Annotated in this window: 197 protein-coding genes and 5 pseudogenes (2 of these 202 cut by a window edge); 95 read left to right on the top strand and 107 right to left on the bottom strand. The window is 70.4% G+C overall.

The genetic code is table 11. The annotated features are described in order from the left end of the window. From NW895_RS28410 to NW895_RS28370, 9 genes are all read right to left on the bottom strand, one after another. Positions 1-942, bottom strand: partial view of an RICIN domain-containing protein gene (locus NW895_RS28410; RefSeq protein WP_289939069.1) — the 5' portion only. The gene continues 654 nt to the left of window position 1, outside the view; the window shows 942 of its 1,596 coding nt (coding positions 1-942); it begins with the start codon at positions 940-942; the stop codon falls past the left edge of the window. A gap of 313 nt (positions 943-1,255) precedes the next feature. Next, a complete protein-coding gene (locus NW895_RS28405) occupies positions 1,256-3,589 on the bottom strand; it encodes a ricin-type beta-trefoil lectin domain protein (RefSeq protein ID WP_289939146.1) in 2,334 nt (777 codons plus the stop codon). Positions 3,590-4,503: 914 nt separating this feature from the next. Beyond that, on the bottom strand, positions 4,504-5,271 hold the full coding sequence (locus NW895_RS28400; protein WP_289939068.1) for an SDR family oxidoreductase: 768 nt from the start codon (positions 5,269-5,271) through the stop codon (positions 4,504-4,506). Further along, positions 5,268-6,239: a fumarylacetoacetate hydrolase family protein gene (locus tag NW895_RS28395; protein ID WP_289939067.1), complete on the bottom strand. Its 972-nt coding sequence runs from the start codon at positions 6,237-6,239 to the stop codon at positions 5,268-5,270. The genes NW895_RS28400 and NW895_RS28395 overlap by 4 nt, the downstream gene beginning before the upstream one ends. A 107-nt stretch (positions 6,240-6,346) precedes the next feature. Next, positions 6,347-7,285: a VOC family protein gene (locus NW895_RS28390; RefSeq protein WP_289939066.1), complete on the bottom strand. Its 939-nt coding sequence runs from the start codon at positions 7,283-7,285 to the stop codon at positions 6,347-6,349. A 26-nt stretch (positions 7,286-7,311) separates the two neighbouring features. Beyond that, positions 7,312-8,358 carry an amidohydrolase family protein gene (locus tag NW895_RS28385; protein ID WP_289939065.1) on the bottom strand — a complete coding sequence of 349 codons (1,047 nt, stop codon included), beginning with the start codon at positions 8,356-8,358 and terminating at the stop codon, positions 7,312-7,314. A 26-nt stretch (positions 8,359-8,384) separates the two neighbouring features. Then, the gene (locus NW895_RS28380; protein ID WP_289939063.1) at positions 8,385-9,506 is read right to left on the bottom strand and encodes an FAD-dependent oxidoreductase; all 1,122 of its coding nucleotides are present in this window, start codon (positions 9,504-9,506) and stop codon (positions 8,385-8,387) included. A 23-nt stretch (positions 9,507-9,529) separates the two neighbouring features. Next, positions 9,530-10,495, bottom strand: a complete 966-nt coding sequence (locus NW895_RS28375; RefSeq protein WP_289939061.1) for a cyclase family protein — start codon at positions 10,493-10,495, stop codon at positions 9,530-9,532. Further along, positions 10,492-11,487 carry a fumarylacetoacetate hydrolase family protein gene (locus NW895_RS28370; protein ID WP_289939059.1) on the bottom strand — a complete coding sequence of 332 codons (996 nt, stop codon included), beginning with the start codon at positions 11,485-11,487 and terminating at the stop codon, positions 10,492-10,494. The genes NW895_RS28375 and NW895_RS28370 overlap by 4 nt, the downstream gene beginning before the upstream one ends. A 130-nt stretch (positions 11,488-11,617) precedes the next feature. On the opposite strand from NW895_RS28370, the gene NW895_RS28365 reads away from it, so the two are divergent. The 3 genes from NW895_RS28365 to NW895_RS28355 all read left to right on the top strand — a co-directional run bounded on the left by NW895_RS28365 (position 11,618) and on the right by NW895_RS28355 (position 15,016). Further along, positions 11,618-12,559 carry a LysR family transcriptional regulator gene (locus NW895_RS28365; RefSeq protein WP_289939058.1) on the top strand — a complete coding sequence of 314 codons (942 nt, stop codon included), beginning with the start codon at positions 11,618-11,620 and terminating at the stop codon, positions 12,557-12,559. A 309-nt stretch (positions 12,560-12,868) separates the two neighbouring features. Further along, positions 12,869-14,155: an MFS transporter gene (locus tag NW895_RS28360; protein WP_289939057.1), complete on the top strand. Its 1,287-nt coding sequence runs from the start codon at positions 12,869-12,871 to the stop codon at positions 14,153-14,155. 120 nt (positions 14,156-14,275) lie between these two features. Further along, positions 14,276-15,016 (top strand): EthD domain-containing protein, encoded by a 741-nt coding sequence (locus NW895_RS28355; protein ID WP_289939056.1) that lies wholly within the window; start codon positions 14,276-14,278, stop codon positions 15,014-15,016. Positions 15,017-15,032: 16 nt separating this feature from the next. Here the strand turns inward: NW895_RS28355 and NW895_RS28350 are convergent, their stop codons facing one another. Together NW895_RS28350 and NW895_RS28345 are read right to left on the bottom strand one after the other, a co-directional pair. Then, positions 15,033-15,371: a hypothetical protein gene (locus NW895_RS28350; protein WP_289939055.1), complete on the bottom strand. Its 339-nt coding sequence runs from the start codon at positions 15,369-15,371 to the stop codon at positions 15,033-15,035. Next, the gene (locus NW895_RS28345; protein WP_289939053.1) at positions 15,368-16,183 is read right to left on the bottom strand and encodes a phytanoyl-CoA dioxygenase family protein; all 816 of its coding nucleotides are present in this window, start codon (positions 16,181-16,183) and stop codon (positions 15,368-15,370) included. The genes NW895_RS28350 and NW895_RS28345 overlap by 4 nt, the downstream gene beginning before the upstream one ends. 104 nt (positions 16,184-16,287) lie before the next feature. On the opposite strand from NW895_RS28345, the gene NW895_RS28340 reads away from it, so the two are divergent. After that, entirely contained in the window at positions 16,288-17,142 is an 855-nt protein-coding gene (locus tag NW895_RS28340) for an AraC family transcriptional regulator (RefSeq protein ID WP_289939145.1), read from the top strand. A 42-nt stretch (positions 17,143-17,184) separates the two neighbouring features. Here the strand turns inward: NW895_RS28340 and NW895_RS28335 are convergent, their stop codons facing one another. The 4 genes from NW895_RS28335 to NW895_RS28320 form a co-directional block, all read right to left on the bottom strand. Continuing rightward, on the bottom strand, positions 17,185-18,234 hold the full coding sequence (locus tag NW895_RS28335; RefSeq protein WP_289939051.1) for a LacI family DNA-binding transcriptional regulator: 1,050 nt from the start codon (positions 18,232-18,234) through the stop codon (positions 17,185-17,187). A 73-nt stretch (positions 18,235-18,307) separates the two neighbouring features. Continuing rightward, the gene (locus tag NW895_RS28330; RefSeq protein WP_289939048.1) at positions 18,308-19,273 is read right to left on the bottom strand and encodes a carbohydrate ABC transporter permease; all 966 of its coding nucleotides are present in this window, start codon (positions 19,271-19,273) and stop codon (positions 18,308-18,310) included. Beyond that, positions 19,270-20,295: an ABC transporter permease subunit gene (locus NW895_RS28325; RefSeq protein WP_354670112.1), complete on the bottom strand. Its 1,026-nt coding sequence runs from the start codon at positions 20,293-20,295 to the stop codon at positions 19,270-19,272. Before NW895_RS28325 ends, NW895_RS28330 begins: the two co-directional genes overlap by 4 nt. Positions 20,296-20,356: 61 nt before the next feature. Beyond that, positions 20,357-22,036 (bottom strand): extracellular solute-binding protein, encoded by a 1,680-nt coding sequence (locus NW895_RS28320; protein ID WP_289939047.1) that lies wholly within the window; start codon positions 22,034-22,036, stop codon positions 20,357-20,359. A gap of 287 nt (positions 22,037-22,323) precedes the next feature. On the opposite strand from NW895_RS28320, the gene NW895_RS28315 reads away from it, so the two are divergent. From NW895_RS28315 to NW895_RS28295, 5 genes are all read left to right on the top strand, one after another. Further along, positions 22,324-22,470: a hypothetical protein gene (locus NW895_RS28315; RefSeq protein WP_289939044.1), complete on the top strand. Its 147-nt coding sequence runs from the start codon at positions 22,324-22,326 to the stop codon at positions 22,468-22,470. A gap of 232 nt (positions 22,471-22,702) precedes the next feature. Further along, positions 22,703-24,214 carry a glycoside hydrolase family 43 protein gene (locus NW895_RS28310; RefSeq protein WP_289939043.1) on the top strand — a complete coding sequence of 504 codons (1,512 nt, stop codon included), beginning with the start codon at positions 22,703-22,705 and terminating at the stop codon, positions 24,212-24,214. A 173-nt stretch (positions 24,215-24,387) separates the two neighbouring features. Then, positions 24,388-26,145 carry a cellulase family glycosylhydrolase gene (locus NW895_RS28305; RefSeq protein WP_289939042.1) on the top strand — a complete coding sequence of 586 codons (1,758 nt, stop codon included), beginning with the start codon at positions 24,388-24,390 and terminating at the stop codon, positions 26,143-26,145. Between the two features lie 136 nt (positions 26,146-26,281). Continuing rightward, positions 26,282-27,967 carry a cellulase family glycosylhydrolase gene (locus NW895_RS28300; RefSeq protein WP_289939142.1) on the top strand — a complete coding sequence of 562 codons (1,686 nt, stop codon included), beginning with the start codon at positions 26,282-26,284 and terminating at the stop codon, positions 27,965-27,967. 190 nt (positions 27,968-28,157) lie between these two features. Beyond that, positions 28,158-28,808 (top strand): TetR/AcrR family transcriptional regulator, encoded by a 651-nt coding sequence (locus NW895_RS28295; protein WP_289939041.1) that lies wholly within the window; start codon positions 28,158-28,160, stop codon positions 28,806-28,808. Between the two features lie 272 nt (positions 28,809-29,080). On the opposite strand, the pseudogene NW895_RS41275 reads toward NW895_RS28295, so the two are convergent. Then, positions 29,081-29,191: pseudogene (locus NW895_RS41275) on the bottom strand (IS5/IS1182 family transposase); the annotation flags it as partial. A gap of 352 nt (positions 29,192-29,543) precedes the next feature. Here NW895_RS41275 and NW895_RS28290 point away from each other — a divergent pair. The 8 genes and pseudogenes from NW895_RS28290 to NW895_RS28255 all read left to right on the top strand — a co-directional run. Beyond that, positions 29,544-30,593: a LacI family DNA-binding transcriptional regulator gene (locus tag NW895_RS28290; RefSeq protein WP_289939039.1), complete on the top strand. Its 1,050-nt coding sequence runs from the start codon at positions 29,544-29,546 to the stop codon at positions 30,591-30,593. Between the two features lie 238 nt (positions 30,594-30,831). Beyond that, complete coding sequence (locus NW895_RS28285; RefSeq protein WP_289939038.1) at positions 30,832-32,076, top strand: extracellular solute-binding protein; 1,245 nt, start codon at positions 30,832-30,834, stop codon at positions 32,074-32,076. A gap of 34 nt (positions 32,077-32,110) precedes the next feature. Then, positions 32,111-33,106 (top strand): sugar ABC transporter permease, encoded by a 996-nt coding sequence (locus NW895_RS28280; RefSeq protein WP_289939037.1) that lies wholly within the window; start codon positions 32,111-32,113, stop codon positions 33,104-33,106. Next, the gene (locus NW895_RS28275; protein ID WP_289939035.1) at positions 33,103-33,927 is read left to right on the top strand and encodes a carbohydrate ABC transporter permease; all 825 of its coding nucleotides are present in this window, start codon (positions 33,103-33,105) and stop codon (positions 33,925-33,927) included. The genes NW895_RS28280 and NW895_RS28275 overlap by 4 nt, the downstream gene beginning before the upstream one ends. A 52-nt stretch (positions 33,928-33,979) precedes the next feature. Beyond that, a complete protein-coding gene (locus tag NW895_RS28270) occupies positions 33,980-35,716 on the top strand; it encodes a trehalase family glycosidase (protein ID WP_289939034.1) in 1,737 nt (578 codons plus the stop codon). Between the two features lie 75 nt (positions 35,717-35,791). Next, positions 35,792-37,648, top strand: coding sequence for an RICIN domain-containing protein (locus NW895_RS28265; protein WP_289939033.1), 1,857 nt, complete (start codon positions 35,792-35,794; stop codon positions 37,646-37,648). Between the two features lie 173 nt (positions 37,649-37,821). Continuing rightward, positions 37,822-41,016: an RICIN domain-containing protein gene (locus NW895_RS28260; RefSeq protein WP_289939032.1), complete on the top strand. Its 3,195-nt coding sequence runs from the start codon at positions 37,822-37,824 to the stop codon at positions 41,014-41,016. A 302-nt stretch (positions 41,017-41,318) separates the two neighbouring features. Beyond that, a pseudogene (locus NW895_RS28255) lies at positions 41,319-41,458 on the top strand (IS5/IS1182 family transposase); the annotation flags it as partial. Positions 41,459-41,602: 144 nt separating this feature from the next. On the opposite strand, the gene NW895_RS28250 reads toward NW895_RS28255, so the two are convergent. Next, on the bottom strand, positions 41,603-43,333 hold the full coding sequence (locus tag NW895_RS28250; RefSeq protein WP_289939031.1) for a glycoside hydrolase family 6 protein: 1,731 nt from the start codon (positions 43,331-43,333) through the stop codon (positions 41,603-41,605). Positions 43,334-44,556: 1,223 nt separating this feature from the next. Between NW895_RS28250 and NW895_RS28245 the strand changes: the two genes are divergently transcribed. Continuing rightward, positions 44,557-47,472, top strand: a complete 2,916-nt coding sequence (locus NW895_RS28245; protein WP_289939030.1) for a glycoside hydrolase family 48 protein — start codon at positions 44,557-44,559, stop codon at positions 47,470-47,472. Between the two features lie 305 nt (positions 47,473-47,777). Then, the gene (locus NW895_RS28240) at positions 47,778-48,914 is read left to right on the top strand and encodes a cellulose binding domain-containing protein (RefSeq protein WP_289939029.1); all 1,137 of its coding nucleotides are present in this window, start codon (positions 47,778-47,780) and stop codon (positions 48,912-48,914) included. A gap of 136 nt (positions 48,915-49,050) precedes the next feature. On the opposite strand, the gene NW895_RS28235 is transcribed toward NW895_RS28240, so the two are convergent. Further along, a complete protein-coding gene (locus NW895_RS28235; protein WP_289939028.1) occupies positions 49,051-49,968 on the bottom strand; it encodes a hypothetical protein in 918 nt (305 codons plus the stop codon). Positions 49,969-50,087: 119 nt separating this feature from the next. On the opposite strand from NW895_RS28235, the gene NW895_RS28230 reads away from it, so the two are divergent. Continuing rightward, a complete protein-coding gene (locus tag NW895_RS28230; RefSeq protein ID WP_289939026.1) occupies positions 50,088-51,110 on the top strand; it encodes a LacI family DNA-binding transcriptional regulator in 1,023 nt (340 codons plus the stop codon). A gap of 142 nt (positions 51,111-51,252) precedes the next feature. Here the strand turns inward: NW895_RS28230 and NW895_RS28225 are convergent, their stop codons facing one another. From NW895_RS28225 to NW895_RS28190, 8 genes are read right to left on the bottom strand one after another with little or no spacing between them, the layout of a single operon-like run. Beyond that, positions 51,253-51,888, bottom strand: coding sequence for an LUD domain-containing protein (locus tag NW895_RS28225; RefSeq protein WP_289939024.1), 636 nt, complete (start codon positions 51,886-51,888; stop codon positions 51,253-51,255). Further along, entirely contained in the window at positions 51,885-53,384 is a 1,500-nt protein-coding gene (locus NW895_RS28220) for a LutB/LldF family L-lactate oxidation iron-sulfur protein (protein WP_289939023.1), read from the bottom strand. Before NW895_RS28220 ends, NW895_RS28225 begins: the two co-directional genes overlap by 4 nt. After that, positions 53,381-54,121: a (Fe-S)-binding protein gene (locus NW895_RS28215; protein WP_289939022.1), complete on the bottom strand. Its 741-nt coding sequence runs from the start codon at positions 54,119-54,121 to the stop codon at positions 53,381-53,383. Before NW895_RS28215 ends, NW895_RS28220 begins: the two co-directional genes overlap by 4 nt. A 13-nt stretch (positions 54,122-54,134) precedes the next feature. After that, a complete protein-coding gene (locus NW895_RS28210; protein WP_289939021.1) occupies positions 54,135-54,446 on the bottom strand; it encodes an L-rhamnose mutarotase in 312 nt (103 codons plus the stop codon). Then, positions 54,443-55,453: an aldo/keto reductase gene (locus NW895_RS28205; protein ID WP_289939020.1), complete on the bottom strand. Its 1,011-nt coding sequence runs from the start codon at positions 55,451-55,453 to the stop codon at positions 54,443-54,445. The genes NW895_RS28210 and NW895_RS28205 overlap by 4 nt, the downstream gene beginning before the upstream one ends. After that, a complete protein-coding gene (locus tag NW895_RS28200; protein WP_289939019.1) occupies positions 55,450-56,223 on the bottom strand; it encodes an SDR family oxidoreductase in 774 nt (257 codons plus the stop codon). The genes NW895_RS28205 and NW895_RS28200 overlap by 4 nt, the downstream gene beginning before the upstream one ends. After that, positions 56,220-57,557, bottom strand: coding sequence for an L-fuconate dehydratase (locus NW895_RS28195; RefSeq protein WP_289939018.1), 1,338 nt, complete (start codon positions 57,555-57,557; stop codon positions 56,220-56,222). Before NW895_RS28195 ends, NW895_RS28200 begins: the two co-directional genes overlap by 4 nt. Before the next feature lie 11 nt (positions 57,558-57,568). Continuing rightward, positions 57,569-58,420: a fumarylacetoacetate hydrolase family protein gene (locus tag NW895_RS28190; protein ID WP_289939017.1), complete on the bottom strand. Its 852-nt coding sequence runs from the start codon at positions 58,418-58,420 to the stop codon at positions 57,569-57,571. 866 nt (positions 58,421-59,286) lie between these two features. Between NW895_RS28190 and NW895_RS28185 the strand changes: the two genes are divergently transcribed. From NW895_RS28185 to NW895_RS28170, 4 genes are all read left to right on the top strand, one after another. Beyond that, positions 59,287-60,336 carry a sugar ABC transporter substrate-binding protein gene (locus NW895_RS28185; RefSeq protein WP_289939014.1) on the top strand — a complete coding sequence of 350 codons (1,050 nt, stop codon included), beginning with the start codon at positions 59,287-59,289 and terminating at the stop codon, positions 60,334-60,336. Between the two features lie 142 nt (positions 60,337-60,478). Next, entirely contained in the window at positions 60,479-62,074 is a 1,596-nt protein-coding gene (locus NW895_RS28180; protein ID WP_289939013.1) for a sugar ABC transporter ATP-binding protein, read from the top strand. 2 nt (positions 62,075-62,076) lie between these two features. Continuing rightward, the gene (locus tag NW895_RS28175) at positions 62,077-63,120 is read left to right on the top strand and encodes an ABC transporter permease (RefSeq protein WP_289939012.1); all 1,044 of its coding nucleotides are present in this window, start codon (positions 62,077-62,079) and stop codon (positions 63,118-63,120) included. Positions 63,121-63,198: 78 nt separating this feature from the next. Further along, positions 63,199-63,900, top strand: a complete 702-nt coding sequence (locus NW895_RS28170; RefSeq protein ID WP_289939011.1) for a FadR/GntR family transcriptional regulator — start codon at positions 63,199-63,201, stop codon at positions 63,898-63,900. Positions 63,901-64,088: 188 nt separating this feature from the next. Here the strand turns inward: NW895_RS28170 and NW895_RS28165 are convergent, their stop codons facing one another. Together NW895_RS28165 and NW895_RS28160 are read right to left on the bottom strand one after the other, a co-directional pair. Next, positions 64,089-66,035, bottom strand: a complete 1,947-nt coding sequence (locus tag NW895_RS28165) for an RICIN domain-containing protein (protein WP_289939009.1) — start codon at positions 66,033-66,035, stop codon at positions 64,089-64,091. A gap of 237 nt (positions 66,036-66,272) precedes the next feature. Beyond that, positions 66,273-68,039 carry an alpha-L-fucosidase gene (locus NW895_RS28160; RefSeq protein ID WP_289939007.1) on the bottom strand — a complete coding sequence of 589 codons (1,767 nt, stop codon included), beginning with the start codon at positions 68,037-68,039 and terminating at the stop codon, positions 66,273-66,275. 630 nt (positions 68,040-68,669) lie between these two features. On the opposite strand from NW895_RS28160, the gene NW895_RS28155 reads away from it, so the two are divergent. Beyond that, positions 68,670-69,611 carry an expansin EXLX1 family cellulose-binding protein gene (locus NW895_RS28155; protein WP_289939006.1) on the top strand — a complete coding sequence of 314 codons (942 nt, stop codon included), beginning with the start codon at positions 68,670-68,672 and terminating at the stop codon, positions 69,609-69,611. Between the two features lie 180 nt (positions 69,612-69,791). Here NW895_RS28155 and NW895_RS28150 read toward each other — a convergent pair whose 3' ends face one another. Next, on the bottom strand, positions 69,792-72,017 hold the full coding sequence (locus NW895_RS28150) for an MMPL family transporter (protein WP_289939005.1): 2,226 nt from the start codon (positions 72,015-72,017) through the stop codon (positions 69,792-69,794). A gap of 238 nt (positions 72,018-72,255) precedes the next feature. Between NW895_RS28150 and NW895_RS28145 the strand changes: the two genes are divergently transcribed. After that, positions 72,256-72,624 carry an NAD(P)-binding protein gene (locus NW895_RS28145; protein WP_289939004.1) on the top strand — a complete coding sequence of 123 codons (369 nt, stop codon included), beginning with the start codon at positions 72,256-72,258 and terminating at the stop codon, positions 72,622-72,624. 88 nt (positions 72,625-72,712) lie between these two features. On the opposite strand, the gene larE is transcribed toward NW895_RS28145, so the two are convergent. The 13 genes from larE to NW895_RS28080 all read right to left on the bottom strand — a co-directional run bounded on the left by larE (position 72,713) and on the right by NW895_RS28080 (position 85,193). Continuing rightward, the gene (gene larE, locus NW895_RS28140) at positions 72,713-73,555 is read right to left on the bottom strand and encodes an ATP-dependent sacrificial sulfur transferase LarE (protein WP_289939003.1); all 843 of its coding nucleotides are present in this window, start codon (positions 73,553-73,555) and stop codon (positions 72,713-72,715) included. Continuing rightward, a complete protein-coding gene (gene larC / locus NW895_RS28135) occupies positions 73,545-74,744 on the bottom strand; it encodes a nickel pincer cofactor biosynthesis protein LarC (protein WP_289939001.1) in 1,200 nt (399 codons plus the stop codon). The genes larE and larC overlap by 11 nt, the downstream gene beginning before the upstream one ends. Beyond that, a complete protein-coding gene (gene larB, locus NW895_RS28130; RefSeq protein ID WP_289939000.1) occupies positions 74,741-75,442 on the bottom strand; it encodes a nickel pincer cofactor biosynthesis protein LarB in 702 nt (233 codons plus the stop codon). Before larB ends, larC begins: the two co-directional genes overlap by 4 nt. Then, positions 75,439-76,719, bottom strand: coding sequence for a nickel-dependent lactate racemase (gene larA, locus NW895_RS28125; RefSeq protein ID WP_289938999.1), 1,281 nt, complete (start codon positions 76,717-76,719; stop codon positions 75,439-75,441). The genes larB and larA overlap by 4 nt, the downstream gene beginning before the upstream one ends. Next, positions 76,716-77,609 (bottom strand): amidohydrolase family protein, encoded by an 894-nt coding sequence (locus tag NW895_RS28120; protein ID WP_289938998.1) that lies wholly within the window; start codon positions 77,607-77,609, stop codon positions 76,716-76,718. The genes larA and NW895_RS28120 overlap by 4 nt, the downstream gene beginning before the upstream one ends. Positions 77,610-77,861: 252 nt before the next feature. Continuing rightward, a complete protein-coding gene (locus NW895_RS28115; protein ID WP_289938996.1) occupies positions 77,862-78,584 on the bottom strand; it encodes a FadR/GntR family transcriptional regulator in 723 nt (240 codons plus the stop codon). Beyond that, a complete protein-coding gene (locus NW895_RS28110) occupies positions 78,547-79,587 on the bottom strand; it encodes an aldo/keto reductase (protein WP_289938995.1) in 1,041 nt (346 codons plus the stop codon). The genes NW895_RS28115 and NW895_RS28110 overlap by 38 nt, the downstream gene beginning before the upstream one ends. 33 nt (positions 79,588-79,620) lie before the next feature. Beyond that, positions 79,621-80,664: a sugar kinase gene (locus NW895_RS28105; RefSeq protein ID WP_289938993.1), complete on the bottom strand. Its 1,044-nt coding sequence runs from the start codon at positions 80,662-80,664 to the stop codon at positions 79,621-79,623. Continuing rightward, positions 80,661-81,293, bottom strand: a complete 633-nt coding sequence (gene eda, locus NW895_RS28100; RefSeq protein WP_289938992.1) for a bifunctional 4-hydroxy-2-oxoglutarate aldolase/2-dehydro-3-deoxy-phosphogluconate aldolase — start codon at positions 81,291-81,293, stop codon at positions 80,661-80,663. The genes NW895_RS28105 and eda overlap by 4 nt, the downstream gene beginning before the upstream one ends. Next, positions 81,290-82,051: an SDR family NAD(P)-dependent oxidoreductase gene (locus NW895_RS28095; protein ID WP_289938991.1), complete on the bottom strand. Its 762-nt coding sequence runs from the start codon at positions 82,049-82,051 to the stop codon at positions 81,290-81,292. The genes eda and NW895_RS28095 overlap by 4 nt, the downstream gene beginning before the upstream one ends. Further along, positions 82,048-83,091 (bottom strand): alcohol dehydrogenase catalytic domain-containing protein, encoded by a 1,044-nt coding sequence (locus tag NW895_RS28090; protein ID WP_289938990.1) that lies wholly within the window; start codon positions 83,089-83,091, stop codon positions 82,048-82,050. The genes NW895_RS28095 and NW895_RS28090 overlap by 4 nt, the downstream gene beginning before the upstream one ends. Beyond that, on the bottom strand, positions 83,088-83,525 hold the full coding sequence (locus NW895_RS28085) for an RbsD/FucU domain-containing protein (RefSeq protein ID WP_289938989.1): 438 nt from the start codon (positions 83,523-83,525) through the stop codon (positions 83,088-83,090). The genes NW895_RS28090 and NW895_RS28085 overlap by 4 nt, the downstream gene beginning before the upstream one ends. Positions 83,526-83,849: 324 nt before the next feature. Then, positions 83,850-85,193 (bottom strand): L-fuconate dehydratase, encoded by a 1,344-nt coding sequence (locus tag NW895_RS28080; RefSeq protein WP_289938988.1) that lies wholly within the window; start codon positions 85,191-85,193, stop codon positions 83,850-83,852. A 501-nt stretch (positions 85,194-85,694) separates the two neighbouring features. Here NW895_RS28080 and NW895_RS28075 point away from each other — a divergent pair. Then, positions 85,695-87,929, top strand: coding sequence for an alpha-L-fucosidase (locus NW895_RS28075; protein WP_289938986.1), 2,235 nt, complete (start codon positions 85,695-85,697; stop codon positions 87,927-87,929). 278 nt (positions 87,930-88,207) lie between these two features. Then, positions 88,208-90,193: a beta-galactosidase gene (locus NW895_RS28070; protein ID WP_289938985.1), complete on the top strand. Its 1,986-nt coding sequence runs from the start codon at positions 88,208-88,210 to the stop codon at positions 90,191-90,193. Between the two features lie 123 nt (positions 90,194-90,316). Here the strand turns inward: NW895_RS28070 and NW895_RS28065 are convergent, their stop codons facing one another. Beyond that, positions 90,317-91,297 (bottom strand): LacI family DNA-binding transcriptional regulator, encoded by a 981-nt coding sequence (locus tag NW895_RS28065; RefSeq protein WP_289938984.1) that lies wholly within the window; start codon positions 91,295-91,297, stop codon positions 90,317-90,319. Positions 91,298-91,840: 543 nt separating this feature from the next. Here NW895_RS28065 and NW895_RS28060 point away from each other — a divergent pair. From NW895_RS28060 to NW895_RS28040, 5 genes are all read left to right on the top strand, one after another. Next, positions 91,841-92,674, top strand: a complete 834-nt coding sequence (locus NW895_RS28060; protein WP_289938983.1) for an alpha/beta hydrolase — start codon at positions 91,841-91,843, stop codon at positions 92,672-92,674. Between the two features lie 19 nt (positions 92,675-92,693). Continuing rightward, on the top strand, positions 92,694-93,599 hold the full coding sequence (locus NW895_RS28055; protein WP_289938982.1) for an alpha/beta fold hydrolase: 906 nt from the start codon (positions 92,694-92,696) through the stop codon (positions 93,597-93,599). Continuing rightward, positions 93,596-95,188, top strand: a complete 1,593-nt coding sequence (locus NW895_RS28050; protein WP_289938981.1) for an FAD-dependent oxidoreductase — start codon at positions 93,596-93,598, stop codon at positions 95,186-95,188. The genes NW895_RS28055 and NW895_RS28050 overlap by 4 nt, the downstream gene beginning before the upstream one ends. Next, positions 95,185-96,513 (top strand): amidohydrolase family protein, encoded by a 1,329-nt coding sequence (locus NW895_RS28045; RefSeq protein ID WP_289938980.1) that lies wholly within the window; start codon positions 95,185-95,187, stop codon positions 96,511-96,513. Before NW895_RS28050 ends, NW895_RS28045 begins: the two co-directional genes overlap by 4 nt. Before the next feature lie 139 nt (positions 96,514-96,652). Then, a complete protein-coding gene (locus tag NW895_RS28040) occupies positions 96,653-97,270 on the top strand; it encodes a TetR/AcrR family transcriptional regulator C-terminal domain-containing protein (protein ID WP_289938978.1) in 618 nt (205 codons plus the stop codon). A 33-nt stretch (positions 97,271-97,303) separates the two neighbouring features. On the opposite strand, the gene NW895_RS28035 is transcribed toward NW895_RS28040, so the two are convergent. Together NW895_RS28035 and NW895_RS28030 are read right to left on the bottom strand one after the other, a co-directional pair. Then, a complete protein-coding gene (locus tag NW895_RS28035; RefSeq protein ID WP_289938977.1) occupies positions 97,304-98,482 on the bottom strand; it encodes a DUF3500 domain-containing protein in 1,179 nt (392 codons plus the stop codon). Then, on the bottom strand, positions 98,472-99,575 hold the full coding sequence (locus NW895_RS28030; RefSeq protein WP_289938976.1) for a zinc-binding dehydrogenase: 1,104 nt from the start codon (positions 99,573-99,575) through the stop codon (positions 98,472-98,474). The genes NW895_RS28035 and NW895_RS28030 overlap by 11 nt, the downstream gene beginning before the upstream one ends. Before the next feature lie 248 nt (positions 99,576-99,823). On the opposite strand from NW895_RS28030, the gene NW895_RS28025 reads away from it, so the two are divergent. The 3 genes from NW895_RS28025 to NW895_RS28015 all read left to right on the top strand — a co-directional run bounded on the left by NW895_RS28025 (position 99,824) and on the right by NW895_RS28015 (position 102,589). Next, positions 99,824-100,609: an SDR family oxidoreductase gene (locus NW895_RS28025; protein WP_289938975.1), complete on the top strand. Its 786-nt coding sequence runs from the start codon at positions 99,824-99,826 to the stop codon at positions 100,607-100,609. A gap of 31 nt (positions 100,610-100,640) precedes the next feature. Next, positions 100,641-101,576, top strand: a complete 936-nt coding sequence (locus NW895_RS28020) for a dihydrodipicolinate synthase family protein (RefSeq protein WP_289938974.1) — start codon at positions 100,641-100,643, stop codon at positions 101,574-101,576. A 92-nt stretch (positions 101,577-101,668) separates the two neighbouring features. Then, positions 101,669-102,589: a LysR family transcriptional regulator gene (locus tag NW895_RS28015; RefSeq protein WP_289938973.1), complete on the top strand. Its 921-nt coding sequence runs from the start codon at positions 101,669-101,671 to the stop codon at positions 102,587-102,589. A gap of 13 nt (positions 102,590-102,602) precedes the next feature. On the opposite strand, the gene NW895_RS28010 is transcribed toward NW895_RS28015, so the two are convergent. From NW895_RS28010 to NW895_RS27980, 7 genes and pseudogenes are all read right to left on the bottom strand, one after another. Continuing rightward, on the bottom strand, positions 102,603-103,229 hold the full coding sequence (locus tag NW895_RS28010) for a TetR/AcrR family transcriptional regulator (protein WP_289938971.1): 627 nt from the start codon (positions 103,227-103,229) through the stop codon (positions 102,603-102,605). 142 nt (positions 103,230-103,371) lie between these two features. Then, entirely contained in the window at positions 103,372-104,715 is a 1,344-nt protein-coding gene (locus tag NW895_RS28005; protein WP_289939141.1) for a D-arabinono-1,4-lactone oxidase, read from the bottom strand. A 216-nt stretch (positions 104,716-104,931) separates the two neighbouring features. After that, a pseudogene (locus NW895_RS28000) lies at positions 104,932-105,768 on the bottom strand (MFS transporter); the annotation flags it as partial. Positions 105,769-105,904: 136 nt separating this feature from the next. Further along, the gene (locus tag NW895_RS27995) at positions 105,905-107,083 is read right to left on the bottom strand and encodes an amino acid deaminase/aldolase (protein WP_289938969.1); all 1,179 of its coding nucleotides are present in this window, start codon (positions 107,081-107,083) and stop codon (positions 105,905-105,907) included. Between the two features lie 71 nt (positions 107,084-107,154). Beyond that, positions 107,155-107,301 (bottom strand): hypothetical protein, encoded by a 147-nt coding sequence (locus NW895_RS27990; protein ID WP_289938968.1) that lies wholly within the window; start codon positions 107,299-107,301, stop codon positions 107,155-107,157. Next, complete coding sequence (locus NW895_RS27985; protein WP_289938967.1) at positions 107,298-108,128, bottom strand: SDR family NAD(P)-dependent oxidoreductase; 831 nt, start codon at positions 108,126-108,128, stop codon at positions 107,298-107,300. The genes NW895_RS27990 and NW895_RS27985 overlap by 4 nt, the downstream gene beginning before the upstream one ends. Positions 108,129-108,206: 78 nt before the next feature. Beyond that, complete coding sequence (locus tag NW895_RS27980; RefSeq protein WP_289938966.1) at positions 108,207-109,178, bottom strand: SMP-30/gluconolactonase/LRE family protein; 972 nt, start codon at positions 109,176-109,178, stop codon at positions 108,207-108,209. 141 nt (positions 109,179-109,319) lie between these two features. Here NW895_RS27980 and NW895_RS27975 point away from each other — a divergent pair, with 141 nt between their 5' ends. After that, positions 109,320-110,861, top strand: coding sequence for a succinic semialdehyde dehydrogenase (locus NW895_RS27975; protein ID WP_289938964.1), 1,542 nt, complete (start codon positions 109,320-109,322; stop codon positions 110,859-110,861). 88 nt (positions 110,862-110,949) lie between these two features. Here NW895_RS27975 and NW895_RS27970 read toward each other — a convergent pair whose 3' ends face one another. The 5 genes from NW895_RS27970 to NW895_RS27950 all read right to left on the bottom strand — a co-directional run bounded on the left by NW895_RS27970 (position 110,950) and on the right by NW895_RS27950 (position 116,226). Further along, the gene (locus NW895_RS27970; protein ID WP_289938963.1) at positions 110,950-111,540 is read right to left on the bottom strand and encodes a TetR family transcriptional regulator; all 591 of its coding nucleotides are present in this window, start codon (positions 111,538-111,540) and stop codon (positions 110,950-110,952) included. A gap of 295 nt (positions 111,541-111,835) precedes the next feature. After that, positions 111,836-112,792: a helix-turn-helix domain-containing protein gene (locus tag NW895_RS27965; RefSeq protein WP_289938962.1), complete on the bottom strand. Its 957-nt coding sequence runs from the start codon at positions 112,790-112,792 to the stop codon at positions 111,836-111,838. 359 nt (positions 112,793-113,151) lie between these two features. Next, positions 113,152-114,294 (bottom strand): 2,3-butanediol dehydrogenase, encoded by a 1,143-nt coding sequence (locus tag NW895_RS27960; RefSeq protein WP_289938959.1) that lies wholly within the window; start codon positions 114,292-114,294, stop codon positions 113,152-113,154. Between the two features lie 17 nt (positions 114,295-114,311). Continuing rightward, positions 114,312-115,661 carry an MFS transporter gene (locus NW895_RS27955; RefSeq protein ID WP_289938958.1) on the bottom strand — a complete coding sequence of 450 codons (1,350 nt, stop codon included), beginning with the start codon at positions 115,659-115,661 and terminating at the stop codon, positions 114,312-114,314. 31 nt (positions 115,662-115,692) lie between these two features. Further along, on the bottom strand, positions 115,693-116,226 hold the full coding sequence (locus tag NW895_RS27950; RefSeq protein ID WP_289938957.1) for a 2,4'-dihydroxyacetophenone dioxygenase family protein: 534 nt from the start codon (positions 116,224-116,226) through the stop codon (positions 115,693-115,695). Between the two features lie 328 nt (positions 116,227-116,554). Here NW895_RS27950 and NW895_RS27945 point away from each other — a divergent pair, with 328 nt between their 5' ends. From NW895_RS27945 to NW895_RS27930, 4 genes are read left to right on the top strand one after another with little or no spacing between them, the layout of a single operon-like run. Continuing rightward, positions 116,555-117,484 carry an ATP-binding cassette domain-containing protein gene (locus NW895_RS27945; RefSeq protein ID WP_289938956.1) on the top strand — a complete coding sequence of 310 codons (930 nt, stop codon included), beginning with the start codon at positions 116,555-116,557 and terminating at the stop codon, positions 117,482-117,484. Continuing rightward, positions 117,484-118,317 (top strand): ABC transporter permease, encoded by an 834-nt coding sequence (locus NW895_RS27940; protein ID WP_289938955.1) that lies wholly within the window; start codon positions 117,484-117,486, stop codon positions 118,315-118,317. The genes NW895_RS27945 and NW895_RS27940 overlap by 1 nt, the downstream gene beginning before the upstream one ends. Before the next feature lie 24 nt (positions 118,318-118,341). Then, the gene (locus tag NW895_RS27935; protein WP_289938954.1) at positions 118,342-119,661 is read left to right on the top strand and encodes a histidine kinase; all 1,320 of its coding nucleotides are present in this window, start codon (positions 118,342-118,344) and stop codon (positions 119,659-119,661) included. Next, positions 119,658-120,326: a response regulator transcription factor gene (locus NW895_RS27930; protein WP_289938953.1), complete on the top strand. Its 669-nt coding sequence runs from the start codon at positions 119,658-119,660 to the stop codon at positions 120,324-120,326. The genes NW895_RS27935 and NW895_RS27930 overlap by 4 nt, the downstream gene beginning before the upstream one ends. Before the next feature lie 294 nt (positions 120,327-120,620). Here the strand turns inward: NW895_RS27930 and NW895_RS27925 are convergent, their stop codons facing one another. Further along, positions 120,621-121,286 (bottom strand): TetR/AcrR family transcriptional regulator, encoded by a 666-nt coding sequence (locus NW895_RS27925; RefSeq protein WP_289938952.1) that lies wholly within the window; start codon positions 121,284-121,286, stop codon positions 120,621-120,623. Positions 121,287-121,576: 290 nt separating this feature from the next. Here NW895_RS27925 and NW895_RS27920 point away from each other — a divergent pair, with 290 nt between their 5' ends. Together NW895_RS27920 and NW895_RS27915 are read left to right on the top strand one after the other, a co-directional pair. Continuing rightward, positions 121,577-122,794, top strand: coding sequence for an oxygenase MpaB family protein (locus NW895_RS27920; RefSeq protein WP_289938951.1), 1,218 nt, complete (start codon positions 121,577-121,579; stop codon positions 122,792-122,794). A 108-nt stretch (positions 122,795-122,902) separates the two neighbouring features. Next, positions 122,903-124,411, top strand: coding sequence for an MFS transporter (locus tag NW895_RS27915; protein ID WP_289938950.1), 1,509 nt, complete (start codon positions 122,903-122,905; stop codon positions 124,409-124,411). Positions 124,412-125,168: 757 nt separating this feature from the next. On the opposite strand, the gene NW895_RS27910 is transcribed toward NW895_RS27915, so the two are convergent. The 3 genes and pseudogenes from NW895_RS27910 to NW895_RS27900 all read right to left on the bottom strand — a co-directional run bounded on the left by NW895_RS27910 (position 125,169) and on the right by NW895_RS27900 (position 128,528). Continuing rightward, entirely contained in the window at positions 125,169-127,046 is a 1,878-nt protein-coding gene (locus tag NW895_RS27910) for an RICIN domain-containing protein (RefSeq protein WP_289938948.1), read from the bottom strand. A gap of 84 nt (positions 127,047-127,130) precedes the next feature. Further along, positions 127,131-127,379 (bottom strand): annotated as a pseudogene (locus NW895_RS27905) (sugar ABC transporter substrate-binding protein); the annotation flags it as partial. Between the two features lie 102 nt (positions 127,380-127,481). Further along, positions 127,482-128,528 carry a LacI family DNA-binding transcriptional regulator gene (locus NW895_RS27900; RefSeq protein WP_289938947.1) on the bottom strand — a complete coding sequence of 349 codons (1,047 nt, stop codon included), beginning with the start codon at positions 128,526-128,528 and terminating at the stop codon, positions 127,482-127,484. 630 nt (positions 128,529-129,158) lie between these two features. Here NW895_RS27900 and NW895_RS27895 point away from each other — a divergent pair. Next, positions 129,159-129,344 (top strand): hypothetical protein, encoded by a 186-nt coding sequence (locus tag NW895_RS27895; RefSeq protein ID WP_289939150.1) that lies wholly within the window; start codon positions 129,159-129,161, stop codon positions 129,342-129,344. Beyond that, entirely contained in the window at positions 129,341-129,472 is a 132-nt protein-coding gene (locus NW895_RS27890; protein ID WP_289938946.1) for a hypothetical protein, read from the top strand. Before NW895_RS27895 ends, NW895_RS27890 begins: the two co-directional genes overlap by 4 nt. Positions 129,473-129,643: 171 nt before the next feature. Here the strand turns inward: NW895_RS27890 and NW895_RS27885 are convergent, their stop codons facing one another. Further along, positions 129,644-131,077, bottom strand: coding sequence for a glycoside hydrolase family 43 protein (locus tag NW895_RS27885; RefSeq protein ID WP_289938945.1), 1,434 nt, complete (start codon positions 131,075-131,077; stop codon positions 129,644-129,646). A gap of 229 nt (positions 131,078-131,306) precedes the next feature. Further along, entirely contained in the window at positions 131,307-131,486 is a 180-nt protein-coding gene (locus tag NW895_RS27880; RefSeq protein WP_289938944.1) for a hypothetical protein, read from the bottom strand. Between the two features lie 386 nt (positions 131,487-131,872). On the opposite strand from NW895_RS27880, the gene NW895_RS27875 reads away from it, so the two are divergent. The 3 genes and pseudogenes from NW895_RS27875 to NW895_RS27865 all read left to right on the top strand — a co-directional run bounded on the left by NW895_RS27875 (position 131,873) and on the right by NW895_RS27865 (position 134,178). Further along, entirely contained in the window at positions 131,873-133,480 is a 1,608-nt protein-coding gene (locus tag NW895_RS27875; protein ID WP_354670116.1) for an alpha-L-fucosidase, read from the top strand. Next, positions 133,450-133,653: pseudogene (locus NW895_RS27870) on the top strand (discoidin domain-containing protein); the annotation flags it as partial. The gene NW895_RS27875 and the pseudogene NW895_RS27870, both read left to right, overlap by 31 nt. 144 nt (positions 133,654-133,797) lie before the next feature. Further along, on the top strand, positions 133,798-134,178 hold the full coding sequence (locus NW895_RS27865) for an RICIN domain-containing protein (protein WP_289939137.1): 381 nt from the start codon (positions 133,798-133,800) through the stop codon (positions 134,176-134,178). Positions 134,179-134,384: 206 nt separating this feature from the next. Here NW895_RS27865 and NW895_RS27860 read toward each other — a convergent pair whose 3' ends face one another. The 3 genes from NW895_RS27860 to NW895_RS27850 form a co-directional block, all read right to left on the bottom strand. After that, the gene (locus tag NW895_RS27860; protein ID WP_289938943.1) at positions 134,385-135,161 is read right to left on the bottom strand and encodes an LAETG motif-containing sortase-dependent surface protein; all 777 of its coding nucleotides are present in this window, start codon (positions 135,159-135,161) and stop codon (positions 134,385-134,387) included. Between the two features lie 360 nt (positions 135,162-135,521). Next, positions 135,522-138,224, bottom strand: coding sequence for an RICIN domain-containing protein (locus NW895_RS27855; RefSeq protein ID WP_289938942.1), 2,703 nt, complete (start codon positions 138,222-138,224; stop codon positions 135,522-135,524). 280 nt (positions 138,225-138,504) lie between these two features. Continuing rightward, on the bottom strand, positions 138,505-140,844 hold the full coding sequence (locus NW895_RS27850) for an alpha-L-fucosidase (RefSeq protein WP_289938940.1): 2,340 nt from the start codon (positions 140,842-140,844) through the stop codon (positions 138,505-138,507). Between the two features lie 442 nt (positions 140,845-141,286). Between NW895_RS27850 and NW895_RS27845 the strand changes: the two genes are divergently transcribed. From NW895_RS27845 to NW895_RS27835, 3 genes are all read left to right on the top strand, one after another. Continuing rightward, complete coding sequence (locus NW895_RS27845) at positions 141,287-142,723, top strand: RICIN domain-containing protein (RefSeq protein ID WP_289938938.1); 1,437 nt, start codon at positions 141,287-141,289, stop codon at positions 142,721-142,723. Between the two features lie 624 nt (positions 142,724-143,347). Beyond that, a complete protein-coding gene (locus tag NW895_RS27840; RefSeq protein ID WP_289938937.1) occupies positions 143,348-143,581 on the top strand; it encodes a hypothetical protein in 234 nt (77 codons plus the stop codon). Positions 143,582-143,615: 34 nt separating this feature from the next. After that, a complete protein-coding gene (locus NW895_RS27835; protein ID WP_289938935.1) occupies positions 143,616-146,765 on the top strand; it encodes a discoidin domain-containing protein in 3,150 nt (1,049 codons plus the stop codon). A gap of 1,096 nt (positions 146,766-147,861) precedes the next feature. On the opposite strand, the gene NW895_RS27830 is transcribed toward NW895_RS27835, so the two are convergent. Beyond that, positions 147,862-148,827 carry a pirin family protein gene (locus NW895_RS27830; protein ID WP_289938933.1) on the bottom strand — a complete coding sequence of 322 codons (966 nt, stop codon included), beginning with the start codon at positions 148,825-148,827 and terminating at the stop codon, positions 147,862-147,864. Between the two features lie 163 nt (positions 148,828-148,990). On the opposite strand from NW895_RS27830, the gene NW895_RS27825 reads away from it, so the two are divergent. Continuing rightward, a complete protein-coding gene (locus tag NW895_RS27825; protein WP_289938932.1) occupies positions 148,991-149,338 on the top strand; it encodes a tetratricopeptide repeat protein in 348 nt (115 codons plus the stop codon). Positions 149,339-149,404: 66 nt separating this feature from the next. Here the strand turns inward: NW895_RS27825 and NW895_RS27820 are convergent, their stop codons facing one another. After that, positions 149,405-150,823 (bottom strand): PepSY-associated TM helix domain-containing protein, encoded by a 1,419-nt coding sequence (locus NW895_RS27820; protein WP_289938930.1) that lies wholly within the window; start codon positions 150,821-150,823, stop codon positions 149,405-149,407. Positions 150,824-150,958: 135 nt separating this feature from the next. On the opposite strand from NW895_RS27820, the gene NW895_RS27815 reads away from it, so the two are divergent. Next, entirely contained in the window at positions 150,959-151,603 is a 645-nt protein-coding gene (locus NW895_RS27815) for a peptide deformylase (RefSeq protein WP_289938928.1), read from the top strand. Between the two features lie 129 nt (positions 151,604-151,732). After that, a complete protein-coding gene (locus NW895_RS27810; protein WP_289938926.1) occupies positions 151,733-153,319 on the top strand; it encodes an ABC-F family ATP-binding cassette domain-containing protein in 1,587 nt (528 codons plus the stop codon). A 9-nt stretch (positions 153,320-153,328) separates the two neighbouring features. Here NW895_RS27810 and NW895_RS27805 read toward each other — a convergent pair whose 3' ends face one another. Beyond that, a complete protein-coding gene (locus NW895_RS27805; RefSeq protein ID WP_289938925.1) occupies positions 153,329-154,759 on the bottom strand; it encodes an NAD(P)/FAD-dependent oxidoreductase in 1,431 nt (476 codons plus the stop codon). Positions 154,760-154,877: 118 nt separating this feature from the next. Between NW895_RS27805 and trxA the strand changes: the two genes are divergently transcribed. Continuing rightward, positions 154,878-155,264: a thioredoxin gene (gene trxA, locus NW895_RS27800; RefSeq protein WP_289938923.1), complete on the top strand. Its 387-nt coding sequence runs from the start codon at positions 154,878-154,880 to the stop codon at positions 155,262-155,264. A gap of 18 nt (positions 155,265-155,282) precedes the next feature. On the opposite strand, the gene NW895_RS27795 is transcribed toward trxA, so the two are convergent. The 3 genes from NW895_RS27795 to NW895_RS27785 form a co-directional block, all read right to left on the bottom strand. After that, complete coding sequence (locus NW895_RS27795; RefSeq protein WP_289939135.1) at positions 155,283-156,719, bottom strand: benzaldehyde dehydrogenase; 1,437 nt, start codon at positions 156,717-156,719, stop codon at positions 155,283-155,285. 130 nt (positions 156,720-156,849) lie between these two features. Continuing rightward, positions 156,850-157,884: a LacI family DNA-binding transcriptional regulator gene (locus tag NW895_RS27790; RefSeq protein WP_289938920.1), complete on the bottom strand. Its 1,035-nt coding sequence runs from the start codon at positions 157,882-157,884 to the stop codon at positions 156,850-156,852. A gap of 114 nt (positions 157,885-157,998) precedes the next feature. After that, complete coding sequence (locus tag NW895_RS27785; protein ID WP_289938919.1) at positions 157,999-158,667, bottom strand: TetR/AcrR family transcriptional regulator; 669 nt, start codon at positions 158,665-158,667, stop codon at positions 157,999-158,001. A 129-nt stretch (positions 158,668-158,796) separates the two neighbouring features. Here NW895_RS27785 and NW895_RS27780 point away from each other — a divergent pair, with 129 nt between their 5' ends. Continuing rightward, entirely contained in the window at positions 158,797-159,360 is a 564-nt protein-coding gene (locus NW895_RS27780) for an NAD(P)H-dependent oxidoreductase (protein ID WP_289938917.1), read from the top strand. Positions 159,361-159,419: 59 nt separating this feature from the next. Here the strand turns inward: NW895_RS27780 and NW895_RS27775 are convergent, their stop codons facing one another. Next, positions 159,420-160,325 (bottom strand): LysR family transcriptional regulator, encoded by a 906-nt coding sequence (locus NW895_RS27775; protein ID WP_289938916.1) that lies wholly within the window; start codon positions 160,323-160,325, stop codon positions 159,420-159,422. A gap of 117 nt (positions 160,326-160,442) precedes the next feature. Here NW895_RS27775 and NW895_RS27770 point away from each other — a divergent pair, with 117 nt between their 5' ends. Next, positions 160,443-160,664, top strand: a complete 222-nt coding sequence (locus NW895_RS27770; protein ID WP_289938914.1) for a hypothetical protein — start codon at positions 160,443-160,445, stop codon at positions 160,662-160,664. Between the two features lie 120 nt (positions 160,665-160,784). On the opposite strand, the gene NW895_RS27765 is transcribed toward NW895_RS27770, so the two are convergent. Together NW895_RS27765 and NW895_RS27760 are read right to left on the bottom strand one after the other, a co-directional pair. Next, complete coding sequence (locus tag NW895_RS27765) at positions 160,785-161,666, bottom strand: LLM class F420-dependent oxidoreductase (protein ID WP_289938913.1); 882 nt, start codon at positions 161,664-161,666, stop codon at positions 160,785-160,787. 66 nt (positions 161,667-161,732) lie between these two features. Further along, the gene (locus NW895_RS27760; protein ID WP_289938912.1) at positions 161,733-162,719 is read right to left on the bottom strand and encodes a MarR family transcriptional regulator; all 987 of its coding nucleotides are present in this window, start codon (positions 162,717-162,719) and stop codon (positions 161,733-161,735) included. A 56-nt stretch (positions 162,720-162,775) separates the two neighbouring features. Here NW895_RS27760 and NW895_RS27755 point away from each other — a divergent pair, with 56 nt between their 5' ends. The 4 genes from NW895_RS27755 to NW895_RS27740 all read left to right on the top strand — a co-directional run bounded on the left by NW895_RS27755 (position 162,776) and on the right by NW895_RS27740 (position 167,556). Beyond that, positions 162,776-164,023: an MFS transporter gene (locus NW895_RS27755; protein ID WP_289938911.1), complete on the top strand. Its 1,248-nt coding sequence runs from the start codon at positions 162,776-162,778 to the stop codon at positions 164,021-164,023. Positions 164,024-164,039: 16 nt separating this feature from the next. Next, entirely contained in the window at positions 164,040-165,014 is a 975-nt protein-coding gene (locus tag NW895_RS27750; RefSeq protein WP_289938909.1) for an alpha/beta hydrolase, read from the top strand. Between the two features lie 276 nt (positions 165,015-165,290). Further along, the gene (locus NW895_RS27745; protein WP_289938908.1) at positions 165,291-166,280 is read left to right on the top strand and encodes a helix-turn-helix domain-containing protein; all 990 of its coding nucleotides are present in this window, start codon (positions 165,291-165,293) and stop codon (positions 166,278-166,280) included. An 88-nt stretch (positions 166,281-166,368) separates the two neighbouring features. Further along, positions 166,369-167,556: a CaiB/BaiF CoA-transferase family protein gene (locus tag NW895_RS27740; RefSeq protein WP_289938907.1), complete on the top strand. Its 1,188-nt coding sequence runs from the start codon at positions 166,369-166,371 to the stop codon at positions 167,554-167,556. A gap of 3 nt (positions 167,557-167,559) precedes the next feature. On the opposite strand, the gene NW895_RS27735 is transcribed toward NW895_RS27740, so the two are convergent. Together NW895_RS27735 and NW895_RS27730 are read right to left on the bottom strand one after the other, a co-directional pair. Continuing rightward, positions 167,560-168,525, bottom strand: a complete 966-nt coding sequence (locus NW895_RS27735) for a TerC family protein (protein WP_289938905.1) — start codon at positions 168,523-168,525, stop codon at positions 167,560-167,562. A 117-nt stretch (positions 168,526-168,642) separates the two neighbouring features. Next, on the bottom strand, positions 168,643-169,299 hold the full coding sequence (locus tag NW895_RS27730; RefSeq protein ID WP_289938904.1) for a phosphoribosyltransferase: 657 nt from the start codon (positions 169,297-169,299) through the stop codon (positions 168,643-168,645). Positions 169,300-169,603: 304 nt separating this feature from the next. Between NW895_RS27730 and NW895_RS27725 the strand changes: the two genes are divergently transcribed. Together NW895_RS27725 and NW895_RS27720 are read left to right on the top strand one after the other, a co-directional pair. Continuing rightward, positions 169,604-170,821 carry a polysaccharide pyruvyl transferase family protein gene (locus NW895_RS27725; RefSeq protein ID WP_289938903.1) on the top strand — a complete coding sequence of 406 codons (1,218 nt, stop codon included), beginning with the start codon at positions 169,604-169,606 and terminating at the stop codon, positions 170,819-170,821. 42 nt (positions 170,822-170,863) lie between these two features. After that, positions 170,864-172,303, top strand: coding sequence for an FAD-dependent oxidoreductase (locus NW895_RS27720; protein ID WP_289938901.1), 1,440 nt, complete (start codon positions 170,864-170,866; stop codon positions 172,301-172,303). Between the two features lie 11 nt (positions 172,304-172,314). Here NW895_RS27720 and NW895_RS27715 read toward each other — a convergent pair whose 3' ends face one another. Together NW895_RS27715 and thiI are read right to left on the bottom strand one after the other, a co-directional pair. Then, positions 172,315-172,971 (bottom strand): dienelactone hydrolase family protein, encoded by a 657-nt coding sequence (locus NW895_RS27715; protein WP_289938900.1) that lies wholly within the window; start codon positions 172,969-172,971, stop codon positions 172,315-172,317. 74 nt (positions 172,972-173,045) lie between these two features. Then, positions 173,046-174,266, bottom strand: a complete 1,221-nt coding sequence (gene thiI / locus NW895_RS27710) for a tRNA uracil 4-sulfurtransferase ThiI (protein ID WP_289938898.1) — start codon at positions 174,264-174,266, stop codon at positions 173,046-173,048. Between the two features lie 147 nt (positions 174,267-174,413). On the opposite strand from thiI, the gene NW895_RS27705 reads away from it, so the two are divergent. Next, positions 174,414-174,869, top strand: coding sequence for an archease (locus NW895_RS27705; RefSeq protein WP_289939134.1), 456 nt, complete (start codon positions 174,414-174,416; stop codon positions 174,867-174,869). An 18-nt stretch (positions 174,870-174,887) separates the two neighbouring features. Here NW895_RS27705 and NW895_RS27700 read toward each other — a convergent pair whose 3' ends face one another. Continuing rightward, positions 174,888-176,312, bottom strand: coding sequence for an RtcB family protein (locus NW895_RS27700; RefSeq protein WP_289938897.1), 1,425 nt, complete (start codon positions 176,310-176,312; stop codon positions 174,888-174,890). 74 nt (positions 176,313-176,386) lie between these two features. On the opposite strand from NW895_RS27700, the gene NW895_RS27695 reads away from it, so the two are divergent. Both NW895_RS27695 and NW895_RS27690 read left to right on the top strand, forming a co-directional pair. Next, positions 176,387-177,496 (top strand): CapA family protein, encoded by a 1,110-nt coding sequence (locus NW895_RS27695; protein WP_289938895.1) that lies wholly within the window; start codon positions 176,387-176,389, stop codon positions 177,494-177,496. After that, positions 177,493-178,206 (top strand): MBL fold metallo-hydrolase, encoded by a 714-nt coding sequence (locus NW895_RS27690; protein WP_289938894.1) that lies wholly within the window; start codon positions 177,493-177,495, stop codon positions 178,204-178,206. Before NW895_RS27695 ends, NW895_RS27690 begins: the two co-directional genes overlap by 4 nt. On the opposite strand, the gene NW895_RS27685 is transcribed toward NW895_RS27690, so the two are convergent. After that, the gene (locus NW895_RS27685; protein ID WP_289938893.1) at positions 178,112-179,131 is read right to left on the bottom strand and encodes a sigma-70 family RNA polymerase sigma factor; all 1,020 of its coding nucleotides are present in this window, start codon (positions 179,129-179,131) and stop codon (positions 178,112-178,114) included. The two genes, NW895_RS27690 and NW895_RS27685, sit on opposite strands and share 95 nt — an antisense overlap. A 129-nt stretch (positions 179,132-179,260) precedes the next feature. Between NW895_RS27685 and NW895_RS27680 the strand changes: the two genes are divergently transcribed. Beyond that, positions 179,261-179,713, top strand: a complete 453-nt coding sequence (locus tag NW895_RS27680; protein ID WP_289938891.1) for a YbhB/YbcL family Raf kinase inhibitor-like protein — start codon at positions 179,261-179,263, stop codon at positions 179,711-179,713. Between the two features lie 27 nt (positions 179,714-179,740). Here the strand turns inward: NW895_RS27680 and NW895_RS27675 are convergent, their stop codons facing one another. Together NW895_RS27675 and NW895_RS27670 are read right to left on the bottom strand one after the other, a co-directional pair. Beyond that, on the bottom strand, positions 179,741-180,166 hold the full coding sequence (locus tag NW895_RS27675) for a CBS domain-containing protein (protein ID WP_289938889.1): 426 nt from the start codon (positions 180,164-180,166) through the stop codon (positions 179,741-179,743). Positions 180,167-180,263: 97 nt separating this feature from the next. Beyond that, entirely contained in the window at positions 180,264-180,698 is a 435-nt protein-coding gene (locus NW895_RS27670; protein ID WP_289938887.1) for a PPC domain-containing DNA-binding protein, read from the bottom strand. A gap of 73 nt (positions 180,699-180,771) precedes the next feature. Between NW895_RS27670 and NW895_RS27665 the strand changes: the two genes are divergently transcribed. Next, entirely contained in the window at positions 180,772-181,134 is a 363-nt protein-coding gene (locus tag NW895_RS27665) for a DUF952 domain-containing protein (RefSeq protein ID WP_289938886.1), read from the top strand. A gap of 9 nt (positions 181,135-181,143) precedes the next feature. Here the strand turns inward: NW895_RS27665 and NW895_RS27660 are convergent, their stop codons facing one another. Both NW895_RS27660 and NW895_RS27655 read right to left on the bottom strand, forming a co-directional pair. Beyond that, positions 181,144-181,641 carry a potassium channel family protein gene (locus NW895_RS27660; RefSeq protein WP_289939133.1) on the bottom strand — a complete coding sequence of 166 codons (498 nt, stop codon included), beginning with the start codon at positions 181,639-181,641 and terminating at the stop codon, positions 181,144-181,146. 146 nt (positions 181,642-181,787) lie between these two features. Further along, a complete protein-coding gene (locus NW895_RS27655; protein WP_289938885.1) occupies positions 181,788-182,366 on the bottom strand; it encodes a TetR family transcriptional regulator C-terminal domain-containing protein in 579 nt (192 codons plus the stop codon). A 98-nt stretch (positions 182,367-182,464) separates the two neighbouring features. Between NW895_RS27655 and NW895_RS27650 the strand changes: the two genes are divergently transcribed. Beyond that, a complete protein-coding gene (locus tag NW895_RS27650) occupies positions 182,465-183,622 on the top strand; it encodes an FAD-dependent monooxygenase (RefSeq protein ID WP_289938883.1) in 1,158 nt (385 codons plus the stop codon). A 72-nt stretch (positions 183,623-183,694) separates the two neighbouring features. Here the strand turns inward: NW895_RS27650 and NW895_RS27645 are convergent, their stop codons facing one another. Further along, entirely contained in the window at positions 183,695-184,540 is an 846-nt protein-coding gene (locus tag NW895_RS27645; protein WP_289938882.1) for an LLM class flavin-dependent oxidoreductase, read from the bottom strand. 323 nt (positions 184,541-184,863) lie between these two features. Here NW895_RS27645 and NW895_RS27640 point away from each other — a divergent pair, with 323 nt between their 5' ends. After that, positions 184,864-185,637: a PRC and DUF2382 domain-containing protein gene (locus NW895_RS27640; RefSeq protein ID WP_289938880.1), complete on the top strand. Its 774-nt coding sequence runs from the start codon at positions 184,864-184,866 to the stop codon at positions 185,635-185,637. Between the two features lie 86 nt (positions 185,638-185,723). After that, positions 185,724-185,996 (top strand): hypothetical protein, encoded by a 273-nt coding sequence (locus tag NW895_RS27635; protein WP_289938878.1) that lies wholly within the window; start codon positions 185,724-185,726, stop codon positions 185,994-185,996. Between the two features lie 54 nt (positions 185,997-186,050). Here NW895_RS27635 and NW895_RS27630 read toward each other — a convergent pair whose 3' ends face one another. From NW895_RS27630 to NW895_RS27615, 4 genes are all read right to left on the bottom strand, one after another. After that, a complete protein-coding gene (locus NW895_RS27630; protein ID WP_289938876.1) occupies positions 186,051-186,479 on the bottom strand; it encodes a VOC family protein in 429 nt (142 codons plus the stop codon). Between the two features lie 175 nt (positions 186,480-186,654). Next, a complete protein-coding gene (locus NW895_RS27625) occupies positions 186,655-187,365 on the bottom strand; it encodes a nucleotidyltransferase domain-containing protein (RefSeq protein WP_289938875.1) in 711 nt (236 codons plus the stop codon). A gap of 175 nt (positions 187,366-187,540) precedes the next feature. Beyond that, positions 187,541-188,446: a class I SAM-dependent methyltransferase gene (locus tag NW895_RS27620; protein ID WP_289938874.1), complete on the bottom strand. Its 906-nt coding sequence runs from the start codon at positions 188,444-188,446 to the stop codon at positions 187,541-187,543. A gap of 176 nt (positions 188,447-188,622) precedes the next feature. Beyond that, complete coding sequence (locus tag NW895_RS27615; protein WP_289938873.1) at positions 188,623-188,955, bottom strand: hypothetical protein; 333 nt, start codon at positions 188,953-188,955, stop codon at positions 188,623-188,625. A gap of 139 nt (positions 188,956-189,094) precedes the next feature. Here NW895_RS27615 and NW895_RS27610 point away from each other — a divergent pair, with 139 nt between their 5' ends. Then, a complete protein-coding gene (locus NW895_RS27610; protein WP_289938872.1) occupies positions 189,095-189,313 on the top strand; it encodes a hypothetical protein in 219 nt (72 codons plus the stop codon). Between the two features lie 51 nt (positions 189,314-189,364). Here NW895_RS27610 and sigJ read toward each other — a convergent pair whose 3' ends face one another. Beyond that, positions 189,365-190,300 carry an RNA polymerase sigma factor SigJ gene (gene sigJ, locus NW895_RS27605; protein ID WP_289938870.1) on the bottom strand — a complete coding sequence of 312 codons (936 nt, stop codon included), beginning with the start codon at positions 190,298-190,300 and terminating at the stop codon, positions 189,365-189,367. A 194-nt stretch (positions 190,301-190,494) separates the two neighbouring features. Between sigJ and NW895_RS27600 the strand changes: the two genes are divergently transcribed. Continuing rightward, positions 190,495-191,034 carry a YceI family protein gene (locus tag NW895_RS27600; RefSeq protein ID WP_289938867.1) on the top strand — a complete coding sequence of 180 codons (540 nt, stop codon included), beginning with the start codon at positions 190,495-190,497 and terminating at the stop codon, positions 191,032-191,034. Between the two features lie 149 nt (positions 191,035-191,183). Next, positions 191,184-192,569 (top strand): Tat pathway signal sequence domain protein, encoded by a 1,386-nt coding sequence (locus NW895_RS27595; protein WP_289938864.1) that lies wholly within the window; start codon positions 191,184-191,186, stop codon positions 192,567-192,569. Between the two features lie 211 nt (positions 192,570-192,780). On the opposite strand, the gene NW895_RS27590 is transcribed toward NW895_RS27595, so the two are convergent. Then, positions 192,781-193,455: an expansin EXLX1 family cellulose-binding protein gene (locus NW895_RS27590; protein WP_289938863.1), complete on the bottom strand. Its 675-nt coding sequence runs from the start codon at positions 193,453-193,455 to the stop codon at positions 192,781-192,783. A gap of 228 nt (positions 193,456-193,683) precedes the next feature. On the opposite strand from NW895_RS27590, the gene NW895_RS27585 reads away from it, so the two are divergent. Beyond that, entirely contained in the window at positions 193,684-194,799 is a 1,116-nt protein-coding gene (locus NW895_RS27585; protein WP_289938862.1) for an SGNH/GDSL hydrolase family protein, read from the top strand. Between the two features lie 15 nt (positions 194,800-194,814). Here the strand turns inward: NW895_RS27585 and NW895_RS27580 are convergent, their stop codons facing one another. Next, on the bottom strand, positions 194,815-195,606 hold the full coding sequence (locus tag NW895_RS27580) for a DJ-1/PfpI family protein (RefSeq protein ID WP_289939132.1): 792 nt from the start codon (positions 195,604-195,606) through the stop codon (positions 194,815-194,817). Positions 195,607-195,804: 198 nt separating this feature from the next. Here NW895_RS27580 and NW895_RS27575 point away from each other — a divergent pair, with 198 nt between their 5' ends. Both NW895_RS27575 and NW895_RS27570 read left to right on the top strand, forming a co-directional pair. Beyond that, positions 195,805-196,725 (top strand): SDR family oxidoreductase, encoded by a 921-nt coding sequence (locus tag NW895_RS27575; RefSeq protein ID WP_289938860.1) that lies wholly within the window; start codon positions 195,805-195,807, stop codon positions 196,723-196,725. A gap of 138 nt (positions 196,726-196,863) precedes the next feature. Continuing rightward, positions 196,864-198,864 carry a GDSL-type esterase/lipase family protein gene (locus tag NW895_RS27570; RefSeq protein WP_289938859.1) on the top strand — a complete coding sequence of 667 codons (2,001 nt, stop codon included), beginning with the start codon at positions 196,864-196,866 and terminating at the stop codon, positions 198,862-198,864. Positions 198,865-198,912: 48 nt separating this feature from the next. Here the strand turns inward: NW895_RS27570 and NW895_RS27565 are convergent, their stop codons facing one another. After that, a complete protein-coding gene (locus tag NW895_RS27565; protein ID WP_289938857.1) occupies positions 198,913-199,221 on the bottom strand; it encodes a hypothetical protein in 309 nt (102 codons plus the stop codon). A 181-nt stretch (positions 199,222-199,402) separates the two neighbouring features. On the opposite strand from NW895_RS27565, the gene NW895_RS27560 reads away from it, so the two are divergent. After that, the gene (locus tag NW895_RS27560; protein ID WP_289938855.1) at positions 199,403-200,458 is read left to right on the top strand and encodes a glycoside hydrolase family 43 protein; all 1,056 of its coding nucleotides are present in this window, start codon (positions 199,403-199,405) and stop codon (positions 200,456-200,458) included. Between the two features lie 26 nt (positions 200,459-200,484). Here NW895_RS27560 and NW895_RS27555 read toward each other — a convergent pair whose 3' ends face one another. Beyond that, positions 200,485-201,873: a glycoside hydrolase family 43 protein gene (locus NW895_RS27555; RefSeq protein ID WP_289938854.1), complete on the bottom strand. Its 1,389-nt coding sequence runs from the start codon at positions 201,871-201,873 to the stop codon at positions 200,485-200,487. Positions 201,874-202,088: 215 nt separating this feature from the next. Between NW895_RS27555 and NW895_RS27550 the strand changes: the two genes are divergently transcribed. The 4 genes from NW895_RS27550 to NW895_RS27535 all read left to right on the top strand — a co-directional run bounded on the left by NW895_RS27550 (position 202,089) and on the right by NW895_RS27535 (position 205,925). After that, on the top strand, positions 202,089-203,516 hold the full coding sequence (locus NW895_RS27550; protein ID WP_289938853.1) for an amidase: 1,428 nt from the start codon (positions 202,089-202,091) through the stop codon (positions 203,514-203,516). Between the two features lie 90 nt (positions 203,517-203,606). Continuing rightward, entirely contained in the window at positions 203,607-203,825 is a 219-nt protein-coding gene (locus NW895_RS27545) for a hypothetical protein (protein WP_289938851.1), read from the top strand. A gap of 133 nt (positions 203,826-203,958) precedes the next feature. Beyond that, the gene (locus NW895_RS27540; protein WP_289938849.1) at positions 203,959-205,440 is read left to right on the top strand and encodes a flotillin family protein; all 1,482 of its coding nucleotides are present in this window, start codon (positions 203,959-203,961) and stop codon (positions 205,438-205,440) included. A gap of 38 nt (positions 205,441-205,478) precedes the next feature. Then, on the top strand, positions 205,479-205,925 hold the full coding sequence (locus tag NW895_RS27535) for a type II toxin-antitoxin system PemK/MazF family toxin (RefSeq protein WP_289938847.1): 447 nt from the start codon (positions 205,479-205,481) through the stop codon (positions 205,923-205,925). On the opposite strand, the gene NW895_RS27530 is transcribed toward NW895_RS27535, so the two are convergent. After that, on the bottom strand, positions 205,910-206,725 hold the full coding sequence (locus NW895_RS27530; RefSeq protein WP_289938846.1) for a TIGR02452 family protein: 816 nt from the start codon (positions 206,723-206,725) through the stop codon (positions 205,910-205,912). The genes NW895_RS27535 and NW895_RS27530 overlap by 16 nt on opposite strands. A 290-nt stretch (positions 206,726-207,015) precedes the next feature. Here NW895_RS27530 and egtA point away from each other — a divergent pair, with 290 nt between their 5' ends. Genes egtA through egtD form a run of 4 tightly spaced genes read left to right on the top strand, consistent with a single transcriptional unit; the run spans position 207,016 to position 211,512 of the window. Beyond that, positions 207,016-208,329, top strand: a complete 1,314-nt coding sequence (egtA, locus tag NW895_RS27525) for an ergothioneine biosynthesis glutamate--cysteine ligase EgtA (protein WP_289938845.1) — start codon at positions 207,016-207,018, stop codon at positions 208,327-208,329. Then, positions 208,326-209,642 carry an ergothioneine biosynthesis protein EgtB gene (gene egtB, locus NW895_RS27520; protein WP_289938844.1) on the top strand — a complete coding sequence of 439 codons (1,317 nt, stop codon included), beginning with the start codon at positions 208,326-208,328 and terminating at the stop codon, positions 209,640-209,642. Before egtA ends, egtB begins: the two co-directional genes overlap by 4 nt. After that, the gene (gene egtC / locus NW895_RS27515) at positions 209,642-210,553 is read left to right on the top strand and encodes an ergothioneine biosynthesis protein EgtC (RefSeq protein WP_289938843.1); all 912 of its coding nucleotides are present in this window, start codon (positions 209,642-209,644) and stop codon (positions 210,551-210,553) included. Before egtB ends, egtC begins: the two co-directional genes overlap by 1 nt. Next, complete coding sequence (egtD, locus tag NW895_RS27510; RefSeq protein WP_289938841.1) at positions 210,550-211,512, top strand: L-histidine N(alpha)-methyltransferase; 963 nt, start codon at positions 210,550-210,552, stop codon at positions 211,510-211,512. The genes egtC and egtD overlap by 4 nt, the downstream gene beginning before the upstream one ends. Positions 211,513-211,517: 5 nt before the next feature. On the opposite strand, the gene NW895_RS27505 is transcribed toward egtD, so the two are convergent. Continuing rightward, positions 211,518-212,780 carry an extracellular solute-binding protein gene (locus NW895_RS27505; protein ID WP_289938839.1) on the bottom strand — a complete coding sequence of 421 codons (1,263 nt, stop codon included), beginning with the start codon at positions 212,778-212,780 and terminating at the stop codon, positions 211,518-211,520. 234 nt (positions 212,781-213,014) lie between these two features. Between NW895_RS27505 and NW895_RS27500 the strand changes: the two genes are divergently transcribed. Then, positions 213,015-213,230, top strand: coding sequence for a dodecin (locus tag NW895_RS27500; RefSeq protein WP_289938838.1), 216 nt, complete (start codon positions 213,015-213,017; stop codon positions 213,228-213,230). Positions 213,231-213,248: 18 nt separating this feature from the next. Here the strand turns inward: NW895_RS27500 and NW895_RS27495 are convergent, their stop codons facing one another. After that, positions 213,249-213,740: a hypothetical protein gene (locus tag NW895_RS27495; protein WP_289938837.1), complete on the bottom strand. Its 492-nt coding sequence runs from the start codon at positions 213,738-213,740 to the stop codon at positions 213,249-213,251. Between the two features lie 221 nt (positions 213,741-213,961). On the opposite strand from NW895_RS27495, the gene NW895_RS27490 reads away from it, so the two are divergent. From NW895_RS27490 to NW895_RS27455, 8 genes are all read left to right on the top strand, one after another. Then, positions 213,962-215,113 (top strand): right-handed parallel beta-helix repeat-containing protein, encoded by a 1,152-nt coding sequence (locus NW895_RS27490; RefSeq protein WP_354670111.1) that lies wholly within the window; start codon positions 213,962-213,964, stop codon positions 215,111-215,113. 315 nt (positions 215,114-215,428) lie between these two features. Further along, positions 215,429-215,857, top strand: coding sequence for a DUF485 domain-containing protein (locus NW895_RS27485; RefSeq protein ID WP_289938835.1), 429 nt, complete (start codon positions 215,429-215,431; stop codon positions 215,855-215,857). Continuing rightward, entirely contained in the window at positions 215,851-217,479 is a 1,629-nt protein-coding gene (locus NW895_RS27480) for a cation acetate symporter (protein ID WP_289938834.1), read from the top strand. Before NW895_RS27485 ends, NW895_RS27480 begins: the two co-directional genes overlap by 7 nt. Positions 217,480-217,559: 80 nt before the next feature. Next, positions 217,560-217,730 carry a 50S ribosomal protein L32 gene (rpmF, locus tag NW895_RS27475; RefSeq protein ID WP_289938832.1) on the top strand — a complete coding sequence of 57 codons (171 nt, stop codon included), beginning with the start codon at positions 217,560-217,562 and terminating at the stop codon, positions 217,728-217,730. A 4-nt stretch (positions 217,731-217,734) separates the two neighbouring features. Next, complete coding sequence (locus tag NW895_RS27470; protein WP_289938830.1) at positions 217,735-218,913, top strand: GTP-binding protein; 1,179 nt, start codon at positions 217,735-217,737, stop codon at positions 218,911-218,913. A gap of 84 nt (positions 218,914-218,997) precedes the next feature. Next, the gene (locus tag NW895_RS27465) at positions 218,998-220,668 is read left to right on the top strand and encodes a helix-turn-helix transcriptional regulator (RefSeq protein ID WP_289938829.1); all 1,671 of its coding nucleotides are present in this window, start codon (positions 218,998-219,000) and stop codon (positions 220,666-220,668) included. 169 nt (positions 220,669-220,837) lie between these two features. Next, on the top strand, positions 220,838-222,223 hold the full coding sequence (locus NW895_RS27460) for an FAD-binding oxidoreductase (protein WP_289938827.1): 1,386 nt from the start codon (positions 220,838-220,840) through the stop codon (positions 222,221-222,223). Between the two features lie 34 nt (positions 222,224-222,257). After that, positions 222,258-223,322: an LLM class flavin-dependent oxidoreductase gene (locus tag NW895_RS27455; protein WP_289938825.1), complete on the top strand. Its 1,065-nt coding sequence runs from the start codon at positions 222,258-222,260 to the stop codon at positions 223,320-223,322. On the opposite strand, the gene NW895_RS27450 is transcribed toward NW895_RS27455, so the two are convergent. The 9 genes from NW895_RS27450 to NW895_RS27410 all read right to left on the bottom strand — a co-directional run. Beyond that, positions 223,223-224,188: a hypothetical protein gene (locus tag NW895_RS27450; protein ID WP_289938824.1), complete on the bottom strand. Its 966-nt coding sequence runs from the start codon at positions 224,186-224,188 to the stop codon at positions 223,223-223,225. The genes NW895_RS27455 and NW895_RS27450 overlap by 100 nt on opposite strands. Then, positions 224,164-224,898 (bottom strand): hypothetical protein, encoded by a 735-nt coding sequence (locus NW895_RS27445; RefSeq protein WP_289938823.1) that lies wholly within the window; start codon positions 224,896-224,898, stop codon positions 224,164-224,166. The genes NW895_RS27450 and NW895_RS27445 overlap by 25 nt, the downstream gene beginning before the upstream one ends. 83 nt (positions 224,899-224,981) lie before the next feature. Continuing rightward, positions 224,982-225,122 carry a hypothetical protein gene (locus tag NW895_RS27440; RefSeq protein WP_289938820.1) on the bottom strand — a complete coding sequence of 47 codons (141 nt, stop codon included), beginning with the start codon at positions 225,120-225,122 and terminating at the stop codon, positions 224,982-224,984. A gap of 4 nt (positions 225,123-225,126) precedes the next feature. Continuing rightward, entirely contained in the window at positions 225,127-225,432 is a 306-nt protein-coding gene (locus NW895_RS27435) for a hypothetical protein (RefSeq protein WP_289938819.1), read from the bottom strand. 309 nt (positions 225,433-225,741) lie between these two features. Beyond that, positions 225,742-226,713 (bottom strand): lysophospholipid acyltransferase family protein, encoded by a 972-nt coding sequence (locus NW895_RS27430; protein WP_289938818.1) that lies wholly within the window; start codon positions 226,711-226,713, stop codon positions 225,742-225,744. Further along, on the bottom strand, positions 226,713-227,489 hold the full coding sequence (locus NW895_RS27425; RefSeq protein WP_289938817.1) for a GNAT family N-acyltransferase: 777 nt from the start codon (positions 227,487-227,489) through the stop codon (positions 226,713-226,715). Before NW895_RS27425 ends, NW895_RS27430 begins: the two co-directional genes overlap by 1 nt. Before the next feature lie 162 nt (positions 227,490-227,651). Beyond that, on the bottom strand, positions 227,652-228,677 hold the full coding sequence (locus NW895_RS27420) for a hypothetical protein (RefSeq protein WP_289938816.1): 1,026 nt from the start codon (positions 228,675-228,677) through the stop codon (positions 227,652-227,654). A gap of 125 nt (positions 228,678-228,802) precedes the next feature. Next, a complete protein-coding gene (locus NW895_RS27415) occupies positions 228,803-229,552 on the bottom strand; it encodes a succinate dehydrogenase/fumarate reductase iron-sulfur subunit (RefSeq protein ID WP_289938815.1) in 750 nt (249 codons plus the stop codon). Continuing rightward, positions 229,549-230,686 carry the 3' portion of a fumarate reductase/succinate dehydrogenase flavoprotein subunit gene (locus NW895_RS27410; protein ID WP_289938814.1) on the bottom strand. Its footprint extends 821 nt past the window's final position, so 1,138 of the gene's 1,959 nt are visible here — the last part of the coding sequence; its start codon lies beyond the right edge, outside the window; it ends in the stop codon at positions 229,549-229,551. The genes NW895_RS27415 and NW895_RS27410 overlap by 4 nt, the downstream gene beginning before the upstream one ends.

Below are 230,686 nucleotides of genomic sequence, written 5' to 3'. Positions count from 1 at the left end.
CCAGCTCCACATGGTGGTGGTGAAGTTGGTGGCGGCGTCCTCACCGGCATGGTCGCCGGAGCCGGCCGCGGACCGGTAGGAGGTCTGGTAGGCGTCACGGTGGAAGGTGGAGGCGCCGGTGTTGCCCCGAAGGTACACGCTCACCAGGAGGTCCTGCCCCGCGGTGACCGTCATCGGGATGACGTCGCTGGTGAGTTCCGCCCCGGCGGGGATGGTCGGGTTGCCGGATCTGCCGAAGGTCACGGTGCGGTGGGTGCCGGGTACCGCTGCGGCGCCGCCGGAGCGCACGGCCACGTCGACGGCGCCGACGGACAGCGGCGTGGTGCTGCGCAGGTTGGACAGCCGGATCCGCACCCCGGAACCGGCGACGCTGGTGTGGACGACCATCCGCAGGGTCTGCTCGGAGAAGGTTTCACCGCCGGCGGTCATGCTGGGGCCGAAGGCCACGACCCGAGGACGTTCGGTGAGGCTCCACTGCTGGTTGGGGTTGCCTGTGCACGGCCACTGGATGAGCGCCGTGGCGTCGGCCGTGGAGTTGCCGGGGACGTCGAGGCACATTCCGCTGTTGACGGAGACGATCGCGGAGCCGCTGAACCTCCAGCGCTGATTGGCGTTGCCGGTACACGGCCACTGAATGACCGGTGCTTCCGCCGCGGTGGACGCACCGTTCACGTCCATGCACTTGCCGCTGTTGATGTTCACCAGCGAGAACGAACCGTCTCCGCCTGCGACGGCCTGCCACAGCTGGCTCGGGCCGCCGGAGGGAGTGTTCTGCACCACCTTCGCCGCGTCGGCCGGCGAAGCCGACTGGACCTGTGCGTTCTTGCCGCTGTGCGCCGCGGTCAGCGCGTACACATGGCCGTCCTGCGGTCCGGTGGCGGCGGTGGCCGCGTCGGCCGGGACGAGCGAGAGCCCCAGGACGGCGAGAGCCGCGGCTCCCATGGCAGCCGTCCTGTTCCGAGACCTTCTCATCAGCCCTGCTTGCATAGCGTGCTTCTCCTCATCGGTCACGCGGGTGACGGTGAAGCCGACGCCCCCGTCCGGAGCCGTTCGGCTCCGCGTCGCCGGAGGAGTCGGCACGCCGGGGGAACCGCCCGAGCCGCCGGAAGGGCCGGCTCGGGCGGAACCTCGGTACTGCCAGATGTGGTACTGCCGCGTCACCGGGGTGGGCTTCGGGCCTCGGGGCCGGCCGAAGGCGGCCTGCCCGCAAGGCGCCTGCGCCGCGGTCACGGCAGCAGCCGGTGCGTGGCTCGGATCAGCTCCGCGTCCACCGCTGGTTGGTATCGCCGTGGCACGACCAGAGTTGGATCCCGGTGCCGTTCGCGGTGCGCCCCTCGACGGCATCGAGACAGAGCCCGGACTCGACGCCCACCACGGTGCCGTTCGCGTTGACGGTCCACTGCTGGTTGCCGCCGCCGTTGCAGGACCAGATCTCCACGGGTGTGCCGTTGTAGGTGCCGTGGTCCTTCGCGTCCAGGCACTTGTCGCCGAAGATCCGCAGCTCCTTGGCCGAGGTCAAGGTCCACTGCTGGTTGTCACCGGCGTGGCAGTCCCACAGCTGCATCAGGGTGCCGTTGGTCTCGTTGTAGCCCGGCACATCCATGCAGCGGCCGGACCCGACGCCGACGACCTTCGTGGTCGACCCGATCGACAGGTTGTCGAACTGGCCCGTCTGTCCCTGGCTGTTGCCGTAGCCGGCCTGCCCCTCGGTGTAGGTGTTGTCGTTGACCGCCCCGACCTTCACGCCGTCGATCCAGGCGGTGATCCTGTTGCCGTAGAAGCCCAGCCTCAGGTTGTGCCAGGAGTTGGTGCCCAGCGCGGCGACCGTACCGCCGGCCAGCGTCACGAAGTTGTTGTCGGTGTCGTTGCGCAGGATGGACCAGGCACCGGTGTTGCTGACCCTCAGGTAGTAGCCGTTCAGGCCCTCCGGACCGAAGGAGTGCTGCCAGGTGGCGCGGCCGATCAGCTCGGTGAAGCCCGCGCTCTCCAGCAGCACGTCGCTGGAGACCTGGTAGTCCTTCCAGCCCAGGTCACCGAAGAGTGCGTAAGGGTGTGACAGGGGCGCCCAGGTGATCGGCGCCTGGGCCGACATCTGGCGGACGCACTTTCCGGAGCGTCCGCCCCCGCAGCCGACGACCTCGTAGGCGCCCTGCTGGTCCTGGACGTACTTCGCCTGGGTGCCGGTCGGGTAGCTGTCGTAGGAGTCGGCGTACGGCAGTGCCAGGGAGCCCTTCGCCGGGCTGGCGGCGGTGCCCTTGCCCTGTCCTGTCGTGGTGGTGATGGTGTAGACGTACCCCGGCTGGACGGTGAGCGAGTAGGCGCCCCCGGAGGGGGTGATGTCGCTGCGGCGCACCATGGCGGTCGAGGAGTCGGTGGAGTTGACGTTGGTCGACCAGACGTGGACGGTCCCGGTGGACAGGCCGCCGGTCACCGTGAAGTCGAGCGTCTGCGCCGCGGAGGCCTGGGTGGTCTCGATGATGGTGCTGTAGTCGCGGTTGTTGGTGGACTTGAGGGTCACGTAGCTGCCGTTGGAGGCGCTGCCGCCGATGTAGCCGGTGGAGCTGTCGAGGTACTTCCAGCCCGGCGAGGTGAACTGGGTGGTCTGAGCGGTGACCCACAGGCTCTGGCCCGTGGAGTACCAGCCGGACCAGGGCTGGTTGGCGACCATCAGGCCCGTCGTCGCGTAGGGCAGGTTGGGCGTCATGGCGCCGATGAGCGGCCAGTTGATGGTCGCGGTCATCCTGCCGTCGATGTAGTCCCGGTTGTTCGCGCGGGCCATGGGTGCGGCGCCGCTGTTGTAGTCGTGCGAGCCGTTCTCACTGGCCCACAGCTGCTTGCCGGTTGCCTTGGCGTTTGCGGAGCTCGGGCAGGAGGTCTGGGCGGTGAGCCAGCCGCACGGGTAGTGGGCGCCGATGATGTCCACGGCGGAGGCGAACGTGGGGTCCGCGAGTACGTCGTTGGCGATGTCCCAGCTGTGGTCGTCCGAGCCCACGATCTTGACCGAGGAGTAGCCGTTCGAGTTGAGGGCCGAGCGCAGGTTCTTGTACCAGCCGATGTTGTAGCCGCGCTCGTTCCAGCCGCCCAGGTAGCTGATGTTCAGGCCGTGCGACTTGGCGCAGCCCAGCCAGGAGATCAGGTAGTCGATCATGTCGGCGGTCCAGAAGTTGCCGCCGCCGATCCAGCCCGGCGCACCCCAGGCGAGGCCGGCCAGCTTGATGTCGGGGTTGCGGGCGACCGCCTGCTCCATCAGCCAGAACTCATACCCGGCATTGCAGTTGATCGTGCCCCTGGTGTGCTCGATGCTCGGCTCGGCGCCGCTGGTCGAGTTGGTGTCGCCGCCGATCTCCGTCTTGAGGATCTGCAGATTGGCGCCGTAGTTCGGCTTGAAGAGGTAGTCCAGGATCTGGCTGCGCTGCGGCTCCGGGTAGTCGATCAGCAGTCTGCTGTTTCCCCCGCCACCGCTGATGGCGCCGATGCCGTCGAAGGTACGTCCGCCCGAGGTGCCGTCGAGGGTGATCGCCGTCGCGGCCTGGGCCGGGGCGGCGGTGAGCATGGATCCGATCATTGCGATGACGAGCGCGCACACCATGGCGAGCGTCCGCGGCAGGCGGCGGCGTAGGTCGCGCCCGGTGGGCGGGTGTCCGTGGATCAGCATCCGTTCTCCTGGGGTTGTTTGGTCATGACCGATTTCGTTGAAGAGAGAAGGTCAGTGGATGAGCGATGAGCTTCGGCGCAACCGACCATCTGAACTGTGAGAACCGCGGGTTCGACGCGGATGGCTCGTCCGGCCTCCAGACAACGTCAGAGCTCGGGCGCCGAAGGTATGGGCGATTCTGTTCGGCGTCAACGCTTCTGACAGAGCAGGTGGAGGCCGAGCCGCTCCGTGTGGCCGCCCACGCGAGACCGCCGGACAGAAGCCCTCCTCCCACTCCATGAACCGAACAAGACATCCGATCTATCATGAGCACGGATGAGAGCCCCGATCGGTTCACAATCCGAGGGAGGGAGTCAGGGGACGCAGCATCGAGGCCGTGTCGGTCCCCGCGCGGGACCTGGAGGAGGGCGGCCGGTGTGAAGGAGCCGTGCTCCCGGACATGCGATCGGCCCAGGAATTCGCGGGTTTCGCCGGGCGCGGAGGCCACGGCGACCGAACCGTCGCGGTGCGCCTCCACGCGAGAACACCGTCGGGTGCCTGGGGAGTGCACCTGAAAGCTCGGGGAAGTGCGGTCCCCGGGCGGTGAGCGAACCGGTCAGGAAGGCTGTGGGCCTCACGGGCATGTTGCGCCGCGACCGCACACCGTGTGCGGCCCGGCGACGTGGGTCGCCGGGCACTCGCCGGCGCAGGGAATCCATGGGCCGCCGCAAACGTCGCAGGCGCCTGCTCGTATCGCAGGTCGCCGTCGACTGCGGTCATACCCGCGGCCGCGAAGCGCAGCGCCTCCGCGCGTTCTGACCGCAATTCGTGCCGGCGCCAGGACCGACCGCTTTGCCCACCAGCCTTCTTCAGTTCGCCGCCGGGCCCACAGCAGTCGAACTCAGAGCGTCCGAAATGGACTTGACGCCTCCGTGCGCGGTGAGTCCGCCGTCGACCGGGATCTCGGCGCCGGTGATGAAGGAGGACTCGTCGGACAGGAGGAAGACCACGAGCGGGGTGATCTCGTCCACCGTGCCGGTGCGGCCGAGCGGGGTCTCGCGGATGTTCGCCTCGCGGAAGGCGGGGGCGGCGGAGGCGGTCATCTCGGTCTCGATGAAACCGGGGTGGATGGTGTTGACGCGGATGCCGCGCGGGCCGAGCTCCGTGGCGGCGGTCTTCGACAGGCCGCGCAGCGCCCATTTGCTGGTCGTGTAGGCGACCGGGTAGTGGCCGCTGAGCGCGGCGGTGGAGCCGACGTTGACGATGGACGAACCGGGCGGCATCAGCGGCGTCAGGTGCTGGATGCCCAGCAGCGGGCCGGTGACGTTGACGGCGTGGACGCGGGCGAAGTCGTCGGGGCTGACTTCGCCGAGGCGGGCACGCCAGGTGATGCCCGCGTTGTTGACGAGGCCGTGCACCTGGCCGTACGACTCCCTCACTTCGGCGGCCAGCTCCGCCCAGTGCTCCTCGTCGGTGACGTCGAGGCGGCGGCAGCCGGGGGCCTCGGTCACGTCGGTGGCGATGACGCGGGCGCCTTCGCGGGTCAGGGCCTCGGCCTCGGCGGCGCCCTGGCCGCGCGCGGCGCCGGTGACGACGACGACCTTGCCGAGGAGCCTCTTGGGGTGCGGATCGTTCACGGCCGCTCCCGGCTGCGGCGGCGGGCGGTCGGCAGCGGGTCCGGGTTCCTGCCTGGGACCACGGTGTTGGAGACGGTGCCGATGCCCTCCACGGTGAGGGTGACGGTGTCACCCGGCTTCAGTGGCGGCGGGGACTGCTCGCCCCGGACGCCCCACAGCTCGGCGAGGCAGCCGCCGTTGCCGCAGGTGCCGGAGCCGAGCAGGTCGCCGGGGCGGACGACGGTGCCGCGGGAGGCGTAGGCGACCATCTCCTCGAAGGTCCAGCTCATGTTGGACAGCAGGTCCGTGCCGACGACCTCGCCGTTGACCTCGGCGGTCAGGGCGAGGCGCAGGAAGCCGTCGCTGTCGCGGTACGGCTCCAGCTCGTCGGCGGTGACCAGGTACGGGCCGAGGGTAGTGGCCGTGTCCTTGCCCTTGCAGGGGCCGAGGCGGACCTGCATCTCGCGGGACTGGAGGTCGCGGGCCGACCAGTCGTTGAAGACCGTGTAGCCGATGATGTGGTCCCGTGCCTGTTCTGGCGTGAGGTCCCGCCCCTCCCGGCCGATGACGGCGGCGACCTCCAGCTCGAAGTCGAGGACGTCGCTGCCCGGCGGCACCGGGACGTCGTCGTGGGCGCCGATGACGGCGTACGGGTTGGTGAAGTAGAACGTCGGGGCGTCGTACCAGGCTTCGGGCACCCCGCCGACGCCGTCCACGGACCGCCGTACGCCTTCGACGTGTTCCTCGAAGGTGACGAAGTCCCGCACGGTGGGCGGCTGAAGCGGTGGCAGCAGCCGCACCTCGGACACGTGAGGGCCCGGCGGGACGTCGAGCGCGGCGGCGCCGGCGCGCAGGAGCGCGTCGAGTCCGTCGCCGCAGCGGATCAGCTCCGTGAGCGAGCGCGTGCCGAGAACAGGGTGGAGGGTGCCGTCCTCCTCCACGACGGCGACCCGGCGCTGGTGTCGGTGTTCATAGGTGGCGAAACGCATGCACGGCTCCCGGCTCCGGCGATCTTGGACAGCGGTCGAGGCCGGGGACGCGGCAAGGGGCGTCAGGGCGGTGACAGGGCCACCGCGTCCCCGGGGTTCGAGGGGGGTCAGACCGGCGGGGCGACGAAGCAGCCGCGGTCGACGTCGTTGAAGGACTCCTTGGCGACCAGCTCGTTCATCGGGTTCGCGGTGCCCCACTGGTCGGTGACCTCGGGCTGGGAGAAGTCGTAGACGTGGGGGTGCCAGGTGTCCTCGTCCAGCAGCTCCAGTTCCGTCGTGTACTCGACGGTGTTGCCGTGCGGGTCCAGGAAGTACGTGAAGGTGTTGTCGCCCGCCATGTGCCGTCCCGGGCCCCAGACCTTCTTGAACCCGGCCCGCATCACCCGCCCCGAGCCGCGCATGTACTCGTCCAGGCCGCGCATCTCGAAGGAGACGTGGTGCAGGGAGGTGTGCGGGCCCTTGGCGATGGCCATGGAGTGATGCTGGTTGCTGATGCGCATGAAGTGCATGACGTCACCGACGTACGGCGAGCTGAGCGTGTCGGAGTGGCGGAAGCCGAGGTGGGTCTCGTACCACGCGCGGGTCCTGTCGAGGTCCGGTGAGTTCAGCACGACGTGCGACAGCTTGACCGGGATGGCCTCCTTCTCCTCGATCTTGCGGTGCTGCCGTACGTCCACGTCGGCGGAGACTTCGACGGTGCGGCCGTCGACGTCGAAGAAGCGGAAGCCGTAGCCGCCACCGGGTGTGTCGATCTTGCCCGGCTGGGAGATCAACTGCACACCTCCCGCGAGGAGTTGTTCGGCGAGGGTGTCCACGTCCGCCGCGCTCGCTGCGCCGTACGAGACAAGATCGAGGCGCTTCTCGTCGGCCTTGCGCAGCCGTACGACGTACTGCTCGGGGCTGCCCTCGGCGGCGAGGAAGGAGATGCCGGAGTCCTCGGCGACCTTGGTCAGGCCCCAGACGCCGGCGTAGAAGTCGAGCTGCTTGTCGTAGTCGGGCACGGCGAGGTCGACGTGTCGCAGATGGGTGAGCAAGCGTGCGCTCATGGTGCGGATTTCCTCCTGTGTGGGGGTCAGTTCAGGCGCAGCAGCGTGGTCGCGTTGCCACCGCGCACGGCATGGAAGTCGTCGTCGGGCAGGCGTGCGGCGCGTAGTGCGCCGACGGGGTCCTCGGTGCCCATGTCGAAGGGAAAATCGGAGCCGAGCAGCACACGGTCCGGGCCGACCGCGCCGACCAACGCCCGCAGTACCTGCGGGTCGTGGACCAGCGAGTCGAAGTACAAGCGTTTGAGGTAGCTGCTGGGCGGGTGGGCGCAGCCGGCGCCCGCGTCGGAGCGGGTCGACCAGGCGTGGTCGGAGCGGCCGATGTGCGTGGGCAGATAGCCGCCGCCGTGCGCGGCGATCACCTTCAGCTCCGGGTGCCGGTCCAGCACCCCGGAGAAGATCAGGTGCGAGAGCGCGACGGCGTTCTCGGTGGGCTGGCCGACGGTGTTGGACAGGTACCACTGGTCGAGGCGCTCGTCGAGCGTGCAGCCGAAGGGGTGCAGGAAGAGGATCGCGCCCGTCTCCTCGGCCCGGGTCCAGAAGGGTTCGTACGCCGGATCCGACAGCTCCCGGCCCGGCGCGTGCGAGGAGATTTCGACACCCAACAGGCCCAGATCCACGGCGAATTCGAGCGCGCGCACCGCCGATTCCGGGTGCTGCAGGGGGACGAGGCCCAGACCGTGCAGCCGGCCGGGCGCCTGGGCGCAGTGGGCGGCCGTCGCCTCGCTCGCGAGCCGGTACACCTTCTCCGCGGTCTCCTCGTCCGCCCAGTAGTGGTAGTGCGAGGGGGACGGGCTGACCAGCTGGACGTCCACGCCCTGCGCGTCCATCGCGGCCAGTCGTACGGCGACGTCCGTCAGCCTCGGGATGCGCTCGGCGACCATGGGGCCGCTGACGGCCAGGGCCGCGGGCCCGTTGCGGCGGGCGTCGAGGGCTTTGGCCTTCGCCAGGCCCGGCAGGCCGGCCACCAGGGCCTCGACCTCCGGGATCAGGACGTGCGCGTGTACGTCGACAGTCGGCGAAGTGCGCACGTCACCGCTCGGCGAGGGGCGGTGGTCGGGCTGGGGGCGGCTCACAGCGGTAGCCGGGGGCGGGTGGGCCGTCACGGCAGCTCCCTGAGCACCGGCAGGGTGGCGTCCAGCAGCCCGGGCACGTCACCGGGCACGCCGTCGAGCTGCCACTGCCCGATCTGCACGGACGCTTCGACGACCATCCGGACCCGGTCGATCCGCCGCTCGTAGTAGTGCGTGAGCAGTTCCTCGTCCCACGCGGATCCGCTGGTCAGCAGCTGGGACAGCACCCATGCGTCCTCCATGGCCATCGCCGCGCCCTGGGCCATCGTAGGCGGGCAGCAGTGCGCGGCGTCGCCGACGAGGACGACCCGGCCCCGGTGCCAGGACCCCTCGACCAGCATGCGGTCGAACCAGGTGTAGTTCACCTGCGCCGGGTCGGTGATCGAGTCGCGGATCTCGTCCCAGGCACCGCCGTAGCCCTCGGCGAGGCGGCGCATCTCCTGCGCGTAGGAGTCGGGCGGGATCGTGGCGCGGTCGCGGCCGGCCTCCACCAGGTAGGCGTAGATCGTGTCCTCGCTGGTGGGCGTGTAGCCGGCGATGTAGCAGGGTCCTCCGTGGGAGAGGACGCTGCACTCCACTCCGGCCGGGCGGGGCGCCGGGACACGCCAGATGGCCATGCCGGTCGGCTCGGGTTTGACGTCAATGCCTATGGCGGCGCGGGTCGCGGAGTGCAGGCCGTCGGCGGCCACGACGAGGTCGTAGCGGCCCTCGGTGCCGTCACTGAACCGGACGGTCGCCGACGTGTCGTCCTCGGTGAGGATCTCGGCGGTGGTGCCGAGCCGGACGTTCGCGCCGGATGCCCGGACGGCGTCGACGAGGATGCGCTGGAGCACCGGGCGCTGCATGCCCAGGGTGGCGGGGAGGTCGTCTCCGCCGGTGCGCAGGACGTCGCCGACGTGCAGCACGGTCCCGTCGGGCGTCGTCAGCCCCAGGGCGTCGAAGCCGAAGCCGTGCTCGCGGACCTCGTCCCAGACGCCGATCTCGCGCAGCACCCGCAGGGCGTTGCCCTGAAGGGTGATGCCGGAGCCGCGTACGTTCCAGTCCTCCTTGACCTCGACGAGGTCGACGTCGATGCCGGCCCGCCGCAGCAGCACGGTCATGACGTTGCCGGAGGTACCTCCTCCGATGACCAGGACTCCCTTTCCTTCCATGGCCAACTCCTTTGTTGGGCAGGTCACTTGACGGCGACGGGGTTGACGGGGGAGCCGACGGCTCCGGTGATGGGCAGGGGGGCGGCGGTGAGCCAGAACTCGTACACGCCGTCGCGGGCGCAGTCGTCCGCGAGAGCGTCGGGGTCCCACATCTCGCCGATCAGCAGGCCCATGTGGGGGATGACGACCTGGTGCAGCGGCTGGAAGGCGCCGTCGAACTCGTTCGGCCGGACCTCGAAGCCCCAGGTGTCGGTGGCGATCGCGGCGATTTCGGTGCGGTGCAGCCAGCCGGCGGTGGTGAAGGACAGGCCGGGAGAGTCTCCGCCCGCGTAGTCGCCCCAGCTCTCGCGGCGGGCGCGCGTCAGCCGCCCGGTCCGGACGACGACGATGTCCCCGCGGCCTACGGCCACGCCGTGCGCCTCGGCCGTCGCGGTCAGGTGTTCCTCGGTGATCGCGAAACCGTCCGGCAGTTCTCCTCGTTCGTCGCCGATCATCCGGCCGACGTCGAGGAGGACTCCGCGCCCGGCGACGTACGGGGCCATGTGCTCGATGCCGGTGACGAGGTCGCCGTCGGAGGTGACGACCTTCTCGGCGGCCCGCCCGTTCCACGCCTTGCCGTGGTCGAAGATGTGCCCGAGCCCGTCCCACTGGGTGGAGCACTGCAGGGGCATCGCGATCACGTCGTCGGCGCCGCCGAGGCCGTGCGGGAAGCCCTGGTTGCCCAGCGCCGCGTCCGTTCCCGTGTCCAGCATGGTGTGGACGGGGTTGGTGCGGCGGCGCCAGCCCTTCTGCGGCCCGTTCATGTCGAACCGCTGCGACAGCGAGAAGCTCACGCCCCGCCGGACAAGGGCGGCACCCTCCCGGCGCTTGTCCTCGTCGAGGAGGTTCAGGGTGCCGAGCACGTCGTCCTCACCCCAACGTCCCCAGTTGGAGTACGTCTTGGCGGCCTCGGCGATCGCGCCCTCGGGGTCGTGGCGGTCCAGGCTCATGATGTCTCCTCCGCCACACAGCGGGTGCGCTGCACGCCCAGCCCGGTGATCGAGCCCTCCATGACGTCGCCGTCGCGCAGCAGCCGTCCCCAGTGCATGCCGTTGCCGGCCGGGCTGCCGGTGAGTACCAGGTCGCCGGGCAGCAGTCGGGCGGTCTGGGAGATGTACGCCACCAGCCGGGCGATCCCGAAGAGCATGTCCTTGGTGGACTCGTCCTGCATGGTCTCGCCGTTGAGCTTCAGCGTGACCCGCAGGTCCCCGGGGTCGGCGATCGACTCGGCGGGCACGATCCACGGACCGAGCGGGGTGAAGCCGGGGGCGTTCTTGCAGCGCAGCCAGTCGGTGCCGATGGCCTTCATGTCCCGGCGGAAGACGGTCGCGCGGTCGGTGAGGTCGTTGGCGATCGTGTAGCCGGCGACGTACTCCATGGCCTCCCCGATGGACACCCGGTAGGCGGGCTTGGCGATGACGGCCGCCAACTCCAGCTCCCAGTCCGGCTGTTCGGCCCAGGAGGGGAGGACGACGTCGTCGTACGGGCCGGTGATCGCGCTGGGCAGGCCGATGAACACGTACGGCAGGTCCTCGGCCGCCCGCCGGTCCATGACCGCGGCGATCTCTGCGCGCGCCTCCTCTACGGTGCGGGGGTCGTCGGGGGCACGGTGGGCGACTTCCAGGTCGATCACGTGCTGCCGGTAGTTGGCGCCGGACTGGAAGACCTGGCGGGGCTCGACCGGCGCGTGCACCCGCAGGTGCCCCAACGGCCGCCAGTCGGCCGTCTCGTCGGTCGCGAGCTGATGCAGGCGAGGGAGCATCTCGTCCCAGCGGTCGTAGATCCCCCTGGCCGTCAGGGCCGGCTCCCCGAGGGCCGTACGAAGATCCAGCACGCGCCCCCGGGGGATCACAAGACCGGGGAAAGGCGCCTGGTCAGGGGCGGAGAGGACGCCAAGGGCGAAGGGTCCGGAGAAGGACGCGGAAGCGGCTGCGGGTTTCACGGGAATGTCCTCCAGATTGCGGTGGGACCAATGTGGCCGCCACCGCGTAATCTGGGAAATCGATTCTTTGCATGTTGATCATCTGTGGTGCAAATGGTGCCGCCGCAAGCGGCCTCGTTCTGGAGGCGTCGTGTCCCTCTCCGGCCTCGATCTCAATCTCGTCCTGTCCCTGCGGGCTCTGCTGGAGGAACGCAACGTCACCCGCGCCGGGCAGCGCGTCGGGCTCAGTCAGCCGGCGATGAGCGCGGCCCTGGCACGCCTGCGCCGCCACTTCGACGACGACCTGCTCGCGCGCGTCGGCAAACAGTACGAACTGACCGCCCTCGGCCGCGCTCTCCTGGACCGCACCTCGACCGCCTGCGACCTGCTGGAACGGGTCTTCAGCAGCAGGGCCGACTTCGCCCCGGGCAGCGAGGAGCACGAGTTCACCCTGCTCACCTCCGACTACGCCCTCGCCGTGTTCGGTGCCGAGCTCGCCCGGACCGTGCACGCCGAGGCCCCCGGGGTACGGCTGCGCTTCCAGCGGACGCCCATCGACGTCACGGAGGACACGGCACCGCTGCTCAGCACGGCCGACGGGCTGCTGATGCCGCGCGGCATCATCAGCGGTTTCCCCGCCGTCGACCTGTTCACCGACCGCTGGGCCTTCCTGGTCGCCGAGACGAACGACGAAGTCGGCGACCAGCTGACCATGGACGACCTGGCACGGCTGCCCTGGGTCGTCTACCAGCGCGCCTACGACGCTCCGGCCGCCCGGCAGCTGAGCATGCTCGGTGTCGATCCCCGCGTGGAGATCTCCGTCGACAGCTTCCAGGCGCTGCCCTTCCTGGTCGCCGGCACCCGCCGGATCGCCCTGGTACAGCAGCGCCTGGCCGAGCTGCTGCGCGGCGTGGCCGCCGTACGCCTCATGGAACCTCCCTACGGGGCAGTCCCTCTCCAGGAGGCACTGTGGTGGCACCCGGTGCACACCCACGACGCGGCCCACATCTGGCTGCGCGAGACCGCGGCCCGCGTAGGAGCGGAGCTCGCCGCTTCCCAGCCCGGCCGGATCGCCACGGCCGCACCGAGATAGCTGGCTCCTACAGGTGCCCAGCATCCAGGTCCCGGATGATCCACATCTTCGATCTCGATCGGACGGGGGCTAGGCAGGACCTGGCCGTTGGCCCATAGTCGTCTCAACCCGGCGCCGGACCCGCACCCACCCGCTGCTCGAGCCGCACCTTCGCCCGCCGCCGGGCTCGCCCAGGCGCCCGGCGAGCCGGCCCGCCGGCGACGCCCAGCGGCATCGGCACCCTGTCGCGTGCTGCCATGAACACCGGGTTGCCCGACCGCGACGACCGCGCCGTTCCCTCCCCTCCGACACGCCCCGTGGAGTTCCCGCATGCCTGCATCCGTGCCCCCGCTCCCCTCCCCGCCGTCCGAGGCTGTCGCGGACTTCCCGGCCGAGCAGACCGTGTCCGGTCCCGGCCACCGGCTTCGCCTCACGCTGCTGATGGCCGGCGCCTGTCTGCCCATCCTGGGCGCCGTGCTCATCGCCCCGGTCCTGCCGCAGATGCAGGACCACTTCGCCGACGTGCCGGGCGTCGACGCGCTCGTCCCCATGGCCCTGACGATCCCCGCCCTCTCCCTGGCGCTGCTGGCCCCCTTCGTCGGCGTCCTGGTGGACCGGCTCGGCCGCAAACGCCTGCTCGTCGTGTCGACCGTGCTGTACGCGATCCTCGGCACCGCGCCCCTGTGGCTGGACTCCCTCGGCGCCATCGTCGCCAGCCGTGCCCTCGTCGGCGTCACCGAAGCCGCCATCATGACCTGCTGCACCACACTGCTCGGCGACTACTACTCCGGCCGGCAACGCGACCGCTACCTCGCGATGCAGACGATGTGCGCCGCAATCTCCGCGACAGCCTTCTTCGTGCTGGGCGGCGTGGCCGGATCGGCCGGCTGGCGCGCACCGTTCTGGGCCTACGCCGTGAGCCTGCTGCTCGCCCCCGCCATGGCCGCCTTCCTGCCCCGGCCCCGACCCGACGACCACGCCGACGCCCCCTCCCCCACCGTCCCGGAACCGATGGCCAGGCGGCCCTTCCCCTGGCGTCCGCTGGTCGGCACCTGCGCGCTGACGGTCTTCGGCGCCGTCCTCTTCTACACCCTCCAGGTGGAGATGGCGTTCCTCCTGGACGACATGGGCGTGACCGAGAGCGGCATCATCGGGCTGGCCACCGCCATCACCAGTGCCGCGATCGTGGTCGGCTCCGCCACGTTCGCCAAGGCCGGCCGCAGCCCGCAAGCCTGGCTGCCCACCGCCTTCGGCCTGTGCGCCGTCGGCTTCGCGGTGGTCTGGCTCGCTCCCAACCCCGTCGTGCTGACCCTCGGTGCCGTGATCACCTGCCTCGGTGGCGGCATCATGCTGCCGAGCCTGCTCACCCTCGCCATGTCCAAGCTGGAGTTCGCCGACCGCGGTCGTGGCATCGGCCTGTGGACGGGTACCTTCTTCCTCGGTCAGTTCCTGTGCCCGCTCGTGGCACTCGCCCTCACCTCAGCCGTCGGCACCCTTGAGGGCGCCATGGGCGTACTCGCCCTCGCCGGGGCCGTCGCCACCGCCGCACTCGGCCTCGCGGCCCGGCGTCGCCGGATCGGCGCCGCCCCGGAACCGGTCCAGCAGATGGCGGGCTGACCTGCTACAGCGCCGATCCGCCGCGAGAACCACACACCGTCGGGATCGGCATCGCGGTCGTCCCCGCGATGCCGATCACACCGCTCTCACCACTCGTACCGCTCGTCCCACCGGAGACTCATGCTGAACCTGATCGCCGCCATCCGCCGCAAGCCGGGCATGACTCATCGGGCATTCCTGCACTATCTCCACCACGTGCACGGATCCCTGGCCGCCGCGAATCCCCTCCGGATTCGGCGCTACGTCCAGAACCACGTCTTCGACGCGTCCTTCGGCAGCGAAGGGGACCCGACGTACCTGACCGAGTTCGGCCGGGACTCCGTCACCGAGCTGCACTTCGAGAACATGGAGGCGTTGACCGCCACGATGTCCGACCCGTACTCGCGCGAGGTCATCGGTCCCGACGGCGCCCACTTCAACGACCTGCCCAGCGCCCTGGCCCTGCTGACCCGCCCCGCGGTACTCATGGCCCCGCCGGCATCCGACACGGGCGAAAGCCACGTGAAGGTGCTCCATTTCGTCCACACACCCGAAGGACCGGTCCCGGACGACGTCACCGAGCGGTGGCAGGCCGCCCACGAAGAGGTGCTCGACGCGGAGGAGCCCCAGGCCAAGGCGCTGCGGGGATACGTCCAACACCGCAGGGTGCCGGGTGCCGAGAGGTCGCTGCGCCATTTCGGCGGCGGGGGCGAACCCGCGTACCTGGGAGTCGCCGCCCTGTACTACGACTCCCAGGACGAAGCGCTGACCCACTTCCCCTCGTACGAGCGTTCACTGCGAGAGCGGTCCGCCGAGACCGGCGACTTCTACGACCCGTCCCGCTCGTTCGCCCTGTACAGCCGCGAGGTGACCATCTTCTGAGCCGCCGGGCACTCGTTTATGGGTGCTCCGTCCGCATGTCACGGATCCGTTCGAAGAAGAATTCGTGCTTGAGGAAGGACACGTCGTACTCGTGGCCCGGATAGGGCGGAATCAGCTGGGCGGCCTGGATGAGTCGCCAGCCGTCACGCAGAGCCGCCAACCCGGAGTCGTACGGCGGTTCGTCGCTGTCCCCCGTGGTCGGTGAGGTCTGGCCGGTGCCGTCGTACAGCGACCAGCCGACGACCCATGAATCGAGGGCGGAGTTCGCCAGATAGAGCACCAGCACCTGCTGCCGGAGCTCGGGGGCAGTGGCCGTACCGGCAGCCGGGGCGGGGTGGGCCGAATGCGTCGTCATTTCGCTGCCCCCTGCGGGCGGTTGGAGACCCGGGTCACCCAGTAGTCGATGTCGAAGCCGTCGTCGCCGGTCAACGCCCGCCACAACAGGATGCGGTTGTAGCGTTCCAGGCGGCCTGTCGCCGGCTCGTACCAGGGGAACATCTCGTCCAGTTCCCGGATCACCTGCGGATCGTCCAGGTCCGAGATGTCCCACAGGAGCCGCTGACGAACCGTGGGATTGAAGCGGATCTTGAGCATGTAGCGGACGATGTCGCTGTCGTTGCGCCTGCCGGCGTGCCAGAGCCCGTGGTGCAGAAACACCACCGTACCGGCCGGGCAGACCAGCCGGTCCTGACCGCGCAGGTTCTGGTAACGGCCGGTGTCGGACTCGTTGATGCGGCGCAGATGGCTTCCGGGCACGATCAGGGTGCCCCCCATGTCCAGCGTCACCGCCTGCGGGTAGTACATCAGTTGCACGTCGAAGGCGTCCGGCCGGACATCGATGATGGCGTCCCCGTGCACCTCCTGCGCCCGGCCTCCGTCGGGCTCGCGGACGTGCACGTAGTGGTGGTCCACCGTCGGGTTCGGACCCACCAGGCTGTGCAGGGCCCCCGACACCTGCGGAAGCTCCAGCAGTCTGCGGAGGAACGAACCCTCCGTGTATGCCTCGGACGTCGGCGTCCCGTACGGCACCGGCGGCACCCCGTCCGCCAGTACCCTGAGGCCCTCGTCGTTCATCTCCGCCGGGACCACCGCGTCCAGGCGGAGCACCCCCCGCGCCACGAAGCGCGCCATCTGGACCGAACTGAGCAGTTCCTGCTTGTTCTCCATGACCCTTACGCTAGGCACGGCCGTCCCTCGGCGGGTGGGCCGCGTTCACCCTCCACTGGTCGAATCTCACCTTGGGTCCCCACGCCGAAGGGGTGCATGTGCCGATGCGCACGGTCCTCGCCCATCTCGACAAGCCCCCCGCGGTCGCCGCCGTCGGTGTCGGCGTCCACGGGCCGGCAGGGCACGTGGACGAGTTCCTCCTGCCGGACCTGTGGCAGTTCCACCTCTACCGCTACGAGGCCGACCTCACCGTGAACGGCACCCCCCACACGATCCGTCCCGGCAGAGTCAGCCTCATTCCGCCCGGCACCGAGGTCCGTTACCACTACCGGGGTCGCTCCGAGCACCTCTATGTGCATCTGCGTCTGGATGCGGCCGGCAGGTCCCTGAGTGTCCCGCTGATCCAGGACACCGGGCCGGAACTCAGTCTGCTGTCCGGACAGTTGCAGCAGGCGCTGGCGGCCTGGCCGCACACTCCGGCGCGGGCGGCGGCCGAGGTGTGGGCCGCCCTGTGGCGGGTCGCCCAGCTCGCCCCGCCGCGAGCGGGGAGCCCGCAGACCGCCCACCCCGCGGTCGCGGCCGCTGTGGCGCTCATCGAGGCACGGTTGGCGGAGCCGTTGACGGTACCCGAGATCGCGAAGGCGGCGGGCGTCTCGCACAACCATCTGATCCGGCTGTTCCGCGCCGCGACCGGGGAGACGGTCGTCGGCTACATCCGCGCCCGGCGCATGGAGCGGGCGCGGCACTTCCTGCGCGCCACCACGCTGTCCATCCCCGCTGTCGCCTCCTCCGTCGGCATTCCCGACCTCCAGGCGTTCAACAAGGCCTGTCGCCGCGAACTCGGGGCCTCCCCGCGAAGCATCCGCGCCGCTCAGACCGTCGTACAGGACACCCGGAGCCCGGGTACGCGAGGGCCGGCGACGGTGCGCGCCCCGCAGCGGGGAAGCTCGGAAAGTTGAACTGCTCCGGTCGGGAAACTGTCGATCGGACGGTCGTTGCTGTCATCCGAGCGTTCCGGCGCGACGCGAGGCACCTGGCGGGTACCGAAGGAGTGCCGTACCGGAGCTCTCGCGGATGGTGAGTACCGGCGCGAGCAGGGTGACCTCGTCGGTCGTCCGCCCGTCGAGGCGGGACCTCACCAACTCCACGGCCCGCCTGCCGAGGTCTTTCGCCGGCCCGGTCACCGCGGTCAGCCGGGGTGAGTGCTGCTCGGCCAGTTCCTCCGGGCACAGCGCCACCACCGACGCCTCCTCGGGCACGGCCCGGCCGAAGTTCCGCAGCAGGGACAGCAGCGGGCCGATGGCCTTCTCGTTCTGTACGACGAAGCCCGTGGTGGCGGGCCGGTCGGCGAGGACCCCGGCAAGTACCCCGGCGGTGGACTCGTAGGTGCCCTTGCACGGACGGTGCAGCACGCGCAGTCCCCGCTCCGCCGCCGCCTGCCGGAAACCGGTCAGGGTGCGCTCCGCGTACCCGGCGTGCCTCGCGTACACAGCCGGGGCGTAGCCGATGAGGGCGACCTCACGGTGCCCCAGATCCGCCAGGTGCTCCACGCACAGCGCGCCGGCCCGGACGAAGTCATGGTCCACGCAGGCCAGTCCGTGCGGGTCCGCGGGCAGGCCGATCAGCGCGGCCGGGATCCCCGTCTCCCGCAGTACCGCGATACGCGGATCATCCAGTTGGACGTCCATCAGGATGACGCCGTCGGTCAGGCCGCTGCGGGCCACGCGGCGCACGCCGTCGGGTCCCTCGTCGTTGGTCATGAGCAGGACGTCGTAACCATGCTGCCGTGCCGCCACGGTGGCCGATATGGCGATCTCCATCATGATCGGCACATGGACGTCGGTGTGCAGCGGCACCACCAGCCCGATGATGTGGGAGCGTCGGCCCGCCAGCGTCCGGGCACCCGCGTGGGGGTGATAACCGAGCCGTTCGATCGCTTCCTCCACCCTGGCCCGGGTGGGCCCGGAGATCGCCCGTTTGCCGCTGAGGACGTAGCTCACCGTGCTGGGGGAGACGCCCGCGGCCGCGGCCACCTGGGCCAGTGTCACCATGCCTGGCGGTGCCCTTCTGCTTCACGTTGCCTGCGTGACCGGTCGCTGTGGGGTGGCGGTGCCGCCCGGCCGGTCAGCCCTTGATGGCACCGGTGAGCATGCCGGCCCTGAAGTGCTTCTGCAGGAACGGATAGACGACGACGATGGGCACCAGGGTCAGTACGACCACGGCCATCTGGAGCGACTGCGGGGCGGTCTGGGTCTGCAACGAGCCGAAGCCGCCGTTGGACGCGCCGGGGATGGTCATGCCGTTGTTGACGTACTGCAGCAGCACGTACTGAAGCGGCCACTTGGTGCTCTCGGTGGGCATGTAGAGCATGACGTTGAAGAAGGCGTTCCAGTAGCCGACCGCGTAGAACAGGGTGATGACCGCGGTGACCGCGCGGGAGGTGGGGAGTACCACCGACCACAGGATGCGCCAGTCGCCGGCGCCGTCGATGCGTGCCGCGTCGATCAGGTCGGCGGCGGTGCTCGAATAGAACGCGCGCAGCACCAGGATGTTGAAGACGGACACGGCGCCGGGCAGGATCAGCGCCCAGTACCTGCCGTACCCGCCGAGGCCGGTGACCACGAGGTAGGTGGGGATCAGTCCGCCGCTCACGAACATGGTGATGATCAGCAGCAGCAGGATGGGGCGGTGGCCGAACGAGCGGGAGCGGGAGAGCCCGTAGGCGCAGAGCACGGAGAGCACCATGGAGACGGCGGTGCCGACGACGGTGATGCCGAGGCTGACCAGGATGGAGCGGGTGACCGGGCCGTCGGTGAGGATCTGCCGGTAGGCGTCCCCGGTGAGGCCGTCGGGCCACAGGACCATGCCTCCGGCGCGGTTGATGGCGCCGGGGGTGGACAGGCTCGTGAGGACGACGATCCACAGCGGCACCATGACGGAGGCCACCACCAGGACCAGTACGCCGCCTTTGAGACCCTGCCCGAGCGCGGTGGGCTTGTCCTCCCAGACGGGACGGCGGTTGCGGCCGGGCCGCCGGGCGGCGGGTGACCGCGGTGCGGGAGTCTGTGTGCGGGTGAGCGTCAGGGTCATTTTCGGTACAGTCCATCCTCGCCGAAGGCGTGTGCGAGCTTGTTGGCGCCCCAGATCAGCAGGAGCGAGATCACGCTCTTGAACAGTCCGGCGGCGGTGCCGTAGCCGTAGTTGCCGGCGGTGATGCCGTAGAAGTAGGCGAAGGTGTCCAGAACGTCGGCGGCTTCGGGGCCGACGGCGTCGCGCTGGATCAGGAACTGCTCGAAGCCTACTGAGAGGGTGTTGCCCAGGCGCAGCACCAGCATCAGCACGATGACGCCGCGCATGCCGGGCAGGGTGATGTGCCACATCCGGCGCCAGCGTCCGGCGCCGTCGACGGCCGAGGCCTCGTAGAGGTTCGGGTCGATGGCCGCGAGCGCGGCGAGGAAGACGATGATGCTCCAGCCCGCCTCCTTCCATACCGTCTGGCCGGTGACCAGCAGCGCGAAGGTGTCCGGGTTGGTCATGATGTCCCAGGGGCCCAGGTCGTGCCGGGCCAGGAAGTGGTTGAGCGCGCCGGCGCCGCCGAGCATCTGCTGGAAGATGGCGATGACCAGCACCCAGGAGAAGAAGTGCGGCAGGTAGACCACGGACTGGATGAAGTTGCGCAGCCGTTCGCTGAGCACCGAGTTGAGCAGCAGTGCCAGCGCGATGGGCACCGGGAAGAACAGGATCAGCTGAACGAAACTGAGCCAGAGGGTGTTGCGCAGTGAGGCCCAGAACGCCGGGTCCTGGAACAGCAGTCGGAACTGGTCGAACCCGGCCCACTGGCTGTTCAGTACGCCGTCCAGCGGGTCGTAGTACTCGAAGGCGGTGATCAGCCCGAACAGCGGGACGTAACTGAAGACGAGCAGCAGTGCGACCGCGGGCAGGGCCATGAGGAGCAGCGACCTGTCGCGGCGCAACCGGATCCGCCAGTTCATCGGCACGGCCGGGGTGGTTCCCGGGCGTGCGGGCTCCGGCACGGTGGCGGCGCGGGAGTCGTCGGCGTTGTCTTCGGGTTCTTCCGTGTCGTTCGCCTTGGTGGAAAAGGCGCCGGCCATGGTTCCTCCTTGCCGCGGAGCGGGGCGGTGCACCAGGGCCCGCCCCGCGCGCCATCGTCTGCTACTGGCCGGTTCCCTGCTTGTCGAGCACCTCGGTCTGGTACCAGTTCCTCAAGCGGTCGCCGCCACTGGACTTCCAGGCGGCGACGGCGTCCTGGAAGTGGGAGACCTTCTTCTTGCCGAACTTCACCTGGTTGATGGCGTCCTCGACGGACTGGCCTGCGGCCACGGTGGACAGGTTCTGCGGCAGCGTGATGTTCATGCCGTAGAACAGCGGCTTGTAGACGTGCTGGACGGTCCGCGCGCACCAGGCCGTGTAGTCCTTGGTGACCTGGTCCGCTCCGAGGTTGCTGACCGAGGAGGACGGCGTGGCGAGGAAGCGGTAGGTCGTCGGCTGGGCGGACTTCTTGCCTTCCTCGGTGTAGACGGGCACACCGTTCTTCCGGGTGTGGTGGGTGCCTTCGACGCCGTAGGTGACCAGGCAGTGCTCGGCCGAACCGTACGGCGCGGCGAGGAAGTCGGCGACGGCCAGCAGTTCCTCGATCTGTTCGGCGCTGAGCTTTGCGTTGAGGTAGCTGAGCATGCTGGTGGCCGCGCCCAGGAACATCTGTGGCTTTGACTTGCCGTCGGCGGCGATGACGTCGAACGCCCCGCGCCGGTAGCCGTCGTTCGCGGCCGTGCCGTTCTGGTGGTCGGTGAGTTCCCACGCACCCATGCCGGCGCCCTGGATCAGGACCTTGCCGGAGTAGAAGCGTCCGTTGCCGTCGCTGTTGTTGCTGGCCAGGGCGTCGGGGTGCATGAACCCGGCCTTGGCGAGCCTGTAATGCCAGTCCAGCGCCTCCAGCATCTGGGGCATCTCGTACTTGTGGACGAGTTTGCCGTCCACGACCTTCCAGCCCGGAGGAAGGCCCCACGAGGGGGACAGATACGTCCACAGGTCGTCGAAGGCCCAGACTCCCGCCTTGGCACTGGTCAGTTCCTTGCCGAGGTTCCACAGGTCGTCGGCGGACCTGACCTGGTCGGCGGTGATGCCCTTGCTCTCGAGGATGTCCGCTCGGTAGAAGACCGCGCCGGCCAGCGGCATGCCACTGGTGAACGACGGGATGCCGTAGATCTTGTCCTCCCAGGCGCCCACCTGCCAGGCGAGTGTGGGGATCGCGGCCAGGTTGGGGTACTTCTTGATCTTGTCTCCGGCCAGGTACGGCGTGAGGTCGGCGAGCTGGGTGCCGGCCAGCTTGCCCAGGTTGAAGTTGTTGTTCCACCAGCTCGGCAGCTGGATCCAGTCCGGCAGTTTCCTCGACGCGGTCATGGTGGGGACGATGGTCGCGTAGTCGTTGCCGTTGGCCGGCTTCACGGTGACGGTCGCGCCGAGCGCCTTGTTCACCGCCTGGTAGTACGAGTTGCCGGGTGCCGGCAAGGTCCCCCACATCGGGGTGATCGCCGTGTATCTGCCGCCCTGGCCCGGGACGCCGGACACGGCCTTGGCGGGGTCGGCCGGGTAGGTCAGGTAGCCGGGGTCGGTGAAGGCGCCCGCCGTTCCCTTGACGGAGGGGATGTCGGGGTCGACCGAGGTGCGCGGCTGGTAGGCGGGCAGCGCGGCGGCCAGGCCGGACTTGGTGTTGGTCCCGCCCTTGGAGCCGGAACCGTCGCCGCAGGCGGCCAGCAAGGGGGACATGGTGGCGGCCCCCGCGACGGCGAGGACGCCGTTCATGAAGGCTCTGCGGTTCACTGGGATGCTCATGGTGGGCGACCCTTCGCCTGGGGGATCCGTGACGAGCGTCGTGCAGGAACGTGCGGTGCACGGGAGAGAGCGCGAGCTGCTCGGCCCGCTGTCGGGACGCCGGAGGGCCGCGTCCCCGTTCGAAGCAGTCGAAGCGCTTCAACGTTTCCGGGAGATTAAGGGCGGCCGCGAAAGATGCACAAGACCCTGACAACGAAAAGCGAAAGCGCGAACAGGCCAAATTTTCCAAGAAACTTTCTCTTGACGCTCCTGTGAACCCGTGCCAGCGTCGAAGGGCTTCACCACCGTTGCAACCTGCTTCCCGGCTCACGCGGGACCGCCACTCCTGGACCACCGTCCAGGCCGACTTGGCGGAACCCCTCGAAGGCGTGCACGAGCTGACCGTCGTCCTCGCCGGAGAGCGGCGCCCGGCCGCGCTGACGTTCACCCCCTGAGACCGGCGGCGTGCCCCGCTCCGAACGGACGGCGCGGCGCACGCCGTCCACCAAGGCCCGTAGTCGCACTGCCCGCTCGCACTGCCGAACCCAACCCTGAGACTCGCCCCAGGCGAGCTCACAGCCCGACGGCGCCATGTCGCTGACCTCGCTCGGCGCGGTGGACGACCGCCGCGCCCATGCCTGCCCCGAACTGCCCGCCCCCTCGACCTGTCAAGGACGGCCTGACGCCATGGAGACGCATCCCTCCGCCACCGCAGCCACTCCGGTGATCCCCGGTTTCCACCCCGATCCGAGTGTCTGCCGCGTGGGCGAGGACTACTACCTCGTGTGCTCCAGCTTCGAGTACTTTCCCGGCATCCCGGTCTTTCACAGCCGCGACCTGGTGAACTGGACCCAGATCGGCAACGCCCTCGACCGGCCCGGCCAGCTGGACCTGCCCGTCGACACGCCTTCCTCGGGCGGCATCTACGCACCCACCCTGCGCCACCACGACGGCCGGTTCTGGCTCGCCGTCTTCAACGTCGCCCCGGGCGGCGGCACTCTGCTGTTCACCACCACCGACCCGGCCGGTCCCTGGTCCGACCCGGTGCGTGTGCCCGGCGTCACGGGCATCGACCCGGACCTCGTCTGGGACGAGGACGGCACCTGCTGGTGCACCACCGCCGGGATCGCGCAGGTCCGCATCGACCCGCGCACCGGCGAGACCCTCGGCACGCCGCACCCCGTCTGGTCGGGCACCCCCGGCACCGCCGCGCCCGAGGGACCCCACCTGTACCGGATCGGTGACTACTGGTACCTGATGATTTCCGAGGGTGGCACCGAGCGCGGCCACGGCGTCTCCATCGCCCGTGGCCCCTCCCCCGCCGGCCCCTTCGAGCCCTGCCCGGCCAACCCGATCCTTACCCATCGCAGTACCGACCGGCCGGTGCAGAACACCGGGCACGCCGATCTGGTGCAGGCGGCCGACGGGTCCTGGTGGATGGTGCTGCTCGGCGTGCGACCGCAGGGCGGCACCCCCGGCTGGCACATCCTGGGGCGGGAGACCTTCCTGGCTCCGGTGACCTGGGAGGACGGCTGGCCCGTGGTCGGTGAGGTCGGAGGCGAACTCCCCCGGTCGCCCGGGCTGGAGGTACCGGCACCCGCTGCCGGCGGGCGTGACGACTTCGAGCCGGGCGGGCTCGCGCCGTACTGGATCTCGTTGCGCGACCGCCCGGCCGAGTGTGTCACCACGAAGGAACGTGACAGCTGGCTGACCCTGCGCGCCCGGGGAGGCTCCCTGGACGAGCCCGACGTGATCTTCGTCGGCCGCCGCCAGCAGCATCTCGCCTTCCAGGCCCGGTCCCTGGTCGACCCGTCCGAAGGCCGCGGTGGCCTCGCCGTCCGCCTCGACGAACGGCACCACTACAGCGTCGAGGCCGGTCCCGACGGTCGGATCACGGTGATCGCCCGGATCGGTTCGCTGCGCAGCGTCGCCGCCGAACTCACCCTTCCCACGCAGCTGTTGGTGCTGACGGTGCGCACCGGCCCGGCTCCCGAGCCGCACGACTCGCGCACCGGACCCGACTCCCTGGTCTTCGGCATCGAGACCGCCGACGGCACCGTCAACGAGCTGGCCTCGCTGGACGGCCGCTATCTCTCCACCGAAGTGGCGGGCGGCTTCACCGGCCGCGTGGTCGGTCTGTACGCCGCCGCCGGTACTGTCCACGCCGACTGGTTCGAGTACCTGCCGATCTCCGGCTGAGGCCAGTGGCGTCACGGTGCTGCCGCCGTACCGCACTGCGGCGCCCCGCCGCGAAGAATCCGCTCCCCGTGGTCCCAGGCCTGCACTTTGCCCCCACACAGTCCCCCGCCGTGGCACGCCACCGGCCGGCCGCGGCGGGTCCCCCACACCCGCACGTCCGAAGGGAAGCCACGTTGCACACCAGACAACGCACCATCCCGCAAGGAGCCCAGAAGCGTCCCCCACGAGGCCGCCGACTCCGCCGCACCCTCGGGCTGCTGCTCGGGCTGGCCGCCGTCCTCCAACTCGCCTGGAGCACGGGCGCGTTCGCCGCGCCCAAACCTCCGGTGAAGAACAACCGCATGGCCGTCGTCGCCGACATGCAGCCCAGCTGGAACCTGGGCAACACCCTGGACGCCATCCCCGACGAGACCTCCTGGGGCAACCCACCCGTCACGAAAGCCCTGTTCGACGCCGTCAAGGCGAAGGGCTTCCGCAGTGTGCGCATCCCGGTCAGCTGGAGCAGCCACCAGTCCGCCGACGCGCCGTACACCATCGACCCGGCCTTCATGCAGCGGGTCAGGCAGATCGTGGACTGGGCCATCGCCGACGGTCTGTACGTGGTCCTCAACGTCCACCACGACTCCTGGCAGTGGATCGCGGACATGCCCGCCCAGCACGACACGGTCCTGGCCCGGTGGAAGGCCACTTGGACCCAGATAGCCACCACGTTCAAGGACGAACCGCGCCTGCTGCTCTTCGAGAGCGTCAACGAGCCGGCGTTCAACAACGCCACCGACGCGCAGAAGACCCAGTTGCTCAACGAGTTGAACACCTCGTTCCACCAGCTCGTACGCGGCACCGGCGGTGGCAACGGCACCCGCCTGCTCGTACTGCCCACGCTCGGCACCACTCCGAGCAAGCCGCTGATGGACGACCTGGTCACGACCATGTCCTCGCTGAACGATGACAACCTGGTGGCCACCGTCCACTACTACGGCTTCTGGCCGTTCAGCGCGAACATCGCCGGCTACACCACCTTCGAGGACACCTCGAAGAAGGACATGGACACCGCCTTCGGCCTGATGCGTGACGTCTTCGTCGCCAAGGGCATCCCCGTGTACCTCGGCGAGTACGGCCTGCTGAGCTACCCCGACTACACCAAGCCCTACACCAACGTCCAGCCGGGTGAGGCGCTGAAGTACTTCGAGCGCCTGGGCTACGACGCGCGCGTCAACGGCGTCACCACCGCCCTGTGGGACGCGGGGTCCTTCATCAACCGCAACACCCTCCAGTGGCGGTACCCCACCCTGATGAACCAGATCACCTCCAGCTGGACCACCCGGTCCGGAACCGCCTCCTCCAACCAGGTCTTCGTCCCTGCGTCCGGCACCATCACCGACCGGACGCTCACCCTCGACCTCAACGGCACCTCCTTCCGCGGGCTGTGGCAGGGCGGTTCACGACTCGTCGCGGGCCGCGACTACACCGTGTCCGGCGACCGGCTCACACTGACCGCGAGCGCGCTCACCCGCCTGGCCGGTGACCGGGCCTACGGCGTCAAGGCGACGCTGGAGGCCAGGTTCTCGGCGGGTGTCCCCTGGCAGATCGACATCATCTCCAGTGACGTCCCCGTGTTGTCGAGCGCCAACGGCACCACCACCGGCTCCGTCACCATCCCCACCCGGTACCGCGGAGACGTGCTCGCCACGATGGAGGCCAGGTACGCGGACGGCAGTAATGCCGGCGGCGCCGACTGGACGCCGTACCAGGAGTACGGCAGGGCCTTCGTCCCGGACCACTCGGCGGGCACCCTCACGCTGACGTCCGACTTCCTGTCCGCGCTCAAGGACGGCCGGCAGGCGACCCTCACCTTCCACTTCTGGAGCGGCGCGAAGGTCACCTACCACGTCACCCGTAACGGCACCGCTGTCATCGGCTCCGCGTCCTGAGACGGCCCGCCGCGGCCTGAAGCGAAGGCCGCGGCGGGTCCCCGTGTGAAGGGAGAGCACGTTGCACGAGAGACAAGGCGCCGCCCGACGCCGGCATCACGACCGTTCCCCAAGGGATCGCCGACTGCGGCGGATCGTGGGGCTGTTCCTCGGCCTGGCCGCGGTACTCCCGCTCGCCTGGGGCGGGACGGCGGCCGCCGCGCCCGAGCGGGACACGTCCCCGTCCGACCGTATGGCGGTGGTCGCCGACATGCAGCCCAGCTGGAACCTGGGCAACACCCTGGACGCCATCCCCGACGAGACCTCCTGGGGCAACCCACCCGTCACGAAAGCCCTGTTCGACGCCGTCAAGGCGAAGGGCTTCCGCAGTGTCCGCATCCCGGTCACCTGGAACGGTCACCAGTCCGCCACCGCCCCCTACACCATCGACCCGGCCTTCATGCAGCGGGTCAAGCAGATCGTGGACTGGGCCATCGCCGACGGTCTGTACGTCGTCCTCAACGTCCACCACGACTCCTGGCAGTGGATCGACGACCTGCCCACCGACCACGACACGGTCAGGGACCGGTTCGACGCCACCTGGCGGCAGATCACCTCCACGTTCCGGGACGAGCCTCGCCAACTGCTCTTCGAAAGCGTCAACGAGCCGTTCTTCGAGAACATCACCGACGCTGAGAAGACCAGGCTGCTCCACGAGCTGAACGCCTCTTTCCACCGGATCGTGCGCTCCAGCGGCGGCGGCAACACGGATCGTCTGCTGGTGCTGCCCACGCTCGGCACCACTCCGAGCAAGCCGCTGATGGACGACCTGGCCGCGACGATGGCCTCACTCAACGATGACAACCTGGTGGCCACCGTCCACTACTACGGCTTCTGGCCGTTCAGTGTGAACGTCGCCGGCTACACCACCTTCGAGGACACCTCGAAGAAGGACATGGACACCGCCTTCGGCCTGATGCACGACACCTTCGTCGCCAAGGGCATCCCCGTCTACCTCGGGGAATATGGTCTGTTCGGCTTTCCGCCCGTCGACTCCGACCCCTATGTGGTCGAGCGGGGCGAGGCGCTCAAGTACTTCGAACGCCTCGGCCACACCGCCCGCCTCAACGGCGTCACGACCGCGCTGTGGGACCCGTACCAGTACCTCAACCGTGAGACTCTGCGGTGGCGCGATCCCGAGCTGATCGACTGGATCATGTCCAGCTACACCACCCGTTCCGCAACCGCCTCCTCCGACCAGGTGTACGTGCCCACCTCCGGCACCATCCCCGCCCGGACGCTCACCCTCGACCCCAACGGCACCACCTTCCGGGGTCTGTGGCAGGGCGGCCGCCCGCTCCTCCCGGGCCGCGACTACACCCTGTCCGGCGACCGGCTCACGCTGACCGCACGGGCGCTCACGCGCCTCGCCGGGGACCGGTCCCACGGTGTCCGGGCCACAGTGGAGGCCAGGTTCTCCAAGGGCCGCCCCTGGAAGATCGACATCATCTCCAGCGAGGTCCCGGTGCTCTCCTCCGCGACCGGAACCACCACCGGTCCGCTCACCGTCCCCACCCGGTTCCGGGGCGACCAACTCGCCACGATGGAATCGCGGTACGCCGACGGCACCCCGGCCGGCCCCATCAGCTGGAGCGCCTTCCAGATGTTCGGACCGCAGTTCGAGCCCGACTACACGGCCGGCACCCTCACGCTCACCTCCGACTACCTGTCCGCGCTCAAGGACGGCGAGACGGCGACCCTCACCTTCCACTTCTGGAGCGGCACGAAGGTCACCTACCACGTCACCCGTAACGGCTCCGAGGTCACCGGGGCCGCATCCTGATCCACCCACCGCGCCCCCGGTGCGGAGCCGCTCTCCCGGGCTCCGCACCGGTTCCTCGTGCACGTCGCCCACCCGGCCGAGGCTGCCCTGGCTGCATTCACCGGGCGAAGCCGATCGCCACGCCGCGACCTGCGGAAATCCGAGTTGTTCGAGTGACTCCTTCGAGCAATCAAGTCGGTATGGTAGGTGTATGGCTCATGTCTCAGCGGCCGAGCGCCGCCCTCAGTTGATCAAAGCAGCCATCGAACTCATGGCGCGAGAGGGAGTCGCTGCCGGAAGTACCCGTGCGATCGCCGCCGAGCTCGGCGTCGCGCAGGCCACGGTGCACTACACGTTCGGCACGAAGGAGGATCTGTACCGTGCCGTCCTCCAGCACCTGACCCAGGAGATGGAGAGCCAGGTGCGGCAAGCCGCACCGGTCGACGCCGGCTTCGAGGAAACCGTCGTAGTGCTTGCCTCCGCCTTGTGGCGCACGGTGCGTGACCAGTCGAAGAGCTATCAACTGCTCACCGAACTGACCATGTTCGCGCTCCGGTCGCCCCACCTCCGAGAGGCTCTCGAAACGCACAACCTCGGTGTCCTCAGCGTGACATCGGAGCTTGTGACAGACGCCGCCGAGCGCGCCGGCCGGCAGCTCGCACAGCCGGCGAGCACGGTCGCGCGGTTTTTCCTCGCCGGATTCGACGGACTCGTGCTGCAGCACCTGACGCAACCCGACGACGAGGCGGAACTGTCCTGTCTCCAGGCCTTGATCTCCTCCACGCTGGCTCTCGCCAGCGGTCGCGTGGAGATGGTCGCCGTACCTCGTGACCTCATCGAAGGAGTCATGTCGAGCGGTTGATCCGCTTCGGCGGGGTCGCTGGGCCGCGTGAAGTGTCACGGCGGGTGCACATGAATGCGTGTCGAGGCGGGTGGCCGCCTCGACATGGTCACGGTCATCACCGCGGTCGCCGGCTGCTATGAGGTGGCGACGAGGCCGGGCTCAACGTCGGACATCGTGAAACCGGCAGCGCAACATCACGCGGCCGACCGAGGCCGTCCACGTGCTTGCTCAGCACTCGCGCCCGCTCCCCCGGCATTCGGTATCGGGTGAACCCCCTGGTCCTCGCGGGCGCGGGCGACGATTTCCATGTCGACACCCAACGTGGCGGCATGCTCGACGAGGTGCCGGCGGTAGCCGCCGTCGACCCACACCTTGCGGATGCCGGGATGGCCGGCACGTACCGGCGCACATCGTCGAGGACCTCGTCGGTCCCCCTCGATCTGGTTGCATCCTTACCCGCCGCGGCGAAAAGGCCCCGGTGGACGGTTGTTGTCACCGGAAGAATCGCTTCATCGAACCGGTTCGCAGGAACGTAGCAGCGGGATGAGCTCACGGCAACATCTCGGGCGCGAGCGGAGTCTGCTGATCATCTGGGGTTACGACACGTTTCGAAAAGCTTCGCCGCAGGCGTTGACAGTGCCTTGTGGCGTTCCTATCTTCGCTTCACCGAACCGGTTCGATGACCGGTGAATGCCGGTCAGACCGCAGCACCGCTCCGGTGACGGAGGGAAGCGGTTCGAGTAAGGAGTCGCCATGAACATCGGCGAGATCGCCAAGCGGGCCGGTGTCTCGCGGAGCACCGTGTCGTACGCGTTGAGCGGCAAGCGTCCGGTGTCGGACGAGACCCGCGAAAAGATCCAGCGGGTCATCGACGACCTCGGATACCGGCCCAACGCGAGCGCCCGCGCTCTCGCCAACGGCCGGACCAGCACCATCGGTCTGGTCTTCCCGCCGGCCGGAAACCACTACACCGGGATGCAGCTCGACTTCATCGGCAGTGTCGTGGAGGCCGCGGCGGCTCATGACTACGACGTGCTGCTGTCGCCGAGCGGTGTGGACAGCGACCGCTCCTTCCAGCGGCTGCTGGGGGAGCGGCGGGTGGACGGGGCGATCCTGATGGAGATCAGGCTGGAGGACGACCGGGTCGATCACCTGGCCGCCCTGGACTTCCCCTCCATCGCCATCGGCCGCACGGCACATCCGGAAGGCGGCTGGTGGGTGGGCCTGGACCACACCGCGCTGGCCGCGGCCTGCGTCCACCACCTCGCGGACCTCGGCCACCGCCGGATCGCCTTCGTCAACCGGCCCGAGCAGTTGCTGCGGGCTGGGTACGAGTCCGCGCACCGGGGGCTGGACGGTTTCACCAAGGCGGCCGCCGAGCGCGGGCTGACGGTGCGGACGTACTGCTGCGGGGACGATGCCGCGTCGGGCCAGGCCTGCGTGGAGCGGATCCTGCACGACGACCCGGCCACCACGGCCCTCGTCACGCTCAACGAGGCCGCCCTGGGCGGCCTGTACCGAGGGCTCGCCCACGCGGGCCGTCATGTGCCGCGCGACTTCTCCGTCACCGGAGTCGTGGCGTCCCGGTGGGCTCAGACGGTGACCCCGCAGCTCACCGCGGCGGACGTCCCCGCGGAGGAGATGGGCCGACGTGCCGTCGACCTGCTCGTCGAACGGCTCGACCATCCCGACGCGCCGCCCCGCCACCATCTCCTCGCCCCGCCGATCTCCCTGCGGGCCAGCACCGGCCCCGCCGGCGGCACCCCCTCCGTCACTGCCCCGACAACGATCAACCCGTCCTGAACCGCTCCTTCCCTGAGCAGCACCCTGCGTAGTTGCAAGGTCCGCCGGCACTTCCCGGGCCGGTACTCCCAGCACCGCACCCCTTGAACCGCGACCGCAGACCACGGGTCTTCCCGTTCCCCCCTCTCTGCACCGGCCACCGGGCCCCGGCACCCCTGACCTGGCCGTTCGGTGTGCCCGTATGCCTCTCTTTCGCCCCTCTCACGGCACAGCTGTGCCTGGAACCAAGGAACCCGCCATGCGTAGAACCACCAGCCGCCGTCTCCTCGCCGCCGCGCTGACGACCGTCGTCGCCGTCGTCGGCACCGCCTGCTCCTCCGGCTCGGGCAGCACCGGTGCCGCCAAGGACGCGGACGGCGGCGCTTACACGATCTGGGACCCGTACCCGCAGTTCGACAAGAGCTCCGCCTGGGCGAAGCTGCTGGACGCCTGCGGCACCAAGGCCGGCGTGAAGATCAAGCGGACCGCCTTCGACACCAGCGACCTGGCGAACAAGGCGCTGCTCGCGGCGCAGCAGCGCAACTCCGCCGACGTCCTCATCGTCGACAACCCAGTGGTGTCCACCCTGGCCGAGGCAGGCGTCCTCACCACGACCGACGACAACAAGCTGGACACCTCCAAGGTCGACCCCAACCTGCTCGCGGCCGGCCAGTCGGGCGGCAAGACGTACGGCACGCCGATCGGCGCCAACACGCTCGCGCTGTACTACAACAAGAAGGTGCTGAAGGAGGCCGGGGTGGACATCTCCTCGGTCACGGACTGGAAGTCGCTGACGGCGGCGCTGGCGAAGGTGAAGAAGGCGGGCAAGAAGGGCATCACGTTCTCCGGCATCGGGACCGAGGAGGGCAGTTTCCAGTTCCTGCCGTGGTTCTGGGGCTCGGGCGCCAAGCTGACCCAGCTCGACTCGCCCGAGGGCGTGTCCGCGCTGAAGCTGTGGACCGACTGGCTGAAGAAGGGCTACGCCCCCAACTCCGTCATCAACAACACCCAGACCACCAGCTGGCAGGAGTTCGCCGGCGGTGACTACGCCTTCGCGGAGAACGGCACCTGGCAGCTCGCCAATGCCGAGAAGGCGGGCTTCGAGTACGGCGTCCTGCCCATCCCCGCCTCCGGCGGAGGCAACGCCGCCGCACCGACCGGCGGCGAGTTCGTCACCGTCCCGGTGCAGAGCGACGCCGGCCGCTACGCCACCACCCAGAAGCTGGTGTCCTGCCTGACCAGCACGGAGAACCTGTACGACACCGACACCACCCTGTCGTACGTGGCTCCCACCAGTGAGGTCCAGGACAAGCAGGTGGCGGCGAACGCCGAGCTGAAGCCGTGGGTCGAGGCGGTCAAGGCGGCCAAGGGACGCACCAGTGACGACCTGGGCACCAAGTACCCCAAGATCTCCGAGCAGATGTGGAAGGCCGTCCAGTCCGCCCTCAGCGGCTCCAAGGCGCCCAAGGACGCGTTCACCGAGGCACAGGCCGCCGTCAAGTAAGGCGTCAGGCAACCGCGTCCGAGGACTTCTTCTGATGAATCGCACGACACGCCCGCCGGCCCACCGGCCGGTGCGTGACCGGAACGGGGCGGCGGCCACCACCGCCGCCCCGCCCCCGGCCACCACCGCACGCCGACACCGCCGCCGTCCCACCTCCCAGCAGTGGGCGGCCTGGGGGTTCCTCACCCCGGTCGTCCTCTACCTCGCCCTCTTCTACGCCTATCCGCTCTACCGCAACCTCGATCTGAGCCTGCGCAATTACACCGTCCGCTCCTTCGTCCAGGGCAACGCGCCGTTCACCGGTCTCGCGAACTACCGGACGGTCTTCGACGACCCGACGTTCGGTCCGGCCCTGACCCACACCGTCGTCTTCACCGCCGTGAGCCTGGTCTTCCAGTACGCCATCGGCCTGGCCCTCGCGGTCTTCTTCAACCAGCACTTCCGGCTCTCGGCGACCCTGCGCGCCCTGTTCCTCGTACCGTGGCTGCTGCCGCTGATCGTGTCGGCCTCCACCTGGTCGTGGATGCTCAACAGCGACTCCGGCATCGTCAACGCGGCTCTGCACGCCGTGGGCATCGGTCCGGTCAACTGGCTGACCTCGCCGGACTGGTCGCTCACCTCGGTGATCATCGCCAACATCTGGATCGGCGTCCCGTTCAACCTGGTCGTGCTCTACAGCGGCCTGCAGTCCATCCCCGCCAGTTTGTACGAGGCGGCCGCCCTGGACGGGGCCAACGCCTGGCAGCGCTTTTGCCGCATCACCTTCCCGCTGCTGCGCCCGGTGTCCGCGATCACCCTGCTCCTCGGGCTGGTCTACACGCTCAAGGTCTTCGACATCATCTGGATCATGACCAAGGGCGGCCCGGCGGAATCGTCCACCACCTTCGCCACCTGGTCCTACCAGCTCGGCTTCGGCAACCTGCTGCCCGCCTTCGGCCCCGGCGCGGCCGTCGGCAACCTGCTGGTGGTCGCCGCCCTGGTCTTCGGCCTGGTGTACCTGAGAGTCCAGCGAAAGCAGGCACTGTCATGAACCGGGGCTCAAGCCGCACGTGGTGGAAGACGGCCGTCGGTCTGCTGCTGACGGCGGTCATGCTCTTCCCCGTCTACTGGATGCTCAACGTCTCCCTCACCCGCGACCAGGACATGCGCAAGAGTCCGCCGGACCTCCTGCCGCTCCACGGCACGCTGGCCGGCTACCGCACCGTCCTCGACGAGCAGTTGCCCTACCTCGGCACCAGCCTCGTCATCGGCCTGGGCACCGTCGTGCTCACCGTGGCGCTGGCAGCGCCCGCCGGATACGCGCTGGCCAAGCTGCGCCCCCGCGGCCGGGGAGTCCTCGGCTTCCTGTTCCTGGTGGCCCAGATGATCCCCGGCATCATCATGGCGATGGGCTTCTACGCCATCTACCTGCAACTCGGGCTGCTCCAGTCCGTGCCCGGCCTGATCGTCGCCGACTCCACCCTGGCCGTCCCCTTCGCGGTCCTGATCTTCACCGCGTTCATGTCCGGCATCCCCGGCGAACTGCTCCAGGCCGCGCAGATGGACGGAGCAGGCGCCCTGCGCACGTTCTGGTCGATCGTGCTGCCGATGAGCCGCAACTCGATCGTCACCGTGTCGCTGTTCGCGTTCCTGTGGTCCTGGTCCGACTTCGTCTTCGCCAGCACCCTGGCCAACGGCGGCGCCCATGAGCCGATCACCCTCGGCATTTACCACTACATCGGCAACAACAACCAGGAGTGGAACGCCATCATGGCCACCGCAGTCGTGGCCTCGCTGCCCGCCACGGTGATCCTCGTCCTCGCCCAGCGCTATGTCGCCGCCGGCGTGACGGCCGGAGCCGTCAAGGACTGACCACCGCACGACCTCCGTCGGTCACCCCTGCTGAAGAAACGAGTCACGCCACATGACCGCCGCCCGATCCGGCCCGGCTTTCTCCATCCATGACATCCCGTTCAGCACGCACGGCTCCTGGTTCGGCATCTCCCCCGTGCTCGCGGAGAAGACGCGCGCCGAGGACCTCCACCTCGTCTCCCACCAGAACGGCATGCACGCCGTCCTGCGCCTCGTCCCCCTGGACACGGCGACGGGCGAACGGGCCAAGACCGCCGTGCGGGCGACACCGACGCTGCTCAGCTGGACGGCAGCGGACGGCCGCATCGACCTCGCCTACGAGTCGCCGGACACCGTCCGTGTGCGCGGCACAGGGCTGGGCCTGCGCGTCACCGCGGCGGCGGAGGTCCTGACCCCGTTCACGGGCACCTACTTCTACCGGGACCCGGTGGACGACGCCCACACGTTCACCTCCTACGAGACCGGCCGCCGCTACCGGGTCACGGTGCTGTCCGGCACGGTGGCCGAGGTGTCCGACGTCCAGGGCCTCGGTGCGGGTGACCGCGGTCTCACGGTCACCGCCGGGGCCGAGGGTTCGTGGGAGGTGGCGGTCGAGGAGTACGACAGTGCGCGACTGCCTTACCGCGCGTCGGCGAAGTTCGACGAGGTCGGCGAGGCCGCGCGGGGATCGTTCGCCGCGTTCGCCGACGCGGTGGCCCCGTGGCGCTCGTCGGACACCCCGGCCGCCGAGCTCGCCGCGTACGTCCTGTGGTCGGCGACGGTCCGCCCGGCGGGCCTGGTCACCCGGCCCGCGGTGCTGATGTCCAAGCACTGGATGGACAAGGTCTGGAGCTGGGACCACTGCTTCAACGCCCTCGCCCTGGCGCCCGGAGCCCCGGCGCTCGCCTGGGACCAGTTCTCCCTGCCCTTCGACCACCAGGACGAGACCGGCGCCCTGCCCGACTCGGTGACCCACTCCGAGGTCCTCTACAACTTCGTCAAGCCGCCCATCCACGGCTGGACCCTGTCCCACCTGCGTCAACGGCTTTCCGAGCCCCTCAGCCGGACGGAACTCACCAGGACCTACCGCAGGCTGGCACGGTGGACGGAGTTCTGGCTCACCGCCCGCCGCGCACCGGGCGCCGCCCTGCCCCACTACCAGCACGGCAACGACAGCGGCTGGGACAACGCCACCACCTTCGACCCGGAGCGCGTGATCGTCTCCGCCGACCTGGCCGCCTTCCTCGTCCTCCAGCTCCACGAACTCGCCCGCCTGGCCGGCGAGCTCGACCTGCCCGACGAGGCCCGGCGCTGGACCCGCGCCGCCGAGGCGACCCAGGCCGCGATGCTCGACGAGCTGTGGACGGGAGAGCGGTTCGTGGCCCGCGGCGTCGACAGCGGCGCGACCTGGGACAGCTCCAGCCTGCTGGACCTGATGCCGATGGCGCTGGGCGAGCACCTGCCCGAGGGCATCGGCAAGACCCTGGCGGCCCGGATCGAGGCCCACCTGACCCCGTACGGACTGGCCACCGAACTGCCCACCTCACCCCACTACCTCGCTGACGGCTACTGGCGCGGCCCGATCTGGGCCCCCGCCACCGTCCTCATCGAGGACGGCCTGCGCCGCGCCGGCCACCACCGCCTCGCCGACGAGATCAGCGCCCGCTTCCGCGCCCTGTGCGAGACCCACGGCTTCGCCGAGAACTTCGACGCCCTCACCGGAACGGGCCTGCGCGACCGCGCCTACACCTGGACCGCCGCCGCCTACCTCCTCCTCGCCGAGGCGCACGCGCACAGAGACAGCCGCTGACCGGCTGCCTCACGCAAGCCCCGAGGTCGTTCAGACCCCGGTTGTTTCACTTCCTTCCCTCCCAGGAGCCGCGCAATGAGACCGCTCACCACCCTCACCGGAGCCGCAACCCGTCCCAGACGCCGAGCCGTCGCGTCCGCGTCCGTCCTCCTGGCCACTCTGGCCTCGACCCTGGTGCCCGCCGCCTCGTCACAGGCCGCGGACACCGGCGTCACCGTCGACTTCTCCGCCACCGGCGGCGCCCCGACGTACCACGCCTCGGGCACCATCTACGGGATGACCCCCGACGGGTCGCTGCCGCAGGACCACTTCTACAAGGACCTCAAGTGGCACCTGATGCGGGCGGGCGGTGCCCAGCTGAACAGCGGCGGCTACGGCACCAGCCTGGCCGCCTACCAGACCCGCTGGAACTCGACCCTCGCCCAGTACCGGCGGACCGCCGCCCTCGGTGGCACCTTCGTCATCCTTCCGCACGACCTGTGGGGCGCAGACAGCACGACGAGCCAGGCCTGGCCTGGTGACAACGGCGACTGGACGAAGTTCGACGCCTTCGTCGACCAGCTCGTCGGGGACGTCAAGGCCAACAACATGACGGTCGAATGGGACCTGTGGAACGAGCCGGACAACCCTCCGTTCTGGGGACGGTCGCAGAGCCAGTACCTGGAGATGTGGAAGCGCTTCTACCAGAAGGTCCGGGCCGCCCTGCCGAACGCCTTGATCGTCGGGCCCAGCACGTATCAGAGCCCCGGCGGGAACGCCTCCAACTGGTGGAACACCTACCTCGACTACGTCAAGGCCAACAACGTCGCACCGGACATCTACAGCTGGCACACCCTCCCCGGCGACCCGGTCTCCGACGCGAGCGCGGTCAACTCCAAGCTGGCGGCCCGGTCCATGGCCACCAGCCGTCCCTTCCAGATCAACGAGTACGCCAACAACAACGAGCAGACCCCGGGCCGCGGCGCCTGGTACATCTCCCGCCTGGAGCGCGCCGGAGCCGACGGTCTGCGTGCCAACTGGGCCATGGGCAGCGGCCTGCACGACGGTGAGGCGAACTTGCTCACCAAGAACAGCGCGGGCCAGTACCTGCCGCTGGGCGAGTGGTTCCTGTACCGCTACTACGGCTCCCAGACCGGCAACATCGTCAAGTTCATCCAGGGCACCGGCACCGACGGGCTGGCGACGAAGGACAACTCCGCGCGCAACGCGAAGATCCTGCTGGGCAGCAACGGCAACACCGGCAACGTCACCGTCAACCTGAACCGGCTCGACACCACCTCCGTGGTGGAGAACGGCCAGGTACGCGCCGTCCTGCAGCGCATCTCCGCCAACGGCGGCGGCGCGGTGACCGGCCCGGTCACCGTGTCCGACCAGACCCTGACCGTGAGCAGCAACGCGGCCTCCCTCACCGTGCCGTGGACGAACGCGTCCGACGCTTACACCGTGACCCTGCTCCCGCCGTCCAACACCACGGTCTCCACCGTCGCCGTCAGCGAGAACAGCGGTCAGTGCCTGGACGACACCAACCTCTCCACGGCCGACGGCACGCAGTACCAGCAGTACTACTGCGAGGGCGGCTACCAGCAGATGCTGGACTTCAAGCCGGTGAGCGGCAAGGCAAATACGTACACCGTGGTCAACGAGCTCAGCGGCAAGTGCCTCGACGTCGCCGGTGGGTCCACGGCCGACGACGCGGCCATCATCCAGTACACCTGCAACAGCCAGCCCAACCAGCAATTCACCCTCAAGCCGGTCACCGCGCTGGGCAACAGCAAGGACTACCAGCTGGTAGCCGTGCACAGCGGCAAGTGCGTCGACGTCAGCAACATCTCGACCGCACCCGGCGCGAAGATCCACCAGTGGACCTGCGACCCGGCGAGCACGCTGGCCAACAAGAAGAACCAGATCTGGCGGCTCCAGGGCATGGGCTGACCCGGCCTCGAGCACGGGGGCTCCCGTCACACCCGGCAGCCCCCGTCGTCGAGCGGCGGCGGGACAGTCGCCACCGTCACCACACGGCAGTCACCGCGGACGACAGCCCACCCACACGTCCGGCACGGGGGCCGGCACAGGAAACAGCCCCATCCCTGAAGGGACGTAAGCACATGCCAGCAATCGGGCAAAGACGCTCGACCGCCAGCCGCCTCCTGCGCGGCGTCGCGTCGACGCTGCTCCCCCTGAGCCTCGTCGCCGGAGTCACCGCCGTGACGGCGACTCCGGCCTCCGCAGCCACCCCCACCCTCACCGTCGACCTGGGCAACAGCACCGGAGCCTTCCGCGGCGGTGCCTCGGGCGCCCTGTACGGCCTGTACGGCCCCGAGGTGCCGACCAACAACCTCATCGAGGGGATGGGGCTGAAGACCACCAACACCAAGTACCAGGACGGCCAACAGCACCCCGGCTCGGACGCTCTGGAGATCGCCAAGCCCTTCGTGGACAGCGGCGGCGGGGACGTCTTCATCTACATGACGGACGTGTACCGCGCCAACTACGAGCGGACCAGCTACTCGGCCTACCAGGCGACCATGAAGACGCAGGTCGAGCAGGCGAAGGCCAGCCCGTACGCGAGCCACATCGTCTTCATCCCCTACAACGAGCCCGACCTGAACTGGTTCAAGGGCATGGGCAGCAACGCCACCGCGCTGGCCAACTTCAACGCCGAGTGGCTCCAGACCTACAACTTCATCAAGGGCATCTGGCCCCAGGCACGACTGGCGGGTCCCAACTCCGCCGGCTACACCGACTTCTCCTTCAGCGGCTTCCTCAAGTTCTGCAAGGCCAACAACTGTCTGCCCGACGTGGTGACCTGGCACACCCTGGGCAGCCCGGCGGGCGTCCGCAGCACCGTCGACGCCTACCGCGCGGTGGAGACCGCCGCGGGGATCACCTCCCCGATCCCCGTCAACCTCAATGAGTACGCCCACCGGTACCACCTGACCGACCCCGGCCAGATGGTCCAGTGGATCGCGGCCATCGAGGACGAGAAGGTCGACGGCAACCTGCCGTACTGGAACATCAACGGCAACCTCGGCGACTCCGCTGCGGCCCAGAACACGCCCAACGCACAGTGGTGGCTGTACAACTGGTACAGCTCCATGAGCGGCAACACCGTCAAGGTCACCAGCAGCGCCGGGGCCAACGCCGCGTACACCCTCCAGGGCCTGGCCAGCCTGGACACGGCCAAGAAGCAGGCCCGCGTCATCCTCGCCGGGGGCGGCACCAGCGGTGACTCCAGCACCGTCATCAAGAACATCGACCCCGCGGTCTTCGGCAGCACCGTGCACGTCAGCGTGTTCCAGGACCGCTACAGCGGCTACCTCGGCGCGGCGGCCACCCCGACCCGGCTCTCCGACGCGGACGTCGCCGTGGGCTCCGACGGCTCGATCACGCTCCCCATCACCCTTGACCGCATGTCGGCGTACGAGGTGATCGTCTCCCCGGGCGGCACCGGCAGCACCACCGCCTCCGACAGCACCTGGACGGGCACGTACGAGGCCGAGAACGCCACGCTCAGCGGCACCGGCTACAACATCAACACCGAGGGCACCACCGGCAGCGTCGACAAGTTCGCCACCTCCGGCACCAAGGACGTGGGCGGACTGCGCACCGGCTCCAGCACGGTGATCTCCTTCCCCGTCTCCGTGCCCACCACCGGCGACTACAAGCTGTCGGTGTTCGGCAACAGCTACGCCAAGGACCCGGACGTCAAGGGCCCGACGAACATCTACGCACGGGTCGACGGCGGCGCCTCCACCAGGGTCGACATACCGGTGGGCTTCCAGTGGGTGGTATGGGGACACGATGACGCCACCGTGCACCTCACCGCGGGCAGCCACACCATCACCCTGGCCACCACGGGCGACAACGGCGCCACGACCGTCGGCGACGCCATCATCGACAAGATCGACCTCCAGTACAAGGACCCCGACGTCCAGGGCACCACGCTCTACGAGGCCGAGCAGGCGAACCTCTCCGACAGCGGCACCGCCACCTACACCTCCCAGGGCCAGTCCGGCGCCGGCGCGGTGAACCTCACCTCCGGCAAGTCCGCCACATTCTGGGTCTACTCCGAGCGGGACGGCTACGCGGACCTGACCGCCCGCTTCCGCAACACCGGTCAGGCCTCCCTCACCGTCAACGGCAGGACCGTCAACGACCAGACCCTCTCCGGTGCGACGACCGACGCCTGGTACACCTCCACCAACCGGGTCTTCCTGAACGGCGGCATCAACAAGGTCAAGGTGACCGGCACCAGCGGCACCCTCGCCCTGGACAACCTGGCCGTCAACCCGTTCAGCGCCACCGACCCGGTCACCACCGGCAACGTCGTCACCTACCAGGCCGAGAACGGCACCCTCACCGGCACCGCTGCCGTGGACAACAGCTACAGCCAGGCCAAGGGCGGCGTCGTCAAGGGCATCGGCAACGGAACCGCCAACTCCCTCACCCTCAACGTCAACGCGCCCACGGCCGGCACCTACGCCATGACCATGCGCTTCGCCAACGCCGAGGAACTGCCCTCCAACCACTACAACCCCGACCTGTACGCCGAGCACGCCGACGTCAGCGTCAACGGCGGCTCCGCCACCCGCGTCAACTTCGCCAGCACCCTGCACTGGAACCAGTTCCAGAACTACACGGTCCCCGTGACCCTCACCAAGGGCGCCAACACCGTCAAGTTCACCGCCTCACAGCTCTACAACTGGGACGGCACCACCATCGGCGTGGTCTACTCCGGCGGCGGCAGCGACATCGGACAGCCCATGCGGTCCAGCTCCGCGCCCCACCTCGACCAGGTCTCCTTCGCACCCGCGAGCCTGCACATCGGCGCCGCGGCCGGCTTCTCCTCCACGGCCGTCGCCCAGCACAGCGGGCTCTGCCTGGAGAACCCCGGCCAGTCCACCGGCAACGGCACCCAGTACCGGCAGAACACCTGTGGAAGCGGAGAGGAGCAGGTCTTCGACTTCCACCGCGTCTCCGGCACGACCGACACCTACACCGTCGTCAACCACTTCAGCGGCAAGTGCCTGGACATCAGCCAGCTCTCCACGGCCGACGGCGCGGCGGTCCAGCAGTGGACCTGCCTCAACGGCCCCAACCAGCGCTTCACGCTCCGACCGGTGACCGCGCTGGGCAACAGCCACGACTACCAGCTGGTCGCCGTGCACAGCGGCAAGTGCGTCGACGTCAGCACCATCTCCACCGCACCCGGCGCCCTCGTCCACCAGTGGACCTGCGACGCGGCGAGCGCCCTGACCACCAAGAAGAACCAGATCTGGAGGCTCACCGGCAAGGACTGACCCGGCCCTCAGCCACCAACGACACCTGACCGGGCAGCGGCCCGCCGGCGCAGTCCGGCGGGCCGCTGCCGTTCACACGCAGCACCGCGTCGAGGGCATCGAGCCGGTAAGGCGATGTCGCCGCCGCAGGCCCACCGGCCGAAGCGGTCCCGGCGCATGGGCTCCAGGAGCACCTCGCAGCCGTGAAGTCGGCGACCGGACCGGCCGGGACGCGGGTGGGCGCCTGGCGGAAGTGGTCATACCGCTGGACGAGTAGTTCCGATTGCCATCCGCTCCCTGACCGCCGACACCGACCGGCACAGCCGTCGGCCTGCGTGATCGACGCGCGGAGCGTGAAGACCTCCATCAGCGTCCCCGCCGCGAGTCAGGGCACGGTGCGGGCAAGAAGATCGTGGGCCGCAAGCGCAGCATCGTGACCGACGCACTCGGTCTGCTGCCGGCCGCCCTGGTCACGGCGGCCAGTGTCCAGGACTCCACGGCCGGCACCCGGCTGCCCGGCAGCCGCGCTGCCGATACGGACGCGATCCGCCGGTGCCCGGCCCTCAGGGAGGGCTGGCCACCGGCGGACGCTCACCGCGTCAAGGGGTTACGGAAGCGGCGGGTAGGCGTTCTGCATCAGCTGCCTGAACTGGGCGGAGAACCAGTGTCCCGCCACGGGCGCGTTCGGCAGTGACCCCGTGGGGTTGTTGCCGTTGCGGGGGTTGCCGCCGTAGGTCGGGTCGCACATGCGGTCGAAGCCCTTGCCCTCGTCGTTGGGGATGGCGCTGCTGGAGCCGTCGGACTCCCCCGGCGGCTTGACCCACACGTAGGCGTCGATGCCGGCGGCCGGTGCCGCGGTGGGCCGTTCGCCGAGGCCGGCGCCGCTCTGGTTGCACCAGTTGCCGGCGTGGATGCGCCGGTCGATGCGGCTGCCGTTGACGTAGTCGTCCACGGAGGTCATCGGTCCGGGGCCGGTGGGCCGGGCGGTGCCGCCCCAGCCGTTGCGGGAGGTGTCGATGAGCATGCCGAGGCCGGACTCGAAGCCGGCCGCGACGAGCTTGTCACGCAGCGCCTGGGCGAAGGACTGCTCGTCCACGTACTGGTTCCAGTCGACCCACTTCGACTGGCGCACGGTCTGCCCGTTGACGCTGTCGGTGACCTTGAAGTTCGGCTCCTTGACCGGGCTGTAGTTGGCGGTGTTGACGATGAACCCGGCGACGTCCTTCACGCTCGCGCCGTTGGTCGTGGCGACCTTGTAGAACTCCTGCACCGACGGGCCGAGGTTGCTGTCCCAGCCGAGCCAGCCGTGGTGCCCGGCGTCGACGTAGTTGTAGACGTTCGCGAGGGCGCCGAGCTTGTCGAGGGCGTAGGAAACGCCCTTTTCGTAGTTGCCGTTGCTCTTCATGGCCACGCACGCGTCGGTGGTGGTGGGGGTGCCGCCGGCGTTGGTGACCAGGTTGGGCAATGAGTCGGGCTCGATGACCGTGGCGATCCGCAGGCCCGCGTACTTGGGGTCGGCGAGGATCGAGACGATCGGGTCGATGTACTGGCTCTTGTACTTGTCGAGGTCGTTCGGTCCGAGTTCACCGTTGGAGGCGAGGGCGGCGCAGTCACGGCCGGGCAGGTCGTAGATGACCAGCTGGACGACGAGTTCGCCGCTGCCCTTCTGCTTCAGCGCCTCGTCGAGGTGCGCCCGCAGCCCCATGCCGCCGTTCACACCGTTGATCGCGGCGATCCGGTCCAGCCAGACCGCGGTGGGCTGGTTGGAGATACGGCTGCCGCCCGGTTCTGCGGCGGCCTTCGCGGACCACTCCGGGTTCACATAGACCTTGGCGCCGGAGTACGGGTTGCCTGCCTTGGGCCCGGTCGGGCCGGGGTCCGTCGGGCCCGGGTCGGTCGGGCCGGGGTCCGTCGGGCCGCCGTCGACGTTGCAGGTCACGCCGTCGAGGGTGAACGTGGCCGGGATGGCGTTGGTGCCGCTGTAGGTGCCCTGGAAGCCGAAGCTGACCGAACCGCCGGTGGCGAGCGTGCCGTTGTAGCTCTCGTTGTTGGCGGTGACGGCGGCGCCACTCTGGCTGATCTTCGAGTTCCAGAAGTTGGTGATCTTCTGGTTGCCCGCGTACGACCACTTCACCGACCAACCCGACTTGGCAGCCGCGTTGTTGGTGAGGGTGACGGCAGCCGTGAAGCCGGTGTCCCACTGGTTCTGCACCTTGTAGTCCACCGTGCAGGGTACGGAGGCGGTGGCGGCACCGGCCGGTGCCGTGAGAAGCGCAGCCCCTGAGCTTCCGGTGAGCAGCGCGAGGGCGGCGAGCAGTGAGGTCCTGGTGCGACTCATGAGTGTGGGTTCCTTCTCCTTCGACATTCTTCTACTGATCACGGCTGCGCAGAGGGTTGCGCGGTCCGATGCTGTGCAGGTGGGCGTGGCGTCGTGGTTCGAGACCGGGGACGGGGCGGAGGAGCGGTGCCGGGTGCCCGCTCCATCCCAGGTGGGACGGATTGCGGGCGCCGGACCACTCATGACCTTGTCGGTGAAGCCGTGCGAGGAGGTACGCGCACTGATCTCTCGCGCCACCAAAGGCACGTGCGCGGCGATGGGAGCGAGCGTGGCCGGCCGCCGGCTCTCGTCGGTGCAGATGTCGGAGCAGGTGTTGCTGTTGTGGACGCGCCGGGGGCGACCGGCTTGCCCGCCGGGTCGGTGGGCTCGTGCAGTAGCCACAGATCGAGGTTGCTGGGGTATGCCGGTCCACCCGCCAGCATCACGTTCTTCGCTCTGGTGGAGTGCACATAAGCGTCCACCACGTCAGTGCCGGCGACCTCGCACGAGACCTCTGGGCGGACACCGCCGTGTCACCGTGCCGCCGGTACTTCCGCACGTCCGCGACACCGCAGGTCGTACGGTCCGGGCACAGCTCACTGAACGGGTCGGCAAGGACCACGATCTCGCGTGATCCGGCTTGATCTCGGACAGGCCGAGTCGACGCTCCTGGCTGCCGGTCGGCTCGGACCCCTCGGTCGTGGCGGGCACCGTCGTGCCGGACCGGGACCAGGCGGTGTTCCGGTCCTGGGTGAGCTCGCGACCGTCGGCGAAAGTCGAACGGCGGTGTCCGACTGTGCGACGCGGCGGACTTGTCGGTGCTTTGCGCTGATCCGTGGAAGCCGTTGCCCCACTGACCGTGGACGATGTGCTCCCTCGGCCAGGGACGCATCGCTCCCTGGGCCGAGACCATCGGGACGACCGTGGTGGCGACGAGCGTGTCGGCGCCCGCAACGGCTAAAAGTAACGAAGGTGGGGGGTGTCGCATGAGCGACTCCTGCAGTTGAGCGCGTCATGACCGGCGCGTCGCCTGATTGGAACCGCTCCCACTGGTGCGAAGGAAAGTAGCGGCGAGTGGCGCGGTTGCCCAGAGGGGCGGCGTAACTTTCTTTGAACTAAACGGTTTTATGCCTTCGACTCTTCAAGCGTCTTGACCCCCACCGACCGCGTCTCCATGATGGGAGCGCTCCCACTGGCCAAGACTTGTCCTTCCCCGAGCCGCAGCCGCTAGGAGGAACCAGTTCATGGATCCCGGACGCAAACGCAGAGCCGTTCGGCGGGTGTGGACCGCCGTGGCGACCGCTTTAGCCCTGCCCCTGTCGTTGCTGGCCACGGGTTCGGCTCCGGCCCAGGCGGCCGCACTTCGGTGCAGTGTCGACTACAAGACGAACGACTGGGGCTCCGGCTTCACCGCGGATCTGACGATCACCAACCGCGGTACGGACGTCATCGACGGCTGGACCCTGACCTACAGCTACACGGGCAACCAGAAGCTCAGCAACGGCTGGAACGGCACCTGGTCCCAGTCGGGCCAGTCGATCACGGTGAAGGACGCCGGCTACAACGGGCGGATCGCCGCCGGCGCCGCCGTGTCGACCGGCGCCCAGTTCAGCTATAGCGGCACCAACGCCGCCCCTACGAACTTCGCGATCAACGGCACCAGCTGCACCGGCGCCCACCAACCCCCCATCACCGTGCTCACCAGCCCGGCGGCCGGCGCCGTCTACACGCAGGGCGACGCGGTGCCGCTCGCGGCCACCGCCGCGGCCGCGGACAACGCCACGATCAGCAAGGTGGAGTTCTACGACGACACCACACTGCTGGGCACGGACACCACGGCGCCGTACTCGCTCTCGACCTCAAGCTTGACCGTGGGCAGTCATTCACTCGTCGCGAAGGCCTACGACAGCCTCGGCGCGTCCGCGTCGTCCACGCCCGTGGGCATCACGGTCGCCTCAGGGCCCACCGTGGTCGCCACGCCCACCCAATTGGGTATCCAGCAGGGCAAGACGGGCACCTACGAGGTGAAGCTGTCGAAGCAGCCGTCCTCGAACGTCACCGTCACCACGGCCCGGACGGGCGGCAATTCAGGTCTGTCGGTGACCGGCGGCGCTTCGCTCACCTTCACGCCGCAGAACTGGAACACGGCGCAGAAGGTGACCATCACCGCCGACAGTTCCGGTACCGGCGCGGCGACCTTCGAGTCGACGGCCCCCGGGCACGCGAAGGCCGCGGTCACCGTGACGCAGCTGGGAGCGACGAAGGACTACGACGCCCGCTTCCTGGAGCTGTACGGGAAGATCACCAACCCGGCGAACGGCTACTTCTCGCCCGAGGGCATCCCCTACCACTCGGTGGAGACGCTGATCGTCGAGGCGCCGGACCACGGTCACGAGACCACCTCGGAGGCCTACAGCTACCTTCTCTGGCTCCAGGCGATGTACGGCAAGGTCACGGGCGACTGGTCCAAGTTCAACGGGGCCTGGGAGATCATGGAGAAGTACATGATCCCCACCCACGCGGACCAGCCGACCAACTCCTTCTACAACGCCTCGAAGCCGGCGACCTACGCGCCCGAACTGGACACGCCCAACGAGTACCCGGCGAAGCTGGACACCGGGGTCTCGGTCGGTTCGGACCCGATCGCCGGTGAGCTGAAGAGCGCCTACGGCACGGACGACGTCTACGGCATGCACTGGCTGCAGGACGTCGACAACGTGTACGGCTTCGGCAACTCGCCGGGCAAGTGCGAGGCGGGTCCGTCGGACACCGGTCCGTCGTACATCAACACCTTCCAGCGCGGCGCGCAGGAGTCGGTGTGGGAGACGGTGCCGCAGCCGACCTGTGACGCCTTCAAGTACGGCGGCAAGAACGGGTACCTGGACCTGTTCACCGGTGACGCCTCCTATGCCAAGCAGTGGAAGTTCACCAACGCCCCGGACGCCGACGCGCGTGCGGTGCAGGCCGCCTACTGGGCCGACATCTGGGCCAAGCAGCAGGGCAAGGGCTCGGACGTCTCCGCGACGGTGACCAAGGCCGCGAAGATGGGCGACTACCTGCGGTACGCGATGTACGACAAGTACTTCAAGAAGATCGGCAACTGTGTGGGCCCGTCCACCTGCCCGGCCGGCACCGGCAAGGACGCCTCGATGTACCTGCTGTCCTGGTACTACGCCTGGGGCGGTGCCACCGACACCTCGGCGGGCTGGGCATGGCGCATCGGCTCCAGCCACTCCCACAGCGGCTACCAGAACCCCCTCGCGGCCTACGCACTCGCCAACTACGCACCGCTGAAGCCGAAGTCGACGACGGGCCAGGCGGACTGGGCCAAGTCGCTGGAGCGGCAGATGGAGTTCTACCGCTGGCTGCAGTCGAACGAGGGCGCGATCGCGGGCGGTGCGACCAACAGCTGGGCGGGCCGGTACGCGACACCGCCGGCCGGGAAGTCGACGTTCTACGGCATGTACTACGACGAGAAGCCCGTGTACCACGACCCGCCGTCCAACCAGTGGTTCGGCTTCCAGGCGTGGTCGATGGAGCGGGTCGCCGAGCTGTACCAGCAGACGGGGAACGCGCAGGCCAAGGCGGTCCTCGACAAGTGGGTCGACTGGGCGCTGTCCAAGACCACGTTCAACCCGGACGGCACCTACCGGATCCCGTCGACACTCCAGTGGTCGGGCCAGCCCGACACATGGAACCCGTCAAGTCCCGGTGCCAACAGCGGACTTCACGTCACCGTCGCCGACTACACCAACGACGTCGGTGTGGCGGCCGCGTACGCCAAGACCCTGACGTACTACGCCGACCGGTCCGGCGACACCCAGGCCGCGTCCGCGGCGAAGAAGCTGCTGGACGGGATGTGGACCAAATACCAGGACGCCCTGGGCATCGCCGTCCCGGAGACCCGCACCGACTACAACCGCTTCGACGACGGTGTCTACATCCCGAGCGGCTGGACGGGCACCATGCCGAACGGCGACGCGATCAACTCGTCGTCCACGTTCGACTCGATCCGCTCCTTCTACAAGAGCGACCCGGCCTGGTCGAAGATCGAGGCCTATCTGAAGGGCGGGGCCGCCCCCTCCTTCACGTACCACCGGTTCTGGGCTCAGGCGGACATCGCCCTGGCCATGGGATCGTACGCGGAACTCCTCGAGTAGCCCCCGCTGAGGCCCGCGTGCGCGACCCCGTCACAAGGAGACGGGGTCACCCGCCGGGCGGCCCCCAGCCACACGGGGGCCGCCCGGTGACCACCCGTTTTCTCCACCGCTCAACGAGCCTGTCGGCCTGGCATCGAGTTGTCCTCCGCGCGAACGACCTGCAGTTTCGGGATCCACGCGAGAGGGCTGCGGTCGCCGCCTTGTCAGGTACATGGTCCTCTCCTAGAGTCCCCCTTCAAGAAGGAATTGGGAGCGCTCCCATTTTGAGTGCTCCTCACCCCCCACATCCATTGCGGAGGAGCCGCATGCAACCATCACGTCACCAAGCCCGCAGGATGCGCGCCCTGTCCGGTGCGCTGCTCACCTCACTCGTCGCGCTGGCAGCGCTTCTCACAAGCGCGTCGACGTCGCACGCCGACACAACGATCTGCGAGCCGTTCGGCTCCACCACCATCCAGGGCCGTTACGTCGTGCAGAACAACCGCTGGGGGACCAGTCAGCCCCAGTGCATCGCCGTCACGGACTCGGGCTTCAGGGTTACCCAGGCCGACGGTTCGGTCCCGACGAACGGCGCCCCGAAGTCCTACCCGTCCGTGTACAACGGCTGCCACTACACCAACTGCTCCCCCGGCACGAAGCTCCCCGCACGGCTGAGCTCCATCGCCGACGCACCCACGAGCATCTCCTACAGCTACGTGGGCGGCGATGCCGCGTACAACGCCTCGTACGACATCTGGCTGGACCCGACGCCCCGCACCGACGGCGTGAACCGGACCGAGATCATGATCTGGCTCAACAAGGTGGGCCCGATCCAGCCCATCGGCTCCCAGGTCGGTACGGCGAGCGTGGCCGGACGCACCTGGCAGGTGTGGTCGGGCAGCAACGGCTCCAACGACGTGCTCTCCTTCGTCGCGCCGTCGGCGATCGACAGCTGGAGCTTCGACGCGATGGACTTCGTCCGGCAGGCCGTCTCCCGCGGACTCGCGCAGAACGACTGGTACCTGACGAGCGTTCAGGCGGGTTTCGAGCCTTGGCGGAACGGCGCGGGACTGGCGGTGAACTCCTTCTCCTCAACCGTCAACCTCGGCGGCGGCACACCCGGCCCCGGCACTCCCAGCGGACCCGCGGCATGCAAGGTGGCCTACAGCACCAACGTGTGGCAGGGCGGCTACACCGCCGATGTCACCCTGACCAATACGGGTTCCTCGCCGGTCAACGGCTGGAAGCTCGCGTTCACCCTGCCCGCGGGGCAGACGATCACCGGCGCGTGGAACGCGGGGATCTCTCCGTCGTCGGGAGCGGTCACGGCCGGCAACCTGGCGCACAACGCCTCTCTTGCGCCCGGCGGCCAGGTCTCCTTCGGCTTCCAGGCCTCTTACAGCGGCAGCTTCGCCAAGCCGGCCGCCTTCAGCCTGAACGGCACTCCCTGCACCACCGCGTGACGTATTCGGGATGACTCACCTGACCCGAGCCGCCGGTCGGCCGGCCCACTGCCGAGCGCACACCGGACCCGAGTCGCATCCGCCCACCCGGAACCCGCCCGCCAGGCTCGTGCCTGAGGGGCGGGTCCCGTCTCTCTCACGAGGCGCCCGTCTCCGGCTGGTCGAGTGCATCCCACCCACGCACACGGTGGACATGAGCAATCTTCGGGTAGGAGGTCTCGGCGTCCGAGCGTGGGCCGATCTCAAACAGGTCGATCATCAAGAAAAGCGGGTAGGTGGGAGACTGACGCGTCCGCTTCACCATGACGCCCTCGCAGCCGATGATCGTGCCCGACGGCCCCCACACAGCCGTCCAGGTGTGGGGTTTCGAGGCGTCCAGGGGAAGGACGACTTCCGTCATGTCGGTGGTCAACCGCCGGTCCGAATGCGCTTTCACCCCGCACCTGGCGTGACTCCGCCCCTCGCCGACGGCGTCGGCGTCGGCGTCGATCTCGAAGATACAGATCTCACCGCTCTCCCCCTCCGACTGATGCTCCGTGCCCACGAGCCACGCCGCGAGCATGCATCCCTCGTCCACGCTCGCGCTCACCGTCACCTCGACACGTCCGGCCGTGGGTGCCCACAGCAGCCGCTCTGGGGTCTCCGTGCGGACGACGAGTCCGTCGGAACGGTGTCGGTGTGTTCCCCGGTGCGAGCCCAGCGGGCCGGAGAACACCCCGGTCTGCACGTTGGACACGCGAAGGGGAGCGTCCTCCTCTCGCCAGTCCGGCTGGTCGGCGTCGATACGCAGCCGCAGCCCCGAACCCTCGATGTCGTAGCGTGCCCGGGACCGCTCGGGTGACGTCCAATGAGGCAGATAGTGATCGACCCAGCGATCCTTCCTGAGCTGCGGAACGGCGAAATCGTCCTCGAAGTCAGGCTCACGAGCCGGAGGATCGGGGAGCCGCAGGAGATCCTCACCCATGCCACCATCATCCCAGACGACGGTTCCTGCCGTTTCGGCGCTCTCCCCCTGTGCGCGGCACGAAGCCGGCGATGTGCACAGCGCATTCACTCATGAATGAGGCGAACCAGACGTCGTCACCTGGCCGACAGAGCACGGGTCACGCCGGGAAGCCGTGTGCCCCGTTCCTTCGCCCCGTAAGATCGGATGATCTCGTGGGGGAGGTGGTCATGGGCAGGCGACGCCCCGGTACGCCAACGTTGGAAGAGGTGGCCGCTCGCGCCGGGGTGGGGCGTGGCACGGTCTCTCGCGTCATCAACAACGCGGCCGGTGTGAAGGAGTCGACGCGCGAAGCCGTGCAGCGAGCCATCGAGGAGCTGGGGTATGTTCCCAATCTCGCGGCACGTTCCCTGGCCGGGCAGCGAACCGATGCCGTCGCTCTCGTCCTGACGGAGCCCGACTGGCGCGTGTTCGCCGAGCCGTTCTTCTCGGAGATCGTCCGCGCGCTCGGGGACGCGCTGACGGACACCGGCATGCAACTGCTGCTGACCCTGGTCCGCTCGGACACCGAGCGCAAGCGGTTCCTGGAGTATGCGCGCGGCGGTCGGGTCGACGGGGTACTGCTGTTGTCCGTGCATGCGGGGGACCGGCTCCCGGACATGCTCGCCGAGGCGCGGCTGCCGACCGTGATGCTCGGGCGCCGCTCGGGCGACGAGTACGTCAGTTACGTGGACGCGGACAACGTGGGAGGTGCCCGCAGTGCCGTCTCCCACCTGCTGGCACGGGGCCGCGGAACGATCGCCACCATCACGGGGCCGTTGGACATGTACGTCGCCCAGTGCCGGCTGCGCGGCTACCGGGATGCTCTGACGCTTGCCAGCTTGAGGTATGAGGAGTCCATGGTCGCCGAAAGCGACTTCTCGGAGGACAGCGGGCGCCGCGCCATGACGGAACTGCTCGGACGGCACCCGGAGATCGACGGTGTCCTCGCCGCGTCGGACACCACGGCGGCGGGGGCTCTGCAAGCTCTGCGCGCAGCGGGACGGCGCGTGCCCGAGGATGTCGCCGTGATCGGTTTCGACGACTTTCCGCTCGCTCAGCGCACCGATCCGCCTCTGACCACCGTGCGTCAGCCGCTGGAGGAGATGGGCCGGGCCATGATCAGGCTGCTCCTGGAGGACATGGACGAGCCGTCGGTGGCCTACCGCCACGTCATCCTCCGTACGGAGTTGCAGGTCCGTGCATCGACCTGACACGTGTCGGCGCCCGCCGGGTGTCCCGAGCCGGCATCCGCCACGGCCTTCGGGAGCGCTCCCCATCCCGGTGCCGTGCTGGGCGGTCCACCGCTTGGGGGTGCGTCATCGGCCAGACGCCTCTGCCACCCCGACCCGGCCACTACGTCTCCCCGATGACGATGATGTCCAGCGTGCGCGGGCCGTGCACGCCCTCGACGCGGTCCAGCTCGATGTCACTGGTCGCGGAGGGACCGGACACGAGCGTCAGGGGCCGGTACGGATCGATGCGGCCAAGAGCATCGGGCACATCGAAGACGATCTGGTCCTCGCGGACCAAGCAGATGTGCTGGTCAGGAAGGAGGGTCAGGGCCCGGCGCCCCTGGCCGGGGCCATGGTCGAGTATCACGGTCCCGGTCACGGCGATGGCGGTCGCAGCGGTGGTGAGCACCGCGTCCGCCGCGTCGAGCTGCCCCGGCGTCAGCGGCGGGGAGTCCTCCAGCCGGGACCAGGGCCCCTGCGGGATCAGGTCGGCGGGGAGGCCCGGTGGGACGACCAGCGAACGTGCTCCGGTGCGCACCAGCGCGTCCCGGACCGCTACGGCGGCCCGGGCCACCGGAACACGGACCACCGTGGCACGGTACTCGGCTGTGCGTTCGCCGAAGAGCCCGACGATGTCCGGCACCGCTTGGTCGGTCCGGTGGCCGGGCGAAGATGGTGCGTCATCGGGGCTCTCGGTGCGGGGCACGTCGGTCAGTGCTCTCCTCACCGCCCGCACAACGGTGTCACGGCCGGTCACCGGCGCGCCTCCTCTTTCACCGACATATGACCTTCTGTTTCGTTCACGGCTTTCGTCCTGCGCCACCATGCGCGCAGTGACTCCCGTGGGGGCGCCGGGGTGTCCCGGGTGCCCGTCCAGCGGGCCAACGGGCCCGGCATGGCACCGATCCGGCCGTCGCGGGCCACGAGACGGGCGGCGAGCGCGGCCAGCCACTGAGCCGCCGCCAACCGCGTCGGGGAGGACAGAACCGATCCGGCGGCCTTCATGGCGAGCGCCTCGACGGTGGGCAGGAACCGACCTCGGCGTTTGGCCTCCACGGTCTCGGCGCGCAGGTGCACCAGCACCTCCGGGATGTTGATCTTCACGGGGCAGGCGTCGTAGCAGGCGCCGCACAGCGTGGAGGCGAAGGGCAGGGAGGCCGCGTGCTCTACACCGACGAGCTGCGGGGTCAGGACGGCGCCGATCGGGCCGGGGTAGACGGAGCCGTAGGCGTGCCCGCCGGTGCGCTCGTACACCGGGCAGACATTCAGGCAGGCCGAGCAGCGGATGCAGGCGAGGGCCTGGCGGCCCACCTCGTCGGCCAGGGTGGCGGTGCGGCCGTTGTCGAGCAGCACGAGGTGGAAGTTCGTGGGGCCGTCGCCTTCGGTGACCCCTGTCCACAGCGAGGTGTACGGGTTCATGCGCTCGCCGGTCGAGGAGCGCGGCAGCAGTCGGAGGAACACGTCCAGGTCGGCGAAGGAGGGCAGGACCTTCTCGATGCCCATGACCGTGATGAGGGTGTCCGGCAGGGTCAGGCACATCCGCCCGTTGCCCTCCGACTCCACGACCGCGACCGTGCCGGTGTCGGCGGCGGCGAAGTTGGCTCCGGAGACGGCGACCTTGCACCGCAGGAACTTCTCGCGCAGATGCAGCCGGGCGGCTTCGGCGAGCTCGCGGGGATCGTCACCGAGCCCCTCGGGGGCCGGTCTGCCCCACTCCCCCATCTCCCGCAGGAAGATCTCCCGGATCTCGGAACGGCCCCGGTGGATGGCCGGCACGAGGATGTGGGAGGGGCGGTCACCGCCCAACTGCACGATGAGTTCGGCGAGATCGGTCTCGTAGGCGCGGATGCCCGCGTCGGAGAGCGCCTCGTTGAGGCCGATCTCCTGAGTGGCCATCGACTTGACCTTCACGACCTCGCTCTCGCCGGTGGCCTTCACCAGGTAGGTGACGATGCGGTTGGCGTCGGCGGCGTCCGCGGCCCAGTGGACCGTACCGCCCGCGGCGGTCACCGCCTTCTCCAGCCGCAGGAGATGGTGGTCGAGGTGGCGCAGGGTGCGGCGTTTGACCGCAGCCGCCCGCTCGCGCAGTTCCTCCCAGTCGTGGAGTTCGGCGGCGGCCTTCAGCCGTTTGTCGCGGATGGTGCCGGTGGCCCGGCGCAGGTTCGCGCGCAGTCGGGTGTCGGCGAGCGCGCCTCGGGCGGCCTCGGGGAAGGCCGGGGTGCCCAGCCACACGACGTTGTCGGCGCCGCTCACCGCGTGTCTCCTTCCGTGGCGGCCAGGATCTCGGCCAGGTGCCGGGTTCCGATACCCGTGCGGAGTCGGGACAGTCCGCCGCCGATGTGCGTGAGGCAGGAGTTGTCGCCGGCGCACAGGAACTCGGCGCCGGTGCTTTGGACATGGTGCATCTTGTCGGCGAGCATGGCGTTGGAGACCTCGTGGTTCTTCAGGGCGAAGGTGCCGCCGAAGCCGCAGCAGGTGTCGGCGGCGGGCAGTTCGACGAGGTCGATGCCCTTCACCGCACGCAGCAGCCTGAGCGGCCGGTCGCCGACGCGCAGCATGCGCAGGGAGTGGCAGGTCGGGTGGTAGGTGACGCGGTGGGGGAAGTAGGCGCCGACGTCGGTGACGCCGAGGACGTCGACGAGGAGTTCCGACAGTTCGTACACCGTCGGCGCCACCTCCTCGACCGCCTCGGTGAGGGCGTTGTCCCCGTACTGGGCGGCGACCGCCCGGTGGTGGTCGCGGACCATGCCGGCGCAGGAGCCGGAGGGGGCGACGACGGCGTCGTAGCCAGCGAAGACCTCCGCGAAGCGTCGCACCATCGGCAGGGTCTCGGGGCGGTAGCCGGTGTTGAAGTGCATCTGGCCGCAGCACGTCTGGCCTTGTGGGAACTCCACGGTGTGGCCCAGGCGTTCCAGGAGTCGAGTGACCGCCCGGCCGGTGTCGGGGAACATCGTGTCGTTGAAGCAGGTGATGAAGAGGGCTATGCGCATGGGTGGTTCCTGGTCACAGCTGCCACACCACGGGCAGTGAGGCGTCGGCTCCGTCGGCAGAGTAGTCGTGGACGACGTCCAGCAGTTCGGCCATCCTCGCCTGCCAGGCGATGTTGACGGGCAGCTTCTCGAGTGCGGCGATCATCGCCGGGTAGTCCTCCACCTCCAGGAGATGGAACAGCTCGGTACCGCTGCGCCAGATCGTCCACTCGGTGACCCCCGCGGCGCGGATGGCCGCGGTCAGTTCCTCGGGGACCTCGCGGTGCGCCGCCTCGTACTCCGCGATGCGGTCGGCGCGGACCTTGGTGTGCAGGGCGACTCTCATGGCGCCTCCTTCGACGGGGTGGCGGCGGGGACCGGCGTGTCCGGGGCCAGCAGTCCCTCGGCGTGCAGTTCGTCCCACAGGGCGGCGGGGACGGGGTGCCGCAGCTGGTCCACGGTGTCGCGCACTTCCTCGGCGGAGCGGGCTCCGCTCAGGACGCTCGCGACCGCCCGGTGGCCGAACGGGAAGTGCAGGGCGGCCGCGCGCAGCGGCACACCGTGGCGTGCGGCGATCGCCTTGAGCCGCAGGGCACGGTCCAGGACGGACCGCGGGGCGGGTGCGTAGTCGTACGTCGCACCGGGCCTCGGGTCGGTCAGCAGCCCGGAGTTGAACACCCCGCCGATGATCACGCTCCTTCCGCGGGCGGCGGCCTCGGGCAGTACCTCGGCGAGCCCCTCCTGTTCCAGCAGGGTGTAGCGGCCGGCGAGCAGGACCACGTCGATGTCGGTCTCCCGCAGGAAGCGGGCGGGCAGCGCGCATTGGTTGGTTCCGATGCCGATCGCCTTGACGACACCTTCGGCACGCAGCCGCTCCAGCGCCGGATACGCCTCGGTCAGGGCCTGCTCGGCGTGGTCGTCGGGGTCGTGCAGGAGTGCGATGTCGACGCGGTCCAGACCGAGTCGGTCCAGGCTGGATTCGAGGGAGCGCAGTACGCCGTCGGCGCTGAAGTCCCAGACACGCCGATGGGTGTCGGAGACGGCGAAGCCGTGCGCGAGGTCGTCGCCCGCGCCGCCGCGCGGATTCGGCTCCAGCAGCCGTCCGACCTTCGTGGACACGGTGTACGTGTCCCGGGGGCGGTCGCACAGCGCGGTGCCAAGGCGGCGCTCGGACAGGCCGAGCCCGTAGTGGGGCGCGGTGTCGAAGGTGCGGATGCCCGCGTCCCAGGCGGCGTCCACGGCGGCGAAGGCCGCCTCGGCGGTGACCGGGCGGTAGAGGTTGCCGATGCCCGCGGCCCCGAACGACAGCTCGGTGACGCGGACACCGGTGCCGCCCAGGGGCGTTGTCCTCATGAGCCGGCCGCCGGGCGGAGCCTGAGCCCCTGCATGCCGCCGTCGACGGCGAGGGCGGTACCGGTCACGGAGGCTGCGGCCGGGGACGCCAGATAGACCACGGCCGCCGCGATTTCGTCCGCGGTGACCAGGCGGCCCATCGGCTGGCGTGCGTTCAGGGCGGCACGTTCCGCCTCGGGGTCGTCGGCGGCGCCCAGAAGCCGGGCCACCCAGGGGGTGTCGGCGGTGCCCGGGTTGACGCAGTTGACGCGGATGCCCTCGCGGACGTGGTCGGCGGCCATGGCCAGGGTGAGGGACAGCACGGCGCCCTTGCTGGCGGAGTACAGGGCGCGCTGCGGGAGCCCGGCCGTGGCCGCGATCGAGCAGACGTTGACGATGGCCGCGGTGCCCGGACGGGCGGTGGCAGCGCGCCGCAGGTACGGCAGAGCGGCGCGGGTGGTGCGCACCACGCCGAGGACGTTGACGTCGAGGACGTGGTGCCACTGTTCGTCGGGGTTGTCCTCGACGGTGCCGACGGCGCCGACGCCCGCGTTGTTGACGAGGATGTCCAGGCCGCCGAGCCGCGCGGCCGCTTCCTCCACGGCGCGGCGGACCGAGGTGTCGTCGCCGACGTCGGCCTTGAGGGCGTGCAGCGGCTCCGGCACTCCGGACGGTTCCAGGTCGAGCACGGCCACCGCCGCGCCTTGCGCCGCCAGCGTCTGGGCTGTGGCCAGTCCGATGCCGGACCCGCCGCCGGTGACGAGGGCCCTGAGGCCTGAGAGACCGGTCATGCCACCTCCTCCCGTCCGACGCGGTCGGCGACCCAGAACGTCCCGTCCGGGTACCGGTACTCGGCGATCGACTCCTCCTTCATCGTGGCGGAGAAACCCGGTGCGAGGGGCGCGGTGTAATGGCCGTCCCGCATCACCACGGGCACGGTGAAGTGCTGGTGGAGGTGGTCGACGTACTCGATGACGCGGTTCTCGGTGGTACCGGACAGGGCCAGGTAGTCGAACATCGACAGGTGCTGCACCAGCTCGCACAGCCCCACCCCGCCGGCGTGCGGACACACCGGCACCCCGAACTTCGCGGCGAGCAGCAGGATGGCCAGGTTCTCGTTGACCCCGCCGACGCGGGCGGCGTCAATCTGGAGCACGTCGAGGGCGCCGGCCTGGAGGAGCTGCTTGAAGATGACGCGGTTCTGCACGTGTTCACCGGTGGCCACCTTCACCGGCGCGACCGCCTCACGCACGGCGGCGTGTCCGAGGATGTCGTCGGGGCTGGTGGGTTCCTCGATCCAGTACGGGTCGAAGGCGGCGAGCGCGTCGGTCCACTGGATCGCCTCGTCCACGTTCCACCGCTGGTTGGCGTCGATGGCGATGCGAATGCCGTCACCGACGGCGGCACGGGCGGTGCGCAGACGCCGGACGTCGTCCGCCAGGTCCGCGCCGACCTTCAGTTTGATCTGGGTGAACCCGTCGGCGACCGCCTGCTTGGCCAGCCGGGTGAGCTTTTCGTCGGAGTAACCGAGCCAGCCGGGCGAGGTCGTGTAGCCCGGGTATCCGCGGTTCACCAGCACGGCCTCGCGCTCCTCGAGCCCCGCGCGGCCTTCGCGCAGGAGGGCGAGTGCGTCCTCGGGGGTGAGGGCGTCGGCGATGTAGCGGAAGTCGACCTGGGAAACCAGCCACTCGGGTTCGGCGTGGGCGAGCAGGCGCCACAGCGGCTGACCGGCGCGCTTGGCGGCCAGGTCCCACACGGCGTTCACGACCGCGCCGATCGCCATGTGCATCACGCCCTTCTCCGGGCCGAGCCAGCGCAGCTGACTGTCACCGATCAGGTCGCGGCTCAGCGAGCCAGGGTCGGCGCACAGCTCCTCGACGGAACGGCCCACGACGTGGTGGCGCAGGGCTCCGATCGCGGCGACCTGCACATCGTTGCCGCGTCCGATGGTGAAGGTGAAACCGTGGCCTTCGAGCCCGTCACCGGCGTCGGTGCGCAGCACGACATAGGCGGCGGAGTAGTCGGGGTCCGGGTTCATCGCGTCGGACCCGTCCAGCTCCCGCGAGGTGGGGAAGCGGACGTCGTAGGTGTCGACCGCGGTGATCCGGGCTGAGTTGGCAGTCAAGGGGGTGCCTTTCACGCTTGGCCGAAGGTCTGGCGTTGGCTGCCGAGCCTGTCGACGGAGAGTTCGACGGTGTCGCCGGGGCGGAGGTAGGGCGTGCCGGGCAGACCGAGGGCCACGCCCGCGGGCGTACCCGTGTTGATCACGTCGCCGGGCTCCAGGACCATGTACTGGCTCAGGTACGCCACGATGTGGTCGACCGGGAAGATCATGTCCCGGGTGTGCCCGTTCTGCCGCTTGACGCCGTTGACGCTCAGGTGCAGCCCGAGGTCCTGCGGGTCGCCGACCTCGTCGGCGGTGACCAGCCAGGGCCCGAGGGGATTGAAGGTCTCGCAGGACTTGCCCAGGTCCCACTGCGGGGAGTACTCCAGCTGGAACTCACGCTCCGAGACGTCATGGCTGATCGCGTATCCGGCGATGACGGCGTGCGCGGCCTCGGGGCCGTCCAGGTAGCGAGCCCGGCGGCCGATGACGACCGCGAGCTCGACCTCCCAGTCCGTCTTCACCGAGCCCCGAGGGACGAGCACCTCGTCGTAGGGCCCGACCACGGTTCCCGGGTCCTTCATGAACACGACCGGCCGCTCCGGGATCGCGGCACCGGTCTCGGCGGCGTGGTCCCGGTAGTTGAGACCGACGCAGACGATCTTTCCGGGGCGGGCGACGGGCGGACCGATCCGCAGGCCGTCAGCGTCCACAACGGGGAGGGCTCCTGCCGCGACCGCGGCACGGGCACGGTCGATGCCGTCCGAGGCGAGGAACGCGCCGTCGACGTCGGAGGTCACGGAGGACAGGTCCAGCAGCCGGCCGTCGTCGGTGCGGACAGCGGGCCGCTCTTCGCCGGGGGCGCCGACTCGTAGCAGTTTCACTGGCGTTTCCCTTGCCATAGGCGGGTTCAGGGAGGGAGTGACGGTCGGTCGTACGGGCCATTGCCGCCGGTAGCGCCCCGACCGGACCGTGTGGAGAGCCTCAGCGGCCCGCTCCCTCAGTCATCGGATGAATGGCGGCATCGAGACTGTAGACGCAACAGCACCCGCTGGCAACGGATTCCTCGGATGTATTTGCACTGCCGTGAGCGCTCACCCGGACATGACGGGGAGTGGCACCTCGGTCGACGCTGATGCGGGGGCGACGACCGACGTTTCGTCCGATGACTCCTGGCGAGCCATGCGCGGGAGACTACGCTGATGGGAGCCCTGACCACGTACCGCCGACCCTGCCCGGAGTGGGTCACGGCAGCCCGGCAGCGCCGTTCCGGCGACATGGCAGCCCAGCGGACGCAGCGGCCGTTGCCGAATCGTGAGGCTCACCCGCTCCATGCGACCCGATCAGCTGATGAGGCATCGGCACAGGTCAAAGGCTGGCGCGCCAGTCAGTCTGACGCGTTCATGCAGGGCCGCTCAGCATGGTTTCGTCCTGCCGCGCAATTCAAGGGCCGCGGAGTCTTGTCAACTTCGGCAACCCCGTCGTAACGTCCTCGACGTCCGAGAGACATCGGAGGAATGGCCCGGGGCCCCTGGCGCCCTTCCGAACGGTCGGATACAGCCCCTGACCTGCGTCTCTCGGGCAGGCTCTCCCTCCTCTCCGTCCCCTCGGGCGCGGTCCCGCACTGCCCTGTGCCGGGCCACCCTCTGCCCGGCCCGCTGCCTCGCCCGTCCTCTCCGGCAGGCGAGTACGCCTCCCTCTCATCGCTGTCTCGCGGTCCTCCGCCCCCGTCAAAGGAGACAACACGGCCATGAAGCCCACTCGGACCCGCTCCACTGCCACAGCCGCCACCGCCGTGCTCGCGGTCCTCGCCCTCGCCACCGCGTGCAACCGGAGCGGCTCGGAGTCGGTCGGCTCGGGCGGTGACAAGCCGGCCATCGGTATCGACCTGCCGCGTTCCGACTCCGACTTCTGGAACTCCTACGCGCAGTACCTGAAGAAGGGCATCAAGGCGGACGGCATCAACGCCCTGCCGATCAGCAACTCGCAGAACGACGTCACCAAGCTCGTCGCCAACGTCCAGGCCTTCCAGAACACCGGAGCGAAGGCCGTCGTCATGGCGCCCCAGGACACCGGCGCCATCGCCTCCACCCTCGACACCCTCGCGTCCAAGAAGATCCCCGTGGTCAGTGTCGACACCAGGCCTGACAAGGGTGAGGTCTACATGGTGGTCCGCGCCGACAACCGGGCGTACGGCACCAAGGCCTGTGAGTTCCTCGGCAAGCAGCTCGGCGGCAAGGGCAAGGTGGCCGAGTTCCAGGGCTCCCTCGACTCCATCAACGGCCGCGACCGCTCGGAGGCCTTCGCCGAGTGCATGAAGACCAAGTTCCCCAAGATCAAGGTCTTCGAGCTTCCCACGGAGTGGAAGGGTGACGTCGCCTCCGCCAAGCTGCAGTCGCTGCTGGCCCAGCACCCGGACCTGAACGGTATCTACATGCAGGCCGGCGGCGCGTTCCTCCAGCCCACCCTGGCGCTGCTGGAGCAGAAGGGCCTGCTCAAGCCCGCCGGCGAGAAGGGCCACATCAGCATCGTCTCCAACGACGGCATCCCGCAGGAGTTCGACGCCATCCGCAAGGGCCAGATCGACGCCACGGTCTCCCAGCCCGCCGACCTCTACGCCAAGTACGCGCTGTACTACGCCCAGGCCGCGGCAGAGGGCAAGACGTTCAAGCCGGGTGCGACCGACCACGGCTCGACGATCGTCAAGATCCCGAACGGGCTGGAGGACCAGCTGCCCGCCCCGCTGGTGACCAAGGACAACGTGGACGACAAGTCCCTGTGGGGCAACAACGTCGGCTGATTAACCGGCAGCCACCGACCGCGTCAACGCCGGGGGGCCTCTTTCCCCTCCCCCGGCTGCGGCCTCCCGACCCGGATCCGGTCGGCTCCCAGCTCCCCGATCCCCGGCCCCCACCATCCGTACCCGAAGGACGGTATCCACCATGGCGGACACCGCCACCAGCCCGGCGAGCGGCCCCGGAACCCGGGCCCCGGTCGCCGAGGCGACCGGCATCAGCAAACGATTCGGCGCCACCGTCGCCCTGCGCGACGCCCGCATCAGCATCGCCGAGGGCGAAGCGCACGCCCTGGTGGGACGCAACGGCGCCGGCAAGTCGACGCTCGTGTCGATCCTCACCGGCCTCCAGCAGCCCGACACCGGTTCGCTGCGCTTCTCCGGTGCGCCGGCGCCGGCCTTCGGCGACATCGACGCCTGGCGCTCGAAGGTCGCCTGCGTCTATCAGCGGTCCACCATCATCGGTGATCTGACCGTCGCCGAGAACCTCTTCCTGAACCGGCAGAGTCCCGGCGCGGTGCGCCCCATCCGCTGGAAGCAGCTCAGACAGCGTGCGGAGGAACTCCTCGGCGAGTACGGGGTGGCCGTCGACCCCGCCGCGCGGGCCAGGGACCTGACCGTCGAGCAGCGGCAGTTCGTGGAGATCGCCCGCGCGCTGTCCTTCGGTGCCCGTTTCATCATCCTGGACGAGCCCACCGCGAAGCTCGACGCCCGCGGCATCGGCCGCCTCTTCGACAAGCTCCGGGACCTCCAGGAGCAGGGCGTCGCCTTCCTCTTCATCTCCCACCACCTGCAAGAGGTCTACGACCTCTGCACCACCGTCACGGTCTACCGCGACGCCCGCCACATCCTGACCGCACCCGTGGCCGAACTGGGGCACCACTCCCTCGTGGAGGCCATGACCGGCGACGCCGCCTCCGTGGCCGCAGGCCCCGCGAGCACGTCCCCGGCCGCACCGGCCGGCGGGACGGAGCTGCTGCGCATCGACGCCCTCACCCTGCCCGGCGCCTGCGAGGACCTCTCCCTGGAGGTGCGCTCCGGCGAGGTGGTCGGGCTCGCCGGAGCGACGGCCAGCGGCAATGTGCAGGTGGGCGAGACCGTCGCCGGTCTGCACCGCGCCAAGGCCGGCCGGATCACCGTCGGCGGCACAGTCGTGCGCACCGGCAGCGTGCCGTCCGCCCTGGCCGCCGGAGTGGGTTTCGTCCCCGAGGACCGCCATCTGCAGGGACTGGTCAACAACCGGAGCGTGGCGGAGAACGCGACGCTCACCGTCACCGACCAGCTCGGCCCGTTCGGCACCGTCCTGCCCGCCCGGACCAGGGCCTTCGCCCGGCGCATGATCCGTGACCTCGACATCAAGACCCCGGCGGCCAACACCCCGGTCTCCGCGCTCTCCGGCGGCAACCAGCAGAAGGTCGTCGTCGCCCGCGCCCTGGCCACCGACCCCCACGTCCTGGTGGCCATCCGCCCCACCAACGGCGTCGACGTCAAGTCCAAGGAGTTCCTGCTCGGCAGGATCCGGCGGGCCGCCGACGAGGGCAAGGCCGCCCTGATCGTCTCCGACGAACTGGACGACCTCAGAACCTGCGACCGCGTCGTGGTCATGTTCCACGGACGGGTGGTCGCCGAGTTCGACCGCGGCTGGAAGGACGAGCACGTCGTCGCCGCCATCGAGGGCGTCGCCGACACCACCACTGCATCCGCCGCGTCCGCGGCGTCCGGCACTCACCAGCACGGAAGGTAGACATGTCCGCCACCACAGATGTCACGGAGCCCGCACCGAGCACAACGGAGCAGGCCGCGGCGGACACCGCCCGGCACCGGCTCGACCTCGGCCGTTTCCGTGAACTGTCCCTGGTCCCGGCCATCCTGGTGCTGGGCCTGATCGGTTTCATCGTCTCGCCGGCCTTCCTCACCGCCGACAACCTCATCGGTGTGGCGCAGCAGTCCACCGAACTGAGTCTGCTCGTCCTGGCCACCGCGCTCATCCTCATCTGCGGGCGCATGGACCTGTCGCTGGAGTCGACCATCGGTGTGGCCCCGGTCATCGCCGTATGGCTCGTCCTGCCGACGAGCGGTGGACGGTTCAACGGGCTCGGGCTCTTCCCCGAGTGGACGGCGGTCCCGCTGTGCCTCCTGGTCGGCGTGGCGATCGGCCTCCTGAACGGCTTCCTCATCCTCAAGCTGCGGCTCAACGGGTTCATCGTCACCCTCGGCGGTCTGACCATGCTGCGCGGACTCCAAGTCGCCCTTTCCGAGGGCCAGTCGATCGTGGACCTGCCGTCCTCCTTCACCTACCTGGGCAAGGCGTCCTGGCTCGGCGTACCGGCGGCCATCTGGATCTGCGCGGTGCTGTTCGCGGCGGGGGGCAGCGCGCTGGCCTGGTTGCGGCACGGCCGGGCGCTGTACGCCATCGGCGGCAACGCGGAGGCGGCACGGACCGCCGGCATCCGCGTCGACCGGATCGTGTGGGCCGTCCTCATCCTCGGCAGCCTGCTCGCCGCGTTCGCCGGCATCCTCTACAGCGGCCACTACGGCTCCATCTCCGCCACCCAGGGCAGCGGCTGGATCTTCCAGGTCTTCGCCGCGACCGTCATCGGAGGGGTGAGCCTGAACGGCGGCAAGGGGTCCGTGTTCGGCGCCCTCACGGGTGTCCTGACCCTCCAGCTGGTCGTCAACGTCATGACGCTGGCGGGCGTACCGGCGCTGTGGAACCAGTTCCTGAACGGCGCCATCATCATCGTCGCCCTGATCATCTCCCGATTCGCCTCCGGCGAGAAGCAGGAGTAGCGGTCGCCCGCTCCGCCCCGGCCCGGTGCCGAGTGGCGGAGCGGCGCTCGTACGCCCCCGGCACAGGAAGGCACGCACGTGGCACTCACCGACGAGGCGATGGACAAGATCAAGGCGATGATCGTCGCGGGCGAACTCGCGCCCGGCTCCCGCCTGCCGAAGGAGGAGATGCTCGCCGCGCAGCTGGGCCTGTCCCGCAACTCGCTGCGCGAGGCCGTCCGTGCGCTCACCGCGATGCGCATCCTCACCGTGCGGCAGGGGGACGGCACCTATGTGTCCAGCCTGGAGCCCCATCTCCTCCTCGAATCGCTCTCCTTCGCCTCGGACGTCTCCCAGGGACGGACCGCCCTGCAACTGCTCCAGGTGCGCAGGCTCCTGGAGCCACAGGCGACCGGGCTGGCCGCCGCGCTGCTGACCTCCGAGGACCTGCGAGAACTCGGCGACATCCTGGAGCGGTCCAAGTCGGCCGCCACGGTCGAGGAGTTCATCGCCCACGACATCGCCTTCCACGTGAGGATCGTCGAAGCCGTCGGCAACCCGGTGCTGTCGATGCTGCTGCGCGTGCTGTCCACCCGCACCCAGCGGGTACGCATCGTCCGGGGCACCCAGGCCCGGCGCACCGTGGACAACGCGCACCGGGACCACCAGCAGATCCTCGGCGCCCTGCAGGCACGCGACGCGCTGCTGGCCGCCTCGGCCGCGACGGTGCACATCACCGCCGTCGAACAGTGGCTGGCGGCCAGCCTGAACGACGCACCGGAGGAACCTCTCGCCGGCTGACCGCGCCCGTCCCCCCGTGCTCCCGCCGCCGCCCGACGCCCCCTCCCATGCCGGTCGGGCGGCGGCGGGTCACTCATGCCGCGGCACGGCACCGCGGGAGCGCCCGAGCTGTATGCGGCCGGGCGACAGCCCCTGGGGACGACCCATATCGCCGACAACCGTGGGTGACGCGGGACTTCCACGGAGGATCACGAGGGGACGATCTGCCATTGCTGCCGTGCCAGCGACGCGTACGGCTGCTGCTCGATGTTGGCTCCGTCGGAGGTGCTGCCCTCGTCGACAGCGAGGCAGAGCCCGCTGTAGCGGTTGATGAGGACGTAGTAGCCGTCGCCGGTGGGCGTGACGGCCCAGTGCTGCTGGGGGGCGGTGGCGTCCGTCCAGATGTTGACGTTGCCGCCGTCGGCCCGGGAGAGCCCCCCGACTTCCATCAGCTTTCCGCTGGCCACGCCCTTGATCCTGTAGTAGCCGTCGCCGGTGTTGGCGAAGGTCCACTTCTGGTTCGGCTTGTTGAGCCAGGGCCACTGCAGGACGTTGGTGTTGTTCGCGGTGCCCCCGCTCTCCACGTCGGCGACCTTGCCGCTGTGCCGGGCGACGAGCCGGTAGACGGTGCCGTCGCCGGGCAGCGTGGTGGACACCAGCGCCGGCTTGGCGGTGCGGCCGCCGATGCGCAACCCGCTGACGTTGGCGTAACCGCCGGTGGCCGCATTGACCTTGATCCGTACGAAGCCCACGTTCCTGGCCGGCCACTCGGCCGGCTTCAGGGTACGGTCGCCGGCCCAGGTGCCGGTGGCGACCTGGGTGAAGTTCGTGCCGTCGGTGCTGGTGGAGATGGTGTACGAGGTGATGTCGCCGTCGGTTGAGTCGTTGCGGCTCCACTGCTTGGGCAGGTACTCCAGGGTGGAGACGTTGCTCCACACCCCGCCCAGGTCGATGGTGATCGACTGCGGTAGTGGCAGGCCCCAGGTCGACCAGCAGGTTTCGTAGCGGACATCGCTCAGTCCGTCGATGGCATTGAGCGGCCCCTCGCCGGTGTGGAAGGCGGTGGCGTACGCGTTGACCGGTGTGACGGGGTGTTCGGCGCGCAGGGGCTGGGTGGGCAGCGGCTGCCGCGAGGTGTCGGGGCTCCAGGCCGCGCCGACCTCCGCGAGCCGGTTGACGATGTTGGTGTCCAGCCGGCCGTTGCGGTTGGGCGGGCAGTTGAGGATGAACGAGGTGTACTTCGGTTCCAGCTCGGCCAGGTGCGAGAGGATGTCGTCCTTGCTCATCAGGCTCTCGTTCGGCGTGGAGGGGTGCCAGAACCAGCCGTTGCTGATGGTCTGCCCCTGCATTCCGGCGTAAGTGTTACCCGCGGGCGCCGTGACGCCGAGCGGCTCCTCGAAGAAGATCGCGTCGCTGAGGAAGGGCACGGACAGTCCGCCGATGTCGATCATGACGCAGTCCGGCTGCAGCTCCTTCACCAGCGAACGGATCCTCTGGTAGTTGACGGCCTGCTGACCCATCTGCCACGCGTAACCGTCGGTCATGAACATGTCGATGGCGCCGTAGTTGGTCAACAGTTCGCGGATCTGGCCGAGGATGAAGGTCATGTCGCCGGGCTGGATGGCGTCAGTGATCTCGAGCCCGGTCACCTTGTGCCGGCTCTCCCATGCCTCGACGCCGAAGGTGCGGTCCCAGATCGAGTAGTAGAACCCGACCTTGAGCCCCCTCGACCGGAACGCGTCGCAGTACGCCTTCACCACGTCCTGCTTGTAGGAGCTGTTCGCGACGTTCTGGGTGCCATGAGCACTCGGCCACAGCGCGAAGCCGTCATGGTGCTTGGTCGTCAGGATGCCGTAGCTCATCTTCGCGGCGACCGCCGCGTCGGCCCACTGCCCGCAGTTGACATTCGGGGGAGCGAAGAGGGTGGGGCTCTGGTTGGGTTCCGCCCACTCCTGGTCCGTGAAGGTGCCCAGGCTGAAGTGGTTGAACATGCCGAACCGCATGTCGACCATCCTGCTCAGGTTGGTCTGCATGTCGGCGGCGGACGCCTGCGGCACAAGGCCGGAGAAGCCGGGGACGATCGGCAGGGCGGTCGCGGCGGTCGCCGCACCCGCCGCGCCGATAAACGTACGGCGAGTCATTCCGTGTGAGGACATGGCCCTCCTCCGTGAGTTGACGATGTTGACTGCGGTGACGACATCCCAGGCGGCGTTCGACGCCGGTCCGGGTGTCAGGGGTGTGTCCTTGCGGGGCGTCAGACGGCCCGTATCGCTCTTGAAGAAGGCATGGCTGTGGCAGGGCGCGACACTCGACGTCGGGTCTCCTGGTCGCCGTCGTGCCACCGTGGATCCGCCCCCGGGCGGGCATCCGGGGACGGACGATCGTGGGGGCGGTCAGCTGATTCTGATCGCGGCCCATCTCTGTGGCGTCCCGGTACCCGGGGTCCACTGGAGGACCGGCCTCCCCTCGTCACTGGTGTTGGCGTTGTCCAGTGCCAGCCCGCTGTGCCGGTTGACGAGCCGGAACTCACCGTTGCCCAGCGCGGTGACGGCCCACTGCTGCCGGTGGCTGCCGTTGTCGGTGCGCTGCACGATCGTCGTTCCCGGGGTGGTGCTGTCGTTGTCGTCGAGCGCCTTGCCGCTGTGCCCGCTGACCAGCTTGTAGTAGCCGTGGTCCATGTTCGTGACCGTCCACTGCTGCTGAGGGCCGCTGTGCTGCGTCCACTGGATGACCTGGCTGCCCTCGGCGGTCGTGTTGGAGTTGTCGAGCCCCTTGCCGCTGCGGGCGCACACCAGCCGGTACACCCCGTTCGCCAGGACCGCCGGCATGCCGGCGACCTCGACGCAGACCACCGAGTCGTGCGCGTTGGGCGCGCCGGCCGGCACGCTGACGTTGATGGTGCCGCCGCTGACGGTGTAGGAGAGCGACGTCGAGGGGTTGTTCATCAGATAGACGCGGTTGATGGCGTTGTGGACGGCCGGGATCTGGAGCGTGCCGTCGGTGGGCCAGGTGAAGACGTGGGCGAAGAGCTTGCCGTTCTTCTTGGTGATCCTGCCCCAGGAAGGTTCGGCGGCGAAGGGGCTGCCGCTGGTGCCGTGGACACTGTCGGCGTGGACAGCCATCCAGGACGCCATGCCGTTGAGTCGGTCCACGGACTCCGGTGTAACGCTGCCGTCGCCCTTGGGACCGATGTTGAGCAGGTAGTTGCCGTCACGGGAGACGATCGTGACCATCTCCTGGACGAGGGTCGTGACCGAGCGGTAGTGCACCGCCTCATCGTTGTACCCCCAGGCCCAGTTCATGGTGGCGCAGGCTTCCCACGGCCGGTCCATCGGCGCGTCGGGAACACCGAACTCCGCGACCGCGTAGTCACCGAGACCGAGGTCCCGCCTGACACGTTCGTTGATGATGAGGCTGGACTTGCGGGCGATCAGCCAGTCGTACAGTGCCTGGCCGTCGGACTTGGACCACCAGTCGCACCAGTCGCCGTCGAACCACAGGATGGCCGGGTCGTAGCGGGTCAGCAGTTCCTGCAGATGACCCTTCATGTCGTTGATGTAATCGGCGCGGGCCGTCGCGGAGGCCATGGACGTGGAGTAGTTGCTCGGGGTGCAGGTCTGCGAGGGGTGGTTCCAGTCCATGATCGAGTAGTAGAGCCCGAACTTGATGCCCCGGTTCAGGCACTCGGTCCTCAACTGGGCCAGCAGGTCGGGCTGGAAGTTGTTGTAGTCGTGCAGGTTGTACTGCTTGGTTCCGGTGACGTCCTTGAAGCCGGCGACGTCGGAGTCCCACATGGCGTAGCCCTCGTGATGCTTGGCGGTGATCACGAGGTACTTCATGCCGGCGTTCTTGGCCAGTTCGGCGATCTGGGCGGCGTTGAAGCTGGTCGGGTTGAACGGCTTGGTCACATGGTTCTGCCAGTCGGCCTTGGTCCACCCCTTGTCGCTGAAGGCCCATTCACCGTCACCGAGGTAGGAGTAGGACCCGAAGTGGATGAACATCCCGAACCGGGCCTGGTACCACCAGTCCAGTTTCGAGGGGACCGAGTACGCCGAGGCGGTGGTGGGCCACAGGGCCTGCGGAAGCCCGAAGGCGACGGCTCCTCCCGCGAGGGTGGCGGCCTTGAGGAGCGAGCGTCTGCTGAGCGGCGAGGTGGACATGGGGCGGCTCCGGGGTTGTCGAAGGGCACCGGCGGGGCGAACGCGCCAGATACCCATGTGACTTCGGGCGACAGCGGCGCGGCCACTGCCGGGGGCGAGAGCTGAAGAGGCAGGACGAACTCGGCTGCCAGGCCCGGGGAGCGGCAGAGAGTCGTCGTACCGCCGACTCCCTCGACTGACATCGGATGTATTAAGGGCCATGACGCCGTAGCGTGTCCAGCGTTACGAACAAATTGCCAAGTGAAGATGGCATCATCGGACGAGAGCCGCTCCAAGTCCCATGCGAAGCATCCGATGTAAGGGGTGCGAGCGACCTGCTGTGACGTGATGTCGACCGACGGGCTGCGTGACCGTCCCGGCGGGCGGATCAGACGTGCGGATCTGCAAGGAGCCCGCTGCCAAGCACGCGCAACGAGCGCGGTCGGTCCTCGGCAGACCCGATGTAGCGGGCGTCGAGCTGGTCATTGTCCGTGGGTTACGGATGACCGGCTGGTGCCGACCGCACCGTCCGAGGGCGCTGCGTCCGAGCCGGGTCGACGCGTGGACCCCGAGAAAACGTCGGCAACCTTTTCGCTTCCCGCGGTTACTGAGTAGTGCACCACCGGCTCGATCTTCCCGAAACGGACAGAAATGAACACTCCAAGGCAGGCCGCGCGGCAGCGCAGAAACAGACGCAGGCTCATCCTAGGCGCCACGGTGGCGCTGACCGCCGTGAGCGTTCTCGCCTACCTGCTCATGTGGTCCTCACCCGACCGCACCGCGGATGCAAAACCTGCCGCGGCTACCCCCCACAAGAAGGCCGCCACCGCCACAGCCACCCAGACCAGCACCCCGAGCGCGACGGCGAGCCCGACCGGTTCCCCCAGCCCTAAGGCTTCCGCGACCACGACGACAGCAGCGCCGTCGCCCAAAGACACCTCTCAGCCCCGGCGAGAGGCGTCCACAACGATTCCGTCAGCAGGACGGATCAAGCCCGGCGCGACCTACCAGGGCGTCGCCACCGCCTACAAGGCCGGTGTCGGAGACGGCGCCTGTCTGTTCGGCCCGAGCGACGACATGATGATCGCGGCGATGAACACCACCGACTACGAGACGTCCAGGGCGTGCGGCGCGTACGTGCTCGTCCGGGCGGCCAACGGCAAGTCCGTCACGGTACGGATCACCAACGAATGCCCCCTGCCCTGCGCCCCCGGGCAGATCGACCTCAGTGAACAGGCTTTCGCCAAACTCGCCGACCTGAAGCTCGGCCGACTCCCCATCACCTGGAGCCTGGTCAGCCCGAGCACGGTCGGCACGATCTCCATCAGGTACAAGACCGGGTCCAGCCAGTATTGGTGCGCCATCCAGGCGATCAACCACAGGAATCCGGTCACCGGGCTGGAGGTCCGCACCGCGGGCGGCTGGCGGCAACTGCCCCGCACCGCCTACAACTACTTCATCTCCGCCGACGGCAGCGGGTGCGGCGGTGCGATCAGACTCACCGACATCTACGGCGAACGGGTGACCATCACCGGACTCACGGTGCGGCCGAACGTCGTCCAACCTACTCAGGTCCAGTTCGCCCAGCACTGAGCCCACCGCCCGCCCGGAGCCACCGTCGGTTTCCCTCGACGTCCTGATGGCATGGACGGCCGGCCGCCGCACCGGCAGCCGGCCGCTGCGGACCCGTGACGACGCACGCGCCGCACGGCGTAAGGGGCGGCTGCACAGCGTCGCTGTGCAGCCGCCCGCTTGGCCGGGATGCGCCCCGGCTCAGGACACCGGCTCCGGTTCCGAGGCGGGCTCGGGTTCCGAGGCGGGCTCGCTGGGCTTCGATACGGCCTTCTGCAGGCGTGTGCCCTCGACGTCGAGGTCGGGCAGGACGCGGTCGAGCCAGGCGGGCAGCCACCAGGCGTGTCGTCCGGCGAGGGCGAGGACGGCAGGGACCAGGGTCATGCGGACGGCGAAGGCGTCGATGGCCACGCCGACGGCCAGCGCGAAGGCGATGGGCTTGATCAGGGCGTCGTCGAGGGGGAAGAACCCGGCGAAGACGGTGAACATGATCAGGGCGGCCGCGGTGACGACCCGTACGCTGTGCCGCGCGCCGTCGATCACCGATCCGCGGGCGACGCCGGTGTGGACCCACTCCTCCCGCATCCCGGAGACGAGGAACACCTCGTAGTCCATGGCGAGTCCGAACAGCACGCCGACCAGGATGATCGGCAGGAAGCTGACGACCGGACCGGTGTGGTCCAGGCCGAAGGCGTCCGCCAGCCAGCCCCACTGGAACAGAGCGACGACCGTGCCGAGCGCGGCGCCGACCGACAGCAGGAATCCGACGGCGGCCTTGAGCGGGATCAGCAGCGAGCGGAACACCATGGTCAGCAGGATCAGGCTCAGCCCGACGACGATCGCCATGAACGGCAGCAGGGAGTCGCTGAGCCGGTTGGAGACGTCGATGTTGACGGCGGTGGTACCGGTGACCGCGACCTTCGCTCCGGTCGTCTCGCGGATGTCCGGGGCCGCGGCCCGTATGTCGCGGACTAGGCGGTCGGTGCGGGCGCTGTCGGGACCGGTCTCGGGGATGACCTGGATGACGGTCTGCGCGGGATCACGTGTGGGCACGGGGGGCAGCACCGCTTTGACACCCTTGAGGTCCCGCAGCTTCTGCGCGGCCTGAGTGCCCGCCTGCGCACCGGGCCCGGTGTGGGTTTCGGTCAGCACCAGGAGCGGGCCGTTGAAGCCGGGGCCGAACTTGTCGCCGACCACGTCGTACGCCTTGCGCTCGGTGGAACTCACCGGGGCCGAGCCGTTGTCCGGCAGGGCGAGACGCAGGTCCGCCGCCGGGAGGGCGAGCGTCACCAGGATGCCCGCGACGGCCAGAACGGTCAGCAGGGGCTTGGCGACGACCGACTTCACCCAGCGGGTGCCCAAAGCGGCCCTTCCCGCGGATTCGCCGGAGTCGACGGCCCGCCGGGCCGCCTTGCTGCCGGGCTTGGGGGTCAGCCGGGCGCCGAGGAATCCGGCGAGAGCCGGAAGCAGCGTGATCGCGGCCAGGACGGCGATGAGGACGGCGCCGGCGGCGCCCAGGCCCATCGTGGTCAGGAACGGGATGCCGATGACACTGAGTGCGGCGAGGGCGATGATCACGGTGCTGCCGGCGAAGACGACCGCGCTGCCGGCCGTGCCGTTGGCCAGCGCGATGGATTCCTGTGGGTCGGCTCCGCGGGCGAGTTGCTGGCGGTGGCGGGAGAGGATGAACAGGACGTAGTCGATGCCCACCGCCAGACCGAGCATCAGCGCGAGCGTGACGGCCGTGGAGGAGACGCTGACCGCCGGGGCCAGGGCCAGCAGCCCGGTCAGTCCCACCGCCACGCCGAGCAGGGCGGGCAGCAGCGACATGCCCGCGGCGAGCAGTGAGCCGAACGTGACGACGAGGACGAGCAGGGCGACCGCGACACCGATGATCTCGGACGGGCCGATGTGAACGCCCTTGCTGCCGTAGACGCTGCCGCCCACGAAGGTCTTAAGGTTCTTCTTCTCGGCCGCCTTGGCCACCTGTTCTATCGCGTCCAGGGACGAGGCCCGCACCTCGGGCTGCTGCACCGAGTACTGCACCTGCACGATCGCGGTGGTCCGGTCGGCCGAGACGGCGCCGGAGGTGGTCGGGCCTATGACGGCGCTGACCTGGGGCACCTTCGCGGCCGCCGCCTCGGCTCCGGTGATGGCCGCCGTATAGGCGGCCTCGGTGACACGGTGGCCCTCGGGGGCGGTGAAGACGATCTGGGCGGCGGCTCCTGACGCCTCGGGCAACGTCCTGCCGAGCGTGTCCAGGGCCCGCTGCGATTCGGTCCCCGGCACGGTGAAGCGGTCGTCCAGCTTGCCGCCGAAGACACCGACGCAGGTGATGAGCGCGGCCAGGACCACGAGCCAGATGCCGAGCACCAGCTTGCGGTGGCGGTAGGCACTTCGGCCCAGCCGGTGGAGCAGGACAGCCATGACGAACTCCCAAAGTCGGTGAAGGGAAGGGATTCCTGGACGCCTCGACATGGGCGCCGGACGAGCAGTGGGCGGCTCGGCTCCGGCAGCCGAGCGATTGGGGGAACGGAGGGTGCAGCGCCGCACGCCGACCCGCACCGCCGCTCCGTGCAATCGACTTTATCACTCGCTCAAGTCGACTGCACAAGTCACTTGCCTCACATGATCACTCGCCCGCGAGCCCAGCGCGAATGTCGTCGTGATCGGTGCGGGGCCGGCCGGTCTGACGGCGGCGCGGGTGGTCGTCGCGGCGGGCAGGTCCCTGGCCGTCCTGGAAGCCCGCGATCGGGGGAGCGCATCAAGGAGGCGGGATGCGCGCCGGCACCCACACCCTCGTGGCCGAACTCGACGACCTGATCCGTTCGGACAGCTCAACCAGCTCAACCACCGGCCGCCGAGGCCTTCTCGAGCGACCTGTTTCGTATCAGCGACCTGTTTCGTATTGCCGAGTCGCGCGGCCACACCCGGGGACGCGAGCGTCGAGGACACGATCGCCCCGCTCCCCGAGGCACTGCGGCCCAGCGCGGCGGGAAGAGCCCCGCGACGCACCGGCTGCTCACCGAGCTGACGATGTCCCCACGCCCGCCAACGGGCAGGGCGAAATCCATGCGACGGGCCGACCGACCGGCTCCATCGGTTTCATGAGCCGGACGACGTCAGCGCTCCGTGTGCGCCGTGGTTTCGGAGTTGAGCCGTCCGGACCGGAAGGGTTCGACCCTTTGGGGCATCTCACCGAATCCGGCCTCCGTCAGTGTCCGCCGGAGGCCGGGCAGCGCGGACACGCGGTCGGCGAGCGGAGCGTCCACCTCGACGCGGACGGTGTCGCCCAGGTCGCGGACCCTGAGATCGCCCACCGTGATCCCGTGCGCGGCCAGAAGCGCGCGCAGCGCGGACTCGGCGCGATCGACGCGGGCCAGGCGGTGCGGGGTGACCTCGATGCCGTAGCGGATACGGCTGGCCAGGCACGGTGTGGCGGGTTTGTTCCACGTCGGCAGCGACCAGTGCCGGCTGAGGCGACGTACGTCGGCTTTGCTCAGGCGGGTGTCCAGGAGCGGGGTGTGGACGCCTCGCTCGTGTCCGGCGCGGATGCCCGGTCGGTGCGGATCCAGGGCGTCGTCCGCGTTGGTGCCGGTGGCCACGTTCTCGAAGCCGTGGCCGCGGGCGAGTGCGGCGATCGCGTCCAGGACCTCGGACTTGCAGAAGTAGCACCGATCAGGGCCGTTGGCCCGGTAGCCGGGGCGGGTGAGTTCGTTGGTGCGCGGGGTGAGGTGGACGACGCCCAGATCCGTGGCGAAGCGGTGGGCGCGGGCCTGCTCCCCGGAGGCCAGGCTCTCCGACAGGGCGGTGACGGCCAGGACGCGTGCCGGACCGAGGGCGCGTACCGCGGCGGCAAGGACGAGCGCGGAGTCCGCTCCGCCCGAGAACGCGACGGCGACCGGGCCGATCTCCTCGAGGCGCACCAGCAGCCGGTGCGCGAGGGCGGAGGTGTCATCGTTCACGGTTGTTTCCTTCAGAGCTGGGCCGTCGGGTCGGCGCCCGGGTGCTCTCGTGGAGCGCGCGGGCGGCCACGGCCCGCAGCGGCAGGCCGAGCCGGGTGGCTGCGGTGACCAGGTCGTCGTGTTCGGGCTTGGCGCCGTGCGGGCCGTGCTTGATCCGTATCTGGTGGCCGTCGACGTCCACGGTTTCGAAGGTGCGGGGCAGGGCGGTGCGGGTGGCGGCCGTGCGGCGGATGCCGAGGCTGCCCGTCTCGGCGAGGACGAGGTCGCGCAGCCGGGTCTCGTCGTGCGGGGTGGTCAGGACGTGCAGCACGTGCGCCGGGCGGCCCTTCTTCATGACGGCCGGGGTGACCCAGGCGTCGAGGGCCCCGGACGCGAGGGCCTGCGCGAGGGTGTGTCCGAGAACCTCGCCGGTGACGTCGTCGAGGTTGGTCTCCAGGACGACGACGTCCTCGGCCTCCTCGCCGACTGCCCTGTGGGGTACGGGGGTTGCGAGCGTCACCGCCGTGACGTTGGGCCGGTCCGGCAGACGGCGGGTGCCCGCCCCGTAGCCGGTAGGGCCCAGGGTCATGGGCGGGGGCGGTCCGTACCGTGTGCCTGCGGCGCGCAGCAGTGCCGCGCCAGTGGGGGTCACCGTCTCTCCGGGCAGATCACTGCCGACGACGGCTGCCCCGGCCAGCAGGGCGAGGGTCGCCGGTGCCGGGCAGGGCAGCACGCCGTGCGCGGAGTTCACCCGGCCCCGGCCGAGTGGCAGCGGTGCGCAGACGACGTCGGTGACCCCCAGGGCGTGCAGCGCGGCAGCGGTGCCGACGATGTCCACGAGCGTGTCGTGGCCGCCGAGTTCGTGCAGATGGACGGTGGCGGCGTCGGCGTCGTGCAGCCTGCCCTCCGCCTCCGCGACCGCGGTCACGGCGGCCACCGCGAGGGCTGCCACGGGTTCCGGTGTGGCCCGTGAGACCAGTTCGACCACTTCGGCGGCCCGCCGCTCGGCGCACGGGTCGGTGACCCGCACGTGCACGCGGGTGGCGGCCAGTTGGTGGTCGGTGACGCGCTCGGCGGTCAGTTCCCAGCCGGTCAGTCCGGTGGCGGCGATCGCGGCCCGGATCCGGTCGAGCGGCGCCCCGGCGTCGATCAGGGCGCCCAGCAGCATGTCCCCGGCCAGTCCGGTGAACGGGTTGATCCAGCAGATCATCCGGCACCTCCACCAGAACGCGTGCGGCACTGGGCGATGCGATGGACGGCCATGGCGGCCGAGAAACCGGAGTCGATGTTGACCACCGTCACCCCGGCCGCGCAGGACGCGTGCATGGCGAGCAGAGCGGTGACGCCCTCCAGGGAGGCGCCGTACCCCGTCGAGACGGGGACGGCGACGACCGGTGAGCGCACCAGCCCGCCGACCACGCTGGCGAGCGCGCCTTCCATGCCGGCCACCACGACGACCGCGTCGGCGGCCTGGAGCTGCTCGCGCACCTGGAGGACACGGTCCAGTCCCGCCACCCCCACGTCGTGGATGCTCGTCGTCCTCAGACCGACCGCCGAGGCCACGGCGACCGCTTCCGCGGCGACCGGGCGGTCGGACGTACCCGCGGAGACCACCGTGACGGAGAAGTCACCGGTGGCGGCCTGCCGCCAGAGCAGCAGCCGGGCCTCCTCGTCGTAGGTTCCGGTGCCGCCGCCCCCCGTGTCCAGCTGAGCCAGTACGGCCTCGGCGGCCTCCGGCGCGACGCGGGTGACGAGGACCGGACCGGTGTTGTGCTCCAGCAGGCGGGTGACGATGCCGGAGATGTGCTCCACCGTCTTGCCGGGCCCGTAGACGACCTCGGGCAGTCCCTGGCGTGCCTCACGGTCCAGGTCCAGTCGGGCGTACCCGAGGTTCAGCACCCCGCTCATGCCCGGGCCCCCTTGAGGTAGGGAATGGTCTGCGGGCCTTCGGGCAGGACGCAGACCCGGGCTCCTGGGCCGGCGGCGGCGAGTGCCTCGGCGACGGTGGCGGAGATGTCGCCGGTCTGTTCCAGGTGCGCGGTGGCCAGTTCGGCGTCGCTGAGGAAGCCGGTGTGCATCACGACCCGGCAGCTCGACTGGATCCGGGCCTGTATCTGCACCTGCCACTGGTCGGGGACGGTCTCGCCGCGGGCGCTGATGTCGTCGAACAGCGCTTGCGGGGAGGGCGCGGAGGCCAGCACCTCCCGGTAGGAACCGTGGTCCGGGAAGCCGTCGCGGCACTCGGCGGCGCAGACGATGGTGCCGCCCGGGCGGACCACCTGGTGGGCGGCGGACATTCCCTTGACGGCCTGGTAGAGGTTCTGGTCCAGCGGGAAGCCCGAGTTGGTGGTGACGACCACGTCGAAGGGCGCCTCGACCGGGCGCATGGCCATCCGCTTGGCCGCGGCGGTGGCGGCGGCGTGCATGGGCAGCAGGTCCCCGCCGAACGCGGCCACGATGTCCTTGTCCCGGTTGAGGACCACGTCCAGTGCGAAGGTGACTCCGGTGGCCTCGGCGATCGCGCGTACGTCGTCGTGGACCGGGTTGCCGTAGGTGATGCCCCAGGTGGCGCGCGGGTCGCCGATGCGTGCCGCGTCGTGCAGCACGAGGACGGTCTCCAGCGCGGCGAGGCCGGGGGCGACGAGTTTGGGGCCGCCGGAGAAGCCGGCGAAGAAGTGCGGCTCGACGAAGCCGGTGGTGATCCGGACGTCCGCCTCGGCCCACGCACGGTTGAGCCACACCGGCACGTCGTCGCCGTACCTGCCCATCCAGGTCAGCTGTCCCGGGTCGCGGGCGTCATGGTTGACGATCCGCACGCGGTCCACGATCTCGTCGCCGAACATCTGGCGCAGCTCGGCCTCGCTGTTGCCGCGGTGGGTGCCGGTGGCGACCAGGATGACCACGTCCTCCCACCGTACGATCCCGTCGAGCTCGTCGAGGACGGCCGGAATCATCAGATGGCGCGGCTGCGGGCGGGTGCCGTCGCAGGCCAAGATGGCCACCGTCTGGCCCGGGCGTACGCGTTCACGCAAGGGTGGCCCGGCGACGGGGTTGTGCAGCGCCGAGCGCAGTACGGCCGTCTGGTCCGCGGCTGCCTCATGGTGGACCGGCAGGAGAACGGTCGCCGCGCCCGGGTCCACGTCGATATCGAGCCCCGAACGCCCGTAGGCAAGACGCACTTTCACAGGTCTTCCCTCCTCAGTCGGTAGGCGCGGGTCGCCGTACCGCCGAAGATTTCGCAGCGCTCGGCTTCGGTGAGGCCACCGGTCAGCTCCTCGGCGGCGGCAACGACCTCCTCGTACGAGGCGGCCAGCAGGCACACCGGCCAGTCCGAGCCGAACATCACCCGCTCCGGGCCGAAGGCGTCCAGCACCACGTCGGCGTAGGGCCGCAGCGTGGCGGCGCTCCAGTGGTCCCACTGTGCCTCGGTGACCATGCCGGACAGCTTGCAGAACACGTTGGGCTGCGCCGCCAGTTGACGGATCAGCGACGCCCACGGCTGGAGTTCTCCCCGGGCGATGGGGGGTTTGGACAGGTGATCGAGGACGAACGTCAGTTCCGGCAGCGCTCGTGCGGTGGCGATGGCGGCGGGCAGTTGGTGCGGAAGGGTGAGCAGGTCGTAGGTGAGGCCCGCGGTCGCGACGGCGCGCAGGCCCCGGTGTACGTCGGGCCGGGTCAGCCAGTCGGGATCAGGTTCGCTCTGGACCAGGTGGCGCAGTCCCACCAGGAGTTCGCCGCCGGGCGCTGCCCGAAGCGCGGACAGCGTGTCGGAGAGGCGGTTGGAGGTCAGGTCGGCCCAGCCGACGACACCTGCCACCAGATCGGTCCTCTCGGCCAGGGTCAGGAACTCCGCGGTCTCGTCGGTCTCCGGCAGAACCTGGACCAGGATCGTGCGGTCGATCCCCACCGCCGCGGCCTCCTGTGCCAGGTCCACCAGGGTGAAGTCCCGCCGTAGCGGGGCCATGTCCGGCTTGTCGAGCCAGGGGTGCGCGCGGCGGCGTGGGCCGATGTCCGCCACCGCGCGGGAGGCGGACATCGGCCGCCAGGTGTGGTGATGTGCGTCGATCCTGGTCATGGTCTTTCCGGTTGGTGGTCGTGCGATCCGATGCGGACAGTGACCGGCACCACCGGATCTTCAGAGGCTCGGCTGACTGTGCGTCGCTGCTCGCTGCTCATCGCCCAGGCGGTGGCAGAGTAGCAATACATCCCATGACTGGGGAAGAAGTAGAGCGGTTTCTTGAGAGCACACGCAAGTCGACCCTGCGAAATCTGTGAATACATCCCAGGTCTGTGTGCTGGGTGGTTGGTGCCGGGCGACGCCCGTCCGTCACGTCCGCGCGGTCGCCCCGGAGGGCAAGGGTTCGCCGGAGCGCAGGTGTTCCCTCAGCCACTGCTCGGTGTTGCTCACATGCAGCAGCGCGGCGGCCTGACCGAGGGCGGCGTCACGGGCGGACAGCGCGTTGAAGATCGCCTCGTGTTCGGCGAGGGTGCGGCCCGCGGCCTTGTCGTCGATCAGACCGCGCCAGATGCGGGCGCGCAGGGTGCGGCCGGAGATCCCTTCCAGGAGGGTGAGGAGGGTCTCGTTGCCCGTGGCCGAGACGACGGCGCGGTGGAACGCGGCGTCATGGGCGTTGAGCTGTTCCACGTCGTCGCGGGCCTCGCGCATGGCGTCCAAGTGCCGCTTCACCTCGGCCAGTTGCTCGTCGGAGATCCGGGTGGCGGCAAGGGCCGTGGCCATCGGTTCGAGGAGTCGGCGTACCTCCATGAGGTCCTGCAAGGCGACCGAGTCACCCTGGAGCAGCTCCACCGCACCGCCGAGCCCCTCCAACAGCAGGCTCGGCTGGAGGCTGGTCACATACGTGCCGTCGCCCCGCCGGACCTCCAGGACGCGGGCGACGGCCAGCGCCTTGACCGCTTCGCGGGCGAGGTTGCGGGACAGGCCCAGTTGGGCGGCCAGGTCCGGCTCCGGCGGGAGCTTGGAGCCCGGCGGCAGCGCGCCGGTCCGGATCAGCTCACGGATCTGTTCGATGGCCTTGTCCGTCAAAGACACCGCGCACCCCTCCCTCACCGCGCCCGACGAGCACGTCCGACCTGATCAGCCCCTGCGCGCTCAGATCGTCCCAGAGGCCGTCCGGGACGCGCTGATCATGGAGTTCCACGTTCCGTACGACCTGTTCCGCAGTCCGCATGCCGAGGGTGACGTTGAGGATACTGGGATGCGTGTACGGGAAGGCGATCGCGGCGGCGGGCAGGGTGGTCCCGTGCGCCGCGCACACCTCGGCGATCGCCAGCGCCCGCGCGACGAGCTCCGGCGGGGCGTCCCGGTAGTCGTACTTCATGCCCTCGGCGGGCCGGTCGAGGGAGAGCAGGCCCGAGTTGAACACGCCCACCGCCACCACGCTCTTGTCCAGTTCCCGAGCGGCGGGCAGGACGTCGTCCAGCGCCGACTGGTCCAGGAGGGTGTAGCGCCCGGCCAGCATCACCACGTCGGCGGCCGTCTCGCGCAGAAAGCGGGCGAGCATCGCCGACTGGTTCATGCCGGCACCGATCGCGCCGATCACGCCCTGGTCGCGCAGCTCGGCGAGGGTGGGCATGGCCTCCTCGGCGGCCTGCCGCCAGTGGTCGTCCGGATCGTGCAGGTAGACGATGTCGAGGCGGTCCAGGCCAGTGCGCGCCAGCGTGTCCTCGATGGAGCGGAGCACGCCGTCCCGGCTGAAGTCCCACTGCCGGCGCAGGTCGTCCCGTACGACGAAGCCCTCGGTGTCGACGCCGCGCGGCTCCTCGTTGGGCACCAGCAGCCTGCCCACCTTGGAGGAGATGACGTACTCGTCGCGCGGGCGGCCTCGCAGGGCGGCACCCAGGCGGCGTTCGGAGAGGCCGAGGCCGTAGTGCGGTGCGGTGTCGAAGTACCGCAGGCCGGCTTCCCAGGCCGCGTCCACGGCGGCTGCCGCGTCGTCGGCCGGGGTGACGCGGTAGAGGTTGCCGATCACGGATGCCCCGAAGCCCAGCTCGGTGAGGGAGACGGACGTGTTCTGGATCTTCCGCTGGTGCAAGACGTGCTCCTGGATACGGGGGTGGCGCGCCGGTCAGCGTCTGACGTGGGCCGTTCCGCCCGCGATGAGCGCCTCGACCTCGGCGAGCGAGGCCATGGAGACGTCTCCGGGCGTGGTCATGGTGAGCGCGCCGTGGGCGGTGCCGTAGGCGAGGGCCCGCTCCAGGCCGGCCCCGGCCAGCAGTCCGTGGATCAGGCCGGCGGCGAATCCGTCGCCGGAGCCGATGCGGTCCAGCACCTGAAGGCCGGGCATCCGCGGGCCGGCGACGAAGCCGGTGTCGGTGGACCAGGCGGCCGAGGACCAGTCGTTGACGCCGGCCGACGGTACGTCGCGCAGGGTCGTCGCCAGTACTTTCGCCTCGGGCAGCAGGCCGGCCACCTCGGCGAGCGCGTCCGCCACCTCGTCGTCCCCGATGCGGGTCTGTCCCGGGTACGTCCCGGCCAGGCCGAGGGCGCCCACCACGACGTCGGCGTGCCGGGCGAGCCTCAGGTCGACCTCGCGGGCGGCCTCGGCGCCGCCCCGGCCGGCCCACAGGCTGGGTCGGTGGTTGGGGTCGTAGGAGACGGTGATGCCGTGGCGGCGGGCCGCGGCCATGGCCTCGTCCGCGACGTCCACCGTGGTGTCGGACAGGCCGGCGAAGATGCCGCCGGTGTGGAACCAGCGCACCCCGGCCGAGAACACCGCGTCCCAGTCGACATCCCCCTTGCGCAGCTGGGACACGGCGGTGTGCGCGCGGTCGCTGACTCCCAGCGCGCCGCGGATGCCGTAACCGCGTTCGACGAAGTTGAGGCCGTTGCGGGCGATGCGGCCGATGCCGTCGTCGGGTACCCAGCGGATCAGCGAGGTGTCGACGCCGCCCTGGAGGATCAGGTCCTCCACCAGCCGGCCCACCGCGTTGTCGGCGAGCGCGGTCACGACCGCCGTGCGTCGGCCGAAGCAGCGCCGCAGTCCGCGGACGACGTTGTACTCGCCGCCGCCCTCCCACACCTGGAAGGTACGGGCGGTGCGGATGCGCCCCTCGCCCGGGTCGAAGCGCAGCATCACCTCGCCGAGGGCGATCACCTCTGGGCCCGTCATGTCGTACTCCTTTCGACGGCCTCGGCGGTCAGTCGTCGGACCTCGTCGTACCTCCCGCGTTCCAGGTGGTCGGTGGTGGCCATCCAGCTGCCGCCGACGGCGAGCACCGCCGGGTGGGTGAGGTAACCGGGCAGCTGGGCAGGCCCGATGCCGCCGGTCGGGACGAAGCGCACTTGAGGGAATGGAGCCGCCAGGGCCTTGAGCGTGCTGGTTCCGCCGAGCGGTTCGGCGGGGAACAGTTTGACCGTGTCGAGGCCCGCCTTCAGGGCGCGCATCAGCTCGGTGGCGGTCGCGACGCCCGGTACGACGGCGACGTTCAACTCACGGCATCTGCGGACGACTTCCGCGTCGAAGCCGGGTGACACGACGAACCGGGCCCCGGCCCGCACCGCGCGCTCCGCCTGCTGCGGGGTGAGGACGGTACCGGCGCCGACGGCCAGGCCGCCGTGGGCTGCCATCTCCTTGAGCACCAGCTCGGCGTCCGCTGTGCGGAAGGTGACCTCCGCGCACCGGGCGCCGCCCGCGGTGAGCGCGTCGGCCAGCGGGCCGGCGGCGGCCGGGTGGGCCACGGTCAGCACCGGCATGATCCGGGCGCCGGCCAGCACGGAGGCCAGGTCGGCGCCGCTCATCGGCCCAGCCACCCACCGTCGACCGGAAGGATCGTGCCGTGGACGTACGCTGCCGCGTCCGAGGCCAGGAACACGGTGGCGCCCGCGAGGTCGTCGGCGCTGCCCCACCGCGCGGCCGGGATGCGGTCCAGGATCGCCTTGCTGCGCACCGGGTCGTCCTGGAGGGCCTGGGTGTTGTCGGTGGCGATGTACCCCGGGGCGATGGCGTTGACGTTGACGCCGTGCGGCGCCCACTCGTTGGCCAGCGCCTTGGTGAGACCGGCGATGCCGTGCTTGGCGGCGGTGTAGCCGGGGACGGTGATACCGCCCTGGAAGCTGAGGAGGGAGGCCGTGAAGATGACCTTCCCCCGGCCGCGGGCCACCATCGACGCGCCGACGGCCCGGGTCAGCGCGAACTGAGCGTTGAGGTTGACCTGGAGGACCATCTCCCAGTCCGCGTCGGCATGTTCGGCCGCCGGCGCGCGGCGGATGGTGCCCGCGTTGTTGACCAGGATGTCCACCGGACGCTCCCGCCCGGCGAGGTCCGCGCCCAGTGCCCGGACAGCCTCCGGGTCGGCGAAGTCGGTGCGGATCGCCTCGAAGGTGCGGCCGGCGGCGAGGACGTCCTTCTCCACCGCACTGCCGGACTCCTCCAGCGAGGCGCTCACGCCGATGACGTCGGCCCCGGCCTCGGCGAGCGCGCGGGCCATGGCCCGGCCGATCCCGCGCCGGGCGCCGGTGACGACGGCGAGCCTTCCGGTGAGGTCGAAGGCGGTCATACGGCGGCTCCCTGAACGTCGTCGGTGCAGTCCACGAGGATCTTCATCACGTCGCCGCCGCCCTCCAGCGCCTCGAACGCGGCGGGTGCCTGCGTGAGCGGCACGACCTTGCTGATCAGCCGCTCGGCCGGGATGGTGCCGTCGGCGACCAGGGTCACCGCCTTCTCGAAGTCGGAGCGGTCGTACAACCGGGCGCCCACGAGCGTGAGTTCGCGCCAGAAGAAGCGATGCAGGTTCACCTCGCGGGGCCGGGAGTGGATGGCCACAAGACACAGGCGGCCCCGCACGCCCAGCACGTCGACCGCCGTGTCCACGCCGGCCGCCGCACCGGACACCTCGAAGGCGACGTCCGCCCCCGCGTCCCCGGTCCACTGCTCCACGAGCCGCGGCACGTCGACGTCGGCCGGGTTCCACGCCGTGAGTCCCAACTCCTCGGCGAGCAGCCGACGGTGGGCGCTCAACTCCACCACCCGGACCTCGGCGCCCGCGGCTCGCGCGACCAGCGCGATGAGGACGCCCACGGGGCCGCCACCGACCACGACCACCTTCTCGCCCTCGGCGACCCGGGCCCGGCCCACGTCGTGCACGGCGACCGCCGTCGGCTCGACGAGCGCGGCGCGGTCCAGGGGAAGGGAGCCGGGCAACCGGATGAGCGTCGAGGCGGGCACCTTCCAGCGCTGCTGCATCGCGCCCGGGGAGTCGATGCCGATGAAGTCCAGGTGCTGGCAGATGTGCTGGTGGCCGTTGCGGCAGGCCAGGCAGGTGTCGTCCCAGCGCAGCGGCATCACGGTGACCGCGTCGCCCGGCTGCCAGCCCTCGACGCCCGGGCCGACGCGTAGGACGCGGCCGGCCATCTCGTGTCCCAGGACGGCGGGCGCGGCGACCCGGGCGTCCATGTCGCCGTGGAAGATGTGCAGGTCGGTGCCGCAGATGCCGACGTACGCGGGAGCCAGCTCCACCTCACCGGGTCCGGGAGAGGAAGGCTCCGCGGCAGCCGTGTCGAGGGTGCGGGCGGAGATGTAACGGACGGCGAGTGTCATCGTGTCGTCAGGGTCCCTTCAGCGCGGACGCCGATGGTCAGCAGCAGGTTGGCGTAGGTGCGGGTGTCGGCGGTGACGACCGCGAGTGCCAGGTCGGGCGAGCGGGCGGCGTCGTAGAACTCGAAGCGCCCCAGCGTGTCGACCGGGACGGGCGCAAGCATGGAGCGGTACTCGGCGATGGCGGGCGGCTCCGGTTCGCCCTCGGGCGGCACCATGACGTGCGCCGCCTCGACGGGCAGGGCGCGCAGCAGGACGTCGAGGACGGTGGTGACGTCCAGCAGGCCGGGGGCCAGGTTGAGGTGGACGGTTCTGGCACGCTCGCCGGTGGCGGTGCTCGCCGGGTAGTGGCCGTCGGCGAGCAGCACGCGGGCGCCGTGGCCGGCTCCGGCCAGGGATTCGAGGATGCCAGGGTGCAGAAGTTCGGTCAGGAGCACGAGGTGTCCTCGTCCTTCTTGTCGGGGCGGTCGGTGAAAGGCGGTCGCCGTAGCGGAGAGCGCTGCCTGGCACTCGCCGACGAACAGTCGGCCGGCACCTAGAGGGTGTGCGGCCCGTCTCCGGGACCGGTTACGTGCGGTGCGCCGCCGGGGATCAGGCCGGAGGAGGCCGGTGCTCGCCGGCCTCCGCGAAGCGAGGAGCAGGCGCGTGACCGCCGGAGGGCGTCGACGCCGCAGGTGCGCCGGCTGGGCGCCTGACAGGGCTCGCCCCGCCGGTGTGGGGACGGCGCAGGTCCCGCGCATGAGGAGCGTCGGCCAGGGGCGTCAGACACGGGTGGCCCAGACGGGGCCGTCGGGGTAGGCGTACTCCTTGAGGGACTCGGGGTGCATCTGCGCGCTCAGTCCGGGCAGGGTCGGCGCCAGGTAGTGGCCGTCGGCGATGCGCACCGGGTCGACGAAGTGCTCGTGCAGGTGGTCGACGTACTCGATGACCCGGTCCTCGGTGGTGCCGGACACGGCGACGTAGTCGAACATCGACAGGTGCTGCACCATCTCGCACAGGCCGACGCCGCCCGCGTGCGGGCAGACCGGCACGCCGAACTTCGCGGCGAGCAGCAAAATCGCGATGTTCTCGTTGACGCCGCCGACCCGGGCGGAGTCGATCTGCACGATGTCGACCGCGCCGGCCTGGAGGAGTTGCTTGAAGACGACCCGGTTGGCGATGTGTTCGCCGGTGGCGACCTTGATGGGGGCAACGGCCTTGCGGACGGCGGCGTGGCCGAGGATGTCGTCGGGGGACGTGGGCTCCTCGATCCAGTAGGGCTCATACGGGGCCAGGGCGTTCATCCAGTCGATCGCGGGCTGCACGTCCCATCTCTGGTTGGCGTCGACCGCGATGCGGATGCCGTCGCCGACCGTCTCGCGGGCGGTGCGCATGCGCCGTACGTCGTCCTCCAGGGATGCTCCGACCTTCAGCTTGATCTGGGTGAAGCCGTCGGCGACGGCCTCGCGGGCCAGACGGGCCAGTTTCTCGTCGGAGTAGCCGAGCCAGCCCGGGGTGGTGGTGTAGGCCGGGTAGCCGCGCTCCAGCAGACGCGCGATCCGCTCCTCGCGGCCCGGCTCGGCGCGCTTGAGGAGGTCCAGCGCCTCCTCGGGGGTGAGGGCGTCGCTGAGCCAGCGGAAGTCGACCTGAGCGACCAGGTCTTCGGGCGACATTTCACCGAGGAAGCGCCACACGGGCTTGCCGGCACGCTTGGCGGCCAGGTCCCAGGCGGCGTTGACGACCGCTCCGGTGGCCATGTGGATGGCGCCCTTCTCCGGTCCCAGCCAGCGCAGTTGGGGATCGTGGACGAGAGAGCGGGAGAAGGCGCCGAGGTCGGAGCAGACCTCCTCGACCGAGAGGCCCACCACGTGCGGGGCCAGGGCCGCGATGGCGGCGGCCTGAACGTCGTTGCCGCGACCGGTGGTGAAGGCCAGAGCGTGGCCCTCGAGTCCGTCGCCGGCGTCGGTGCGCAGGACGACGTAGGCGGCGGAGTAGTCGGGCTCGGGGTTCATCGCGTCGGACCCGTCCAGGTGCTCGGACGTCGGGAAACGCACGTCCAGCACGTCCAGGGCGGTGATACGGGCAGTGGTCGGGGGTGCCGGGGAAGCGGACGGGGCGGATGGCATGGCGGCAACTCCAGTGCGGGCAGGGGCGATACGGCCCCTGACGACGAGATGTGGGCGGCGGAGGAGGCCGGTTGGCCCGCCGCGATGCGCGAGATGGCCTGGGGAACACCACCCACTAAAGATAGGATGTATTTATAGAGCCCCGCACACTCTGTCGTCCAGACCGCAAAGAAAGACACAGGTCACATCGTTCTCCGACGAGCAGACCACGGGGCCCTCTTCATGAAGCATCCCACCAATCTCCGCCATCCGGTAGCTCAAGTTCACTACGGACGCCCGTAAGACATGGCATGTCTGGCTGGCGTCAAAGGCGTGCGTAGATCGATAAATCGGGTCATATCGCATGAGCGTGGGGCGCTTTTCATCCCTGCACACTGGTTGACATCCCCGGGAGAAATGGCGGACCTTCATGCGTGACACGCGGCGCTCCATGCACAGCAGCCACGCCGACTCGTGTCCCCTCGCATTCCCCTGTCCCCCTTCCGCACCCGGGATGTGCCCATGTCGAGTCCGCTCAACAGACGCCAGTTCCTGGCCGGTGCCACCTGTGTGGCCGCGGCGGCCGTTGCCGGCGGTGTGTTCGGCGCCGGTGTCGCCCACGCGGCGCCCAGCACGTATACGCCCGACTGGAACTCGGTCGACCAGCACCCGCCGGCTCCGGAGTGGTTCCAGGACGCGAAGTTCGGGATCTACTTCCACTGGGGCGTCTTCAGCGTCCCGGCCTTCGGCAACGAGTGGTACCCGCGCACCATGTACCGGGCCGGCGACAGCGTCAACCAGCACCACATCGCGACCTACGGCCAGCCGTCGGCTTGGCCGTACCACAACTTCATCAACGGCGCTCAGGACCTGGCGGGCAACTTCGTGAAGTTCGCGCCGAAGCTGAAGTCGGCCGGCGGGAAGTTCGACCCCGACGAGTGGGCGCAGCTCTTCGTCGACGCCGGCGCCAGGTTCGCCGGCCCCGTCGCCGAGCACCACGACGGCTTCTCCATGTGGGACAGCCAGGTCAACGAGTGGAACTCGGTCAAGAAGGGCCCAGGCCTCGACCTGCTGAAGCTCTTCTCCACGGCCATCCGCGCCAAGGGCCTCAAGCTGCTGGTGGCCATGCACCACGCGTACAACTTCACCGGCTTCTACGAATACGCCCCCGCCCAGACCGACCCCAGCCTCAAGAAGCTCTACGGGCAACTGGGCTCGTCCGCGGAGAACCAGCTCTGGTACGACAAGCTCAAGGAGGTCATCGACCGCGCCCAGCCCGACATCCTGTGGCAGGACTTCAACCTGAGCGCCGTCGACGAGCAACAGCGCCTCAACTTCCTGGCGTACTACTACAACCAGGCCAACAGCTGGGGCCGTGAGGTCGTCGCCACCTACAAGGACGGCATGCACGGCAAGGGCGAGGTCTTCGACTACGAACGCGGCGGCCCGGCCGACCTCACCACCCCGTACTGGCTGACCGACGACAGCATCTCCAGCAGCAGCTGGTGCTACACCCAGGGCATCGGCTACTACACGTTCCAGCAGATGCTGCACTCCTTCATCGACCGGGTCAGCAAGAACGGCAACATGCTGCTGAACATCGCGCCGATGGCCGACGGCACCATCCCCCAAGCCCAGAAGGACATCCTGCTCGGCATCGGCGACCACCTGAAGCGCTTCGGCGAGTCGATCTACGCGACCCGCGCCTGGACGGCGTACGGCGAGGGCCCGACGAAGATGGGCGGCGGCTCGTTCACCACCCCGCACGCCGGCACGGCGCAGGACATCCGCTTCACCCGCAACAAGGCGAACAACGTCCTGTACGCCACCGTCCTGGGCTGGCCCGGAAGCTCCCTGACGATCAAGACCCTCGGCTCGGACCGGATCAACCTCTCGTCGCTGACCTCGGCGAAGCTCCTCGGCACCACCGCCGGCACCTACATCGACCTGCCCACGCCGACGCAGAGCTCCTCCGGCCTCACGGTCACCCTGCCCTCCTCGGCGCCGTACAGTGCGGGCGCCTACGTCCTGAAGCTCGCCTTCTCCGGCAGCATTCCGGGGCTGAGGCCGCAGGCCGGCGCCATCGCCTTCAAGGACGTCGACTACACCGGTGACTACGCCACGTTCACCCTCGGCGACTACACCGCCGCCGACCTGACCGCGGCCGGACTGGGCGCACGCACGCTCTCCTCTCTCCGGCCGGCCCCCGGCTACCAGGTGATCGGCTACTCGGGAGACAACTTCACCGGCACCTCCTGGACCTTCACCGCCGACAACCCCGACCTCAGGAACACCGGCAACAACGACCAGATCACCTCGCTGAAGGTCCAGTTCAACCCGGCGACGTACTTCCGGATCACCAACGTCACCGACGGCCTCGCCCTGGACAGCGGCGGCAACGTCGCCTCCGGGTCCAACCTCAAGCAGTGGACCTGGGACGGCAGCCCCAACCTGCAATGGCGCGCGGAGCCGGTGGGAGGCGGCTATTACCGGCTGGTCAACCGGACGAACGGCATGGTCGCCGACGGCTGGGGCGCCACCGACAACGGCTCCGCCGCCAGACAGGCCCCGTGGAGCAACAACAACAACAACCAGCACTGGACGATCACTCACCGCGGCGACGGCCGCTACTCGATCGCCAACCGCACCACCGGCCTGGTCCTCGACGGCGGCGGCAACGTCCCCTCGGGCTCCGTCACGAAGCAGTGGAGCTACGGCAGCAGCACCAACCTGCTGTGGACCTTCACGGCGCTCTGATCCCCGAGACGCGCGGGCGGCTGCGGTGACGTGATTCTCCGCAGCCTTCAGCCGCCTGGCGCCCAGTTGGCCAGACAGGTGTCCGGCACCCTCACGCGAGCCCGTGAGGGTGCCGGAGGACCGAAGGACCTGGACCGCACGGCGGTGGCCCAGGTGGCCGGCCGTTTGACAGCCGTGCTGCGAGGCGAGGCATCTGAGGACCAGCGAGTCGCGTCCGGATCCATGCCTGGCAGAGCGTCAGTGCAGCACCGTCCGAACTCCTTCTCCGAGGAAGCGACATGACGGCACGCAGTATCACCGACCGCCTGGGCGGCCTCGCCTTCGGCGGCGACTACAACCCCGAACAGTGGGACGAGCCGGTCTGGAAGGAGGACGACGAGCTCATGCGCCGGGCCAGGGTCAACCTGGCCACGCTCGGAGTCTTCTCCTGGGCCCTGCTCGAACCGGAGGAGGGACGCTACGACTTCTCCTGGCTCGACGCCCACATCGAACGCCTGCACGCAGGCGGCGTGGCCGTCGACCTGGCCACCCCGACTGCCTCCCCGCCGCCGTGGTTCACCCTGGCCCACCCCGACGCGCTGCCGGTCGCCCCGGACGGCACCCGTCTCATCCACGGCAGCCGCGACACGTACTGCCTCACCGCCCCCGCCTACCGCAGCGCGGCCCGCCGCATCGCCTCCGCGCTGGCCGAACGGTACGGCGACCACCCCGCCCTCGCGCTGTGGCACGTCCACAACGAGTACGGCACGCTCTGCTGGTGCGACCACACGGCCGCAGCCTTCCGGGTGTGGCTGCGCGCCCGCCACGGCTCACTCGAGGCCCTCAACGCGGCTTGGGGCACCGCCTTCTGGAGCCAGCGCTACACCTCCTGGGAACAGGTGCTGCCGCCGCGCGCCACGCAATGGCACAAGAACCCCGGCCAGGCACTGGACTTCCACCGCTTCTGGTCCGACGAGATCATCGCCGCCTACCGCGAACAGCGCGACGCGATCCGCGTCCACAGCGACCGGCCCGTGACGACCAACCTGATGCTCCCCGCCTACCAGAACGTGGACTTATGGGCCTTCGCCCGCGAACTCGACGTCGTCACCTCCGACCAGTATCCGAGCGCCCCCGGCCTGGACGCCGCCGCCGACGCCGCCTTCCATGCCGACCGCACCCGCTCCCTGGCCGGCCAACGCCCCTGGCTGCTGATGGAACAGGGCACCAGCACCGTCTACGACGGCGACCAGATCCTCGCCAAGGAGCCCGGCGACATCCTGCGCCACACCCTCGGCCACATCGCCCGCGGTTCCGAGGGCGCCCTGTTCTTCCAGTGGCGGCAGTCCCGGGCCGGCGCGGAAACCTGGCACTCGGCGATGGTCCCGCACGCGGGCCCCGACAGCCGTATCTTCCGCGAGGTCATGCAGACCGGGGAAGCAGTCGCCCGGCTGGGCGAACTGGCGGGATCGACGGTCACCGCGTCCGTGGCCGTGCTCGACGACCCGGACGCCTGGTGGGCGCTCGGCGTGGACGGTCTGCCCTCCTCCCACCTGGACTACCACGCGTCGCTCGTCCGGGCGCACCGCGCGCTGTGGGACGCGCACGCCACCGTCGACTTCGCCCACCCCGGACAGGAGTTGAGCCGCTATCGGCTCGTCATCGCCCCGGCCCTGTTCCTGCTGTCCGACGCGGGCGCGGAGAACCTGCGCCGTTATGTCGCCGGCGGCGGAACGCTCCTCGTCCAGCACGCGAGCGGATACGTCGACGACCGCATGCACGCCCGGCTCGGCGGCTATCCAGCCGGCCCGCTGCGCGAGGCACTGGGCATCCGCGTCGAGGAGTACCGTCCGCTGCGGACGGACCAACGGATCACCCTGTCCGACGGCTCGCACGGCACCGTCTGGAGCGAGTCCCTGCGCTGCGAGGGAGCGCAGACGCTCGCCGCCTACACCCACGGCATGCTCACGGGCAGCCCGGCACTGACCCGGCACCGCTTCGGCACCGGACAGGGCTGGTACCTCTCCACCCGCCTGGATGACGCCGACTACGGCTCCCTGATCGGCCGGCTGCTGAAGGAGACCGGCATCGAGCCGGAACTGCCGGGTCAGCCGCCCGGTGTAGAGGCCGTCACCCGGCACGCCGCCGACGGGCGCCACTGGCACTTCCTGATCAACCACCGCACCGACGCGGTGCCCCTGCCGGGCCCCGCCCACGACCTGCTCACCGGTGCCCTCGCGCACGAAATCCCGCCCGGCGGCTGCGTGGTGCTGCGCCGGCCGTGACGTCCGGGCTGCCGTCCGGCGGCTCACCCGGGAGACAGGACGCAGAGGGACTCTCTCAGCGCCGGGCCGCCCGGGCGGCCGACCAGGCGGTACCGGCTTCCATCCGGCCCCCGGCGTCCGTCCTCACTCCTCCTTCGGCGGGGCGGTGCTCTCCCGGACGGTGAGGGTGGTCGCGATCTCCAGTCCGAGCTGCGACACGTCCTCACCACGGCCGAGCGCCAGGGCCAGCTCGGTGGCGGCCGCCGCCATCTCGGTCAGGGGCTGATGGACGGTGGTCAGGGGCGGATCCATCCAGGCCACCACCGGTACGTCGTCGAAGCCCACCACGCTGAGATCGTGCGGGATGCGCAGGCCCAGCTCCCGCGCGGCCTGGTAGACACCGAGCGCCTGCATGTCGTTCGCCGTGAACACAGCGGTGGGGCGATCGGGGCGGGACAGCAGCTCCCGCGCCGCGGCGTACCCGTGCTCGCGTGTGAGCAGGGTCTTCACCATGAGGTCGGGTTCCGTGGGCAAGCCGGCTTCCACAAGGGCGGAGACATAGCCGGACAGCCGGGCGCGGCAGAAGGGGTGGTCCGGTCCGGCGATCATGGCGATGCGCCGATGTCCCAGTGCGGTCAGATGCCGGGTCGCCGCCTGACCGCCTCGCCAGTTCGTGGCACCGACGAACGGCACGTCGTCGGGCAACTCGTCGATGGGGTCGAAGACGACGAACGGGATCCCCTTCGCCGTCAGCTGTTCCCGCTCCGTTTCGGAGAGCTGCGCCACCGACAGGACGCACCGGGGGCGCCGCCCGACCGTGTCGTCGATGGTCCTGGCCGCCGTGTCATGGAGCCCGAACTCCGACACCAGCACGCCGACCCCGCTCCTGCGGGCCACGCGCTCGACACCGCGGATGATCTCCACGGCCCACATGCTCTCCAGTTCGCGGAAGACGAGCTCCACGAGGTTGCTGCGGTTCTTGGGAGGTTTTCGGTAACCGTACTGATGGATCAGCTGCTCGACGCGGGCCCGGGTCTCCTCCGACACCCCGGACCGGCCGTTGAGCACCTTCGACACCGTGGGCACCGAGACGCCTGCGGACTCGGCGATGTACGCGATCGTCACCGATGGGGGTCCCTCGCCGCTGCCGCCCTGCTCTTCCTTCGAAGGTCTTCCCGCTCGGTTGTCCGGCACGGTCTCCCTTCCTCCTCCCCACGCATGCTGCCCCCGCCATTCTGGCACCTCAGGCGGGGACCGGTGAGAGACGCCGTCCGCAGGCCTCTTCGCGGGCACCCGCGGACGGACCGCTTGAGGATGCGGGGCGGAGCCGGTGCGGATCCCCCGGGGACCTCCGGCCGATCCCGGAGCCGCTGCTCCCGCGGCCCCCGTCCTGCGAGCGCCGATGCACCCCTCCGCTCGGCCAGGTTTCCGGTCGCCCGGCTGCGTGGGACGGCACGAGGAAACATCCCGCCGTGCACGGCCTCGCGCACGGCGGTCGCACCCGTCGTACCACTGCCGTGCAGCCGCGGGGTGGTGGCCGGCCGGCTCCCACCGCTCACCCGGCACCCCGCCCGACTTGCGCGGCCGTGGTGCCGACATCGCGGGGCGGAACTCCCCGGTCGGACCTTCGCTTGACACGACCATCTTATCGGTAACAGTGTATCCATTATGAGTACCTGGTCTGACCCACAACCCGATTCCCGGTTCATCGCGGTGGGCGGTCTGCGGATCCACTACAAGCGCGCCGGGCACGGCCCGGCACTCGTCCTGCTGCACGGCAGCGCGTCGTCGCTTCAGCACTTCGACCGTGCGGCGGGCCTGCTGTCGGAGTCGTTCGACGTCATCCGCCCCGACCTGCCGGGGTTCGGCCTGACCGGCCCCCGCGAGGACCGCGACTACCGCATCCCGGCCTACGCCGCGACGGTGGCGGACTTCCTGGAAGCACTGGGGGTGCCGCGCTACGCGGTCGCCGGCAATTCACTGGGCGGCAACATCGCCTGGAACCTCGCTCTGGACCACCCGGAACGGCTGACCGGCCTGGTGCTGGTCAACGCCACCGGATACCCGGAGAAGGAGATACCGGCAGGCATGCGCCTGACGCGCAACCCGCTGCTGCGTCCCGTGTTGCGGCGGGTGATGCCGCGCGGCGCCATCGAGCGCAACCTGCGCGCGAACGTCGGCCCCCGCTCCACGATCGTGGACGAGGCCATGGTGGACCGCACCCACCAGCTCATGAACCGGCCCGGGAACCGCTCGGCCTTCGTCGACTTCTGCAACACCGACCAGCCCGACCGCAGCGCGCAGATCCCCCGCATCGCGGCGCCCACGCTCGTGCTGCGCAGCGCCGGCATCGAGGGCCAGCACTTCACCCGCGACATTCCCGGCGCCGTGGAGCTGGTGCACCCCGACGGCGGTCACCTGCTGCCGGAAGAGGAACCGCAGTGGGTCGCGGACGCGATCGTGGACTTCCTCCGCTCCACCGCCGACACCCCCACACCCTGAGGCCCAGGAGGCCCGTTCCATGAAGTACTTCATCGCCTCCGGCGAGGACCGCCGACTCACCGCCGACTCACGGCCATCCCTGCGCGGCAGCTTCATCGAGCTGTCCGACGGTGTCACGCACTACGAACTGAGAGGCCCCGAGGACGGGGATCTGGTCGTGATGGCGGGCGGACTGACGATCCCGCTGTTCTACTGGGACGGCCTCGTCAGCGAGCTGCACGCCCGCGGGCTGCGCACTCTGACCTGCAGCGCGTACGGCCGCGGCTACTCGGACCGGGTGCGGGCGCGGTACGACGAGAGGCTGTTCGCGCGGCAGCTGGCCGAGCTGACGGACCGGCTCGGCCTGACGACGCGGCCACTGCACCTCGTCGGCACCTCCATGGGCGCGCTCGTCGCCATGACCTACGCCGCCCAGCACCACTCGCTGGTGTCCACCCTCACCATCGTCGGACCCGCCGGTCTCGCGAAACCGCGGGCGACCTCCCCCCACCGGCTGCTGCGCAGCGATCTGCTGGCGGGCGTCGTCGCCCGGCGGCGCGGCCACCAGATCCTCCAGGGGCACCTCGGGCACAACGTCCGGGACCCCGAGCTCGGCGCGAAACTGACGGACATGGTCCTCGACGCCTTCCGCTTCGAGGGTTCGCTCTACGCGGTCTTCGACACTTTGCAGCACCTGCCGCTCTCCGGTCGCGACGACCTCTTCCGGCAGACGGGTGCGCTGGGCATTCCCACGTTGCTCCTGTGGGGCGACGAGGACAACGTCACTCCACTGACCCACTTCGACACGGCACGCACCCTGCTGAAGGCCCGGCACCATCACGTCGTTCCTGAATGTGGCCATATGGCCCCGTTCGAACGCCCTCGCCAGGTCGCAGACCAGATCGTCCCGTTCGTGGCCGCACGCGCCGAAAGGCTCGACTCATGAGCGACCCACGTGTCATCGACGTACTGGTCATCGGTGCAGGCCCTTCGGGATCTGCCCTCGCGATCGACCTCGTGCGCCGGGAACTCGACGTACGGATCGTCGACAGGTCTCCCCACGCCTTCGACGGCTCCCGCGCCAAGGGCGTCCAGCCCCGCAGCCTCGAAGTCCTCGAAGACCTCGGTGCCCTGCCCGACGTGCTGGCCGGCGGCAGCACGTACCCCAAACTCGGGATCCATGCCGGCCCCCTCACCGTGCCCTGGAAGATGTTCACCCACAGGGAGGCGACGCCAGATGTCCCGTACCCGAACACCTGGCTGATCCCTCAGTTCCGCACGGACCGCGCACTGCATGCCCGGCTCAGCGAGCTCGGCAGCGAAATCGAGTTCGGCAGGGAACTGACCGAGCTGACGCAGGACGGGAACACGGTGGTCGCCAAGATGGCGGGCGCGGGCGGCACGGAGGAGATCGTCGCGCGGTACGTCCTGGGCGCTGACGGCGGTTCCAGTGCGGTGCGCAAGCAGCTCGGCATCGGTTTCGTCGGGACGACGGACGAGAGCGATCGGATGCTCATCGTCGATGCCTCGGTGACCGGTCTGGCCCGTGACCGGTGGCACATGTGGCCCGGCCGGGGCGGCAGGTTCATCGGTGCCTGCCCGCTCCCGCACAGCGACATGTTCCAGTGGATGATCCGCCTCAAACCGGGCGAGGAACCGCCTTCGCAGAAGGAGGACATCGTCCAGCGGATCCACTCCCACACCCGCGACCGGCGCATTCAGCTGCACGACATCCACTGGACGTCGGTGTTCCGGCCCAACATCCGCCTGGCCCGGAGTTATGGCCGCGGGCGTGTCTTCCTCGTCGGTGACGCCGCGCACGTCCACACTCCGGCCGGCGCCCAGGGCCTGAACACCGGCATACAGGACGGCTACAACCTCGGCTGGAAGCTCGCGCAGGTCCTCGCCGGGGCGGACGAGACCCTGCTGGACACCTACGAGGCCGAGCGGCAGCCGATCGCCGCCGGAGTCCTGGGCCTGTCCACGGACAAGTGGGGCGGCATCGCCAAGCTCGACCCGTCGAGCATGAAGCGGGGCAAGGACGAGCAGCAGCTCGCCCTGACCTACTACGGCGGCCCGCTCGCCCCCGCCGACGGCATGCGTACCACGACACTGCGCGTGGGTGACCGCGCCCCGGACGCCGAGCTGCTCAGCGCCGACGGGACCTGGACCCGGCTGTTCGACGTCCTGCGCGGGCCGGAATTCACCGCCATCGCCTACGGCCCGGATGCCGCCCGCAGCCTCGAAGATCTCGCGTGGCCGACGACGGGCGCCCGGCTGAAGCGGCTCACCGTCCAACCGGCCGCCGCCGACGGCCAAACCCTCACCGACTCGAAGCACACACTGCGGCGTGCCTACGGCCTGACCGGCGACACGCTGCTGCTGATCCGTCCCGACGGCTACATCGGGCACATCGCCACTTCCGACTTCCTCACCACCACACAAACCGCCGTACGGGCGATGACGCCGCAGGCAAGGAGCCGCACCATGTCCCAGCAGAGCCACACCTCCTCCGGTTCGGGGGGCACTGCATGAGCCGCGTACTCCTGCGCGGAGCGCAGGTCATCACGATGACTCCGGGCCGGCCCGACGCCGAGCACGCCGACATCCTCGTCGACGGCGACCGCATCGCCGCCGTCGACGAGAACATCGAGGCGCCCGACGCCGAAGTCGTCGACTTCTCCGGCCGCATCGTCATCCCGGGTCTGGTCAACGCCCACCTGCACACCTGGCAGACCGCGCTGCGCTCCGTGGGCGCCGACTGGACGCTGATGCAGTACCTCACCCACCTCCACGGCGAGTGCGTCGGGCACTACACCCCGTCCGACATGCGCATCAGCAATCTCGCCGGCGCGCTGAACCAGCTCAACTGCGGTACGACCACCCTCGGCGACTGGTGTCACAACGTCCTGTCGCCCGACCACGCCGACGCGGCCGTCGAGGGTCTGGCCCACGCCGGGATCCGCGCCGTCTTCCTGCACGGCACTCCCTACCGGTCGCCGGACATCCCCCACCCGCTCACCGAGATCGACCGGCTGCTTGACGGGCCCGTCCGCGACCACGCCCTCCTCACCCTGGGCATGGCGGTCCAGGGCCCGCAGTACTCCTCCCCCGAGGCCGCGGTGGCCGATTTCCAAGCCGGCGCGGAACGCGGTCTCGTCGTCTCGATGCACCAGAGCGGCGGGGAACCCGCACCCGGCTGGGAGGCCGTGCGCGCCGCCGGGCTGTTCAACCCGCTGACCAACATCGTGCACGGAGTCGGCCTGCCCGACGACTGGCTCAAGACGCTCGTCGAGGCGGGTGTCACCTTCACCTCCACCCCCGAGAACGAACTGGGCCAGGGGCACGGCACACCCGTCACCGGGTCACTGCTGCACCTGGGCGCCGCGCCCTCGCTGGGTACCGACATCGACACCGCGGTGCCCGGCAAGCTCCTCACCGCCGCCCGGATCGCCCTGGCCCACCAGCGCAGCCTGGACCATGCCCGTCACCTGCAGACGACCGGAATGCACGCCAACACGCCCTCGGTCACTGCCAAACAGGCACTGGCCTGGGCCACGGTCGAGGGGGCGAAGGCACTGGGCCTGGCCGACCAGGTGGGCCGGATCGAGGTGGGCATGCAGGCCGACCTGGTCGCCGTCGACGCCCGGGCACTGAACCTGTGGCCCGCGCACGACCCGGTCGCCACGGTCCTGCACGCCGACATCGCGAACATCGAAGCCGTGATGGTCGCCGGCACCTGGCGCAAACGCGATCACGCCCTGCTCGCATCCCGACTCGACGAGGTCAAGGACCAGCTCCGAGAGTCCGGAGAGCGGCTGCTGCGCACCATGCACGGGACCGCGGGCTCCCCCGCCTGACACAGAGCGACGGCCCCGAAGCCATGAACCACGCGCCGACGAGCACAACACTCCCTGCTCGTCGGCGCGACGGCCACCCATCCTCACATCCGCGCACCGCGACCCCACTTCCACAGCAGAAGGTGACGTCAGCAGTCCCATGTCGGCCACCCAGGGAATGCCCCGCGACGCTCTGCACCAGGAGCAGATCATCCAGGCCGCCATCGCCCTGTTGGACGAGGGCGGCATCGAGAGCCTGAGCATGCGTAGGCTCGGCAGTCGCCTCGGCATCACCGCGGCGGCACTTTACTGGCACGTCAGGAGCAGACACGATCTGCTCCTACTGGCCGCTGACACCGTCTGGGCACAGACACCGCTCCCCGTTTTCGACGACATCGAATGGCGTCCGGCCCTCCTGGCCATGGCCGAGGACCTGCGTTCGATGCTTCTCCGGCATCCCTGGCTCCTGGCCGCCATGACCATCCAGCCTCTCGACGGCCCGGCCAGGGATCGCCATGAAGAACACCTGCGCGCGGTCTGCGAGACTTCCGGCCTCAGCAGGCGGGATGCCGAGCAAGCCGCCGGGAGCCTGGTCACGTTCGCGATCGGCGCCGCCCTCGCGGCCACCCCTGGCCTGTGCGTGTCCTTCGGACTGCAGTCGATCCTCGACGGCATCGAAGCCAGGCTCGCCGCCCGTGCGCGACCGGATACGGCAGAAGATCCAGACGGTCACGCTCGTGACCTGGCTGGGTCCAGGTCCGTGAGCAGGTTGCGGTAGGCGACGGGGCGTACGGCGCTCCCTGTGCACGCCTCACTCGTGTGCGATGTGTGCCCGGTGTTCGGCCAGCACGTCCAGTCCGAAGTCGGAGGTGAGGTCACGCCACACCGAGTGGGCGTGGTTCGCGTGGCGTTGGGTGTTGTCGTACTCGATCAGGATGCGGGGGTCCTGCACCCGGTAGTAGTGCGGCTCCCCGACATCAGTGCTGCCTGCCCAGCCGAAGTGGACCAGGTCGAGGACGGTGTCGGAGGCGTAGTGGGTGTCGTAGGCGTCGGCGAGGAACTCGGGTGCCCGTCCGGTGTAGAGGGCGACGAGACGGCGCAGCAGGTGCCGCTGGTCTTCGTTCAGGTCGCTGCCGCTGATGCCTTTGGGAGGAATCGTGATGGCCACTCGCGCATGGTCGCCCTCGGTGTACCCGCTGCCCGCCTCCGCCCGGCGGTCGATCTCGTTGACGATCCGGGCCAGGTCGGGATCTTCGAACTGCCCCCGCCACAGGTCCTGCATGTGCATCATCGTGTCGCCGTGCCGGACCTGGGGCCGGTTGCCGGAGACGATGTCGGACACGGCGGAGGGATGGAGCAGAGCTCGCCGGAACTGGTCCGAGTCAAGGCTGCGGGCCAGTTGGCGCGCGGTGTCCTCGGGGCCCTGGAGGGGACGCAGAGTGCCTCCGAGCAGATCGGTCGCGGCAGGGTCGGCGCCGATGAAGCAGGGGGTCGTGGAGACGAGCCGACCGGCGACGACGAGGTTGTTCAGGGAGATGTGGTGGCCGCCCAGTCGCCATGCCCAGATGCGATCGCCGGGGCGGCCGAAGATCCGGAGCCAGTACAGGCCGGGGTCCCGCCCGCGCTGCCGGCCCCAGTGAACGGTCCACCCTTCCAACTGGTCCAGTACGTTCTCGAGGCCCATCACTGTGGCGACCGTGGCGTAGCCCGCGGTGGACAGTCCGGTGGCCACCAGTTGCATGGCGAGGCTCTGTTGGCGGGGACTTTGGTCCCGGATGGCGAGCCCGCCGTGTTCCGTGGGGGTGTAGAACCAGCGCAGCCGTTCGGCCTCCGCATCCGGGTGGAGCGGAGAGTCGTAGGCGGCGAGCGGCAGTTGTTCCTCGCTGAGGCTGCCCAGCCAGGCGGCGGCAGCCTCGGCCATGGCGGCCGCAGCCTTCTCCCGCCCGGCTGCCGCGACGTCGGATTCCGGTCCTGCTCCGTCACCGGGCACGGGCGGCCTCCGGGTCCTCGGAGATGTCCAGCATGACCTTGATGGCGTTGCCCCGGCGCTCGGCATAGGTGTCGAAGGCCTCGGAGACGTCGCTCAAGGCGAAGTGGTGGGTGACCAGTTCCGCGGTGCGGAGCCGGCCGCGGGCCGCGAGGGCCACGGCACGGGCCAGCGAGCCGGTGCCCTCCCCGCGGACCGTCTGGATCGAGATGCCGTTCATCACGGCGTGGTTCAGGTCGGCCTGCACGGGCTGCTCGAAGAACCCGACGAGGACGATCTTCCCTGACCGCTTGGCCATGTGCAGGGCGTCGTCCACCGCACTCGGGGCGCCCGAGCATTCCAGGACGATGTCGGCGCCGATCCCGTCGGTCGCCTCCCGGACGGCGGCAACGGCGTCCTCTTCCCGGGAGTTGACGACCAGGTCCGCACCGAAGGACTTGCCGATGGCCAGCCTCGCCTCCCGGGTGCCGACCAGGGCGACGGTCCTCGCGCCGAGTTCACGCGCGACCTGCGTCGCGAGGAGACCTATGGGTCCGGGGCCGAGCACGGCGACAGTCGATCCGACCAGAAGAGTGCCCAGTACGTCGAACGCGTGCATCACGGTACCCACGGTGCTGAGGACGACCGCCGCGTCGAAGTCGACGGCGTCCGGCAGCCGGTGGAGGGTCGACACATGATTGAGCGCGTACTGCGCGAAGCCGCCGTTGACGGTCATCCCCTGCACTCGGTGCCCGGTGTGCCGCAGGCCGTAGTTGAGGCAGTCCGTGTAGGCCCCGGCCAGGCAGTTGGCGCAGCGCATGCAGCCCCGGTGAGCCTCCGTCACAACCCGGTCACCGACGCGGAGTTCGTCCACGCCACTGCCCACCGCGGCCACGACGCCCGCGTATTCGTGGCCCGGGACGAACTCGCCCACAGCGGGGCCGCCGTCCTTGAAGAAGTGCCGGCTTCGGATCTTCAGGTCCGTTCCGCACAGGGACGCCCTGCGGACCTGCACCAGGACGTCTTCCGCCCCCACCTGCGGCACGGGCAGCGTCGTGACGGCGAGGGTGCCGGGTTCACCCAGCACCGCGGCCCGCATGGTTTTCGGCAAGGACATAGGGGCCTCCAGTCACGGCCATCGGCATGCGTCGGGAATCGGCGAATCGAAACAGTCCTTTTCCCCACACCATCGTGCACGCCGACAACGCCGATTTCCCATCCCCGGCGTATAGGCATCCCTTATGCACAGCGCGAGGAATTCCTATTGGAGGCTCACCACAGGCCCGTGGCAGAGTCGTCCGGGAACGGGGGACATCGCCGCCGGCCGTACGGCCGAGGAACGGGCCCCGCCCGAGGAGTGAAGCTGTGGATCTGGGAATCTCAGGCAAGACCGCACTGGTGCTCGGCGGAGGCGGGGGTCTCGGCGGCGCCATCGCGCAGGCACTCGCCGCGGAGGGCGCCGGTGTCGCCGTGGCGGACATCAGTCCCCAGGCTGCCGAGCGCACCGTCGAAGCGGTGGCCGGCCTGGGCGGAAAGGCCGTGTCCCTGGAATGGAACCTCGGGGATCTGGACGCGATCGACCGGCACATCACGACGGTCGAGGGGGTTCTCGGCCCTGTGGACATCCTGGTCAACAACACGGGAGGACCGCCGCCCTCGCCGGTGGGCGGGCAGGATCCGGAGATCTGGCTGCGGCACTTCCGGTCCATGGTGATGTCGGTGATCGCGATTACGGACAGGGTCGCGCCGGTGATGAGGAGCCGCGGCTGGGGCAGGATCATCACCAGCGCCAGTTCCGGCGTGATCGCCCCCATTCCCAACCTCGGGCTGTCGAACGCCCTGCGTGGCAGCCTGCTCGGCTGGTCCAAGACGCTGGCCCGGGAAGTGGCGGCCGACGGCGTCACCTGCAATGTGGTCGTTCCCGGCCGGATCGGCACCCAGCGGACGAAGTTCCTGGACCAGGCCAAGGCCGAGCGGGAGTGGAGGTCCGTCGAGGAGATCTCCGCCGAGAGTGTCGCTTCGATCCCCGTGGGCCGCTACGGCGAACCGTGTGAATACGCCGCGGCCGTCGCTTTTCTCGCCAGCAGTCAGGCCTCCTACATCACGGGTTCGGTCATTCGCGTCGACGGCGGCCTCATCGCCAGCCTCTGAAAACAGAAACCGTAAATTCAAGGAGGCAGAAATGGCAGCGCTGTCCCGCGACACCACCGGCGTCTACGCCATCGCACCGACGCCCTTCGATGAATCGGGTGCGATCGACTTCGATTCACTCAGCCGACTGATCGATTTCTACGGATCCACCGGTGTCACCGGACTGACCCTGCTGGGCCAGATGGGTGAAGCCCCCAAGCTGTCCCACGAGGAGAGCGTGCGCATCGTCCAGTACGTCATCAAGCGCACCGGCCTGCCGATCGTCGTGGGCGTCTCCGCACCCGGCTACGCCGCCATGCGGGCCCTGACGGCTGACGTCATGTCAGCCGGTGCGAGCGGTGTCATGATCGCTCCGCCGAACACGCTGCGGACCGACGACCAGATCGTGAGCTACTACGAGGGAGCGTCGGCCGCCATCGGCGAGGACGTGCCGTTCGTGATCCAGGACTACCCGCTCTCCTTCTCCGTCGTCATGTCCCCCACCGTCATCGCCCGCATCGCCGGCGTCGCGCCCGGATGCGTGATGCTGAAGCACGAGGACTGGCCGGGCCTGGAAAAGATCAGCGCGCTCCGGCAGTTGCAGGCCGACGGAGCGATGCCCCGGCTGTCGATCCTGTGCGGAAACGGCGGGCTCTTCCTGGACTTCGAGACGGAGCGCGGAGCCGACGGTGCCATGACGGGCTACTGCGTGCCCGAACTCCTCGTCGACGTGGTACGCCACACCGCCGCCGGCGACCGTGACGCCGCCCATGAGATCTTCGACGCCCACCTGCCCCTGCTGCGCTACGAACAGCAACCGGGCGTCGGCCTGGCGGTGCGCAAGTATGTGATGAAGCGTCGCGGGATCCTGACCTCCGACACCCAGCGCAAGCCCCGGGCGGCGCTGTCTGCGCGTGCCCGCGGCGAGGTCGACTACCTGCTGACCCGACTGGCGCGCAAGGACAGCAGGGTCGTGGTCACGGCATGACTCGCAGTGAACCCGCGCACCGGGGTGTTCGCCGACCGGTATCGGCAGACCGCATGCGCGCCGCGTGACGCCCGCTCCAGTAGCTTGATCAAATGCAGCTACGTCAGCTGGAGTACTTCCTAGCGGTATGGGAGGCGGGCTCCTTCAGCGGAGCGGCCGCGCGGCTCTATGTCACGCAGCCCTCGCTCTCCCAGCAGATCGGAGCCCTGGAGAAAGAGCTGGGCGCGGTGCTGCTGGAACGCGGCAGGCAGGGAGTGACGCTGACCCCCGCCGGCCGGGTCTTCCTGCCGCGGGCGCAGGACGTGCTCCGCGTCGTCCAGGACGCCCGGGACTCGGTACGCGAGGTGGTCGAGGGCCGCAAAGGCGACGTCCATGTCCTGACCGTACGGTCCGTCGCCTCGGGCATCCTGCCGCCCTCCGCGGCCCGCTGGCACTCGACGTACCCTTCGACGGTGCTGCGGCTGCACGACTACTCACACCGCCGGGACCTCGAAGAGGCCATGCGCAGCGGCCATGGCGACATCGCGGTCGGTCCGCGACCCCACCCGTGGGAAGGGCCGGTCCACTCCCTCGGGTACGAGGAGATGGTGGTGATCGGCTCGGCCGAGTACCCGCCGGCCGCATCGGCGAGCGCGGTCGAACTGGCCGCCTCCGACTGGGTGCTCTACGAGCCGGAACAGGGCATGAGCGAGGTGGTGGACCGGCTGGCGGGCCACTTCGGCTTCACTCCGCGCGCCGTGGCGCGCACCGGCCAGGTGTCGGCGGCGCTCCTGTTCGCGGTCGAGGGGATCGGGGTGACGGTGGCACCGGAGAACGCGGTGCCGCTGCGCTGGTCGCGCCATGCACGGCGGATCGGGTCCGGCTACTTCCGGGAGCTGGTGGTCTACAGCAGAAAGCAGCCTTCCCAACTGGCGGAACGCTACCGGGACATGCTCACTTCTGTGGAGCTGCCGCTGACCGCGGAGCGGGACCTGCCCGAAGGAGCGGTCCGTTTCCAGAACTCGTCCCAGTGATCACGTCGCTCGGTCAGGCATCGTCGCGCAGGCGAGCGAGCCCGCTGAGAAGAAGTTCGAGGCCGAAGGAGAACTCGTCCTCGATCGGAACCGGCATCACCCCGGCCACGGTCACGGTGGCCGGGAACAGGTCCGGATCCAGGCTCTGGAAGACGGCCGCCGACTGTGCGTCGTCGGCTTGTCCTGCGCCGCCATGCCCGTTGACCTGCACGGCGAACCCGAGGACGTAGCGGGCAAGAGTCGCGTACGCGTACGCGGCCACGCGCGGCGGGAAACCACTGTCGAGCAACACCGCGACACAGCGCTCCCGCAATGCCATGGCGTTCGGGCCCAGGGGAATCTGCTCGACCAGCAGGCGCGCCGCGTTACGGTGCCGGGCCAAGGCGTCGAACATGGTGTGCGCGACCGTCCGCAGTGCCCGCTCCCAGCCCATCGTGAGGAGTTCGTCACCGTTCAGCTCCACGATGCCGAACATGCGGTCCACGACATGGGCGACCAGAGCTGCCCGGTTGTCGAAGTGCCGGTACAGCGTCGCCGTGCCCGAGCCCAGACGCTGGGCGAGCGTCCGCATCGACAGAGCGTCGGCGCCCTCCTCGTCCACGATCTGCAGTGCGGTCGCGACGATGCGTTCCAACGGCACCGGCGGCCGCCCCGGAGAACGCCGACCCGCACCCGCTCGCGTAGGGCCATCCGCTGCCACAGAACGTCCCACCTCCTTGAGCAGCACCATAACAGCAACACCGTAGCCGATATGAAGATCACTGATCGGACGAGACGCGTGATCAGTCTCCCAGCACCCGGCGCAGGTAAGGGTTGGTGAAGCGCCGGTCGGGGTCGAGTCGGTCACGCAGCGCGGTGAACTCGTGGAAGCGGGGGTAGACACGGGCGAGGTGTTCGGCGTCGCGGGTGTGGAGTTTGCCCCAGTGCGGGCGCCCCTCGTGTGCGACGAAGATGCGCTCCGCCTGCGTGAAGTACTGGTGGTACGGCGTGCCCCGGTACACGTGCACCGCGATGTAGGCGCTGTCGCGTCCCGATGCCGTGGACAGGGTGATGTCGTCCGCGGGCGTGGTGCGCACCTCGACGGGGAAGCTGACGCGCAGATCGGAGCGCTCGACCATGGCCTTGAGCTCGCGGAGGGTGTCGAGGGCGGCCTCACGGGGGACGGCGTACTCCATCTCGATCATGCGGACGCGGCGCGGACTGGTGAAGACCTTGTAGGGGATGTCCGTGTAGGTCCGGCCCGTCAGGCCCCGGCTGGCGACCTGCGCGATCGCCGGGACGGCCGCGGGCACAGCCCGACCCAGCGTGTTGAGTGCCTGGAAGACGCCGTTGGAGAGGAACTCGTTGTCGAACCACTCTCTGAGCCGGCCCAACGGGGCGTGCGGGCCGGCCGTGCGGTTGTTGCGCAGGGTGTTGCAGTTGTCGGTGTGCGGGAACCAGTAGAACTCGAAGTGGTCGTTCTCCGCGTGGAGTTCGTCGAAGGCCGCGGTGACCCTGTCGAACGTCATCGGTTCCTCCCGCGCGGCGAGCAGGAACAGTGGCTCCACGGCGAAGGTGAGGGCGGTGACGACGCCCAGTGCGCCGAGTCCGATGCGCGCGGCGGCGAACACGTCCGGGTTCTCGGTCTCGGAACACCTGAGCAGCGAACCGTCCGCCGTCACCATCTCCAGACCGCGGATCTGGGCGGCGATCGCACCTGAGGTGCGACCCGTCCCGTGGGTGCCGGTGCTGGTCGCCCCGGAGACGGTCTGCTCCATGATGTCGCCCATGTTCGTGAGCGAAAGGCCTTCCCGGGCGAGCGCGGCGTTCAGGGTCCTGAGCCGCGTGCCCGCCTCCACGGTGACGGTGCCGGCCTTCCGGTCGATCGCGCGGATCCCGGTGAGGAGGTCGGGGCGTATCAGCACGCCGTCGGTGGCGGCTGCGGCGGTGAAGGAGTGACCGCTCCCCACCGCTTTCACGGCAAGGCCGTCCTCGGCCGCCTGACGTACGACAGCGCGGAGCTCCTCGACCGAGGCGGGGGTGGCGACCCGCACGGGGCGGGCGGTGACATTGCCGGCCCAGTTGTGCCAGACGCTCGCCCTGGTGGTCGCCGTGCCCCGCGGGGCGCCGTAGGGAATCGTTTCCATGGCCTTTCGCCTTTCTTCGGGGACGGAGCGGGGTCTCGGCGCCGCTAGCGGACGGACCGCACGCGGTACACGAACTGGGTGATCAGGACCTGGTCGACGGACATGTACGCGCCGAAGCCGGCGCCCATGATCGCGGATGCCACCAGGGTGACTGAGGCTCGGGAAAGCCGCCAGGAGAAAGCCCGAGACCGCCTGGAGCAGTGCCGTCAGCGCGACGAAGATCCGCCGTCTGCCCAGGCGGTCGGAGAGTACGCCGACGACGGAGCTGGCCAGGACTCCGGCCACGAGATACACGACGGTGCAGGCCAGAAGGCTGCCCGCCGGGTCGGGGACCCTCAGGTCGTCGGTCAGGAAGTACAGGGTGCAGCAGACGCCGAGCGAGTTCGCCAGGTTGACCAGAAGCCGGCCGGCGAAGGCCCAGGCGAACTCGCGGTTGCGCAGCGAGTTGCCCATGGAGGTCACAAGCGTGCGCAGACGCAGCGGTGGCTCGGAGCCCCGGGCGGGGTCGCGGTAACGGGCCAGGAACGGCACCGCGCAGATAAGCAGCAGGGCCGCGATGACGAGGTAGCCGCCCGAAGGGGAGAGCCCGAGGGCGGAGACGACGGCGATGCCGGCCACCACGCCGAGTGCCTGGGGGCCGTAGATCGCGCCGGAGACCGTGCCGCGCTGGTTGACGGGAACACGGTCGGCGATCATGGCGGTCAGTCCGGCGGTGGCCGCGCTGAGGCCGAGCATGCCGGCTGCCCAGGCCGCGGTCACTCCCGCGACGGTGGTCTGTTGTGCGGTCACGGCCAGCCCCACGGCGAGCGACAGGGAACCGGCCGTGACCCAGAGTCTTCTGCGGCCGAAGCGGCTGCGGGAGCGGTCGCACAGCGCGCCGCAGACCGGAAGGGCGAGCAGCGCACGAGCCCGGAAACGGCGTTGACGACGGCGAAGTCGTGCACCTGCGATGCCGGGTCTATGGCCTCGAGTTGCTGAGGGAGCAGCAGTTGGAGGGGGACGAGACTCGCCGTCCAGTAGCCGAACCAGACCAGGCCGAACAGGGTGGTCCATGCGCGCGAGACGGGGACGGTCGGTCCGTGGCCGGCATCCGCCCCCGCGGTGCCGGCCGGCGCAAAGGCAGGACTGTGGAACTCTGTGGACATCGGGCCTCCGAGGGGACGGGCAGAAGCCTTGAGCGGGAACGGGATCAGAGGAAGGCGTGACCTTCGCCGCGGTAGGTGGGGACCTGCTCGACGATGTCGTCGCCCGACACCAGGTGGAGGGTGTTGACGCGTTCGCACAGTTCGCCCGCCTTGGCGTGGCGGAACCACACGTGCTCCCCCAGCCGCAGTCCGTGCGCCGCGCGGCCCAGGACCGGGGTCTGGACTTCTCCGGCCCCTTCCCTGGGGTTCGTCCGCAGGCCTTGGGGCCAGCTCGGGGTGGGCTGTCGGTCCAGGCCCGGCGGGCCGGAAGCGATCCAGCCGCCGCCCAGCACGGTGGCGATCCGGGCAGTCGGGCGGCGTACGACGGACATGACGAAGTAGGCGGCGGGCCGGGGGCGGAAGCGCCGGTAGAAGTCGAACAGCCCCGGACCGTACAGGCCCGATCCGGCGCCGACCTCGGTGATGACGTGTTCGGCGGCGGTCTGCTCGATGGAGCCCGTGCCACCGCCGTTGACGAACTCCAGCGGTGCGACGGCCTCGATGGCGGCGATGGCGGCGGCGCGCCGGTCGGCAAGCTCGTGGGCGGACAGGCGCTGCATGGCGCGGATCGCGGCTCGCTTGAGGGGGGATCCGGGCTGGTTGTCGCCGAGTCCGGCGATCTGGCCCTCGTAGGACATGACCCCGGCCAGGTGGAATCCGGCGCGGTCCTGGACGGCGCGGGCGAGTGCCGCCGCTTGCCGTGGGGTGTGCACCGGGGAGCGGTACGGGCCCAGGTGGAGGCGGCCGCCGGCCAGTTCCAGCGAGGCGTCGAGATCGATGCAGACACGGAGGGCGGGCCGGGAGGTGCCCACCACCTCGTCGATGAAGTCCAGCTGACCGGTGGAGTCGATCATGAGGGTGATGCGGGAGGCAGCTCGCTCGTCCGCTGCGAGTTGTTTCAGCGCCGTGCGGTCCGTCGTCGGGTATCCGATGACCACGTCCGGGTGCTCCTCGGCCAGCCACAGCGCCTCGGGCAGGGTGAAGGCGAGAATGCCCCGGTATCCCTGCTGCCGGACGGCCCGGCGGATCAGCGCGCGGCTGCGGACCGACTTGCTGGCCAGGCGGATGGTCGCCCGGCCCGCCGCCCGGCGGGCCAGATCCGCGGCGTTGGCATCGAAGGCGTCCAGGTCCACCACAGCGAAGGGTGGATCGAGATGTTCGGTCGCCTTGTTCAGCTGTGCCATGCGGGCCGCGCTCGGTCCGGCACCAGCGGATACGGCCCTTGTCGCGTCCGACGGGCAGGCCATGTTCGTACTCACATCCGCATCCTTTCCGGGGAGTTCCCAGCGCCGACCGTGGCGGTGGTGGCCGGGCGGAACGATGGTGTTGTCAGGTCAGACGGATCGGCGGTCGGACGGATCGACGATCGGATCGATGGTCCGAGCGCATCGATGTCCTTCATCGGCCGGTCCTGGCGTGGGGCAGGAGGCGTTCCCGCTTGCGCAGGCCCCTGGCTTCGGCGATGGGGAGGACCCGGCGCATCAGCCGGGGGAAGACGCCGGCGATCCGCTGGACGCGGCCCGCGAAGGGCGGGAAGACCACCTCGACCGGCTTGGTGGCGAGGGCGTCGACGACGGCCTGGGCGACCTGCTGCGGTGCGTAGGACTTCTCCGCGAAGGCGATGGCGCAGGAGGAGTCGGCCATTTCCTGTTCGAGCATGCCGGTCCGGGTGGACGGCGGATGGATGAGGGTGAAGTCCAGCGGCCCGTCGCGCTCCTCGATGGCGACGCTGTGGTGAAAGGCCCGCAGCCCGTACTTCGAGGCGCAGTAGGTGGCGTATCCGGGCAGCGGAAGGAACGCGGTCATGCTGCAGACGTTGATGATGTGACCGTGGCCCTGCGCGGTCATCCGCTCGAGTGCCGTGCAGACCCCGTTGATGGTGCCGAGGAGGTTCACCTCGACGATGTCCCGGTGCTGCTGCTCCCGGAGGTCGCGTGCGACTCCGGTGTGGATGATGCCCGCGTTGTTGACGAGTACGTCGACGCCGCCGAAGGCGGCTTCCGCCGCCTCGAAGGCTTTGGTCCATCCTGCGGAACTGCGGATGTCCAGCACACAGGCGGCGGCCCGGGAACCCAGGCTGCGGGCGCGGCTGACGACAGCCACTTCGTCGACGTCGGTCAGCATCACCCGATGGCCGCGTGCCACGGCGAGTTCCGCGATCGCGGCCCCGATGCCGCTCGCCGCGCCGGTCACGAGGATGACCTGCTCCTGCTCAGTTCTCCGGCCCATGGCCACAGACTCCTTCGGTCCTTTCGCTTCGGCGTCGTTCGTCACCGAATGCGTCACAGCCGCACGTAAGGGGGTGGGTCACAGCCGCGCCATCTCGATACGGCCGCCGCCCAGCGCGGCGGCGCGGACGGGATCGTCCGTCGGGACGGTGGCGGCGAAAAGGGTGCGTCCGTCATGGCCCGCCACCAGGCAACTGAGGGTGCGCTGGCTCGTCGCCACTCGATGGAGGACACGGCCGCCCTCCGCCACGCGCACGCATTCGCCGCGCAGGGCGTTCGCCACCCAGATCGTCTCGCCGTCGGTGTCCCAGGCGATGCCGTCCGGTGCGACGGGTGACGCGGAACGCTTGGCCATGGCGGGACGGTCGAGGAGGGCGGAGATCCTGCGGGTGATGCGTCCGGGCAGCCCCGGATGGTTCACCAGGCGCCACAGGACCGGTGAGATCAGCGCGGCCCAGGGCTGTGGGCCGGCGAGCGTGCCGTCGGCGTCGACGGGAAGGCGGGTGAGTCGCATGGCGAGTGTTTCGGCCACCACCACCGCCGTGCCGTCGGCCGTGAGGAGCATGCCGTTGGGAAACAGCAGCGGCTCCGTCAGACCGAGCAGACTTCCGTCCGGAGCGAGGCACGCGACCGGGGTTCTCGGGGGCCCGGGCGGTGCATAGAGCAGAGAGTTCGGGTGCTTGCGTGTGAAGGCGTGGTAGTCGAAACCGAAGTTCCCGACATAGGCCCGCCCTTGAGGGTCCACCAGCATGTCGTTGACCGGGCCGCCGACGATGTGGCGCAGATCGGCGTGCTCCACCAGCTCGCCATCCGCTTCCCGCCGGTACACCCGGCCCTCGTCCATGGACACGACGAGCAGGCGGCCGTCGGGAAGCCAGCCGAGTCCACCGGCCCGGCCCGGCACCTTGAGGACCGTCTCCGGCTCTCCGCTGCCGTCCCAGCGATGCACGGTGCCGTGCGCCAGGTCGGAGAACCACAGAGCTCCTTCGTGCCAGCGCAGGGATTCCGGAACACCGAGGCCGCTCAAGGCGACCGCTGCCGTCCTTTTCATTCAGCCACTCCTTCAGTGACCGGCTGACGTGGCTCTTCTTCACCACAACCAGAAGTTGGACGCTTGTACAAGACGCTTGACTTGTACGGGCGACCGTCTCATCCTGAGTGAACCGAAGTCAACGTCCCGGCGGGAGCTTTCGTGGCTGAAATTCGCACCCTCAGAGCAGACGGCGCCCTGGCAGGCACACGCATCGCGGTGGACAATCCGGCCACCGGAGCGGTGGTCGGCCATGTCTCCGACGCGACGGCGCAGGAGGTGGCGGAGGCAATCGAGCGGGCCCGGCGGGCGCAGCCGGGCTGGGCGGCGCTCGATACCCGGTCGCGTGCGGAGTTCTTCGCGCGCGCCCGCCGGTGGCTGCTCGCCCACCGGGAGGAGGTCACGGACGGCATCGTCGAGGAGAACGGCAAGGCGCGGGAGGACGCGATCGTCGAGATCGTCTACTGCGCCGGCGCCTTCGCCCACTGGGCGAAGCAGGCCCAGCGGCTTCTCGCCCGGACGAAGATCCGCTCTCTGTCACCGTTCCTGCTCGGGCGCAGCATGTACACCCGCCGGGTACCCCTGGGGGTCGTCGGAGTGATCGGGCCGTGGAACAATCCGCTGCTCAATTCGTTCGGGGACGCCATCCCCGCGCTTGCCGCCGGCAACGCGGTCGTCCTCAAGCCCTCCGAGCACACGCCGTTGACCGCGCTGCTCATGGAGCGGATGGTCCGCGAGTGCGGCTGGCCCGAGGACGTCTTCCAGGTCGTCACCGGCGCGGGCGCCACCGGCCAGGCACTGGTGGACACCGCGGACTTCGTCATGTTCACCGGATCGACGAAGACCGGCCGGCTGGTCGCGGCCAGGGCGGGCGAGCGGCTCATCCCCTGCTCACTGGAGCTCGGCGGCAAGGACGCCCTCATCGTCCTCGCCGACGCCTCCCTGAAACGGGCCGTGAACGTCACGATCCAGGGTGCGCTCGCCAACGGGGGCCAGATGTGCACCTCGGTGGAGCGCGTGTACGTGGAGGAGCCCGTCTACGACGCGTACGTCGACCTGCTGCGCGAACGCTTCCAGCGGGTCACCTCGGGCAAGCCGGGCGGGCTGGGCAGCGTCGACGTGGGAGCCATGACCTTCCCTCCCCAGGTGGCCACCGTCGAGGATCACGTCGACGACGCCGTACGCAAGGGTGCACGCGTACTCGTCGGAGGCCACACCATGCCCGGACCCGGCCGCTTCTTCGCCCCCACCCTGCTCGTCGACGTCGACCACACCATGAAGTGCATGCGCGAGGAAACCTTCGGCCCCACGCTGCCCGTGATGAAGGTCGCCGACGCCGAGGAGGCCGTCCGCCTCGTCAACGACAGCTCCTACGGACTGCAGGCCACCGTCATCGGATCGAACACCAAGCGCGCTCGCCGCCTGGCAGAGCGACTCGAGGCCGGCTGCGTCACCATCAACGACGCACAGACCAACTACATGGCCCTCGGCCTGCCCATGGGCGGCTGGAAGAACTCCGGCCTCGGCGTCCGCCACGGCGCCGAAGGCATCCGCAAGTACACCAAGCTCCAGGCCGTCAGCACCAACCGGTTCCCGCTGCGCCGGGACCCGCACATGATCCCGTACGACGCCTCGGCCTACCGCCTCATCCTGCGCCTGGTGGACCTGATGTACGGCACCCGCCGGCGTCACCGCGACAAGTAGCGCGCACCGGCCGGCCATCGGAAACCGAGAGGGCCGAGGCCGCGGCGTGGACCGGAACGCGCCGCCACCGAGAACCCCCAGCCCGCGGCTATTCCTTCTTCTCGGCAAGGGTCAGAAGATGCTCGCCGGTCAGACGCAGCACCTCGCGGCTGTCCTCGCTGTTGCGGTCGACCAGCCAGCACAGGATGAGGCCGTCCAATACCGCGTTCAGATAGCGAGCCAGGACCGGTACAGGAACAGTCCAGCGGATCCCCTGGGCCTCAGCGGCCTCCGTGAGGAGCCCCTGGTGGACTTCCAGGTAGCTCTGGTACTGCCGGCGAGCCAGTTCCTCGAAACCGGCCTGCCGCAAGGCGTAATGCGTGAGCTCATAGGTCACCTGGTGCTCCCCCGGGCTGAGTTCCACACCGCCCCAGAAAGCGCCCAGGCTCTCGGAGATCCTCATTCCGAGGTCGCCGCCCTCAGAAATGGCATTGCGCGCCGCTTCGGCACTCCTGGCGGTGAAGCGGGTGAGGACTTCCTGGAGGAGTTCTTCCCTGGAGCTGAAGCAGTAATGAAAGACACCCAACGGCATCTTCGCTTCGTTGACGATCGCGCGCGTTGTCGCTTTCGTCACTCCGTCGCGGACCATGACTCGGAACGCCGCTGCGATGAGCTCTTCCCGTCGGTCCTTCGCCGCCATGCGAGGCATGCAGTCCGCTTTCCCTGTGTGATCGAGACGCCTGTTCAGCCCTACTGTAGCCCAGCGTCTTGGACGGACGACCAACATGCGACTGAAGGGGAGCGGCGGTCGCGTCAGGTCGGCGACCGCGACGGGTGTTCGGTCGCCGGTGACGTTCATGTCTGCGCTTGTCCTGCCTTCCAGGCGTGGGCCCGAGACGGTCATGCGCAAGATCGTCGGACCCAGGGGTTCCGGGCACGGCGGTCGGCTTGTGACCGTCCGATGGGTGCACGCACACCGTCCCGCCGACACCGGTTCAGCTGTTGAACGGGCGCGTTTCTCCGGGAGTGCGGCCGAAACGGCTCCGGAAGACCCGGGTGAAGTGGGCCTGGCTGGCGAAGCCCCAGCAATGGGCGACTTCGGCGATCGTCAGATGGCGGGATCTCGGATCGGCGAGCACCTGCCGGGCCTTGCCGAGCCGCTGTTCGAGGATGTACCGGGAGGGGCTCACCCCGGTCGGCTGGAAGATACGGCTGAGGTGCCGCGCGGACACTCCGATCGCCTCCGCGACCATCCCCGAGCTCAGCCCGGGGTCGGCAAGGTGCCGGGCAATGTAGTCCTTGGCCACCGCCAGTTGGGAGAGCGTGGCGGGCGACGCGGAACCGCCCAGCCTCGGTGCGGCCAGCGTACGGACGAGGTCCAGCACGGTGGCCTGGGTACTGACCGAGTCCTCGCCGCCCTGCCCCGTGACCCAGTCGGCCAGTACCGCCTCCAGTGCGGAAGCCTGGGCACCTTCGGCGGCCGACCCCCTGCCGAGCAGTATCGGTGCGGACACCTCGCCGGGGGCACACTGCGCGGCGAACACCTCACGCGGGATGTCCACCAGCAACTGACGCATGGGAGAGGGGAACCCGAACAGATAGGGCCGCCTCGTGTCGTAGAGAATCAGGTCGCCCGGCTGCAGGGTGACGCAGCCGCCCTCGTGGAAGAACACCCCGCTGCCTGCCGTCAACAGCGTGACGAAGATCGAGTCCTTCGGCAGGGTCTGACAGGTCCGTGGGGTCCGTTCGATGACGTGCTCGTTGCCGGCGATCTCGGCCAGCCGCAGGTCTCCCAGCTCGACGTTCGTCTCCGTGGCCACCAGGCCGTCCCGCGAGTACGACGAGCATGTCAAGCCCACCAGAGCCTGGCGGTTGTGTTCTTCCCAGAAGTCGATGCGGTCCGCCGGATCGACCGACTGCGTGGACACGCGGGAGACGATAGGCAGGTTCACCTGAATCTCCTTTCCGGCCCGTGCTTCCCTGATGACTGTGGTGCAGGACTGTTCTGCCGTGACAACAGGGAGTCGATGCGGCCGCTGGGCTGGGCCTCGTGCTCTGACGTGAGGGGCCGTCGGAGGTGCCTGGTGCTCTCTCCGGGCGAGAGTACCCCCGGTGCGCTGCCGCGTCACCGGTCGGGAAGGCGTGGGCACGGCGTCCGAGCCTGGTGCCGGCGCGTTCACGGGCTGCCGTCCGTCGTGTGCTCGGCCGCCCGGTACCGGTCAGTCGGGAGGCGCCGTCCCGGGGCCGGCCGGAGTGGGAGCCGGGGGCGCGTCGGCCGGCCCACCCCCTGCACGATCGCGGTGAGCCGGGCTCAGCACCTCCTCCCGCGGTCCGAGGTCGTACGCGTCGCCGTCTCGGCTGACGCCGCGCAGGTGGCGAGGTGGTCGAGGCGGTCACGGTGTGCGGCGGGGTCGACCAGGATCTTGACCTGGTTTCCCGGACCGTCCAACAGCGCCTCGAAGCCATGGGGGACCAGAGCGTCGAGGGCGATGGTCGAGGTGACGACCGGTGTCAGGTCCAGCCCTCGCTCGGCGACGAGCCGGATGAGTTCCGGATAGGTGTCGCGGTAGCCGACGCTGGCGACGATCGACTGCTCGTTGTTGACCAGTGCGAAGGTGTCCAAGGACACCTGAGGGGCCAGACCGACGAGGACGACCCGGCCGCCGCGCCGAGTCGCGGCCAGGCAGGTGCGCAGGGCGCTCTCGGAGCCGACCACTTCGAACGCGACATCGACGCCCTCTCCGCCGGTCAGCTCACGGATACGCTCCCCGGCGCCCTCCTCCACGCCGGCGTCGACCAGATCGGTGGCGCCCAGCCCGGCGGCGCGGTGCAGGCGGGCCGGGGAGACGTCGACGGCGACGATGCGCCGCACGTTGCGTTCCGCGGCGAGCCGGACGGTGAGCAGGCCGACCGGGCCCAGGCCGACCACCGCCACTGTCTCGGGCAGGGCCCCGGCGCGCCGTAGGGCGTGCAGGGCGACCGAGGCCGGTTCGAAGAGCGCGGCCTGCTCCAGCGACACGGTCTCGGGGAGGCGGTGCGCCATGTAGGCGGGGACGGCCGCGTACTCGGCCATGCCGCCGTTCCCCATCAGCCCGGCGAACCCGAAGTGCCGGCAGATGTTGTACTCACCTGCCCGGCACCGTGGGCACGCCCCGCACCGGTAGTTCGGTTCGACGGCGACCCGGTCACCGATCGTCAGGCCGGTCACCGACGGCCCGAGGGCCGCCACCGTCCCGCAGAACTCGTGGCCGAGGACGAGCGGAGCTGTGACGCCGGAAGCCGGATGCGGCTCCGCGACGGGGATCGCGTGTGGTCCGTCGACGTACTCGTGCAGGTCGCTGCCGCAGATGCCGCAGTAGGCGACCTCGATGAGCACCTCGCCGCGCCCGGGTGTGGGAACGTCCACCTCGGCTATGCGGACGTCCTTGGCTCCGTACCAGACAGCGGCTCGCATACGCCGCGTGTCGGGCCTCATTCGGCCGCTCCCGCCACCATTGCGCCCGGGCCGACCGCAGCCTCGGCCCGCTCGGCCCGACGGCGCAGCACGCCCGGCGCGGTCTCCCGCAGGCCGAGGGAGAGCAGGACGACGGCGACGGCGCCGCCGGCGGAGATGAACATCGCCGTCTGCAGGCCCCAGACGTCCGACGCGCGCCCGGCGATCACCGGGGCGAGGAAGCCACCGGCCAGCTCGCCGACTCCCATGACCAGCCCGAGTGCGGTGGCCAGCGCGCCACGGGGCACTGTCTCGGCGGGGATGGTGGCCATGAACAGGGTGAAGCAGCCGAGCCCGGTGTAGGTGAGCACGACGACCAGGCCCAGCACCACCGGATCGGTGACGTAGACCACCGCGAGCGGACACAGGGCCGCTGTCGCGGAAAAGGCGATCATGGTCGGCTTGCGGCCCATGCGGTCGGAGACCGCCGGGGTCAGGAACCCCCACAGTACCCACCCCACTCCCAGGCAGGTCATGACGCCGCTCATGGTGCTCGGGGAGAGACCCTTGACGGTCAGCAGGTACGTAGGGGTGAAGGTGACGATGACGATGAACCAGGTCAGGTAGCAGCACGCGATCGCCATGCACAGGACGATGTTGCGGTGTCCCAGGACCTCCCGCACCGACGGCTTGGGGCCGGCCGTCGTCTCGGGGATGACCTCGGCATCGGCGGCGGCGACCTGGACCCGGCCGCCGGGTGGCACCTCCCTGACCGACTTCGCGATCCAGGCCGCGATGAGCAGACCAGGCACGATCGTCACGAGCAAGGCCGTGCGCCAGCCATGGAGCTCGGCCAGCCACACCACCGCCAGCGGGGCGAGGATCCCGCCCATCAGGCCTGCCGACGAGCCCTGGAGCAGCCCCATGTTGAGACCGCGACGGCTCTCCCGGGACGCCTCCACCATCAGTGACTGGGCCAGCGGGAGCACGGCACCCTCCGCCACGCCCATCAGGGCCCGGGCGACGAGCAGACCGAGGAAGCCGGTCATCAGCCCGCCCGCCGCGGAGAAGCAGGAGAAGAGGACCACCGCGGCGATCAGGATGGGTCTGCGTCTGCCGAGCTTGTCCGACAGATGGCCGGCGACCAGCCCGGACAGTGCCCATGTGAGGGCCAGCACTCCGGACAGTGTGCCCAGTTCGGTGTTGGAGAGGTGGAAGTCCTTGGCGATGTACGGGGCGAGGAAGGGCAACGCCTGGCGGTCGAAGAAGACGAATCCGAAGGCCAGGAAAAGGATCAGGAGCAGCCGGTTCTCATAGCGGCGGGCAGTGGTGTCGGTGGCCGCGGGCGCTTCTGCGTCGGGCCGCACACGGGTACGGATACGTGACATCGGAACCTCGTTCGGAGCGGCGGGACCGGGGTCACCGGAAGAGTGAGTTGACGTAGTCGGCACCGATGCCGACCTTCTCGTAGTGGTTCCTGCACAGCTCGATGTAGTCGTGGACATCGAAGTAGCCGGTGGTGTTGCCGTTCTCGTCCAGCCAGATCAGCGGGCCCTTGACGATGAAGAACGCCTTCATCGGCTCGTCGCTCTCGTAGGCCACCAGCGTGTGTCCCTCGCCGGGGGCCTCGTAGACGAAGTCACCGGCCCGCGCGGTCCAGGGCCGCTCCAGGTAGCCCCACTTGCCGGAGATCGTGTACGCGAACACCTCGTGCGGGTGGTAGTGCCGGTTGACGAGTCCGGCCTGCTTGGCGCAGAGGATGTCGGCCCAGGAGTTGTCCTTGACGTTGATCCACAGCGGGCGCGAGCCGACGGTCTCGCTGAGCGGTGCGTAGTACCGGTCGTCGTCGGTGGCCACCTGGGACAGATAGACCTCCGGTTGTGCGTCGGGCTTCACCGAGTCGGTGATCGGCTTGAGGCCCTTCCAGAATTCCGACCTGGCTTCCTCGGGCATGTTTCGGCTCCTTTTCGTCGAGGTGGCCGATAGTGAACCCCTAGAGCCGTGGCCAGGTCTTTCCCGTGGGAGACATGGCGCATTGCCCGTTTGGGACATGCGCCGTCTCCACGACCTGGAGTGCGCGACGGTGGGCCGGCTCCCCCGCCTACCCGCCGGGGTGTCATACCTGAGGCGTACCGGTGATCGGCGCCGAGTGGCACCGCCGTACCACTCGGGCGATCAAGTGTCCCCCGTGGTCCCAGGGTTCGCGCCGACTGCGCTTCTAACGTCGACGGCACAGGCCGCGGCGCCCGCCCGGCCGAGTCAGAGGGAGAGGCCCACACCCATGATCGAAGCGCGTGAGCTGACCAAACGGTACGGCGACAAGACCGTCGTCGACGAGTTGAGTTTCACCGTCAAGCCCGGTGAGGTCACCGGCTTCCTCGGCCCCAACGGTGCCGGCAAGTCCACCACGATGCGCATGATCGTCGGCCTGGACTCCCCCACCAAGGGCTCGGTGACGGTCAACGGCACGTCGTACGCGAAGCACATGGCACCGCTGCACGAGATCGGCACCCTGCTGGAGGCCAAGTCCGTCCACCCCGGCCGCAGCGCGTTCAACCATCTGATGGCGCTCGCCCACACGCACGGCATCCCGCGCCGCCGGGTCGAGGAGGTCATCGAACTGGCCGGGCTGACCAGCGTGGCCGGCAAGCGGGTCGGGGCCTTCTCGCTCGGCATGGGCCAGCGGCTCGGTATCGCGGCGGCCCTGCTCGGCGATCCCGCGATCGTCATGCTCGACGAGCCGGTCAACGGCCTCGACCCCGAGGGTGTCCTGTGGGTGCGCAACTTGCTGCGCTCGCTGGCCGACGAGGGCCGGGCGGTCATGCTCTCCTCGCACCTGATGAGCGAGACCGCGCTGATCGCCGACCATCTGGTGATCATCGGGCGCGGTCGGTTGCTCGCGGACACCACCGTCGACGACTTCACCCGGGAGGCGAGCGGCGGCGGCGTGAAGGTCGCCTCCGCCGATGCCGCCAGGCTGCGCTCGCTGCTGGCGGGCCCGGACGTGTCGATCTCCTCCTCGTCCGCTGAGGAACTCCTGGTCTCCGGGCGCGACGCCCGGGAGATCGGGCGGATCGCGGCCGAGCACGGGGTGGCGTTGTACGAGCTCACCCCGCAGGCCGTCTCGTTGGAGGCGGCGTTCATGGACCTGACCAGGGACGAAGTCGAGTACCAGAGCCATCCCGGCGAGACCGAGCGAAAGGCAGCCTGATGACGGTCACCGAACTCTCCCCCGCCCGGGCAGGCACCCGGGCCTACAAGGTCACCGGTCCGCGGGTGCTGCGCGCGGAGTGGGCCAAGTTCTGGTCGCTGCGCTCCAGTTGGATCACCCTCGCCGTCGCCGTGGTCCTGCTGGTCGCCCTCGGCGCGATCGCCTCCGCCACCTACAGCCCCGACACCGCCGGCCAGGACGGACCGCCCGGACCCGGCTCAGGCGCCCAGGACGCGATCGGCCTCGCCCTGCTCGGGGTGACCTTCACGTCGCTGGCCGTCGGTGTGCTCGGCGTCCTGTTGTCGGCCGGCGAGTACACCACCGGCATGATCCGCTCCACCCTCACCGCCGTTCCCCGCCGCCTGCCGGTCCTGTGGTCCAAGGCTGCCGTGATCGGCCCCGTCGTCCTGGTCCTGACCACGCTCGGCGCCCTGGCCGCGTTCCAGCTGGGCACCGTGGGTCTGGACGGCGAGAAGATCGCCCTGTCCCTGGGCGACGACGGTGTGCTGCGCAGCCTGGTCGGTGCCGGCCTCTACCTCGCCCTGGTCGCCGTCGCGGGTGTGGGCCTGGGCATGCTGCTGCGCTCCAGCGCCGGGGCGATCGCGGTCCTGGTCGGCGTCCTGCTCATCCTCCCGGGCCTGGCCTCCCTGCTGCCCGACTCCCTCTACGACACCGTCAACCCCTACTTCCCCGGCAACGCGGGCTCGGCGATGTACGCCCTGCACCAGTCCTCCGACGCCCTCTCCCCCGGAGCGGGACTCGCCGTCTTCGCCGGGTGGGTGGCCCTCACCCTCGCCGGAGCTGCCTGGCGGCTCCTCAAGAGCGACGCCTGAGCGGCGGTGCGAGACAGTGGGATCATGAGACAGGCCCCCGCGACCATCGCCCGGAGGACGGCCGCCGCGCCGTCCTCCGGGCTCGCCGACGCCTGGGCACACCCGGTCCTGGGCCGGATACTGCGCGGTCGGAGCGCCCGACGCCGACTGGACCAGCGGCATCCCTGGGTGCTCGACACCGCGGTCGTCCTCGTCGTCGCCCTGCTCAGCCTGCCCGATCTGCTCTCCCGCAGCCGCCAGGGCCCCTTCGGGGACACGACGGACCCCAGCCACTTGCCAATGCCGGTGCTGGTTGCCTTCGCCGTCGCGCTCGTCGTACCGCTGTGGTGGCGCCGCAGGGCCCCAGAGATCACGTACTGGGTGATCTCCGCGGTGTTGCTGGCTCAGTGGTCGCTGGGTGTGTGGCAGCAGACCGGCATGCCCGCGCTCATCGCCCTCTACAGCCTTGCCCTGCACGGATCACTGCGCGTGCTCGGCTGGGCCGCCGCCCTCACCGCGGCCGAATTGGCCCTGGCGGTAGGGCTGCTGGCCCCTGTCGAGCACCCGTTCCTCGGTCTCTTCTTCCTGATGGGCACGGCGACGGCGGCCATCGCCGTCGGCCTGACGCTGCGGATCCGCCGCCTCTACCTCGCGGCACTGGAGGACCGGGCCGCACGCCTGGAGATCGAGCAGGACCAGCGCATCCGGCTCACCACCGCCGCCGAACGCACCCGCATCGCCCGCGAGATGCACGACATCGTCGGCCACAACCTCTCCGTCATGGTCAGCGTCGCCGACGGCGCCGCCACCCTCGCCGCCAACCGCGGCGAGACGTCCGCCGAAGCCCTGCGCATCCTCGCCGACACCGGCCGCCAGGCGATGAGCGAACTCCGGCGGGTCCTCGGCGTGCTGCGCGAAGAGCGGGGCCCTGAAGAGGACGAACGGCTGCTCGGCCCCCAGCCCGGCATCCGGGACCTGGACCCATTGCTGACGCGCGTGCGAGCGGCGGGGCTGCCCGTGACCTACCGGACGACGGGCGACCTCGACGCCCTCGGCAGCGGCGTTCAGCTCACCGTGTACCGCATCGTCCAGGAAGCCCTCACCAACACCCTCAAACACGCCGGCCCGGGCGCCACGGCCGACGTCACCGTCATCAAGGACGCCGACACCGTGCACATCAAGGTCGCCGACACCGGCGCGGCCGCCGTCGGCGCGCGGTCCGGCGACGCCGGGCACGGCCTCGTCGGCATCCGCCAGCGGGCCGCCATGTACGGCGGTACCGTCACCCTCGGCCCGCGTGCCGCCGGCCACGGCTGGCTCGTCGATGTGGTCCTCGACGTACCCCCAGGAGATCATCAGTCATGACCACCGTCCTCATCGCCGACGACCAGCCCCTGCAACGCATGGGCGTGCGCATGCTGTTGGAGGGCACCCCCGGCCTGACCCCGGTCGGTGAGGCGGCACACGGCGCCGAGGCCGTCCGCATGGCCGCCGAACTGCGCCCCGACGTCGTCCTCATGGACATCCGCATGCCCGGCATGGACGGCATCGAGGCCACCCGTCGCATCATCGCCGCGGGCGGCCGTACCCGCGTCCTCATCGTCACCACTTTCGACCTCGACGAGTACGCCTACGAAGGCCTGCGCGCCGGTGCCGGCGGCTTCCTGCTCAAGGACGCCCGCCCCGAGGAACTCGTCGCCGGCATCCACGCGGTCGCCACCGGCGACGCCGTCGTCTCCCCCCGCCTCACCCGTCGCCTCCTGGACGCCTACACCCACCGGGTCCTGGCCCCCGCGGACAGGCCACCCGCCGAGGACCCCCGCCTGAAGACCCTCACCGACCGCGAACGCGAAGTCCTCGTCGCCATCGGCCAGGGCTGGACCAACACCGAGATCGCCGAGCGCCTCGTCCTGACCGAATCCACCGTCAAGAAGCACGTCGGCCGCGTCCTCGCCAAGATCGGCGCCCGCGACCGCATCCAGGCCGTCATCACGGCGTACGACACCGGTCTGGTCAGAGCCAAGTCGTAGCCGGCCGAGGCTGCCGCGGGCTTCTCCGATCCGTCAGCCGCGGGCCGGAGCGGACGTCGACATCCGGATACCCGGCACCGCTGGTCACCGGTGCCACGGGCCTGTAGGAGGACGGCCGTCGACGGCGACGATCCGGCCGGTGGCCTGACGGCGTCCGTGCCGAGCGGGGACGGCATGGCCCTCATGGACGGGCGAGCCGGCCGTCGGGGCCGGCTGCAGCGGGTAGCCCCGGCCGATCTGTGCGTCGAGCCCGATACGGGCTCCAAGATCCGCCGGACGGGCACCCGGCCGAGCTCACCGGTCCCTTGGCGCCCCCGTCGCGAGCAGTCCGTTGACCACGAGCGTCGCCAGCGCCTCCGCTGTGTCCGTGAGCTGCTGTGACGAGGCGGATTCCGGTCGGCCGAGGCGCCGCGCCAGAGGGCCCTCCACCATTCCCGCGACGGGCGGGATGACAGCGAAGAACAGCACGTCCTTCGGAATGGGCGCCATGCGTCCGAAGGCGACGAGCCGCTCGATGCTGGGCGTCATGAGCTGAAGGGTCGGCGCGATGAAGCGCTCGTACAGGTAGTCCAGCCGTTCGGTGTCCCGGGACGACTCGTCGACGAAGACGCGTCCGATCAACGGCGTGTCCGCCGCGGCGCGGTAGAAGCCGGTGACGATCCGGCGCAGCCGCTCGGCGTCGTCGATCCCGGAATCCGCCTGGAGCAGGCTCTCCACTTGCGGGCCCAGCGCATGGTCCATGACCGCACGCCAGAAGGCCGCCTTCGAGCCGTACCGGTCGTTGATGAAGTTGTGGCTGACGCCCAGGCGGCGGGCCAGTTCACGTGCGGAGGCACGGTCGTAGCCCAGCTCCGCGAAGGCCTCGAGGCCCCGCTGGAGGATGCTCTCCTCCCCGGGCACCGCCGGGGTGCCGGTCCCTGGGCGCCCCGGCCGCCTGACGGACTCGGTTCGTACTCCCATCACTGCCTCCATGACTGCTGGTTCGAGCCTGCGCGGCGTGCACCTCACAGGGGTCGTGCGTCGGCGTCGCGCTCTTCCCGAAAAGACCTGCCTCGGCTGCCTGCGAGGGTTGCCCGCCGTCCGGCCCTTCTGGGTCACGAGAAACAAGCTTACTTGACACCTGTCAGATTGCCTCTAATCTGACAGGTGTCAGACGTTGTTCGTGCCGGACATCCCCACCTCCCCGACCGAGTCGGGAACTGAGTGCGTCCGACGCCCTGGTCGCACCTTCTCGGAAGCGAGAGAGCCACATGACCGCGAACCACACCCCCCACACACCCTCCGAGCGAGTGATCGCCCTCGAAGCGGTGGGCCGTCGGCCCTCCGTGAAGGCCGACCGCATGGCTCCGCTGCTCACCGCCGGAGATCCGCTCGCCGACGCCGTCATCGCCGAACTGGACCTCTACGGCCCCAAGGCGCGGCAGGCTCTCGACGCCGGTCTGAGGAAAGGGCTGGCAGGTCTCGACGAGCGGCCCCCGAAAGCCGTGGCCGCGCTGCTGAAGCAGGTGGAGACGACCCCTTCCTGGGTCGACCCTCTGATGCTCCACCGCGGCGACACCGTGAGCCTGTCCGTCCCGCCCCTGTGGTTCGGTCTCTGTGTGATCACCAGTGCGCTCGCTCACACCTACGCCTGCCCGGCCACCGCACGGCTGCTGATGCGAACCGACAGGCCGACGCCGACCGTGTCGCGCCGGCTCGCGCAGACCGGGGTGTGGGCACGGCAGACCATCCGGCCGGGCGGGCTGCTGCGCGGCGGGCCCGGGTACGTGGCCACCGTCGAGGCCCGGCTGCGTCACGCCCGCATGCGGGCCGCCTCCCTCACGGACTGGGACATGGGCCTCCCGGGTCTGCCGATCGGCCAGCTCGACATGGCACGCACCTGGCTCGGCTTCACCCTCACCGCCTTCCAGGCCCTGGCGGCCGTCGGCATCGACATCACTGCCGAGGAGGAGAGGCACCTCTACCGGTACTGGTCCTACGTCGCCCATCTCCTCGGGCTCGACGAGCGCCTGTACAAGGACGTCACCGACCACGCCGGCGCCCGCCACCTGCAGGACCTGCTGAACACCATGACGGCCGCACCCGATGACACCTCACGCGCTGCGACGGCCGCCGTGATCGGCGCACAGGCCCGTGCGACGGCTCACGCGCCGGGCGCGGTCCTGTCCGAGGAGCAACTGGAAGACCTCATCCACTGCGTGCTGCGGCGGTCCCTCGGGAGCACCGCAGCAGACCGGCTGGGCATCCCCGACGTCCCGGCCGCGACCGACCTCATGCCCCTGATCAGCACCTTGAACCGGCAGGCCCGGTACTGGCAGACCTTCTCCCCCGCCTCGGCGCAGGCAGCCCGCCGACAGGCCGCCGGAGAGCCCGGGCCCGCATCGCAACCGATCGCGGCTGTTCTTCCCCTCGGTGTCGCTCTTCAGCGCCGTGCGGGAGTCCGTCGCTCAGGTACGCCGGCGGCCTGACGGCTACGCGATCACCGACCGCATCACGTGACGAGCTCCAACGAAGCAGCCGTCCGCATCACATCACCGCACCTTCTGCTCCTTGAGCACTTCTCTGGAGACTTCGTCATGTCACAAACGTCCCTCGACACACCGGCCACGGCCGCCGTGTCCCCGCTCCCGTCCTCCGGCGCACCACCTCGCCATCGCTGGTGGATCCTCACCGTCATCGGCGTAGCCCAGCTCATGGTGGTGCTCGACTCGACGATCGTGAACATCGCCCTGCCCTCGGCCCAGAAGGATCTGGGCTTCTCCGACGGCGACCGGCAGTGGGTCGTCACCGCCTACGCCCTCGCCTTCGGCAGCCTGCTGCTGCTCGGCGGACGCATAGCCGACCTGTTCGGCCGCAAGATCACCTTCCTGGTCGGACTGGTCGGCTTCGCCGGGGCTTCCGCCTTGGGCGGCGCCGCGAACAGCTTCGAGATGCTGGTCGCCGCGCGCGTCGGCCAGGGCCTGTTCGGGGCCCTGCTCGCCCCGGCCGCCATGTCGCTGCTGACCACGACGTTCACCGACCCCAAGGAACGCGCCAGGGCCTTCGGTGTCTACGGCGCCATCGCCGGCGCCGGCGGTGCCATCGGCCTGCTGCTCGGCGGTGTGCTCACCGAGCACCTCGACTGGCGCTGGACCCTCTACGTCAACCTCGTCTTCGCCGGTGCGGCGTTCTTCGGAGGTGCCCTCCTTCTGCGCCGTACCACCCGCGACAAGACCACCAGCCTGGACATCCCCGGCGCCATCCTCGTCGGCGGCGGCCTGTTCAGCCTGGTCTACGGCTTCGCCAACGCCGAGAGTCATGACTGGAGTTCGCCGCAGACATGGGGCTGGCTGGTCGCCGGAGTCGTCCTGCTCGCCGCGTTCACCGTGTGGCAGACCAGGTCCTCCCATCCCCTGCTGCCCCTGCGCGTGCTGCTCGACCGCAACCGCGGCGCCTCCTTCATCGCCGTGCTGATCAGCGGCGCCGGCATGTTCGGAGTGTTCCTCTTCCTCACGTACTACCTGCAGCAGAGCCTCGGCTACACGCCCATCGAGACCGGGCTGGCCTTCCTGCCCATGACCGGCGCGCTGGTGATCAGCTCCACCCTCGCGACCAGCGTGCTGATCCCCCGCGTCGGCCCCAAGCCGGTGGTCCCGCTCGGCATGGGCCTGGCCGCCACCGGCATGGTCTGGATGACCGCCCTCGACCTGCACAGCTCCTACGTCACGGACATCCTGCCGACTCTGGTCGTGGTGGGTCTCGGCCTCGGCCTGGTGATGCCCCCTGGCATGAGCCTGGCCGTCACAGGCGTGGACGCCGAGCACTCCGGGGTCGCCTCCGCCACCGTCAACGCCATGATGCAGGTCGGCGGCTCGATCGGCACCGCCCTGCTCAACACCCTCGCCACCAGCGCCGCCACCGACTATCTGACCGGCAAGGACCCCAGGGACCTCGCCGTGCAGGCCCATGCGGGCCTGGAGGCCTACTCCACCGCCTACTGGTGGTCGGCCGTGTTCTTCGCCGTCGGCCTGGTCATCAGCGTCATCCTCTACCGACGCGGCGTACCGGAGCAGGACCCTGACGCCGCCCGCGTCGTACACATGTGACGTCCGGGCAAGGGCCGAACCGACCTCGTGTACCGGGTCGGTTCGGCCCTTTCGGCGCTCCGGCGCCGCCCGCCCTCTGGCGTCACGGCCTTCGCCCGGCAGGCCGTCCACCGCGGGCCGGCACCGAACAACCTTGTCACCACCTGCGGCCGCTGAGCACTGCCACACGGACACGCTCTCCCGAACGGATGAACAGGCAAGACACGCCAGACCACGCGGTACAGCGCAGACGCAGCCGCCGCCTGATGGTGGGCACGACCGCAGGGCCGCCCGTCCCCTCGAGGGGTCGAATCGCCATCAGCCGGCGTCTGTCGAGCCGAGCCGTCCGGCACGATCTCGATCTGCTCCAAGAACGGGCGCTCACGCCGCCGGCGGTCCCCACCGACGGCGGCTGGCGCCGGCAGGCCCGCACCGAATACCGACGCGGGTCCAGTTCGCACCACACTGACCCGTGTGACGCGATCCGGTGAGGCGGGCCCAGGGCGCGGTGGTAGCCGATCTCGGTCCTGTTCCACTACTGCGGAGTGCCGCCGCCAGTGGACCAGTTGCCGCCGCACTGCGCAACCACCACGGTCGCACGGCTGTCCTGGCACCGCGACGCGCCGCCGCTCGTTTCCCCACCGCCCAGTCACCCGACCGGCATTGAAGAGTGGCCCGCCCAAAGCTTCCGCAATCGACGTCCCTGAACAGTCACATGTCCGTTCCGGCCCCACCGACGACGCGGTGGGGCCGGAACGCGTGGGTCTGACGATTCGGCTCAGCTCATGCCCTGCAGGCGCCAGATCTGGTTGCGCTTGTTGGTGAGGGCGCTTGCGGGGTCGCAGGTCCACTGGTGGATCTTCGCGCCGGGGGCGGTGGAGATCTCGCTGACGTCGACGCACTTGCCGCTGTGGACGGCGACGAGCTGGTAGTCCTTGCTGTTGCCCAGTGCGGTCACCGGGCGCAGGGTGAACTGCTGGTTGGGGCTGTTGGTGCAGGTGTACTGGATGACGGCGGCTTCGTTCGCGGTGGAAGCGCCCGCCACATCCAGGCACTTGCCGCTGTGCTGGTTGACGATGGTGTAGGTGTCGGCCTTGCCGGCGACCGGCTTCAGGTCGAGCATCTGCTGGTAGCCGCCCTCGCAGTGGTACTGCTGGTACTGCGTGCCGTTGGCGGTGGACAAGTTGGTGTCGTCCAGGCACTGGCCACTGTGCTGAGCCACCGCGACCGTGGAGATCGTGGTGTTCGACGGCGGGAGCAGGGTCACCGTGTAGCCGTCCCTGGAGTCCGTCCACGGCACCGTGACCGAAGCGGAGTTGCTGCTCACGGTCAGAGCCTGGTCGGAAACCGTCACCGGACCACTCACGGCACCGCCGTTGTTGTGGGGGATGCGCTGCACGACCGCGCGGACCCGGCCGTTCTCCACCACACTCGTGGTGTCGAGGCGACTGAGATTGACAGTGACGTTGCCCGTGTTGCCGTTGCTGCCCAGCAGAATCTTGGCGTTCCTGGCCGTGTTGTCCTTCGTCGCCAGGCCGTCGGTGTTGGTGCCCGGGACGAAGTTGACGACATTGCCGGTCTGGGAACCGTAGTACCGGTAGAGGAACCACTCGCCCAGCGGCAGGTACTGAGTACCGGTCTTGGTCAGCAGATTCGCCTGGAAGTCGTGCAGGCCGGCCCCCATGGCCCAGTTCGCCCGCAACCCATCGGCACCGGCCCGCTCCAGACGGGAGATGTACCAGCCACCACGACCCGGCGTCTGCTCGCCAGTGTTGGCGTACTCGTTCACCTGGAACGGACGACTGGTGGTCATCGACCGGGCAGCCAGCTTCGACTTGACCGCGTTCGAGTCCGCGACCGGGTCACCGGGCAGGTCGTGCCAGCTGTAGACGTCCGGCTCGACCTTGTTGGCCTTGACGTAGTCCAAGAACGCGTCCCACCAGGTGGAGCCAGTCGACCCGGGCTTGTTGGCCGTGCTGGCGCCGACGATCACCGCGTTCGGGAAGGCCGCGCGGATCCGCTGGTAGGACCGCTTCCACATCTCCAGGTACTGGGCCTGAGACCGTCCCCAGAAGAGAGTGGTATCGGGTTCGTTCCAGATGTCCCACATGACATCGGTCATGCCGGCCGCCTTCGCATCGGCGAGGAGGCGGTCGTAGAAGGCGTCGAGCTGGGACCAGTCGCCGTTGTCACCCGGGAACGTGGGACTGGTGGTGCCGTCGGCGCCCCACAGGTCGTGCGGCAGGATGACGAACGTCCCGCCCAGCGACTTGGTGCGCTGGTACTGGGCGCGGGTGGAGTTCCACCGGCGGTCGTACTTGCCGGCGACCCAGCCGCCGGGGTTGTCGAGCTGAGCGCCGCCGGCCCGCATGAACTTCCACTTGATGTCCTTGTAGAAGTGCTCCTGGGGCAGCGAGCCGTTCTCGGACATTCCGTAGATCGTGCCCGAGGCGCCGTAGCCGGGGGCTTCTCCGGCGGTGGCGAAGTCGACGGTGACGCTGGTGTCGATGGCATGGGCGCTGGTGGCGGGCAGGGCGACGGCCGCGAGCGACGCCAGCAGTGCCGAGAACGCGGTGGCCGTCCGAACGCCGCGGCGTCCCGGCGGGACAGGTCTGCCGCTGCGTTCCGGCGGGGGGACTGTGCGGGGTTCGAGCATGGGGGATCTCCCGGTGTGCGTGCTGCCTGGGCCAACGGGCCGCCCAGGACGTCTTCATCCGCCTGTGCGGTCGGTGGATTGGGCGTTGGTGTCGAAGCCGGTCCGCTTGATCTTCACGCCGGCCTCGGCACCGCAGTCGTCCAGCAGCTTCACCCAGGCCGAGCTCTTGTCGAACTGCGGGTACGGGTCCCAGACGGTGAAGGTGCCGCTGTCGGCGGTCTTCGTGCTCGCACCGTCCGAACCGGACGAGCAGGCGGTGACACCGCCGGAGACGGAAACGGCGACGACGGTCAGGATCGCGGCGGTCGGACGCCGTCTGGTGGATCTGCTCATTGCGGTTCCTCTTGAGGTTTTCGGCATGGAGGTGCCGCAGGAAGGGCGGCGGAGAGGTTCGAGGTGGGTGCGGCTATGAACGGAACGGGGAGGAAGAGATCGTCAGATACCGGAGCCAGGGCGAGGTTCTGCGGAAGGCGGGGCGCCTGCGGGGCCGGTGCTGGCCCGTAGCGAGATCGGCGGTGCGAGCAGGTGGTGCCGGGGCGGCGCGTCGGGGTGGTCGAGCCGCTCGACGAGCAGGTCGACGGCGCGCCGGCCCATCTCCTCCGCCGGTACGTCCGCCGCGGTGAGCTGCGGGGTCACCGTCTGAGCCCACCGGGACGCCACGACTCCGGTGACGGAGAAGTCGCGCGGCACATGACGGCCCGCGTGGGCGAGCCCCCGGTACAGGCCGCCCAGGGCGGCCTCGTTGAGCGTGACCAGGGCCGTGGTGGCCGGGTCGTCGTGCAGGATCTGTTCCACACAGGCCTGGCCCGAGGCGGCGTCGTCCCCGCAGCAGTACGTCCGCACGGTCAGCCCGCGCTCGGCGGCGGCCTTGGTGAAGCCGTCCAAGCCGCGGTGCGCGGACTCGTAGCCGGCCCGCAGGAGCTGTTCGGGCCGGTTGACGAAGGCGACCCGGCGGTGGCCGAGGTCCGCGAGGTGGTGGACGCAGGCCGCGGCCAGCGCGGTGTGGTCCAGGCCCACCCACCAGCCGCTCTCCGGATGCCCGGTGCGGCCGATGGCGACGGAGGGGAAGTCCAGGGCGGCCAGGTGCTCGACCCGGTCGTCCTCCAGCCTGATCTCCATCAGGATCGCCCCGTCCACCCGCCGCTCCCCCAGCAGCCGCTGGAACGAACGGTCGCTGTCCACGCCGCTCGGGGAGAGCAGCACGTCGTAGTCGAAGGCCGCGGCGGCCTCCACGACACTGCCGATGAAGTCCAGCTGCATCCCGGTGTAGTGGTTGCCAGCCGGCGGAAAGACCAGCCCGATGGTGCTGGTCCGCCCGTTGGCAAGGGCGCGGGCACTGGCGCTGGGCCGGTAGCCCAGCTCGTCGACGACCTGCTGGATCTTCCGGCGCGTCTCCTCCGACACCGGACGCTTGCCGCTCAGCGCGTACGACACGGTACTCCGCGAGACACCGGCCCGCCGGGCGATCTCACCGATGTTCACGGCGACTCCTTTGTCGAGTTGGTTCAATTCCATCGAACCGGTTCGCGTGATGGGAAGGTAAGAGCTGACCGTGCGAGTGTCAATCCCTTGGGCACACTTCTGTAACAGACCAGAAACCGGCAGGTGGTGAAAGGTCATGCGGTGAGCAGCACCGCACTGATGCATGGGCGGGAGCGTGCGGCGAACCGGTTCGACACGTGTCGACAGTCGGTGCGGACGCGGCAATGTGGTGATCGCGGGACCGCTGCCCGCGACAAGTGCATCGATCTTCCAAAGGCCAGGGCGCCGGAGGACGTCTCCCCGAGCAGCCGGCGCCGGCTCCGGGAGGAGGCGGTGATGGCGGGGAGGGCCAAGGCGTCGGGCCTGTATGTGCTGAGATCCGCAGCAGGGAGGGCCCCGCCTGCGCCGGAGGACGCGTACCCGCGAATGCCCTGTAGGCGGTGGCGACTGCTTGGCAGGTGGTGTGGGACTGCATCCGTCCTGCCGACGATGCGTCGGTGGGCGGCGACTTTCGCGGGGCCGCGGGTGCCCAACTCGGGCGACGGTTGCACTGCTTCGGTGGACGGGCCGGCCGTGGGGATCGAGGAGGGAGCCGCTACGGACGCTGGTACGCGAGGAGCTCACCGAGCGGTGGTCACCGCAGCAGAGGCCCCGTTCTCCGGTCTCCTCGGACGCCGCGAAGCCAAGCTCCGCACCGGACGCAACCGGCATTCGGAGGGCGACCTCATCGTCGGCCGGGGACAGAGTTCGGCGATCGGCACCCTGGGCGAGTGCCCCACCCGCTACGTCCGCCTGATCCACTTGCGGGACGGATGAAAGCGCCGCACGTGCGCAACCTGTCGGTCACGCAGACAGCCCAGATCCCGCCCCCAGCTCAGGAAGACGCTCCCAAGGGCACCGGCCTGTCCGGACACACCGCCCGGGACTTCCGCGAGGTCGCCTGACAACTCAACGGTCGACCCCGCGTCGCGCTCGGAGACAAGACCCCCGTCGAAGCCATGCGGGAAGAATCCCTCACAGGCCCGTTGGCCAGGTTGTGCGCAACCACTGCCGGGGTTCGCGCTCCCGCCGAGCGGACGGTGAGCGCGAGACCGCCGGCATCCCTGTCGGTGGGGTCAGCTCGTCACGCGGAAGGTGGCGTCGCTGCGTCCCGTAGCCGTGGTGATCGGGTCCAGCCGCAGTTCGTACGCGTAGTGGCGAATGTAGCGGTCGGGGTGGTTGTACGACTGGAACGACGACCAGGTCGAGTCGGCGAGCCCGGCGACCCGACGGAAGGTGGCGTCCGCGGCGAACTGGCTGCTGCCGTCGTTGTACACCAGCTGGAAGTCGTAGTTGGAGTGCCGCAGGAAGTACCCGGGGAAGTTCACCGACTCGAAGGAGACGGTGCCCGAGCCCGTCAGACCGGGCCTCAGCCGGAAGCGGGAGTCGTCGACGGGGCTGACGTTCGGGTCGATGCGCACGTCGAAGTTGGCGTGCCGCACGTACCGGTCCTGGAAGTTGTACGACTGCAGCCGGTTGACCGCGGTGTTGGGCCAGCGTGCGAGGACGCGGCTCTCCTCAGCGGCCGTCAGGTTCAGGATCCAGCCGTGGCGCTTCTTCGTGCCGCCCATGTTGTAGCTGGTCGACGCCGGCTTCTGGTACGCGGCAGGGTTGGACGGGTCGGTCGTCAGGACCGGCATGTAGCCGCCTCCTGAGGCGTACTGGTCGAGGTAGAGTGCCCACTTGCCGGTGCCGTTGAACTTCATCCACATCGGGCCTTCGACCTGGGATCCGGTAAGGCCGATGCCGGAGAGGTTGCCGAGGTTCGTCCACGTGCCGAGGATCGAGTTGCTGCCTTCGAGGGTTATCTGCCCATCGCCGGAGGCCCGTACGTACCGGTAGGAGCCGACGCCGGCCGGCACCTCGACGATCTGGGTGTCGATGATGTTCTGGGTGCCGGGACGGTCGATGTAGACCTGTGGAGTGGTGATCGTGCGGAAGTCGCTGGTGCGGGCGTAGTAGATACGGTGCTTCAGCACACCGTTCAGCGTCGCGTTCGTCGCCCAGTACAGGACGTAGTCGTTGGTCTCGGGGTCCCAGATCGCCTCTGGAGCCCAGGCGTTGCGGCCGTCGGGTATCGCGCCGGCGACGTTGAGCAGCCACGGCTGCGACCAGGTGACCAGGTCCGTCGACTCCCACACCACGAGGTTGCGGCTGGCGTTGTTCACGGCGCTGTCCCAGTTCTGCCCGCAGCCGATGCACAGGTCGGTGGCGACAATCCAGTACTTGCTGCCGTCGGGGGACTTCACGAATGCGGGATCACGCACCCCCTTCGTGCCGACCGTGGAGCGCAGGACCATGCCCCCGCCGTTGAGGTCGTTCCAGTGCAGGCCGTCCGTGCTGTGCGAGAGGTACATCTGCTGACCGGTCGACCCGTCCCCGGTGAAGTGCACCATCAGGTAGCCGGGGTCTGCGGCGGCGGCCGACTGGGGGGTGATCAGGGCTTGACCTGAGAAGAGGAGGCACGCGACGAGCAATATCGCCGCCAGCCGTGCGCGGAGCGCGGACATGTACGTCTCCTGTCGTTGTGCTCATGCCACCGTCCGGTGAGAGGGCGCGGTGGGATGGCATGGGCAGCAGGGTGTGAGTGCTGAGGGGACGGGCGCGGCTATCGGGCGACTTCTCTCTTGGCCCAGGGACAGGGGGCCTGCGGAGGGTCGACACCAGCGCCGGTTCGTCCGAAATAGCGAACGCCGTTCGTAAAGTCGGCCAAAGTTAAGTGGGAGGGAGAGGGAGCCGTCAATACCCTTGACGTCCGCGGGTCGCGGCGCCCACGGGGCGGTTGCGCTCGGCGAGCGCAGTGACGCGACCCGTCAACGCGACCTGCTTGATACAGCTGACGCGACCTTGCTGGCGCTTCCTGGCGTCACTGCCGCTGCCGCCGATCGCGTCGGCCTCCACCTGGTCACGGATGCCCAACGAGCGACTCCACCTGTCGTCGACGCGGCTCTGCACTCCGTCGGTATCGGTGGTCCGTGGAACTGGATTCACCTGGACGACGCCGCCGTCCTTGGCCAGGCACCCACCGATAGATACATCCCATGTCCAAAGATCACTATCGCTGGCAGCACCCATAGAGCCATCCAATACGGAGCATATTCGTCACATCCCTGGACAGTAGTCGTTTGAGGGTCTACAAAATCATCCCATGTCCCCACTCTCGTGTGGCGCGCCACGAGGCGCTGACCGGGACTTCCACACCCCCACCTTCTGAGGCTGCGCCTCACCCACGCCCGTGCTGTTCTGTGAACAGTGAGGAGAGAACCTTGCCCCAACCGATCAGTCGCCGCAGAGTGCTGACCGGCATGGCCGCCATGACGGTTGCCGCAGCGGTTTCGCCGACACTCGCGGCCCCCGCGCACGCCGCCACCACCGCCCAGCCGCTGCCCCTTCCCCCGCTGCGGATCCCCAAGTCCGACTTGGACATCGAGCAGCAGTCCGACGAGAAGATCCAGTGGCTCCAGGACGCCAAACTCGGCATGTTCATCCACTGGGGCGTCTACTCCGGCACCGCCAAGGGCGAGTGGTACATGGAGAACGCCGCCGTCCCGCCCGAGACCTACAGGAAGTACTTCACCGACGCGACCGGCGAGCAGTTCACGGCGAGCACCTACAAACCGGCCGACTGGGCCCAATTGGCCAAGGACATGGGCGCGAAGTACACAGTGCTGACGACCCGTCACCACGATGGTTTCGCCCTGTGGCCGTCCGCCCACCCCAACGCCTTCCACGCTGGCCAGGCCCCGATGCAGCGGGACCTCATCGGTGAGTACGTCACCGCCGTACGCGCCGCCGGTCTCAAAGTCGGTCTCTACTACTCCCCGATGAGCTGGCGCTATCCCGGCTACTACGACGTCACGGGCACCAACTGCCTGCCCAACAAATGGGGTTACACCACCGATCCCGCGCACAAGGAGAACGCGCGGATCATGAAGAACGAGGTGTACCAGCAGGTCAAGGAGCTGATGACCCAGTACGGCAAGATCGACGACATCTACTGGGACGGCGGCTGGCTGGGCCAGCGCGGCTCGGACGCGGACGCCGCATTCTTCTGGGAACCCGGCAAGCTCCGCGACAGCACCAACCAGTGGCCGGTGGACGCCGCCTACAGCGAGACCGACTCCGCCACGGGCCGACCCCTCGGCGTGATGGGCCTGGTCCGCAAGCACCAGCCGGACATTGTGGTCAACCCGCGCTCCGGCTGGATGGGCGACTACCTCAGTGAGGAGGGCGGTTCGATCCCCTCCGGGCCCATGCGTACCGGACGCCTGGTGGAGAAGAACTTCACCATCTGCGGTACCTGGGGCTACAAGGCCGGGGCACCCGTGATGAGCTTCGGCACCATCATGAACATCCTGGTCAACTCCTGGGTACGCAACATGACCGTCCTCCTCAACGTCGGTCCCGACCGCACCGGCGTGATCCCCGCCGACCAGGCCGCGGCGGTGCGCAGGGTCGGGTCCTTCCTGTCCACCTGTGGCCAGGCCGTCTACGGCACGCGCGGCGGGCCGTGGGAACCGATGGACGGCCGGTACGGCTTCACGTACAAGGACAACACCTTCTACGTCCATCTGCTGCCCGGCTACAGCGGCACCGGCTTCACCACCCCGTCCATCGGTGACGCGCAGGTCACCCGCGTCTTCGATGTCGCCACGGGTGCCGACCTCTCGTACAGCACCGGCTCGGACGGCACGGTGACGATCAGCGGTATCAACCGCACCCGCATCCCCGAGGACAGCGTCGTCGGCGTCACGCTGGACCGCTCCGTGCAGCCGGCGAACATCGCCGCCGGCAAGACCGCTACAGCCAGCAGCGAGGAGACGTCCAAGGGCAACACACCGCGGCGAAGGCCGTCGACGGCTCCACCGCGACGCGCTGGTGCGCCGGCAACGGCAACACGGGACAGTGGCTGAAGGTGGACCTGGGCTCGACCAGGTCCCTCACCGGCACCCGTATCGCCTGGGAAATGGACAGCAAGAACTACCAGTACAAGATCGAGGGGTCCACTGACAACAGTACCTGGACCACCTTGGCCGACCGGACCGCCACCACGAGCACCGCCCAGGTGCAGGTCGCCCTCTTCCGCGCGAGCGCCCGATACGTCCGGGTGACGGTCACCGGGCTACCCGCCGGGGTGTGGGCGTCGATCCGCAACCTGGAGGTCTTCGACCGGCCCTTCGTCGCGGACCTGGGTAACTTCAAGCTGGTCAACCGCAAGAGCGGCAAGGTGATGGACGTCAGCGACGGCTCGACCGCCGACGGCGGCGCCATCATCCAGTGGCCCTGGAACGGCGGCTCCAACCAGCAGTGGAAGCTGTTGCCGAATATCGATGGCTCTTACCGGCTGTCCAACGTCAAGAGCCACAAGGTGCTGAACAGCCCGGACGGGTCAGCCCAGGGCGCGGCCCTCGACCAGTCGACGGACAGCGGCAGCGACAACCAGTCGTGGAAGCTGGTCCCGTCCTCAGCCAGCGGCTACCACACACTGGTCAACGTGCGCAACGGCTGGTGTGCCGACGTGAAGGACGCGTCCACCGCGGACAAAGCCCCGGTCATCCAGTGGCCGGCCACCGGAGGGCCCAACCAGGACTGGCAGGTCGTGCCCCTCTGACCGTGCCGCGCGGTGATGTTCCGGCTCCCCGCCCCCAGGGGACCGGCCGCGCAGGGGCCGTAGCGACCAGGTACATCGGGTCACTACGGCCCCGTTCGGCGACCAGGCGTCCGGCCCCGGAAGTCACGCCGAGACCGGTCACCTGCCGGTGTTGCACCGCGACGGCGGTCCCGTTCAGCGGAAGGAAGCGAACTGTCGCGCTGCCGTCACGAGCGACGCGTGCGGCGCGTCACGAACAGGACGCCGGCTCCGACGGCGACCACCAGGGCCGCACCGCCCACGACGGGCCCGACCGGCGTGCTGGAGCCGGTCTCCGCCAGGGGCGGCGTGCTGTCACTGGGCGTCGGTGCCGGGGTGGTGGGCGGCGTCGACTCCAGCGGGGGAACGTCCGGGGTCGTGGGCGGCTTCGTCGGCGGCTTGTCGGTGGACGGCGGGGTCGTCTCTCCCGCGGGCGTCGTGGGGGTGGCGGGAGTGCTCGGCGCCGGCTCCGACGGGGTCGGGGTGGGCGACTCCGGCGTCTTCGGGGTGCACGGCTTCTCGCCGCCGTTCCACGCCGCTATCAGGTGGTTCGGCGTGACGACGCCGTCGGGCTCGTACGGCGCGGGGCCGTGCCCCTCACCCGTGCCGCCGTCGTACGTGACGTCGTCGCCGTACAGATCGATCTGGCCGTAGCAGTCGGGCGTCTTCACGCTCAGCTTCTGCCAGGTCCGCCCGGAGTCGTCCGTGCCGGCGACGTCGGCGGCGGTGAGGTAGACCGTGGCCTTGTCGACCAGCGTCTGGCGACCGGAGGAGTACCAGTCCGGCCCTTCCGTGGTGTATTCGGCGAGGGAGACGGGGTACTTGCAGCCGTCCCCGACCGTCTGGCCGGGAGCGAGCCGGACCTCTACGGTGCCGGGTGCGGTCTTCCAGAGGTAGAGCCCGCCCTGCGAGGTCCAGTCGGCACCTACGACGTTCCCGTCGGCACCGACGATGCGGTACTGCACGGTGGCGGACTGGCACCCCTCTGATCCCGTGGCGCTTGCCGGGCCGGCTCCGAGCGCCGGCGGGACGACGGCAGCGCTGAAAGCGGTTACGGCGAGTGCGGACAGACTTCTGAGACGTTGCGAGCGCGACAAGGTGAGCCCTTACTGACATGGGGGTGTGGGAGGCGGCACGGCGCGAACGGCAGGCGCACGCCGGGAATCCTTGGCTGAATGCGCGAACAGACCGGTCGCATCACTTCGCTCGCTTCAACCGCGAGGAAGTGAGCGGACCGTACTCGATCTTCGGAACTCCCGTCAATCTTTCGTGTGTTCACCCCATTGCACTCTGGTCCGCGGCATCCGGAAAGCCCTGTCTGCCCCTCACACGGGGACGATCTGCCACTCCTGGTTGCTGCCGGTGTTGGGTGGCCACTGGATGAGCGGGGTGCCGTCGGCCGTGTTGCCGTTGGAGGCGTCCACGCACATCCCGCTCTTGACGTTGACGAGGCGGTGGTAGCCGCTCGTGGCGGGGACGAGCTTCCACCACTGGTGTGGTCCGGTGGTGTCCGCCGACTGGTCGAGTGCCTGGCCCTGCGTAGTCGACCCGCCGGGGCATTCGAGGAGCTTGCCGCTCTTGACGCACGCCAGACGGAAGGATCCGTCGTGATTGGGCAGGAACCGCCACTGCTGGTTGGTGCCGGTGTTCCACGGCCAGATGATGGCGGGGGCACCGTCGCCGGTGGAGCCGTCCTTGATGTCGAGCACCGTCCCGCTTCTGCGGTTGACCAGGCGGAACGTGCCCGTCAGCAGACCGATGGCGATGGTCGTCCTGGTGCCGGCGGTGAGGGAGACGACGCGTGCGTGGCTGCCGAGCAAGGAGGAGGTGACCGTCGCCGAGGTGCTCACCGACGTCATGCCGCGCCGGCAGACGAGGGTGATGTCCTGGGTGATGTCGGAGGTCACGACGACTGTGGCGGTGCGGCCCGCGGTGTCCCAGACAAGGCTCTCCACGCGGATGCGGTTGCGGCCCCGTACGCCCTTGATGGTGCCCTTCGGGAGTTGGTCGGGAAGCGCGGGGAGGATCTCCAGCATGCCGGGCCGGCTGTAGACCAAGGACTCGGCGAGCATCGCGGGCAGGGCGTGGGCCGCGTCCGCGTTGTAGATCGTCAGGTTGGGGTTGTGCGACGTCATCAGCGACTTGAAGACCATGTTGTTGCCGAGGATCTTCCGTAGGTTCGCGTAGACGCCGGGGCCGTCCTTGAGGCGGGCGCGGGCGAAGGTCCGGTGGATCGCGCCGTGGGCCGCCTGTGTCTCGTCGCCGCGCAGGTCCAGGGCCCTGCGGGCGCGCAGAACGAGGTCGGGCTCGTCCTCCGGGTTGATCTCGTGGAGGGGCCAGGCGCCGTACATGTGCTGCGCGTGGTTGTTGTTGTAGTGGTCGGTGAGGGTGGGCCAGGCCCATTCGGCCAGCGCCCCGTCGCTGTTGACCCGGTGGTCGGGAAGTCTGGCCAGCAGAGCGGTCCAGCGCGCCACACCCTGACCGCTGCCCTGCTCGACACCGAGAGTGTTGGCGGCGTCGATGGCCGCTTGGAGGGCGTGACGGCCTGCGGCGATCTCCCCGGTGGCATTGATCGACAGGTACTGGTTGGTGTTGCCGGGTTTGTTCTCCACGGAGAAGCACGGGACGAAGACGACCTTGCCGTTCGCGTCGGTGCGGGTGAGGAAGTCCTCGTAGAACAGGGCCAGTTCCATCAGGACCGGGGCCAGCTTGGTGCGGTAGAAGGTGCTGTCGCCGGTGACCTGGCAGTACTCCAGCAGCGGGTACAGCAGCCAGTCCGCGCCACCGATCCAGGTCTGCCCCGGGAAACCCCCGTCGAAGTGGAGCATGTGGCCGTCTTCGCCGTCGGTACGGATGGGGGCGAGGAAGCCGCGTGTGCCGTAGATGTTCCTGGCGTTGGTCCTCCAGTCGTCCAGCTGGCCGAGGACGAGGTCGAAGTAGCCCTGCATGGCCTCGGTGAGGTCGAGGATGTTGCCGCCCGCCACCTGGAAGTTGACGTTCGCGTCGGTGGTGAGGTCATCCGCCCAGGAGCCGTTCCAGGTTCCGGTCCAGATGCCGGTCAGGCGCGGTGGCAGGACACCGCTGGAGCTGACGAAGAAGTACCGGCCCGAGTCGTACATCCGCTCCAGCAGTGCGACGTCGATGGCGGAGGTGTTGCTGTTCTGCCGCGCGATGAGCTCGCTGGTGGACAGCTGCCGGTCGGTGGTGGAGACGTTCAGGTCGATGCTGGAGCGGTCGTACATCGCCTGGTGCAGGGGGGCGTGCCGGGCGAGCAAGGTGGCGTAGTCGGCGGTAAGGCCTGCCAGGGCGGTTTGCAGGGGCTGGGTGTTCCAGCCGGTGGGCGTCTCGTACCGGCCCAGCTTGGTGAGCAGCAGCACCTTGGTGGCCTTGGCGACCACGAGGCTCTGCCCGTTGACGGTGACGGAGGAGCCGCTGCCGGTGGCGACGACCCGGGTGACGCCCTCGTATCCGTAGGCGCCGCCGGAGGGGTAGGTGCCGCGCAGGTCGAGGTAGCCGTCGCCGTTGCTGACCGTCGCGGTGGTGGAGAAGGCGACGCTGGTGGGGACGCCGTCGAGTGCGGTGTTGACGCCGATGGTGGTGTCGACGGTACGGCCGGTGGCGGGCAGCAGTTCGTGGACGATGACCTTGTCGGCGCGGGAGACGAAGGCGTGGCGCTTCCAGGTGCCGTTGCTGTCGGTCCAGGTGTGGGTGACCTCGCCGGTGCGGAAGTCGGTGACGCGGGCGAAGTTGTTGACGGTGGTCATGCCCGGGGTGCTCAGCTGCAGTTCGTATCCGGGGTGGTAGGTCTGCGTCCAGCGCAGGCTCCAGCCGGAAGAGAACGTCGTCTGCGCTCCGGCGTAGTCACCGGCGAGTGCCTTGTCCCGCACGGACGCCAGCCGGTCCGCGATCACCGGGGGCGACATGGTGCGGGTGCCGTTGGGCAGGACGAACCGATGGTGGTTGAAGATGACCTTCTCCAGTGGCGGCGCACCGTAGTAGACGGCTCCGTACTCACCGTTGCCGGTCACGAACCCGTCGGTCCACGCCGACGCGGTGGCGGTGTCGTAGATGCCCCGGTCGGGGAGCGTGACCTGGGGGGTACGGCGGCGGCCGCCCTGCCGACGGAGAAACCGGGCATCGCGACGGCACCGGCCGTCAGCGCGGCGGCGGTCAGGAACCCTCTGCGGTCGATCGGCAGGTGGTGAACCCCCAGGGCGCTGATCCTTGGGGGGGGGGGGGGGGGAGGAAGTGATGGAGGCGGGCGTGGTGCCGGACCCCCACGGGCGGCCCGGCACCACGGCCCGTCGTTCAGAGCGCGACGAGCTGCCAGTCCTGGTTGGGGCCGTCGGTGGTGGGCCACTGGATCACGTAGGCGGCGTCGTTGGTCGAGGCGTCCTTGACGTCGGCGCACCATCCGGTGTGGACGTTGACGAGCCGGTAGTAGCCGCTGGTCTTGGAGGGGACCAGCTTCCACCACTGGTTGTCGCCGCCGTCGTCGGCCGACTGGTCGAGGATCGCGCCCTGGGCGGAGCCGTCGGGGCTTTCGAGGACCTTGCCGCTCTTGGCGCTGACCAGCCGGTAGGAGCCGTCCGCGTTCGGCAGCAGCTTCCACTGCTGGTTGGGGCCGCCGGTCCAGGGATACTGGATGATCGAGGCGCCGTCGCTGGTCGAGGCGTCCTTGACGTCCATCACCTTGCCGCTGTTGCGGTTGACCAGCTTGAAGGTGCCGAGGTCCGCGGCGAAGGGACGGTCGTAGACCTCCAGGTTGCGGATGGAGGCCCACACGCCGGTCGGCAGCCCGGTGACCGTGACGCGCACGTACCGCGCCTGCGCCCGGAACTGGGCGACCTGCACCTGGCTGGTGCTGGTCGTGGCGGTACGGTCGGCGAGGAGGGTCCAGGTGGTGTCGTCGGTCGAACCCTCGATCTTGTACTGGTAGTTGGTCTTGTCCAGCTCCCAGGCGATGCGGGTGCCGGTGAGGGAGCGGGTGGAGCCGAGGTCGACCTTCAGCCAGTGGCCGGTGTTGCCGTTGTTCGCGCACCAGCGGGTGGAGGTGGACCCGTCGACGGCCTTGGCGGCGTAGTTGCCCTTGGAGGTCTCCTCGCTGTCGGCGGTGGCGGTCTTGCCGGCGGCGATGTCGGCGGGCTGCACGGAGCGGTCCAGGGTGACGCCGACGACGCTGTCCTGGGGGTGGGTGGTGCGGTCGATGCCGGTGATGGTGACCCGGCCGTCACCGCCGACCGTGTACGGCAGGTTGGTGCCGGCGCGTACGTCGAAGACGCGGGTGACCTGGGCGTCGCCGACCGGCGGAGTGGTGAAGGAGGTTCCGCTGTAGCCGGGCAGCAGGTGAACGTAGAAGGTGTTGTCCTTGTAGGTGAAGCCGTACTGGCCGTCGACGGGGTTCCACGGGCCGCCGCGGGTTCCGTAGACGGACTGGCCGCAGGCGGTCATGAAGGTGCCGATCTGGCGCAGCAGGTTCGCCTGGCCGGAGGAGACGGTGCCGTGCCGGTCCGGGCCGACGTTGACCATCGCGGTCATGTTCCGCACCCAGCAGTTCACCAGGATGTTCATGGCGGTGCCGTAACTCATCACCCTGCCGTCGGAGTTGTAGCCCCAGGAGCTGCCGACGGTGAAGACCTTCTCGACGAGGTTGCCGGTGCGTATCGCCCCGGTGGGTACCCCGGGGCCCTCGTCGTTGATGTAGTCGCCCATCCAGCCGGACCGCAGGTTGGCGACGATGTCGGGCTGGTGCTTGCGCACCATACCCATCAGCCCGAGCGGCTTGCCGCCGGCGTCCGTCTCGCCGTAGGCGGCGTCCACCGGCCACTGGTTGGCGGTGTCCCGGTACTGGCCGGGCTCCCAGAAGAACGCGGCGTCGGCGTCGCTGCCCTTCTCCGCCAGCCAGCCGCCGTCCCACCACAGGTCGTCGATGACGCCGTACTGGGTGACCAGCTCCTTGATCGACTCGTACACCTCGGTCTTCATGACCCGCGCGTTCTCCTTGTGCGCGGGGTCGGTGGTGTAGTTCCACGGGTTGGTCGCGCAGTTGGTGCCGGTGACGTCGTAGTAGCCGGGGTAACGCCAGTTGATCGGCGAGTAGTACAGGCCTACCTTCAGCCCGGCCGCCCGCACCGCCGCCACGTAGTCCTTGACGAAGTCCCGGTTCAGCGGGGCCTGCCCGGAACTCCAGGCGTTGGGATGGTTCAGCGGCCACAGGGCGAAACCGTCGTGGTGACGCGTCGTCAGCGTCACGTACTTCGCCCCGAAGTCCTTGGCCAACTGCGCCCACGCGGTGGGGTCGTAGGCGTCCGCGGTGAACTGCTCGCTGGTGGCGTCGGTGACGTACTTCCGGTAGTCGGAAGGCGTGATCGGGGCGTTGTGCATCCACCACTCGCCCCTGGCCGGGCCGGAGTAGACACCCCAGTGGATGAACATGCCCAGCTTGGCGTCCTGAAGCCACTGGATCTTGGAGTCGGGCTGCTGCTCGATGCCCATGTCGGTCTTCGGGATGCGCAGGGGCGGGAGTGGCAGGGGGTCGGCCGTCGCCGCGTACGCCGGCGTCGCCACCGCGACGGTCCCGACCGTGGCGGCCACCGTCATGGCCGCCATGCCGGCGAGCACCGATCTGCGTGAGATGGATTCCGGCACCGTGGTTCCTCCTGTTTGGTTGTCAAAAGCGAGCGCGGGTCGGGCGCCCTTGAGCCAAGCGGAAGCGTGGGTTCGACCAGTGGGTCCGCGCCCCATGAGCGTCCCGGTATCCGTCCCGCCCGCCCGGATACATTGGATGGATTAACAACCAAGCACGCTGCTTCTGTCTAGTGTTGCGGCGCAATTTCTCGACTGAACCTTACGACGCGGCTCGACAGTCGCCTGAACATGGGATGTATTGAGTAAGGGCTGCGATGCAGAGGATCGAGAGGGGATCGGTCCGAAGCGTTGACGAGACCCTCGTCGAGCCCTACCGTGCTCCAGCAGAAACGCACAGCTTCTGACATTTATCAAAGTCCCGGGCTGGATGAGCCGCCACCTCAGAGGAGCCGAACGCGGCGCCGACTTCTGCTCTCCCGCCAGCTTTCGACGAAGGAAACCCATGCTCCGTCGTGTCTGCTTGCTGCTGTCTGCCGTACTCGTGTGCGTGTCCGGGCTTCTGGCCACCGGCGCGCCCGCGCAGGCCGCTTCCGTCACCGTGACCAACGCGACCCAGTTCACCGACACCACCGGGGCCGTGGTCCACGCCCATGGCGGTGGTGTGATCAAGGTCGGCTCGTACTTCTACTGGTTCGGCGAGAACCGCAATCCCGACAACTCCTTCAAGTACGTCTCGGTCTACCGGTCGACGGACCTGAAGACCTGGGAGTTCCGCAACAACGTGCTGACGCAGAGCAGCGCGGCCGAGCTGGCCTCCGCCAACATCGAGCGGCCCAAGGTCATCTACAACAGCACCACCGGCAAGTACGTCATGTGGATGCACAAGGAACTGGCCACCGACTACACCCAGGCCCGCGTCGCGGTCGCAGTGTCGGACACGGTCGACGGCACCTACACCTACCTGGGCAGCTTCCGGCCGCTCGGCATCACCTCGCGGGACATGACCCTGTACAAGGACGACGACGGCACGGCCTACCTCGTCTCCTCCGCCAACGAGAACGCCGACCTCGCCATCTTCAGGCTCACCGCCGACTACACCGGGGTCAGCAGCCTGGTCGCCAACCCGTGGCCCGGTGCCTACCGCGAGGCTCCGGCGCTGTTCAAGCGGGGCGGCGTCTACTTCATGCTCACCTCCGGCAACAGCGGCTGGAAGCCCAACCAGCAGCGGTACGCCACCGCCACCGGCCTCGCCGGCCCGTGGACCGCCATGAGGGACATCGGCAACGACACCGCCTACGGCTCCCAGACCGCCTTCGTCCTCCCCCTCCAGGGCACCGCCGGCACCTCCTACCTGTACATGGGTGACCGCTGGGGCAACTCGATGGGCGGCACGGTCGCGGACTCGCAGTACGTCTGGCTGCCCCTGACCTTCCCCACCAGCACGACCATGAACCTGCCGTGGTACCCGCAGATCGCCGTCGACACGGCGGCCGGGACGGTCACCGGTGTGGGCGGCGGCCCCTACTACAACTTCGTCGCCCGGCACAGCGGCAGGTGCGTCGACGTCTCGGACAACTCCGCGGCCGACAACGCGGTCACCGTCCAGTGGGACTGCAACGGCGGCCTCAACCAACAGTGGCGGCTCACCGACGCCGGCGGCGGCTATGTTCAGGTCGTCGCCGAGCACAGCGGCAAATGCCTGGACGTGGCGAACGGCTCCACCGCTGACGGCGCATACGTCAACCAGTACCGCTGCACCACCGGCACCAACCAGCAGTGGCTCCCGCAGGACCAGGGCAACGGCTACTACCACCTCGTCGCGCGGCACAGCGGCAAATGCCTGGACGTGAAGGAGGCGTCCACCGCGAACGGCGCTCGCCTCATCCAGTGGCCCTGCGGCACCGGCGGCAACCAGGACTTCCAGCGGCGCGGCGCCTGAAACCGCCGCCCAGAACCCTGCCTGGACCTCCTCCTGGGAGCGCGTTGAACGGTCCCACGCCAGTGCGGAATGCGGTCGCACACGTGTTGACAGGTGCTACGGGACATCGGCGCGCGGCAGTTGGACGGAAGCGCGGCCAAGGGGGCTGAGTGGGTGTGCTCCCGACGGTGAGCGCCCGGTCAGGTCACTGGATCCCAAGGCCGCCGACATCCTTGCGCGGGCCCCACCGGCTCCGTTGGAGCATCGAGGAGTGGCCCCAGGCCGCCAAGAGCCACGTCGGACTCGACCACTACCAGGTCAGCCACTGGACCGCTTGGTACCGAGGGCGCTGCTCTGGTCCACCTGGCGCAGACAGCGCCAGGCAACGGCCCGACACAACCACTACCGACGGCGCCTCGACGAACCTACTGGACAGGTCATGAAAGCCCACTTGGCGCTGCAGGACCCCGCTCCTGCGGACACCGGCCGCACGGGCCTTGACACCCTCTCGCGTGGCAGCAAAGAATTCCCGCTGCACACCCGTTGTTGAAACGATTCAAAACGCCGCGCTCCACAAGTCCCTCCCCTCCCCGGTCTCCAGAACGCCTCGCCCACCATCACCGCACATCGACAGCAGGAGCCCGCATGTCCTCTGTAACGCGCCGGTCCGTCCTGCGCTCGGCGATAGCCGTGGCGCTCGCGCCCACCCTCGGCTCGACACTTCTGCCGGGGCTCGCTCCGGCGGCGTCGGCCGCCGTCTCCTGGACCGCGAAGTGGATCTGGGCTCCGTCCAGCTCGACGAACCAGTGGGTGGCGTTCCGTAGATCGTTCACTCTGGGCTCCGTCCAGCTCGACGAACCAGTGGGTGGCGTTCCGTAGATCGTTCACTCTGGGGTCCGCGCCGTCGAAGGCGGTGACGCAGATTGCGGCGGACTCCAAGTACTGGCTCTGGGTCAACGGCACGCTGGTCGTCTTCGACGGGCAGCTCAAGCGCGGCCCCAACCGCACGGACACCTACTACGACGAGATCGACCTCGCTCCCTATCTCACGAGCGGCCGCAACACGGTGGCGCTGCTGGTGTGGTACTTCGGCAAGCAGGGCTTCTCGCACAGCAGCAGCGGCAAGGGCGGTCTGCTGTTCCAGTCCGACATCACCACCGGTTCCACCACCACCCGGATCGTCAGCGACACCAGCTGGAAGCACATCGTCCACCCGGGCTACTCCAACAACACCAGCGGCACCCAGGTCAACTTCCGCCTGCCGGAGTCGAACGTCTACTACGACGCCCGCAACGCCACCGCCATGACCGCCTGGGAGTCGGCCGGCTTCGACGACAGCACGTGGAGCGCCCCCACCGACTTCGGAGCCGCTGGTGCCGCGCCTTGGAACGATCTCGTCCGGCGGCCGGTCCCACAGTTCCGGTACTCGGGTCTGAAGTCCTACGGCAACGCCTCGTCGCTGCCGTCCACGGGACAGGGCGCCACCGCCATCACGGCCACCCTGCCCTCGAACCTCCAGGTCACGCCGTATCTGAAGGTGGACGCTCCGACCGGCGCGGTGATCGGCATGCAGACCGACCACTACGCCGACGGCGACGGCCTGACCGGCCTCACACCCGGGGCGGAGAACAACATTCGCGCCACCTACGTCTGCAAGGGCGGGGTCCAGGAGTTCGAGGCGCTGGCCTGGATGAGCGGCACGGCGGTGAAGTACACGATCCCCACGGGCGTCACCATCCTGGATCTGAAGTACCGGGAGTCCGGCTACGACACCGACTTCGCCGGATCGTTCAGCAGCAATGACGCCTTCCTCGACGCCCTGTGGGGCAAGGCGGCGCGCACCATGTACGTCAACATGCGCGACAACTACATGGACTGCCCCACCCGCGAGCGCGCCCAGTGGTGGGGCGATGTGGTCAACCAGCTCAAAGAAGGCTTCTACACCTTCGACACCCGCTCCCACGCCCTCGGCGCCAAGGCCATCGCCCAGCTGACCGCCTGGCAAAAGCCCGGCGGCGTGCTCTACTCGCCGATCCCGTCCACCATCTGGACCGCTGAACTGCCCGTCCAGATGCTCGCCTCGGTGTGGGCCTTCGGCACGTACCACCTCTACACCGGCAACTCCGACGCCGTCTCCGGCACTTACCCGGCAGTGAAGGCGTACCTGAATCTGTGGAGCCTGGACGCGGACGGGCTGGTCAACCACCGCGCCGGGGACTGGGACTGGGAGGACTGGGGCAGCAACATCGACGCCCGCGTCCTCGACAACTGCTGGTACTACCTGGCCCTCGACACGGCCATCACCCTCGCCGGTCTCAGCGGCAACAGTGGCGACGTCGCCGCCTGGCAGGCCAAGCGCGACAGCATCAAGGCCAACTTCGACCGCGTTCTGTGGAACACCTCCAAGAACGAGTACCGCTCACCCGGCTACACCGGCGACACCGATGACCGCGCCAACGGCCTCGCCGTCGTCGCCGGCCTCGCGCCAGCCTCCCGCCACCGGGCGATCACCGAGGTGCTGCGCACCCACCTCAACGCCAGCCCCTACATGGAGTTCTACGTCCTGGAGGCGCTGTATCTGATGGGCGCGGCCACCGTCGCCGAGGAGCGGATGCGCAACCGCTACGCCGCCCAGGTCGCCGACCCCACCTGCTACACACTGTGGGAGATCTGGGACAAGTCGGGCGGCACCGACAACCACGCCTGGAACGGCGGACCCTTGTACACCCTGTCCGCCTACGCCGCCGGCGTCCGTCCCACCAAGCCCGGCTGGGAGACGTACGACGTCATCCCGCAGACCGGCACCCTCACGAAGATCAACACGGTCACGCCGACCGTCAAGGGCGACATCCGCTTCGGCATCACGCGCGACGGCGACCAGGTCACCCTGACCCTCACCTCCCCGGCTGCGACGACCGCGCGGGTGGGTGTCCCGACGTACCGTGGATCCTCACCGGCCATCAAGGCCAACGGAACCACCGTCTTCACGGGCGGCGCCGCCACCGGCAGCGTCTCCGGTCTCAGCTACGCCAGCAAGGACTCCTCGTACGTCTACTTCACCCTCCAGCCGGGCAACTGGACGTTCACCGTCACCGGTGCCGGCCGCCTCGACAACCTCGCCCTCGGCCGGCCCGTCACCAGCAACAGCAGCCTGGAGAACAGCGACTGGGGCAAGAACCGGCTCACCGACGGCAAGCTCACCAGCGTGACCGGCGCCAAGGGCTACACGAGCATCGACTTCCCCTCCGCCGACGTCAACGCGAACCCCGTCTGGGTGGAGATCGACCTCGGCACCGACACCGACCTCGACGCCGTACGGCTCTTCCCGCGCACCGACACCCCGGCGGTCGGCGGCGGCACGGCGGGCTTCCCCGTCGACTTCACCATCCAGACCCGCCCCGACGGGTCGAGCACCTACACCACCGTCCGCACGGTCACCGCCGAACCCAACCCGGGCGGGCTCGTACAGACGTACGGTTTCAAAACCACGACCGCCCGCTACGTACGGCTGCAAGCCACCAAGCTCGGTCCCCCTCCCGTCGACGAGACGACCAAGTACCGTCTCCAGCTCGCCGAACTCACCGTTCCCACCGCCGCGACCACCGTCACCGCCAACTACACGCTGGAGAACGGTGACTGGGGCAAGACACGCGTCCTCGACGGCAAGCTCACCAGCGTGACCGGCGCCAAGGGCTTCACCAGCATCGACTTCCCCTCCGCCGACGTCAGCGCCACCCCGGTGTGGATCGAGATCGACCTCGGCGCCGACCGGGCCATCGGCTCCGTCACGCTCCACCCCCGCACGGACACCGGCGCAGCCGGCGGCGGCACAGCGGGGTTCCCCGTCGACTTCACCATCCAGACTCGCCCCGACGGATCCGGAACCTACACCACCGCCCGCACCATCACTGCCGAACCCAACCCCAACGGAGCCGCTCAGACCTACACCCTCACGTCCGCCACCGGCCGCTATCTACGCCTGAAGGCCTCCAAGCTCGGCAAGCCCGCCTCGGACGAGACCACCAAGTACCGCCTCCAACTCGCCGAGATCCGCATCAAGTAGCAGGCCATCCCGAAACGGGCGGCGGTGCTGGTCCCTCACCACGACCTCACCGCCGCCCCCCGGAGAGAGCGACGACACGACCAGGCGGTGAAGGTCTCCGCCGCCCACCACCCGGCACGGCCGGTCACCGACGGCCCGAGGGCCACCACCGTCCCGCAGAACTCGTGGCCGAGGACTGACTTCGGCGAGGAACCACGACTTCTCCTTTGCGTCGGTCTCCTGACCTGGCTCGGCAGCACAGAGTCGCCTGACGGGTACGACGCAGAACTTGACGCGTTTCGTGCCCTTCGCGTTCCGGGTGCGGTCGCTGCACATCGCACTTTGTACGGCGTGCAGCTCCACTACCCCGGCTGCTCCGCACGGAGAACGCCGCGTCCAAGGTCGTCTGACGCGTAGAGACACATCCACTCCAGGTCAGGCACATCGAGGACAACACCGGCGCAAGTCAGCGCCCCGAGGCAGGCGACTTCAAAAGGATCTCGTCGTAGGCGGCTTCCTGGTTCATGGCCACATCCCGGAACCATTCCGACCTGGCCTCGACCGGGTCACAACCAAGATCCGGACCATACGCGGGCCAGAGTCCGCCAGCTCCCCTTCAACCATCGCATTCGGGCTGGTCAGAGCCATTCGCGTGGTGTACCACCAGCAGACGAAGAACCTGCTAGTCACTCTCCGGCGCAGCACCTTTCGGATCGGACGGAAGCGGCGCTGCCGACAGACAGCCGTGACATCGGAATCTTGTGGAATCGCGACAAGACCGCAGTGTGAGCGACGCCGTCCCTCCGTAACGCCTGACTCGACCGCCAGCCAGGTCAGCATCGGTCCGGACACCACCGGACCTGCAAACACCTCCGCAAGTCCGGAAGCTGGGAAAAGAGCCGCTCACCCGATCCTGACGAGGCGTCAGCAAAGTCAGCATTAGGTCAGCAAGAGTCCTGCCACAGCCGCCCACAGACAGCCACACCATGGAATCGCCAACCGCACCGGCCTGAGCCAGCGGGCCGCTTGGACGCCTTCCGGCAAGCAGGTGGAAGGAAGGGAGAATTGCCCGACCACCTTGGCCCTGCCGCCACCAACGATGACGCATTTCCGCAGGTCAGCGCACTCTTCCCCGCGGTTTCAACGGCACCGGCGGCAGTTCCGGTGCGGGCAGTGGAGCCCCGTCGTACCCCTTCACCTCCCCGAACCGGGAGCCTTCCATCCAGTCCTCACGGGCCTGTACGATCTCTTCCTGAGATCGCCCGATCCAGTTCCAGAACATGATGAGCTCCTCCTCGAACGGCTCGCCGCCCAGGAGCATCAGGTCCGCGTCCGACTCGGCGCGCAGCGGCAGTTCGCTGCGGCCGCAGCCGAGGTAGAGCATCGAGCCCGGCAGGACCGGTACGCCGTCCACATGGGCCTCGCCGGACATGGAGAGTACGGCGTACTCGAAGTCCGGCTCCAGCGGGAGGCGTACGTCCGCGCCGCGGGTCAGGGCGAGGTCGGCGCCGACGATCGGGGTGTACGTCGTTCCGGGTGAGGTCGCGCCGTCGAGGTCTCCGAGGATGAGCGTGGCCGTCAGGCCCGGTGCCGTGACGAGCGGCAGCTCGGCGTGGAACTCGAAGTGGGGGTCGGTGTGGCGGTGGCCGTCCGGGAGAGCCACCCAGAGCTGCGCGCCGTGCAGGAAGCGGGCGTGCGGCCTGGGGCTCTCCTCGGAGTGGCTGATGGCGTGGCCCGAGGTCATCAGGCCCAGCTCGCGCGGGCGGATGGTCTGCAGGCTGCCGGTCGAGTCCCGATGCAGCACCTCGCCCTCGTGCAGCCAGCTCACCGTCTGCAGGCCCATGTGCGGGTGCGGCGGCACCTGCATGCCGGGCTCGTCGGCGATGTCGTCGGGGCCGTAGTGATCGATGAAGCACCAGGCGCCCACCATGCGGCGGCCCAGGTTGGGCAGCAGCCGTCGCACCTCGGTCGACTCGCCCAGCCGGACCCGGCGAGGGCTGAGCAGCTCGCGGACCGGTTCGGCGACGACGAACCCTCGGCCGCCGCACACGCTGGGCACCGCCTGACGGTCAAGATTGCTCATGCCGCTCAACCTAGCCGTCACACGACGCCACCGGCAGGGCAACGCCCCAGCCGGGTCGTCATCGGCCGGCCGCGGGGACCGCACCGGGCGCCGGATCCACCCCGGTCCGGTGGTGGAATGTTTGACCACATGTCGCGGTTGAGGCCGTCGAAGGAGGTCACGAGTGGACACCACGTACTACGACCACGGAACCCCGGCGGAGCGCTGGGAGCGCGCCGGGATGTTCTTCGACGCCAAGGACTACGCCGCGGCGGCGCGCGTGCTGCGCGGGCTGGTCGAGGAGGTTCCCGAGCAGACCGGACCGCGGCTGCTGCTCGCGCGCTCCTACTACCACTCGGCCCAACTGCGGCGTGCTGAGGCCGAGTTGCGCGTCATCGTCGAGCGTGACCCGGTGGAGCACTACGCCCGGCTGATGCTGGGCCGCACGCTCCAGCGGCAGGGGCGGCACGAGGAGGCCGAGTCGCACCTGCGGATCGCCTCCGCGCTCGCGGGCGACTTCGAGCGGATCTAGCGGGCCAGGACACCGGTGCCCCGTTCCCCCGAGGGACGGACCGGGCACCGGTGTCCCGCCTGCCGTCTACTTCGCTGCCTTCTCCCGCGCGGCGGTCCCGCCCCCGTACGTCCGTCGTCCCCGCCGGTAGGCGATCTCACCGAGGACGATGTCCACGGTGAGGAACGCGGCCAGCGGAATGCCGAACAGGGGGACGAAGTACCCGAGGACGGCCGTGGCCGCCAGCAGCGGGACGAGGATGTGCGGCGGCACCTGCTGCCAGGCGCCGCGCGGAACCGGCCGGCCGAAGGAGGAGCCGCGACCGCGCTGCCACCACATGCGGTAGCCCCACACGATGAGCAGGATCAGGGCGAGCGCGAGCAGCATCAGGGCGATCTGGTTGGCCAGGCCGAACAGGACACCGGTGTGCAGGTCGATGCCCCAGCGGGTCATTTTGGCGAGCAGCGGATAGTCGGCGAACCGCAGTACGTCGGTGACCTCGCCGGTGGCCGGGTCGACGGCGACCGAGTCCTGCTTCTCGGGCCAGCTGCGCTGCACCTGCTTGACGACGTAGGCGGAGGACGCGTCGGCGGGCGGGACGATCTCCACGGGGTCACCGAGCCCCTTGGCGCGGGCTGCTGCCAGCACCTTGTCGAGGCCGACGCCGTGGTCGGCCTTCCCGGCCGACGCGGACGCGCCGTGGCCCCCGTGGTCGCCGCCCGCCGCCGCGGACACGGACGGCGTGGCCTGACCGAGCGAGGTGCGCAGTTCGTCGATGTTCGCGCCGGCGTACGCCGACCAGGTCAGGCCGGTCGCCGAGAGGAAGAAGAACCCGGCCGCGGCCCATACGCCGACGGTGCCGTGCAGGCCGAGCGTGCGGCGCCGCCCGCTGGTGCCGCGCACCGTGCGCAGGGCACGGCGGCGGGCGAACCAGAGCACCAGGCCGCCGCCCGCGATCACCCACAGCCAGCTGGCGGCGAACTCGCTGTAGTGACGGCCCGTTTCGCCTAGGTGCAGGTCCCGGTGGAACTCGTCGATCCAGGTGCGCAGGGGCAGCGCGCCCGTCGCGCCGTACTGTTCGAGGGCGCCGCGGACCTTCCCGGTGTACGGGTCGACGAACACGGCGAGTGTGTGGTCCGCGTCGACGCCCTTGACGCCGGACAGCAGGACCCTGGTGGTCGCGTCGTCCTCGGGTGAGGGGCGTACGGCCGACACGGAGCCGTCGGGGTGGGCCTCGCGGGCGGCGGCCACCTGCTCGGAGATCGGCAGCTTGCGGTCCCCGACGGGGACGGTCGTCTCGTGCGCGTACACGATCTTCTCGGCCTGGAACGAGGCGGCGTACAGGAAACCGGTGACCGCGGCGACGAGCAGGAACGGGGCGACGAACACGCCGGCGTAGAAGTGCAGGCGCAGGACCAGGGAGCGCAGCGGGGCGCCTGTGCCGGGGGACGCCGGGGAGGCGGACTGCGGGGCCTCGTCCTTGGTGGTCGAGGGAGCGGTGGTCATCGGTGGGCTTCTCCGGGGACGTTACGGGCCGTGGCAGTGCAGTAGTCGGGGCGGACCCGGGCTCAGTTCCCGGGAAACAATGTGGCGTACGCCACACGCAGAGGTGCCGGTAGCGGGCCGTGGCATGCTGGCGCGATGGGAACTCCGAGTGAGCGCGCACCCCTTGCCGAGCGGGTCGAGGAACTCCTCGCCGGTGACGGCCCGTTGCCCATCGTCGCGGCTGGTGATCCGGTGCTGCGGCGCGGCACCGCGCCCTTCGACGGGCAGCTGGAGCCCGCGCTGCTGGCCCGGTTCGTCGAGGCCCTGCGCGTCACCATGCACGCCGCGCCCGGTGTCGGCCTGGCCGCACCGCAGGTCGGGGTGCCCCTGCGGATCGCGGTGATCGAGGATCCTGCGCCGGTTCCTCAGGAGGTGGCCCTCGTGCGAGGGCGGGTGCCGCAGCCGTTCCGCGTGCTGGTCAATCCCTCGTACGAGCCCGTCGGCACGGCCCGGGCCGCGTTCTTCGAGGGCTGCCTGAGCGTGCCGGGCTGGCAGGCGGTGGTGGCGCGGCACGCCGAGGTGCGGCTGATCGCGCAGGACGAGCACGGGCGGGCGGTGGACGAGGTGTTCACCGGCTGGCCCGCGCGGATCGTGCAGCACGAGACGGACCACCTCGACGGCACGCTCTATCTCGACCGGGCCGAGCTGCGCTCGCTGTCCTCGGACCGGGCGATGGCGGAGCGCTGGACACAGCCGACGCCGGATGCGGCCGCGTCGGCGCTGGGGTTCCCTCTGCCCTGACGGTAATGCGGAGGCGCGCCAGGGGTTGCCTCCGTTACCGTGACGGCATGTCCACGCCCCGAATTTCCTAGCTGAGGACCCGCTTCCACGCCACCCATGTGTCCTCTTGCTTGTTCGGAGCGTTCTCTCATGATCACCGTTCGTGACGTCGATGTGCGCGTGGGCGCGCGTCTGCTGCTGGCCGGCGTCTCCTTCCACGTCTCCCCCGGCGACCGCATCGGCCTGGTGGGCCGCAACGGCGCCGGAAAGACCACCCTGTTGAACACCTTGGCGGGCCTGCTGCGGCCCGCCGCCGGCACCGTCATCCGCACCGGCGACGTCGGCCATCTGCCGCAGGACTCCCGCGCGGCCGACCAGTCGGTCACCGTCGCCGACCGGATCCTGTCCGCGCGCGGGCTGGACCGGGCCGTAGGGGCGCTGCGCCGTGCCGAGGCGGCGATGGCGGACGGGACGGGGCGGGCGATGGACGCCTATGTGCGCGCCGAGGCCGAGTTCCAGGCACGCGGCGGGTACGCGGCGGAGGCGGAGGCCGCCCGGGTCGCCTCCGGTCTCGGGCTTCCGGCGCGGCTGTTGGACCAGCCGCTCGCCGCGCTGTCGGGCGGTCAGCGCCGCCGTGTCGAGCTGGCCCGGATCCTGTTCGCGGGGCACGGCACGCTGCTGCTGGACGAGCCGACGAACCATCTGGACGCCGGTTCGATCGCCTGGCTGCGCGCATTCCTGGCCGGTTATCAGGGCGGGCTGGTGCTGATCAGCCACGACACGTCCCTGCTGGCCGCCACGGTGAACCGGGTCTTCCAGCTGGATCCGCAGCGCGCCGCGCTCGACCTCCACAACACCGGCTGGGACGCGTATCTGGACCGCCGGGAGGCCGACGAGCGGCGCCGGGCGCGTGAGCGGGCGAACGCCGAGCGCAAGGCGGCGGCGCTGCACGCGCAGGCGGACCGGATGCGGGCCCGGGTGGCGACGGCGGTCGCCGCGCGCAACATGGTCCGCCGTGCCGACCGCATGCTCGCCGGCCTTGAACCGGTCCGGCGCGCCGAGAAAGTCGCCAGGATCCGGTTGCCCGAGCCCGCGCCCTGCGGCCGGATCCCGCTCGGCGCGGTCAGCCTGACCAAGGCGTACGGCGACCATCGCGTGCTGCGGGGCGTCGACCTGGCCGTCGACCGGGGCAGCCGTCTGGTGGTGCTGGGGCCCAACGGCGCCGGGAAGACGACCCTGTTGCGCATCCTCGCCGGCCAGGACGCACCGGACGGCGGCCGGGTGGTGCCGGGCCACGGGCTGCGGCTCGGCTACTTCGCGCAGGAACACGACACACTGCGCACCGAGCTGACGGTCCGTGAGCAGCTCGCAGCGGTCGCCCCGCATCTGACGGACGGTGAGGTGCGGGGCGTGCTGGGCTCGTTCCTGTTCACCGGGGACGACGCCGACAAACGGGTCGGTGTCCTGTCCGGCGGCGAGAAGACCCGGCTCGCCCTGGCGGGCCTGGTCCACTCCGGCGCGAACGTCCTGCTCCTGGACGAGCCCACCAACAACCTGGACCCGGCCTCCCGGGCAGAGGTGCTGGCCGCGGTGGGCACGTACCCGGGCGCGATCGTCATGGTCACCCACGACGAGGGGGCGATCGAGGCACTGCGCCCGGACCGGGTGCTGCTGCTGCCGGACGCGGACGAGGATCTGTGGAGCGAGGAGTACCTGGAGCTCGTGTCCCTGGAGTGACGCCGGGGGTCAGTTGTCGCGGTAGGCCTCCAGCAGCCGCAGCCACACCTCGCTGATCGTCGGGTACGACGGGACGGCGTGCCACAGGCGGCCGATGGGGACCTGCCCGGCGACGGCGACGGTCGCGGAGTGGATCAGTTCGCCGACGCCGGGGCCGACGAAGGTCACGCCGCGGACGATCTCGTCCTCCAGGTCGACGACCATGCGGGCGCGGCCGCGGTAGCCGTCGCCGTACAGTCCCGCGCCGGCGACCGAGGACAGGTCGACGTCGACGGCTCGGACGCGGTGGCCGGCCTGCTCCGCCTCGGCCAGCGACAGCCCCACGGCCGCCGCCTCGGGGTCGGTGAAGACCACCTGGGGGACGGCGGCGTGGTCGGCGGTCGCGGCGTGCGCGCCCCACGGCTCCGCGAGGAAGGTCTCTCCGGTGGCGCGGGCGGCGATCGCCGCGCCCGCTATCCGTGCCTGGTACTTGCCCTGGTGGGTGAGCAGGGCGCGCTGGTTGACGTCACCGACGGCGTACAGCCAGTCGTACCCGGTCACCCGCAGGCTGTCGTCGACCGGCAGCCAGGAACCCGGCTGGAGGCCGACGGTCTCCAGGCCGAGGTCGTCGGTGCGCGGGGCGCGGCCGGTGGCGAAGAGGATCTCGTCGGCCTCGATGCGGTCGCCGGTGTCGGTGACGACCACGACGGTGCCGTTCTCCCGGGTCACCGACTCGACGGAGGTGCCGGTGCGCACGTCGGCGCCGGCCTCGGTGAGGGCTTCGGCGACCAGTTCGCCGGCGAACGGTTCCATGCGGGCGAGCAGGCCCTTGCCACGGACCAGCAGGGTGACCCGGGAGCCGAGGGCCTGCCAGGCCGTGGCCATCTCGGTGGCGACCACACCGCCGCCCACCACGACCAGGCGGCCCGGCGCGGCCTTGGCGCTGGTGGCCTCCCGGCTGGTCCACGGCCTGACGTCGGCGAGCCCCGGCAGGCCGGGCAGGGCGGCGCGGCTGCCGGTGCTGACGACGACGGCGTGCCGGGCGGTCAGGACGCGCTGCTCTCCGTCGGCACCGGTCACGGTCACCGTGCGCTCCCCGGCCAGGCGCCCGTGCCCGCGGTGGAGGTCGGCGCCGATGCCGTCCAGCCACCGGACCTGACCGTCGTCCTGCCAGTGGGAGGTGTACTCGTCCCGGTGGGCGAGGACCGCCGGCGCGTCGAGAGGGCCCTGCACCGACTGGCGCAGGCCGGGCAGGCGGCGGGCGTCCGCCTGGGCGATGACCGGGCGCAGCAGGGCCTTGCTGGGCATGCACGCCCAGTACGAGCACTCGCCGCCGACCAGCTCGTTCTCCACGACCGCGGTGGTGAGACCGGCGGCGCGGGTGCGGTCGGCGACGTTCTCCCCCACGGGACCGGCCCCGAGCACCACGACGTCGTACGCGTAGGTTTCCGTTTCCGTCATGGGGTCAGTCTGGTGGGTGGTGTGCGCCGTGGCCACATGGGTAGGGGCGCGGAATACCTGACCGGTCGGCCGTGTTGTGCCGACGGCTCGACCCCACACCAGGAAGAGGGAAAACGCCATGAGCAGCACCGTGGAGCTCACCAAGGAGAACTTCGACCAGACGGTCACGGACAACGAGTTCGTCCTGATCGACTTCTGGGCGTCCTGGTGCGGGCCGTGCCGTCAGTTCGCGCCGGTCTACGAGAAGGCGGCCGAGGAGAACCCGGACCTGGTGTTCGGCAAGGTGGACACCGAGGCGCAGCCGGAGCTGGCCGCGGCCTTCGGTATCCAGTCGATCCCCACGCTGATGATCGTCCGTGACCAGGTCGCCGTGTTCGCGCAGCCGGGCGCGCTGCCCGAGGCCGCCCTGACGGACGTGATCGGGCAGGCGCGGAAGCTGGACATGGACGAGGTCCGCCAGGCGATCGCCCAGCAGCAGGCGCAGGCCGAGCAGAACGGCCAGTAGGACCTCGCACCGGAAGACCTAGAACGGGTACGTCGCCACGTCCCCGCGCACCGTCGTCCAGCGCACCTCGGTGAAGGCCTCGAGGTTGGCCTCGCCGCCGAAGCGGGCGCCGGTGCCGGAGGCGGCGATGCCGCCGAAGGGGGCGACGGCCTCGTCGTTCACGGTCTGGTCGTTGATGTGGACGATGCCGGTCGGGATCCGCTCCGCCAGGTCCAGGCCGCGGGCGGTGTCGCGGGTGACGATGCCGAGGGAGAGTCCGTAGGGGCTGTCCGCGGCGAGGGCGGCCGCCTCGTCGGCGGTGCGGAACGGGCGTACGGGCGCGACGGGGCCGAAGACCTCCTCCGCGTACGCGGGGGTGTGGTCGTCGATGCCGGCGAGGACCGTCGGCCGGTAGAAGAGTTCCTCGTGCGTGCCGCCCGCGGCCAGCCGGGCGCCGCGGGCGGTGCTGCCCTCCACCAGGCCGTGCACCTTGCTGAGCTGGGTGCGGTCGATGAGGGGGCCGAGGTGGACCTGCGCGCGGTGCGGGTCGCCGACGGCGAGGGAGTCGGCCTTGGCGGCGAGCCGTTCGACGTACTCCTCGTACAGCGACTGGTGCACCAGGTGCCGTCCGGTCGTCATGCAGATCTGGCCCTGGTGGAAGAACGAGCCCCAGGCGGCGGTGGAGATCACCGCGTCGAGGTCGGCGTCCTCCAGCACGATCAGGGCGGAGTTGCCGCCGAGTTCCAGGTGGGCGCGCTTCAGGTGGCGTCCGGCGGCCTCGCCGACCGCCCGGCCCGCCGGGGTGGATCCGGTGAAGGAGATGACGGGGACACGCGGGTCGGCGACCAGGGCCTGTCCGGCGTCCGGGCCGCCCGGAAGCACGTGCAGCAGGCCCTCGGGCAGACCCGCCTCGGCGAAGACCGCGGCCAGGGACAGGCCTCCGCAGACCGCCGTGCGCGGGTCCGGCTTCAGCACGACGGCGTTGCCGAGCGCGAGGGCCGGGGCGACGGAGCGTATGGAGAGGATCAGCGGGGCGTTGAAGGGGGAGATCACGCCCACGACGCCGACCGGGACACGCCGCGTGTACGACAGGCGGGGCGCCTCGGTGGGCAGGACCTGCCCGGCGGGGCGGGAGGCCAGCGCGGCGGCCTCGTAGCACTCCTGCGCCGCCACGTGCAGTTCGAAGTCCGCCTTGCCGGGGATGGATCCGGACTCGCGGACGAGCCACTCGCGCAACTCGCCGGCATGCGCGGTGAACAGGTCGCCGGCCTTGCGCAGGATGCCGGCGCGGACGAAGTGCGGGGTGCGGCCCCAGTCGGCCTGGGCGGTGCGGGCGGCCGCGGTGGCCGCCTCGACGTCCTGGGGGGAGGCGAGGGTGACGGTGCCGAGCGTGTCGCCGGTGGCGGGCTCGGTGACGACGTGTTCCGGTCCTGTGAGGGTGCGGGACTGCCAGGTCTTGGGGTCGAGCAACGGCATGACGGCTCTCCGATCGATCACCGGCGCACTATTTGAACGCGCAACATCCTAGCCACGAACCGAGGCTCAACCCCCGTTGCAGCATGGAGGAGTTGTGACGCGTGGAGGAGCGGTGACCACAGCCCCCGGTTCAGCTGGACTCGCGGTGCACCACCGTCGCCCCCAGCACCGTGCGCCGCTCGGGCGGCGCGCCGGGGTCGCGCACCATGCGGTCGACCAGTTCGGCGAGTTCGCGGCCGGACGGCAGTTCGAGGTGGACCGTGCTCAGCCTCGGTCTGAGCAGCCGGCCGAGCATCAGGTCGTCGGCGCCGATCACGGCCGTCTCCTCGGGGATGCGCACTCCCTGGTCCTGCAGGGCGCGCATCAGCAGCATCGCGTACTCGTCGTTGAACGCGAACACCGCGTCGAGGCCGAGCTCCCGCCAGCGGACGGCGAGCCGCGCGGCGGACTCCTCTTCGTAGGCCAGAGGCAGTTCGGTGACGGTGGCGTGCGTGCCGTGCACGGCGCGGCGCACACCTGCCAGGCGGGGCCCCGAGAAGGAGTCCAGGCCCGGCTCCGCCGGCACCACGACACCGATACGGCGGCGGCCGCGGTCGCGCAGGTGGGTGCCGGCGCAGTGGCCGACGGCCTCATGGTCCATGAGCAGCGCGTGGGCGCCCTCGACGCAGTCGGAGCCCAGGGTGACCACGGCACGGGCGCCGGAACGCTTGAGCACCGCGACGCCCTGCGGGCCGAGCCCTGAATGGGGCACCAGCACGGCCACCGGCCGCAGTTCGGCCCAGGCGCGGGCGGCCTCGTCACCGCGCAGGCCGACGGAGCCGTGCTGCACGACGGTGTAGTCGAGTCGGCTGAGCGCCCGCTGGAGGTCGTGGAGGAACTGGCCGTAGAGCGGGCCGACGGGGATGGCCGGCGCGGGCATGAGCACCATACGGCTGTGCCCGGCGCGCAGGCTGCGGGCGGCCGCGTGCGGGACATAGCCGAGTTCCTTCGCGGCCTCATGGACACGGCGGCGGGTGGGTTCGCTGATCCGGACGGCGCTGGTGTTGTTGAGGACGTAGGAGACGGTCGCGCGCGAGACGCCGGCCAGGCGGGCCACATCGGCGCTCGTGGGCACGGAGCGCGGTGCGATGGACGCGGGGGCGGGCGTTTTCGGTATCTGCACCATGACGTACGGCATCTTGGCAGAAGCCGGATACGGGGGTGCGGGCGGGGCGACGTCAAACCTGAGTGTTCCTCAACTTCAGGCCACGGGCAGCACGGGCCGGGCCCGAGCCAGGCCTCAGGGGGACGACGCGGCACCCGTCACCCGCGCGACCAGGTCCAGCCAGCCCGCCTCCAGCCGCTCCACGGACATCCCGCACTGCCTGGTCAGGTGGTTGAGCAGGGCGGGGTCGAGATACGCCATCAGCGTGTGGGCGAGGAGCTCGCAGTCGGCGTCCGGCACGGCCTGCCGCAGCAGCAGGGTGACGTGACCGCGCAGGAAGCGGCGCGGTGCGGCCGTGAAGCGGCGGTCCGCGCCCGGCTCGGCCGCCAGTTGGAGATCGAGCTCGTCGGCCGAGCGGCGCAGCAGGGCGCAGCCGAACGCCTGCAGCCGCTGCACGGGGGGCGCTCCGGGCCCCAGCGGCGGGGGGCCGCTGAGGAACGCGGCCTGGAACTTCTTCTCGGAGTGGTCCAGCAGCGCCATCAGCAGCCCGGTGCGGTCGCCGAAGCGGCGGAAGACGGTGCCCTTGCCCACCTGTGCCGCCGCGGCCACCGCCTCCATCGTGAGACCGGCCGCGCCGTGCTCCGCCACCAGCCGCGCGGCGGCCTCCAGCAGGCGGGCGCGGTTGCGAGCGGCGTCGGCGCGCAGACACGGCTCGTCCTCGCCGGAGCCGATGCCGAGTTGCAGCACTTCGGGCTGGTCTACGGGCTCCTGAGGCTTCGGGAAGGGGGGCAGGGCGGCGGACATGAAGCCAGCGTAAAGCATCGGGAAGAAAACTGGACCGCGGTCCGTTTAGGGTGCTAGAAAGCTAAGCGGACCTCGGTCCGGATCGTTACCGCGATGTTTCAGCACCTGTTTCAGACCTGGGAGACTCGTATGTCTGTCCGTATTCTCGCGCTCGTCGGTAGCCTGCGTGCCGGTTCGACCAACCGCCAGCTCGCCGAGGCGGCCGTCAAGCTCGCTCCCGAGGGCGCCGAGGTGGTGCTGTTCGAGGGCCTGGCCGACATCCCGTTCTACAACGAGGACATCGACGTGGAGGGCAGCGTCCCGGCCGCCGCCGCCAAGCTGCGTGAGGCCGCGCAGGCCGCCGATGCCTTCCTGCTCTTCTCGCCCGAGTACAACGGCACCATCCCGGCCGTCCTGAAGAACGCCATCGACTGGCTGTCCCGGCCGTACGGCGCCGGTGCCTTCGGCGGCAAGCCGGTCGCCGTGGTCGGTACCGCCTTCGGCCAGTACGGCGGCGTCTGGGCGCAGGACGAGACCCGTAAGTCCGTGGGTATCGCCGGCGGCAGGGTGATCGAGGACATCAAGCTGGCCATCCCCGGCTCGCTGACCCGTTTCGCCGAGACCCACCCGGTGGACGACGCCGAGGTCGCCGCGCAGCTGACGGAGGTCGTGGCCCGGCTGCACGGTCACGCCGGCGAGGCCGCTGCCGCCTGATCCGCGCCGCGGATCAGGCGGGGGCCGGAGCTCATCGAGCTCCGGCCCTCGCGCATGTCTCAGGCTAGGGCGGTAGGCGCCAGTTCGCGCAGTTCCTCCAGCGCCGCGGCGATGGCCGGGCGCCGGTGACCGCCGCCGCGCGTGCAGGTCAGCAGCTTGCGGTGCGGGTCGCCCGCGCAGCGCACCCGGGTGATCGGCAGGTGCGGGGCCAGATGGGCGAGCCGCGGGATCAGGGCGACGCCGAGCCGGTGGGCGACGAGGTGGGCGGTGGCGTTCCAGTCCCGGGCGTGGTGCACCACGTGCGGGGTGAACCCGGCGGCACCGCACGCGGACATCACAAGCGTGCGGCAGGGACTGTCGGGCACGGGGGCGATCCAGTCGTCGTGCGCCGCCTCCGCGAGGTCGACGCACTCCCGTCCGGCGAGCGGATGGTCGTCCGGTACGACCAGGCAGTACGGGTCGTCCAGGAGCGGCCGCTGTTCGAAGCGGGCGTCGCTCAGCGGCGGGTTGTGCGGGGTGGCCTCCACGACCGCCAGGTCGATCTCCCCCTGGAAGAGCAGGTCGAAGCACTCGGGCACACCCGCCTCCGTGATCCGCACGGACAGGCGTGGATGCCGGTCGCGCAGCCGGACCGCCATCGGGGCCAGCAGCACCGAGACGGCCACCGGGAACCCTGTCACACGCAGCGGCCCGGCGGGCGCACCGTGGTCGGCCCGTAGGTCGAGCTCGGCCTGTTCCCATCGGGCCTGGATGGCATCGGCGTGCGCCAGCAGGCTCTCGGCGGCCGGGGTCAGCCGGACGCCACGCCCCTGCGGCTGGAGCAGGTCGACGCCGAGGTCGCGGGCGAGCTGCCGGATCTGCTGCGAGGCGGCGGACGGGGTGAAGTGCAGGGCGTGGGCGGCCGCGGTGACCGTGCCGTAGTGGGCGACCGCTCTGAGGACGTTCAGCCTGCGCAGGTCAATCATGAAGTTCACGCTTCACGGTGGCGTCCGCAAAGTCAACCTGGACGTGTACGGAGGTGGCGGCGCACGCTGGCTGTGTCGCGACGGCCAGCCAACCGAGAACGTGAACGAGGAGTCACCATGACCAGCACGACCGGCACCGCCTGCCCGCACTGCGGGTGGCCCGACGGCGCCGACCCGTTCCAGGTCGTCTCGCGGCACACCACCGCCAAGGGCCACACCGTGTGGACCCGCTGCGGCTGCGGCTCGCTGCAGATACGGATCGTCGACCACTGCGGCATGCGGATCATCTCCCGCAGCGCACCCCCCACGCCGCCCCGGCTCAGCCCGGCCACCCGCTGAACAGCCGGTGCCGCGAACCGCTCGAACCGGCCCGCGGGTTCGCCCACGCAAGGGCCCTCGGCTCGGCGGCACCACGTGGCCGCCACCGCGGCGGGCCTCACCCACCGGACCCGCTGCGGTTCAGGCGAGCCCCGCCACCCGCTGAACGGCCGGTGCCGCGAAGCGGTCGATCCAGCTCGCGGGTTCGCCCACTCGAGGGGCGAGGATCACGGTGTCGATGCCGAGTTCGGTGTAGCCGGTGACGTCCCGGGTGAAGGCGTCGAGGTCCTCCGTGGTGGCCGCCTCGCCGGTGTAGAGGATGGTCTTGCGGATTCCGTCGTAGTCGCGCCCCACGGCGTCGCAGTGCCCGCGCAGGACGCCGAACTTGTGCCTGATCTCCTCGGGGGACGAGGCGATCACGTTGCACGCGTCGGCGTACTGCGCGACGAGGCGCAGGGTCTTCTTCTCCCCTCCCCCGCCGATCATGAGCTCGGGGTGCGGTGAACTCACCGGCGCCGGGACGCACAGGGTCTCGGCGAGCCGGTAGTGCGCGCCCTCGAAGGGACCGTCGTTCTCCGGGTCCCACATCTGCAGGCAGATCCGCACGGTCTCCTCCAGCCGTTCGAACCGCTCCGCGACCGGCGGGTAGGGCACGCCGAGGCCGTGGTGCTCGCGGTCGTACCAGGCCGCTCCGATGCCGAGGGTGGCCCGGCCGCCGGACAGCACGTCGAGCGTGGTGGCGATCTTGGCGAGCAGGCCGGGGTGGCGGTAGGTCACGCCGGTCACCAGCGCGCCGAGGCGGACGGTGGAGGTGTGTCCGGCGAGATAGCCCAGGGTCGTGTAGGCCTCCAGCATGGGCTCCTCGGCGCCGCCGTTGAACTCCATCTGGAAGTAGTGGTCCATGACGGACAGCCAGCTGACGCCCGCCGCCTCGGCCGCGGCGCCCGCGGCGGCCAGTTCCGCGCCGAGTGCCGGGGCGCCCCCGGAGTGGCCGAACCGGTTGATGTGCACGCCCACGCGCATGTCCGTATCCGTTCGTCCGGAGTGGCAACGACCCTTGTGACGCTAGAACTTGGAGCGCACTCCAAGTCAACCCCCACCGTTGCCCGCCAGCTGGTCGCCGAGCGGGCTGCGCCGGTAGAGGACGTGTCGTCCGTCGCGGGTGCGGGTCACCAGGCCCGTCGCGTGCAGCACCTTGAGGTGCTGGGACACGGCGCTCGGCGTCACTCCGAGGCGCCGGGCGATCTCGACCGTCGGCAGCGGCTCGGCGAGCAGACGCAGCAGCGTCGTCCTGGGCGCGCCGAGCAGGGCGATGAGCGCCGGTGCGCCGGGCTCGGGTTCCGGCTCCCACAGGGTCGCGGCGCCCCGGCTCGGGTAGGCCAGCATCGGGGGTTCCTCGGCGCTGACCGGAGGCGCCGGCTTGTGCGCGAACAGGGACGGCACCAGGCGCAGGCCCCGACCTGAGCCGTCCACGTGATGGTGCCCGATCATCTTCTCGACGTGCAGGACACCGCCCCGCCAGCGCAGGTTCGGATGCAGGCCGGCGAAGAGGAGACGCGCGCCGCCGGTGGCCAGCTGCCGTGCACGGTGGGTGATGTCGGCCTCCAGCACCAGCCGCATCTGTGGCCACGCGGGCAGCAGCGCCGACTCCCAGTAGCGGTACAGGAGTGCGCACAGTTCCTCCAGCAGCTCCGCGACCGGCGCGTCACCGGGCGCCTTGAGCGCGCGCAGCGCGTTCGGCAGCGGTCTCGGTGCGTGCACCGCGTACAGGTCGCGGCGGACGACCTCCGGGGGCGTGGCGCGTACGACGGCCAGCTGCTCCTCGACCGTGGGCGCGAAGGCCGTCGGTCGCGGTGTCAGGAAGTCGGGCAGGGCGAGGGTCTCCCCCACCAGGGCCGCGAGCAGCCGGGCGTCGGCGGGGTCGAGCCGGTCCAGCACCGAGGCACGCCACCGGGTGTGCAGGGGGTACAGGCCAGGGGCACGCAGGGCTCTGAGACTGCCCATGACCTCGCGCAGGGGGGAGATCGCGAACCGGGTGTCCGCGAGGTCCTCGGCACCGAGCTGGAAGCTGATCATTTAGCCCCCCGCTACATCCTTTGGCAACCGCGCGTCGCTGCCGTGGACTTCGGCACATGACGGATCATCCTCTCCGGCACCCTACTGTGCTCGCCCTCGCGTGCGGCGTGGCCGTGGGCAACGTGTACTTCCCGCAGGCGCTCGCCCCGCTGGTGGCCGCCGGCCTCGGCGTCCCGCCCGACGCGGCCGCCATGGTCGTCACCGCGGTCCAGTTCGGGTACGCGGCCGGCGTCTTCCTGCTCGTCCCGCTCGGCGACCGGCTCCCGCACCGTCCGTTGCTGGCCGGCCTGCTCACGCTGACCGGCCTCGGGCTGCTGGCGGCGGCCGCCGCGCCCGGGCTGGTGCCGCTCGTCGGCGCGAGCGCGTTCGTCGGGGTGACGACGGTGGTGGCGCCGCTCGCCGGTCCGCTGACGGCGGGCCTGGTGCCGGCGGAGCGCCGCGGGGTGACCGGCGGGATCCTGCTGAGCGGCTCCCTGGCCGGGATGCTGCTGTCCCGTACCTTCGGCGGCGCCCTCGGCGAGTGGCTGGGCTGGCGCGCCCCGTACGTCCTGGCCGCGGCGCTGTCCCTGACGACCGCCGGGCTCCTGGCCCGTGCCCTGCCGGACACCCGCCCGCCCTCCGCCCAGTCCTACCCGGCGCTCCTGGCCGAGCCGCTGCGCCTGCTGCGCACCGAGCCCGAGCTGCGCCGCTCCTGCCTCTACCAGGCGTCGGTGTTCGCCGGGTTCTCCGCCGTGTGGACCGGCGTCGCGCTGTTGCTCACGGGACCGGTGTACGACATGGACGCACGGGCCGTCGGGCTGCTCGCCCTGGTCAACGCGGCGACCATGCTGTGCACGCCGGCGGCGGGCCGCCAGGTCGACCGCCGGGGTCCGGACGCCGTCAATCTGGTGGGCTTCCTCGTGGCCGGCGGGTCGGCGGCGGTGCTGGCGCTGGGCGCAGCGGGCGGCGTACTCGGCCTCGCCGCCCTGGTCGCGGGCACCCTGCTGCTGGACGTGGGCATGCAGTCCGGCATGGTGGCCAACCAGGTCCGCCTCTACGCGCTGCGCGCCGAGGTCCGCAGCTGCCTGAACACCGCGTACATGACCTGCGCGTATCTTGGTGGCGGTCTGGGGTCGTGGCTGGGGGCGCATGCCCTCGCCCGCTTCGGGTGGACCGGCGTGTGCGCCCTCGTCGCCGTCCTCACCACCCCGGCCGTCACCCGTCACGTCCTTGTCACCCGCCGTACGGCGGGCAGGTTCCGCCGTACGGCGGCGCCCGTGCCCGGCCGGCCGGGCCCACCATGTCCGCACGAGCCGCCGCGATGACGCGTGAGGAGACACCATGACCCAGGTCCCGCCCCCGTTCGACCCCGAACTCGCCGCCGCCCTGGAACTGATCAAGGACGTGGTCAGTCCGGGCCTCACCATGGACGAGATCGCCGATGTGCGGCAGGGGTCCGGCATCCAGATGCTCGCCGACCTGGACCTCACGCTGGACGGGTTCTTCGAGGTGGAGGACCGGCAGGTGCCCGGGCCGCAGGGCGAGCCGGACATCTCACTGCTGATCTGCCGTCCGGCCGCTCCCGTCGGCGCGGGCCCGCTGCCGGTGATCTATCACGTGCACGGCGGCGGCATGATCATCGGCAACAACAGAGTCGGGGTCGCCTGGCCACTGGCTTGGGGGAAGGAACTGGGCGCCGTGGTGGTCTCCGTGGAGTACCGGCTGGCGCCGGAGCATCCGTACCCCGCCCAGATCGACGACGTGTACGCCGGGCTGCTGTGGACGGCGGAACACGCCAAGGAACTCGGCGGCGACCCGGAGCGGATCGTCCTCGCGGGCGCCAGCGCGGGCGGCGGGCTCTGTGCGGCGCTGGCGCTGCTCACCCGGGACCGGCAGGGGCCGCGGCCCATCGGGCAGATGCTGATGTGCCCGATGCTCGACGACCGCAACGACACGCCGTCCTCTTACCAGATGGCGGGCCTCGGTATTTGGGACCGCACGGCCAACGAGACCGGCTGGACCGCGCTGCTGGGTGAGCGCCGGGCTGGTCCGGACGTCTCCCCGTACGCGGCACCCGCCCGCGCCGAGGACCTGACCGGCCTGCCCCCGGCCTTCCTAGACGTCGGTTCCGCGGAGACCTTCCGCGACGAGGTCGTCGCCTACGCCTCGCGCATCTGGCAGGCCGGCGGCGTGGCCGAGCTGCACGTGTGGCCCGGCGGCTTCCACGGCTTCGACGGCTTCGCCCCGCACGCCGCGCTGTCGCAGTCGGCCGTCGCCGCCCAGCTGAACTGGCTGCGCAGGCTCCTGGCGGGATGACCCGGGCAGCCAACGGACCCCGCCCCGCCCTCCCCATGTCAACCCTCGCCGCCCAGCAAAACCGGCCGCGCAGGCACCTGACGGAACGACCTGGGTGGTCGGCGGAGACCTTCCGCCGCGCTCTCGCGGGGCGTCGGCAACACGGACTCCGGCCGCCGGGTGACCTGGCGGCCGGAGCAGGTGGAGGGGCCGGGGCGCGCTCGCACGCCGCCTCACGCGGACGTCCCGGCGGGACCACATGGCTCGAAACACGCGCTCATGGCGCACCATGGGCCTATGAAAGAGCTGGCCGGGCGTCTGACCGCGCTGGACCCGGATGCCGGGGCCGCCGTCCGTGTCATCGCCTACTTCGACCGACTGGCCGAGTCCCGGGCAGGGGTGGAGGCGCTGGTGCGCGGGGCGGCCGTGCTGGCGGGCTGCCCCGCGCGGCTGGTCGACCCCGAGCGGCGGGTGCACGTCCGCGTCGAGCCCGACGGCGCCCGCCGCGACAGCGACCTCCCGCCGGACCCGGTGTGGCCGTCCGCCGCGCTCACCCCGGGCGGCGCCGCGGCCGTCTGGCTGGAACGCGCGGAGGCGGAGCCCAGCGTGGTGGACGCCGTGATCCTGGAGCGGGTCGCCGGGGCCGTGCGGCTCGTCCTGGACCGCACCCGTGGGCGGGCCCCCGCCGAGGACCCCGCGCTCGTCGAAACCGTCCTCGACTCCATGGCACCGGAACAGGCCCGACTGCACGCGGCTCGCCGGCTCGGGCTGGACCCCGCCGCGCCGGCCAGGGTCCTCGCAGCGCCGGACGGCCGGCCCCGGATCGTCCGCGCGGAAACGGAGCCCGATGCGGCCGGCGGTCGGCTCGGCGTCGGACCGGCCGTTCCCGTGCTCGACCTGCCCCGGTCCTGGGAGGCCGCGCGCACCGCCCTGCGCTTCACCGCCGACGGCACTGCGCGGGATCCGGGACAGCGTGTGGTGCACGCCGACGAGCTCGGCGGTATCGCTCTCCTCGCCGGCCTCGTCGAACCGGGCGCGGAACCCCCGCCGGACGTCCGCGCTCTGGAGGCGGCGGCCGTGACGACGCCCTGGCTGCTCACCACCCTGCACGCCGTCGCCGCGACCGCGAGCCTGCGGGCGGCCGCCGCCGAGATCAACGTCCACCACTCCACGCTCCAGGACCGGCTGACCCACGCCGAGCACCTGCTGGGCTGGCCGGTGCGCACGCCGCAGGGCCGCCTGCGGCTGCACCTCGCCCTGATCATGCGGCATCTGGCGCGTCCCTGACGGTCCCCGCAGGCCCCCTGAGCCCGGCCGCGCGCTCTGCGGCTAATCTGCGCACAGGACGCACGGCTCAGGAACTGGAGGGGTCAGGGTGCAGCGGCTTCCCCTGTCCGGGGTCACGGTGGTCAGCCTGGAGCAGGCGGTGGCCGCGCCCTATGCCACCCGGCAGCTCGCCGACCTCGGCGCCCGCGTGATCAAGGTGGAACGGCCCGGTGGCGGCGACTTCGCGCGCCGCTACGACACGACCGTGCACGGCCACTCCAGCTATTTCGTGTGGCTGAACCGGTCCAAGGAGTCCCTCACACTGGACCTGAAGGACCCGCGGGGCCGCGAAGTCCTGCACCAACTCCTCGACGGCGCGGACGTGTTCGTACAGAACCTCGCCCCAGGGGCCGCCGACCGCCTCGGCCTCGGCACCGACGCCCTCGCCGCACGCCTGCCGCGGCTGATCCCATGCACCATCTCCGGCTACGGCACGACCGGCCCGTGGGCCGACCGCAAGTCGTACGACCTGCTGGTGCAGTGCCAGACAGGCCTGGTGTCGCTGACCGGAACGCCCGGCGAGACCGCCCGGGTCGGCATCTCCGTGGCCGACATCGCCGCCGGGATGTACGCCTACAGCGGCATCCTCACCGCCCTGTACACGCGCGCGACCACGGGTACGGCGCATCCGGTGGAGGTGTCCCTGTTCGAGGCGCTGGCGGAGTGGATGGGCCAGCCCGCCTACTACACCCGGTACGGCGGCAGCCAGCCGGCGCGGATGGGCACGCAGCACGCGACCATCGCCCCGTACGGCGCCTACCGGGCCGCCGACGGCAAGGAGGTGCTGTTCTCCATCCAGAACGAGCGCGAGTGGGCCGCCCTGTGCGCTCGGTTCCTGGGCCGGCCCGAGCTGACCGACGATCCCCGGTTCGCGACCGGTTCCGACCGGGTCGCCCACCGCGAGGAGCTCAACGCCGTCGTCGCCGCGCGCTGTGCCCGTTCCGGCAGCGAGGCGATCCTCAAGGACCTGGAGGAGATCGGCATCGCCGCCGCCGGGGTCAACGACGTCGCCGCGTTCCTGGATCACCCGGTGCTGGCCGCCCGTGAACGCTGGCGGGAGGTGGCCGTGCCCGGCGGCGCCATGGTGCAGGCGCTGCTGCCGCCGGCCGACCTCGCGGGTCTGCCCGCGCGCATGGACGCCGTTCCGGCCGTCGGGGAGCACACCGACGAGATCCTCGCGGAACTCGGCTGTACCCCCGCCGAGATCGAGGCGCTGCGCGCCGACGCCGTGATCTGATCGCTACGCCGTCTGTCCCTCCTCGGTCTCCTGCTTCTTCGCGGCCCGCAGGCTGGTGATCGTGGTGACCGCCAGGACGAGCACGATGAAGCCCAGCGAGAACGGGATGCTGATCTCGGGGACGTGGACCCCGGACTCGTGCAGCGCGTGCAGCACCAGTTTGACGCCGATGAAGCCGAGGATGATCGACAGGCCGTAGCTCAGGTGGACCAGCTTCTTCAGCAGGCCGCCGATGAGGAAGTACAGCTGGCGCAGGCCCATCAGGGCGAAGGCGTTCGCGGTGAAGACGATGTACGGGTCCTGCGTCAGGCCGTAGATGGCGGGGATCGAGTCCAGGGCGAACAGCACGTCGGTGGAGCCGATCGCGAGCATCACGACCATCATCGGGGTCATCACCCGCTTGCCGTTCTCGGTGATGAACAGCTTGGTGCCGTGGTAGCGGTCGGCCACGCCGAAGCGGCGCTCGGCGGCCTTCAGCAGCTTGTTCTCCTCGTACTCCTCGTCGTGCTCCTCCTTGCGGGCGTCCTGGATCAGCTTCCAGGCGGTCCAGATCAGGAAGGCACCGAAGAGGTAGAACACCCAGGAGAAGGCGGAGATGATCGCCGCTCCGGCCGCGATGAAGCCGGCGCGCAGCACCAGAGCCATGATGACGCCGACCATCAGCACCCGCTGCTGGTACTGCGAGGGCACCGCGAATTTCCCCATGATCAGGACGAACACGAAGAGGTTGTCGACGCTCAGCGACTTCTCGGTGATGTAGCCCGCGAAGAACTCGCCCGTGGGCCGGCCTCCGCCGTAGAAGTACAGTCCCGCACCGAACACACAGGCCAGGACGACCCACACCACGGTCCAGACCCCGGCCTCCCTGATCGACACGTCGTGGGGCTTGCGGCCGATGAAGAAGTCGACGGCGACGAGCGCGCACAGGACGGCGACGGTGAGCAGCCAGACGGTGAGGGAGACGTTCACAGGTGCTCCTGGTGCAGGTGGGGATTCGCATGGTCGTCCCCACCGGTGCCGTCTTCCACCTCCATCAGGTGAACACCAGGTCAACTACAGGGAACGTCGGCGCCAAGAGCGTGCGCCCTAGTGGCTCACTCGCCGATGCCGGCGCAGTGCCTCCAGGACATCCTCGTCGGTCAGCTGCTCGAAGTCCTCGTACCAGAGGCCGACGGCCATGAACGCGGCGGGCCGGTGCAGGCAGATCACGTCGTCGGCCTCGGTGCGCATCAGTTCCGCCGCCTCGGGCGAGGAGACCGGCACGGCCAGCACGACCCGGGCGGGGTCCTGGCGCCGTACGGAGCGCAGGGCGGCGCGGGCGGTCGATCCCGTGGCCAGGCCGTCATCGACGACGATCACCGTACGTCCACGCAGGTCGGGGGCGGGGCGGCCCTGCCGGTAGCGCTGCTCGCGGCGGCGGAGTTCGGCGCGTTCCCGGTCGACCACGGGGGCGAGCGCGGCCTCGCTGAGGCCCAGGTGGCCCAGGGCGCGTCGGTCGTAGAGGGGGTCGTCGTCGCCGGCGATCGCGCCGACGCCGAACTCCTCCTGGAAGGGGGCGCCGATCTTCCGTACGACGAGCACGTCGAGCGGGGCGTCGAGCGCCTGGGCGACCTCGCGCGCCACGGCGACGCCGCCGCGGGGCAGGGCCAGGACGACCGGATCCGGCAGGGCGCCCTTCTCCTGCCGGGCCCGCAGCTCTTCGGCCAGCGCCTGTCCGGCCTGGCGGCGATCACGGAACCGCATGACGGTTGCCCCTCCTTCCCTCACGGAGACGGCCCCCTAGGTCCGGCACCCGCGTACCCCCTCGCCGCCCGCCGATGCACCTGCCTCCGGCGGGAGAAGCCGGAGAGCAGGGAAGGCGGAACGCGGCAAGGGACGGTAGAACAGGGGAAGGGAGAAAATGCCCGATTAGAGGATAATTGCCCCGCTAACAGCCGTGTTTCCGAGCGGTCGGCGCAGGCAACCCGGGACCGTGCGCGGGACTGTGAGTGTTTCCGCGCCACCGCCATCAGCCCCAGCCGACTCCGACATGACGGGAGCCCCCCGGATGACCACTGCCCTCTCGCATCCGCACCCCGCCGGGTCGGGCCCGCGCATCGGCGTGCTCGGTTCGTACGGCGGTTTCAACATCGGCGACGAGTCGATCCTGACATGCGTACTGGGCTGTCTGCGGGCCCAGCGACCGGACGCACGCCTCGTCGTCTTCAGCCGGAACGCCGAGCACACCCGCACCCACCATCCCGGCATCCACCAGGTGGTGGACTGGGAGGGCGTCAGCCTCAACCATGTCTCCGACGCGCTGTCCGGCCTGGATCTGCTGGTGCTGGGCGGTGGCGGCATCCTCTACGACGGCGAGGCGCGCCGGTATCTGCGGCTCGTGCGGGCCGCGCAGGACCGGGGCATCCCCACCTTCGCCTACGCCGTCGGAGCCGGCCCGCTGCGCGAGGCGGAGGACCGGGAGGCGGTACGCACCGTGCTGGCGGACATGGACGACGTGGTGGTGCGGGACCAGGAGTCCAAACTGGTCCTGGAGGAGGTCGGCCTGGAACGCGAGGTCACCGTCACCGCCGACCCGGCCCTGCTGCTGGAACCGGAGCCCTTCACGGACGCGATGATGCGCGACGAGGGCGTGCCCACCGACGCCCGCCTGGTGGGGATGTCGGTGCGCGAGCCGGGCCGGGCGGCGGAGAAACTGGACGAGGGCGACTACCACGCACTGCTGGCCGACGTCGCGGACTTCCTGGTCCGGCGTCTGGACGCACACGTGGTGTTCCTGCCCATGGAGCGAGCCGACGTACGCCATGCGCACGCCGTGCTCTCCCACATGACGGCGCCGGACAAGGGCAGGATCCTGCACGGCGCCTACACCCCGGGGCAGGTCCTCGGCTTCATGCGCCATCTGGACCTGGCCGTCGGCATGCGTCTGCACTTCGTGATCTTCGCGGCGCTGTCCGGTCTGCCGGTGCTGCCGTTGCCGTACTCCGGCAAGGTCTTCGACTTCGCGCGCCGACTGGGCGCACCGGCGCTGGTGGGTGTGGCGCGGGAGCAGGCCGGACTGCTGCTGGCGGAGGTGGACCGGTTGTGGGACGAGTATCCGCAGCGCCGTGCGGATCTGCGTGCCCGGGTACAGGAGCTGTCCATGTTCGCCCGGGAGACCTGCGTGCGCTGCGGGGCACTGCTGGACGAGATCGGCGGCGGGCTGGATCCGCAGGCGGAGGCGGAGATCGAGCTGCAGCGGCCGCAGGCCGCCGAGCCCGCCCACTGAGCGCCTGACGCCTACGCCGAGCCCCGCCCGCGGGAGGACCCGATGCCGATCCTGGAAGAACCCCGACAGCCTCACACGGTCACCCTGCCGCCGCGCCCGGCCCGGCACGGGGGCCGTACCGACGTCCTGGTGGTCGGCGGCGGCCCCGCCGGGTGCGCCGCCGCCGTCGCCGCGGCCGACGCCGGGGCCGACGTCGTCCTGGTGGAGCGCTACGGGTTCCTGGGCGGCAACGCGACCGCGGCGCTCGTGATGCCGCTGATGTCGTTCCACAACGAGCACAAGCAGGCCACGTTCACCGAGTCCGGTGAGGACGCCCGGCTGCTGCCCAACGACCATGGCGAGGGCGAGCCGGTGGTCGCGGGCGTGCTGTGGCGGCTGCTGGACGAGCTGATGGGGCGCGGCGGCTGTCTCAAGCCCTCCCCGAAGACCGGCTACACGGTCCCCTTCGACCCGGAGCTGTTCAAGCTGGTCCTGCTCGACATGATGGACGAGTCGGGGGTGCGGATGCTGTTCCACGCCTTCGCCTCCACCGCGCTGCGCCTGGAGGACGGCTGGCGCGTGGTGTTCGAGACCAAGTCCGGGCCGGTGGTCATCGACGCCGGCGTGGTGGTGGACGGCACGGGCGACGGAGACGTCGCGGCCGCCTGCGGGGCGCCGTACGAGATCGGCCGTCCGGAGGACGGGCTGGTGCAGCCGATGACGCTGATGTTCCGGGTCGCGGATTTCGCGCGGCCGGACTTCGCCGAGTACGTGCGGAAGAATCCGGACCAGTGGCGCGGCGTGCACGGCCTGTGGGACCTGGTGGAAGAGGCCAGGGCGGAGGGCGAGCTGCGGCTGCCGCGCGAGGACATCCTGTTCTTCGCGACCCCGCATCCACGCGAGGTCAGCGTCAACAGCACCCGTGTGACCAGGGTGCTCGGCACCAACGTGTGGGACCTGACCCGCGCCGAGTACCGGGCCCGCCGTCAGATGGCGCAGATCGACCGGTTCCTGCGCACCCGCGTGCCCGGTTTCGAGGAGTCGTACCTGATGCAGAGCGGCACCCACATCGGCGTGCGGGAGACCCGGCGAGTGGTCGGCGACTACCAGCTCACGGGCCACGACATCCTGGCCGCCCGGCCCTTCCACGACGTCATCGCGCACGGCGCCTACCCGGTCGACATCCACAACCCGCGCGGCTCCGGCACCGTCCTGAAGCGGGTGCCGACGGGCCGCTTCTACGACATCCCGCTGCGCTGTCTGGTGCCGCAGAGCACCGAACGGCTGCTGGTGGCCGGGCGCTGCATCTCCGGGACGCATGTGGCGCACTCGTCGTACCGGGTCATGCCCATCGCGATGGCGACCGGTCAGGCGGCAGGCGTGTGTGCCGCGCTGACCGTGCGCCACGGGCACGGCCCGCGAGGCCTGCCGTACCGGCTGGTGCAGCGGGAGCTGCTGCGCCAGGGCGCCCGGCTGCGCATCGACCTGCCCGTGGCCGGCTGACGGGCCGGACGTCAGCCGGCCGCGGCCTTCAGGTGGTCGTCGCACCACTGCCGGGCGGTGCCGGCGACCTGCTCCAGCGCGCCGGGCTCCTCGAACAGGTGGGTGGCGCCGGGCACCACATGCAGCGTGTGCGGCGCGTGCAGCCGCCGGGCCGCCTCCTCGTTGAGCCCCAGCACCTGATGGTCCGCGCCGCCCACGATCAGCAGCACGGGTGCCCGTACGGCGGGCAGGGCGTCGCCGGCCAGATCGGGCCGTCCGCCGCGTGACACGACGGTCAGCACGCGGTCGGGTCGTTCGGCGGCGGCGACCAGGGCCGCGGCGGCGCCGGTGCTGGCGCCGAACAGGACGACGGGCAGGCCCCGGGTGCCCGGCCGCGCCTGGAGCCAGTCGATGGCGGCGACCAGGCGGCCGCCGAGCAGCGGTATGTCGAAGCGGTGCTCGGCGGTCAGCAGGTCGTACTGCTCCTCCCGTTCCGTGAGCAGGTCCATCAGCAGGGTGCCGAGTGCGGCGGTGCGCAGTTCGTCGGCGACCCTGCGGTTGCGCGGGCTGTGCCGGGAGCTGCCGCTGCCGTGTGCGAAGAGCACCACGGCCCGGGCGCCCGCGGGCAGCACCAGGTCGCCCGCCAGTTCCGCGCCATCGGCGGGCACCGTGACCGACTGGGAGATCATCGGCATCCCCTTCTTCCGTGCCGGACCCCCCTTCTGAGGAACCGCGTACCCGCGACGGCGGCCCCTGTGCGCGTTCAGGACACGGCGGACGCCTCGCCGGTCTCCTCGTGCCGTCCGGGTGTCACCTGCAGCAGACGGGCCTTGGCGAGCAGGCCGTCCACCGTCTCCTCCAGGTCGAGGCGCTGTTCGAGGCGGGCCAGGGCGCCGGGCGTGGTGCGGGTGGCGACGCGCCGGGGAGCGAGCAGGCTGCAGCAGTCCTCGTCGGGCAGGCGGGAGATCTCCGCGGTGCCCAGACGGTCCGCCTCGGCCATGATCTCCTCCTTGTCCCAGGCGAGCAGCGGCCTGAGCAGCGGCAGGGTGGCGGCCTGCTCGACGGTGGCGAGGTTCGACAGCGTCTGGCTGGAGACCTGGCCCAGGCTGTCCCCGGTCACCAGGGCATGGGCGCGCTGGGCGTGGGCGAGGCGGTCGGCGGTGCGCACCATCAGCCGGCGCTGGGCGACCACGTGCAGCGACCCGGCGCCGGCCAGGGCCAGCTCCTTCTGGGCGTGGCCGAGGGGGATCACCCACAGCCGGGCCCCGCCCTGGAAGCGGGCGAGGCGACGGGCCAGGGCGTACGCCTTGTAGGCGGAGGACGGGCCGGTCAGCGGCGCGCCGGTGAAGTGCACGAAGTCGCAGGCCAGGCCACGCCGCATCGCGCGGTGGGCGGCGACCGGGGAGTCGAAGCCGCCGGACAGCAGCGCCAGGGCCCGTCCGCTGCACCCGACGGGCAGCCCGCCCACGCCGCTGTAGCGCTCCACGGCCACGAAGACCTCCCGCCGGTCGACCTCGACGGCCACCTCCACCTCCGGCCCGGTCAGATCGACCGGCCAGCCCAGTTCCGTGCGGATGACGTCGCCGATCAGGATGTTCAGCTCGGTGGAGGTGAGCGGGAAGTCCTTGTCGCGGCGCCGGGCGCGTACCGCGAAGCCGGGCCGCGTGCCGTCCGGGCGGGCCGCGCGGGCCAGGTCACGGGCGGCTGCCGTGGCGGCCTCAGGGGTACGGTCGACACGCAGCGCCGGTTGCACCACGCTGACGCCGAACACCTCCCGGGCCCGGTCCAGCAGCTCGTCCTGGAGGCCGGGCCGCCCGGGGGCGGACAGCACGATCACCCCGCGTCGGCGGCGGACCCGTACACCGGGGCCCAGGTCGTGCAGGGCGGCGCGCACGTTGTCCAGCAGCTGCTGCTCGAAGCGACCTCGGTTGCGGCCCTTGAGCGCCAGTTCTCCGTACTTCAGCAGGACACAGGGTTGCCGCACGCCGGGTTACCTCCTTCCGTCCACCATCCACACAGCCGTACCTGCCCGGGTAACCGGACTGCGGCCCTCTGACACCTCGCCCGGCCCGGGAGCGGGCGACTGTGACGTGCGCCGCATGTGTCGCCGATGATCGGGCAGTCGGTTGGCATGGTCGGTGACGCGGACGACGACAGGCAGGCGCGGCAGCGGGGCGAGAGCGGTCACCGGGCGGTGCCGCACACCGCCGACATCCGCATCGAGGCGTGGGGCGCGAGCCGGGAGCGCTGTCTCGCGGAGGCGGTGCTGGGCATGGTGGAGTGCTTCGCCGATGTGTCCCGGGTGCGGCCCACCGCGGTGGACCGCGTCCGGCTGGCCGAGGCCAGCGACGAGGATCTGCTGGCCACGCTGCTGGACGAGGTCATCTTCCGGCTGGAGGTGCACGGCCAGGTGCCCGTGGACGTGGAGGCGGACGAGGACGACGAGGGCCTGGACGTGTGCCTGGCGGTGGCCGGGCTGCAGGAGGTGGAGATCACCGGGGCCGCGCCGAAGGCCGTGGCGTGGCACGAACTGCGCATAGGGCCGGACGCGTACGGGTGGTCGTGCGCGGTGACCATCGACGCCTGAGGAGGCAACCCGGAGGGCTCAGCCCTTCACCACCCCCAGCGGCACCAGCCGCGCCACCGCGCGGCACAGCCCGGCTCCCTCGCTGGCCGTCACCACCGCGCTGACGTCCTTGTAGGCCTCCGGGGTCTCCTCGGCCAGGCCCCGCCAGGACCGGGGGCGTATCGCGATGCCGTGCGCCTCCAGCCTGGCCAGCAGCTCCTTGCCGGTGACCGTGCGAGCGGCCTGATGGCGGCTGAGGACCCGGCCCGCGCCGTGGCAGGTGGAGGAGAACGCGTCGCCGCCCGGCACGCCGGCGAGCACGTACGAGGCGGTGCCCATGGTGCCGGGGATGAGGACCGGCTGACCGGACTCCCGCAGGTCGGCGGGGAGTTCGGGGTGCCCGGGCGGGAAGGCGCGGGTGGCGCCCTTGCGGTGCACGCACAGCCGGTACGGCTCACCGGCCACCTCGTGGGTCTCGATCTTGGCGAGGTTGTGGGACACGTCGTAGAGGAGGGACAGGTGGACGCCTGCGGCGCGGCGGAAGACCTGACGGGTCGCGTGGGAGAGCATCTGCCGGTTGGCGCGGCCGTAGTTGGCGGCGGCGGCCATCGCGCCGAGGTACGCCCGGCCTTCGGTTGAGTCGACCGGGGTGCAGGCCAGCTGCCGGTCGGGCACGGTGATGCCGTAGCGGGTCATGGCACGGTCCATGGCCCGGACGTGGTCGGTGCAGATCTGGTGCCCGAGACCACGCGAACCGCAGTGGATCATCACGCACACCTGGCCGGGGGCGAGCCCGAACGCGGCGGCGACCTCCTCGTCGTACACCTGGGCGACCTGCTGCACCTCCAGGAAGTGGTTGGCGGATCCCAGGCTGCCGACCTGCCCGAAACCGCGCTCCCGCGCCCGCCGGCTCACCTGCGTCAGGTCGGCGTCGGCGACCGCGCCGCCGTCCTCGCAGCGGACGAGGTCGCGTTCCTCGCCGTACCCCTGTTCCACGGCGTACCGGGAGCCGCCGGCCAGGATCCGGTCCAGCTGGCCCGGGCCGGTGAGCCGCCACACCCCGCCGGGGCCCGCGCCGCGCGGGATCACCCGGTCCAGACCGTCCATGACGTCGGGCAGCGCGGCCTGGAGCGTTGTCCGGTCGGTGTCCGCGGTCAGCAGCCGTACCCCGCAGGAGATGTCGAAGCCGACCCCGCCGGGCGAGACCACGCCGCCCTGGGCGACGTCGGTCGCCGCCACTCCGCCGATGGGGAAGCCGTAGCCCCAGTGGATGTCCGGCATGGCGTACGAGGCGGCGACGATGCCCGGCAGCGTGGCCACGTTGACGACCTGCTGGAGGGACTTCTCGGCGTCGGCGAGCAGGTTCCGGGAGGCGAACACCACGCCGGGCACCCGCATCCTGCCGTGGGGTGCGATGCGGTAGCGGTAGGGGCGCTCCTCGACGAGATCCAGGCCCGGCTTCATCGCGACCTCCCGCGGCTGGTCCCCCTGTCCGCGGTACCCAGCCGGGCACGGGGAAACCGGCCTACTGTGGGTGCATGGGCAGTGGCGTGGTGACGCTGTTCCTGTGCGGTGACGTGATGCTCGGGCGCGGCGTCGACCAGATCCTCGCGCACCCCGGCGATCCGGAGCTGCGGGAGGGCTACGTCGCGGACGCCCTGTCCTACGTACGGCTCGCGGAGTCGGTGAACGGCCCGATCCCGTCGCCGGTCCCTCCCGGCTGGCCGTGGGGCGAGGCGCTGCGGGTGCTGGAGGAGGCCGCTCCGGACGCCAGGATCGTGAACCTGGAGACGTCCGTCACGCGCAGCGACACGTTCGCGCCCGGCAAGGGCGTCCACTACCGGATGCACCCGGCCAATCTGCCCGCCCTGGCCGTGGCCCGGCCCGATGTCTGCGTACTCGCCAACAACCACGTCCTGGACTTCGGCCGCCCCGGCCTGGCGGAGACCCTCGGGGTGCTGGCCGGCGCGGGCCTGCGGACGGCGGGCGCGGGACGGAACGCCCAGCAGGCCTACGCTCCCGCGACAGTCCCCCTGCGGGGCGGCGGGCGTCTGCTGGTGTTCGCCCTCGGGGCGCTGTCCAGCGGTGTGCCCAACGACTGGGCGGCGACCGCGGACGTGTCCGGTGTCGCCTACCTGCCCGCGCTGACGCCCGCGACCGCCGACGCGGTGGCCGGGCAGGTGGGGCGGGAGAAACGGGCCGGCGACATCGCGGTCGTCTCCGTGCACTGGGGCTCGAACTGGGGCTATCTCGTACCCCGCGAGCAGGTTCGCTTCGCGCACGCCCTGGTGGAGGGCGGTGCCGACGTCGTCCACGGCCACTCCTCCCACCACCCGCGCCCGCTGGAGGTCTACCGCGGCCGGCTGATCCTGTACGGCTGCGGCGACTTCATCGACGACTACGAGGGCATCGGGGGCTACGAGCAGTACCGGGACGACCTCCGGCTCGCCTACCTGGTGTCGGTCGCGGCGGACTCCGGGCGGCTGGCCGGTCTGCGCATGGTGCCGTTCCAGGCCCGGCGGATGCGGCTGGAGCCCGCGCCCGACGCGGACCGGGCATGGCTGCGCAGGACGCTGGACCGGATCAGCAAGGGCGTGCGCGTGGCCCTGGACGCCGACGGCACGCTGCTGCTGGAGACGGGCCGGTGAACCGCCGACTGCGGCTGACGCTGCTGGGCGTCGGGGCGATGAACTCGCCGCGGTACGCCCCCGCCGGTCTGCTGCTGCGCTGCGCCGGGTACCGGGTGGCGTTCGACGGCGGACCCGGTGCCGAGCCTCCGCCCGGGCGGCTCGACGGCTGGCTCGTCACCGACGAGCGGGGGGAACTGCGGTCCGCGCTGCGCCGGAGTGCCGCGGCGCGGGGTGTCGAGCTGCGGGCCTCGGACGTGGACCTGGGCGACGAGGTGCGGGTGCGGTGCCGCCGGGTCGTGCACACCTCGCATCCGGCGTACGGCTACCGCATCGAGGCGGGCGGGTTGCTGGTGGTGTGGGCGCCGGAGTTCTGGGAGTTCCCGGGCTGGGCCGCGGGAGCGGACCTGATGTTCGCCGAGGCCGCTGCCTGGAGGCGACCCATCCGGTTCCGGGGCGGCGTCGGCGGCCACGCGACCGTGCAGGCCGTCGCCGAACAGGCCGCACGGCACGGGGTGCGGCGGCTGGTGTACGCCCACATCGGGCGGCCCGTGCTGCGGGCGATGGACGCCGGGGAGGGGCCGCCGGGCGGTGAGTGGGGTGTGGAGGGGCGTACGTATGCCGTCGCGTTCCCGGTCAGCTCGCCCAGGCCAGCAGGCGGTCCCGGGTCTCGGGGGCGCGCAGCTGCGCGAGCGAGGCCTTCTCCAGCTGACGTACGCGCTCACGGGTGAGGCCGATGTGCTGCGCGACCTGTTCCAGGGTGCGGGTGCTGCCGTCGTGCAGGCCGTAACGCAGGCTGAGGATCAGGGCCTCGCGGGGTTCCAGGGTGCCGACGGCCTCCCGCAACTCCTCCGCGAGCGCCTGGTACTCGGCGACCTCGGGCGCCTGGAGCACCTCCGTGTCGGGGATCAGATCGCCGACCACGGTCTCGCCGGTCTCGTCCACCGGCGTGTCCAGGCTGACCGCGTCCCGCCCGACGCGACGCAGCCAGGTGACCTTGTCCGCGGCGATCCCGCTCTCCTTGGCCACCTCGTCGGCGGTCGGCTCGCGTCCCAGGCTCAGCTGGAGTTTCCGCTCGACCTTGGCGAGCTTCTGCAGCTGCTCCACGACGTGCATCGGCAGCCGTACCGTCCGGGCGTGTGTCGCGAGGCCCCGCTCGATCGCCTGGCGGATCCACCAGGTGGCGTACGTGGAGAACTTGAAGCCCTTGGTGTGGTCGAACTTCTCCACGGCCCGGATCAGCCCCAGGTTGCCCTCCTGGATGACGTCCAGCAGGGGCAGCCCCCGGTGGGCGTGCCGCTTGGCCATCGCCACCACGAGCCGCAGGTTGGCCCGCACCATGTGGTCCTTGGCCGCCTGGCCGTCGCGGACGGTCTCCTCAAGCTCCCTGCGCCGCTCGGGTGCCGGCTCGCGCTCGCCCTCGTCGGCCTGCCGCAGCTCCTCCAGCGCCTGCAGACCGGCCTCCATGCGCTGGGCCAGCCGCACCTCGTCCTCCGCGCTGAGCAGCGGAGTCGCTCCGATCTGCGCCAGGTACTGGCCCAGCAGGTCGGGTTCCTCGTCGGGTTCCGGGATCCTGCTGCGCAGGCGGGCGGTGCGCGCGTGGGCGCGGTGGTCCTCGTGGACGGGTCCCGTGGAAGTTTCTGCCAGGGGAGACATGACTGCGTTCCTCCGTCCCCTCCTCGTGCCGAAGGGTCCCGGGTACCCGAGGCGCTGCGGCCCGAACCGCTGCCGGGGCGTGCCCCTGCGGATCGGTAGGTCCGGCTCGGGCGGGGTACCCCGGGACACATGTCTGGCATCGACCTCAACAGCAGCGCATTCAATGATCACTCGTTCCTCTCGCGCCGGTACGCGCTGGAGGGCGAGAACGTCTCCCCTCCGCTGACGTGGAGCGGCACACCGGACGACGCGGCCGAGCTGGTGCTGGTGTGCGAGGATCCCGACGCCCCGTCGGGCACCTTCGAGCACTGGGTCGTGGTCGGCATCGACCCGCACAGTGACGGGGTCGCCGCGGGGCAGACTCCGCCCGGCGGCACCGAACTGGTCAACGGCTTCGGCGAACGGGGCTGGGGCGGACCGCATCCCCCGCCCGGGGACGACGCGCACCGCTACTTCTTCCGGCTGTACGCCCTGCGGGAGCCGGTTGTCCTGCCCGACTCGCCCACGGCCGAACAGGTGCACGAGGCGGTCGAGCAACGGCAGGTCGCCAGCGGCACCCTCGTGGGGCTGTACCAGCGCTGACCGTCCCCCACCGGCTGCGGGCCGCCCTCAGCGGTTGGGGGCGGCCCCGCTGATCTCCGCCAGCGCGGAGCGCGGGTCCTCGGTCGCGGCGAGATCGCCGAGGCTGACGATGCCGACCGGGCAGCCGCCGCGCTCGACGACGGGGATCCGGCGGACGGCGTACCGCCGCATCAGCTCGACGGCGTGATCGGTCGTGTCGTCCGGCGCCAGGGTCGCCACGGGCGGGGGTGTGCAGACCGATCCGACGGTCGTGACGTCGGGGTCGCAGCCCTCGGCGACGGCCCGGAGCACGATGTCACGGTCGGTGAGGACGCCGAACAGGTCGCTGTCGTACGCCACCAGGACGTCGCCGATGTCCTGGTCGCGCATCAGCCGGGCCGCTCGCGTCACCGTGGTCATCGGCTCGACGGAGGCCGTGCGGGACGACATGACGTCCCGTATCTGCCGGGTCATGGACACCTCCAGGGCTTGTGTCGGTGCGGGGTTCCGTGGGCCGCGTAGCCCGCAGCGGGGACGGTAAACCGGCCGCTCCGCCGGGCCGCGGCACGGTTCAGGCGGGGTCGATCAGTGCCAGGCCGAGATCGGCATGGTGGGTCTTGGCCAGTGCGGCGGGGCTGTCCCGGATGACGACTTCCAGCGTCGGCCACACGCGGCCCGCGAGGAGGTGGCCGCCGCGGGTGGTGCCGTCGGACAGGCCCAGGACGGCGTGCAGGTGCGGCGTCGGGCCGTCCTGGCCGACGGCGATGTCCCCGAGCAGGGACAGCACCTCGCACTGCTCCTCCACCGGGATGCGCCGGTAGTCCTTGACACCGCGGTCGAACCAGCCCACGACCGCCTCGGAGAAGGCGCCCACGGCGGTCACCTGCGACGCGCCGAGCGATCGGTCGCGGGCGAAGCGGGTCAGCTCGGCGACGGGGTCCTCGCCGGCATCGAGGACCACCACGTACACCGCCGACGGAGCGTCCTGCAGTTGTTGCCACTTCATGGGCGCGCGGGTACCCGCCGCCGATCACACCAAGCGGTCGCACCTTGGACGACCCGGGGCGTATAACCGGGGCATGATCTATCACGTCGTACCGCTCGCGGAGTGGAACGCCCGTCCGGACCGCCCGTACGCACCGGCCTCCCTCGCGGAGGAGGGGTTCGTGCACTGCTCCCCCGACGAGCAGACCACGCTGGCCGTCGTCAACGCCTTCTACCGGAGCGCGCCGAGGCCGCTGGTGGCGCTGCTCCTCGACGAGGACCGGCTCACCGCGAGGTGCGTGTTCGAGGCGGCGGTTCCCGCCCCGCCGCCCGGGGTCGCCGAGGACACCCTCTTCCCTCACGTGTTCGGGCCCCTCGACCGTGACGCCGTCGAGCGAATCCTGGAGGTCCGGTGGGATACGGACGGCCGGGCGACGGGGCTGCGGGAGACGAACTGAAGGACTGTCTCAGGTCCCTTCGTCGTCGCGGGTCCGGTGCCGGCCGGCACGGCTGCGGACGTGCTGGCTCAGTGCCGTCGCGGCGGCGGTGAGGAACACGAAGTTGTAGAGGATCTGCAGCATCGTCACGGCGCGGGCACTCTGGCCGTGCGGTGTGATGTCGCCGTAGCCGACGGTCGCCAGGGTCGCCAGGGTGAAGTACAGCGCGTCCAGGCGGGTGCGGAGCCCGCTGAACTCGCCCGGGTCGCGGGTGAGGACGAAGTATCCGGCGGCGAAGACCAGGACGGAGAGGGACATCAGGACCGGGATGACGATCCCGGGCCGGGTGTGCGGCCTGCCGAGCTGGACGTTTCGGATCTGCCACAGCATCAGCAGCGCGAGGAGGGCCAGCGCCAGGCCGAACACGGTCCACCCCAGGGCGGGGCGGTCCGGGCCCAGCCAGTCGAGGGACACGTGGAAGTAGCCCACGACCAGGGCTGCCACGAGAAGGACGGCGGCGACGGGCAGTCCGCCGCGGTGGGGCGGCCGGGCGCCCCTGCGTCGGGGGCTGCCACCTCCCTCCCGTCTCACGGCCGTGCCTCCTCGGGTCCGTCGTCTGTGGCGTCAGTAAACGTCCGCCGGGCAGCAGGCGCATCTCGGCCGGTGACGGCGGCTCACATCCGCAGTCGGGCCGGCCGTAGCAGTGCGGCCGTCACCAGCCCGCGGATCGCCTCCACGGACACGCTTCCGCCGCCGACCAGCCGGTCGAAGACCAGCCCGTCCACGCAGGCCAGCAACGTGACGGTGCGTTCCTCGGCGTCGGGGAGGCGCCGCGCGGCCAGGAAGTCCTGTACGACCTGCCGCGCCGCGTTCTCGCGGGGTACGAGGATTTCGCGCAGTTCGGGATGGTGGACGCTCTCGACGGCGCACGCGTAGCGCGCGAGGGAGCGCCGTCGGCCCTCTCCCGTGAGCCTCCGCTCGACGAAGGCGGCGATCCCGGCGACCAGTTCCTCGGCGTCCCGTGGCACCGGCGTCCGTTCCCCGATCGCCTGCAGCTCCGCCTGGTCGAGCGCCACCAGACGCCGGACCAGGGCGGTGAGCAGCGCCTGACGGGTGCGGTAGTAGGCGGACGTGGTGCCGGGCGGCAGGTTCGCCGCCCGGTCCACGGCCCGATGGGTCAGCCCTCGCATCCCGGTCTCGGCGAGCACGTCGATGGCGGCATCGGCGAGGACGGTACGTCGGTCGTTCGGCACGGCCCTCTTTCTACACCTGTTTCTACACCTGTAGAGGTTCGGACACCTGTCGGCTAGGCTCTCCTTCTACATCTGTAGAAGACTGGTGGCGGGGTGACATGGGCAGCGGTGCGGTGGTTGTCGGCGGGGGAATCGGCGGGCTGGCCGCGGCGATCGGCCTGCGCCGGGTCGGCTGGGAGGTGACGGTCGTCGAACGCGCCCCCGTCCTGGCGGATGTGGGCGCGGGCATCTCCCTGCACGCCAACGGCATCCGCGCCCTGGACGTCCTCGGCGTGGGCGAGGCGGTGCGGGCGGCCGCCCGGCCCCAGTACACCGGGGGCACCCGAGCACCCGGAGGCGGCCGGCTGGCCCGGATGGACGGGGCCGTGCTCGAACGCACGCTGGGTACGACGATCGTCGGCATCCCCCGAGCCGTACTGCACCGCCTGTTGCGTGGGGCGCTGCCGCCCGAGTGCCTGGTCGTCGGCTCCGAGGTGACGTCCGTGGACCGCGCGGAGCCGGCCCGGCCACGGGTCGCGGTCGGTGACGACGTCCTGGAGGCGGATCTGGTCGTGGCCGCCGACGGTGTGGGCAGCCGGCTGCGCGGGCAGGTGTTCCCGGACCACCCCGGTCCCGTCTACAGCGGGTCGACCGTGCTGCGCGCCATCACCGAGCACCCGGTCCGGCTGCGTACCGACTTCGAGGTGACCTGGGGAAGCGGCGCGGAGTTCGGCCACATCGGGTTCACCGACGGGCGGGCCGAATGGCACGCGGTGCTCAACTCGCCGCCCGGGGTGCGGCACGCGGACCCCCTCGCCGCGCTGCGCCGCCGGTTCGGCGGCTGGCACGACCCCATCCCCGCGCTGCTGGACGCCACCCGGCCGGAGGACGTCCTGCACCACGACATCCACGAGTTGGTGACGCCCCTGCCCGCCTTCACCGCGGGCCGGATCGTCCTGCTCGGCGACGCCGCCCACGCGATGACCCCGCATCTCGGGCAGGGCGCCTGCCAGGCGCTGGAGGACGCGGTCACCCTGGCCGCCGCGCTCGCCGCCGAGCCCACCGTCGCCTCGGCGCTCGCGTGGTACGACGCCGAACGCAGGCCACGCAGCCAGGCCGTCGCCCGCGCCGCCCGGCAGGCCGGCCGGATGGGGCAGCAACTGACCCACCCGCTGGCCGTCGCCGTACGCAACACGGCTCTGCGGCTGACCCCGTCCGGAGTCACCGTCCGCGCCCTCCTGCGGCACGCCGACTGGACTCCGCCGAGGCTGAGGTGACGACGCCTCAGGGGTGGGCCGGCCGGGTGGGGCCGAAGGACTCGGCCCCACCCTGGCGTGCCCGCGCAGACGTCACAGGACGTCGGCGAGGCGGTCCACCTGGTGCGGGTCGATTCCGTAGCAGTAGAGCATGACCTCGTCGGCGCCGAGGTCGGAGAAGGCGGCGATCGCATCGCGGATCTCGGTCGGCGTGGTGAGCATGCCGGCCACCATCCGGTCGGCCATGCCGGTGAAGGTGTAGTACGCGTACATGTTGGCCTGGGCGTCGTGGACCACCTCGTCAGGGCCGAGCGCGACGTTGACCTGCGCGACGATGCGCGGTTCGCCGTCGCGGCCGTACTCCTTCCAGAACCTGCGGGCGGTGTCGAACAGGCCGCCTGCCCAGGAGGGCGGGGCGGCGGCGAGGAAACCGTCGCCCCAGCGCGCGACGCGTTCGATGGCGGCGGGCTTGAAGCCGCCGAAGAGCACCTCGGGGCCGCCGGGCCGGGCGGGCGCCGGACCGATCGGGCCGATGCCGTCGCCGTACGGCTCGCCGGACCACAGGCGGCGCATGACCGCCATCTGCTCGTCGAGGCGTCGGCCTCGGGTGCGCTTGTCGATGCCCGTGACCTGGTGGTCGTCGTCCCGGCCGCCGATGCCCAGACCGAGGACCAGACGGCCGCCGGTCATCCGGTCCAAGGTGGCGGCCTGCTTGGCGAGGAGGGCGGTGTCCCGCAGCGGGGCGAGCAGCACCTCGGTCTGGACGCGGATGCGGGAGGTCGCGCCCGCGAGGACGGCGAGTGCGACCAGGGGTTCCGGATTGTGGTGGACGAGCCGGTCGAGCAGGCCGAGTGTGCTGAAGGGCCCGGCGTCGGCGCGCTGGGCCCAGGTGAGCAGGGCGGCAGGATCGCCGATGGGCAGGCCGATACCGACGTTCATGAAGGAACCTCCGAAGGGAAGGGTCGACAAGGACTGCTGCCGCCCCTCCTGCACCTCAGCGAGGTGGGACGCTCCCGCTCTGCGGCGTGCTTCTGGGGAACGTCTCGTCGAAGTGATCTCACCTTAGGGTGATGCGGTTGGACGGAACAAGCGGATTCAGGCCGACTCGCGAGGGCCTGCGCCGCGCGCCGATATCGGCCCGCACCCGAACACCTCGAATCCCGATTGATTATTTTTATGCCGGTTTATCCGGTTTTGCCCTGTATGTCATGGTGAGTCGTACAGGGCGAGCGAACACGAACACAGAGAGAAGGGTGAGATAAGTGATCACCCGCGAGCAGATACCGACCGTGCTCGACCACCCTGTCTACGATGCCGACGGTTCCAAGATCGGCGATGCCAAGCACGTCTTTCTCGATGACGCCACCGGTCAGCCCGAGTGGGTCAGCGTCAGGACCGGACTGTTCGGCACCAGCGAGTCCTTCGTGCCGATCCAGGACGCCTCCGTCGTGGAAGACCACCTGGAGGTCCCCTATCCCAAGGACGCGGTCAAGGACGCGCCCAACGTCGACGTCGACGCCGGCGGGCACCTGTCCGAAGAGGAGGAACACCGTCTGTACGAGCACTACGGCATCGACTGGGACGCGGCCTGGCAGCAGGCCAGCCAGCCGACGACCGGCATGCCCGCAGCCGCGGACACCGGTACCGGCACCGACGACGCGATGACGCGCTCGGAGGAGCGCATGCATGTCGGCATCGAGCGCCGCGAGGCCGGGCGTGCGAGGCTGCGCAAGTATGTCGTCACCGAGGAGGTGCAGCAGACGGTTCCGGTGCGCCGTGAGGAGGTTCGCGTCGAACGCGAGCCGATCACGGAGGCCAACCGTGATGCCGCCATGGCCGGACCCGACATCAGCGAGGCCGAGCACGAGGTCGTCCTGCACGAAGAACGCCCCGTGACGGAGACCGAGACAGTACCGGTGGAGCGGGTGCGCCTGTCGGCCGAGGAGCGCACCGAAGAGGAAACGGTGCGCGGCCGGGTCCGCAAGGAGCAGATCGAGACCGAGGGCGTCGAGGACGAACCCCCGCGCGACATGTAGGTTCGCGGTCTTTCGGAGGTGTCCGGCAGCCCAAAGCCCACCGGACACCTCCCGGGACCGTGGGCGCACTGTACGGAAGGAACGGAATGATGACGAAGGTCGAGCAGCCCCTCACAGACGCCGCCATCAAAGTGCGGCAGGTCAATCACTACCAGTTCAGCTGGGTCGCGGGAGAACCCGGCCGGCCCGGCACCTTTACCCTGCAGCTGGTCCTGGACGAAGGCGCCGGGGAAGAAGTCCTCACCGTCGACGCCGACGACGCCGACGTCCTGAAGGAACTGCTGGAACACACCCAGACGGTGCAGTACGACGTCCCCCGCCACACCCTCATGTTCGGCGTCACGCCCGCCGGCAGCTGACCAGGAGCCTGCAAAGGGGTGAGGGGTGTGGCCGGGGACGGCTCGGCTCCCTGCTCAGCGAGCCCCGGGCACGTCTTCCGTGACGCCGTTCAGCGGTGACGACGGGTCACTGCCGTACGGGCGGGTGATGACCTCAAGGCCGTGACCGGCCGGGTCGGTGAAGTACACGCCGCGCCCCCCGTCGTTGCGGTTGATCCGTCCCGGCTGGCGGCCGTGCGGATCTGCCTGGAGGGGGATCCCGGCCGTGACGAGCCGGTCGAGGATCTCGTCGAACTCGTCCTCGGACACGAGGAACGCGTAGTGCTGCATGGGGATGTCGGCGTCGATGGTCGCGAAATCCAGCGTGACACCGTTGGCGGTCGTCACCGGCAGGAAGACCCCGGCCGGTTCCCCGACCTGAAGCCCCAGGATCTCCGCGAGGAAATGAGCGGACTTCTCCCGGTCACGGGAGAGAACGATGGTGTGGTTGAACTCGACTGACACGGGTGAATGCCTCCACGGGCATCTCCGCGGCGCCTCCATGCCTCACCCAGCCGGTGACCGGCACGCGATGCCGCACTGTGGATCATAGGCACCCCCGTACAGGCCGGTCGAGCGGTTTTCCGCCAGGTACGGCACGCGTTCGGCGTCCTGCCGCAGGCCCAGGCCGACCGCTGCCTCAACGCGCTGCGGCGGCCGTGGCTGCCCGTTCGTAGAAGTGGGCGCGGACCCGGCGCAGCCACGCCTCGACGGGCGCCTCGTCGGGGCGGTCGGGCAGTACGGTGCGGGTCTCGGCGAAGGCGGTCTCGTACTCCCGGAGCAGCGAGCGCGCGGCCGAGGCGTCGGCGGCGACGCGCTCACCGAACTCGTGGTATCCGTCGGGGTCCTCGACCCGTACCGTCAACCGGCCCGTGGCGTACAGCTCCAGGCCCTGGTGGCACAGCCGCTTCAGGTGCCGGGCGTGCTTGGCGGTGCGCCTGCGGGTGTCCGCCGAGAACGAGCCGTCGCCGCGGGCTTCGAGGCGGCGGAACTGCTGGGTTGCGTAGCCGAGGTAGGCGTCCCGCACGCGGGGCGCGCACAGCAGTGACGACCGGAGGCCGATCAGGTCCTCCCCGAGCGGTGTGCGCACCTCGTACAGCTCGTCCGGCAGCCACACCAGCTCCATGACGGTCGGGTTGCCGCCCAGCGCGAGCCGGCACCACTTGGCGGCCTCGTGCAGGGTGCGGTCCGGTGCCGTGGTCACCTGGGACTCCTTCGGGCGGCGCAGCCCGTGCAGGTCCTCGGTGGGCGCGGCGAACAGGCCGAGGCGGTCCACGTCGGAGCCCTCACGGGCGAGTCCGTACGCGGTGGAGCCGACGATGCCGGAGAGCAGCAGGTTGGGGAGGGTCACGGTCGGCCGCCTTCCTGGTACGGGTTCTGGGCCACGGCGGCGAAGCGCGCGGCGACGGCGCGGACGCGCGGGCGCGGCTGCGGATGCCGCCCGTCGTCGAACCGGCGCCGTGGCGCTCCATTGTCGTGAGGTGCGGGGGTGCGGTCACCGGGTTTTCCCGGGGGTGCGGGAACGCTCAGCCGGCGCCGTGCTCAGCGAGCTGGAAGTGCCAGAGGATCATCGCCGGAACGCCTGCGTTCGCCGCTCGTGCCGCCTCGGGCACCAAGGCCTCCAGGGACCACGGCCAGACGTCCCAGGGGCCCGGTCCCTCCGCACGCGCCGTCTCCTCGGACTCGGACTCCCCCACGGCCGGCGACCCCGGCTCCTCACAGCGCCGTAGCCGCAGCCCCGCCGACAGCGCGGCGCGCAGGTAGTCCCCCGTGCGGTGGCAGTAGCCGGCCAGGCGCCCCGGCGTCCCGTCCGGTCGCCGCACCGGGGGCACGATGCCCCGCGCCAACCGCTCCGGATGGAGGTCGGCGATCAGCAGGTGCCCGCCGGGGCGCAGCACCCTGGCGAACTCGGCGACGACGGGGCCGAGTCGGGGCGTGTGGGTCAGTGCCAGCGAGCAGACGACCAGATCCACGGCGTCGTCGTCCACGGGCAGCTCGCGCAGGTCGCCGAGCACGAAGTTCCCCTCCGGGACCCGTCGGCGGGCATGTGCGAGCATGTCGGGTGAGCTGTCCACGCCCAGGACCCGGTGACCGTACCCGGCCAGCGAGGCCGCGATCCTGCCGGTGCCGCAGGCGGCGTCCAGGACGACACCGGGCGGCAGGGCGCCGGCGATCTCCCTGACCAGGGGGCCGTCGAAGTCGAAGGCCGGGTTGGGTCCGTCGTACGTCTCGGCCCAGACGCCGTATCCCTCGACCGTGTCCACACGGGCCACGTCCACGGCCGCGGCCGCCAGCGACACATCGTCCAGCAGGCGTCTGATCTCGTCGATACGCGCCTGGACGAAGTCCCGGTCGTACTCTCCGGTGAACGCCCGCATCAGGGCGAGGCCTTCAAGGCCCAGCGCGTAGGCCAGCGGATCCTCGTGAGGCATGCCCGCGACGCTAGCGACCCGTACGCCGCGCATGCCATCGCATTTTCGCGCGCGTGGCCGCCCGGGTCGGCGTGCTGCCGCAGGGCGAGCAGCCCGGCGTGGGCCCGCTCCGCCGAAGAACCGCCGTGCGTCCTCCGTACGGCCGGGCCGGGGGCGCCGACGCTCGCCGAGCGTTATCACAGGTCGATCGTCGAGATCGTTCCGTCGGCCCGTGGGGCCACCCCCGTCAGCAGTCGCTCCTCCAGGACGGTCGCGTAGAGAGCGGCCCGGGTGGCGGCGGGATGGACCGGGGGCCAGATGCCCCGGCGGAAGACGCAGCCGTGGCCCCGGAAGAACACCACCGCCGTGGCGCCGACGACCAGGCCACCCGTGGCGTCCGCCAGGTCCTCAGGCGTGAGCGAGTCGAACGCGGCGCCGCGTCGCTCCTCGCACAGGTCCTGGACGGCAGGGCGAGCTGCCCGAAGAAAGGCGTCCGTGTAGTCCTGCGGGCCGTTCTCCCTCGTTCGCATCACCCGACACGGTAACCGGACCGATCCGCGATCTTCAGCGTCCGCGCCCCGCAGACGCCTGACCTGGGGGTTCCGGCAAACGAGGGACCGGGACGGCGGTCAAGCTGCGATTCGGCCGCCACGAGGGCATGGTGGTGCCATGGACACGCGGCCTCCTGTGGTGGTGCTGCCTCCGGCGGCTGATGGCGGCCGGAGGGTGACGATCCATGGTGAACGCGTGGGTACCGCCTACAGCCTCTTCGACGTGCTGGACTTCCTGCACCAGGCGGGTCTGCCCGCCGAGGACCGGGCCGTCGACGATCCCGAGCTGATCGAGTGGCGCGGCGGCGGGCCGTACGACTGGAACGGCACGGCCTGAGTCTGTTGCGGCAGACCGTGGTCTCCGGGACCGGTGGTGCGCGGGCACATGTCAGTCCGCCCGCCACGGCCGGAGCTTGTCGGGGTTGAGAACCGCCCAGATCCGCATGATCCGGTCGCCTGCGACGTCGAACGCCAGCACCGACACGGTGACGTCCTCCAGCCGAGCCATGAGACCGGGCCGGCCGTTGACCGTGCACTCCAGGACCGTCACCTCGGGTACCGCCCTGGCCCGCTCGGCGAAGAAGCACGCGACCTGCTCAGCGCCCTGCACCGGGTGGAGAGAGGCCGGGACGATACCGCCGCCGTCACCGGTCGCCGTGGCGTCAGGAGCCAGCAGGCCGATGAGGGCCTCGATGTCCTTGGCCTCCCAGGCCTGCTTGAAGCGTCTGACGATGTCGGCGCGCTGGGCCGCCGGAGTCACGTGGGACCCCGAGGCGCGCACGCGGCGGCGGGCCGATGAGGCCAGCTGGCGGCAGGCCGCCGGCGAACGGCCGACGATCTCGGCCACTTCGGCGAAGGAGTAGCGGAAGACATCGTGCAGGATGAACGTGACCCGCTGGGCCGGAGTCATCGATTCGAGCACGACGAGGAAGGCCATGTTGACCGACTCGTCGAGGGTGACCCGGTCGGCGGGGTCGGCCGTGCTGTCGCCCCCTGCCCCGCTGATCCACTCCGTACCGCCGGGCAGCGGCTCCGGGATCCACGGGCCCACATAGCGCTCCCGTCGGGCCCGTGCCGAGCCGAGCAGGTCGAGGCAGAGGCGGCTGGCGACCGTCGTCAGCCAGCCACCGGGGGACGCGATGCCTGCCCGCTGCTGTGGTGACATGGCGTACCAGCGGGCGTAGGTCTCCTGTACGACGTCCTCGGCCTCGGCCAGCGAGCCGAGGAGCCGGTACCCGAGGTTGATCAGCTGATGCCGCTCGCTCATGATCGCGCTCAGGCTCGGGTCGAGCCGGTCGTCTCCCGGCCCGGTCGGGGTGGTCATGGTGTGGACGACTCCCTTGGTCACTTGTGTCCTCGCCCCTTCGACGACACAGCCCACCGAAGTGTGAGGCCGGGGCGTCGCCTCACATTCCGCGGGGCTGTGCCGTCGTACCCGCTGGAACCGACACCACGCGGACGCGAAACGTCGCGCCGCGGTGGACCGACCACATCTCTTCCCTCCAGGAGCGAGCAACCATGACGACCACGGCCGACGTCGGCGAACTGACCGGCGACTACGTCCTCGACACGGCCCGCACGCGCATCGGCTTCGCCGCGCGGGCCGCGATGGTCACCAAGGTGCGCGGGCAGTTCGACGAGTTCGAGGGCAGCGCGCACCTGGACGGCGACGCCCCGTCGATGTCCACCGCCCGGCTCACGATCCGGGCGAGGAGCGTCCGGACCCGCAACCGGAAGCGCGACGACCATCTGCGCGGCAACGACTTCCTGGGCACCGACGGCCATCCGGCCATCACCTTCACCTCGACCCGCGTGGAGCAGGCCGAGGAGACCGGCTTCAAGGTCACCGGTGACCTGACCGTCCGCGGTGTGACCAAGCCGGTCGTCGTGGACGTCCGGCTGACCGGCGCCGAGAAGGACCGGCAGGGCACCTTCCGGGTCGCTTTCACGGGCAGGGCGACGGTCCATCGCAAGGACTGGGGTGTCAGTGGGGGCGGGGGCCTGATCAGCGACAAGGTGGCGCTGGAGTTCGACATCGCAGCGATCCGGCGGTCCTGACGCCACGGCGGCCCCGAGCGGGTCAACAGGTGTGGGTGCCAGGGCCGTTGACCCTGACCTGACGCAACAGCAGAATGAGCGCGCACTCGTGAGAGCGCTCTCAAGCGCGCCACGCCCACGCCGCCACCCCGCCACATCCGAGGAGACCCATGACCGCCGGCCAAGGCCCGGGACTCAGCCGCCGTACGCTCATCGGGGCCGGCCTCGGCGCGGCGGTCCTCACCGCGGGCGGCTCCGGAGCGGCCCTGGCGGCGGGACGCCCGTCCGCCGCCACAGCCCCGCCCCAGCGCAGGGCGTACGCCTTCCTCGCCGCCGCCATGGACGCCTACCCGGATCACGGCACCCTCCGGCTGGCCCAGAGCTACACCGACCAGGCCGGCCTGTTCAGCACGGCGTTCACCTACGACAACGCCCTCGCGGTCCTCGCCCACCTCGCCTCCCGCACCGAGGGCGGCCGGTCCCGGGCCGTGGCACTCGGCGAAGCACTCCTGTACGCCCAGGCCCACGACCCCGCGTACGACGACGGCAGGCTGCGTCAGGCCTACAACGTCGGGCCGTACACCTTCTACGACGGTTCACCGCAGCCCGAGGGCTTCGTCCGAGCGGACGGCACGGCCAACATCGGCACCCAGTTCGGCTTCACCGGCACGGCCGTGGGCGACATGGCCTGGGCCGGCATCGCGCTGTGCGCACTCGCCCACCGCACAGGTCAGCGCCGCTTTCTCACCGGCGCCGTACGGATCGGCGAGTGGATCGAGCGGGTCGGCCGTACGGACGAGCCCCTCGGCGGCTACAAGTTCGGGGTCAACGGGGCGAACGAGAAACTTCCGTTCACCTCGACCGAGCACAACACCGACCTGATCGGCCTCTTCGGCCGGCTCGCCCGGCTCACCGGGGACCGGGTGTGGCGGGAGCGGCGCGCGCGTGCCGAAGCCTTCGTCAAGACGATGTGGGAACCGTCCGGAGGCTTCTTCTACACCGGCACCGACGACGGCGTGACGATCAACAGATCCCCGGTCCCCGAGGACACCCAGACCTGGACCCATCTCGCCCTCGCCTCCCCCGCCCATGCCCGGTCGCTGGACTGGGCCGCGGCCGAACTCGCCGTACTGGACACGGCCGAACGGCGCAACAGCACGGTGCCCGTGGGCCAGTCCTACGAAGGGGTCACCTTCAGCTCCGCCTCCCTCCTGGCGAACGAGGACGCCCCGATCGCCGACGGTCAGCCCAGGCCCGACCGCAACGGCGTGTGGTTCGAGGGAACGGCCCACCTGGCGCTCGCCCTGCGCGACCGGCACGCCCCCGGAGACGAGGCACGCGCCCGCCGGCTGATCTCCTCCATCGAGCGGGCACAGGAGCTGCTCGGCGACGGCCAGACCATCGGAGGCAAAGCGCCGGCCGCGCACTGCGGAGTCGTCTCGGCGAGCAGTCCGCTGGACACCGGTTTCGGATTCGGCTACTACCCGTACCGGCACACCGGCGCCACCGCCTGGTACCTGCTGGCCGCGGCACGCGCCAACCCGCTGCGGGCCTGAGCAGCACCGCGCGGACAGGGGGAAATCGTTCAGGGCTGCCCGGTGCCGGCCGACGCGGTGCTCGGGGCCTGAGTGCCGGTGGTGCCGAACCGGATGGGACTCTGCGGACACGACCCAGGCGCGAGGACCGGGGCGGACAACGCATGACCGGCAAAGCGCGTGCCAGGATTGCACAAAGCCCCGACACCGGTGCCGGGCAGGGCTCCCCGCGTCAGCGTTTGGCGAACTGGGCCCGGCCTGGCTGGTCGACGTTCGGGGTGATGGCGATGCCGGTGTCGGTGAGTGACTGGCCGTGGATGTCCGTGACGCGGATGTCGGAACCGCAGCCGGTGCCGTCCGCCGAGACGAAGTAGTTGTACTCCTGGCGCGGCAGTTGACGCCATGTCGAGCCGGTGCGGACTTCCAGGGTGGCGACGGGGTTGCGGTGGTTGCGGACCTGGATGCCGCACCACCACTGCGAGGAGCCCTCCTTGTAGCGGTAGGTGACGGGGCCGCTGATGTCCGGGCTCACCAGCTTCCAGGTGATCGGCACACGGCCTGCCACGGGGTCGGCGATGCGGGCGAAGGCACGTTCACCGAGGTCGATGTCCCCGGGGCGGCACTCCGGGCACCGGTCGACGATCTTCACCGTGATCTCCCCCCGGGGGCCCTTGACGTGGAGGTACGCCCCGCACATCCGGGAGTTCTCGTAGTCGGTGTGGTTCAGGGCCGCGATGCCGATGTCGGCGGTGGCGTCGTAGAGGCAGTTGCCGACGCCGGTCGCGCCGTAGAAGGTGCCCTCGCCTGAGTAGGTGATGCCGGGCTGGACGGTGGCGTGTGCCGGTGACGCGGTCGCGCACACGAAGGCCGTGGCGCCGGCCAGGAGCATGACGGGTCTGCTGCGCATGCGGGTGCCTTTCGAGAACGGTGGGGCGCGCTCGCGACGCGATCCTGACACCCTGCGGAGATCGATTGAAAGTGCAATTACAGTCATGCGTCTCGGCCCCTGTCACCACCGCCGGTTCGCTCCGGACGGCTTTCACAAGGGCTTGACGGAGACTTGAGCAGCGGTCACATTCGGGAGACCTGTGGGAGCGCTCCCAGCAGGCCGAGTCCTCTGGCAAAGGATGGCCCCATGCAGACGCATCGCCGTTTGTCCCGAAGGACGTTGGTCGCGGCCGCCGCCGCGGGCCTCGTCGGTGCCGTCGCCGCACCCTCGCAGGCATCCACCGCACGGGCCCGGTTCCACACGGTGGGCCGGGTCAGGTACGCCGACGACGGATTCGTGCAGTACACGTGGCCCGGCATCTCCTTCGAGGGGCGGTTCCGCGGCACCGGTGTCGGCATCGTCCTCGACGACGCCGACAACGACTACGACGTCCAGATCGACGGAACCACCGTCGCCTCCCTGGTGACCCCGGGCCGGACCACCTCCTGGATCGACGGCCTGCCCGGCACCGAGCACCGCGTGCGGCTCGTCAAGCGCACGGAGAGCCCGTGGGCCACGGGCCGGTTCGGCGGGTTCGTCGCCGCCCCTGGAGGCACGATCCTCGCCAGGCCCCCGGCACGGAGCAGACAGATCGAGTTCATCGGCGACTCCTTCACCGCGGGCTACGGCAACCTCTCCACCCTGCGCGACTGTTCGGGCAACGGAGGAGTCAACCGCAACAGCAACGCCGACCTCGCCTTCGGCGCCCTCACCGCCCGTAGCCTGGGCGCCGACTACCAGGTCAACGCGTTCTCCGGCCGTGGCATGGTCCGCAACTACAACGGCAGCAGCCCCGGTACGGACTTCCGCACGTACTACGACCGGGCACTGCTGAACGTCGACGGCGACGTCTGGCGAAAACCGGCCACCTGGCGGCCTCAGGTCGTCGTGATCGGCCTGGGCATCAACGACTTCTCGACACCGCCCAACCCGGGCGAGCCGTGGGCCGGCCAGGAGGAGTTGGCCACCGCCTACGAGGCCGCCTACCACGGCTTCCTGGACAAGCTGCGCGCCCGGTACGGCCCCAGGACCTTCCTCGTGGTCAGCGCCACCCACGTCTACAACGCCCCCGTGTTCCCCGAGACGGCCCAGCGCATCGTCCAGGAACGCAACCGGCGGGGCGACAGCCGGGTCCGCTACTGGTACTACGACGATCCCCGCCTGGACCGCCTCGGCTGCGACTGGCACCCCTCCCTCAACGACCACCGCATCATCTCCGGCCTGCTCAAGACCCACCTCACCACGCTCCCCCTGCACTGGTAGGCGAACGGCAGTACGTCACACGGCCGCGTCGTCGATCAACCGCAACGCCAGCCGCTGGAGTTCGGGGGTCGCCTTCTCGGGGCTGCCGGTGTCGAACGGCGGGTCGGGGTCGTACTCGACGGCGAGCTGCATGGCCTGGCCCACCTGTTCGCCGGCCAGCCGCGCGGCGAGGTGCAGACCCACGTCGATGCCTGCCGAGACACCGGCGGCCGTGATGACCTTCCCGGCCTCGACGAAGCGTCCGGGGGTGTAGACGGCGCCGACCTCCGCCAGATAGGAGCGGGAGGCCCAGTACGTGGTGGCGGGCAGCCCGCGCAGCAGCCCGGCCGCGCCCAGGATCAGCGATCCCGTGCACACGGACGTGGTCCACACCGACCGGCGGTGGATGTGCCGGATCCAGTCGAGGACCACGCGGTCGGCCATCGTCGTCGTGACGCCGCGCTCGCCACCACCGGGTACGAGGAGCACCTCCGCCTCGGTCACGTCGGCCAGCGAACGCTCCGCCACCAGCCCCAACTCGCCGGTGTCGGTGCGGATCCGCCCGGACCTCTCGGCCACGGTGGTCACCGTCACCCCCGGAACCCGGCACAGCACCTCGTACGGCCCGACCGCGTCGAGCGCGGTGAAGCCGTCGTACAGCAGCACCGCGACGCGTGTCGTGCCCCCGTCGGGCTCCCGGGCACCGGCGTCCTCCGCCCGCCCCGCCTGCGCGGCCCGTGCCGCCGGCACGCCTCCGCCTGCCACCAGGCCCGCACCCAGCCCGCCTGCCACAACGCCCCGGAGCAACCGGCGGCGATCACGGTCCATGCCTGTCATGTCCGACTCCCTCTCCCGAAACACGCCCCACAGGGGCACCGGTGACCAGGTAGTCGGCCCGAGTCGGCGTCGAGTTCCCGTGAACCGGTTTGCTTGTCCCCCGCCGGACAGGGCACGCGTTGCGGGACAGCACGGCGTGGTCACACGCAGACGCGGCCCGCCGTAAACGGCATCGGCGAAAGGAAAGCCTTGCAGCCCGAACGCGAACAGCCCGAGCACGAACAGTCCGCACCCCAGGTCGTCTCCGAGCCCGACCCGCCCTACGACTCCCAGAAGCAGCAGCGGCCCGGCCTGGAGGCCGACATGCGCACCCCGCCGCGCTACCGGGCGGACCGGTACCGCGCCTGCGGCAAGCTCCGGGACAAGGTCGCGCTGATCACCGGCGGGGATTCCGGCATCGGACGGGCCGTCGCCCTGCTGTACGCGAGGGAGGGTGCCGACGTCGCGATCGTCCATCTGCCGGACGAGCAGGTGGACGCGGAGCAGGTGCGGCGCGAGGTGGAGGAGCAGGGGCGACGTTGCCTGCTGCTGCCGGGGCACCTGACGGACGAGGCGTTCTGCCGCGAGGCCGTGGAGCGGACGGTGGCCGAACTCGGCGGACTGAACATCCTGGTGAGCAACGCCGCCTACCTCAACAGCAAGCTGGAGCTGGAGCAGCTGACCGCCGAGGACTTCGACCGCACGTTCAAGACCAACGTGTACGCCTACTTCCATCTGCTCATGGCAGCGCTGCCCCACCTCCGGCCGGGGGACGCGGTCATCGCCACGGCGACGGAGGAAGCCCTCAAAGGCAGCACGACGATGATCGACTACGCGGCGTCCAAGGCCGCGCTGATCACCCTGACCAAGTCCGTCGCCGTGCACCTCGCCCAGCGGGGTGTGCGCGCCAACGTGGTGGCCCCCGGCCCCACTTGGACGCCGCTCAACGAGGCGGACCAGAACATGCCCCCGGACGGCCTGGCCCATATCGGCAGCGAGGCACCGCTGCAGCGTGCGGCCCAGCCGGAGGAGATCGCGCCGACGTACGTCTACCTCGCTTCCGACGCCGACTCCAGCTACACGGTCGGCGAGGTGATCGCCGTGACGGGCGGCATCGTCGACACCCGGTGAGGTGCTGGGCGGAGGCGGGGTGGTGCCTTTCCGCGGCGTCCCCGCCTCGCGCCGCCGCTTGACGCTGAACCGTTTCATTGCTTCTCTCGAAAGGCTGCCTATGGGAGCGCTCCCAGCCCTCACCCGAAAGGGATTCCCGTGCAGACCACCCCCCACGACGCGCCCTCGCTCCGCGCCAGACGCACGCTGCCGGCCGTGCTCACCGCCGTTCTCGTCGCCTGCCTGCTCTCCTTGACGGGCCACTCCCCGGCGCGGGCCGCCGCGGGTGACGGCTCGGTGTCCGATCCCAACATCGTGTACGTCGGACGCTGGGACACCGGTTCCGGCACCGCGGCGGTGCCCGGCTGGACCGGCGCGTATCTGCAGACGGCCTTCACCGGGACCACGGTGAAGGTGAAGGCCCGAGACGCGGTCAACCTGTACGTGAGCATCGACGGCGGCCCCGACGTCTTCCACGCCGGCGTGCGCGGCACGGTGAACCTCACGCCGCGGCCCCTGTCCCCCGGCACCCACACCCTGCGGATCTCCTACCGCTCGGGCGACACCGTCTTCCAGGGCCTGGTGCTGGACGCCGGTGCGCGCACGGTCGCCCCGAACATGCCGTCCCGGCTGGTCGAGTTCGTCGGCGACTCCATCACCGCCGGTGCCCTCACCGACCGGCTGGCGCTCGACTCGTACGCCTGGAAGACGGGCGAGCAGCTGGGTATGCGCCACACCCAGATCGCCCGCTCCGGCTACTGCCTTGTCGCCCAGTCCGGCTGCACGGGTCTGAGCACCCAGTTCTTCAAGGCGGCGAGCACGGGTGGCCAGGGCTGGGACTTCTCCCGCTACCGGGCGGACGCCGTCGTAATCAACCTCGGCACCAACGACATCGGCCACGGGGTGAGTTCCGCGCAGTTCCGGTCGGCGTACACCAAGTTCCTGAGCGATCTGCGCGCCACGTACCCGAACGCGCACCTCTTCGCGGTGCAGACGCTGAAGAAGCGCTACGTCACCGAGACCAAGGCGGCCGTCGGCGCACGCAACGCCGCCGGTGACGCCAGGGTGCACTACGTCGACACCACGGGCTGGCTCACCGACGGCACCGACTACGAGGACGGCAACGGACACCCCAACGAGGCGGGCCACACCAAGTTCGCGAACCGCCTCGCCCCCGTCCTCGGCGCCCGCCTCGGCACCCCGGCCTCCGCACGGGCAGCCGCTCCCGGGCAGCCCGGCGACCCCAACATCAAGTTCGTCGGCCGCTGGGACACCCAGAGCTCCCCCACCGCCTACACCCCGTACTGGGCGGGTGCGTACTACCGGGTCGGCTTCACCGGCCGGACCGTCCAGCTCAAGCAGCGGGGCACGATCGACTTCTGGGCGCGGATCGACGACGGGCCGGTGAAGTTCTACGACGACGTCAAGGGGACGGTGAACCTCACCCCGACGGCGCTGGCGGCCGGCCGGCACACCCTCCAGGTCAACTACCAGGTGGTCGCCGGCTCGTACCGGGGCGACGCGGTCTTCCAGGGACTGGTCCTCGACAGCGGCGCCACGACGTTCGCACCACCGGCCCCCGGCAAGCTGATCGAGTTCGTCGGCGACTCGATCACGGTGGGGACGACGACCTCGCAGAACGCCCGCACCGCGTACGGCTGGCTGATCGGCGAACGGCTCGGCACCGAGCACACCCAGATCGCCCAGGGCGGCGCCTGTCTGGTCGCCGCGGCGGACGGATGCGTGGGGCTGGAGCAGCAGTTCACCAAGCTCAACCCGAACGCGCCCACGCCCGGCTGGGACTTCTCCCGGTACAAAGCCGACGCGGTCGTCATCAACCTCGGCACCAACGACGTCGGCCACGGGGTCAGTACCACGCAGTTCCAGGCGGCGTACTCAAGCCTGCTGCGCAAGGTCCGCGCCGCCTATCCGCAGGCCTGGATCTTCGCGCTGGAGACCTTCCGAGGGCGGTTCGTCCCGCAGACCGAGGCAGCCGTCCGGGCGGCCGTCGCCGGCGGTGACGCGCGGGTCTCCTTCGTCGACACCACCGGCTGGCTGGGTTCCGGCGACCTGACGGACTCGGTCCACCCCAACGACCGGGGCCACCGTGTCATCGCCGACCGTCTCGCCCCGGTCATCGCGGCGAGGATCGGTACCTGACGGAACGGCAGCCAGACCGGCCCGGCCCGGCCTGGCTGCCGGTGTCCCTCAGCGCCTCAGGTCCGCCCCGGCCGCGGCCGCGACGACGGCGTCCCGCTCGGTGCGGGTGAAGAGCCCCGCGGACAGCCAGGTGTCGGCGAGGGTGCGGACGGCCCTGACGAACCGGCCGGAGCTCGCGAAGGGTGCCTGCTCCCAGAGCACGTCGAGGAAGGTCAGGCCGTCGTCTCGCGCGCGGTTGGGGACGCCGGAGTCGGCCGTGCCGAACACAAAGGAGAAGGTCCGCCTGGCGACGTCCGCCACGGCGTCGGCGTCGTACACCTCCCCCTGGGAGAGCGTCACCGCCGTCAACGACGGCAACTGCCTGGACCTGCCGGACGGTTCGGCCGAAGTTCTGGTTCGCGCCGGAACCGCAGGGCGCAGAAGTTCGCCTGGAACGCCGACGGCACACCGAACTTCGGCACCCCGGTGGCCGTCGGCGTCCCGCTGACCTCACCGTCGGGCGAGTAGCCCCCGGCCCCAGCGGCGGGGCATCCGGGCGATGCCCCGCCGCACCGCGTCGACGTATTCTTCGGCCGTGGCCGGCACCGAACCGATGCGGCTTCCCGACATGCCGCTGCACGACCCTTTCGTCGTCGCGGACGAGAAGACCCGCACCTACTACCTCTACACCTCCAACGACCCGTCCGTGTCGGCCGTGGACGGTACCGGCACGATGGTCTACCGCAGCCGCGACCTGCGTGACTGGACGCGCCCCGTCGTGGTCTTCCTGGCCGGGGAGCAGACGGGCATCTGGGCGACCGACGGCGGATGGGCGCCAGAGGTGCACGCATGGGGCGGCATGTACTACCTGTTCACCACGCTGCACAACCAGGACAAGCCGCTTCCGGTACCACCGCCCTCCCCGTGGGGCACGCCGTTCCAGATCCCGAACCACATGCGCGGCACCATCACGGCGGTTTCCGACTCGCTGCTCGGCCCCTTCACCGTCACCGACCCCGCACGCCCCACCCCGCCCGCCGAGCTGATGACCCTCGACGGCACGCTCTACGTCGATCCCTCCGGGCAGCCCTGGATGGTGTACGCGCACGAGTGGCTGCAGACCGTCGACGGCACCATGGAAGCGATCCGGCTGGCTCCGGACCTGTCCCGGACCATCGGAGAACCCATCTTCCTGTTCAAGGCGTCGGACGCGTCCTGGCTCGGCGAGCAGATACCCGGCGGCATACCGCATCAGCTCCCGCCCTACGTCACCGACGGCCCGCAGCTGTACCGCACCCCTGACGGCTCCCTCCTCATGCTGTGGTCGACGTACGAGAAGAACGTGGCCGGTCCGGACGGCACCGTCAGTGGCGGCTACGTCCAGACCTACGCCGTATCCGGGTCCGGCGACCTCGCGGGCCCGTGGCAGCAGCAGCGGCCCCTGGTCCGCGAGGACAGCGGTCACGGCATGCTGTTCCGCACGTTCGACGACCGCCTGATGCTGATCCTCCACCGCCCCTTCGAGAACGCGCGGGGGAAGCTGTACGAGATGCGGCTCACCGGTCACGAGCTACGGGTCGTCCGCCGGCGCGCCGACCTCGACGGGGGCGGGTGACGGCGCGCCGGATACCCGAGCGCGGCTCAGGCCCAGGCCGTCACCGGTGTGAACGAGCTGTCCTGCCGGAACAGGTCCGTCCCGTCCGAGCGTTCGACGCGGAGCTGGTAGCTGTAGTGCCGCAGGTAATAGCCGGGGTAGTTGTACGACTCGAAGCGGATCGAGCCGCTCGCGCTGCCCGTGCGGGCGATGAACGTGGCGTCCTTGGCGAAGGTGCTCGTGCCGTCGTTGGCGTCGAACCGGGCGCGGAAGTCCCAGTGGCGCAGGTACTTGCCGGCCGCGTCCCGGAAGGAGTAGCCGTTCGCGTCGGCGAGCCCCGGGACGACCGTGAAGGTGGAGGCCTGCTTCTCGGCGGTGGTACTGGTGCTGCTCACCACGGGGAGGTTGAGCAGGGAGGACTGCTCCTGCCAGTAGCGCGTGGTGTAGTTGACCGACCGGAAGGAACGGGTGACGTTCCTGGCCAGGCTCGGACCGCCCGAGACCGTCTCCTTCACCACCGTGAAGTGCCGGGCGGTGCCGGAGACGGCGGGCAGCGCGGCCGGGGCGGACCAGGTGGCGAAGGTGTCGTAGCTGTCGCTGTAGTAGTAGTTCCCGTCGCCGTAGCCGTCGAAGAAGATCCGCCAGCCGCCGTTGTCGAGCTGCACCAGCGCCGGGCCCTCGCGGTAACTGCCCCAGCCCGCCCAGTCGCCCGTCCTGCGGATCGTGTACGGGCCGGTGAGGTTCGAGGCGGTGGCGTACTCGATGTACTTCGTCGTCTCGTTCTTCGGGAAGGCGTGGTAGGTCGAGCCGATCTTCACGATGAACGTGTCGATGTGGTTGGCGCCGATACCGGACAGGGCGACGGGTGAACTCCACGAAGTCAGCGCGGAGTTGGTGGCCTTGAGCAGGTACGGCGTGAAGATCCACTGGTCGTTCGCGGTGGAGCAGGACACGATGATGTTGACACTGCCGTCGCTGTCGACGAACCACTCGGGCGCCCACGCCCGGGAGAGGTTCGCGATCGGGACCGTGTAGTCGTACAGGAACGTCCAGGTGACCCGGTCGGAGCTGCGGGCGAAGCCGATGGTGGTGCTGGTGTCCTGCCAGGTGTGGGTCGTGTAGGTGATGTAGTAGTAGCCGTCGGTGTGTCTGAAGATGCTCGCGTCGCGGATCCGGTTGCTGGGCGGTGTGTAGGCGGAGGCCTTGAGCAGCCGGAAGTCGGTGGCGTCGTCGGACTGGTAGACGTTCACCGTGCCGTCGTTGCTGTTGAGGAACGGCACGATGGTGTAGCGGGTGGCCGAGCCGCTCGGCGGGGCGGCGGCGAGGGCGGTGCCCAGCAGTCCGGGCGCTTCGCCCAGCAGGACCGCCGAGGCGGGCAGGGCGGCCATCGCGCGCAGCAGGGTACGGCGGGACGGCATGGGGGGACGTGAGGTCACGGCGGCTCTCCTGTTCGAGATTCCGAATGCGGTTCGGAAAGTCGATCAGAAGGTAGGGGTGGGGCACCTGTACGTCAATGGGTCGCGCAGGAACTGATGGGGCTCGTGGGACCTCTGTTGGCGGCCAGTGAAACGACGCTCCCGCGCGCACGCTTCGCCTGCGGCCCTCCGGACGTTACCGTTCGGTAGACAACACGCTCTCCGGAGGTGCCCGCATGACGCTCGACCGTGTCACTGGCCTGGCGGAGTCCGCCCGAGCGCTGGCCGCCGGGGAGGTGACGTCCCAGGCGCTGGTCGAGCGGGCCCTGGCGCGGATCGAGGCGACCCAGGGATCACTCAACGCCTTCCGGATCGTACGGACCGAGGCCGCGCTCATCGAGGCCAAGGCCGCCGACCGGGAACTGGCCGCCGGGGCGCGCAAGCCGCTGCTCGGGGTGCCCGTGGCCGTGAAGGACGACATGGACGTGGCCGGCGAGCCGACGGCCTTCGGCTGCTGCGGAGAGCATCCGCCGGTCGCCGAGGACGGGGAGGCGGTCCGGCGGCTGCGCGCGGCCGGGGCCGTGATCGTCGGCAAGACCAACACGTGCGAGTTCGGGCAGTGGCCGTTCACCGAGGGACCCGCCTTCGGCGCCACCCGCAATCCGTGGAGTCCGGAGCACACGCCGGGCGGCTCGTCCGGCGGTTCGGCCGCGGCCGTGGCGGCCGGGCTGGTGCCCGCGGCACTCGGCTCGGACGGCGCCGGGTCGGTGCGGATCCCGGCCGCCTGGACCCACCTGATCGGCATCAAGCCGCAGCGCGGCCGCATCTCCACCTGGCCGCGCGGCGAGTCCTTCCAGGGCATCACGGTCAACGGCACCCTCGCCCGTACGGTCGCCGACGCGGCCCTGCTGCTGGACGCGGCGAGCGGCAACCACGAGCGGGACCCGCACCAGCCGCCGGCCGTCGACGCCTCTCGGGCGGTGGGCCGGGACCCCGGCCGGCTGCGGATCGCGCTCTCGCTCACACCACCGTTCACCGCCCTGCCCGCCCGTCTCCAGCCGGAGGTGCGGGCCCGGGTCGTCGAACTCGCCGAGCAGCTGGCCGGGATGGGGCACACGGTGGAGGAGGCCGACCCCCCGTACGGCCGGATCGGGCTGACCTTCGTCCCGCGCGCGACGGCCGGTATCGCCGAGCGGGTCCGCGAGGCGCCGTTCCCCATGCTCCTCGACCGGCGCACCCGTGCTTCCGCCCGGCTGGGGCGGCTGCTCGGCGGACCCCCGCTGCGGATGGCACGGCGCGCGGAGGCGGTCCTGCACCGCCGGATCGGCGCGTTCTTCGAGACGTACGACGTGGTCCTCGCGCCGACGACGGCCGCTCCGCCGCCCCGCATCGGCGCGATGCTGGCGCTGGGCGGTCTGGCCACCGACCGGGCGATGATCGCCGCCTGCCCCTACGCCTGGCCGTGGAACGTGCTGGGCTGGCCCGGCGTCAACGTCCCCGCCGGGTTCGTCACGGGCGGGCTGCCGGTCGGGGCCCAGCTGCTCGGGCCGGCCAACAGCGAGCCGCTGCTGCTGCAGCTCGCCGCGCAGCTGGAGGCCGAGCTGCGCTGGCACGAGAGGTGGCCGCCGGAACAGCGGCTCACCTCGGACTCCCCGGTCGCCTGAGCGCGCCCTTAGGGGTCCTTTCACCATGAGCGTCCGAGCAGGTCGCGCGACCCGGACGGGCATAGTGAAAGGACCCCTTACTCTGTGGCCATGGGCGAAGCGTCGATGGTCGGGCTGATGGGGCGGGTCACCGGCACGGTGGGGCCCGGGCTCGTCGGTGAGGTGATCGTCCGGGTGCGCGGCGGCGCGGAGCACTTCCTCGCCCACCCGGCCTTCGGCACGGACCGCATCGAGCCGGGCACGGTGGTGACGGTCGTGGAGTACCTGCCGCCGAGGACCGTCTACGTCCAGGCCGTGTACGACAGTTGAGCCTGCCGCGACGCAGGTGAGAGCCGCGTGCGTCAAGGTTTCGGCAAGGATGCGCCGGCGTCTGTACCCGGGCGTCGCACAGGCGCACACTCCCTTCGTTCGGTGCCGAAAGGGCACCATGCAAAGGGGGCGTATGCCGATGGTCGTCGGCGTCGTGGCGGGGGTGGCGGTAGGTGCCGTCCTCGTACTGATCGGTCTGTTCAAGCTGATGTGGCGGGTCGCGGAACCCAACGAGGCGCTCATCATCTCCGGTTCCAAGCACCGTACCGAGGGCCTTGAGGAAGGCATGGGATTCCGCATCGTCACCGGACGCGGCACGCTCGTGCTGCCCGGGGTGCAGGCGGTGCGCAAGCTCTCGCTCGATCTGAACGAGACCGAACTGCATGTGGACTGCGTGACGCACCAGGGCATTCCGCTGAAGGTGCGGGGCGTGGTCATCTTCAAGGTGGGCGACGACTATGTGTCGATCGCCAACGCGGCCCGTCGCTTCCTCGACCAGCAGAAGCTGATGTCGGAGCGGGTGCACAACGTCTTCGCCGGTCATCTGCGGTCCATCGTGGGCGGTCTGACGGTGGAGGACATGATCCGGGACCGGGAGAAGCTCACCGGGCAGACGCGGGCCGCGTGCGGCACCGAGATGGAGAAGCTGGGTCTGATCGTCGACTCGCTGCAGATCCATGAGATCGAGGACCCGACCGGGTACATCCAGAACCTGGCGATGCCGCACGCCGCGGCCGTGCAGCGGGACGCCCGGATCGCGCAGGCGGAGGCGAACCGGCTCGCCACCGAGGCCGAGCAGCAGTCCTTCGCCCGGATGGCGGAGGCCACCCGGGACAGCGAGATCCTGCAGGCGGGATACCAGGCGGAGCGCGACAAGGCCGCCGCGAAGGCCCGGCAGGCCGGTCCGCTGGCCGACGCCGCCGCCCGGCAGGAGGTCGTCGTCCAGGAGACCCGGGTGGCCGAGCTGGAGGCCCACCGGCGTGAGCAGCAGCTCCAGGCGGACGTCCGCAAGCCGGCCGACGCCAAGGCGTACGAGAAGCGCACCCTGGCCGAGGCCGAGCGCGACGCGCGGATCTCGGGGGCCGAGGCCAAGGCGAAGGAGACGGAGCTGGCGGCCGCGGCCGAGGCGACCCGGGTCAAGACGGCCGCGAGCGCCGAGGCGGAGGCGACCAGGACCCGCGGTGCCGCGGCGGCGCAGGCCACGCGGGACACCGGTGCGGCCGAGGCGGCAGCCGCGCAGGCGAAGGGCCTCGCACAGGCCGAGGCGACCAAGGCGCAGGGCCTGGCGGAGGCGGAGGCCATCAAGGCCCGTGCCGCCGCGCTCGCCGAGAACCAGGAGGCCGTGGTCGCCCAGCAACTCGCCGAGAAGTGGCCGGAGATCGTCCAGGCCGGGGCCTCCGCCTTCGGCAACGTCGACAACATGGTGCTGCTCAACGGGGCCGACGGCATGGCGGAGTTGTTCGCCAAGGCGCTCACGATGGGCGGCACGGGACTGGGACTGGCGCGTCAGCTTCTCGCGTCGATGAACCAGAACGGGCAGGCGGCGAACGGGGCTCCGTCCTTGAACGGGGTCGCCACTGCGCCGCCGCAGAAGGTGCCCGTCCAGGACAGCTGACGCACCGGGTTCACGGGGGCAGCCCTTAAGGTGCCCCCGTGACTGCGTTTACCGATGAGAACGTTCCCGGCCGTTTCGGCTCGTCCGCCACCACGGAGGCCGACCCCCGCCAGGTCGGCCGGGTGCGCACCGAGTACTCACCCGCGCACGACGGCGACCCCGACCCCGGAGAGATCGTCTGGACCTGGGTGCCCTTCGAAGAGAACGACGGGCGCGGCAAAGACCGGCCCGTGCTCGTCGTCGCCCGTGAGGCGGCCGGCACCTTCCTCGCCGTACAGCTCTCCAGCAAGCGCCACGACGGCGACCGGGAGTGGGTGGCGATCGGCAGCGGCCCCTGGGACCGCTCGGGACGGGACTCCTGGGTGGACGTCGACCGCATCCTGCGGTTGCACGAGGAGGGCATGCGCCGGGAGGCGTGCGCGCTGGACCGTATGCGGTTCAACCTCGTCAGGCACCGGCTGCACGAGCGCTACGGCTGGACCTGAAAGGCCTTCTCGAAGGCGCTCCGGACCACGCTCCCCGGCGTGCGGTCCAGCACCCCGAACACCACGTGCTCGAAGGTCGCCGCGAACCGACCGCCGGGCCCCAGCAGTGCCCGGAACGCGCCCGCGACCTGCGCCGGGTCGTTCCGGAACACCCCGCAGCCCCAGGCACCGAGCACCAGCCGCCGGTGGCCGTGGGCCGCGGCCGTCTCCAGCACCCGCCCGGCCCGTACGGCCAGGGCCCGCGGCAGGTCCGCCGCGCGCTCGGGGGCCGTACGCAGGACCACGCCCGCGTTCGGCGCCGCCGAGGTCAGGAACGCGGCCGTGTACGGCTCGTCCAGCAGGCGGCCGCGGTCGTCACGGAAGACCGGCACGGCGGGTGAGTGGATGACACGGTCCGTGTAGAAGGGGTCGCGGTGGGCCCGGTGGTGGTCGTAGAACTCCGGGGCCCGCAGCAGACAGGTGTACAGCGCGGAGGCCCGGCACAGGGCTTCCTCCTGGGCCTGGGCGCCGTTCAGGTAGCCGCCTCCGGGGTTCCGTGCCGAGGCGAAGTTCAGTACCGCCACGTCCCCGCCCAGCCGGCGGGCGGCCTCCAGGCTGCTCTCGCCCGTGACCTCGACGCGGGTGTCCAGGGGCGGGCACGGCGGGACCTCGACCGGCCCCGGACCGTGCATCCGCGTGCCGTCCCCGGCAGCCTCGACCGCCGCCGCGATCGGCACCTCACGCCCGCCGGGCGCCCGGTAGGCTCCCGCAGCGACGATCTCCTCCGTGTCGCGGGCGATGCCGCGCAGGCGCGCGCTCATGGCGCCACCCCCGTACGCGCCGTGCCCGCGCGCCGCGCGGCGTCCCCCGTCGTGCTCATGCAGGCATCGTGGGTGATCCTGGTCTTGTGGCGCAACAGGGTTTCCCGGTCCGGAAACGACCGGAAAAGCCTCTGGAAACGGCTGGAAGACGGAGATGACCGGCCCGGAACGTCCCGGTTCGCCCCCTTGTGCCGAGCGACGTGAGGGTCTTGGGTGGGACGAGTGGCTGCCGACCCGGCCCAACAGACCCCCGGGTCGGCGACATGGTGGAATCTCAGGAGGATCCCGACATGTCTGATTCGTCAACTGCCTCGGCGGGTGACTGTACGGAGCACTTGGGCGCCGTCACCGAAGCCGAGGTGGAGGCGCTGGTCCGCGGCATCTGCTTCAAGACCGGACCACCCCGCCGCACAGGCGTCGAAGTGGAATGGCTCGTCCACGAGCTGCGCGCGCCGCAGCTCCCCGTGACACCCGAACGGCTCGAAGCGGCCTACGCCGCACTGCGGACCGTGCCCCTGAGGTCGGCGCTCACCGTGGAACCCGGCGGCCAGCTGGAGCTGAGCTCGCCGCCCGCCGCCTCGCTGACCGAGTGCATCGGTACCGTCTCCGCCGACCTCGACACCGTCCGCGCGGTCCTGCGCGAGGACGATCTGGTGCTCGTCGGCGTCGGCCACGACCCCTGGCACCCACCCCGCCGGTTCCTGCGCAAGCCGCGCTACGACGCCATGGAGACCTGCCTGGACCGCACGGGCCCGGCCGGCCGCGCCATGATGTGCGCCTCGGCCTCGGTGCAGGTGTGCCTGGACGCCGGGCACGAGGAGCCCGGCCCCCTCGGCCATGTGCGGCGCTGGTGGCTGGCCCACCAGCTCGGTGCGGTCCTGGTGGCGGCGTTCGCCAACTCTCCGCTGGCGTGCGGGCGGCCGACCGGCTGGCTGTCCACCCGGCAGCTGCGGTGGGCGGAGATCGGCCCCGGCCGGGCGGGCGGTCCCCCACTGGACGCCGACCCGCGCGGTGCCTGGTCCCGGCACGTCCTGGACGCCCCGGTGATGTGCGTACGGCAGGACGGCGGCACCTGGGACGTCCCCGACGGGCTGACCTTCCGGGAGTGGACCAGGTCCAGGACGCCCAGGGCACCGACCCGGGACGACCTCGACTACCACCTCACGACGCTGTTCCCGCCGGTCAGACCACGCGGCCACCTGGAACTGCGCATGATCGACGCACAGCCCGGCGACGACGGGTGGATCGTGCCGCTCGCCGTGACGACGGCGCTGTTCGACGACCCGGAGGCCGCGGAGACCGCCTACCGGGCCGTGAAGCCGCTGGCCGAGCGCACCCTCGCCCTGCCCGCCCCGCACAACCCGCTGTGGCTCCACGCGGCCCGCCACGGGCTCGCCGACCCCGAGCTGCGCGAGGTGGCCGTCGCCTGCTTCACGGCGGCGCTCGCCGCACTGCCCCGGCTCGGAGCCGCCACCGAGGTGACGGACGCCGTCACGGCGTACCTGGACCGTTACGTCAGCCGGGGCCGCTGCCCCGCCGACGACCTGCTGCAGACGCTGCACGGCACGAGCCGTCGCCCGCACGGGAAGGACATCCGCTCATGACCGACCCCGCCCTCGACCCCGACTCCTTCCGCAAGCGCGCACTGAGCTCGCTCACCACGGCCCGCGACCGCACCACGCTGCTGACCAGCTGCGTGGAGGAACCCGACCTGACCGCGCAGCACTCACCGCTGATGTCCCCGCTGGTGTGGGACCTCGCGCACATCGGCAACCAGGAGGAGCAGTGGCTGCTGCGGGCCGTCGCCGGGCAGGAGGCGATACGGCCCGAGATCGACAGCATCTACGACGCCTTCGAGCACCCTCGCGCCGAGCGCCCCTCGCTGCCGCTGCTGTCGCCCGCCGAATCCCGGCGGTACGCGGCCGAGGTGCGCGGCCGGGCCCTGGATGTGCTGGAGGGGGCCGCGTTCCACGGAACACGGCTGACGGAGGCGGGTTTCGCCTTCGGGATGATCGCGCAGCACGAGCAGCAGCACGACGAGACGATGCTGATCACCCATCAGCTCCGCAAGGGCCCGCCCGCTCTGACCGCGCCCGATCCCGACCCGGTGCCGCTGTTCACCGGCCCGGCCGAAGTCCTGGTCCCGGGCGGCCCGTTCACGATGGGCACCTCGACCGAGCCGTGGGCCCTGGACAACGAGCGTCCCGCGCACCGGCGTGAGGTGCCGCCGTTCTACATCGACACCACTCCGGTGACGAACGCCGCGTACCAGGCGTTCATCGAGGACGGGGGCTACCACGACGAGCGCTGGTGGACGGCGGACGGCTGGGCCCACATACGGCAGCACTCCATCACCGCGCCGCTGTTCTGGCGCCGGGACGGCGGGCAGTGGCTGAGGCGCCGCTTCGGCGTCACGGAGGTCGTGCCGCCCGACGAGCCGGTGCTCCACGTGTGCTGGTACGAGGCCGACGCCTACGCCCGCTGGGCCGGACGGCGGCTGCCCACGGAGGCCGAGTGGGAGAAGGCCGCGCGGTACGACCCGGCCGGCGACCGCTCGATGCGCTACCCGTGGGGCGACGCCGACCCGGCGCCGGAGCACGCCAACCTCGGCCAGCGGCATCTGCGCCCCGCCCCGGCCGGGAGTTACCCGGACGGCGAGTCGCCGCTCGGGGTACGGCAGTTGATCGGTGACGTGTGGGAGTGGACGGCGAGCGACTTCCTGCCGTACCCCGGCTTCCGGGCGTTTCCGTACAAGGAGTACTCGGAGGTGTTCTTCGGCTCCGACCACAAGGTGCTGCGCGGTGGTTCGTTCGCCGTGGACGCGGTGGCCTGCCGGGGCACGTTCCGCAACTGGGACTACCCGGTCCGGCGGCAGATCTTCTCCGGCTTCCGCACGGCCCGCTCGGGGGACGCCTGATGTGCCGTCACCTGGCGTACGTCGGGCCCGAAGAGCCCCTGGGGCGGCTTCTCGTGGAGCCGCCGCACGCTCTGTACCGCCAGTCGTGGGCGCCCCGGCGGCAGCGGTACGGGACGGTCAACGCGGACGGTTTCGGGGTCGGCTGGTACGCGGAGGGCGACCCGGTGCCGGCGCGGTACCGCCGGGCCGGGCCGATCTGGGCGGACCAGTCCTTCGCCGATCTGGCCCGGGTGGTACGCACCACCGCGCTGCTCGCCGCGGTGCGGGACGCGACCCTGGCGGGCGCGGACGCGGAGGCCGCCGCGGCTCCGTTCGCGGCCGGGACCTGGCTGTTCAGCCACAACGGCGCCATCGCGGGCTGGCCCGGTTCACTGGCGCCACTGGCCCGTCTCCTGCCGCCCGAGGAGCTGCTGTCCCTGGAGGCCCGCAACGACTCGGCGTTCGTGTGGGCGCTGGTGCTGAACCGGCTGCGCGGCGGCGACGCGAGTGAGCCGCAGGGGCGCGCCGGTGTCGGGACGGTGAGCGCGCGGAGGCCCGAAGGGCTGAGCACGGTCACGCTCTCGGCACCGGCTGCAGCGCCCCGGAGGCGAACGGCACAGCAACTCGCGGGGCAGGCACTGGCCGACACGGTGGTGGAGGTCGCCGAGGCGTCCCCCGCCTCCCGGCTCAACCTGCTGCTCACCAACGGCGAGACCATCGCCGCGACCGCCTGGGGCGACACCCTGTGGCACCTCACCCGGCCGGGCGGCGGCACCGTCGTCGCCTCCGAGCCCTACGACGACGACCCGCGCTGGCAGGAGGTCCCCGACCGCACCCTGCTCACGGCGAGCCGCACGGACGTGCTGCTCACCCCGCTCAAGGAGCCCAGCGACGACGCGGCACCCGCACAATGCAAGGAGCCCTGTACGTGAGCCCGTTGCACAAGACCCGCACCCTGCCCGAGGACGCCACGGACGCCGCCCTGCGCTCCGACGTCCTGAAGGGCCTGACCCACACCCCCAAGACGCTCCCGCCGAAGTGGTTCTACGACGCGCACGGCAGCGACCTCTTCGAGCAGATCACCGAACTGCCGGAGTACTACCCGACGCGCGCCGAGCGGGAGATCCTCGTCGCCCGCTCCGATGAGATCGCCGCGGCCACCCGCGCCCGCACGCTCGTCGAGCTGGGCTCCGGTTCCTCGGAGAAGACGCGGTACCTGATCGACGCCCTGAGCGAGCTGCACACCTACGTTCCCGTCGACGTCAGCGAGAGCGCCCTCACCCAGGCCGGGCAGGCGCTCGTCGCGGAGCGGCCGGAGCTGCACGTGCACGCGCTGATCGCCGACTTCACCGCCGGGCTGACGCTGCCCGGGGCGCCCGGTCCCCGGCTGCTGGCGTTCCTGGGCGGCACGATCGGCAATCTCCTGCCCGTCGAACGGGCTGCGTTCCTGACCTCCGTCCGGACACTGCTCTCCCCCGGCGACGCCTTGCTGCTGGGCACGGATCTCGTCAAGGACGAGCAGGTCCTGGTCCGGGCGTACGACGACGCGGCCGGGGTGACGGCCGCGTTCAACAAGAACGTCCTGACGGTCGTCAACCGCGAGCTGGGCGCCGACTTCGACCCCGCCGCCTTCGACCATGTGGCCCTATGGGACGCCGAGCAGGAGTGGATCGAGATGCGGCTGCGCTCCCGTACGGGGCAGACCGTGAAGATCCCCGCGCTCGGCCTCGCCGTGGACTTCGCGGCGGGCGAGGAGCTGCGCACCGAGGTGTCGGCGAAGTTCCGGAAGGAGGGCGTGCGCGCCGAACTGTCCGCCGCGGGGCTGGAGCTGGCCCACTGGTGGACGGACAGCGAGGGGCGGTTCGCTCTGTCGTTGAGCGTGGTGCGCTGAGGGCGTCAGCCCAGGTGGGGGCGCAGGGCCTCGGTGATCCGCCGGGAGGCCCGACGGGCCTCCGCCTGGGCGTCGGCTCCGGTGAGCACCTTCGTCATGTACGCCTTGATCGGGTTGTCCGCCTCGACCGCGCCCCACTGGGGCGTACTGGGGGTCGCCCGGCCGTGCGCGGCTCCGGCCGCCATGGCCGCGGCCCCCTCCTCGTCCGCGACGGCCTTGGCGAGGGACGTCTTGTTGGGGACGTAGTTCATGCTGCGGGCCAGCTCGGTGTTCCACTTGGCACCGGTGAGCGCCGCGACCACGGCGACAGCGCCCTCCCGGTCGTCGGTGTTGTTCGGTACGACGAGGTCGGAGCCGCCGGTGAAGACCGCTCCCGGCTCGGCGGCGGTCCGGCCGGGCACGGGGAAGAAGCCCAGCTTGCCCTTGAGGCCGGGGTTTTCCCGCACGATGGCCTGGGCGAGCCCCGGCACCGCGATGATCTGCGCGACCCGGCCCCGGGCGAACACCCCGGCCTGCGGCGGGTGTTCCTCGTCGGAGGCGGCCGGGCCGTCGCCGAGGGCCTGCAGCCGGCGGTAGAAGTCCATGCCGCGCAGGGCGGCCGGGGTGTCCAGCGTGCCGCGCCAGACGCCGTCGCGGTCCTCGGCCAGGTCGCCGCCCTCGTCCCAGATGAAGCCGGAGAGCGTGTACCAGTCCTGTCCGGCCAGGTAGATGCCCTGGTTGCCGCCGGAGTTCAGCTTCTCGGCGGCGGCCAGCCACTCCTCGCGGGTCTTCGGCGGGGCGGTGATGCCGGCCTCGGCGAACAGGTCCTTGCGGTAGATGACGACGCGGTTGGCCGCGTACCAGGGGATGCCGTACTGCTGGGACAGCCACTGCCCCGGCTCGGCGAGGCCGGGGAGCCAGTCGCGAAGCCCCCAGTCCCGCATCGACTCCAGGGTCAGGTCGAGCAGCCGGTCGCCCTCCACGTACTGCGAGACCTGGGTGTTGCCGACCTCGATGACGTCGGGTCCGGTCCCGGGGGCCGCCCTCAGCGCGGCCTGCACCTTCTCGCCGATGCCGGTCCACTGCTGGACGCGGATGTCGAGGTCGAGGTCGGGGTGGGTGCGCTCGAAGTCCTCGGTGAACCGGCGCAGGAAGTCCGCCGACGCGCTGTCCTTCATCAGCCACACGGTGACGGTGTGCCGTTCCGTCCCGCTCCTCCCCGGCAGCAGGCCACAGCCGCTGAGCAGGGAGGCGGACACGCACACGAGGGCGAGCAGGCGACGTCTCACGAAGGGTCCTGTTCTGTCTGACGCACAGGGGTGGGAGGCCCGACGTGGGGGGACGAGCGCGGGGCTCGTACGGGTGTGCTGGATTTTGGTATGGACCAATCGGGAGGTCAAGGGCCGCCCGGTCGGTGGACGCGCTGTCTCGCGCTCCGCCACAGCTTGGGGCACGGTGGAGTGACGCGTGACACACGCGCCGCTGCCGTCACCAGGCCGGCCCCCTCGGAGAGGAGCACCCGCATGTCGAACCACACCTACCGGGTCACGGAGATCGTCGGCACCTCACCCGAGGGAGTCGACCAGGCCATCCGCAACGGCATCACCCGCGCCTCGCAGACCCTGCGCAACCTGGACTGGTTCGAGGTGACCCAGGTGCGCGGCCAGCTGGAGAACGGGGAGATCGCGCACTGGCAGGTCGGCCTGAAGGTCGGCTTCCGCCTGGAGGACGTGGGCTGACGATCCGGGAGGGGGACGTCAGGTCCGCCCCTCCCGTTCCTGCGCCACCTTCAGTTCGGGCGACGGGGCGGTCCAGCGCGCCCGTACGACGGTGAATCCGGCCCGTTCCGCGTCCTCGCACACCAGCTCGTCGTCGTCCACGAGAACGCGGATGTCCCGCGTTCGGGCGAGCCTGCGCAGGATGGCCAGCTTGGTGTACCGGGCGGGCCGGCGGTCGTCGTTGCGCCGCATGTACACGCGCCCCTCGGGCAGCCCGTGCGCGGCGAGCCAGTCGAGCGTGTCGCGCCGGCAGCGCTCGGGCCGTCCGGTGAGGTAGACGACCTCGCACTCCTCCGCGCTCTCCCGGGCCAGCGCGACGCCCTGCGGGATGGGCGGGTCCTGCGGCGCGGCCGCGAAGAAGGCGTCCCAGTCGCGCGGCCGTCGCTGCAGGAACCGCTGCCGGTGCGCGGTGTCGGCGAGGGTGTTGTCCAGGTCGAACACGGCCAGCGGTGGCCTGCTGCTGTCGGTCACACCGCCCACCTTAGGTGCTGTCGTTCGGATCGCGCTTGGCGCTCCGGCGCCTTGAGCGGGAACGTGCCGACGGAGCCTGGACGCCCCGGGCCCCGGCAACCTCCCGCCCCCGGGCGGCCACTGCCTGTCGACAGATCCGAGGGCAGGCAGAGGCGGGAGACCCCATGCGGAAAACGGCGATCCGGACGGCGGCTGCGGTGGGCGCGGCTTGGGCAGCGACCTTGGCGGGGCCCCTCAGTCCCGCCTCCGCCGCGACGACGACCCTGGTGGTGGCCACGAACGGGGACGACTCCGGCCCCGGCACACCGGCCCGCCCCCTGAAGACCATCCAGCGGGCGGTGGACCTGGCGAAGCCCGGCGACGTGATCACCGTGCGCGGCGGACGGTACGCCCTCACCGACAACATCACCATCACCACCTCGGGTACCGCGTCCCAGCCCATCACCCTCGGCGCCTACCAGGGCGAGCGCGTGATCGTCGACGGCGAGCAGCTGCCCGCGAGCCACACCCCGGTCGGGGGCAGCATCCCACGGGCCGAGCGCGGGGCGATCCACCAGGAGGCCTCGTACTGGCGGATCACCGGCCTGGAGATCGTGAACGGCCCGTACGGCGTGTACTGCGACGGCTGCGACAACAACGTCTTCGCGCGCCTGTCCACGCACGACAACTACGAGTCCGGCTTCCAGCTCCAGGGCGCCTCCGGCAACAACCAGATCCTTGACCTCGACAGTTACGGCAACCGCGACCCCCGCAAGAACGGCGAGAGCGCCGACGGCCTGGCCGTCAAGGAGGGCAGTGGCACGGGCAACGTGGTGCGGGGCGCGCGGCTGTGGAACAACGTCGACGACGGCTTCGACGCCTGGAAGTTCGCCTCGCCGATCACGATCGAGGACACGATCGCGTACGGCAACGGGTTCAACCGCTGGAACTTCCCGGACTTCGCCGGTGACGGCAACGGCTTCAAGATGGGCGGCGGCAGCCCGGCCCCCGCGGTGGGGCACACCCTGCGCAACTCCGTGGCCTTCAAGAACGCGGCGCACGGCGTCACGGACAACGGCAACCCGGGCGCCCTCGCGCTGACCCGCAACAGCACCTACGCCAACGCCCGCACGGGCTTCGACGCCGACGTCCCGGGCGGCAGGGCCGTCCTGACCGGCAACCTGTCCATCGCCGACGCGACTGCCGCGGCCACCGGTTCGGGGACCGTCTCCAAGGGCAACTCCTGGAATCTGGGCGGGACATGGAACGCCTCGTCGGTGCTGAGCACGGACCCGGCGCCGCTCACCGGCTCCCGCGAGGCCGACGGCTCCCTGCCGGCGGCACCGTCGTTCCTCGTCCCGCGCAGCGGAGCGGACATCGGCGCACGGTTCTGAAACCGCCAGGGGCGATCTGAACAAGCCACGGCAGAACTCGATTCACCTCAGCGGTTGATAGCTCAAGCACAGCGCTGCAATACTCCCCACTCAGCCTCGCCGTCACCATTGGCCGGGGCTGACGGGGATCATGAAACCGGATCCCCGAGTACTGCGTGGTGAGTCCGGAGCGGCAGGGAATTCGGATTCACGTATCCCCCACAAAGCCCGCACCTCCTCGCGCGTTCGGCACTTCCCCACCGCTCCCGCAGCCGCACGGCCGACGCTCGAAGGAGTCGAGTGCGGGGCACACGAAGCAGCGAAGAAGGTGCGCCTGTGCCCGAATATTCACCGTGGCCCGACGACTCGTCCACTTTTCAGCTCCGCAATGCCGAACCAGTAGGGCCACAGCGAATATCCGACGATCCCGAATTCCACTCCCTGCGCCGCGACCGGCTTCGATTCGGGACCCGGGCCACCATCCTGTCCGTCGGCACATTCCTGCTGTACGTGCTGCTGTCGAGTTTCGCCCCCGGCATGATGAACCAGCCCCTGCTCGGCCGCCTCACGCTCGGTCTCGCCCTCGGCCTCGCGCAGTTCGCCGTGATGGGCGTGACCGCCTGGTGCTACGTCCGGCACATGAGCGCCAAGGCCGACCCGCTCGCCCGCCGCCTGCGCGCCCAGCGCCACCGCAACGAGACCCCGCGCCCCAGCGCGGTCGCCCAGGCCCCCTACAACGGCACGAGGGGGTACCGCACGTGGTGACCGTGTCCGCCCCGGCGGCGGCCGGCATCGCCGACGACCGCAGTCTGCAGCTGACCTTCGTGCTGTTCCTGTCGGTGGTCGTGATCACCCTGTTCACGGCGCTGCTGACAGCTCCCCAGCGCGACGAGATCGGCGAGTTCTACCTCGGCAACCGCACCATGTCGCCGTTGCGCAACGGCCTCGCCATGTGCGGCGACTACCTGTCCGCGGCCACCCTGCTGGGCAGTACCGGACTGGTGGCGCTGACCGGGTACGACGGGCTGATGTACCTCGGCGGCACCACCGTCGCGTGGATGATGGTGCTGCTGCTGATCGCCGAGCCCCTGCACCGTACGGGGAAGTTCACGCTGGGCGACACGGTGGCCCTGCGGATGCCCCGGGAGCACCGGCCGGTGCGGCTCGCGCTGTCCGTGTGCGTCCTGACCATCACCACCCTCTACCTGGTGGCCCAGCTGGTCGGCAGCGTGGCCCTGCTGACCCAGTTCACGGGCGAACCCAGCGCCGGCACCCGCACGGTGTGCGTCGTCGTGATCGGCACCTTCGTCATCCTGTACGCCTCCCTCGGCGGCATGCCCGGAGCCACGGTCATCCAGATCATCAAGGCCGTGATGCTGGTGGCGGGGGTCCTGTTCACCGCGGGCTGGGTGCTCCACCGCTACGACTGGAACCCCAACGCGCTGCTCAACGCGGCCGCCGAGCACAGTGGAAACGGCCTGCAGTTCCTGGAGCCCGGACTGCGTTACGGCGCCAGCACCACCAGCAAGCTGGACTTCCTCAGCCTCGAACTGGCCATCGTCCTCGGCCTCGCCGCCCTCCCCCATGTGCTGATGCGGCTGCTCGCCCCGCGCAGCGGCGGTGTGCTGCGCTCCTCACTGCTGTGGGCCCTGGGCCTGGTCGGCGCGGTCTGCTTCGCGGCCGGCATCGTCGGCCTCGGTGCCACGGCCCTCGTCGGCCGGGACTCCATCGAGAGCACGGACCACAGCGGCAACGCCGCCGTGCTGCTCCTCGCCCACGAGCTGGGCGGCAGCGTCCTCACCGCCCTGCTGACCTGTCTGGCGTACGTGACCCTGCTCGCCGTGGCGGTCGGCCTCACCCTGGCCGCGGCCTCGTCCCTCGCCCACGACCTGTACGGCGAGGTGATCCGCAAGGGGCGGGCGAGCCAGACGGAGGAACTGACCGTCGCCCGGCTGTCCGGGGCCGTCATCGGCGTCCTGGGCATGCTGCTCACCCTCGTCGCCTGGGGGGCCAACACCGCGACCCTGGCGTTCCTCGCCTTCGCCATCGCGGCCTCCGCGATCCTGCCGACGATCGTGTACACCCTCTTCTGGCGACGGTTCACGGCGAAGGGCGCACTGCTCAGCCTCTATGGCGGCCTGGCCTGCTCCGTCCTCCTCGTCGTGTTCTCCCCGGTCGTCTCCTCGACCCCGGCCTCGATCTACCCGGACGCCGATTTCGCCTGGTTCCCGCTGCAGAACCCCGGCATCGTCTCCATCCCGGCCGGCTTCTTCCTCGGCTGGCTCGGCACGGTGCTGAGCACCCGCCAGAGGGGGACCGCGGCACAGGACGCCGCCTCCTACAAGGACTTCGAGGAGCGCATGCTCGTGGGTGTCGCGGAGGAGTGAGGTACCGCCGGGAGGTCCAACTGTTAATGGGATCCATTTTCATGTAGCGTCCTCGGTGCCGGCTCACCGAGGAGGAACCCATGGCCGTCCCCAAGCGGAAGATGTCCCGCAGCAACACCCGCCACCGCCGCGCGCAGTGGAAGGCCGCCGCGCCGTCCCTCGTGCCCGTCACCATCGACGGCGTACGCCACCTCGTGCCGCAGCACCTGGTGAAGGCGTACGAGCGCGGGCTGCTGCGCCCCGAGGACTGACCGGATGCCGCACGACCGACTGCCCGTCACCGTGCTGTCCGGCTTCCTCGGGGCGGGCAAGACCACACTGCTCAACCACGTCCTCGCGAACCGCGAGGGGCTGCGCGTCGCCGTGATCGTCAACGACATGAGCGAGGTCAACATCGACGCGGCGCTGGTGCGCGGCGGCGGGGCAGCCCTGTCGCGGACCGAGGAACGCCTGGTCGAGATGACCAACGGCTGTATCTGCTGCACGCTCCGCGACGACCTGCTGCAGGAGGTGGACCGGCTGGCCCGCGAGGGCCGGTTCGACCACCTCCTCATCGAGAGCTCCGGCATCTCGGAGCCCATGCCCGTGGCGGCCACCTTCGCCTTCGCCCGCGACGACGGCGCCACCCTCGGGGACGTCGCCGACCTCGACACGATGGTCACCGTCGTGGACGCCGCCAACTTCCTGACGGAGCTGGACAGCGGTGACGACCTGGCCGAGCGCGGGCTCGCCCCGTACGAGGACGACGAGCGCACGGTCAGCGATCTCCTCGTCGACCAGATCGAGTTCGCCGACGTCCTGGTGCTCAACAAGCTCGACCTGGTTCACGAGGAGGCGGCGGCCCGGCTGCGGGCCACCCTCACCCGGCTCAACCCCGTCGCCCGGATCGTCCCGGCCGTCCAGGGGCGGGTGGATCTCCACCAGGTGCTCGGCACCCACCTGTTCGACGTCGAGCGCGCCCAGCAGGCCCCGGGCTGGGTGCGGGAGCTCAACGGCGACCACATCCCCGAGACGGAGGAGTACGGCATCTCCTCCACGGTCTTCCGCTCCCGGCTGCCCTTCCATCCCGGGCGGTTGTGGGCGTTCGTGACCGAGGACCTCGACGGCGGCGGGTACGGGCGGATCCTGCGCTCCAAGGGCTTCTTCACCCTGGGCAGCCGCCCGCACGTAACGGGGCTGTGGTCGCAGGCCGGGTCGGTCGCCCGGTTCGAGCCGTCGGCCGCCCGCGATCACGAGGCGCCGGACGCGCAGGAGCTGGTGTTCATCGGGACGGAGCTGGACGTGCAGGCGCTGCACGCCGCCCTGACCGACTGCCTCATGGCACCCGGTGAGCACCCCCCGGCCGAGGACCCGTTCCCCGCCTGGGACACGTACGGCATCGAGGACGGCTGCGACCACGAGCACACGGCACAGCTCCACGCCTCCCCACGCTGATCACGGGCGTCGGCCGGGCACCATCGTCCTGCCTATCCTGAGGAGGGACGGTCCTGCTCGCGGCGAGCGAGAAGGGAGCCGCGTGTGACTGGGCGCACGGTCGACCAGCCCGCCACAGAGGCGCTGCGGCGGGCCCGGGACGCCGCGGCCCGGGAGGCCTGGGCCGACGCCTACCGCCTCCTGTCCGGCCTGGACACCGCCGCACTGACCCCGGACGACTGTGCCGCGTTCGCCGACGCCGCGTGGTGGACGAGCCGTGTCGAGGAGTCGATCACCCATCGGATGCGGGCCTACTCCGGGTATGCGGCGGCAGGCGCCACCCGGCGGGCGGGACTCATGTCCTGGCTGCTGTTCTACGAGCACCAGCTGGCCGGCCACACGGCGGTCGCCGCCGGCTGGCTGCGCCGGTCCCGGCGGCTTCTCGGTGGCGAGCCCGAGTGCGTGGAGCAGTGCTATCTCGCCTGGGTCGAGACGGAGGAGGCGCAGGCGCGCGGCGCGTTCGACGAGGCGATGGACTCGGCCCGGCGGATGGCCGCGATCGCCCGGCGCTGCGGCAGCGCGGACCTCCACGCCATGAGCGTCGAGGCGCAGGCGTCCGTCCTGGTGGCCCAGGGGCGGGTCGCCGAGGGACTCGACCTGCTCGACGACGCGATGTGCTCGGCGACGGCGGGTGAGCTCAGCGCCTTCTTCACCGGGTGGGTCTACTGCCTGGGCCTGCAGCAGTGCATGGCCTGCGTGGATCTGGAACGCTCCGCCGAGTGGACCGACGCGGCGATGCGGTGGTGCGCGTCGATGCCGGCGGAGAACAATTTCCGGGGCCTGTGCCGGATTCATCAGGTGGAAGTGCTGGAGCTGCGCGGCAGGTGGGACCAGGCGGTGATCGAGGCCGTACGCACCTGCGACGAACTGCTTCCGTACGAGGGGAGCCTGGCCGCAGAGGTCTTCTACCTGGTCGGAGAGATCCGGCGGCGGCGCGGAGAGGCGGCCGCGGCCGAGGAGGCGTACGACCGGGCCCACGGACTCGGCCGCGATCCGCAGCCCGGCCTCGCCCTGCTGCGGCTGGCCCAGGGCAAGGCGGAGGCCTCGGCCGCGGCCCTGCGCCCGGCCCTGGCACGCCGGGGAACAGCCCTTCTGGAGCGCTGCCGGCTGCTCGCCGCCCAGGTGGAGATCTCGCTCGCGGTGAGCCGCCTCGGCGAGGCGCACACGGCAGCCGAGGAGCTCGGTGCCCTGGCCCGGCAGTGGCAGCGGCGGCGTGGCTCGGAGGTGACCCTGCCGCACGCGGCCGCCGCGTCGGCGGGCGGCGCCGTGGCGTTCGCGACCGGTGACCCGGACCGTGCGCAGACCCTGCTGCGCCGGGCGCTGGTGCTCTGGCTGGAGCTGGGGGTGCCGTACGAGGCAGCCCAGGCGCGCATGACGCTGGCCGCCGCCGACCGTTCGGCCGGCGACGAGGAGGGTGCCCGGATGGAGCTGCGGGCGGCCCGCCGGTCCTTCGAGCAGCTGGGTGCCGTGCCGGACGCCCGCCGGGCGGCGGCCCTGCTCACCGCACTGCGCGGGCGGCAGCCGGGCGGGCTCACCGACCGCGAGGTCCAGGTGCTGCGGCTGGTCGCCGCGGGCCGGACGAACCGGGCCATCGCCGCGGAACTGGTGATCAGCGAGCACACCGTCGCCCGGCACCTCAACAACATCTTCGCCAAACTCGGCGTGTCCTCGCGTTCCGCGGCCACGGCGTACGCGTACACGCATGGGCTGGCCTGAGCGCCGATGCGGGGGAGGGAGGGGGCGGCGGTCGGCGTGGCTGCGCCATGGGCCGTTCTGCCCATTCCTGCCCCGCCGGGGATGGGCGATTCCGGCGATGAGCGTGCCCGTTCCCCGGGATAGACCAGTGGTGTACCTCCCCACCGACACACGAGAGCGGGTGGCGGGCATGACCACCTACACGCCGACCCTCGACCACAGGCTGCTGGAGCGACTGCGCGGAGCCGTGCGCGGCGAGATCGTGGAGCCCGGCGACCCGGACTACGACGAGGCGCGCAGGGTCTACAACGCCATGCACGACAAGCGGCCGGCGATCGTGGTCCGCGCCGTCGACGCAGGTGATGTCATCGCCACGGTGGACTTCGCCCGGGACCAGGGCCTGACGCTCGCCGTGCGCGGCGGCAGCCACAGCGTCACCGGCTACGGGACCTGCGACGGCGGCGTGGTCCTCGACCTCGTACGGATGCGCGGGATCCGCGTCGACCCGGACGCCCGCAGGGCCTGGGCCGAGGGCGGCTGCACCTGGGCGGACGTCAACCACGCCACACACGCCTTCGGGCTGGCCACCACCGGCGGGATCGTCTCCACCACCGGTGTGGGGGGCCTGACGACGGGCGGCGGCATGGGCTATCTGGCCCGCCGGTGCGGACTGTCCTGCGACAACCTCGTCTCGGCGGACCTGGTGACGGCCGACGGGCACTTCGTGACCTGCACGGAGGACGACCACACCGACCTGATGTGGGCGGTGCGCGGTGGCGGCGGGAACTACGGGGTCGTCACGTCCTTCGCGTACCGGCTGCACCCCGTCGCCGACATCCTGGGCGGGCCGACGTTCTATCCGCTGGACGGCGATGTGATCCGCCGCTACCGGGAGCTCATCGCCGAGGGTGACGAGAACCTGGGTGCCCTGCTCGTCGTAGGACTCGGGCCGCCGGTGCCGTTCCTGCCCGAGCGCTGGCACGGGCGGCCGCTGTGCGGTGTGGTCGCCTGCTGGACCGGATCCCCGGACGCGGACGACCGGATCCGTGACCGTCTCGCCGCCCTGGGGCCGGTGGTGGGACGGCACGTCGAGCGCATGCCCTACCCGGTGATCAACACGCTCTTCGACGACCTCGTGCCCGCCGGTCTCTACCACTACTGGAAGGGCGCCTTCACCCAGGGCCTGCCGGACGGCGCCGTCGACGCGTTCGTCGAGTACGGCGCGACGACCCCGTCCATCCAGAGCGTGACCGCGGTCTTCCCCATCGACGGCGCCTGCCACCGGGTCGGACCGGAGGACACCGCCTTCACCTACCGGGACGCCGACTTCTCGATCGCGCTCAGCCCCACCCTCACCACCCGTGAGGACTGCGAGGCGCAGAAGGACTGGGTCCGCGCCTTCCACCGGGCGCTCGAACCGCACTCCATGGAAGGCGGCTACGTCAACTTCATGGACGCCGACGACCAGAACCGCGTGGGGGTCAACTACCGCGGCAACCACGCCCGGCTGACGGCTCTGAAGCGGCGCTACGATCCGGGCAACCTGTTCCGCCTCAACCACAACATCGCGCCGTGAGGAATCCCCGGGCCTCCCATGTGTTGAACCCGGTATGAGCTCCGTGATCGCACAGGCCCGCTTCTCCGTCCTCGACCGGTCCCGCACCCGCGAGGGCCACCCGAACGCCGAGGCGCTGCGCGACACCGTACGGCTGGCGCGGGAGCTGGAGGAGTTCGGCTACCACCGCTTCTGGGTCTCGGAACACCATGGAGTGCCCGGAGTCGCCGGTTCCGCGCCCACCGTGCTGGCCGCCGCCGTCGCGGCGGCGACCCGCACGATCCGGGTCGGCACGGGCGGGGTGATGCTGCCCAACCACCAACCGCTGGTGGTGGCCGAGCAGTTCGGGGTGCTGGAGTCCCTCTTCCCCGGGCGGATCGACATGGGGCTGGGCCGCTCCGTCGGCTTCACCGACGGGGTGCGCAAGGCGCTGGGCCGGGACAAGGGAGACGCCGAGGACTTCGCTGCGCAGCTTCAGGAGCTGCTGGGCTGGTTCCGCGGCACCTCCCCGACCGGCGTGCGCGCCCGTCCGGCCGAGGGCCTGACCGTACCGCCGTTCGTGCTCGCGATGGGCGAGGGCGCCGGCATCGCGGCCCGCGCGGGCCTGCCGATGGTCATCGGCGACCTGCGGAACCGGGAGAAGATGCAGCGCGGCATCGACCACTACCGCGCCCATTTCCGCCCCTCCCCCTGGGCGAGCGAGCCGTACGTCGTCATCTCCGGCACGGTGGCGGTGGCCGCCACCCCCGAGGACGCCCGGCGGCTGCTGGTCCCGGAGGCCTGGTCGATGGCGCACTCCCGCACCCACGGCACCTTCCCGCCGCTGCCGCCCGCCGAGCACGTCGAGTCCCTCACGATGACCGGCAAGGAGCGCGAACTCTACGAGTCCGGACTCGCCGGGCACATCGCCGGCACCGAGGAGCAGGTCGCGCACGAGCTGGCGCAGGTGCTGAAGGAGACAGGGGCGCAGGAGGTCCTCGTCACCACCAGCACCTACGACCGTGCTGCCCTGCTGGACTCCTACCGGCGGCTCGCGGGGATCTTCACGGCGGGGGGTGGCGGTGACGTCAGCCAGTCCAGAATGGCCCGGGAGATCTCCCCGCCCGCGCGGACGTCGTAGCCCTCGTAGCACGGCATGGAGTTGGCCTCCAGGAAGAACCACTCGCCGGTGGCCGCCTCGACCTTGAAGTCGACCCCGAGGAAGGGCACTGCGGTGGAGGCGACCAGGCGTCGGCAGCCGTCGAGGATGCCCGGCGGCAACTGGAGCGCGGCGAAACGGTTCCCGCCCCGCGCCGTGCGGTAGTCCAGTTCCGGGGAATGGATGACCTCCCCGAACGCCCGGCTCCCCACGACGTGCACGCGTACGTCGGGCCCGACGATCCGTTCCTGGAAGAGGGTCGGCGAGCGCACGAGACGCGGCAGACGCCGCTCATGCTCCTCCCGGAAGAGAGTTGCCCAGGTCTTGACGGCGCCGGCGCCCTTGAAGATCGCGCCGTGCGGACAGTCGCGTACGAAGGCGAGGGCGGTGTCCGGGTCGTTGGTGAGGCAGGAACGCGGGATCCGCCAGCCGGCGACCGGTGCCAGGGTGACGGCGTGGAGCACCTTGGCGGCGTTGGACGCCTCACGCAGGGGCGGGTTGAGGACCGGCAGGTCGACGGCTTCGAGAAGGCGGCACAGCGCTTGGTACTGGCCGTCCGCTCGGTGGGCGGATCGGGGGTCAGGGGCGGCGTCGCAGACATTGAGCGGTCGGCTCCACACCGCGCCGACCTCGTCGAGTGACAGCTCCGTCGGGCCGTCACCGGTGCGGATGCGGGTGTTGCGGAGGTCGTCCAGCGCCATGGTGAGATCTCCGTACAGGGCGAGGGTCGGCAGATCGACCACCTCGAACGGCACGTCACCCCGGGCGAGGGCGCGCACGCCGTGCAGGAACGTGGGATCGGCGACCAGGCCGACGCACAGGATCACGGCGGCCCTGCCAGCAGCCACCTCAGGAGGGACCCGAAGACCTGCCGGCGCAGCGGTGCGAACTGGTGGTGCACCGGATGGCAGGAGACGTCCAGCAACCGGAAGCCCTCACCTTCCGGTTGGATGACGAGCAGGCAGAAGGTGGCGCCGAGCGAGCGCAGCCGGTCCACCATGGGCGCCAGCCGAGCACGGTGTACGGCGGCGAGGGCACCCGTGGGCTCGGACAGATCGAACACGTCGTCGCCGGCCAGCAGGACGTGCCGGGTCCGGTCCGGGTCGAAGCAGGTGAACCGCAGGATCTCGCCCTCGCCCCGGCTCGTCGCCGCGCTGCCGTGGCCGAGGAACATCCCGTCGCGTACGCGATGCACGTTGCGGCGCTCCCCGGGCCGGGGAGTGTGCAGCAGGCCTCCGATCGAGGAGGGTGGCAGCGTGACGCCGGGCAGTCGGGCGGCTGCGAGCGGGTCGATGTACGGCACGAAACCGTCGGGCGACGCCCGGTTGCTTACGGGCCCCGGCCAGAGGGCCAACGCCGACCACCACACGGCCTGCGCCTCGGCCTGGAGGAACGCCGCTTCGCCGGCGACCATGTCGTCATCGGCGGCCTCCGGTGGGCCGAGGCCCCGGTGCAGAACAGCGCGTACCCTCTCGCCCGCCACGCTCAGGTCCACCGCGCAGGCGGCGTCCCGACCGGCTGTCACGGTCACGGCCACTTCGTCGAATCGTGTGCGCATCACGGCTCTGTGACCCCGGTCTGTCACGAAGGCGCAGAACTGACGTGCCGTGTCATCACCCGGCGGTGCGAGCACCAGGATCGTCATCGCTCGGGGCGGGGTTCGGGAAGGCCGTGGTCCGCGGCCCTGAGCGCATGCAGCGCCAGGGCAACCTGCCACGCCTTCCGCGCGAGCTCGGTCGTCACGTCGGGACGGGCTTCGGCGGGCAGGAAGGGCCCGTGCATGTCCTCATCCATGACCGGCAGGCGCCCCCCATTCACCGTCCTGGGCCTCGGTCAGGGGAGAGCCCACCGATGCGGGAGTGCTGCGTTCGCCGAACTCACTGCCCTCGCTGAATTCGCTGCGCTCCGAATTCTCGCTGTTCTCACTTGTCTCACTGCTTTCGCTTCCCTCGCTGCCTTCTTTCATCCGGCTGAAGCCCGGCACGGTCTCGGCTGCGTGCGGGTCCCCTCGAAGGCTGAGAACTCGGCGGGCCGCGTCCTGGATGTCGGCAGGAAACGACTCGAACGGCGGGAAGGACGATGCGCTCGGCATGATTGCCCCCTGACCAGGAAGAGCAAGTGGGCTCTCACCGTACGGCCACACCGCACGGCTGCCGAGGGGGCGCGAAGAAGCATCCCGACGGGACTGGCGCACCCCCGGCGCTGTGCGCGTCGGCAAGTCCCGGGTTGCGGTGCCGGAGAGCGATGCGCGAGGTGCTACGCGGACTCCCTCTACCGGTCGGTGAAGAACGACCGGGACGGCGAACAGCTCGCTGCCCGGCTTGACGCCGCCGACAGCATGAGCCACCTGCTGGAGCTGCTCTTCGCCCTCGACCGGCGTCCGCGGACATACAACAAGTCCCTACGCTGGGAACTCGCCCACCACCCGCTGCCGGAGTGGGACACCGCTGTCCTCCTGCCCGCCGTGGACCGCATCACGGCGACGGGCGACGTGGCCGCTCAGCGTCGGCTCTTCGCTCGCGTGGAGGCGGTGGCCCTGCGGGCCGGGCACGGGGCGGCGCCGGATGCGTGGGGTGGGGACCTGGTGCTGATGCGGCCCCGGCAGGGCAGCCCGTTCGGCGGCCCGGGCCAGGGAGCGGCGGTCGGGGTGGCTGCCCGGGGGCAGGACGGGACGTACGTCCACCTCGGCGGTGATTCCGCGTGCGGTGGCCACCCGCCACAGTGAGGCGAGCAGGCTGTCCTCGCCGACGAAGGCGGGGGCCGTGCTGGCGGCTCCGTCGGCGGTTCGGTAGCGGATGCGGACCGGTTGCACCGGCACCCCCGCGTCCAGGGCCGCCTGGAAGACGGCCCGGCGGAAGGGGCCCTGGGCGCGGCCGCACCAGGTGCTGCCCTCGGGGAAGACCGCGACCGCGGCGCCCGCGCGCAGCTCCCGGGCGATGTGCGCGACCGTGTCCGGGAGGGCGCGCAGGCGGTCCCGTTCGATGAACAGGGCGCCGCCGTACGCGGCCAGCGGGCCCGCCACGGGCCACTGCCGGATCTCGTTCTTGGCCAGCATCCTGGCCGGGCGGACGGCGGCGAGCAGCGGGATGTCCAGCCAGGAGATGTGGTTGGCGACCAGGAGCAGTCCCCCGGTGGAGGCGGCGGCGCCGGTCACGCGGACCCGGACCCCCGCGGCCCGCACGATCCACCGGCACCACCGTCGCACCAGACCGGCGGGGATCCTCCCGCCGAGCGGTGACAGCGCGATCCCGGCCGACAGCAGGACCGCGATCGCCGTGAGCCGCAGCACGGCGCGCGGTACGGCCACGGCGGCTTGCGCCGGCTCCACGCACGCCCCGGGGGTGCAGGGCGCGGTGGGCAGCCAGATGCTCATCAGGCCGGGACGAGGGAGAGGAAGTGCCGCAGATAGCGGGGGTTGACCCGGTTCATCGGCAGCAGCACGTACAGGTCGGCGACCCCGAATTCCGCGTCGTGCGCGGGCTCACCGCAGACCCAGGCGCCGAGGCGGAGGTAGCCGCGCAACAGGGCCGGGAGCGGGTGAGACTCGGAGCGAGGGGCGTCGGGGACGGACGGCTGCCAGGGCAGCAACGGTCGTACGCGGTACTCCTCCGGAGCCAGGTGCTTCGCCCGGACCCGGTCCCAGGTGGCGGAGGCGAGGGCGCCGCCGTCGGCGAGCGGGATCGAGCAGCAGCCGGCGAGCCACTCGTGGCCGCGGTCGACCATGTAGCGGGCTATGCCGGCCCAGATGAGCCCGATGACCGTGCCGTCGCGGTGGTCGGGGTGCACGCAGGAGCGGCCCACCTCGACCAGCTCCGGCCGGATCGCGTCGAGGGAGGTCAGGTCGAATTCGCTGTCCGAGTACAGTCGCCCGGCGATCGCGGCGCGCTCCGGCGGCAGCAGCCGGTAGGTGCCGACGACCTGCCCGGTCGCCTCCTCACGTACGAGGAGGTGGTCGCAGTACGCGTCGAAGGCGTCGATGTCGTGGCCCGGCTGCGGGGTGGACAGCAGGGCGCCCATCTCCCCGGCGAAGACGTCGTGCCGCAGCCGCTGCGCGGCACGCACGTCGCTCTCGTCGCGGGCGAGGGTCACGGTGTAGCGGGGCGGTGCGGAGGGCTGCGGGGGACGGTCGACGGTCAGAACGCCGGTCATGGCTGTCTCCTGGGCACGGGCCGGGGGTCGGCGAGGCGACGGGCATACGGGAGCGGTTCGGTCTGCCGCCCCTGTTCTTCCGAGGCCGGCTGACCGGCGCGTGACCAGTGCCAGGAGAGCGGATGTGGGGTTGCTGAACGGCGCGAGCCGGGGGCCCGCGACTCAGCCGGGCTGCTTGCACAGGGCGAGCCGGCGCCGGGTCTCCTCCGTGTCGAGCACCCGCTCCAGGCGGAGGTCGCCCGTCATACGGGGAAAGAACCGGCCCGCCGGCCAGCCGCGCTCGTACGGCGGTGGGTCGAGGACCAGCAGCCGCACGCCGTCGACGACCGGGATGTCGGCGGGAGTTCCCTCGTTCCACACCCACTCGCCGCCGGGAGTGACGAGGTTGAAGGAACCGGTGGTCGGTACCTGCCCCGGAGCGTCCCGGCACACGGCCGCCTCCTGTGCGGACGGGGCCCGGCCGGGCACGTGACCGCCGCCGATCAGGACATCGGCGAGCAGGGTGTGCAGCTGGAAGTTGTCGCCGAGGCCGCTCATCCGCAGCGCGTAGCCGGTGCCGGTGGGGCGGTGCAGCACGACCAGCGGTTCGTCGTCCAGGACGAGCAGGGCGTAGGTGAGGCACTTCAGGTCGTGGCCGGATGCCTCGCGCACCGCCGCCGCCGCGTCGAGCAGATCAGCGCGCCGCCCGTCGCCGAGGGTCGTACGTACGGCGGCGTGGTTCAGCATCGCCACGGACGCCATCTCCCACTGGGGCAGCGTCCACCAGCCCACGGCCGCGGCCCCTCCCACCCGCTCGACGACGTCGGGCGTCGGATCGCCCGGCTCCGGATCGGGGAACTCCCCTCCCCCGGTCGCCGCCCAGCGCTCGCAGAACTCCCCTGCGGCGCCCAGCGTCCTGGCGAGCCCGTCGAAGACGTGCGGCGCGCACTGCGCCGCGTCCGCGCCCCGCTCCACGCACCCGCCCACCACGACGGCGACCATGCCGCGAGGACCGGAGGGCACCTCGGACAGCAGCGCGGCCAGACGTGGCCCGGCCTGGGCGACCTCGTCGCTCCCCGCCCTGTCGAAGCGCCGGTACATCTCCTGGAGTCCGCGCAGCGACCGGCCACTGTTCCGCTCACGCACAGCGGTCTCGAAGCCGGCGACGGCGTCGAGGAACCGCTCCCTCCCCTTACGTCCGAAAATCATGCGCGAACCCTACAGATGGCCGAAATTCGACCCCGCGCCGGGGTGCCTGGCGGGGCCGGGACTTGAGCACCACTCCCGGCCCCGCCCGTCCGCACCTCTTCGGCGAACGTTCTCGGGCTGCCGTGCTATCGCTTGGCGACCTTCCGCGTAGCCCTCAGCCACTCCTTGTTCATGCTGGTGATGGACATCAGCGGAATGCCCTTGGGGCAGGCGGTGGCACACTCGCCGGTCAGCGTGCACCCACCGAACCCCTCCTCGTCCATCTGCGCCACCATGTCCAGCACGCGCGTCTCCCGCTCGGGCGCCCCCTGCGGCAGCACATTCAGATGGTTGACCTTGGCCGAGGTGAAGAGCATCGCCGCCCCGTTGGGACACGCCGCCACACACGCCCCGCACCCGATGCACTCCGCGTGCTCGAACGCGAAGTCGGCGTCCGGCTTCGGCACCGGCGTGGCGTGCGCTTCCGGAGCGGCGCCGGTCGGCGCGGTGATGTACCCACCGGCCTGGATGATCCGGTCGAACGCCGACCGGTCGACGACCAGGTCCTTGATCACCGGGAACGCCGACGCCCGCCACGGCTCGACGTCGATCGTGTCACCGTCCTGGAAGGACCGCATGTGCAGCTGGCAGGTCGTCGTGCGCTCCGGTCCGTGCGCGTCACCGTTGATGACGAGCGAACAGGCACCGCAGATGCCCTCGCGGCAGTCGTGGTCGAAGGCCACGGGTTCCTCGCCCTTGAGGATGAGCTCCTCGTTGAGCGTGTCGAGCATCTCCAGGAAGGACATGTCGGGTGAGATGCCGTCCACCTCGTATGTGGACATGGCGCCTTCGGCGTCGGCGTTCTTCTGCCGCCAGACGCGCAGGGTGAGCTTCATGCGTAGCTCCGCTGGGTGGGGTGGACGTACTCGAAGACCAGGTCTTCCTTGTGCAGGACGGGCGCCTCGCCGGTACCGGTGAACTCCCAGGCGGCCGCGTAGGCGAACTCGTCGTCCTTGCGGGCGGCCTCGCCGTCCGGGGTCTGGGACTCCTCGCGGAAGTGACCGCCGCAGGACTCGGTGCGGTGCAGGGCGTCGAGGCACATGAGCTCGGCCAGCTCCAGGTAGTCGACGATGCGGTTCGCCTTCTCCAGCGACTGGTTGAACTCCTCACCGGTACCGGGCACCTTGATGCGCCGCCAGAACTCCTCACGGATCTGCGGAATCCGCTCCAGCGCCTTGCGCAGTCCGCTGTCGGTGCGCGCCATGCCGCAGAACTCCCACATCAGCTCGCCGAGTTCGCGGTGGAAGGAGTCCGGGGTGCGGTCGCCGTCGACGGACAGCAGCAGGTTCAGCCGGTCCTCCGTCTCGGCCAGCACCTCCTGCACGACCGGGTGTCCGGCGTCGACCTCGTCCTTGTGCGGGTTACGGGCGAGGTAGTCGTTGATGGTGGCCGGCAGCACGAAGTAGCCGTCGGCCAGGCCCTGCATCAGGGCCGACGCGCCGAGACGGTTGGCGCCGTGGTCGGAGAAGTTGGCCTCGCCGATCGCGAACAGGCCGGGGATCGTGGTCTGCAGGTCGTAGTCGACCCACAGGCCGCCCATCGTGTAGTGCACGGCGGGGTAGATCCGCATGGGCACCTCGTACGGATCCTCGTCGGTGATCCGCTGGTACATGTCGAAGAGGTTGCCGTACTTGGCCTCGACGGCCTCGCGCCCCATGCGCTTGATGGCGTCGGCGAAGTCCAGGTAGACGCCCTGCCCGCCCGGGCCCACTCCCCTGCCCTCGTCGCAGACGTTCTTCGCGGCGCGGGAGGCGATGTCACGCGGCACCAGGTTGCCGAAGGACGGGTAGATGCGCTCCAGGTAGTAGTCGCGCTCGTCCTCGGGGATCTCGTTCGGCGGCCGGTTGTCGCCCTGGGCCTTCGGCACCCAGATCCGGCCGTCGTTGCGCAGCGACTCGCTCATCAGCGTCAGCTTGGACTGATGGTCGCCGGTGCGCGGGATGCAGGTCGGATGGATCTGTGTGAAGCAG

Source organism: Streptomyces sp. S.PNR 29 (genome assembly GCF_030386795.1).
Lineage (GTDB): Bacteria > Actinomycetota > Actinomycetes > Streptomycetales > Streptomycetaceae > Streptomyces.
The sequence above is the reverse complement of the archived record's forward strand: the minus strand, read 5'-3'. Positions and strand labels throughout refer to the sequence as shown.

Bases quoted from the DNA above. Each gene is read 5' to 3' on its own strand.
- NW895_RS28405 (WP_289939146.1), bottom strand. From the start codon at position 3,589: ATGGTGTGCGCGCTCGTCATCGCAATGATCGGATCCATGCTCACCGCC.
- NW895_RS28395 (WP_289939067.1), bottom strand. From the start codon at position 6,239: ATGCGTTTCGCCACCTATGAACACCGACACCAGCGCCGGGTCGCCGTC.
- NW895_RS28390 (WP_289939066.1), bottom strand. From the start codon at position 7,285: ATGAGCGCACGCTTGCTCACCCATCTGCGACACGTCGACCTCGCCGTG.
- NW895_RS28380 (WP_289939063.1), bottom strand. From the start codon at position 9,506: ATGGAAGGAAAGGGAGTCCTGGTCATCGGAGGAGGTACCTCCGGCAAC.
- NW895_RS28375 (WP_289939061.1), bottom strand. From the start codon at position 10,495: ATGAGCCTGGACCGCCACGACCCCGAGGGCGCGATCGCCGAGGCCGCC.
- NW895_RS28360 (WP_289939057.1), top strand. From the start codon at position 12,869: ATGCCTGCATCCGTGCCCCCGCTCCCCTCCCCGCCGTCCGAGGCTGTC.
- NW895_RS28355 (WP_289939056.1), top strand. From the start codon at position 14,276: ATGCTGAACCTGATCGCCGCCATCCGCCGCAAGCCGGGCATGACTCAT.
- NW895_RS28350 (WP_289939055.1), bottom strand. From the start codon at position 15,371: ATGACGACGCATTCGGCCCACCCCGCCCCGGCTGCCGGTACGGCCACT.
- NW895_RS28345 (WP_289939053.1), bottom strand. From the start codon at position 16,183: ATGGAGAACAAGCAGGAACTGCTCAGTTCGGTCCAGATGGCGCGCTTC.
- NW895_RS28340 (WP_289939145.1), top strand. From the start codon at position 16,288: ATGCGCACGGTCCTCGCCCATCTCGACAAGCCCCCCGCGGTCGCCGCC.
- NW895_RS28335 (WP_289939051.1), bottom strand. From the start codon at position 18,234: ATGGTGACACTGGCCCAGGTGGCCGCGGCCGCGGGCGTCTCCCCCAGC.
- NW895_RS28330 (WP_289939048.1), bottom strand. From the start codon at position 19,273: ATGACCCTGACGCTCACCCGCACACAGACTCCCGCACCGCGGTCACCC.
- NW895_RS28325 (WP_354670112.1), bottom strand. From the start codon at position 20,295: ATGGCCGGCGCCTTTTCCACCAAGGCGAACGACACGGAAGAACCCGAA.
- NW895_RS28320 (WP_289939047.1), bottom strand. From the start codon at position 22,036: ATGAGCATCCCAGTGAACCGCAGAGCCTTCATGAACGGCGTCCTCGCC.
- NW895_RS28310 (WP_289939043.1), top strand. From the start codon at position 22,703: ATGGAGACGCATCCCTCCGCCACCGCAGCCACTCCGGTGATCCCCGGT.
- NW895_RS28295 (WP_289939041.1), top strand. From the start codon at position 28,158: ATGGCTCATGTCTCAGCGGCCGAGCGCCGCCCTCAGTTGATCAAAGCA.
- NW895_RS28290 (WP_289939039.1), top strand. From the start codon at position 29,544: ATGAACATCGGCGAGATCGCCAAGCGGGCCGGTGTCTCGCGGAGCACC.
- NW895_RS28285 (WP_289939038.1), top strand. From the start codon at position 30,832: ATGCGTAGAACCACCAGCCGCCGTCTCCTCGCCGCCGCGCTGACGACC.
- NW895_RS28280 (WP_289939037.1), top strand. From the start codon at position 32,111: ATGAATCGCACGACACGCCCGCCGGCCCACCGGCCGGTGCGTGACCGG.
- NW895_RS28275 (WP_289939035.1), top strand. From the start codon at position 33,103: ATGAACCGGGGCTCAAGCCGCACGTGGTGGAAGACGGCCGTCGGTCTG.
- NW895_RS28270 (WP_289939034.1), top strand. From the start codon at position 33,980: ATGACCGCCGCCCGATCCGGCCCGGCTTTCTCCATCCATGACATCCCG.
- NW895_RS28265 (WP_289939033.1), top strand. From the start codon at position 35,792: ATGAGACCGCTCACCACCCTCACCGGAGCCGCAACCCGTCCCAGACGC.
- NW895_RS28260 (WP_289939032.1), top strand. From the start codon at position 37,822: ATGCCAGCAATCGGGCAAAGACGCTCGACCGCCAGCCGCCTCCTGCGC.
- NW895_RS28250 (WP_289939031.1), bottom strand. From the start codon at position 43,333: ATGAGTCGCACCAGGACCTCACTGCTCGCCGCCCTCGCGCTGCTCACC.
- NW895_RS28245 (WP_289939030.1), top strand. From the start codon at position 44,557: ATGGATCCCGGACGCAAACGCAGAGCCGTTCGGCGGGTGTGGACCGCC.
- NW895_RS28240 (WP_289939029.1), top strand. From the start codon at position 47,778: ATGCAACCATCACGTCACCAAGCCCGCAGGATGCGCGCCCTGTCCGGT.
- NW895_RS28230 (WP_289939026.1), top strand. From the start codon at position 50,088: ATGGGCAGGCGACGCCCCGGTACGCCAACGTTGGAAGAGGTGGCCGCT.
- NW895_RS28215 (WP_289939022.1), bottom strand. From the start codon at position 54,121: ATGCGCATAGCCCTCTTCATCACCTGCTTCAACGACACGATGTTCCCC.
- NW895_RS28210 (WP_289939021.1), bottom strand. From the start codon at position 54,446: ATGAGAGTCGCCCTGCACACCAAGGTCCGCGCCGACCGCATCGCGGAG.
- NW895_RS28205 (WP_289939020.1), bottom strand. From the start codon at position 55,453: ATGAGGACAACGCCCCTGGGCGGCACCGGTGTCCGCGTCACCGAGCTG.
- NW895_RS28200 (WP_289939019.1), bottom strand. From the start codon at position 56,223: ATGACCGGTCTCTCAGGCCTCAGGGCCCTCGTCACCGGCGGCGGGTCC.
- NW895_RS28185 (WP_289939014.1), top strand. From the start codon at position 59,287: ATGAAGCCCACTCGGACCCGCTCCACTGCCACAGCCGCCACCGCCGTG.
- NW895_RS28180 (WP_289939013.1), top strand. From the start codon at position 60,479: ATGGCGGACACCGCCACCAGCCCGGCGAGCGGCCCCGGAACCCGGGCC.
- NW895_RS28175 (WP_289939012.1), top strand. From the start codon at position 62,077: ATGTCCGCCACCACAGATGTCACGGAGCCCGCACCGAGCACAACGGAG.
- NW895_RS28165 (WP_289939009.1), bottom strand. From the start codon at position 66,035: ATGTCCTCACACGGAATGACTCGCCGTACGTTTATCGGCGCGGCGGGT.
- NW895_RS28160 (WP_289939007.1), bottom strand. From the start codon at position 68,039: ATGTCCACCTCGCCGCTCAGCAGACGCTCGCTCCTCAAGGCCGCCACC.
- NW895_RS28155 (WP_289939006.1), top strand. From the start codon at position 68,670: ATGAACACTCCAAGGCAGGCCGCGCGGCAGCGCAGAAACAGACGCAGG.
- NW895_RS28150 (WP_289939005.1), bottom strand. From the start codon at position 72,017: ATGGCTGTCCTGCTCCACCGGCTGGGCCGAAGTGCCTACCGCCACCGC.
- larC (WP_289939001.1), bottom strand. From the start codon at position 74,744: ATGATCTGCTGGATCAACCCGTTCACCGGACTGGCCGGGGACATGCTG.
- larB (WP_289939000.1), bottom strand. From the start codon at position 75,442: ATGAGCGGGGTGCTGAACCTCGGGTACGCCCGACTGGACCTGGACCGT.
- NW895_RS28120 (WP_289938998.1), bottom strand. From the start codon at position 77,609: ATGACCAGGATCGACGCACATCACCACACCTGGCGGCCGATGTCCGCC.
- NW895_RS28105 (WP_289938993.1), bottom strand. From the start codon at position 80,664: ATGACGGGCCCAGAGGTGATCGCCCTCGGCGAGGTGATGCTGCGCTTC.
- eda (WP_289938992.1), bottom strand. From the start codon at position 81,293: ATGAGCGGCGCCGACCTGGCCTCCGTGCTGGCCGGCGCCCGGATCATG.
- NW895_RS28095 (WP_289938991.1), bottom strand. From the start codon at position 82,051: ATGACCGCCTTCGACCTCACCGGAAGGCTCGCCGTCGTCACCGGCGCC.
- NW895_RS28090 (WP_289938990.1), bottom strand. From the start codon at position 83,091: ATGACACTCGCCGTCCGTTACATCTCCGCCCGCACCCTCGACACGGCT.
- NW895_RS28080 (WP_289938988.1), bottom strand. From the start codon at position 85,193: ATGCCATCCGCCCCGTCCGCTTCCCCGGCACCCCCGACCACTGCCCGT.
- NW895_RS28075 (WP_289938986.1), top strand. From the start codon at position 85,695: ATGTCGAGTCCGCTCAACAGACGCCAGTTCCTGGCCGGTGCCACCTGT.
- NW895_RS28070 (WP_289938985.1), top strand. From the start codon at position 88,208: ATGACGGCACGCAGTATCACCGACCGCCTGGGCGGCCTCGCCTTCGGC.
- NW895_RS28060 (WP_289938983.1), top strand. From the start codon at position 91,841: ATGAGTACCTGGTCTGACCCACAACCCGATTCCCGGTTCATCGCGGTG.
- NW895_RS28055 (WP_289938982.1), top strand. From the start codon at position 92,694: ATGAAGTACTTCATCGCCTCCGGCGAGGACCGCCGACTCACCGCCGAC.
- NW895_RS28050 (WP_289938981.1), top strand. From the start codon at position 93,596: ATGAGCGACCCACGTGTCATCGACGTACTGGTCATCGGTGCAGGCCCT.
- NW895_RS28045 (WP_289938980.1), top strand. From the start codon at position 95,185: ATGAGCCGCGTACTCCTGCGCGGAGCGCAGGTCATCACGATGACTCCG.
- NW895_RS28040 (WP_289938978.1), top strand. From the start codon at position 96,653: ATGTCGGCCACCCAGGGAATGCCCCGCGACGCTCTGCACCAGGAGCAG.
- NW895_RS28030 (WP_289938976.1), bottom strand. From the start codon at position 99,575: ATGTCCTTGCCGAAAACCATGCGGGCCGCGGTGCTGGGTGAACCCGGC.
- NW895_RS28020 (WP_289938974.1), top strand. From the start codon at position 100,641: ATGGCAGCGCTGTCCCGCGACACCACCGGCGTCTACGCCATCGCACCG.
- NW895_RS28015 (WP_289938973.1), top strand. From the start codon at position 101,669: ATGCAGCTACGTCAGCTGGAGTACTTCCTAGCGGTATGGGAGGCGGGC.
- NW895_RS28005 (WP_289939141.1), bottom strand. From the start codon at position 104,715: ATGGAAACGATTCCCTACGGCGCCCCGCGGGGCACGGCGACCACCAGG.
- NW895_RS27995 (WP_289938969.1), bottom strand. From the start codon at position 107,083: ATGGCACAGCTGAACAAGGCGACCGAACATCTCGATCCACCCTTCGCT.
- NW895_RS27990 (WP_289938968.1), bottom strand. From the start codon at position 107,301: ATGAAGGACATCGATGCGCTCGGACCATCGATCCGATCGTCGATCCGT.
- NW895_RS27985 (WP_289938967.1), bottom strand. From the start codon at position 108,128: ATGGGCCGGAGAACTGAGCAGGAGCAGGTCATCCTCGTGACCGGCGCG.
- NW895_RS27980 (WP_289938966.1), bottom strand. From the start codon at position 109,178: ATGAAAAGGACGGCAGCGGTCGCCTTGAGCGGCCTCGGTGTTCCGGAA.
- NW895_RS27970 (WP_289938963.1), bottom strand. From the start codon at position 111,540: ATGGCGGCGAAGGACCGACGGGAAGAGCTCATCGCAGCGGCGTTCCGA.
- NW895_RS27960 (WP_289938959.1), bottom strand. From the start codon at position 114,294: ATGCGAGCCGCTGTCTGGTACGGAGCCAAGGACGTCCGCATAGCCGAG.
- NW895_RS27955 (WP_289938958.1), bottom strand. From the start codon at position 115,661: ATGTCACGTATCCGTACCCGTGTGCGGCCCGACGCAGAAGCGCCCGCG.
- NW895_RS27950 (WP_289938957.1), bottom strand. From the start codon at position 116,226: ATGCCCGAGGAAGCCAGGTCGGAATTCTGGAAGGGCCTCAAGCCGATC.
- NW895_RS27945 (WP_289938956.1), top strand. From the start codon at position 116,555: ATGATCGAAGCGCGTGAGCTGACCAAACGGTACGGCGACAAGACCGTC.
- NW895_RS27940 (WP_289938955.1), top strand. From the start codon at position 117,484: ATGACGGTCACCGAACTCTCCCCCGCCCGGGCAGGCACCCGGGCCTAC.
- NW895_RS27935 (WP_289938954.1), top strand. From the start codon at position 118,342: ATGAGACAGGCCCCCGCGACCATCGCCCGGAGGACGGCCGCCGCGCCG.
- NW895_RS27930 (WP_289938953.1), top strand. From the start codon at position 119,658: ATGACCACCGTCCTCATCGCCGACGACCAGCCCCTGCAACGCATGGGC.
- NW895_RS27925 (WP_289938952.1), bottom strand. From the start codon at position 121,286: ATGGGAGTACGAACCGAGTCCGTCAGGCGGCCGGGGCGCCCAGGGACC.
- NW895_RS27920 (WP_289938951.1), top strand. From the start codon at position 121,577: ATGACCGCGAACCACACCCCCCACACACCCTCCGAGCGAGTGATCGCC.
- NW895_RS27915 (WP_289938950.1), top strand. From the start codon at position 122,903: ATGTCACAAACGTCCCTCGACACACCGGCCACGGCCGCCGTGTCCCCG.
- NW895_RS27910 (WP_289938948.1), bottom strand. From the start codon at position 127,046: ATGCTCGAACCCCGCACAGTCCCCCCGCCGGAACGCAGCGGCAGACCT.
- NW895_RS27890 (WP_289938946.1), top strand. From the start codon at position 129,341: ATGAAAGCGCCGCACGTGCGCAACCTGTCGGTCACGCAGACAGCCCAG.
- NW895_RS27885 (WP_289938945.1), bottom strand. From the start codon at position 131,077: ATGTCCGCGCTCCGCGCACGGCTGGCGGCGATATTGCTCGTCGCGTGC.
- NW895_RS27875 (WP_354670116.1), top strand. From the start codon at position 131,873: ATGGCCGCCATGACGGTTGCCGCAGCGGTTTCGCCGACACTCGCGGCC.
- NW895_RS27865 (WP_289939137.1), top strand. From the start codon at position 133,798: ATGGACGTCAGCGACGGCTCGACCGCCGACGGCGGCGCCATCATCCAG.
- NW895_RS27845 (WP_289938938.1), top strand. From the start codon at position 141,287: ATGCTCCGTCGTGTCTGCTTGCTGCTGTCTGCCGTACTCGTGTGCGTG.
- NW895_RS27840 (WP_289938937.1), top strand. From the start codon at position 143,348: ATGTCCTCTGTAACGCGCCGGTCCGTCCTGCGCTCGGCGATAGCCGTG.
- NW895_RS27830 (WP_289938933.1), bottom strand. From the start codon at position 148,827: ATGAGCAATCTTGACCGTCAGGCGGTGCCCAGCGTGTGCGGCGGCCGA.
- NW895_RS27820 (WP_289938930.1), bottom strand. From the start codon at position 150,823: ATGACCACCGCTCCCTCGACCACCAAGGACGAGGCCCCGCAGTCCGCC.
- NW895_RS27815 (WP_289938928.1), top strand. From the start codon at position 150,959: ATGGGAACTCCGAGTGAGCGCGCACCCCTTGCCGAGCGGGTCGAGGAA.
- NW895_RS27810 (WP_289938926.1), top strand. From the start codon at position 151,733: ATGATCACCGTTCGTGACGTCGATGTGCGCGTGGGCGCGCGTCTGCTG.
- NW895_RS27805 (WP_289938925.1), bottom strand. From the start codon at position 154,759: ATGACGGAAACGGAAACCTACGCGTACGACGTCGTGGTGCTCGGGGCC.
- trxA (WP_289938923.1), top strand. From the start codon at position 154,878: ATGAGCAGCACCGTGGAGCTCACCAAGGAGAACTTCGACCAGACGGTC.
- NW895_RS27795 (WP_289939135.1), bottom strand. From the start codon at position 156,719: ATGCCGTTGCTCGACCCCAAGACCTGGCAGTCCCGCACCCTCACAGGA.
- NW895_RS27790 (WP_289938920.1), bottom strand. From the start codon at position 157,884: ATGGTGCAGATACCGAAAACGCCCGCCCCCGCGTCCATCGCACCGCGC.
- NW895_RS27785 (WP_289938919.1), bottom strand. From the start codon at position 158,667: ATGTCCGCCGCCCTGCCCCCCTTCCCGAAGCCTCAGGAGCCCGTAGAC.
- NW895_RS27780 (WP_289938917.1), top strand. From the start codon at position 158,797: ATGTCTGTCCGTATTCTCGCGCTCGTCGGTAGCCTGCGTGCCGGTTCG.
- NW895_RS27775 (WP_289938916.1), bottom strand. From the start codon at position 160,325: ATGATTGACCTGCGCAGGCTGAACGTCCTCAGAGCGGTCGCCCACTAC.
- NW895_RS27770 (WP_289938914.1), top strand. From the start codon at position 160,443: ATGACCAGCACGACCGGCACCGCCTGCCCGCACTGCGGGTGGCCCGAC.
- NW895_RS27765 (WP_289938913.1), bottom strand. From the start codon at position 161,666: ATGCGCGTGGGCGTGCACATCAACCGGTTCGGCCACTCCGGGGGCGCC.
- NW895_RS27760 (WP_289938912.1), bottom strand. From the start codon at position 162,719: ATGATCAGCTTCCAGCTCGGTGCCGAGGACCTCGCGGACACCCGGTTC.
- NW895_RS27755 (WP_289938911.1), top strand. From the start codon at position 162,776: ATGACGGATCATCCTCTCCGGCACCCTACTGTGCTCGCCCTCGCGTGC.
- NW895_RS27750 (WP_289938909.1), top strand. From the start codon at position 164,040: ATGACCCAGGTCCCGCCCCCGTTCGACCCCGAACTCGCCGCCGCCCTG.
- NW895_RS27745 (WP_289938908.1), top strand. From the start codon at position 165,291: ATGAAAGAGCTGGCCGGGCGTCTGACCGCGCTGGACCCGGATGCCGGG.
- NW895_RS27730 (WP_289938904.1), bottom strand. From the start codon at position 169,299: ATGCGGTTCCGTGATCGCCGCCAGGCCGGACAGGCGCTGGCCGAAGAG.
- NW895_RS27725 (WP_289938903.1), top strand. From the start codon at position 169,604: ATGACCACTGCCCTCTCGCATCCGCACCCCGCCGGGTCGGGCCCGCGC.
- NW895_RS27720 (WP_289938901.1), top strand. From the start codon at position 170,864: ATGCCGATCCTGGAAGAACCCCGACAGCCTCACACGGTCACCCTGCCG.
- NW895_RS27715 (WP_289938900.1), bottom strand. From the start codon at position 172,971: ATGATCTCCCAGTCGGTCACGGTGCCCGCCGATGGCGCGGAACTGGCG.
- NW895_RS27705 (WP_289939134.1), top strand. From the start codon at position 174,414: ATGGTCGGTGACGCGGACGACGACAGGCAGGCGCGGCAGCGGGGCGAG.
- NW895_RS27700 (WP_289938897.1), bottom strand. From the start codon at position 176,312: ATGAAGCCGGGCCTGGATCTCGTCGAGGAGCGCCCCTACCGCTACCGC.
- NW895_RS27695 (WP_289938895.1), top strand. From the start codon at position 176,387: ATGGGCAGTGGCGTGGTGACGCTGTTCCTGTGCGGTGACGTGATGCTC.
- NW895_RS27685 (WP_289938893.1), bottom strand. From the start codon at position 179,131: ATGTCTCCCCTGGCAGAAACTTCCACGGGACCCGTCCACGAGGACCAC.
- NW895_RS27680 (WP_289938891.1), top strand. From the start codon at position 179,261: ATGTCTGGCATCGACCTCAACAGCAGCGCATTCAATGATCACTCGTTC.
- NW895_RS27675 (WP_289938889.1), bottom strand. From the start codon at position 180,166: ATGACCCGGCAGATACGGGACGTCATGTCGTCCCGCACGGCCTCCGTC.
- NW895_RS27670 (WP_289938887.1), bottom strand. From the start codon at position 180,698: ATGAAGTGGCAACAACTGCAGGACGCTCCGTCGGCGGTGTACGTGGTG.
- NW895_RS27665 (WP_289938886.1), top strand. From the start codon at position 180,772: ATGATCTATCACGTCGTACCGCTCGCGGAGTGGAACGCCCGTCCGGAC.
- NW895_RS27650 (WP_289938883.1), top strand. From the start codon at position 182,465: ATGGGCAGCGGTGCGGTGGTTGTCGGCGGGGGAATCGGCGGGCTGGCC.
- NW895_RS27645 (WP_289938882.1), bottom strand. From the start codon at position 184,540: ATGAACGTCGGTATCGGCCTGCCCATCGGCGATCCTGCCGCCCTGCTC.
- NW895_RS27635 (WP_289938878.1), top strand. From the start codon at position 185,724: ATGATGACGAAGGTCGAGCAGCCCCTCACAGACGCCGCCATCAAAGTG.
- NW895_RS27620 (WP_289938874.1), bottom strand. From the start codon at position 188,446: ATGCCTCACGAGGATCCGCTGGCCTACGCGCTGGGCCTTGAAGGCCTC.
- NW895_RS27615 (WP_289938873.1), bottom strand. From the start codon at position 188,955: ATGCGAACGAGGGAGAACGGCCCGCAGGACTACACGGACGCCTTTCTT.
- NW895_RS27610 (WP_289938872.1), top strand. From the start codon at position 189,095: ATGGACACGCGGCCTCCTGTGGTGGTGCTGCCTCCGGCGGCTGATGGC.
- sigJ (WP_289938870.1), bottom strand. From the start codon at position 190,300: ATGACCACCCCGACCGGGCCGGGAGACGACCGGCTCGACCCGAGCCTG.
- NW895_RS27600 (WP_289938867.1), top strand. From the start codon at position 190,495: ATGACGACCACGGCCGACGTCGGCGAACTGACCGGCGACTACGTCCTC.
- NW895_RS27595 (WP_289938864.1), top strand. From the start codon at position 191,184: ATGACCGCCGGCCAAGGCCCGGGACTCAGCCGCCGTACGCTCATCGGG.
- NW895_RS27590 (WP_289938863.1), bottom strand. From the start codon at position 193,455: ATGCGCAGCAGACCCGTCATGCTCCTGGCCGGCGCCACGGCCTTCGTG.
- NW895_RS27585 (WP_289938862.1), top strand. From the start codon at position 193,684: ATGCAGACGCATCGCCGTTTGTCCCGAAGGACGTTGGTCGCGGCCGCC.
- NW895_RS27580 (WP_289939132.1), bottom strand. From the start codon at position 195,606: ATGGACCGTGATCGCCGCCGGTTGCTCCGGGGCGTTGTGGCAGGCGGG.
- NW895_RS27560 (WP_289938855.1), top strand. From the start codon at position 199,403: ATGCCCCGCCGCACCGCGTCGACGTATTCTTCGGCCGTGGCCGGCACC.
- NW895_RS27550 (WP_289938853.1), top strand. From the start codon at position 202,089: ATGACGCTCGACCGTGTCACTGGCCTGGCGGAGTCCGCCCGAGCGCTG.
- NW895_RS27545 (WP_289938851.1), top strand. From the start codon at position 203,607: ATGGGCGAAGCGTCGATGGTCGGGCTGATGGGGCGGGTCACCGGCACG.
- NW895_RS27540 (WP_289938849.1), top strand. From the start codon at position 203,959: ATGCCGATGGTCGTCGGCGTCGTGGCGGGGGTGGCGGTAGGTGCCGTC.
- NW895_RS27530 (WP_289938846.1), bottom strand. From the start codon at position 206,725: ATGAGCGCGCGCCTGCGCGGCATCGCCCGCGACACGGAGGAGATCGTC.
- egtA (WP_289938845.1), top strand. From the start codon at position 207,016: ATGTCTGATTCGTCAACTGCCTCGGCGGGTGACTGTACGGAGCACTTG.
- egtB (WP_289938844.1), top strand. From the start codon at position 208,326: ATGACCGACCCCGCCCTCGACCCCGACTCCTTCCGCAAGCGCGCACTG.
- egtC (WP_289938843.1), top strand. From the start codon at position 209,642: ATGTGCCGTCACCTGGCGTACGTCGGGCCCGAAGAGCCCCTGGGGCGG.
- NW895_RS27500 (WP_289938838.1), top strand. From the start codon at position 213,015: ATGTCGAACCACACCTACCGGGTCACGGAGATCGTCGGCACCTCACCC.
- rpmF (WP_289938832.1), top strand. From the start codon at position 217,560: ATGGCCGTCCCCAAGCGGAAGATGTCCCGCAGCAACACCCGCCACCGC.
- NW895_RS27470 (WP_289938830.1), top strand. From the start codon at position 217,735: ATGCCGCACGACCGACTGCCCGTCACCGTGCTGTCCGGCTTCCTCGGG.
- NW895_RS27460 (WP_289938827.1), top strand. From the start codon at position 220,838: ATGACCACCTACACGCCGACCCTCGACCACAGGCTGCTGGAGCGACTG.
- NW895_RS27455 (WP_289938825.1), top strand. From the start codon at position 222,258: ATGAGCTCCGTGATCGCACAGGCCCGCTTCTCCGTCCTCGACCGGTCC.
- NW895_RS27445 (WP_289938823.1), bottom strand. From the start codon at position 224,898: ATGCGCACACGATTCGACGAAGTGGCCGTGACCGTGACAGCCGGTCGG.
- NW895_RS27440 (WP_289938820.1), bottom strand. From the start codon at position 225,122: ATGCACGGGCCCTTCCTGCCCGCCGAAGCCCGTCCCGACGTGACGACC.
- NW895_RS27435 (WP_289938819.1), bottom strand. From the start codon at position 225,432: ATGCCGAGCGCATCGTCCTTCCCGCCGTTCGAGTCGTTTCCTGCCGAC.
- NW895_RS27430 (WP_289938818.1), bottom strand. From the start codon at position 226,713: ATGAGCATCTGGCTGCCCACCGCGCCCTGCACCCCCGGGGCGTGCGTG.
- NW895_RS27425 (WP_289938817.1), bottom strand. From the start codon at position 227,489: ATGACCGGCGTTCTGACCGTCGACCGTCCCCCGCAGCCCTCCGCACCG.
- NW895_RS27420 (WP_289938816.1), bottom strand. From the start codon at position 228,677: ATGATTTTCGGACGTAAGGGGAGGGAGCGGTTCCTCGACGCCGTCGCC.
- NW895_RS27415 (WP_289938815.1), bottom strand. From the start codon at position 229,552: ATGAAGCTCACCCTGCGCGTCTGGCGGCAGAAGAACGCCGACGCCGAA.